The organism is Sphingobacterium sp. GW821-FHT03E03, from assembly GCF_059420745.1.
This window is the reverse complement of record NZ_JBWKUH010000008.1, coordinates 1-191,710: the sequence shown is the minus strand read 5'-3', so window position 1 is coordinate 191,710 and position 191,710 is coordinate 1. Positions and strand designations below refer to the sequence as shown.

At 40.8% G+C, this 191,710-nt stretch carries 145 protein-coding genes, 1 tRNA gene and 1 pseudogene; 93 read left to right on the top strand and 54 right to left on the bottom strand.

The genetic code is table 11. From position 1 onward, the window contains the following. Window positions 1–77: 77 nt before the first annotated feature. Entirely contained in the window at window positions 78–1,637 is a 1,560-nt protein-coding gene (locus tag AC07UV_RS12080; protein ID WP_495183933.1) for a type I restriction-modification system subunit M, read from the bottom strand. Between the two features lie 280 nt (window positions 1,638–1,917). Here AC07UV_RS12080 and AC07UV_RS12075 point away from each other — a divergent pair, with 280 nt between their 5' ends. Further along, the gene (locus tag AC07UV_RS12075) at window positions 1,918–2,898 is read left to right on the top strand and encodes a hypothetical protein (protein WP_495183932.1); all 981 of its coding nucleotides are present in this window, start codon (window positions 1,918–1,920) and stop codon (window positions 2,896–2,898) included. A gap of 31 nt (window positions 2,899–2,929) precedes the next feature. On the opposite strand, the gene AC07UV_RS12070 is transcribed toward AC07UV_RS12075, so the two are convergent. Continuing rightward, window positions 2,930–3,640: a carboxylesterase family protein gene (locus tag AC07UV_RS12070; protein ID WP_495183931.1), complete on the bottom strand. Its 711-nt coding sequence runs from the start codon at window positions 3,638–3,640 to the stop codon at window positions 2,930–2,932. A gap of 34 nt (window positions 3,641–3,674) precedes the next feature. Further along, window positions 3,675–4,223: a hypothetical protein gene (locus tag AC07UV_RS12065; RefSeq protein WP_495183930.1), complete on the bottom strand. Its 549-nt coding sequence runs from the start codon at window positions 4,221–4,223 to the stop codon at window positions 3,675–3,677. Window positions 4,224–5,332: 1,109 nt separating this feature from the next. Here AC07UV_RS12065 and AC07UV_RS12060 point away from each other — a divergent pair. From AC07UV_RS12060 to AC07UV_RS12050, 3 genes are read left to right on the top strand one after another with little or no spacing between them, the layout of a single operon-like run. Continuing rightward, complete coding sequence (locus AC07UV_RS12060; RefSeq protein ID WP_495183929.1) at window positions 5,333–7,318, top strand: TlpA family protein disulfide reductase; 1,986 nt, start codon at window positions 5,333–5,335, stop codon at window positions 7,316–7,318. Continuing rightward, the gene (locus AC07UV_RS12055; RefSeq protein WP_495183928.1) at window positions 7,305–10,499 is read left to right on the top strand and encodes a SusC/RagA family TonB-linked outer membrane protein; all 3,195 of its coding nucleotides are present in this window, start codon (window positions 7,305–7,307) and stop codon (window positions 10,497–10,499) included. Before AC07UV_RS12060 ends, AC07UV_RS12055 begins: the two co-directional genes overlap by 14 nt. A gap of 4 nt (window positions 10,500–10,503) precedes the next feature. After that, window positions 10,504–11,865, top strand: coding sequence for a RagB/SusD family nutrient uptake outer membrane protein (locus AC07UV_RS12050; protein ID WP_495183927.1), 1,362 nt, complete (start codon window positions 10,504–10,506; stop codon window positions 11,863–11,865). Between the two features lie 49 nt (window positions 11,866–11,914). Here AC07UV_RS12050 and AC07UV_RS12045 read toward each other — a convergent pair whose 3' ends face one another. The 4 genes from AC07UV_RS12045 to AC07UV_RS12030 form a co-directional block, all read right to left on the bottom strand. Then, window positions 11,915–12,208, bottom strand: coding sequence for a hypothetical protein (locus AC07UV_RS12045; RefSeq protein WP_495183926.1), 294 nt, complete (start codon window positions 12,206–12,208; stop codon window positions 11,915–11,917). A gap of 227 nt (window positions 12,209–12,435) precedes the next feature. Next, window positions 12,436–12,978, bottom strand: a complete 543-nt coding sequence (locus AC07UV_RS12040) for a MauE/DoxX family redox-associated membrane protein (protein ID WP_495183925.1) — start codon at window positions 12,976–12,978, stop codon at window positions 12,436–12,438. Between the two features lie 307 nt (window positions 12,979–13,285). Further along, window positions 13,286–14,440, bottom strand: coding sequence for a hypothetical protein (locus AC07UV_RS12035; protein ID WP_495183924.1), 1,155 nt, complete (start codon window positions 14,438–14,440; stop codon window positions 13,286–13,288). Next, window positions 14,437–15,579 carry an HNH endonuclease gene (locus AC07UV_RS12030; protein WP_495183923.1) on the bottom strand — a complete coding sequence of 381 codons (1,143 nt, stop codon included), beginning with the start codon at window positions 15,577–15,579 and terminating at the stop codon, window positions 14,437–14,439. The genes AC07UV_RS12035 and AC07UV_RS12030 overlap by 4 nt, the downstream gene beginning before the upstream one ends. Before the next feature lie 375 nt (window positions 15,580–15,954). Between AC07UV_RS12030 and AC07UV_RS12025 the strand changes: the two genes are divergently transcribed. After that, window positions 15,955–16,908: a LytTR family transcriptional regulator DNA-binding domain-containing protein gene (locus tag AC07UV_RS12025; protein WP_495183922.1), complete on the top strand. Its 954-nt coding sequence runs from the start codon at window positions 15,955–15,957 to the stop codon at window positions 16,906–16,908. Between the two features lie 69 nt (window positions 16,909–16,977). Here AC07UV_RS12025 and AC07UV_RS12020 read toward each other — a convergent pair whose 3' ends face one another. Continuing rightward, the gene (locus AC07UV_RS12020; protein WP_495183921.1) at window positions 16,978–17,325 is read right to left on the bottom strand and encodes a DUF3024 domain-containing protein; all 348 of its coding nucleotides are present in this window, start codon (window positions 17,323–17,325) and stop codon (window positions 16,978–16,980) included. 269 nt (window positions 17,326–17,594) lie between these two features. On the opposite strand from AC07UV_RS12020, the gene AC07UV_RS12015 reads away from it, so the two are divergent. Continuing rightward, complete coding sequence (locus tag AC07UV_RS12015; protein ID WP_495183920.1) at window positions 17,595–17,987, top strand: DUF1398 domain-containing protein; 393 nt, start codon at window positions 17,595–17,597, stop codon at window positions 17,985–17,987. 153 nt (window positions 17,988–18,140) lie between these two features. Here AC07UV_RS12015 and AC07UV_RS12010 read toward each other — a convergent pair whose 3' ends face one another. The 10 genes from AC07UV_RS12010 to AC07UV_RS11965 all read right to left on the bottom strand — a co-directional run bounded on the left by AC07UV_RS12010 (window position 18,141) and on the right by AC07UV_RS11965 (window position 32,239). After that, the gene (locus AC07UV_RS12010; RefSeq protein WP_495183919.1) at window positions 18,141–19,535 is read right to left on the bottom strand and encodes an alpha-L-fucosidase; all 1,395 of its coding nucleotides are present in this window, start codon (window positions 19,533–19,535) and stop codon (window positions 18,141–18,143) included. Window positions 19,536–19,553: 18 nt separating this feature from the next. Further along, window positions 19,554–21,014 (bottom strand): beta/gamma crystallin family protein, encoded by a 1,461-nt coding sequence (locus AC07UV_RS12005; RefSeq protein WP_495183918.1) that lies wholly within the window; start codon window positions 21,012–21,014, stop codon window positions 19,554–19,556. 156 nt (window positions 21,015–21,170) lie between these two features. Next, the gene (locus tag AC07UV_RS12000; protein WP_495183917.1) at window positions 21,171–22,202 is read right to left on the bottom strand and encodes a LacI family DNA-binding transcriptional regulator; all 1,032 of its coding nucleotides are present in this window, start codon (window positions 22,200–22,202) and stop codon (window positions 21,171–21,173) included. A 181-nt stretch (window positions 22,203–22,383) separates the two neighbouring features. Next, window positions 22,384–22,737: an Ig-like domain-containing protein gene (locus AC07UV_RS11995; RefSeq protein ID WP_165308552.1), complete on the bottom strand. Its 354-nt coding sequence runs from the start codon at window positions 22,735–22,737 to the stop codon at window positions 22,384–22,386. A 24-nt stretch (window positions 22,738–22,761) separates the two neighbouring features. Further along, the gene (locus tag AC07UV_RS11990; protein WP_495183916.1) at window positions 22,762–24,717 is read right to left on the bottom strand and encodes a RagB/SusD family nutrient uptake outer membrane protein; all 1,956 of its coding nucleotides are present in this window, start codon (window positions 24,715–24,717) and stop codon (window positions 22,762–22,764) included. 10 nt (window positions 24,718–24,727) lie between these two features. Then, on the bottom strand, window positions 24,728–28,249 hold the full coding sequence (locus tag AC07UV_RS11985) for a TonB-dependent receptor (protein ID WP_495183915.1): 3,522 nt from the start codon (window positions 28,247–28,249) through the stop codon (window positions 24,728–24,730). Between the two features lie 145 nt (window positions 28,250–28,394). Next, complete coding sequence (locus AC07UV_RS11980; protein WP_495183914.1) at window positions 28,395–29,588, bottom strand: FecR family protein; 1,194 nt, start codon at window positions 29,586–29,588, stop codon at window positions 28,395–28,397. 84 nt (window positions 29,589–29,672) lie between these two features. After that, the gene (locus tag AC07UV_RS11975) at window positions 29,673–30,221 is read right to left on the bottom strand and encodes an RNA polymerase sigma-70 factor (RefSeq protein WP_495183913.1); all 549 of its coding nucleotides are present in this window, start codon (window positions 30,219–30,221) and stop codon (window positions 29,673–29,675) included. A 134-nt stretch (window positions 30,222–30,355) separates the two neighbouring features. Continuing rightward, complete coding sequence (locus tag AC07UV_RS11970; protein ID WP_495183912.1) at window positions 30,356–31,093, bottom strand: hypothetical protein; 738 nt, start codon at window positions 31,091–31,093, stop codon at window positions 30,356–30,358. A gap of 84 nt (window positions 31,094–31,177) precedes the next feature. After that, on the bottom strand, window positions 31,178–32,239 hold the full coding sequence (locus AC07UV_RS11965; protein ID WP_495183911.1) for a leucine-rich repeat domain-containing protein: 1,062 nt from the start codon (window positions 32,237–32,239) through the stop codon (window positions 31,178–31,180). Between the two features lie 350 nt (window positions 32,240–32,589). On the opposite strand from AC07UV_RS11965, the gene AC07UV_RS11960 reads away from it, so the two are divergent. Next, a complete protein-coding gene (locus tag AC07UV_RS11960; RefSeq protein ID WP_282253163.1) occupies window positions 32,590–33,126 on the top strand; it encodes a hypothetical protein in 537 nt (178 codons plus the stop codon). Between the two features lie 177 nt (window positions 33,127–33,303). Here the strand turns inward: AC07UV_RS11960 and AC07UV_RS11955 are convergent, their stop codons facing one another. The 3 genes from AC07UV_RS11955 to AC07UV_RS11945 form a co-directional block, all read right to left on the bottom strand. After that, window positions 33,304–33,765 carry a PepSY-like domain-containing protein gene (locus AC07UV_RS11955; protein ID WP_495183910.1) on the bottom strand — a complete coding sequence of 154 codons (462 nt, stop codon included), beginning with the start codon at window positions 33,763–33,765 and terminating at the stop codon, window positions 33,304–33,306. Window positions 33,766–33,929: 164 nt separating this feature from the next. After that, window positions 33,930–34,157 carry a hypothetical protein gene (locus tag AC07UV_RS11950; protein WP_495183909.1) on the bottom strand — a complete coding sequence of 76 codons (228 nt, stop codon included), beginning with the start codon at window positions 34,155–34,157 and terminating at the stop codon, window positions 33,930–33,932. Between the two features lie 156 nt (window positions 34,158–34,313). Beyond that, window positions 34,314–34,517 carry a type II toxin-antitoxin system Y4mF family antitoxin gene (locus AC07UV_RS11945; protein ID WP_108635610.1) on the bottom strand — a complete coding sequence of 68 codons (204 nt, stop codon included), beginning with the start codon at window positions 34,515–34,517 and terminating at the stop codon, window positions 34,314–34,316. A 169-nt stretch (window positions 34,518–34,686) separates the two neighbouring features. Between AC07UV_RS11945 and AC07UV_RS11940 the strand changes: the two are divergent. From AC07UV_RS11940 to AC07UV_RS11905, 8 genes and pseudogenes are all read left to right on the top strand, one after another. Then, a pseudogene (locus AC07UV_RS11940) lies at window positions 34,687–34,839 on the top strand (DoxX family protein); the annotation flags it as partial. A gap of 89 nt (window positions 34,840–34,928) precedes the next feature. After that, window positions 34,929–35,102, top strand: a complete 174-nt coding sequence (locus AC07UV_RS11935) for a DoxX family protein (protein WP_495183908.1) — start codon at window positions 34,929–34,931, stop codon at window positions 35,100–35,102. A gap of 15 nt (window positions 35,103–35,117) precedes the next feature. Next, window positions 35,118–35,615 carry a DinB family protein gene (locus AC07UV_RS11930; protein ID WP_495183907.1) on the top strand — a complete coding sequence of 166 codons (498 nt, stop codon included), beginning with the start codon at window positions 35,118–35,120 and terminating at the stop codon, window positions 35,613–35,615. Between the two features lie 222 nt (window positions 35,616–35,837). After that, window positions 35,838–36,524, top strand: coding sequence for a response regulator transcription factor (locus AC07UV_RS11925; protein ID WP_495183906.1), 687 nt, complete (start codon window positions 35,838–35,840; stop codon window positions 36,522–36,524). 2 nt (window positions 36,525–36,526) lie between these two features. Beyond that, window positions 36,527–37,873, top strand: a complete 1,347-nt coding sequence (locus AC07UV_RS11920) for a sensor histidine kinase (RefSeq protein WP_495183905.1) — start codon at window positions 36,527–36,529, stop codon at window positions 37,871–37,873. A gap of 90 nt (window positions 37,874–37,963) precedes the next feature. After that, window positions 37,964–39,238: a TolC family protein gene (locus AC07UV_RS11915; protein WP_495183904.1), complete on the top strand. Its 1,275-nt coding sequence runs from the start codon at window positions 37,964–37,966 to the stop codon at window positions 39,236–39,238. Then, complete coding sequence (locus AC07UV_RS11910) at window positions 39,235–40,341, top strand: efflux RND transporter periplasmic adaptor subunit (protein ID WP_495183903.1); 1,107 nt, start codon at window positions 39,235–39,237, stop codon at window positions 40,339–40,341. Before AC07UV_RS11915 ends, AC07UV_RS11910 begins: the two co-directional genes overlap by 4 nt. Window position 40,342: 1 nt before the next feature. After that, the gene (locus AC07UV_RS11905) at window positions 40,343–43,438 is read left to right on the top strand and encodes an efflux RND transporter permease subunit (RefSeq protein WP_495183902.1); all 3,096 of its coding nucleotides are present in this window, start codon (window positions 40,343–40,345) and stop codon (window positions 43,436–43,438) included. A 93-nt stretch (window positions 43,439–43,531) separates the two neighbouring features. On the opposite strand, the gene AC07UV_RS11900 is transcribed toward AC07UV_RS11905, so the two are convergent. The 5 genes from AC07UV_RS11900 to AC07UV_RS11880 form a co-directional block, all read right to left on the bottom strand. Further along, a complete protein-coding gene (locus AC07UV_RS11900) occupies window positions 43,532–44,470 on the bottom strand; it encodes an ABC transporter permease (protein ID WP_495183934.1) in 939 nt (312 codons plus the stop codon). A gap of 16 nt (window positions 44,471–44,486) precedes the next feature. Beyond that, a complete protein-coding gene (locus tag AC07UV_RS11895; RefSeq protein ID WP_495183901.1) occupies window positions 44,487–45,485 on the bottom strand; it encodes an ABC transporter ATP-binding protein in 999 nt (332 codons plus the stop codon). A 24-nt stretch (window positions 45,486–45,509) separates the two neighbouring features. Then, window positions 45,510–46,364 (bottom strand): COG1470 family protein, encoded by an 855-nt coding sequence (locus AC07UV_RS11890; RefSeq protein WP_495183900.1) that lies wholly within the window; start codon window positions 46,362–46,364, stop codon window positions 45,510–45,512. A 210-nt stretch (window positions 46,365–46,574) separates the two neighbouring features. Further along, on the bottom strand, window positions 46,575–46,865 hold the full coding sequence (locus AC07UV_RS11885) for a hypothetical protein (RefSeq protein WP_495183899.1): 291 nt from the start codon (window positions 46,863–46,865) through the stop codon (window positions 46,575–46,577). A gap of 76 nt (window positions 46,866–46,941) precedes the next feature. Further along, on the bottom strand, window positions 46,942–47,388 hold the full coding sequence (locus tag AC07UV_RS11880; RefSeq protein WP_495183898.1) for an Hsp20/alpha crystallin family protein: 447 nt from the start codon (window positions 47,386–47,388) through the stop codon (window positions 46,942–46,944). 428 nt (window positions 47,389–47,816) lie between these two features. Between AC07UV_RS11880 and AC07UV_RS11875 the strand changes: the two genes are divergently transcribed. The 7 genes from AC07UV_RS11875 to AC07UV_RS11845 all read left to right on the top strand — a co-directional run bounded on the left by AC07UV_RS11875 (window position 47,817) and on the right by AC07UV_RS11845 (window position 54,007). Then, entirely contained in the window at window positions 47,817–48,413 is a 597-nt protein-coding gene (locus AC07UV_RS11875) for a hypothetical protein (protein ID WP_282253191.1), read from the top strand. A 122-nt stretch (window positions 48,414–48,535) separates the two neighbouring features. Then, window positions 48,536–48,805, top strand: a complete 270-nt coding sequence (locus AC07UV_RS11870) for a hypothetical protein (protein WP_495183897.1) — start codon at window positions 48,536–48,538, stop codon at window positions 48,803–48,805. Window positions 48,806–48,932: 127 nt separating this feature from the next. After that, window positions 48,933–49,946 carry a hypothetical protein gene (locus tag AC07UV_RS11865; protein ID WP_495183896.1) on the top strand — a complete coding sequence of 338 codons (1,014 nt, stop codon included), beginning with the start codon at window positions 48,933–48,935 and terminating at the stop codon, window positions 49,944–49,946. A gap of 9 nt (window positions 49,947–49,955) precedes the next feature. Next, window positions 49,956–50,681 (top strand): hypothetical protein, encoded by a 726-nt coding sequence (locus tag AC07UV_RS11860; RefSeq protein ID WP_495183895.1) that lies wholly within the window; start codon window positions 49,956–49,958, stop codon window positions 50,679–50,681. A gap of 391 nt (window positions 50,682–51,072) precedes the next feature. Beyond that, the gene (locus AC07UV_RS11855; protein ID WP_495183894.1) at window positions 51,073–51,636 is read left to right on the top strand and encodes a DUF4468 domain-containing protein; all 564 of its coding nucleotides are present in this window, start codon (window positions 51,073–51,075) and stop codon (window positions 51,634–51,636) included. A gap of 345 nt (window positions 51,637–51,981) precedes the next feature. Then, window positions 51,982–53,379 carry a Fic family protein gene (locus tag AC07UV_RS11850; RefSeq protein ID WP_282253196.1) on the top strand — a complete coding sequence of 466 codons (1,398 nt, stop codon included), beginning with the start codon at window positions 51,982–51,984 and terminating at the stop codon, window positions 53,377–53,379. 103 nt (window positions 53,380–53,482) lie between these two features. Further along, on the top strand, window positions 53,483–54,007 hold the full coding sequence (locus AC07UV_RS11845; RefSeq protein ID WP_495183893.1) for a hypothetical protein: 525 nt from the start codon (window positions 53,483–53,485) through the stop codon (window positions 54,005–54,007). Window positions 54,008–54,120: 113 nt separating this feature from the next. On the opposite strand, the gene AC07UV_RS11840 is transcribed toward AC07UV_RS11845, so the two are convergent. Both AC07UV_RS11840 and AC07UV_RS11835 read right to left on the bottom strand, forming a co-directional pair. Continuing rightward, a complete protein-coding gene (locus tag AC07UV_RS11840) occupies window positions 54,121–55,035 on the bottom strand; it encodes a helix-turn-helix domain-containing protein (RefSeq protein ID WP_282253198.1) in 915 nt (304 codons plus the stop codon). Window positions 55,036–55,107: 72 nt separating this feature from the next. Next, window positions 55,108–55,956 carry an SDR family NAD(P)-dependent oxidoreductase gene (locus tag AC07UV_RS11835; RefSeq protein WP_282253199.1) on the bottom strand — a complete coding sequence of 283 codons (849 nt, stop codon included), beginning with the start codon at window positions 55,954–55,956 and terminating at the stop codon, window positions 55,108–55,110. A 354-nt stretch (window positions 55,957–56,310) separates the two neighbouring features. Between AC07UV_RS11835 and AC07UV_RS11830 the strand changes: the two genes are divergently transcribed. Both AC07UV_RS11830 and AC07UV_RS11825 read left to right on the top strand, forming a co-directional pair. Continuing rightward, window positions 56,311–59,565, top strand: a complete 3,255-nt coding sequence (locus AC07UV_RS11830) for a SusC/RagA family TonB-linked outer membrane protein (protein ID WP_495183892.1) — start codon at window positions 56,311–56,313, stop codon at window positions 59,563–59,565. A 10-nt stretch (window positions 59,566–59,575) separates the two neighbouring features. Continuing rightward, window positions 59,576–61,336 carry a RagB/SusD family nutrient uptake outer membrane protein gene (locus tag AC07UV_RS11825; protein ID WP_495183891.1) on the top strand — a complete coding sequence of 587 codons (1,761 nt, stop codon included), beginning with the start codon at window positions 59,576–59,578 and terminating at the stop codon, window positions 61,334–61,336. A 141-nt stretch (window positions 61,337–61,477) separates the two neighbouring features. Here the strand turns inward: AC07UV_RS11825 and AC07UV_RS11820 are convergent, their stop codons facing one another. Then, entirely contained in the window at window positions 61,478–62,887 is a 1,410-nt protein-coding gene (locus tag AC07UV_RS11820) for an alpha-L-fucosidase (protein WP_495183890.1), read from the bottom strand. Between the two features lie 130 nt (window positions 62,888–63,017). On the opposite strand from AC07UV_RS11820, the gene AC07UV_RS11815 reads away from it, so the two are divergent. The 4 genes from AC07UV_RS11815 to AC07UV_RS11800 are packed head-to-tail and all read left to right on the top strand — an operon-like array spanning window position 63,018 to window position 66,558. Further along, window positions 63,018–64,436, top strand: a complete 1,419-nt coding sequence (locus AC07UV_RS11815) for a sensor histidine kinase (RefSeq protein WP_495183889.1) — start codon at window positions 63,018–63,020, stop codon at window positions 64,434–64,436. Beyond that, window positions 64,405–65,115, top strand: coding sequence for a response regulator transcription factor (locus tag AC07UV_RS11810; RefSeq protein WP_495183888.1), 711 nt, complete (start codon window positions 64,405–64,407; stop codon window positions 65,113–65,115). Before AC07UV_RS11815 ends, AC07UV_RS11810 begins: the two co-directional genes overlap by 32 nt. Before the next feature lie 15 nt (window positions 65,116–65,130). After that, window positions 65,131–65,715, top strand: a complete 585-nt coding sequence (locus AC07UV_RS11805) for a Crp/Fnr family transcriptional regulator (RefSeq protein WP_495183887.1) — start codon at window positions 65,131–65,133, stop codon at window positions 65,713–65,715. Between the two features lie 27 nt (window positions 65,716–65,742). After that, window positions 65,743–66,558, top strand: coding sequence for a helix-turn-helix domain-containing protein (locus tag AC07UV_RS11800; protein WP_282253206.1), 816 nt, complete (start codon window positions 65,743–65,745; stop codon window positions 66,556–66,558). Here AC07UV_RS11800 and AC07UV_RS11795 read toward each other — a convergent pair whose 3' ends face one another. From AC07UV_RS11795 to AC07UV_RS11785, 3 genes are all read right to left on the bottom strand, one after another. Then, window positions 66,559–67,683, bottom strand: coding sequence for an MBL fold metallo-hydrolase (locus tag AC07UV_RS11795; RefSeq protein ID WP_495183886.1), 1,125 nt, complete (start codon window positions 67,681–67,683; stop codon window positions 66,559–66,561). A gap of 326 nt (window positions 67,684–68,009) precedes the next feature. Beyond that, the gene (locus AC07UV_RS11790) at window positions 68,010–69,596 is read right to left on the bottom strand and encodes a sulfatase (protein WP_495183885.1); all 1,587 of its coding nucleotides are present in this window, start codon (window positions 69,594–69,596) and stop codon (window positions 68,010–68,012) included. A gap of 24 nt (window positions 69,597–69,620) precedes the next feature. Then, the gene (locus AC07UV_RS11785) at window positions 69,621–71,453 is read right to left on the bottom strand and encodes an alpha-1,3-galactosidase-related protein (protein WP_495183884.1); all 1,833 of its coding nucleotides are present in this window, start codon (window positions 71,451–71,453) and stop codon (window positions 69,621–69,623) included. A 168-nt stretch (window positions 71,454–71,621) separates the two neighbouring features. On the opposite strand from AC07UV_RS11785, the gene AC07UV_RS11780 reads away from it, so the two are divergent. The 6 genes from AC07UV_RS11780 to AC07UV_RS11755 all read left to right on the top strand — a co-directional run bounded on the left by AC07UV_RS11780 (window position 71,622) and on the right by AC07UV_RS11755 (window position 82,128). Beyond that, window positions 71,622–73,877, top strand: a complete 2,256-nt coding sequence (locus AC07UV_RS11780; RefSeq protein ID WP_495183883.1) for a GH92 family glycosyl hydrolase — start codon at window positions 71,622–71,624, stop codon at window positions 73,875–73,877. Between the two features lie 320 nt (window positions 73,878–74,197). Further along, window positions 74,198–77,326 carry a SusC/RagA family TonB-linked outer membrane protein gene (locus AC07UV_RS11775; protein WP_495183882.1) on the top strand — a complete coding sequence of 1,043 codons (3,129 nt, stop codon included), beginning with the start codon at window positions 74,198–74,200 and terminating at the stop codon, window positions 77,324–77,326. 9 nt (window positions 77,327–77,335) lie between these two features. Then, window positions 77,336–78,952, top strand: a complete 1,617-nt coding sequence (locus tag AC07UV_RS11770) for a RagB/SusD family nutrient uptake outer membrane protein (protein ID WP_495183881.1) — start codon at window positions 77,336–77,338, stop codon at window positions 78,950–78,952. Between the two features lie 227 nt (window positions 78,953–79,179). Further along, window positions 79,180–80,457 (top strand): erythromycin esterase family protein, encoded by a 1,278-nt coding sequence (locus AC07UV_RS11765; RefSeq protein WP_495183880.1) that lies wholly within the window; start codon window positions 79,180–79,182, stop codon window positions 80,455–80,457. Beyond that, window positions 80,457–81,362, top strand: a complete 906-nt coding sequence (locus tag AC07UV_RS11760) for an ABC transporter ATP-binding protein (RefSeq protein WP_495183879.1) — start codon at window positions 80,457–80,459, stop codon at window positions 81,360–81,362. Before AC07UV_RS11765 ends, AC07UV_RS11760 begins: the two co-directional genes overlap by 1 nt. Beyond that, window positions 81,355–82,128, top strand: coding sequence for an ABC transporter permease (locus tag AC07UV_RS11755; protein ID WP_495183878.1), 774 nt, complete (start codon window positions 81,355–81,357; stop codon window positions 82,126–82,128). Before AC07UV_RS11760 ends, AC07UV_RS11755 begins: the two co-directional genes overlap by 8 nt. Before the next feature lie 8 nt (window positions 82,129–82,136). Here AC07UV_RS11755 and AC07UV_RS11750 read toward each other — a convergent pair whose 3' ends face one another. Then, window positions 82,137–84,890: a substrate-binding domain-containing protein gene (locus AC07UV_RS11750; protein ID WP_495183877.1), complete on the bottom strand. Its 2,754-nt coding sequence runs from the start codon at window positions 84,888–84,890 to the stop codon at window positions 82,137–82,139. A 292-nt stretch (window positions 84,891–85,182) separates the two neighbouring features. Here AC07UV_RS11750 and AC07UV_RS11745 point away from each other — a divergent pair, with 292 nt between their 5' ends. The 17 genes from AC07UV_RS11745 to AC07UV_RS11665 all read left to right on the top strand — a co-directional run bounded on the left by AC07UV_RS11745 (window position 85,183) and on the right by AC07UV_RS11665 (window position 112,795). Continuing rightward, on the top strand, window positions 85,183–86,505 hold the full coding sequence (locus AC07UV_RS11745) for a sugar porter family MFS transporter (RefSeq protein WP_495183876.1): 1,323 nt from the start codon (window positions 85,183–85,185) through the stop codon (window positions 86,503–86,505). Between the two features lie 51 nt (window positions 86,506–86,556). Then, window positions 86,557–87,513, top strand: coding sequence for a carbohydrate kinase family protein (locus tag AC07UV_RS11740; RefSeq protein ID WP_495183875.1), 957 nt, complete (start codon window positions 86,557–86,559; stop codon window positions 87,511–87,513). Window positions 87,514–87,601: 88 nt separating this feature from the next. Continuing rightward, window positions 87,602–90,727: a SusC/RagA family TonB-linked outer membrane protein gene (locus tag AC07UV_RS11735; protein ID WP_495183874.1), complete on the top strand. Its 3,126-nt coding sequence runs from the start codon at window positions 87,602–87,604 to the stop codon at window positions 90,725–90,727. Window positions 90,728–90,830: 103 nt separating this feature from the next. Further along, the gene (locus AC07UV_RS11730) at window positions 90,831–92,513 is read left to right on the top strand and encodes a RagB/SusD family nutrient uptake outer membrane protein (RefSeq protein WP_495183873.1); all 1,683 of its coding nucleotides are present in this window, start codon (window positions 90,831–90,833) and stop codon (window positions 92,511–92,513) included. A 25-nt stretch (window positions 92,514–92,538) separates the two neighbouring features. Beyond that, on the top strand, window positions 92,539–93,645 hold the full coding sequence (locus AC07UV_RS11725) for an SGBP N-terminal domain-containing protein (RefSeq protein WP_495183872.1): 1,107 nt from the start codon (window positions 92,539–92,541) through the stop codon (window positions 93,643–93,645). Window positions 93,646–93,688: 43 nt separating this feature from the next. Then, the gene (locus tag AC07UV_RS11720) at window positions 93,689–95,293 is read left to right on the top strand and encodes a glycoside hydrolase domain-containing protein (RefSeq protein ID WP_495183871.1); all 1,605 of its coding nucleotides are present in this window, start codon (window positions 93,689–93,691) and stop codon (window positions 95,291–95,293) included. A gap of 64 nt (window positions 95,294–95,357) precedes the next feature. Further along, a complete protein-coding gene (locus AC07UV_RS11715) occupies window positions 95,358–96,866 on the top strand; it encodes a glycoside hydrolase family 32 protein (protein ID WP_495183870.1) in 1,509 nt (502 codons plus the stop codon). Between the two features lie 261 nt (window positions 96,867–97,127). Continuing rightward, window positions 97,128–98,966, top strand: a complete 1,839-nt coding sequence (locus AC07UV_RS11710; protein ID WP_495183869.1) for an alpha-L-fucosidase — start codon at window positions 97,128–97,130, stop codon at window positions 98,964–98,966. Window positions 98,967–99,233: 267 nt separating this feature from the next. Beyond that, window positions 99,234–100,244: a LacI family DNA-binding transcriptional regulator gene (locus tag AC07UV_RS11705; protein ID WP_495183868.1), complete on the top strand. Its 1,011-nt coding sequence runs from the start codon at window positions 99,234–99,236 to the stop codon at window positions 100,242–100,244. A 196-nt stretch (window positions 100,245–100,440) separates the two neighbouring features. Next, on the top strand, window positions 100,441–100,692 hold the full coding sequence (locus tag AC07UV_RS11700) for a hypothetical protein (protein WP_495183867.1): 252 nt from the start codon (window positions 100,441–100,443) through the stop codon (window positions 100,690–100,692). Window positions 100,693–100,757: 65 nt separating this feature from the next. Further along, window positions 100,758–103,724 (top strand): SusC/RagA family TonB-linked outer membrane protein, encoded by a 2,967-nt coding sequence (locus AC07UV_RS11695; protein ID WP_282253227.1) that lies wholly within the window; start codon window positions 100,758–100,760, stop codon window positions 103,722–103,724. 42 nt (window positions 103,725–103,766) lie between these two features. Beyond that, on the top strand, window positions 103,767–105,359 hold the full coding sequence (locus AC07UV_RS11690) for a RagB/SusD family nutrient uptake outer membrane protein (RefSeq protein ID WP_495183866.1): 1,593 nt from the start codon (window positions 103,767–103,769) through the stop codon (window positions 105,357–105,359). Window positions 105,360–105,470: 111 nt separating this feature from the next. Continuing rightward, a complete protein-coding gene (locus AC07UV_RS11685) occupies window positions 105,471–106,487 on the top strand; it encodes a SusE domain-containing protein (RefSeq protein ID WP_282253229.1) in 1,017 nt (338 codons plus the stop codon). Between the two features lie 9 nt (window positions 106,488–106,496). Beyond that, window positions 106,497–108,356 carry a glycoside hydrolase family 13 protein gene (locus tag AC07UV_RS11680; protein WP_495183865.1) on the top strand — a complete coding sequence of 620 codons (1,860 nt, stop codon included), beginning with the start codon at window positions 106,497–106,499 and terminating at the stop codon, window positions 108,354–108,356. A 33-nt stretch (window positions 108,357–108,389) separates the two neighbouring features. Beyond that, a complete protein-coding gene (gene pgmB, locus AC07UV_RS11675; RefSeq protein ID WP_495183864.1) occupies window positions 108,390–109,037 on the top strand; it encodes a beta-phosphoglucomutase in 648 nt (215 codons plus the stop codon). 20 nt (window positions 109,038–109,057) lie between these two features. Continuing rightward, window positions 109,058–111,367, top strand: a complete 2,310-nt coding sequence (locus tag AC07UV_RS11670; RefSeq protein WP_495183863.1) for a family 65 glycosyl hydrolase domain-containing protein — start codon at window positions 109,058–109,060, stop codon at window positions 111,365–111,367. Window positions 111,368–111,469: 102 nt separating this feature from the next. Then, window positions 111,470–112,795, top strand: coding sequence for an MFS transporter (locus AC07UV_RS11665; RefSeq protein ID WP_495183862.1), 1,326 nt, complete (start codon window positions 111,470–111,472; stop codon window positions 112,793–112,795). 117 nt (window positions 112,796–112,912) lie between these two features. Here the strand turns inward: AC07UV_RS11665 and AC07UV_RS11660 are convergent, their stop codons facing one another. After that, window positions 112,913–116,878 carry a hybrid sensor histidine kinase/response regulator transcription factor gene (locus tag AC07UV_RS11660; RefSeq protein WP_495183861.1) on the bottom strand — a complete coding sequence of 1,322 codons (3,966 nt, stop codon included), beginning with the start codon at window positions 116,876–116,878 and terminating at the stop codon, window positions 112,913–112,915. A gap of 444 nt (window positions 116,879–117,322) precedes the next feature. Between AC07UV_RS11660 and AC07UV_RS11655 the strand changes: the two genes are divergently transcribed. The 10 genes from AC07UV_RS11655 to AC07UV_RS11610 all read left to right on the top strand — a co-directional run bounded on the left by AC07UV_RS11655 (window position 117,323) and on the right by AC07UV_RS11610 (window position 138,425). Next, a complete protein-coding gene (locus AC07UV_RS11655) occupies window positions 117,323–120,307 on the top strand; it encodes a SusC/RagA family TonB-linked outer membrane protein (RefSeq protein WP_282253235.1) in 2,985 nt (994 codons plus the stop codon). Between the two features lie 42 nt (window positions 120,308–120,349). Further along, window positions 120,350–121,921, top strand: coding sequence for a RagB/SusD family nutrient uptake outer membrane protein (locus AC07UV_RS11650; RefSeq protein ID WP_282253236.1), 1,572 nt, complete (start codon window positions 120,350–120,352; stop codon window positions 121,919–121,921). 355 nt (window positions 121,922–122,276) lie between these two features. Beyond that, window positions 122,277–122,804 (top strand): RNA polymerase sigma factor, encoded by a 528-nt coding sequence (locus tag AC07UV_RS11645; RefSeq protein ID WP_282253237.1) that lies wholly within the window; start codon window positions 122,277–122,279, stop codon window positions 122,802–122,804. Window positions 122,805–122,868: 64 nt separating this feature from the next. Then, window positions 122,869–123,903 (top strand): FecR family protein, encoded by a 1,035-nt coding sequence (locus AC07UV_RS11640; protein WP_495183860.1) that lies wholly within the window; start codon window positions 122,869–122,871, stop codon window positions 123,901–123,903. Window positions 123,904–123,907: 4 nt separating this feature from the next. Next, a complete protein-coding gene (locus AC07UV_RS11635; RefSeq protein ID WP_495183859.1) occupies window positions 123,908–127,006 on the top strand; it encodes a SusC/RagA family TonB-linked outer membrane protein in 3,099 nt (1,032 codons plus the stop codon). Between the two features lie 27 nt (window positions 127,007–127,033). After that, complete coding sequence (locus AC07UV_RS11630) at window positions 127,034–128,596, top strand: RagB/SusD family nutrient uptake outer membrane protein (RefSeq protein ID WP_282253240.1); 1,563 nt, start codon at window positions 127,034–127,036, stop codon at window positions 128,594–128,596. Window positions 128,597–128,626: 30 nt separating this feature from the next. After that, window positions 128,627–130,108 (top strand): aryl-sulfate sulfotransferase, encoded by a 1,482-nt coding sequence (locus AC07UV_RS11625; RefSeq protein ID WP_282253241.1) that lies wholly within the window; start codon window positions 128,627–128,629, stop codon window positions 130,106–130,108. Between the two features lie 135 nt (window positions 130,109–130,243). Further along, complete coding sequence (locus AC07UV_RS11620) at window positions 130,244–133,252, top strand: glycoside hydrolase domain-containing protein (RefSeq protein WP_495183858.1); 3,009 nt, start codon at window positions 130,244–130,246, stop codon at window positions 133,250–133,252. A 139-nt stretch (window positions 133,253–133,391) separates the two neighbouring features. Beyond that, window positions 133,392–136,454, top strand: coding sequence for a DUF5107 domain-containing protein (locus tag AC07UV_RS11615; RefSeq protein WP_495183857.1), 3,063 nt, complete (start codon window positions 133,392–133,394; stop codon window positions 136,452–136,454). 108 nt (window positions 136,455–136,562) lie between these two features. Then, the gene (locus AC07UV_RS11610) at window positions 136,563–138,425 is read left to right on the top strand and encodes a hypothetical protein (RefSeq protein WP_495183856.1); all 1,863 of its coding nucleotides are present in this window, start codon (window positions 136,563–136,565) and stop codon (window positions 138,423–138,425) included. Window positions 138,426–138,526: 101 nt separating this feature from the next. Here AC07UV_RS11610 and AC07UV_RS11605 read toward each other — a convergent pair. Beyond that, a tRNA-Pro gene (locus AC07UV_RS11605) sits at window positions 138,527–138,600 on the bottom strand. A 252-nt stretch (window positions 138,601–138,852) separates the two neighbouring features. After that, a complete protein-coding gene (locus AC07UV_RS11600; RefSeq protein ID WP_282253318.1) occupies window positions 138,853–139,416 on the bottom strand; it encodes a porin family protein in 564 nt (187 codons plus the stop codon). Between the two features lie 443 nt (window positions 139,417–139,859). Here AC07UV_RS11600 and AC07UV_RS11595 point away from each other — a divergent pair, with 443 nt between their 5' ends. The 3 genes from AC07UV_RS11595 to AC07UV_RS11585 are packed head-to-tail and all read left to right on the top strand — an operon-like array spanning window position 139,860 to window position 143,246. Next, window positions 139,860–140,393 carry an RNA polymerase sigma-70 factor gene (locus AC07UV_RS11595; protein ID WP_282253319.1) on the top strand — a complete coding sequence of 178 codons (534 nt, stop codon included), beginning with the start codon at window positions 139,860–139,862 and terminating at the stop codon, window positions 140,391–140,393. Continuing rightward, window positions 140,390–141,517, top strand: a complete 1,128-nt coding sequence (locus tag AC07UV_RS11590) for a FecR family protein (RefSeq protein ID WP_495183855.1) — start codon at window positions 140,390–140,392, stop codon at window positions 141,515–141,517. Before AC07UV_RS11595 ends, AC07UV_RS11590 begins: the two co-directional genes overlap by 4 nt. Window position 141,518: 1 nt before the next feature. Then, entirely contained in the window at window positions 141,519–143,246 is a 1,728-nt protein-coding gene (locus tag AC07UV_RS11585; protein ID WP_495183854.1) for a peptidase associated/transthyretin-like domain-containing protein, read from the top strand. Between the two features lie 156 nt (window positions 143,247–143,402). Here the strand turns inward: AC07UV_RS11585 and AC07UV_RS11580 are convergent, their stop codons facing one another. The 4 genes from AC07UV_RS11580 to AC07UV_RS11565 all read right to left on the bottom strand — a co-directional run bounded on the left by AC07UV_RS11580 (window position 143,403) and on the right by AC07UV_RS11565 (window position 145,986). Continuing rightward, a complete protein-coding gene (locus tag AC07UV_RS11580; RefSeq protein ID WP_259187265.1) occupies window positions 143,403–143,855 on the bottom strand; it encodes a KTSC domain-containing protein in 453 nt (150 codons plus the stop codon). Window positions 143,856–143,909: 54 nt separating this feature from the next. Next, the gene (locus AC07UV_RS11575) at window positions 143,910–144,131 is read right to left on the bottom strand and encodes a VF530 family protein (RefSeq protein ID WP_223584702.1); all 222 of its coding nucleotides are present in this window, start codon (window positions 144,129–144,131) and stop codon (window positions 143,910–143,912) included. Between the two features lie 86 nt (window positions 144,132–144,217). Then, window positions 144,218–144,736, bottom strand: coding sequence for an NADPH-dependent FMN reductase (locus tag AC07UV_RS11570; protein ID WP_495183853.1), 519 nt, complete (start codon window positions 144,734–144,736; stop codon window positions 144,218–144,220). Window positions 144,737–144,846: 110 nt separating this feature from the next. Continuing rightward, window positions 144,847–145,986, bottom strand: coding sequence for a hypothetical protein (locus AC07UV_RS11565; RefSeq protein ID WP_495183852.1), 1,140 nt, complete (start codon window positions 145,984–145,986; stop codon window positions 144,847–144,849). Between the two features lie 107 nt (window positions 145,987–146,093). Here AC07UV_RS11565 and AC07UV_RS11560 point away from each other — a divergent pair, with 107 nt between their 5' ends. The 8 genes from AC07UV_RS11560 to AC07UV_RS11525 all read left to right on the top strand — a co-directional run bounded on the left by AC07UV_RS11560 (window position 146,094) and on the right by AC07UV_RS11525 (window position 156,251). Continuing rightward, complete coding sequence (locus AC07UV_RS11560) at window positions 146,094–146,651, top strand: RNA polymerase sigma factor (RefSeq protein ID WP_282253324.1); 558 nt, start codon at window positions 146,094–146,096, stop codon at window positions 146,649–146,651. Window positions 146,652–146,830: 179 nt separating this feature from the next. Continuing rightward, the gene (locus AC07UV_RS11555; RefSeq protein WP_495183851.1) at window positions 146,831–147,934 is read left to right on the top strand and encodes a FecR family protein; all 1,104 of its coding nucleotides are present in this window, start codon (window positions 146,831–146,833) and stop codon (window positions 147,932–147,934) included. 187 nt (window positions 147,935–148,121) lie between these two features. Further along, window positions 148,122–151,379 (top strand): SusC/RagA family TonB-linked outer membrane protein, encoded by a 3,258-nt coding sequence (locus AC07UV_RS11550; RefSeq protein WP_495183850.1) that lies wholly within the window; start codon window positions 148,122–148,124, stop codon window positions 151,377–151,379. Window positions 151,380–151,391: 12 nt separating this feature from the next. Beyond that, the gene (locus tag AC07UV_RS11545) at window positions 151,392–152,987 is read left to right on the top strand and encodes a SusD/RagB family nutrient-binding outer membrane lipoprotein (protein ID WP_495183849.1); all 1,596 of its coding nucleotides are present in this window, start codon (window positions 151,392–151,394) and stop codon (window positions 152,985–152,987) included. 70 nt (window positions 152,988–153,057) lie between these two features. Continuing rightward, the gene (locus AC07UV_RS11540; protein ID WP_282253328.1) at window positions 153,058–153,540 is read left to right on the top strand and encodes a hypothetical protein; all 483 of its coding nucleotides are present in this window, start codon (window positions 153,058–153,060) and stop codon (window positions 153,538–153,540) included. Between the two features lie 238 nt (window positions 153,541–153,778). Further along, complete coding sequence (locus tag AC07UV_RS11535) at window positions 153,779–154,336, top strand: RNA polymerase sigma factor (RefSeq protein ID WP_282253329.1); 558 nt, start codon at window positions 153,779–153,781, stop codon at window positions 154,334–154,336. Beyond that, a complete protein-coding gene (locus tag AC07UV_RS11530) occupies window positions 154,326–155,147 on the top strand; it encodes a HEAT repeat domain-containing protein (protein WP_495183848.1) in 822 nt (273 codons plus the stop codon). Before AC07UV_RS11535 ends, AC07UV_RS11530 begins: the two co-directional genes overlap by 11 nt. A 222-nt stretch (window positions 155,148–155,369) precedes the next feature. After that, window positions 155,370–156,251 (top strand): DUF4097 family beta strand repeat-containing protein, encoded by an 882-nt coding sequence (locus tag AC07UV_RS11525; protein ID WP_282253331.1) that lies wholly within the window; start codon window positions 155,370–155,372, stop codon window positions 156,249–156,251. Between the two features lie 120 nt (window positions 156,252–156,371). Here the strand turns inward: AC07UV_RS11525 and AC07UV_RS11520 are convergent, their stop codons facing one another. From AC07UV_RS11520 to AC07UV_RS11510, 3 genes are all read right to left on the bottom strand, one after another. Further along, complete coding sequence (locus AC07UV_RS11520) at window positions 156,372–157,073, bottom strand: class I SAM-dependent methyltransferase (RefSeq protein WP_495183847.1); 702 nt, start codon at window positions 157,071–157,073, stop codon at window positions 156,372–156,374. Further along, entirely contained in the window at window positions 157,066–158,247 is a 1,182-nt protein-coding gene (gene pncB / locus AC07UV_RS11515; protein ID WP_495183846.1) for a nicotinate phosphoribosyltransferase, read from the bottom strand. The genes AC07UV_RS11520 and pncB overlap by 8 nt, the downstream gene beginning before the upstream one ends. A 162-nt stretch (window positions 158,248–158,409) precedes the next feature. After that, window positions 158,410–159,999, bottom strand: a complete 1,590-nt coding sequence (locus AC07UV_RS11510; RefSeq protein ID WP_495183845.1) for a DUF6600 domain-containing protein — start codon at window positions 159,997–159,999, stop codon at window positions 158,410–158,412. Between the two features lie 256 nt (window positions 160,000–160,255). Here AC07UV_RS11510 and AC07UV_RS11505 point away from each other — a divergent pair, with 256 nt between their 5' ends. The 6 genes from AC07UV_RS11505 to AC07UV_RS11480 all read left to right on the top strand — a co-directional run bounded on the left by AC07UV_RS11505 (window position 160,256) and on the right by AC07UV_RS11480 (window position 164,350). Continuing rightward, window positions 160,256–161,014, top strand: coding sequence for an MlaE family ABC transporter permease (locus AC07UV_RS11505; protein ID WP_077438387.1), 759 nt, complete (start codon window positions 160,256–160,258; stop codon window positions 161,012–161,014). Between the two features lie 6 nt (window positions 161,015–161,020). Then, the gene (locus AC07UV_RS11500) at window positions 161,021–161,794 is read left to right on the top strand and encodes an ABC transporter ATP-binding protein (RefSeq protein ID WP_259187254.1); all 774 of its coding nucleotides are present in this window, start codon (window positions 161,021–161,023) and stop codon (window positions 161,792–161,794) included. A 5-nt stretch (window positions 161,795–161,799) separates the two neighbouring features. Next, on the top strand, window positions 161,800–162,804 hold the full coding sequence (locus AC07UV_RS11495; RefSeq protein WP_495183844.1) for an MlaD family protein: 1,005 nt from the start codon (window positions 161,800–161,802) through the stop codon (window positions 162,802–162,804). Window positions 162,805–162,919: 115 nt separating this feature from the next. Next, window positions 162,920–163,621, top strand: a complete 702-nt coding sequence (locus AC07UV_RS11490) for an RluA family pseudouridine synthase (protein ID WP_495183843.1) — start codon at window positions 162,920–162,922, stop codon at window positions 163,619–163,621. A 27-nt stretch (window positions 163,622–163,648) separates the two neighbouring features. Then, window positions 163,649–163,912: a hypothetical protein gene (locus AC07UV_RS11485; RefSeq protein ID WP_120259909.1), complete on the top strand. Its 264-nt coding sequence runs from the start codon at window positions 163,649–163,651 to the stop codon at window positions 163,910–163,912. A 6-nt stretch (window positions 163,913–163,918) separates the two neighbouring features. Next, a complete protein-coding gene (locus tag AC07UV_RS11480) occupies window positions 163,919–164,350 on the top strand; it encodes a DUF983 domain-containing protein (protein WP_495183842.1) in 432 nt (143 codons plus the stop codon). Between the two features lie 50 nt (window positions 164,351–164,400). Here the strand turns inward: AC07UV_RS11480 and AC07UV_RS11475 are convergent, their stop codons facing one another. Beyond that, window positions 164,401–164,691: a DUF4286 family protein gene (locus tag AC07UV_RS11475; RefSeq protein ID WP_495183841.1), complete on the bottom strand. Its 291-nt coding sequence runs from the start codon at window positions 164,689–164,691 to the stop codon at window positions 164,401–164,403. A gap of 138 nt (window positions 164,692–164,829) precedes the next feature. On the opposite strand from AC07UV_RS11475, the gene AC07UV_RS11470 reads away from it, so the two are divergent. The 9 genes from AC07UV_RS11470 to AC07UV_RS11430 all read left to right on the top strand — a co-directional run bounded on the left by AC07UV_RS11470 (window position 164,830) and on the right by AC07UV_RS11430 (window position 173,899). After that, entirely contained in the window at window positions 164,830–166,716 is a 1,887-nt protein-coding gene (locus AC07UV_RS11470; RefSeq protein WP_495183840.1) for an alpha/beta hydrolase family protein, read from the top strand. Window positions 166,717–166,725: 9 nt separating this feature from the next. Next, window positions 166,726–168,384: a sensor histidine kinase gene (locus AC07UV_RS11465; RefSeq protein ID WP_495183839.1), complete on the top strand. Its 1,659-nt coding sequence runs from the start codon at window positions 166,726–166,728 to the stop codon at window positions 168,382–168,384. A gap of 101 nt (window positions 168,385–168,485) precedes the next feature. Further along, window positions 168,486–169,184 (top strand): response regulator transcription factor, encoded by a 699-nt coding sequence (locus AC07UV_RS11460; RefSeq protein ID WP_077438378.1) that lies wholly within the window; start codon window positions 168,486–168,488, stop codon window positions 169,182–169,184. Window positions 169,185–169,327: 143 nt separating this feature from the next. After that, window positions 169,328–169,801 carry a transcription elongation factor GreA gene (greA, locus tag AC07UV_RS11455; protein ID WP_077438377.1) on the top strand — a complete coding sequence of 158 codons (474 nt, stop codon included), beginning with the start codon at window positions 169,328–169,330 and terminating at the stop codon, window positions 169,799–169,801. Between the two features lie 285 nt (window positions 169,802–170,086). Next, window positions 170,087–170,503: an HIT family protein gene (locus AC07UV_RS11450; RefSeq protein WP_282253337.1), complete on the top strand. Its 417-nt coding sequence runs from the start codon at window positions 170,087–170,089 to the stop codon at window positions 170,501–170,503. A 140-nt stretch (window positions 170,504–170,643) separates the two neighbouring features. After that, window positions 170,644–171,294, top strand: a complete 651-nt coding sequence (locus AC07UV_RS11445; protein WP_495183838.1) for a DedA family protein — start codon at window positions 170,644–170,646, stop codon at window positions 171,292–171,294. 8 nt (window positions 171,295–171,302) lie between these two features. Then, window positions 171,303–171,845: an inorganic diphosphatase gene (locus AC07UV_RS11440; RefSeq protein WP_282253339.1), complete on the top strand. Its 543-nt coding sequence runs from the start codon at window positions 171,303–171,305 to the stop codon at window positions 171,843–171,845. 8 nt (window positions 171,846–171,853) lie between these two features. Continuing rightward, the gene (locus AC07UV_RS11435) at window positions 171,854–173,167 is read left to right on the top strand and encodes a hemolysin family protein (RefSeq protein ID WP_282253340.1); all 1,314 of its coding nucleotides are present in this window, start codon (window positions 171,854–171,856) and stop codon (window positions 173,165–173,167) included. A gap of 18 nt (window positions 173,168–173,185) precedes the next feature. After that, window positions 173,186–173,899, top strand: a complete 714-nt coding sequence (locus AC07UV_RS11430) for a 16S rRNA (uracil(1498)-N(3))-methyltransferase (RefSeq protein WP_495183837.1) — start codon at window positions 173,186–173,188, stop codon at window positions 173,897–173,899. Window positions 173,900–173,978: 79 nt separating this feature from the next. Here AC07UV_RS11430 and AC07UV_RS11425 read toward each other — a convergent pair whose 3' ends face one another. The 3 genes from AC07UV_RS11425 to AC07UV_RS11415 all read right to left on the bottom strand — a co-directional run bounded on the left by AC07UV_RS11425 (window position 173,979) and on the right by AC07UV_RS11415 (window position 176,660). Then, window positions 173,979–174,452, bottom strand: a complete 474-nt coding sequence (locus AC07UV_RS11425; RefSeq protein ID WP_495183836.1) for a hypothetical protein — start codon at window positions 174,450–174,452, stop codon at window positions 173,979–173,981. A gap of 123 nt (window positions 174,453–174,575) precedes the next feature. Next, window positions 174,576–175,973: an ABC transporter permease gene (locus tag AC07UV_RS11420; RefSeq protein WP_495183835.1), complete on the bottom strand. Its 1,398-nt coding sequence runs from the start codon at window positions 175,971–175,973 to the stop codon at window positions 174,576–174,578. Window positions 175,974–176,018: 45 nt separating this feature from the next. Continuing rightward, the gene (locus AC07UV_RS11415; RefSeq protein ID WP_495183834.1) at window positions 176,019–176,660 is read right to left on the bottom strand and encodes an ABC transporter ATP-binding protein; all 642 of its coding nucleotides are present in this window, start codon (window positions 176,658–176,660) and stop codon (window positions 176,019–176,021) included. 407 nt (window positions 176,661–177,067) lie between these two features. Between AC07UV_RS11415 and AC07UV_RS11410 the strand changes: the two genes are divergently transcribed. The 3 genes from AC07UV_RS11410 (at window position 177,068) to AC07UV_RS11400 (ending at window position 181,944) form a co-directional block, all read left to right on the top strand. Beyond that, complete coding sequence (locus tag AC07UV_RS11410) at window positions 177,068–179,869, top strand: TonB-dependent receptor (protein WP_495183833.1); 2,802 nt, start codon at window positions 177,068–177,070, stop codon at window positions 179,867–179,869. Window positions 179,870–179,952: 83 nt separating this feature from the next. Next, complete coding sequence (locus AC07UV_RS11405) at window positions 179,953–181,413, top strand: beta-helix domain-containing protein (RefSeq protein WP_495183832.1); 1,461 nt, start codon at window positions 179,953–179,955, stop codon at window positions 181,411–181,413. A 96-nt stretch (window positions 181,414–181,509) separates the two neighbouring features. Continuing rightward, the gene (locus tag AC07UV_RS11400) at window positions 181,510–181,944 is read left to right on the top strand and encodes a hypothetical protein (RefSeq protein WP_495183831.1); all 435 of its coding nucleotides are present in this window, start codon (window positions 181,510–181,512) and stop codon (window positions 181,942–181,944) included. Window positions 181,945–182,056: 112 nt separating this feature from the next. Here AC07UV_RS11400 and AC07UV_RS11395 read toward each other — a convergent pair whose 3' ends face one another. Continuing rightward, window positions 182,057–183,256: a hypothetical protein gene (locus AC07UV_RS11395; RefSeq protein WP_495183830.1), complete on the bottom strand. Its 1,200-nt coding sequence runs from the start codon at window positions 183,254–183,256 to the stop codon at window positions 182,057–182,059. 243 nt (window positions 183,257–183,499) lie between these two features. Here AC07UV_RS11395 and AC07UV_RS11390 point away from each other — a divergent pair, with 243 nt between their 5' ends. After that, on the top strand, window positions 183,500–185,353 hold the full coding sequence (locus tag AC07UV_RS11390) for a hypothetical protein (RefSeq protein ID WP_495183829.1): 1,854 nt from the start codon (window positions 183,500–183,502) through the stop codon (window positions 185,351–185,353). 447 nt (window positions 185,354–185,800) lie between these two features. Here the strand turns inward: AC07UV_RS11390 and AC07UV_RS11385 are convergent, their stop codons facing one another. From AC07UV_RS11385 to AC07UV_RS11360, 6 genes are all read right to left on the bottom strand, one after another. Next, a complete protein-coding gene (locus tag AC07UV_RS11385) occupies window positions 185,801–186,082 on the bottom strand; it encodes a hypothetical protein (protein ID WP_495183828.1) in 282 nt (93 codons plus the stop codon). A 1,062-nt stretch (window positions 186,083–187,144) separates the two neighbouring features. Continuing rightward, window positions 187,145–187,897 carry a KilA-N domain-containing protein gene (locus AC07UV_RS11380; RefSeq protein WP_495183827.1) on the bottom strand — a complete coding sequence of 251 codons (753 nt, stop codon included), beginning with the start codon at window positions 187,895–187,897 and terminating at the stop codon, window positions 187,145–187,147. A gap of 267 nt (window positions 187,898–188,164) precedes the next feature. Further along, entirely contained in the window at window positions 188,165–188,860 is a 696-nt protein-coding gene (locus AC07UV_RS11375) for a hypothetical protein (protein WP_495183826.1), read from the bottom strand. Window positions 188,861–188,880: 20 nt separating this feature from the next. Continuing rightward, window positions 188,881–189,171 (bottom strand): helix-turn-helix domain-containing protein, encoded by a 291-nt coding sequence (locus AC07UV_RS11370; protein ID WP_495183825.1) that lies wholly within the window; start codon window positions 189,169–189,171, stop codon window positions 188,881–188,883. Beyond that, window positions 189,161–189,514, bottom strand: coding sequence for a type II toxin-antitoxin system RelE/ParE family toxin (locus AC07UV_RS11365; RefSeq protein WP_495183824.1), 354 nt, complete (start codon window positions 189,512–189,514; stop codon window positions 189,161–189,163). The genes AC07UV_RS11370 and AC07UV_RS11365 overlap by 11 nt, the downstream gene beginning before the upstream one ends. 40 nt (window positions 189,515–189,554) lie before the next feature. Continuing rightward, window positions 189,555–190,001 (bottom strand): hypothetical protein, encoded by a 447-nt coding sequence (locus AC07UV_RS11360; protein ID WP_495183823.1) that lies wholly within the window; start codon window positions 189,999–190,001, stop codon window positions 189,555–189,557. Window positions 190,002–190,620: 619 nt separating this feature from the next. On the opposite strand from AC07UV_RS11360, the gene AC07UV_RS11355 reads away from it, so the two are divergent. Beyond that, entirely contained in the window at window positions 190,621–191,019 is a 399-nt protein-coding gene (locus tag AC07UV_RS11355) for a hypothetical protein (RefSeq protein WP_495183822.1), read from the top strand. After that, window positions 191,016–191,710 (top strand): TlpA family protein disulfide reductase (locus AC07UV_RS11350; RefSeq protein ID WP_495183821.1); only part of this gene is annotated, 695 nt, incomplete at its 3' end. The genes AC07UV_RS11355 and AC07UV_RS11350, both read left to right, overlap by 4 nt.

The following is a 191,710-nucleotide window of genomic DNA, read 5'->3' as shown; positions in this document are numbered from 1 at the left end:
GTTACTTACTTTTAATTTTTTAGTCGTCATCTTGATACTTTAGTTTTCGTTAGTATAAACATTAAGGATTAAAAAAATTAAAAGACAAGGCCTAGTTCCTTGAAATAAACCTCAATCTCCTTATCGAGTTCAGCTCGTTTGGCTTCTAAGGATTTGATTTCTTGCATCACGGCCTGAATATCGATTTCTTCTTCGGCCTCAAAAGTATCTACATAGCGTGGGATATTGAGATTGTAATCATTCTCAGCGACCTCTTTTAAGCTTGCAAGGTGACTATATTTATCAATTGCTACTCTGTTACGGTAGGTATCGACAATTTTATTGATATGCTCTTCTCTGAGCATATTTTGATTCTTCACTTTCTCGAATTCTTTGCTTGCATCGATGAACAGAATATCGTCTGGTGTTTCCCGACACTTCTTGAATACCAGGATACAAGTCGGAATACTAGTACCGTAGAAAATATTAGCTGGTAAACCTATTACTGCATCTAAATAATTCTTTTGTTCTATTAGGTACTTACGAATGTGCAATTCAGCAGCGCCACGGAATAGAACACCATGTGGTAATACGATTGCCATAGTGCCATTTTCGGCAAGATGATAAATCATGTGTTGTACAAATGCAAAGTCAGCCTTGCTTGATGGCGCTAATTTCCCATATTGACTAAATCGATCATCATTGAGGAATAATGGATTGGCACTCCAGTTCGCTGAGAAGGGAGGATTTGCAACGATTGCCTCAAATGGCATATCGTTTAGATGTTGCGGATGCTCTAAGGTATCTTCTTGTTTGATATCAAATTTGAGATAATGAACACCATGAAGTATCATATTCATCCGCGCAAGATTGTACGTTGTACGATTCATCTCTTGCCCATAGAAATTATTAACATCTTTTACTTCACGAGCAACTCGCAGTAGAAGAGAGCCAGAACCACATGTTGGGTCATAAACAGATTTTAACCTGTTTTTACCTGTGGTAACTATTTTAGCGAGAATTTTGGAAACCTCTTGCGGTGTATAAAATTCGCCTGCTTTTTTACCTGCACCGCTGGCAAATTGACCAATTAAATATTCGTAGGCATCACCTAAAACATCTAGTTCCGTATGCTCTAATTTGAAATCAATTTCGTCCAAGTGTACCAAGACTTTGGCAATAATAGCATTTCTTGCCTCAGCTGTTTTGCCCAACTTTGTACTATTGAGATCCATGTCTTCAAATAGGTTATCAAAGTCTTCTTCACTTTGTGTACCCATCGTACTTAGTTGGACATTTGTTAAGATCTTTTGTAGATCCTCCAAAATAAACGTATTTGAGCCGCTGCTTCCTCGTTTCGCTATTTCGCTAAATAGTTCAGAAGGTTTAAGAAAATATCCTAGCGTTTCGAGAGCTTCTTCTTTAATGGCTTCTATATATTCTTTACCTTTTTGTGTATTTTCCTTTATATCCCTGAATTGGATATTGTCCTGCTCCAAAATAGAATTTGCGTAAATTTCCATTTTTTCAGAAAGGTACTTATAAAAGATAAATCCTAGGATATAATCACGAAACTCATCCGCGTTCATTTTTCCGCGCAAAGTATTTGCAATATTCCAGAGCTGTTGCTCCAATATTTTCTTTTGATCTTCAGACATTTAAAATAGCGTTATTGATTGAGGATATGGAATCCTTAAGAATTCACTAAGATAGTAAAGTCTTTGCGTTAAACGTAGAGTTTCGGTAAATATGAAATTCTTTTTTAGAAGCGATTTTAGAAATAGATCCTAGGTTATCTCATTCTTTTATTGTTCAGTGGTTAAATTCTAGAGCGTTGAGATTATTGATGATAATAGGGCTTTTGATTTATAGAATAATTAAATTAACAATATTGTATAGCTTTACAACTTACAAATATTTTTCAAAAAAGAGATGTCAATGATTTTACTTGGTGTATTTGAATTTTATAATATTGATAGGATGGAAACCTCATCCAGTTCTGATTGGTTGATAATTTTAGTTACAGCGCTACTATCAGGCTTGACAGCATGGGGGGCAGCATTTTTTCAAATTAGCTACTCAGATTTTAATCGCTTTAAAGAGAGTAAAGAAACTTCAAAAAAAATATTTGATTTTGTCAAAGAGAATATCCAGAAGTCACATACTGAGCTTAAATCACTGCAAGATTATATAGAGGAAGCCATTAATTCAATAGGCTATGGGAGGAAGTACGATATCGCTGATAAAATAATAAATTTATCATCTTTTAAATCTGTTGAAAATCTTCAATATCATGAGTTTTATAATCATATTAAATTTTTGGGCTTTTCTTCGGAAAATGAAAGAAGAATATTAAATGCTTATTCAAGTATTATAGATAGTATTAGTCATTATTTGAGTATTAGGGATTTTTATAGATTAAAGTATACAGAGTATAATAATTTGATAAATAAGATCAATTTGCTGGCTCAAGCTGTTGCAATAAAAGTTCAAAACTTGATATTTTCTGAGGAGAATAAGAGTTTTAAACGTACTCTATTAACAATACCGTTGATAGAAAGGAATATCTATAGAAAGGAAAATCCATACTTTCAAATGATTGATGAATTGGATGCTATTACAAGTGAATATCAAAAAAAAGAAAAATTCTCTTTCCCTGAAATTGAGGAATATTTTAATAAAATCAAGAATTTGATTAACAAGTATAAATCTATCTTCCCTGATATTGAATTAGCTCAGAATATAATTACCACTTTATCATATATAGAGAATTTGAAGACATTTTATTCCACTTCCACAACTACATATAATTGGTATTTAAAAGTGATTATTACTGAAAGAGAGAATCTTGGAAATATAGATACTATTTTGGTCTCGGAAATCAATGTGACTTTTTGGAAGTTTGTTACTGGAAAATAGTAGTTTTCAAGGGATTTTCTTATTATATTTATTAATTAGACTTCCTTTGCCCCAACAACCAATCATAAATTTCCGGCTTAGTTTCATAGAGATACTGGATACCATGCCCTTCACCTTCAAGCCGATGGAAAGTGATATTGCCGTTGCACTTCTTTAGGGATTCTGCTATTCGTTCTGTTTCGTGTACGGAGATTTCATTATCAGCGGTTCCGTGAAATGTCAGGATGGGGATGTCTTTGAGCGTGCAAATGCGAGTGGTGTCGCTGTCGTTTACTCCTCCGCATAATGGAACAATGGCTGCTATTTTATCGGGGTGATCCAATGCTGCAGTGTACGTTCCATAGCCGCCCATACTTATTCCGGTTACATAAACACAACTTTTATCGATTCGGTATTTTGAGGTAACTTCATTGTATAGCGAATCAAACCAATTTTCCGTGGACCAATATTTTCCGTCTGGGCATTGGGGTGCTACCATAACAAAATCGAAATCCTTTCCCTTGTCTACTAAATAGGGGAGACCATAGATCTTTAGCTTTTCTAGGTCATTTCCTTTTTGTGAACCACCATGTAGGTAAATAACCAGAGGATACTTGGATGCGTCTGTATAGTTTTTAGGAAGATAGGTTAGGTGTTTATATTTGACTTTTTGTTTTTCTTGCGCAATTGACTGCGGGATAAAAATGCTAAAAATGATGATTGAAAGAATACTCGCAAACAGATTATCTTTTGAACTGACCATTTTGATATATCATTGAATTGGTTCCAAATATTCTCTATTTCGATTTACTAAATTTATAATAATTTATATTGCGTGCTTTTCTGCTTTCTAACACCCCCTCTTTAACCCAATTGCCTAAAATAGTAGAAATGGATGAGCTCAATTTAGATTTTTTTTCGACACCTTTTTTTTCAATCAAAAGATTTGCAATTTGCTCCACTGTAGTTTCCTCTTTGAACAACCCTTCAGAGGAAATCATGTCTTTAATTTTTGCAGTCAAGTTTATACGAGCCAGCCTGTCAGGGGGCAAAGCCAATCTAGGACCTACGGAATAAGTAATCATTGCCTCTTTAAAAAGAGTATGAAATCCTCTGCCCATGGTAGATGCGTATTCCATGTACTGGTCAATATCATAGCTTATTCCTTCTTCAACATTCCAAACTGCAGATTTGGACAAATTAGACATAAATGCTATATCATCTAAAGAGAAGTTATCTTCTTGCCGTAATTTTCTCAAGTGTTGACCTAATATTTTTCTTATTTCTGGAAACATATCCTTTCTAGGTTTCCTCCCTGTTGAGCTCTTTCCTGTTAATTTAGTCATTTTGTATGGTTTTAGTACTATTTCCATTCAAATGACTTAAATTGTATTAGGCTTATTGTTTTTAAATAAGAAACAAATTTTGTTTTACAAAAATTAACAACTATATTTGTGTTAGTATATAAGTATACTGAAATGTAGTATGTAATAAAAAATAGAATATTTAAGAGTCTCGTAGATCGAAGTTGACACCCAAGGCGCGGGACGGCAAGATTTTAACCATTGCCCTGCTTTTGCTATATTTGATAAATGGCAGGGGATGGTCTTGCTGTGAAGCCTTTGTCCTTGGGTGTCACTAAGATCTCAAAGTGTGGAGCGGGCCATCTTCCTGCCTATATTTCGTAGAGACTCGTTACCAATAAAACGAGTTATGAACAAAAAACAGCAATCAAAAAACATCATCACGGCCCCCGAGTAGCTCGGTGCCAAAGTCATACGATGACTTTCCTAGCTGCTGAAGACGTATCGAACCAATTATGAATTACTTGAAACTGTCATTTTAACGTCTTGCGCTTCCCGCATTTACAACAATTTTTTTATTTGTGACCTGAGCTAGGCTTAGGAACATTGGATGCGTTTGTAAGTATCGTCAGGAGTTCTAACCCTATAGGTCACACCTTCAACACCTTTAAAAATGAACAGTTTTTACAAGGGTGGGAGTGAACTGCCTACTGGACAAGATTCCTCTTACTCAAACCAAATTAAAACCAAAATATTAGGGCTTCAGTCCTTTAAATTATTGATGCTTTTTAGGCTATATTTTACCAGTATAGATAAAGCACTTGTGAAGCACTCCTTAAGCACAGATATAGCACTGTTTACGCAACTGTTGCGTAAGCATATTTACAAAGGAAAAACATGCTATCAAAGTGCTTTTCTGCTACTATATACATACTTGATTATTGGAAGCAAGCTAACAACTGAAAGGTTGATACAGAAGCTTACAAGATCAAGGTTTTCTTCGAGAGGGCTTCGGGGGGTGTTCGACATTTCTTCGAACCTGCTTCGAGATTGCGTCGCCCCTTCTTCGGGAGTGCTTCGGCTGCTGTTCGGCTGTTCTTCGGGACGTTCCCGAAGCGCTGTCGAAGCGGACTCGAAGCCGAGCCGAAGCGTTGCCGAAGAGCACTCGAAGGAAGGCTGAAGAAAACCCGCGGAAAGGGCAGATCTGGCTAGGAGCTGCTAGGGACTTGAGTAGTCTATTCCTTGTACGAAAAGCTACCATTGATTCACGGTTAAGCTACCGGGAGTGTACCGAAAGGGTACCAAAAAGGTACTGGGAATGTACTAAAGAGCTACTGGAGATATACCAAAGAGGTACTAAACAGATACGAGCTGTCAGTAGCTCACTGGTGGATCTTGGGTATAAGTCTGATACTGCTGTAGCACAGTCTGCAAAAGGGGAGGATACCGAATTGGATAATGGAAGAGAGGGGAGTTGTTTTAAATTTAATGGTTTTAAGACGTTTTATGAGCGTGATGTCTCTGTTATCGATTCTTTTGTTGTTGATGGAATTTTAATGGCTCAGAGGGTTTTAAAATGCTTTGCTTATTTGTTTGGTTATAAAAATACTTTTCGCATGTCGCTGACATGCTCGGCTTTAGTTTTTCAATCATCTAATTTTTCTTTTAAGGCATTGAAGAGCATCAGAGCTCTTATGGTATTAGCTCTGATGGTTTCTATGTTTAGTTTATCGGCTCAGACGCCCCGCAAGGACAGCGGGGCCGATGGGCTATCTCAAGTCGCCGCAATGTCTATTGGTGATCGTGTAGATGATGAGTTCTATAGCCGCATGCACAAATCTGTTGACTGGAAGTCAAAAGTCGTTAAAGAGATAAATCTCAAAGCACATAAAGATAAGCTCATCATACTGGACTTTTGGGCTTCATGGTGTAGCCCTTGCCTGAGCTCTTTAAAAAAATTGGATTCGCTCAAAAAAACATGGGACGCGGATAAGGTGATCGTAATTCCTGTTGCCTACGAGCCGTTGAAAGATATCGCTCGAATATTAGCATATTTTAAATGGGATTATAACACCATATTTCAGGATACTTACCTTAAAACACGTTTTCCTCATCAGGGATTGCCGTTTATGGTATGGATTAAAGATGGCCGGGTAATAGCTACTCCAAAAGCTGGATACGCAACAACAGAAAATGTAAACGCTGTCTTAATAGGCGAAAATCTGGAGATATTCAATAAAACAGATGTTAAACTGATCGATACCACTCGAGTGTTTTTTACGAAGGGAAATGGACAGTCAGATCGAAACTTTTATGATACCAAGGATGCGAAATTGGTCGGATATATCCATGGCTATAGTGAGACGAATTTTAATGTTTTTAAAACAAAAGATTCTTTGACTCTCTATGCCATAAATTCGACCATAGACCGAATCTACAGGGAAGCTTATACGGATATAGTCTATCCATATCAGTCCAAAAAACAATCGCTACAATGGGAAATAGGGGCTGATTTTCTGCCATATCTGGAAAAAAGCAAACCGAGGGAAAATTGGACTGGGGATCTTTCTAAAGATAAACAGCTTCAGCAGTGGAAGAGCATGCACTGCTTTAGTATGATGGTGACTGTGCCACGCGATAGCGGAATCACTGGGGCTAGGTCAAAAATACGTAAACTATTGGCTAGTTCTATCGAACAGAAATTTGGCTTGTCACCGCAGGTCAAATTCGGAATAAAGCAACGTTATCCGGTTTTGGCACTGACAGAAACAAAGCAGTCATCGGAAATAAAGCTTTCTCAGCTATTGCGAACACCTCCAAAGAAGGGCTATGAAAACTATGCTGTTCCTTTTGGCGACCAGCCACATTTTAAGCTATTTATAGAGACTGCGCTCAAAAATATAAGTTCATTGAGATTGACAGAATACCGGATCTGGGATCGTACAGGAATAGCGCCTGATTTTCCGGTTAAATTTTCTTTTCCCGTGAATCTTGCTCAAGAGCGGAAGTTTGCCAATGTGCAAAATCTGCTGAAACAATATGGCCTACAGGTCCTGGTCGAGGAAAAGCCAATACCTTATTTATGCATCGGTCAGTTAGCTGATAATTCAAAATCCAATGGCCATGAAAATCTATAGATATTTAATGCTGTTCATATGTAGTGTATGGGCTTCACTGCATGTTTATGCTCAAAATAGATTGACAGGTATTGTTAAAGATCAAGCGGGAAATGGGCTCAGTCATGTCAGCTTAAAGCTTATCGGATCTGGGAGATTCATACAGGCTGATGAGCTCGGGCAATTCCAATTTTTATTGGTCGGACCCGATACCTTATTGGTGACCCGAACGGGAAAAATAGCACAACGCTTATTTGTCGACCCCAGTAAAAATAGTTTTTTTGAAATAGTCCTACACGAGAGCATCAACATGCTTCAGGAAGTTGAGGTCTCAACAGGATATTATAGCATTCCAAAGGAGCGGGTGACAGGCTCTTTCGAGATGATTGACAGTGATTTGTTGAATAGAAACCCTGACCCTAATATTATTGAACGGCTCGAAGGGATAAGCTCGGTATTACAGTTTGATCGCTCAATCAATTCGGGAGAATTTTCAACGGATCCTAAATTGCGGTTGCGAGGGCTGAGCTCGATCAATTCCCAAACCGAGCCATTGATCATTTTGGATAACTTTCCGTATGAAGGCGCATTGAATTCGATAAATCCAAACGACGTCGAATCAATAACTCTATTGAAAGATGCCTCAGCGGCATCCATATGGGGAGCTAGGGCAGGGAATGGTGTAATCGTCATTACGACAAAAAAGGGAAAGTTTGAAAAATCTAATAACCTGATATTTGGCAGCACATGGCAGTTGTCCCAGCGGCCTGATCTTTCGTATTCCAGTGGTTACCTTCCTTCGGCTTCGATGCTTGATGTAGAGGATAGGCTCTTTGAACTGGATAATTTTGATGTCTCGGATTATTCAGCTTTGCCAGAATATATCTCTTTGCTGATTGATCGTAGAAATAATGCCATTTCTGAAAAGGAATTTGGTCTGAAAAGGGATTGGTTAGCACAACGTGATCTTAGAAAGGATGCGAGCAAATATCTCTATAGGCCCGCACTGTTGCAGCAATATGATCTGGCGCTTAATGGTGGTGGATCTGTATATAACTATTGGCTTTCCTCATCCTTCTATAAGAACAACTCTACCGTAAAGGGCAATAGCGATAAGAGAAACACACTGGCTCTGCGCAACCAGATCAAACTGACAAAAGGTCTAAATCTTTCTTTTGGCATTAATTACGCCTGGATGGAGGGGCAGAATAATGGTTTAACATTGCAGGGATTAAAAATAGGTGGCAGGGAGCTCCCAAATTATACCGCATTGGTCGATAAAAATGGTGCTCCTGCTGCGATAACAGGACGATATGCCAAAGATTATATAGATCAGGCGATAGAAAATGGCCTCCTAGACTGGAACTATGTACCGCTTGAGGAGGTTAAACTTCGAGACAAGCGATCAAATACAAAAGATCTTTTGATCAACTTGGGGATGGATTATACCGTCCGAGAGGGCTTGAAGCTTTCGTTGAAATATCAAAATCAACGGCTCCGTACAGATCAAACCAATGTTTATGATGCTGCCTCTTATTATGTTCGAAATCTGGTAAATCAGTACACGCAACCCGATCTAAAACGTATTATTCCCGAGGGAGCCATTAAAGAAGGGCTTAACAACGAGGTATCATCGCAGTCTGGAAGAATTCAGTTGGATTTTAATGGGCGATATGGCGAGAAGAATGTGATCAATGCCATTGCAGGGGCAGAGCTTCGCGAGACAAAAAGCTTCTCCAACCCCGGATATAGACTGTATGGCTACAGCGATGATGTATTGACTGCGCAGGCAAATCTGGATTACACCACATTCTATCCCTTGCGGCCCTTGGGTTCAGCGACTGTACCTATTGCTCCAATTGGGATGGTCTCGTTGACAGATCGATTTTTATCTTATTTTTTCAATGGTGCCTATACTTACGATTCAAAGCTGTCGCTTACAGCTAGTCTGCGTTGGGATGCGTCCAACTTATTTGGTGTCAAGACCAATCAAAAAGGAGTGCCGCTTTGGTCTGCGGGTGCTGCGGTTAATTTGGATCGTTTTGGTTGGATGAAATCAGATTGGATAGATAATTTAAAATTAAGGACAACTTATGGCGTAAGCGGCAATGTAAATAACACAGTTAGCGTCTATCCAATTACGTCGTTTTTTAGTGACGTCAATTTTGTTACTCAAAAAAACTATGCACAGCTAAAAAGTGTTGGGAATCCGGGATTGCGTTGGGAAAAGGTTCGTATGGTCAATATCGGGCTAGACTTTGGGCTGTTTAACAATTTGCTGTCCGGTTCAGTGGAATACTACCAAAAGAATGCAAGTGATCTGATCGGTGTAAATTTTATGGATCCTACCACAGGGATTTTCGAAACATCGGGTTTCTATCAGATCAATAATTTGATGAATTATGCCAAGCTGCGTACCCGCGGTGTAGATCTGATATTAAATACCAGCATTGGTAAGAATCGTTTGAAATGGAATAGCGCTCTTTCCTTAAGCTATTCGGCAAACGAAGTGCTAGATTATAAGGCAAACTCCAATGTGACGATGTCTACAATGGTCTCCACACCGATTCCTATTGTGGGTAAGAGTCTTGATCTTAATTATGCATGGCAATCAGGTGGTTTGGATCCCGCGACAGGTGAACTCTTGGCTCCGGATGGTACGAAGGAATACAATGCTTATATAAATAATGCAAGGATGGAGGACCTCAAAGATATGGGGGTGAAATTTCCACCCTATGCAGGTGTATTTCGCAATACGTTCTCTTATGGGAACTTCTCCTTGAGTGCGAGTGTGGACTATAAATTTGGTTTTTATTTTCGGCGAAATACGATCAATTACAGCCAGTTATTCACCGGTGGTGTAGGACATACTGATTATTTAAAAAGGTGGCAAAATCCAGGCGATGAAATTGGAACATCTGTTCCAGTATTTCCTGCCGATAAAAACCTCAGCCGTGATGAACTCTATGTCAATTCGGCCCTGATGTATGAAAAAGGTGGTTTTTTGAGATTGGCCGACCTACAGTTTTCCTATCGCACATTTCCGGTCTTTTTAAAAAATAAAGAATGTCGGCTGTTTGCAACAGTCAGGAATGTAGGATGGATCTATCGGGCAAATTCTTTGGGGCTCGTTCCTGACATGCCCAATGTTACTTACCCTAATCCGAGAACATGGATTATGGGCTTTCAGATTAACCTTTAATACGATGAAAATGAGAAATATGATTTTAGCTATGTTGCTTTTTATAACGGGCTGTAACCCTGATTTTTTGGACTTGAAAAGGGACAAGTCTCAGGTCATTCCTCAATCGTTGAAAGATTTGGATGCGTTGTTGAATGACTATGCGACGATAAATGTCGGTGCGGGAAAATCTTTGGGCACAATTGCAGCGGGTGAGTTTTATGTCGAGGATAATACCTGGAATTTGGCAAGTTCGGAGCTGCAGAAACTTGCCTATAATTGGTCTGATGGAATCTTGGACGTGGAAGAGAATGTGCCGGATTGGAACAACGCTTATAAACGGATCCTCTACACAAACGTAATCCTCGAAAGATTGGATCAGATGCAAGCTTCCAATCAAAATGCGGACTATAACAGAATAAAAGGCAGTGCTTTGTTTATCCGTTCTGATGCTTTTTTTAGCCTTGCCCAACAATTCGCTGCTCCTCCGGGTTTGCCAGAATGGGATAGATTTGGCATACCACTTAAATTGGAAAGTGATATTAATCTGATGACAACACGGTCAACGGTAACACAGATCTATAATCAGATGATCAAGGACCTGCTGTCGGCCATAGATTTGTTGCCTAGTAGAAGTGGAGATGTGTATTCACCTAATAAAGTGGCCGCGTACATGTTATTGATGCGGTGTTATATGCAACTTGGCGACTACGAAAAATCGTTGGACTGTGCCATCAAGGCCAGAGCTATTGGCGGTGTTTTATTAGACTACAATACAATATCCGGTACCAAAGCGTATCCCTTTCCCACCTATGGAAAAGGGAATGAAGAAATAATCTATCTGGATGGATCCAATAGTACTAATTTTTTCAGTAAAACAAAGACTTTAATACCAATGGAATTCTATAACAGTTATGACGATAATGACCTTCGGAAAAAGTTGTTTTTTGAAAAGGATGCCAAAGGTAATATTCTTTATAAAGGGTCTTATTTGGGAAATGCAACTTATTTTGTTGGATATGCTTGGGATGAATTACTGCTCAATGAGGCTGAATGTGCAATGAGATTGGGGCGCTATGACAAAGGAATAAATGTACTAAATGAGCTGCTATCTAAGAGATTCATTACAGGTAAATTCCAGCCGATAGCAGATGTCTCTCAGCAGCAAGCATTAGCACTAGTTTTATTGGAGCGACAGAAAGATTTGTTCTTACGAGGGATAAGGTGGTCTGATCTAAGGCGTTTGAATAGAGAACAAGATCATGTAGTGATATTGAAGCGTAATGTGAACGGTCAGGAATACAAACTATTACCAAATAGTGCCCGATATATTTTTCCTATTCCTAAAGACGTGATGCTAAAAAGCAATATTGAACAAAACCCTTAGTTATTAGTCTATTATCCAGCCCCCGCCAGGACTGGATAACAGGCATAAATTAGTTGTTTGGATCATCTCTGTACGTGTAATCAATTATGGTTACACCAGATAATGCCAAAGCTTGAGCAACGGTTTTGTTTGTAAGATCGTGATTGTTCGGATTGTTAAATTGTACGGCACAACGAATGTCTTCTTCAGGGAGATCACATTCTCCACCCGAAGTCGGATCAGCCGTTGAACTTCCCAATTGGTCGTTGTTTGGATTAGGTGCCATACTGGTAATTTCATACCAAGGCGTACTAAACATCGATTTTGCATAACTATAACCTCCATAACCTAATAAAAGTGTCATGGCAAATACGGCTAAGCCGTGTTTTTTAATTGAATTAACTAAATTTTTCATGTTTTTAATTTTTAAGTTTTTTATTTTAATTTCATGTCTTTTTTGGTCCCTACGGTGTGTCGGTTTTCTGTACGTAGCCATCGACAACAGCGCGGGAATACAGTAAGTGTCTTTTGGCAGACGCGCCCTTTACCCAGATTAGCCTTGAATCCAAGTTCCGCCGTTGATGTGGTACACTATTCTTTTTGTAACCTAGGACTGGTTTTCAATTTTGTCGCAGTTGGTGGACCTGAATCCATTTGCACAATTCCATTATGATGACTGGCGTTATTTCCGATGTTTCGATTGATCGAAGATTGATTTTTCACTACCTTCAGCTCAAACCATAAACCGAGCAAGCTGACAATCAAAAATCCCATATTTAGCCAGAGATGAGCCGTCCAACCCAAATGTTGGAATACGAGCCCGCAACCACAGGGGAATTTGCCCCATACTTTCAGGACAGCTAAGCCTACGTAAGCTACGAAGACTTTTATCAGTAGCGATGATAGGCCAAATGCCCACAACCGTGTCTTTGGCGCTATAAAAAGTAGACCAACGGCAAGCTCGAGAGGAGGCAAAGTATAGGCTAGGTACATACCCAACTGATCGCTAAAAGGCTGCTGTATCATGGCTGATCTGAATAGCTCAAAGTTGATAAACTTGTCTAGACTGATCGGGATCCAAAGAACCATCAGTGTAATGAGGATGATCTGGTATATAATCTTTTTTGCTTTCATTGTTATACTGTGTAAGTCTGAAAGCAAAGGAAGGGTAAAGCGGCTCAATCTTATCTAGAAGGATTGAGCTGATGAATCAGCCTTTAAAGTACTTTAAACAATTTTGCGTTTTGAAAAAGGGGAGATGGGCTATATTATGTGGATAGATGCTAATGGAGGAAAACCGCACTGAAGGGGAGGAGTGTTCAGTTTCTGGGACAAGGATAGTGATCTGGAGTTTAAGCCAACTAGGGGGATAAAGTGGAATCCCCCTAGTTTTTCTGAAAAGACGTTTTAAGCTGTTTTAGAAAGGGTTTTAAATCCTAAATTATTTTCTTAGCTCGACTTCTTCAATGTCCTTTTTTATGAAATGGAGCATTTCCTTGAGCTTATCTTCAACGAGATATAGGCTAAATATATGTTCAAATTTATTGAATTTGGACAGTTGATTGGCGGTGATGCGGTTGCCCCGATTGGTGACCATATGCTGGGCTACTCCTACGGCAGCATCACTTTTATGCTTATTCTTAAAAAGGCCGACTTTGTTGGAATAATGGAACAGGCAGGTGATTCCTTCTCCTGTAAGCGTCATATGGATTCCGCTGGAAGGTCCAGGAATCTGATCCCGAGTATCTTTGTCCTCCGCTTCTAGGTTTGAGATTTTTTCGACATAATCCAGTTCAGCGCAAATATATTCATTCATCATAGCCTTGAGATGGGGTTGCTCGATATCATAGCAGCTATTAGGAAAGGGCTGGTAATGGGTGATTTCTTTTTCTAAAAGCAGGAGGCCAGACAGCTGGTCAGCCCTGCATAATGTGTTCAATTGTCTATCAATATTTTCTTTCCACCGATTGCGGAGACCGAGATAGTTAAAATTGTACCGGATCAGCAATTCCATAAACCGCTTCGGGTAGGACTTGTCGCGGGTATCGTAGGCAATGCTTTCCAATGCCATGAGAAAGCTATTGAGCCATTCGCAATGATAAAAGAGTAACTTGGGTGGCTTGTGCTCATCAAATAGACTGTCCATGCCATATCGAATTTCTAAGAGATACTCCTCATCGAGTTGCTTTGCGTGTAAGCGGGCAAATAATTTAGTCAGCCTTGTCAGGCTACTGTCTTTGAGAAGCTGTTGGTCGTATATGGGGAGCTCTTCCAAGGGGTTCATATGCTCTTTAAAATGCAGAATGCTCTGCCAGATACTTTCGTGCAGCTTGACAATGGTGCTATCGGACTGGTAGGCTTTATAGCGATATAGTCTATCAAAAAGCAGCCTGAATTTGGTATAATAGCGCCTAAAGGATTCCTTGGCCATACCCGATTTGGCATGGCTGATATAATGCTGTTCTGAATCGCGGATCAGATCATCACAGGCTATTACAATAGACTTGTCGCTTGGGATGGAGCTGCCTTTCAGACTATCTTGCAATATGCCGTACGCATTGATTGCATCTTCCAATTGGTTTAATGATCTGATCATGATTCCCTATTTTGTTGTTGACTGCAGGTCATCTCCAGCTGTAAAATGGCACGGCCCCGATTGTTTAAAATATAAAATTGATCAAACTCTTTCTCGTCCATGAGGGAGTGAAAATCGCTGGTATCGATGCGGTAGAATGCCGAGATCCAACCGATCGTTAAAGCGAGTTCCAACCGCTCTTGCCAGGGCATGATATTACAAAAAGCAGCATCGTGAGCTAAGCCCTCCCTTGACCGCTTGGTCCGCACACTCAGACATACTAAGAGCAGTTCCAACAATGCATAATCATCGAGCTGGTCGAGCCAAAGCTGTGTTTTTTTGTCGTGGAGCTGCTGCCGCAGGGCCGGAAGATCGTAGAGCTGTAGCGTTTCCAGAATAGGGTATGAGGCAAATGGCTGTAAGGACTTATTGATTAAATTGCGTAGATTAATAATTATCGTGCTTAACAGGTGGTAGGGTATTTTTTTATAATTCTGTTCATGATAATGGGCAATTTTTAGTTTGCTCAGAAAAATTTCAGGCTCATCATTCGCCTTGGTATTATTGCAGCGGTGACAGCTGAATACAATCAGCCTTGAGTCAGGATGTTTGGAAATAGGGCGTACATGGTCTCGGGTAATCTGGCGACTGGTATCTTTCCGAGAAATGTCTAATGGTCTGTCGCAGTAGTAGCAGGTGAGGGTTGTATTGATTTGTGCTGCTGCTTCATTGATGGACTGTGCGCCCGTTACATCTTGATATTTTAATTGCGGTTTTTCGGAGTCCGTTTTTTTGACAATTGAGAGATTCCGTTGATGGAGATTTGGCTCCAGTTGATTCAGGATATATGATACGTTTCTGATCACGGTCTGGATCCGCGACACATCAATATACTTAAACTCCTGCTGGCGCTCAGAGCACTCTTGCAGTATTTCTAGGAATTCTTCAGGCTCAAGTCGCGATTTGGCTCTTTGGCAGGTATGGCACACGGTGACCCGGATCTTATTTCCGTACCATTTTGTTGACGGACGGAATAGGTCATTGCATCGCTGCAGGTTAGTCCAGTTATTATAGCCACTCAGATGGCGCTCGCAGTAAAAACATTGATCTACGGGGGAGCGGTAGAACGATGGTCCATGTGTTATTCTTAATCTTCTCATAATTATATTTTTATTGATAATACTCATAATGGCTCGCGCTAACCGGCGTGATATATTCAGTTATCCTTAAAAATTCCCCTACTATAAAATTAACAAGGTATTGCCTAGAAGGCAAGGTAAAGCCGATGTCAACAGACGAACCGTAGTGGGGATGAGACGTAAATCCTGCTTTTAGAGTGCGTAGGAGTTGTTTTTGTACTGTTGGACAAAAACGAGATTATGGGATGAACGGTTATCGGTATTGGAGACAGGGATTAAAAAAAAGCAGGATTCCGTAAATTTTTACGGAATCCTGCAGCACTCTTTTAAGGATCTGCCAATTTTTTATTTAGGAAATTAGTTATTTTTACCTGCCTTAACCAATTTGAAAACTTCATGCAAACAAAAAAATTAATCGAGAGATTTCATTCAGAGATTCAGGTCAACTACTTTTCGATCAGACTTCAATTATTCTTGTCTATTCTGATCGGCAATTTCTTCTGTTCACCGAGCAAGTTTCTGGTTTTTGATAAACGCTATGCAGAGCCCAGGTTTTATCTCTATTGGTTTCTTTCCTCACTTATTACGTTATGCGTATTGTACGGAGCGCATTTATTTAATCGGTACATGGATAGAAGGAGATCCTGGCTGACAGATTTCAAGCCACGCCTGATCCGGCAAATTGTCTATGGACTATTGGTCCCTACCTTGCTCACAACGATCCTGGTGCTGTTGGTGTTTCTACCGTTAGCCGCAAAGGGAATGGATGCTATTGGTCCATATATGCGCAACGAATTCAGGTTTGTCTTTTTGTTCATATTCATATTGAACCTGCTATTCTTGCTGATATACATCATCCGATTCTCCCGATTTGTTAAAGATCAATATGTAGAGGCGGAAATTGAAAGGACTGCGCTCAAGGAGTTACTTATTGAATATGAAGAGCTGCAGCTGAAATTGGAGGATGAGGGTGGCGAGGACTTTTCCGATGCGGTCAAGCTCGCACCTCGTCTTGGGGTAAAATACGGCTATGAAGATAACTACGTCGCACTTGACAGCATCGCATTTATCAAAAGCTCGGCTAATGATAAAAAGCTCCTGACCTTGACGAGTAGCAAGGAGTATACACACAACTATAGTCTTGAGACATTGATGAAAGTACTCGACCATAATCAATACTACCTGATGTACAGGCGTTATATCGTCAATCGGAGTATCATCAAAGGATATAATACGTTAGAGAATGGTGTATTGACGATTGAACTGAAACCGAATTTTGAGCAGCAAGAGGATGTATTTGTCAGCCGCCAGGATGCATCTGACTTTAAACGCTGGTTTGATACGGAATGAGGGACCTTTAAAGTTTGTAATTTATAATTTCTGTAAGAACGGCCTAGGTCGTAGACATAGGCCTCCTTATTATCCAAAGAAACAGCCATAACCGTCATGGCTGATTTCAGTCAGCAGCTCTTGTAGATCACTTGATGGCATAGGTTCGTAAGCCTCCCATTTACCGGAAGCCCGTCGCCAATATAGCTTCCATTGTTTGCTTGATTTGATATACTTTAATTTTGCGAATTCAAGATGTAAGATATGAGTTGGGTTATTCCATTGCGGGCGTATCTCAAACAATAACGCAGTCTGCCCATCCCAGCTGTATCCAAAATCCAGCTTCTTCCGCACCTCCGCATCCTGCGGTTTTTTCGATTCGATAAAGCTCCTGATCTGTACTTCTGCCATCGAGATAATGTCTTTATTGTCTCCCATATTTTTATTTAATTGTCGAATGCACTTTGAGCCTGAAAGATAATATTTCCGCCTTTAAGTACATAGAAATCTGCTAATATTTTTCAGTTTACAAACGCACCATCAAAATCTAGCAATTACAGATCGGCTATTTTTTAGTGGAAATTCAGCTTGTGAAATAAGTCGATTTTCAGTATTTTCAGATAGAGATTTATGATAGGCCTGTTGATGTATCAATGCGTTTTCTAGGGCCGAAAAGCTCGGAGCCATTTAACAAACTCATATAAAAAATGTTTACAGCAGAACAGATTCAAGAAGCCCATAGCAAGGTAAAGTCAGGAGCAGACTTCCCATCTTATATCAAAGAGATAAAAGCAATGGGGGTAACGTATTACGAAGCGTATGTTCGTGATGGACATATCGATTACTATGGAACAAATGGCTATTGGGTCAGCGTACCGGATAAGTATAAACCGCTCACGATAGCTGCGACTGCCAGGACAGATGAATTCAGTGCTGAACTAAAAGCACATCAACAGGGCAAAACAGATTATTTGACGTTTATCAAAATGTGCGCACAGTATGGTATTGAGAAGTGGACTATCGTGATGGAGTATATGACCTGTACGTATTACGATAAAGCTGGGCGGACCATTTTGGTGGAAACTATTCCTCAGGTCTAAAATTGGACTTCACCGAATTCAGTTATACTATTCTTTGTCCAAAAATACGGCCTATAATTCTTGTGTTTCTTGCAGCGATCAAGTAGGATAAGAGATCCCCGGTATGGATATGCCGGGAATCTGCTTGTGTAAGGGGAAAGATTTTATAACCTATTATTTTGATTCAATCTTATATACATAAATTGGTATACTCGGATCTTTAACAGTCGGTAAGGTCAATGTCAAGGCACCTTTCCCTTGTGTCCATCTGACCTTCGATGTGTTGCCAAGCAGACTTATCGAACTGATCGCAAGCTTGTTTTTAGCGAGCTCCGGAATGGCAATCGCTTTTGATGCCGGACTCCGCACAAAGAGATAAACAACATTCCCCTTCTGCGTAAAACGATAGTCTGATACAATTTCTTTTGGGGTCGCATCATTGACAGCGTCCTTCATGCTGGCTTTATCTTTGTCGGATTCTTTTTTTGCCACTTGCGCTGCTGCGACTTCCTTATTGCCGTTCCAGACGCTGCTGCCGTATAGGGCTTCGCCGTTGACCTTCATCCAGGTGCCTATCGCCTGTAGGTTTTCCTCACTCTCCACCGGCCAGCTGCCGTCGCCTTTCGGACCGACATTGAGCAGCAGATTGCCGCCTTTGCTGACCACTTCAATCAGGTTGCGGACGAGCAGTTCGGGGCTTTTCCAGTTTTGATCATGCCGGTTATAGCCCCAATTTTCACTCATCGTAATGCAGGCCTCCCAGTTCTTCCGCGCTGTTGAAACCAGTGTTTGCTCGACCACGGCATAATCGCCCAGACCGTTACCAATCCGGCTATTGATAATACACTGGGGTTGAATGGAGTGGATCAGATCACGGATCTCCTGGCTTTGTTTTTTGGTAATCAGCTCCGGTGTGTCAAACCAGATAATACCAATGGGACCGTACTGTGTCAGCAGCTCACGAAGCTGCGGTTTGACCTTGTTCTCAACATACTTGTTGAGGTCTTTGGCATCTTCATCGGGGTAGTCCCAGGTATTGCTGCGGCCGGCTTTAGTCGGCCAGTTGGTCGGTACATCGGGGTTCTCCCAATCACGGCCCAGGGAATAATAGAAGCAGAGCTTTAAGCCATATTTCTTGCAGGCTGCTGCAAGTGCCAACATCGGGTCTTTGGCCCAGGGCGTTCTCTTGACGATATTATAATCACTGACAGTCGAATTGTACATCGAAAAGCCATCGTGATGCTTGGCGGTGATCACAATATACTTCATGCCGGCGTCATGGGTCATCCGCACCCAGCGGTCGGCATCAAAGCCGGTCGGGTTAAACTGATCGGCGATCTTGGCATAGGTCTTAACGGGGATCCGCTCGTAGAGCATAAAATGCTCACCGCCCTTGGTGGGGTGCCCATTCCAGTCCCCTGCCGTCTGGGAGTACAGCCCCCAGTGCAGAAACAGACCAAATTTGCCATCGGTAAACCAGGGGGCGGGCTGGCCGAACAGGTTCAATCCTGCCAAAGCAAATAGCAGAAGCAGGATTGTTCTTATGTTATTAAAAATTAATGTATTCATCGTAGCTATCAGCCTTTTCTAACGGTTTTGTACTTTCATAGATGAAACTTTATCGTTGAAAGTCGAAAGGTAGGAAGACGAAGATGTGACGACGAGGCTATCGCCAGTAAAATTATTTCCGTTGTATAACGTGACTTTAACATTGGCGCCCACTTTAATGGACGAAATGCTATTGTCTGTCACGCCTTTTGCCAATAAATCCGATGTGGTATATTGCCCTTTACCAAAGCTCCCTTTCACACCGGCATAGGATGCATTGGAATAGGTATACACCGAATCTTGATTGGTCGTCATGAGCCCGTTGACATAGTTGAAGTCGTAAACATTGGACGTGGTGTATCCATTTTGCAATAATAATTTTACTTTAAGTTCGTAAGGTGTATTGCCTTTGTAGTAAAGTTCATTGAGGTCTATTGTTCCTTGGATGCTACCTGAAGAAAGCGGCGTAAATTTCCATGTGACTGCATTGTAATCTTTGTTGGCCCCGGTACCTTCGTTGTTCGCATTGGGATCCATATAGACCAATATCTCGCTCACAGGTAAATTAGATGTATAATTTCCTGTAATAAAGATTTTTTGCTGACTGTTGTCAATGGCAAATTGAGGTTGGATGGAATAACTGGGCGCTTGGTAAGGACTGGCAGTCGCCACGGCAGATTGAAAAACTTCATTTCTGCTGAGAATTGCTGCATCGGAGCCGGTTAGGAAAGTAGGCAGTCCCTTGCTAAAGCTCACATTGCCACTTCCCATCAGTGATGTGCCCAATGTAGGTTCTTCACTGATATATTTAGCATGGTTATGAGGTAGGTTTAATCCATGGCCCAATTCATGTAGCATACCGCCGAGGTAGTTTGAGCTTGGATTTGGAATTCCATTGACAGACATGGAGGAATTGTCCACCGCAAAGCAGTATTTGCCATAGCCATAGAACGGCTGGCTGTTATCGCCGTCTGTCCTTGCCGGCAAAAGGACTAAATAGTGATTGTTGGATGAAAACTGGCCTGGATGGGCAGCCTTGTATGTATTAATTTCATTTATAATTTTACCGGCTGATATTGCTGAACTGTAGGGGTAGTCTGCCTGAGCTCCCGCGGCCGGAATTTCAATAATGTTGACCAGGCCTGTAGAATCTTTTGCCAGGCCCAGATAATTGCTATAGCCATAGCGCCCCATTTCATTGTGTAGCCAGTCCTGAAAATGGACAAACAGCTGCGATAGCCGGGGTTTGTAGCCGGGTAAGGCTGGATTGTCTGTAGGTACAAACATAATGATATTGAGGTTTACCGGATTCGTTACAAATTTAAGATTGGACAGGGATGTGTCGATGACACCATCGTTGGAGGAGGCCTTTGACCGTCGGATTTCTGCCGTATTTTGCTCGGGCAATGGCTTCGAACAGGCGAAAAAAAGTGATAGGACAGTGGTTGACAATGCAATTCCCTGAATGATCTGCATCCATTTTTTTGTTTGTTTTTTCATAACTTTTGAAATAAGTATTTATAATTGTTGATGCGTATGGGTTACTTAGGATCTACCCAAACACAAATCTATAGTAGAGAATATATTTTGATTTATAGTGATTTGCGTTTAAGTCAAACGTTTGCGTAACTTACGAAAACGTTTCAATTGATTTACTTATTCAGAGGACTTGCGTGTCAGGATAGAAGCTTGTAATTCAATGTTTTGATACCGTGCTGCAATCTCGTTATCCGAACTGTCCAAAATTTTATGGAGAATAGCGAAAGCCTGAGATCCGATTTCACGCGAAGGCTGTACAATGCTTGACAATGACGGCTGAAAAATATTTGTGTATTGAAAATTAGCAAAACCGATCAGGGCTAAACGATCCGGTACGGCTATTCCGATAGCCTGTAAAGCCTCTAAGGTTAAATAGGTAAGTTGATCTGAGGCTGTAAAAATTGCCTCGGGCGGGCTACTTGAATTAACGAGATGTGTGAGCTGATTTTTTAATTGATCCAACACATCCGTTCTTTCGCTATTGGTTTCTATCGATAGGAGATAATCCGAGTTATAAGCGATGTCAAAATCCCGCAGACATTGAATATAACCACGCCGGCGCTCGGTTGATGTTCCCGGCGACAGATTGGAAATAAACAGAATTTTCCTTTTGCCCCGATTGATCAACTGAGAAATACCTTGGTAAACCACTTTAAAATTATCTATTCCAATTTTATACGTATTTATATTATAATTGGTCCGGTCAATAAGGACAATAGGGGTACCCTCATCTTTTAACCGCTGGAGATATTTTAACGAAATATTATTCCCTGTAGCTGCAATGACGACAGCGTCTGCACCCTTTTTAGATAACATTTCTAAATGTTTCAATTCAAGCTGCGGGTCGTCTGCGCTCTGCATAATGATCAGGTTATAATTCGTTTCGGACATCTCTCTTTCAATACCTTCGAGAATCTGCGAGAAAAATGGATTGCCGATCGAAGGAACAATCATACCGATAATATTTGTTCGCCCCTTACGCAATAGTTTAGCATATTGATTGGATTGATAACCATTCTCATTAGCAAATTTTTGAATTTCAGCTTTAGTTAACGGGCTGATTTCGTGACTATTCGAGAGCGCTTTGGATATAGTGCCTATGGAGTAGCCCATGGCCTTGGCAATATCTTTTATCGTTATTCTTTTCATGTGTTGGAATTGCTTTTATCCCTTTCATTTACTATCGCTTGTCTATCGCTAGTTTTTGGCGGTGCTATTTTCGGGGGTCAATAAAAGAAGACTATCAGGCCATCCGGCCTGATAGTCAAACTAAACACGCTAAATTAAAGCGATGGTCACCTCTACCATTTTTTTGACCGACTGTCGGCTATTAGTTCGTGACATTGACAATATACCATACATTGAGTTCGCCAGATCGTATGGTGACAGTGTCCTTGCCGACGGCTAAGCCAGTAACCAGCCCGGTATTGCTATACGTGGCAATTTCAGGATGTTTGTTGCTATAGGTCGCGTCTGTTACAGTACGGTTTCCGGGATTGACTGCCAGATTGATCTGGAGCGGTGTACCGATTTTAACAGGGATCTGCATAAAGCCCCCCGAATTTACGGCCTCCCGAACAGTTAAATTGTCTTTGATCGGACCAAGATCTTTTTTGCAGGAATGAAAAACTAAACTTCCGCACAGGCAGCTTAGCAATAGGTATATATTTGATCTAATTTTCATGATATTATTTCTTTTTTATCCTCATTATTTTGCACCCAACCATCCTGGGTTCTGAACCAGCTGGCTACCGTCCAACGTGAGGTCATATAAAGGTAATGGCCAATAGTAGCGGTAGTCTGCCCATAATGCGACGCCGTTTGTGATGGTGGCACTCCTCGGATATGCGATAATAAATCCATTATTATCCAAAAAGATGTCTTTATTGACTTCTTCTTTTAGGGCGATAATAGGTTTTGCGGTATGCGAACCATCGTATAGTTTTCCTTTTTCGGCTGTAAATTTCATTCCACGTAAGGGAACGGTCATCAGATTGCCGGCTTTCCAGCGCATCAGGTCTTCGTAACGGCGGTCTTCCAAGACCATTTCTACACGACGTTCACGCCTGATTTCACGGATGATAGGGCTAACGGCATAATCAAGTTTGGACGCGTAGATCTCATCAAGCCTGGGGTCTGCCGGCGGGTTGCCAAGCTCTAATTTGCTGCCAGGATATTTTGCAAAGTCAAATCCTGCGCGCTGGCGCAACAGGTTGATCGTCCGGTCCAGATCATTCTGGGTCAGCGTACCTAAGATTGCTTTTGCTTCGGCCAACATCAGTAGCACTTCGCCATAGCGGAATTCGATAGCCGTTTGCTGGCCGTTTGTTGTCGCTTCATTTTCGGTCCGGTCGCCCATCCAGTGTTTAATGGGAAGGTAGCCCGTCACAGTTGTGCCGCCGCCTACATTATAGGATAGTCGAGGATAGGTAATCCCATTTTTTTCGAGACTGGTGGTCCCATCCGTTCTGTTAAACAGGGAGCGGTTTTCACCTGGATAATTAATGGTCTGCTTCAGGCGCGGATCGCGGTTTTCAAGTTCGGACCATAGGCCATCATATCCTTTGAATAGGGGGTTGGCAGTGTAGTTGCCAGCCGCGCCCGAGGTATAGATCGGTTTCCCGTCAATACAGAGGTATTCGTCAATAAGCCCACGTGTTGCACCTCCCGCTGGTCGCCCGCCTGAGACACTGTTGTTCTGATCCCAATACCGTTGAGTGGCATGGCCCACCACAGTACCATTGTATACCCTGGCCAAAATAGCCTCTTTATTACCGTCAGAATTTGGGTCTTTCTTAAACGTAAACATTTTCCAATAAGGGCTATCGCCTGTGGCATAGAGCTGATAGCGACCAGTGGCTATGATTTTTTCACAGGCATCTACAGAAGCTTCTAGGAAAGATTTTGCTGTACTTTGCAAGGATAGCTCGTTGTGATAGGTTCGAAAGGAACCTTCGAACAGGCCTATCCGTGCTTTTAAAAATAGTGCCATATCCTGATTGATGCGTCCATCGGGACGGCCGGTGACGCCTTCCAGTCCCGCAATGGCCATATCGATCGTCTTCATTAAGGAATCAGCGACCACGGTGCGCTTATCCCTAGGATTGAACAATTCCTTACTGTCGATATTGAAATCACTAGAAATCCAGGGTACATCGCCAAACAACATCAGTTTGCGATAATAATCCATGGATTTAAAGAAATACGCCTCCCCGATATATTTGTTCAGTCGGGTAATGTCATTATTGACCGCGGGCAATGCATTTGTGTAGTTTTGGATGAAATAATTGACCGAGCGCAGATTTTCCCATGTCCAGTCGACCGAAGCGCCTCCATTTGGCGGAATAAATGTGTTATCCAGGATACTGCTGATATTGCCATAACGGACCATATTGTCGGTCATAAAATCGCTGGCCAGCAGATGGCTGCCGCCAACCACATTGGGATTGACTTTGGCATCTGCCCAGCCCGTACCATGCCCTAGAATATACCGGCTATAGAGGTTATTCAGGTAGAGTTTCAATTCGGTTTCAGTATATAATGAGTTGTCCTTCGATAGGTCGGTCTCAGGACTTAGTTGTAAAAATTTATCGTTACAGGACTGGGTCAACAAGAGAGATGATGCTGCACCGATCACGATTAATCTGAATATGTTCTTTTTCATAATAGTTTAGTTAGAAGACAATTTGGGCACCAAAAGCAATGGATCTCTTTTGCGGATAATCGGCGGATATCTGGTCGACGTCAAAAATTGTTGGTATTTTAGTCACTTCAAAGATATTGTAACCGGCCAGTGTGAAGCGTAACCGCTCGACGCCAACTCGTTTGGTCAGCTCTTTGGGCAGGGTATAACCCAATACGGCTTGTTTGAGTCTGAGGTAGGCACCGTTGATCAGATATCGGTCCTGAACGTCGACCGAAAGGCCATACATGGGAAATTCGGCATCAGTACGATCCGGAGTCCAGGATCTTTCGTACATCCATTTTGAGCCAGCGCCACCGCCCCAATAGGACGATAAGCCAGTCCAGATATCACGTTTCAGTACGCCCTGGAATAGGAAATCAAGATCGAAATTTTTGTACTGCACATTTCCAGTGATCCCAAACCGATAACGTGGTGTGGAATTTCCGATAACGACACGGTCACCCGGATTTGCCAGCGTATTCAAACCAGCATCTATTTTACCGTCCGGAATTCCCTCAGGTCCGCCCAGATCCTGGTACCAGATATAGCCGGGAAATACCGTTCCCTGATAAGCGCCATTGTAAATCCAGTTGCCATTGAGTGGATTTTTGCCGGCAAAATCACTTTCCTGCAGTATCCCGCCGGTACGGTATCCCCATATTTCGCCAACGGTTTTCCCATCATACATCACTTCTCTGTTTGATTGATTGACAATCATCATGGTCGTATTAGAAGCATAATGCTGTACTTTGGTCAGGTAGTCGGAGAGGTTAAGACCGACACGATAGCGGAGCTCATTGTTAATCGTCTGCTTCCAAAGGAAAGAAAGTTCGAATCCTTTTGTCTCCAGTATCCCTGAATTTTCCAAAGGTGCAACCGTACCCAAAACGGATGGGAACGCGGCACTGCCATCAGTCAGGATATCCGTGGTTTTTCTGTTGTAATACTCAAAGGTAACATCGAGTCTGTTTTTGAGAAATGTACCATCTAAACCGATGTTCCAGGTTCTGGCCTTTTCGAAAGTCAGATAAGGGGAAACTAGGCCAGGTGGGTTGATATAGACGATCTGTTCCCCATTGATCAGATAAGGAGCTTTTCCTGTTTCCATTGTTGCCTGATAAGGATAGATGGAGGAAGGCTGATTGCCTAATTTTCCCCAGCTTCCGCGCAGCTTAAGTTCGTTGAGCCAGTTTCTTGTACCTTCCATAAAACCCTCCTGCGAGATCCGCCAGCCAGCAGAGAAAGATGGAAAGGTAACAAACCGATCATTCTTTGTAAATTTGGAACTACCATCATAACGCAGATTGCTCTCAAAGAAATACTTTTCGGCATAGTTGTAGTTCACCCGTCCGAATACGGCACGGCCGGCAAGCGTATATGCATTTCGGGATACGGTATGCAAAGATGGATCCTCTGCAGCATCAGGATTCTGTATATCTGCTGAGATCAGTTTCCGGAATTTATTGGTGATCTGATTAAATTTTGTCTGTTCCTGATTATATCCCACGACAGTGGAAAAATTATGTTTCTCGGCCCAGGTCTTTTTGTAATCAGCATAGATATTAACCAAATATTTATTGGTGTTGTTGTTATCAAAATAAGCCTGATTCTCTCCTGCGTCGGCTTGTTGGGAGGAATACTTCCAGGAATCTATTATTTGGTTGAATTTTGGACTATACCGATTCAGGCTATAAGACTGCGGCTGATAGCTGAGGTCTGCCTTTAGTTTCAGTGCATTGGGTATAAGGGTAAATTCGGGAGAGATCAATAGTGATACTCTTCTGTCCGTGGACTGGTTGTTAGCACCATAACTCAACCAGGCAAGAATGTTATCGGTGTAGGTATTGGGCAAAGGATCATTTGGCCCCGTTTGGATGGGCATATTGATGTTTTTGTTTGTCTCGCCCATCATGGCAGACCAGATGCTTCCCTTTCCGCCAACAATATAAGGGCTGTTGAAATTGGTCTGGTCAAAACCTATTTTCCCAAAAACGCTGAACCAGCTATTCACTTTGGCATTGATATTCATCAGGGCATTGTAGCGTTTCAATTTATCGGTGTTGATCTTATACATACCCGATTGATTCTGTAAGCCTCCGGAAATATAGTAGTTAATGGATTCGGCACCACCGCTGAGGTTAAGCGTATGTTTTTGCATCGGGGTCCATTTTTTGACCGCTTCCTCAAATGGATTGACATTGGCTACCCAAATGATGTTATTTCCCTCCTGATACCAAGCATTTTCAGGCGTTGGATTATCCATATACTTTTGGATCATTTCCAGCCTTTTTTCATCCGATGTGTTGGGTTTACCATTTGTCCATAGTGTTCGGTCCATACCCGATTTTTGGATCTCATAGGCGTTGAGGATGTCAGGAAGGCCAGAAGGCGTATCAAAGTTGGAATCGAAGTTGTAGGCTATCTTGCCTTTCTGATTGAATTCACCGCGTTTGGTACGAACTAAGATGACTCCATAGGCAGCTTTGGTACCATAGATTGCAGCTGCCGAGGCGTCTTTGACAAAAGACATGTCCATGATATCATTCGGATTGAGCTGATTCAGGGCGCCTGTAGAGCTTTCAATCCCATCTATGATCACCAAAGGGTCGCCATTGACGGATTCAAAAACCTTTGTATTCGCGTTATAATTCATAGAGGTACCTCCTCTCAGGTTAAATCCTGGCGTACTGTTTGGTGAACCGTTTCCAAAGGTAATGTTTAAGTTGGGGACAAGGCCCTGTAAAGCCTGCCCGATATTGGCGACCGGACGATTCTCAAAAGCTTCTTTGCCTACATGTGAAATGGCCCCCGTTAAGTTGACTTTCTTTTGTGTACCGAAGCCGACAACAACAACTTCCTCCAAAGCGCTGTCGTTTTCTTCTAATGATATGTTCAAATCGCCGGCTGTCGTACTGTTGAAGGATACTTGCTGTGGCTTAAACGAAAGATGGGATATGGTCAAGGTTCCTGCTGGTTGTGCGGAGATTAACGAAAAGTTTCCTTTGCTGTCAGAGGATGTTCTGCTTGTGCTGCCATTTAAACTGATCGTGGCATTTTCAATAGGCGCTCCGTCTTTTTTGGACGTCAATCTGCCTTTAATGCTGTATTGTTGTTGCTGTTGCACCTGAACAGTTTTTTTTGGTGCATTGGGCAGCACGACAACATGTTTCTTGTGGATCTCAAACTGAAGCGGCAGCTCATCCGATAGTTCTTTAAGCACCGTTTCCAGCCGTTGATTGCTGGCATCGATGCTGACTGTCTTTAAGCCATTAAAGAGGCTTTCATCATAAAAGAAATGATAGCCAGTCTGTTTCTTGATTTCCTGAAAGATGGTTTTCAGGTCGCCTTTGTTGACATGCATGGTAACCTGCTGGGCTTCGGATTTACCGTATACGCCATAGGTAAAAAGTAATCCCAGAAACAGGGTTGCTTTGATCCGTTTCGAAATAACGGGCGAAAAACGAGGGTCGGTCGATCTTTTCCCGAATAGGTAATTTTTGAAATAATTCATATTTTCAGCAATAGGATTGGTGTTTTTGGTTTAATTCAGGTACTCAGGTACCTTTGGTTAGCACGGAATAATGCGGTGCCGGTAAGTTTGGTTAAGTAAATATTTAGATCATAGATTGGTCCTCCTTTGATAATTGATTGTCTTGTTAATTCTTATTCTTTACGGTGACGGTTTTCTGGTCAATGATAAATTCAACTCCGGCGCCACGTTTTATCAGCTCCAGGGCTTCGGCCAGGCTGACGTCTCGGCTGATGCTTCCCCCAAAGGTCTTCTTGGTGATCTGACCCTGGTAAATGACTTTGATATCATACCATCGCGCCAGTTGCTCCATAATATCCTGAATCTTGTCGTGCTCGAAATAGAAATAGCCCTGCTGCCAGGCGGTTTCCTTTTCAATATTTGCCCGGGTGATACGCATATCGCTGCCATCGAATTCAGCTTTTTGTCCGGGGATTAGCTGTTTTGTTGTCTTGTTTTTATTGGTCAGCTGAATACTGCCATTGATCAGTGTGACATTGGATGAGGCACTGTTGTAGGCCGTTAGATTGAAAGCTGTCCCCAGGACTTTGATGTCACCATGGGCAGTACGGACAATAAATGGTCGATTTTTTTCGTGCGCCACTTCAAAGTAAGCTTCACCGCGCAGTTCTACTTGTCGGATCGATTTACCAAAGGCTAGTGGATAAGAGAGTTCGGACGCTGAATTGATCCAGACTTTGGTACCGTCAGGCAGCACCATGCGATAGAATCCCGATGCAGGTACGGTCAGGGTATTTTTTAAGGTAGCAAGTTCCGCTTGCCCATTGTTTGGTTTATAGTGTAGCTGTCCATCCGTAATTTGGAGCTGTTCACCATGCTGTTCGTTGAGTGTAGCCTGTTCCTGCGAGAGCTCCACAGTTTTACCGTTAGAAAGTGTGAGTGTCGCTTTCTGTCCACCCGGTAAAACGTCATTTTTATAATGATACACCTGATCGGCGACAATCTGCTTATCCTGCTGTGTTTTATTCAGGAACAGTGCGGCACCAATAATAAGGAGCAGGCTGGCGGCCAAGCCCACATAGATTTTTAGGTTTCGGATGTTGCGAATGCCGACTGATCGAATAGCGGATTTGGCCGATTCATGGGTTAGGATTTTAGTTCTTGCCTGATCCAGGTCTAGGCTATTCCAAAACTGGGCATCGCTGGATTTGACACCCTGGCTGATATAGCTGTCCCATTGATCGCGCAGGGTAGGATCATCTTCAAAGATCTTTTGGAGGGATTGTACATCAGTCTGACTTAATGTCCCACTAAAATGCTTTACTAAGTAATCTACTAGTATAAATTGGTGATCCTTCATGTTCTTCAATCGGTTGTTTGATTAAAAGAGCCACAAGGGATGCAAAAGGATGGAAGGAAAAATGGAAAAAAGTATAAAATATTGTTAGTCAGGGAGTAAAAATAGTAGAAGTGCTAACATCCGGCTATCCAGACGCGTGCGTAGAAGCTGTATCGCTCTTTTTTTCTGACTTTTGACCGTGTTAATGGAAATGGTCAGGTTATTGGCAATTTCATCGTTGGAGAGCTTTTCAAAAATTGCCATGTGCAGCACCTGCTTGCAGCCCTGCGGCAATTGGTTGATGGCTTCCATCAGCTGGTTGATGACTTCGGCCTGCATCATGGCATCCATGATCGTCTGTTCTTCGATCATGTCCTTATCGAGCTGATCAAAGTACTTGCTTTTTATTTTTTCACTTCGGATCTGTTTGAGGCAGTTGTTGCGGACAGCAATGAAAAGATAGCCCTTGCGTGCACCTTCATCTTCGGGCAAGGTATTCCGCCCCTCACAGAGTCCGGCGAAAAAGCTCTGGACAATATCTTCAGCCAACGCTTCGTCATTCAGCAGATTGTTTGCAAATAGACAGAGCTGTTTGTAATACTGCTGAAAAAGCGATTCGATATCATAAGGTAGAGATGTCTGCAAATTTTCCAAGTGATTTAAGATGTATTAAGCGATTGACATAACAGGAGCTCTTGGAGCATGGCATAAATATAGGAAAATATGCTAAGTTTTTGAATTGGTAGAAAATTAGACTTAGATAGTCGTGTTGGGATCAACCGGAGGCATCAATATTTTCTTCGCTGATTTTCCTTTATGCGTTCAAGTACATATGCATAGATATAAGGCAACGAAACAATAATAGCCAATGCCACGATGACTTTTAAAAGCATGAGGATGATCTGAAAGGGAAGAGCGCCCCAAAAGCTAAAATAATCCAGGGGAATAAATAGTCTGGAACGATCCGCTCCATCAAACAGTATGTTATAATTTTTATGCTTGACATAGTCCCTTACCTGGCTGTCAAGCGCCAAGTTATGGCCTTCGATATCGCTGTCTGTATTCCATAAGTTATTGGAGTAACGGCGGGTTGCCTCCGAAGCGTAAACTTGCCGCTCTTTGTCCCCGGCCCGGTAAGTGTAGGTAATGGATGCGGTAGACGAAGCGGCAGACTGCCTTGTCGTTGGCGTCCAACGGATTTTGTAATCAGTAATTTTGCCCTCCACTTTCGTCCAGCGGGGATGAAAAAAAAGAAAGCTCCGGTATTGAAACCACGGTAAGCAGGAGTAGATCGTTGACCCGGTCAGATAGACCACAAAGGAAAAAATAGCGAACTTCTTGCTGAAGATCTTGCGGTTAAAAAATAGCATAAACAGCAGCGGGGACAAGACTATCGTAAAGATAAGAACAGGTGGCGGACTGACGCACAGGAATACAATATATAGCACTGGCATCAGAAATTTGTACGTAATTTTGTCGTACAATTTCCTTGTCTCTTTTAGATAACTTTCGTTTGAATTATTCATCGCTATTGATCATCATATTAGATTATTGGCCGTTTGACTTGCGACCAGACTGTCCAAAGAGGCCGTTGAAAGATCCGCTAAATTTTAATCGTTCATGCCATCGTAATATACATCTGTTTTGTTCAGAATATCCTGAACCTGTTCGTACTGTTTTTTGGTAAAGCCTGTCTCATACAGGAAGAACAGTCCGCTCCATTTTATCTTTTTGACGGAGGCCAGGAATGGCTCCCATTTCATGGGATTATTGGTAAAGGGGACATAGACCAGCTTGGGATTTGTAGCCAGTACTTCGGGAAACGATTTAAATTGGTTGTAGGAAAAATTAGCTTTTTCCAATTTTTTTAGTGTCGCGATAGATTTGGGCAGGGAAGATAATCCTGCATTTTGTATCCCCAGTTCTTTCAGTTCAGGTAGCTGCTGAAACAGGTCAGGTAGTTCCCCCAGTTTCGTTTCACTTTTGTAATTGCCTGATAGATATAATATGGAAAGTTTGCTCAGGCTAAAGATTTCTCTTGGAAAGGCCGTAAATAGGTGGCTGTTCAATCCGAGCTGCTGTAGATTTTTGAGCTGCGCAAATGATGCCGGCAGTGCTGTCAAGGGGTTGTTGCAATCGAAACCTTCGAGTACAGTAAGATTGGAAATACTGGCCGGAAGTATTTTTAACTTATTTTGACTTAAGGTCAGCTTTTTCAACCGATGATTGGGCGTTTTGATTTCCGGAAAAGCATCCAGGGCGAAATTTTCGATTGCCAAAACTTCCAATTGTATGCCCTCGTTTAGGATCTTCTGCAGAAGGCTACTTTCGATCGTTTTTCCCGAGACCATGGTACTAAAAGACAATTCTTTCAGCTTCGATAGATCTGCATTTTTAAATTCGTCGATATCCTGGAAGTGTATTTCCTTTCCGCCGGTTGTTGTGGCATGAATAGCAGGGGTACTCGTTGTGGGCATCGGCGCAGCAAAGATGGCAGGCTCTGTAGCGTGCTCCCCCTCATGCACGGGCAGCACTTCCGGAATGACCTCCACCTTTGGTGGTTCGGCGATAGCCTCCACTTTTGGTGGCGGGATCTGCTTTTTCTTCTTTTTCTGTGCGGAGACAGTAAGGGCGAAAAGTGATAGACTAAAAACGAGGATATATTTTTTCATGTTGATCTGCTTTTTGTTGAAGCAAATATGCGCATTAAGACTGGGCATTTTTTTGTCTATTTATATCCGTGAGACTTTGTTTACGATTCGTTTTGTTTGATGTGATATTTGCGCTAAATAATTCGATGGACAGTTTTATTTAATCTCAGGTAGAAAGGCTGCGGATAATGGCCTGTTTATGATGACATTTTTGGGATTGTAGGTTTTTGCAGTTGATTTGTAGTTAAAACATTACAAGTTCGAAATTTTATCGTATAATTCTGATTAAGAGTGGTTATGTCGTTCTTTAAAGAAGCGGAAAACCCCTACTTTTGAGCCATCTATTTATGTTATAATTAAACGCATGTTTTATGGTTACGGGTATTCTAGTTATTCTATTCATTTTTTTGGGAGCTTTTTTTTGGAGAAAAAAACAATTAGTACAACGGTTTAATGAAAATGTCAAGATCGCGATCGATTATATGATTCAGGAACACCCCGGACAATATAGCGGTGATCGAAATGCAAAAAGTGGCGTCTTTATTTTCAATGCCGAGCGTACAAACGATACATTGAAAAATGTCGTCATAAAAAAGGTAAAACCTTTACATTCGGCATTGGATGTCAATCTCGAACATATTCTACTGGTCTCATTAGAGGGAGCTGCTGCACCAAAAAATGTATCTGTCCGTTTTAAGGTCGTAAAGAAAGGGGCAAAGATTGAAGATCTAAAAGGTGTTCATATCCGCATATCTGGAGTGCTCAACTTTAAACACGGGAACCCAAAAGATTTTACGGCTGTTTTACCGATTGCGGGCCTGTATCAGGTGGCGCGCACAGCAAAAAGTGTTGATCTAAATGATACTCAGGTGTTGGGGGACATCGCCGAGCTCAATCTTTCGATATAAAGCGAATCATCGCTACATCTGTCGATTTGTATCCCTGAGACTTTGTTGACGACTATTGTTGTCTGTGGTAATAGTTGCTGGTTGAATTTTCTTGGGGTGGCGTTATTGAAATGACGGGTCTAAGGCTATTTCGATTTTTATTCACAGCGATATGAGTAAATACTTCATAGGTCTTGATTAATCAAGACCTATGAAGTTGCCATCGGCATTAAATTTTAAATCCAGATCATTGGACAGATCAATCTGGTAACCATAGGGTTCTTTGTCAATACCTTCGATAAATAAAGGCGCTGGGTATTGCTTAACGACATAGCTCAATATAGGCGCGGGGATTAAGGCATCGGGCAGTCTTTGATGATTGCCGTCAATATCAGTCCAATTACCATCTTTATCTAAATCGATCTCTATACCACTGTTCAATCTGACTTCATAGAGACTACCGTCTGTATCGGCATGGTTTTTTCGTGTAACGCTGGCTACTGTGTTTGCTCCAAAATGAGATTCAATCATCGTTTTTCCTGCCTGTGGTAGTTCGGAATACGTGATGCCACTTTCAATCGCATCATCTTTGTCACATGCCATAAATGTCAATGCGCTGCCTGTTATCAGTACAGCTGCTAACCAAGTTAATTTCTTCATATTTGCTATTTTACTAAATTCTATTACATCTGTTGTCGGCTTATTTTTTGTCGTCTAGGCTGTCTCTAGCTTGGAAACAGAAAATGCCACAGGGTAAAGTTTCAGATAGATTCTGGAAACATTTGGGAAAGAAACTTGGAATCTAAATATATAAGCGGATAAATCTACAATTCGATTTGATTGAATTTATTAGTAACCACCTTGGCATATTGTTCCTTATATTCATCGGTTAAAAAGCTACGATCAATCCAATGAGGAATTTTATCGGCATGTTTTGAAAAGTCGTTGTAGATATTATTCCGAACTAAATCAGAAATTCCTAAACTTGAAGCTAATTGGTTAAAGTCAGATTGCTTAATCTTTCTTTTGCGACCTCCCAACGTTAAGGCCATATCGTCCTTGTCTTTCGGGAAGATTAAGTTCACATTTAGGAGATCATACGCAGGCGATAGTATAATTTTGATCGTAGTTGAATGAATAACCGCGATCAGTTTCAATTAGATATCCTGCTAATTGATCTTGAAAATATATTTTTGCTTCACGCGCCATTATGCTCTAATTTTATCCACTACGCCAACCTCTTTACCAAATAAAGCTAATACATCATTTACTTTATCTAACCGAAGTGTTTTTTTTCCTTGTTCAAGGTCACGGACAAAACGTAAACCTACCCCAGCATTAAATGCCAAATCTTCTTGAGTAAGCTTGAGTTCCTTTCGTTTCTGTTTCACAAATAATTGTAATGAATCCATATCTATACCTTTTCTGATATAAAAAACTGTAAAAACAAATTATTTATACCCGAAGTGGTATAAATAATTTGTTTTTACAGTTTTTTATACCTTATCGGGATTATTTTTAAAGTCTTATTTGTCCTTATCAAACTATTTTCGCCCTGTACTGTCTTCTAATAAAAGGGTTATGGAAAAATCTTGTTTTAAAAAGATCGCGCGCTATGGCTTAGGTGCATTTTTGGTGGTCGCGGGAATTGGTCACCTGACTTTTGCGCGGAAGGAATTTCAGGCGCAGGTACCGGATTGGGTACCGATCCCTAAAGACGATACGGTGGTCTATTCCGGTTTTGCTGAAATTGCCCTGGGTACGGCGCTGAAATTGCCCTGGGTACGGCGCTGCTATTGGTCAGGGGTAAACAGCGTGCTACCGTGGGTAAAATTGCAGCGGCTTTTTTTGTTGCGGTGTTTCCGGGCAATATCGCACAATATACTGAACATCGGGATGGTTTCGGACTGGACAGCGATGGGAAGCGTCTTGCCCGTTTATTTTTCCAGCCAGTATTGGTTGCCTGGGCATTAAAGAGTACGAGCAAACGAAAATAGGTTATAGAATCAGGTATGGAAAACGTAGAAGTTTGGATGCGGGGACCGATTGCTGGGATTCCCGATCTTTTGCAGCCGGTGGCTCATGCGCTGTTGCAAGCAGAAGAGGATATTGTAAAATATACGGCGCAGCTGTCGTCTGAACAGCTCTGGGCGCGCCCCTGTGGCAACGCCAGCATTGGATTTCATCTGCTGCATATTCGCGGTGTGATCGACCGCATGTTTACCTATGCTGCGGATAAATCGCTCTCCGCAGAACAATTCGATTACCTCCAACAGGAGGGGATCGTAGATGCGGAGCTCAGCGTAGCTACTTTAGTCGAAAACTTACATCTGCAGATTGAGCAGGCCTTGCAGCGCTTATCGGCAATTGATCCTAAGACCTTGACCGAAGAACGTTTTCTGGGGAGAAAGCGTATACCAACAACCCTGATCGGTCTCTTATTTCATGCGGCTGAACATGCGCAGCGCCATGTCGGCCAACTGCTGGTCACTGCCCGGTGCCTGAAATAGGGGTTGACTACGACTTGATCCACTTTGGCTTTCTAGTCCTGTTAAGGTCTCAGCGAAGAAACTGATCTCAGATAGCTGCTCCCTGAGATCCGGATAGACAGGTCGATATGGGCAATATAGGGCTGTGGCCTGTCTAATGATTAATTTGTAATTTCGTATACTTGTAGATTCCATTGGGAAATTCGTAATTTTTATAACCCCGTATAAAAATAAACTCCGTTTATGCAGATACTTTTGATAGAAGATGATCGTCGTATCAGTAGCTTTGTGGTGAAAGGGCTGGAAGAATTGGGCCACCAGGTCATTTTGGCGGAATCCGCTGAGGCGGCGCGGGAATGGGTCAATGCCGAATCCCTAGATATTGTGGTATTGGATATTATGCTGCCGGGAATCGATGGGATCCAGTTTACAAAAATGCTGCGCTACCGCAAAAACCATATTCCCATTCTGATCCTCAGCGCACTTGGTGAAATTGAAGATAAAGTCGATGCCCTGGAAAGTGGTGCCGATGATTACCTGGTCAAACCTTTTTCGTTTAAGGAACTGGTCAGCCGCATCAAAGCCTTGGTACGCCGCGACAGCTATAAAAATACAACCCATGTGAATGATAGCTGCATCGAAATTCGTGATCTCAAAGTGGATTTGGATCGTTATGAAGTTTATAAAGGTGGTGCAAATGTCGATCTCTCCCCCAAAGAATTTAAGCTGTTTAAGTATCTGATCGAAAACCGCAATAAGACGCTTTCGCGTACGGCTATCTTGCAGGCGGTCTGGGGAATTGATTTTGACAATAACACCAATGTCGTGGATGTGTACGTCTCCTATCTGCGGGGGAAAGTAGACGACGGCAGCGATACATCCATTATCAGGACGGTCAAAGGGGTAGGTTACATGCTCAAAACGGACTGACCATGAACCTCAAGATCAGACTGACACTTTTTTCTTCCTTGGTCTTCACGATCATTTTTGGACTTGCCACGCTGGTCATCTACTGGATATTTTATAATTCTTCGGAACGGCATCTGATCAGTTCGCTGGAAAAAAATGCAAAAATCGCCGGTATCTATTATCTGGAGGCAGATGAACAGAGTCCTTTAAAGCATCTGGAGTCCAAAAATCAATATGAAAGTCTAGTCAAACGGGCCATGGTAGCGGTCTACAATGCCGAAGGCCGGGTGAGCTATGGCGGCCTGAAATACGATAATCAAATCAGTAAAAGCTTGTTGACGCAGCTGAAATCTCAAAAAACGGTTTATTTTAAAACGGAGGATAGCTTTTATTTTGGTCTGTATTATCCAGATAATCAGGGTGATTTTTTTGTCTTCGTCAAAGAGTCTAATACGGACTTTAATCAGCAGCTAAATCGCCTGCTTTTTATTCTCGTGCTCGTTTTCTTGGTCGCGCTGATTAGCATCGTCCTGCTGTCGCTCTGGCTGAGTAAATATGCCTATCTGCCCATCCGGAATGTCATTCAGGAAATCCAACATAAGGATTTAAATACTATCCAGGAGCCGTTGACGGTTATCAAGACAAAAGATGAGCTGCAAGACCTGATCGAAAGCTACAATGCGCTCCTGCGCCGGATCAGTGAAAACATGATCATCCGAAAGAATTTTGTGAGCTATGTATCCCATGAGTTTCGTACACCACTCGCCGGTATTTTGGGGTCCATGGAGGTTTTTGGGACGAAAGCCCGTAGCCAGGAAGAGTATCAGGAGCTGGCAGCGACAATCACCGAACACGTCAATTTTCTAAATCACCTGATCGGAAATTTTCTATTGCTGACAGAAGATCAAGCCTTGAAGCGATCGATGGAGGTCTTTCGCATCGATGAGGTGGTCTGGGACCTGGTGCCTAAATTTGCCAGAACATTTACTGTACCCTTGAAAATCGAGCTCGAAGTGGACGAACCACGTTATTTTAATTTTCGGGGCAATCGCATGCTCCTGGCATTGTCGATCTCCAATCTGATCGAAAACGCGCTTAAATATGCCAATGGTCAGGAAGTGCTGGTACGCATGACGACGGCGGATGAGCGCCTATCCTTGCAGATCATTGATAAGGGTATCGGAATTCCGCAGGCGGAGCTGGAGGCAGTGAAGCAGACCTTTTACCGCGCGACAAATGTCGGCAAAGTCAAGGGCAGTGGCATCGGTCTTTCTTTTGCGCAGATCGTTTTTAAAGATCAGGGCGTGGACTTTGCTATCCATTCCAATGACCTGGGGACGACGGTATCGCTGCTGTTCCCAAAATTCTAACCATTCTCTAATCTCTTCTAATCAAACTTTAATTTACCTTAAAGTTGCCTGTAATCCCTGTCGCTTAGTTTTGTGGAAATACAAAATAGAGTGAGAAAAATACGCATTACATTAGTTATTCTTCTTGGTCTGAATAGCAGACTATTTGCACAGGAAATGCCCGAAAAGCGCTTGCAAAAATCGGAGATTGAACAGGTATTCCTAACACATAACCTGTCCCTGATGGCGCAGCGTTTTCAGCTAAAACAGGCTGAAGCAGCGGTATTGCAGGCCAAGCTGTGGCCCAACCCCAAGATCTCCATCGGTGAGGTCAACCTCTGGAAAAACTCTTCCAGTGAGGAGCTGCCGGCGTTGATCGGGAACTACGGACGGTACCAACAGGTGGAAATGGAACTGGAGCAGACGATTGAACTGGCCGGTAAAAGAAAAAAACGGGTACAGCTGCAACTCCTCGAAAAGGAGAATGCACAACTTCAGTTTGAGGAATTGCTCCGCAATTTGAAATATGACCTCCGTAGCCAATGCCTGGAATTGCAGGTGCTGCAGGAAAAGGAGCGTCTCTACTCCAATCAGGTTGGAATCTTCCATAAACTGGCGCAGTCTTACCAAAACCAGTGGAAAGAAGGCAATGTCAGCGAAATGGATTACCTCCGGATCCAGAGTGAATCCATGGCTTTTGGGAATAAGCTGAATGAAATCCAGCAGGAGAAAATTGCAAAAATGAACGATGTCGCACGCTATCTCGGGGCGAAAGGAAAGGCGCTTTCCATCGCGGATACCATCGGCAACCCGGCCTTTATTGCGAATAGACAAAACGAATGGAAAATCATGGCCATGGATAATCGCAGTGATTATAAAATCATCCACAATGAATTCAAGAAAGGCCAGGCACAACTTGAAATTGAGAAAGCCGAACGTGTACCAAACCTGGAGGTTTCGGTGAACTATGATCGGGGTGGAAATATTATGCGTGATTTTATTGGTCTCGGCCTGTCTATGGATCTACCCCTATTTAATAGGAATCAAGGGAATATCAAGATCGCTAAGCTGGAACTGGAAAAAAATAAGGTTGAAATCGAGCAGTTCCGTATTGATATCGAACGGGAGATCGATTTTCTTTCCGCACGTCTAAGTAACCTGGAATCTAGCCTGAAAGCTATGGATAATGGATTTGACGGTAGACTGGATGTCGCCCTGGAACGCTACGTCCGAAATTTTCAGGAACGCAGGTTGACCATCGTTGAGTTTATAGATTTTATCAATAATTATATGGAAAACAAAGAATCAATATTGGAACGAAGGGCAAAATATCTTCAGTATGGCGAAGAACTGAGCTATTTAGTCGGAAAGGATATCGTCCAATGAAAGGGAATGTTTTAATGCCATGGAAGCTTTTGTCTATTTGTCTCCTGTTGGGCTGTCAGTCACAGCAAAAGGAGGAACAGCACATTGTGGGGACAAAAGGCTTTTGCCTCAGTGATGATTTCAAACGCCATATTAAAATTGATTCGATCCAAAAGCGGGATGTGTCTGAACAGATCGCCTTAAATGGCGCAATTCAATATAACCAGGATGAACTTGCGGCATTGAAGAGCCCGATTCAGGGCATGGTTCAGTCCGTTGCTGTAAAAATGGGTGATTATGTGGAGAAAGGGCAGGTGCTGGTGTCGCTCAAAGGAACTTCGGTCAATGATCTGGGAAAGGAACTCCGCGAGCTGGAAAACAGCAGTCGCCTGGCGGAAAGTAAAGTGAATAGTTTACGCAGCATGCTGAAAGACGGGATGGCATCCCAACGTGAGCTGGAGGAAATGGAGAGCGAGCTGAAATCGGTACAGATCGGCATCCGGAATGTGAAGGCAAATATGAAGCTGTTGAATGGATCGGCCGAAAACGGCATTTTTTATATCCGTGCGCCCAAAGCGGGGTACATCATTGACAAAAAGGTGAGTCCGGGCATGACGGTAGGCGATGATACGGATTTATTGTCTATCAGCAACCTGAATGAGGTCTGGGTGACTGTCAATATTTACGCAAATAACTTACCATTTGTCAAAAATGGGGCTCATGTCTGGATCACAACACTGGCCTACAAAGGAGAATATTTTGAAGGCTATATCGATCAGGTGTCCAACTTTTTTGATCCCGAAGAACGGGTGGTTAAAGCGCGTGTCAAGCTGCTCAATAAAGATCTGAGGCTCAAACCGGGCATGAGCGTGGATGTATTGGTCGAGAAGGGATCCGCAGGACAGAAACAACCCTTATTGGCGATCCCCAAAGATGCGGTGATCTTGCATAACAATCAGAATTATGTCGTGATCTACAAAAGCGACTGTGATCTATCCGTGAAAGCTGTCGATATTGTATCGGAAAACGAAACTTATGCCTTTATCGAAATGGGGTTGGAGGAAGGAGAACGCGTGCTGACAGAAAATGAACTGATTGTATTTGATGAATTGATGAATAGATAGGATGAAAAAGGTTGTACAAAATATCGTTTCATTTTCATTGAAACATTCCTTGGTGGTGCTATTTTTTACGCTGGCTTTATTGTTCGGTGGAATTTACGCTTACCTGCATACGCCGATCGAAGCATTTCCGGATGTGACCAATACCCGTGTCCGAATCATCACGCAATGGCCGGGACGCAGTGCCGAAGAGATTGAGAAATTCGTCACGCTGCCCGTCACCAAGGAAATGAACACCATCCCCAAAAAGACGAATGTGCGGTCGATATCCCTGTTTGGGCTCTCTGTCGTGACGGTGCAGTTTGAGGATGAGGTAGAAGACTTCTATGCGCAGCAATATGCCGGTAACAAGATGCGTTCCATTAAATTGCCGGAAGGAGCAGAAAGCTCCATTGAACCGCCTTCGGGGGCCACAGGAGAAATCTTCCGCTATGTGGTCAAAAGCAACCTGCCGATCAAAGAGGTATCTGCCATTCAAGATTGGGTGATCGAACGGGAGCTCGTCGGGGTGCCCGGGGTAGCCGACGTGGTGAGCTTTGGTGGTGAAGAAAAGATCTATGAAATAAAGATCAATCCAACGGAACTGGCCAACTACAACCTTTCGCCCTTGGATGTATATGAAGCGGTATCGCGCTCAAATATCAATGTGGGCGGGGATGTGATACAAAAAGGAAATCAGGCCTATGTCGTGCGTGGCGTAGGGTTGCTGGATAAAATAGATGATATTGGAAATATTTTGATCAAGGTGGTAGGAAATACGCCCATTCTGGTCAAGCATGTCGCTGAAATAGAATTGGGAGCCAAACCACGGCTTGGGCAGGTGGGGCTCAACGAGGAAGATGATTTGGTACAAGGCATTGTTATTATGCTCCGGGGTGAAAATCCATCGGCAGTAGTGACTCGCCTGAAAGAAAAAATTGAGGAATTGAACGGCCGTATCTTACCAGAAAATGTTAAGATCGAACCGGTGATTGACCGCACAAAATTGGTGAACAACACGGTGCATACGGTGTCGAAAAATCTGATTGAGGGTGTTATCCTGGTTTCGATCATTGTCTTTATCTTTTTGAATAACTGGAAGACGACCTTTATTGTGGCCTCGGTGATTCCATTGGCCTTCCTATTTGCGATCATTCTATTGAAAATACAGGGGCTGCCGGCGAATCTGATTTCCATGGGGGCATTGGACTTTGGTCTATTGCTCGAGGGTACGCTGGTGATCGTGGAGACTGTTTTTGTCTCCCTGGAAAAGGAGGCACATCGGCTGGGGACGGCCCGTTTCAATAAGGTCTCCAAGCTGGGCATCATTAAAAAAAGTGCAGGCTCGGTGGCAGGGTATATCTTTTTTGCCTTATTGATCCTGATTGTCGCACTGACGCCAATTTTCTCTTTTCAAAAGGTGGAAGGAAAGATGTTTTCGCCTTTGGCCTTTACTCTAGGTTACGCCCTGCTGGGCTCTTTGGTCCTGAGTCTGACTTATGTGCCTGCCATGTGTAAATACCTGTTGAAGACGAATATCAAAGAGGATGAAAATAAAATAACTAGGGTCAGCCGAAAGGTAATTTTTAAAGGCTTCAAGAAGGCCTTTGATCATCCCAAATGGACCCTGGGGATTTTTGGACTGGCGCTGGTTGTCTGTATGGTGCGGTTTAGCTATTACGGTTCGGAATTCCTGCCCAAGCTCAATGAAGGGGCCATTTATGTCCGGGCGACATTGCCCAATAGCGTCAACCTAGAGGAATCCGTCAAGCTGACAAAAACAATGAAAACCAAATTGATCAAGCAGTTTGATGAGATTGATTTTATTATGACGCAGACGGGTAGACCCAATGACGGAACGGATCCGACAGGTTTTTTCAATATCGAATTTAATATTGAATTGAAACCAGAGGGGGAGTGGAAGCGGAAAATATCGAAAGAGAAACTGATCGGGCAGATGCGCGACAGCCTGCAGACTTTTCCGGGAATCAATTTTGGTTTTAGCCAGCCGATTCAGGATAATGTGGAGGAATATGTGGCCGGCGTAAAAAGTCCGCTGGTGATCAAGATTTTTGGTGAGAACCTCCAGGATCTGGAGAATAAAGCCAATAAATTTGCCGAATCACTTCAAAAGGTCGATGGAATCACGGATGTAAACGTGTTTAAAAATATCGGCTTACCCGAATTACGGATTCAGCTGCATGACTCCAAAATGGCAAAGTATGGGGTGTCGACCAGGGATGTACAATCCGTTATTGAGATGACCATCGGGGGGCAATCGGTGACGCATTTTTACGACAATGAGCGTATCTTTGACGTCCGTCTCCGCTTTCAGAAGCAGTATCGCGATAGCCCCGAAAAGATCGGAAATATCATCATCCCCACGATGAACGATCAGAAGGTACCACTGCGGGAAATCGCAACCATAGACTATCATACGGGGCCGGCCTTTATCTATCGCGACGGCAATTCCCGCTATATCGGGGTTGGATTTAATATAGAGGGTAGGGATCTGGGCAGTACCATTGCGGATGCAAAAAAACAGATCGCGGCTGATGTTAAATTGCCTAAGTCCTACAAGGTTGTCTGGGCCGGTGAGTTTGAAAGCAAGGAAAGGGCTACCAAACAGTTGATGCAGGTGGTTCCGGTTTCACTGCTATTGATCTTGCTCTTGCTCTATGCTAATTTTGGCAATCTAAAAGATACACTAATCTCCTCCCTGACGCTTGCTTTTGCATTTATCGGCGGATTTGTATCCCTGTGGATGACGGGGACGACATTTGGGATCTCGGCCGGCATCGGCTTTATTATTCTCTTTGGTGTGGCCACGATCGACGGGATTGTTTTAATCGGTGTCATGAAAGAAAATCTCTTAAATAAAATGGGGCTCAAGCCCGCTATTTACGAAGCGGTAAAAAGCCGGATCAGGCCGATCTTAATGATTGCACTGATGGGGGCAATGGGCTTACTGCCAGCGGCATTGTCCAACGGAATGGGGTCCGAAATTCAGAAACCATTAGCCATTATGATTGTCGGTGGGTTGATTATCTGTATGATTCTTTCGTTTTCGATCCTGCCGATTGTCTTCTACAACGCATACAAAAAAGAAAATAGAGATTAAGCACCCATTTTTTATTCATTATATACTTGATAAAGGCTGCCTGCTCATAAAGCAGTGCAGCCCTTGTTGTTTTACTATAGACAAGAGATGCGATTAACTCCTTATTTCCCTCCGCATAAAAATGTAATAAGACCAGGCAAAACAGATCATCATGGCGGCGGTGAGTCCACTGATCTGGGGCCAGACCATCAGAAAACTTTCCCGAAAGGAAAGGGGTGAAGGGATGGCGCCTACCATTTGTTCCATGGTAATTGGACCTAGGCTGCGCACCGAAGGCATCAGTAAGGTGGTGGTTGCATCGGTATAGAGCTGACTTGGTGATAAACGAAGCAGATTTAAGATCAGCTCATTATAGCCAATGTATTCCTGCTCCGAAATATAATTTGGATTGGGTAAAAATGGTCGAATGGCCAAATTCACCAGGATAGGAAAGAAGACGGTGAAAAACAACCAGATACCGATTGCGGTAAGTGCTGAAGTGGCCGGCTGGCGAAAGCGAATCGACAACAGGATGGAAAGGCTCAGCCAGAAGGCAACATACAGCACACTGATCAAGGTGAAACCGAAAATACGGAGCAATTCCTGGGGTTCTATCCGCACGCCGGTACCCATGAGTCCGCCACCGATCATCAACAGGACCAGGGCAATAAATAAGGTGCCCACAACAACCAACGGCGCCAGAAATTTGGCAAATAGCAGATTGTCGCGGTAAATTGGTTGTGCCAGCAAGCGGGTGAGTGTCCCATTGTTATATTCTGCATTGACGGCGTCAAAATCAAGGGCTATGCCCAATAATGGTGCTAGAAAGTTTAAAAAAACATGAAAGGGCGGAATGGAATTATCCGTTGTGGTCAGGAGCTTTAGATATAGAAATGACTGATCGGGATCGCGCAGATTGCTGACAGCGTCTTTGAGTCCCATGGATGAAACATACAGGGATGCTCCGAAGGTCAGTACGATGAGCAGGATCAGTATAATAAAACGCCAGCTGCGGATATGTGCCGCGATTTCTTTGCGGACCAGCACCTGCATCGGAACGGATGGTCGGTTATTGATATCTTTTGAAGAAACCGTTGGATTTTTCATAGACAGTATTTGTTGTTATGCTGTTCTCAAAATATGTATTATAAATATCGTCGAGCTGGTAGTCGTTGCGGTTTACGGAAACAATGTCAGCGCCATTGTTGACCAGAACGCGTACGGCCGCCGCGGTGGCATCGTTGTCAGTTATCAATTCGATCGAATGCCCTGTAATAGCAAGCTTGCGAATTCCGGGCAGCACATGGAGTGCTTGTTCAATTGTTGCACTATCGCCCGGGGGCTGTTCAAGAGTAATAACTGTGCTGACTCCTTGCTGTTGCTGTAGGTTTTGGGCCAGGCTTTCAATAGATCCTTCGACCAGTAACTTACCGCCAACGAAAATGCCCACCCGATCGCATACACGCTGTACCTGATGGAGGTGGTGTGAAGAAAGTAGTACTGTAAGGTTATGCTCTCGGCTGAGCTTCTTGATGAGTTCCAGGAATTCATCGACGCCCTTAGGGTCAATGCCTAGTGTAGGCTCGTCAAGGATGGCAACTTCGGGCGCCTTGATCAGGACTTCGGCTAAGCCCAAACGTTGTTTCATCCCGCGGGAAAAAGCACCCGCTTTTTTATGCGTTTCCCGTTCGAGTCCCACGACATGCAACATGTCTTTGGCGGCAGCTTGAGCATAGGATTTTGTAAGTCCATTTAATTCGGCAATGAAACATAGGTTTTCCAAAGCCGTCATATCCGGGTAGAAACCTACATTGTCGGGCAGGTAGCCAACTTTGCGTTTTACAGCGATGGGATTGCGCGTGGCATTATGGCCACAGACATAGGCCGTACCGGCTGTGGGTTCGGTCAGGCCCAGCATCATTAAAATACTGGTTGTCTTTCCGGCACCATTGGGTCCGAGTAGCCCAAAGATCTCTCCGGGATAAATCTGCAGGTCCAACTTGTCTACGGCAGTAACTTTACCGTAGTTTTTGGTCAGGCCTGTCAATTGAATGATAGGATCCTTCATAATGATAATCTTTTTTTCGCGCCCTTATCTGCGGCCGTATTTGCGGATGAGATAATACACCAAACCTATTGCCAATAGGATGACCAGTATGCCGATCCAGCCAGAAAGCAAGGAGGTCTTGACGATCATACGGAATGAAATATCGGCGTTGCTGTTGGATGACTTGATCTCGAATTTGGCCGCATAGTCACCGGCGATGGTTTTATCGGGAACTTTTAGGTTGACTTTAACGTCGATAGATTTACCTGCTTCGAGCTGTTTGATATTTGAAGGATCGAAGGTAGCTTCCCATCTGCTGGGTAGCTGGGAACTAAGTTCCAATGCATTGAGCGGAAGAGTGCCTGTGTTTTTGACTTTGAGCAAAATCTCCTTGCTACCGCCGGATACGACTTCGTCACTAAGTCTGCCACTGGGTGTGGTCAGCTCGAGTGCATAGGAGCCTTTGACGACTGCCTCCAGCTCAAGCTGCAGCGTATCTGTCGGGGATATGGCGCGTACTGGAATTTTATATTTATCAGGCTTAGCGGTGATCGGACAGCTGATTTCAATGCTGATTTCCGATACCTTATTTGGCTGCATCTGAAGAGAGGTCACTTGAGAGCCTTCTACACGATGGCTGATCTGCCATCCATCGGGTAGCTGCGCGTTAAGGTTGTAGTTGACCAATTGAGCAGATCCATTCGTTAGAGTCGTCGTATAACGAAAAGGTTCATTACTGGGGGCTTCAATATTGATCAGCCTCGCTTCAAAGCTAGATTTGAGCGGTTTCACGGTTTGCCCCGATAAGTAGAAACTGTTTGCCAGCACGATAAGTGCGATAAAAAATGGCTTGAAAGAAAAACGTCGGTCTGTTTTTGTAATTAGTAATTCTGTTAACATGATCCAATAACTAAAATTTATATTTAAATAGAATATTAGCTTTTAAAAAATGCCGGTTTGGGTATCAGATATCTTTCTGAAAAAACCGCTCCCAAATTAAAAATGAATTTGATAAAAATCAAGGATGAAAGAAAAAAATGATTGTAAAAAAAATGTGCTTAAATGATCTGTAAGCGGATAGTTAATGCTGAATATTGGAGCAGTTTGCCATCAGTCGAAATTCACTGCCCTGAAAGTTTTCTTAATGATAATCTTGGTGTTTTCTGCCAGTTCATCCAGTGTACAGTGTATTGATCTTAATTGTGTTTTTGAAACCGCTGTATCATTGAGCAGGAGATTGATGCGCAATCGTCGGATATCCGAGGCCTCATGGTCACCAAGTAATTCATCAAATAATTCATGAATAATCTTTTCGCAGCTGTTCTGGTCGAAACTGGCGATAGTGATGTAACGTCCATGGCAATACATCTGTAATTCAATATAATAATTTGACCTTTTCATAATCCTTGTATTAAAGACTGAAAAATAGGTTAGCCTCCATTGGAGGCTAACCAAGTTAAAGTTGCTATTTGGATCTTTAGGATATTTCGATTAGCCGCGGTTCTTTCTGTTTGGCCTCTTCTTTTTTAGGTATTGTCAATCGTAGCATACCATTTTCATAGCGTGCCTGGATATTATCCTGATCAACTACATCCTTCTGAAGCTCAAAGCTACGCTGGAAAGATTGGTAACTGAACTCCCGGCGTGTATAATTGTCCTTATGTTCCTCATTTTGTTCCTCCTTAGCCGAAGCTATGGTCAATAGGTTGCCGTCGAGCGTCACCTTGAAATCGTCTTTTGCCATGCCTGGGGCAGCGACCTCAACTTCGAAGGTGTCTCCGTTTTCCTTGATGTTGACCGCAGGAACGGTGGTGCTTGTGGATGAGTAATTTTTGTTGTCCCAGTTTAAAAGCTCACGGTTATAATTATCAAACATGGGCGAAAAAAGTGAAAAATTGTTCCAGTTTCTTTTTGCAAGTTTCATAGTAACCTCCTTTTAATGAAGTATAACAATAATTTAAATTTGCCAGCCGGCCGACTGTGTTAAATAGTCCACAAAAAAAATACCGAGCTTAAAAAACTGAAATTTTTGCACCAAAACTGTCAAATTTTACATGATAAATTGGCAGAAAAAATAGAGCTTTTAGCGAAAAGGGGCCTAATTGTAGCTTTTTTAAACTATTTCCAACTGAATATTGTCCTTATAATAATCCATTTGATGGATAACTTAGTTATAAAGGTCAGGATTCTTGTATGTTCCTGGCCTTTTCTTTTTTGCAGGAAACTTTCGGCTCCCACCGATTGTTTATAGGATAGGTAATCAGCACATCGGATCGTGCGAGCTGTCGGATTTGACCTGGTTCAATGTGCATCTTTTGATTAGGGAGTAGGTATTTATAAAAAGATTGATATATGAAACGGGAACAAATTGAAGCCTGGATAGCCGAGGGATATAACATCCTGGAACATAAGAAGCCCAAAATCGTTCAGGGGGATGTCTGGGAATATCTGAATAAATGTGATGGACATGGCACCGATGTGTATGCCCTGTCGGAGTTGGCAAACTGGTCTGATCGGGAATTGTCGGAATTGGAACTGCGTAAATACGCGAAAGAGTACGGACAATTGGGGGAGAAGCAATTCCTGCGCAATGAAGCCATCCGCACGAAACATGTTGATAAATATGTTGCATTCCTCAAGCTGTTTTATCCCAATAGTGTCGAAAAGGAGCTTGAAGAAGCTAAATTTTTGGCTGAAAGGGTACGGCAGGTTACCAAAGAAGAGATGGAACAATGGGTCGTATCCAACAATATCAATGTCCTATTGTCTGATTTGAACTGTCTGGATGAATCAGCTATCATGACAGGAATGGTTGTCCCCTCCGAAGAACTGGTCAGCTATACTGATGGGGGACTACAGGATACCATGGACTGTCACGTAACACCCATGGAATTTTTTAGCCACACGAACCACACTGCTTACTGGATAGATCCAAAAATAAAAGCCTAGCGTATTCATGCTAGGCTTTTATAGATAAAGCTGGCTGTCTGGATTTATATGTTTAGCTTAGCCTATGAAATGAGACTATAATTGTCTTTTACCAAATACATTATATTTGCTATAAAAAAGCTATGTCAAACGCCAGATTGAGCTTGATCGCGACTTGCCTACATATTGCCGTGGCTATACTGCTGTTTAATTACATGGAGCAGCTGAGTCGGCATGATCTTGATGGGATAGGTATAATTCTAATATTCCTATTGGTGATACTGGCGCTCATTTTTGCAATAAAATCAAGATTGACGACTTTGGGCTTGTTCCTGCTTTTTGTCAACAGTGTCTTTCTCCTGATGTGGCTCGTACTATTGTATTTTGCGTTAACTTTTACCTTTAAGGTATAACTCTGGTGTCAACAATATTTTACTGAAGTTCGCGAATCGTAACTGAGCTAGTGCGGATATTAAAATAGACCTGCCTTCCGCGATGTTATCCCTATCTTTATGACCAAAGAGATTATAAAAGCAAAAAATGAACGTGAAAATAGCAAAGTTGTTAAGTCTGCTGATGTTGATATGCGGTATGGGCAAAGGCTTGTTTGCGCAGCAATTCTATCCAAGAAATTTCATTCTTCTATATACGGATGAAGGAGTTCAAGCGGATAAAATTGCCCAGTTAAATGAAACCTACCTGCTACCAACGGGATTCCAGCGGGTGAATGATAGCCTTTATATACATCCGCAAACGAAGGAAAGACTGTCACTTTCCACCAGACAGCAGGACAATAAAAATGAACTGCTGCTGACCTACCTGACAACCAGTGATCTAAAAGTTTTCAGGGAACGGTTAGAAGAGAAAGAGTCTGGGTTTGAGAAAGTTGACGAGAGTACTTACCAGCTTCCTTTTAAAAATCCGGTCAATAAATTTATGATCGGAAAGGATACGATCATCGATACGAAGCGATTTCATACGATCAAATACCTACTGATCTATGACAGAGGGCAAAGATTTCCCTTTTCCGTTGATCATTGTACCTTTCCGGCTACGGAGACTTATCCGCTGCAGCATACAACCTGGTATTTTACAGCGAACTATGAGCGGGCACAGTCAAACTCGGAGTATAACGACATCAGTGTTATATTCAGCAAAGAAAAGACCAAGGGTTCCAATAAGATTGAATTTATGGATGACATAAATTTTAAAATAACCTATACAGATCCGAAGAGAAAGATGCATGTATATCGGGGGACATATCAAAATTATAAATCCGACATCTTCTTTCGTTATGATGGTGGCGAATGGTCTGACAGAGATAAAACGGGGCGGGCGCTCCATGTTCCAGACGAGCGAGATATGGGAACGGAATCTTTTTTTTATGATCCAAAGAGTTTCGCGCAAGCCGAAGGGACATTAAGATACTTCCGGTTTATCTTTTCAAAAAGCTATAAATCTAGTTACAACACGGATCTGGGGCTGATGGAGCTGAGCGTAAGGGAAATCAAAGAACAGGGAGACAGAGGTAGCATGCCGAAACGCGAAAATTAATAACGATTAATGATGAAAAAACTACTGTTTATTTTTAACCTGATCTTGCTCCTGTGTATTTCCTGTAAGCAGAAGGAGTTTGATTTGTCTGATCTGCGATTTCCAATCGAAAAGAAACAGCTCAATCCGCTGGGGGTGAAAACAGATCCGTACAAAACTTTTCTTGAGGAGGAGACAATGAAATTCATCAGTGACAGTAGTTCAGTTATGCGGTTTGGTGGAATAGCTTTGGCCGGCAATCTCAATCGTTATGACAAGCATGTCTATGCGTCCAATAAGGTGGAATTTTTTGAGGATCGTGAGGATAAGACTATTCAGGCTTATAAAATAGCTATTCAGACGACTGAAGAAACGGAACTATTAGCTGGTTATTTTGATCAGCAATTTGGGAAGACAGACTTTTACTACAAAGATAAAGAGGTGAGCTGCAGAGTATGGGAAAAAGAGGGGATGTTGTACTATCTTGGAATAAACTTCGATGTATATGACCCCGAGCGGATAGCTAAACATCTCAAAACTGCGCTGCTATTTGTGGTCAACAAAACCAGTCAAACTCTCATCAAAGAAGAGGCTCCCGACGGTCATTATTTTCGGTTTTATCACTATTATTTGGAGGCAAAGGAGAAACCCGAATATAAAACACTTACCTATCGGCAGTATATGGAATTAAAACGTAGTCAAGATCAATCTCAAGGTTTTGAAACAATATATACTGAACATTATATCAAGCAATAGCAGGGGCTTTTTCATTTTCAACCAATGGTGATCTTGTCGTGTGGAGTTTAATCGATAAACAAACTATCGATGATTGTTGCAAACTGTTGCTGCAAGTCTGCTGAATATCCCGCTACACTTTTTACAACCTTGCCCTTTGGATCAATAGAAATATAGAAAAAGGGAGCACCAGGTGCATAGTATGCATTCTTGATGGAAATGCCATCGGTTTACCGGACAACGGATATCACTTAGGAACAGTAGCATTACTTTTCCTTTGAACAGCTTTGAAGTATAAAAGATAAAGATTAAAATGATTATTTAAATGCCCGATTAACGATTTTGGCATAATATCTGTTGACATAGTAGCGTATATTAATATAACTCTTAAATTGAGAAAAGACTACAAGTAATGACTAAGAAGTTTTTTGCCGTTTTATTGTTTTGTGTCGTTACAGCATTTGTGCAGGCACAATCAATGAAAATAACACCGAAGGATTTTGTAGATGCTAGCGATGAATCCAAAAACTATGTTGTGTTGAATTTTGCCGATAGATCACAGAATGATCTCTATAAAGCGGCGCTAAAATATGTGAATTCATATTATAATAATCCGGAGAAAGTTACGACGAAAATAGAAGGTGAGCAGATTGTGATAGATGCCATGGAGCAGAAAGCAGTTTATACTACCTATCTGGGATCAAAAACATACTATGATTTTTATTACAAAATTACATTAGACTTCAAAGATGCGAAAATAAGACTCGCACCGAATTACAAATACTTTGAGTCACCGGGCGGAATTGAATATCCTCTGAACGGTACGAATAACTTCATGTCAAAAAATGCATTGTATGGTAGCAATGGTAAAGTGGCCCGGAAGAGTTTACAGGAGGGATTAGATGCGTTCATCAATAAGTATATTGCTGAATTCTCAAAGAGCATCAACGATAGCAAGTCCAATGACAATTGGTAGAAAAAAACCACCAAATAATATATAATGAGAGAGCCTCCGGATGGAGGCTTTTTTTTGCGGCCGGATTTATTCCCCCAGATTGTTGGATATTTTTGCTAATTTAATTATAGAAAAATATCACGTTAGTTATCATATTAGAAATAATTAATTATTCCAAAACAGAAATACGATAAAAGGTATATGGCTACTTCCTGTTCCCCCAATAGGCAAAACGACTATTATATTTTGTCGCGATAGGAGTTTATTGCGACAAAATGGAGTAAAAAATGTCGTAATAAATCTATATTACGACATTTTTATTTGTAAATTTGTCGTAATAACTGTCGCAAATAATGCAGCTGTATTATGGGAAAACAACGAGAAATTGAACAGCAGATCTATCGGATCTTACAGACTTTAGGCAAATTTGAGCAAGGAGCTTCATTGAAGGAGATTAGGGAAGCATCTGGATTACTTATTGAGACAAGATCGCTGCAAAGGCGTCTAGAGAAATTGAAAGAGGAGGGAGCAGTATACCTATCCGGTAACATGCGCTCCACGATTTATCATCTTTCACCGCTGACGGAAAAAGGAGCTATGCTAAAGGAACCCTCATTTCCGTTTGAAAAGTCAGCAGAAATTCCCCTGTCTTTTGAGGGGGAGGAAATTAAGATGCTTGTTGGTCGACCACTGACTGAACGGATTCCCGTTGGTTATCAGGCTGACTTTCTGCTGAACTACCGTCCCAATGTGGATAGTTATCTAAGTCATGATGAAAAACGGAAGCTTGTCGAGATCGGCCAGACAAATACGTTAAATCAACCCGCAGGAACATATGCGAGATCGGTACTGGAGAGACTGCTGATCGATCTTTCTTGGAATTCAAGTCGGCTTGAGGGAAATACCTATAGTCTATTAGATACCCAATATCTGATCTCTTTGGGTAAAAGAGCAGATCGAAAGGATGACGCTGATGCCCAGATGATTCTTAATCATAAGGAAGCCATTGAATTTCTTGTTCAGGGGGGTGAGGAGATAGATTTTAATGTCTATACAATTACCAATCTGCACGCACTGTTAGCCGATAATCTTCTTCCGGATTCTGCCGCTGCCGGTCGACTGCGTACATTTGGGGTGGGTATCACAAGATCTGTTTTTACACCATTGGCCATACCTCAGCTCATTGATGACTTGTTTAGGACATTACTGAGTAAAGCGTTGGCAATTGATGATCCATTCGAACAGGCCCTCTTTATCATGGTACAGCTGCCTTATCTGCAGCCCTTTGATGATGTCAATAAGCGCGTTTCCCGCCTGGCAGCGAATATACCTTTTAACAAATGTAATCTGTCACCATTGGCATTTGTGGATGTTCCCGAAGAATTGTATGTTAAAGGGTTGCTTGGAGTTTATGAACTTAATCGTATAGACCTGTTAAAAGATGTTTTTATATGGTCTTATAAGCGTTCGGCAATGCGTTATGCTGCCATCAAACAGTCTCTGGGAGAGCCCGACCTGTGGCGGATGCAGTATCGTGATGATATCCGACAGGTGATCCGGGAGATCATCCTTGAGTCTATGGCTCATCAACAGGCCGTCAACACCATCGCACAGTACGCTGAACGGATTGCCGAAAGCGACCGACAGAAATTTATAACGGTTGTCGATACGGAACTGTTGTCCCTACACGAAGGGAATTTTGCCCGTTTTCGCATCAAACCGTCTGAATTTACAAGATGGCAAGAAGTGTGGAAGAGAGAGTGATGTCAGAAGATCTTCTTTTAGCTGCTAGCTTTACAATTTTTTTCTAACTTTAGTACAACAGTTTATGTTCTATACAATATAAATGCAAACGAGGTTGGTACTTATGAAAAAGATCGAACTTATCCCGCTTGTCGGGATTGATATTGAGCATATAGGGGCAGTGGCTTTGGGCGTAGGACAGATGGAGGTGCAAGCTATTCTTGGACCGCCGTCGGATGCACTGGATGGCCAGTATTATTATGATGAGCTCGAATTGCGACTGGATTTCAATGATCATGGGCAACTCGAATTTATCGAAAGCATTAACGGACCATTTCCGGAAAAAACGGAGATCAGTATCTATGGTCTGAACCCTTTTAAGGTGGAGGCTGAGGAGCTGCTCAATATCCTGAGTGAAAAAAACAGTGGCCCCGTTGATGATTCCGAAGCGGGATACTGCTATACCTTTCTGAATAGTTCAGTTGGTGTCTGGCGACAGATGACCGAAGAGGATATCCAGGAAGACATCGAAGCAATAAAGGCTGAAGGTGAGTATGAAGATAATGTGGATATGTTGCTCGAAGACCTGGAAAAATCCAAATTCTTCTGGACAATAGGAATCGGTGTGAAAGGGTATTATTCGGGTTAATAGAACAGTGGTTAGTATCGCTTTTTGCCCTAAAGATTTAAGTATACTTAGGCTGAGAAAAAGCTAAAGTAAAACTGGTGGATGCGCATAAACTTGTTTTTTTGAGAGGAGATTTAATGAAACAGCTGCCTAAATTCAACAGGACTCTGTTGCGTAGTTTTCTTAAATACCTTGCTGAAAGATTGTGGATGCTCAAATCCAAGTTCGTAAGCAATTTCGCTGATTGACAAGGAGCTGGTGCTCAGACGAACTTTGGCATATTCAATCATTTTGTGTTGGATATGCTGCTGCGTATTTTGTTGCGTGTAGACTCGGAGGACGCTGCCTAGATAATTGGGGGATAAATTGAGCTGCTGCGCCAGAAAACTGACCGTTGGAACACCGTGCTCCCGCAATTTGTCCCGCTCAAACTGTGCTGATAGGAGTTGCTCAAATCGTGTGACAAGTTCTTGGGTTGATTTTTTTCGTGTGATAAACTGACGCTCATAAAACCGCTCGGCATAGATCAGCAGCCGTTCGATCTGCTTGAGAATCAGTTCGCGGCTGAATTTGTCGATATTAGACTGATACTCTTTTTCGATATTCTGAAGAATATCCACGATGGTAGCTTCTTCCTTATCCGAAAGAAAAAGGGCTTCGTTGACTTCATATTGAAAGAAATCGTATGTATGGATATGCTTTGCCAATTCGCTATTCCACAAAAAATCAGGATGTACCAGGAGAATCCAGCCACTAGGCTCGGTACGGATCTCTTGATTGATCTCAACTTTTAGAAATTGTAGGGGCGAGACAAAGGTCAGTACCCCCGAATCAAAATCATATTGCTGTTGTCCATAATTAAATTTGGCGTTTACATTTCGCTTTAATCCGATCGAATAAAAGTGCTGGATCCAATTTAATTTAGTGTCATTGATCGGGTAGTGGACCTGACTATAATCTACCAGACTGATTAATGGATGTTCTGGCTTGGGCAGTCCGCAAAAGCTATGGAACTCCGAAAGGGAATGAAAGCGAAATGTATTCTCCATAATTGTAAATTTACGTATTTTATCCTTTGTTATTACGGGTTATTCTTCGATACGATCGGCTTTAAAGCGCTATTAAACGGACTGCTCAAAACCCGTGGATACCGTATAGCTTTTCCATTTTTCAATCTCGGCAGTCAAAGCATTGATTTTATTTTTAGCGAGTTCATAAGCATCTTCACCCATCAGAAAATGGAATGGTGGATTGGACATTGTACTCAATTCGATCAATAACATGGCTGCTCTTTGTGGATCATTAGCTTGATTGCCGTGAATCTGTTGTAGATGTGCGGCTTCGGTTTCCCTAGCCGAGATATAGTCTGCTATTGGATTCGCTGCGGTGTGGATGGAATTTTCAGATAGAAATTCGGTCCTGAAATAGCCTGGATAAACGAGCGTTGTATGGACGCCAAAAGGCTGCATTTCGACCGCGAGGGCTTCTGTAAAACCAGCAACGGCAAATTTAGTGGAGCAGTATACGCCGAATGCCGGAAAATTACCCACCAGGCCGCCGATGGATGCAATATTGAAAATATGTCCGGATTGTTGGCGACGGAAATAAGGTGTAATATGCCGGATGAAATTGAGCGAGCCAAAGACATTAACATCATAGTTGCGCCGTGTCTCCAGATCACTGAGTTCCTCTAGGGCACCTGTTTGCCCATATCCAGCATTGTTAACGAGGACATCGATCCTGCCGAAATAGTCAATGGCGGAGAGCACTGCCCGGTTGACATCTGCATCATTGGTGATGTCTACTTCAAGGGGCAGAAAATTTTCATGATCGCCAATTTCATCTTCTAGCGCTTGTTTTGTTCGTGAAGTCGCCACAACAAGATAATCCTGGGCGAGAAGTTCTTTTACTAAGGTTAGCCCAAGCCCTTTAGAGGCACCAGTGACAAACCATACTTTTTGTGATTTCATGTATTTTTCTGTTTTAGATAATTTGATATTACAAAGGTGATGATTTGGCGTTTTTTGGATGTAGGCAAATCGACGGATCTTGTAGTCAAATCGTGGGTAGTCTATTTTTCAACGATTGCTTTCAGCTATTTCAAGGATTTTCCATATCAAATTCTCTATTACTCCTCTGGAATGGTGAAAGATTAAATTATAACTTATGTTATCTATAAGTTTATTTTTCATTAATAAATAGTACGCTAAACCTGTTTAGTTTGGATATATATAGGGATTAATTAAATATTTCTTAATATTAAGGTAAATTATAAACCAAGTGAAAGCGCCAATTTTGGTACTGAATTCTAAACCAGACTAAAAATGCAGAAAACATTACTAATCAGTATGGCATTGGGTCTCTCATATCCCACATGGGCTAATGTAGAGCGTAATTATGTCAAATTGAACAGAGAGACGCAAGCTATTGCAGTCCAGTCTACCGTGAAAGGTGTGGTAAAAGACAAAAGCGGTGCAGCTATGCCCGGTGTTACCATCACCAATTTATCCAGTCAGAAAACGACATCTACTGATGCATCGGGAATGTTTACCATCGAAGCTGCCATCGGCCAAAAGCTTAAATTAACCCGGGTGGGGTACAATGAGCAGGTCCTGATTGTCAATACAGCTCAATTACAAATTGTAATGGAGTCCAAAGATACCGAGTTGGAGGAAGTTGTCGTTGTAGGTTACGGGACGCAGAAGAAAGCCAACTTGACGGGAGCAGTCGACCAGGTCGGTTCGGAAGTATTTGAAGGCCGTGTACTCGCCAATGCGAGTCAAATGCTACAAGGTGTTGTTCCCAACCTAAATATCATCCCGGCTGATGGTAAACCCAACCGGGCACCGAGTTTCAATATCCGTGGTACCACGTCAATCGGCCAGGGCGGAAGTGCCCTGATTTTGATCGATGGAGTAGAGGGGGATCCAGCTTCACTCAACCCCAACGATATCGAGAATGTCTCTGTACTAAAAGATGCTTCTTCTGCTGCAATCTATGGCGCAAGGGGGACTTTCGGTGTGGTATTGATTACAACTAAAAGAGCGAAGTCGGGAAAATCATCCATTAATTATTCCGGAAGCGGATCCTTCCAAAAACCAATTGCTAGACCCAAATTCGTAACGGATGGCTACGAATATGCATCGCATTTCTTTACGGCCTATAATGCCTGGAATAATTATTCCTCTATCCCAAGCAAGCTGAATAAAACACAGATCTTTACAATGGATTGGCTCAACGAGTTCAAACGTCGCAAAGAACAGGGAATCACAGATGAAATTACAGTAGATGATAAAGGAAATTACGTTTACTACGGTAATGAAGACTATTATGATGTCTTGATCAAGGATAACACTTTTGTACAGGATCATAACCTTTCTGTAAGTGGCAATACCGAAAAGCTGGATTACTACATCTCTGGACGTGCCTATGACTATAATGGGATGTACCGTTTTAATAGTGATAAATACAAGACTTACAATACCAGGGCAAAAGCAGGCTTACAGGTAAATGACTGGTTGCGTATCGCTAATAACATTGACTATAACTATGCGAAATACCGCGACCCAACGACGGGTGGTGAGGGGGGGAATATCTGGCGTAATATTGCGGATGAAGGGCATCCATCTTCGCCGATATTCAATCCTGATGGTTCGCTTAGCTTCTCGGCAGCCTATTCTGTAGGGGATTTTATCTATGGAAAAAATAGAACCGAAAGTGAAAACAGGGATCTCCGCAATACCACTTCTTTTGAGACCAAATTTCTTAATAATACCCTTCGGATAAAAGGAGATCTGACTTTTAGAAATCGTGATTTTAATTCGACTCGTGTACGTGTGCCAGTCCCTTATAGTACTCAGGAAGGTAAGATGCTCAAGCTGGAAACAGATATGAACAACAATATTTACCAGGTAGATCAAAACTGGAAATATCTATTTGGAAACCTTTACGGCGAATACGAAAAGACAATAGGTGACCATTACGTTAAAGGTTTGCTGGGGTATAATTACGAGCAACGTGTCTATAACTCTTCCTATATCACGAAAACAGGCTTATTGACCGAAAATGTGGATAATATCAATCTGGCTCTTGGGCAAAATACAACCGCTACCGCTGGTTATAATAAGTATCGCAATGTTGGTGTATTTATGCGTGCCAATTATATTTTCAAAAATCGTTATTTATTTGAATTCAATGGGCGTTACGATGGTTCTTCCAAATTTCCAACCAACCAGCAATGGGCATTTTTCCCTTCTGCTTCTGCGGGCTGGCGCATTTCTGAGGAACCCTTCTTTACGGTAGACAAAAAGATTATTTCTGACCTGAAATTCCGCGCTTCTTACGGTTCACTGGGGAACGGTAATGTAGACCCTTATACCTACATGGATCTCTACGAAATCAAGATCATGGATCGCTTGTTGAATGGACAGAAACCTTCCTATACTATGGTACCCAAGGTTATTCCCGACAATCTGACCTGGGAGACGGCCCGTACAGCTAATTTTGGATTGGATTTTTCCTCCTTGAATGGCAAACTTACTTTTACGGGGGATCTTTACCAACGTAAAACATTGAACATGTATACCTTCAGCGTGGAATTGCCGGATATATTCGGTGCACAATCGCCAAAAGGTAATTATGCGGATATGACAACGAAAGGCTATGAATTGAGTGTTGCCTATAAGGACCGCTTTGACTGGAACAATAGTCCATTTAACTGGTCAGTAAAAGCTACTTTGGCGGATTATCGCTCAACCATAGATCGCTATGAAAATAAAGCTGGTCTGTTACAGACTGATCGCTACCAAACTGACCGATATTATGAAGGACAACGACTCGGCGAGATATGGGGGTATGTTACCCAAGGGCTTTTCCAAAATCAGGCGGAAATAGATGCGGCTCCGACACAAAAGGTCATCAAATCGTCCAATTCTGGTATTATCTATCCGGGCGATGTACGCTTTGCTGATCTCAATGGCGATGGGGTAATTGACTACGGAACAAATACAATCAATAGTCACGGTGATAAGACCATTATCGGTAACTACGAACCTCGTTATATCTATAGCTTCAATATCAATATGGACTGGAAAAATGTCTATTTCTCTACCTTCTTTCAAGGGGTTGGAAAACAGAATTGGTACCCAAGTAATGAGTCTATCTTTTGGGGGCAGTACAATAGACCGTATAACAATTTGCCCGAATGGCACCTCAATAATTATTGGACAGAAGACAATCCTAATGGCTATTTTCCGCGATATGCTGGTTATAACGAGTCGATTAAAGCAACACCCCAGACAAGGTACCTGCAGAATATCGCCTATATCCGGATGAAAAACATTCAGATTGGCTATAATTTCCCAAAATCTGTAACCTCTAAGCTCAAGATCAGCAGTCTGCGGGCCGGATTGTCTGGCGAGAATTTATGGACTTGGTCGCCTTTGTATAAAAAAACAAAAGATCTTGATGTGGGCAATCTCATGAAATCTGACCCGGATATAAGTGATTCCAATAGTGGCGACGGATTTAACTATCCGGTGATGAAGAGCATTAGTTTTAATTTATCCATTGGATTATAATGTATTAAAAATGAAAAGAATCTTATTTATACCTATAATAGCACTTTTATTCAGTTCATGTGAATTGAACGAGCTACCGAAAGCATCGGCAACTGAAGAGGATATCTTCGGAACGGAGAATGGACTGAAAAATTACAGTAATTCTTTTTACCGCGATATCACTTCCAGAAGTGATGCCTTTAAAGGGGATGCCATGGCGGATTATGCTGCAGTAAACAGCTTGAATGATTTTATGGTGAAAGGCGCTTATTCTGCCGAAATCAGTACGGGCTGGAGCTGGACAGCGTTACGGAATATCAATCAGATGATCGTCAAATGTACAAGCCCACAATTGAGTGATGCGGTCAAAAACAATTATATTGGTATCGCCCGCTTCTTTAGGGCCTGGTTCTATTACGATAAGGTGGTACGCTTTGGTGATGTGCCTTGGGTAGATCATCCGTTGACCGTTGATGAGACAGATATCCTCCATGCGCCAAGGGATTCACGTGAACTGGTGATGAAACGTATTATGGAAGACTTGGATTTTGCCTATGCAAATATTACAGGAGACGGCGGGGATGGTACCTTAATTAATAAATGGACTGCATTGGGACTAAAGACTCGTGTGGCCTTATTTGAAGGAACTTTTAGAAAATACCACAAATTAAACTTGGCGACAACACCGGCGGATTTCTTTAAGATGGCCGCTGATGCAGGAAAGATCTTAATGGAAACGGGTCCGTATAGTCTATATGTGGCCAATGATCCCAAGATGTCACAGCGTCAATTATTTGTGAGCAACCAGCCTGTGAAGCAGGAAGTCATGTTCGGTCTTGCTTTCAGCAAAGATCAGGCATTGATGAACGATGCCAACTGGTGGTGGACCTCGGCGACCTATGGACCAAGACTGAGCCTGGTAAGACCCTTTATCAACAGCATTTTGAATCTTGATGGAACACCTTACACGGACCGTCCAAATTATCAAACTGAGGAATTTTATGAGGAATGCCAAAACCGTGACTACAGATTGGCACAGCTGATCCGTACACCAGGGTATAAGCGTGGGGGAGAGCCTGCCCCTCCAAATTTTGCAAGTTATACATACACGGGCTATCAACCTATTAAATATACCCTGGATGATCCTTACTATGACAATGGAGCCTATAATATCAATGCAGTACCTTTGATGCGTTATGCTGAAATTTTACTGAATTATGCTGAGGCAAAGCAGGAGCTTGGGCAGTTGAATTTAACAGATTGGACTAAAACCATTGGCGCCTTGCGTGCACGAGCAGGAATCACTTCAGGAAATAATAGCTTGCCAACCAAGGTGGATAACTATTTAAAAAATACATTTTTTCCTGATATAAATGATCCTGTATTATTGGAAATTCGCCGTGAAAGGCAGGTTGAGCTAGCTCTGGAGGGCTTCCGTTTCAATGACTTGAAAAGATGGAAACTGGGATCCTTGATGGCCAACCTTGCTTGGACAGGGATCTATGTGCCAACATTGGAAAAATTGATGGACTTGGATCACGATGGCAAGCCGGATGTGATTTTCTTTGATGGTAGTAAATCGGCTTCGTCCATTACGGCACCAAGTGGAGTGGCTAAAGTAGCGATTGGCGGAGGTAGCAAAAATTTCCAGACGATGACAACGGATAATCACCTCGAATGGTATAAGGCTGTTCCGAGAAGCTGGGAAGATAAACAATACCTCTATCCACTGCCGGCTACGGCGATTGTCAAAAATTCCAACCTCGTACAGAATCCAGGATGGACAAAATAGAAGCTGGTTTCTAGCTAACATAAAAAGCATCTCAAAAGGAGATGCTTTTTATGTTGTTATCGGCTTGAATTGACGTGTATTAAGTTAATAGTGGTAAACTCAGCGTTATTTGACTATTTTTTTGATTACTAATGGACCTATTTACCGCCTTTCCTGATAAACACCTACCTCATTCAGGACTACACGCTCTTTTTCGGGTCGGATACTCAAGCGTAATTTTTGCCCCAATACTTCTTCAAAGCGAAAGATCTTGATACGCCCCTGTATAATCGGACTCGCCGCAAGGGGAGTCCATTTTCCATCTTTCAAATAACTCAGACTATAGCTGGAGGGATTGTCCTTGCCTTCGGTAATGACAACGCTGTTGAAGTTTTTGCTGCGTTCAAAATCTAGTTCATACCAGATCTCCCCTTTGGTAGAGGGATTGGATACCCATGCGCTGCCGAAATTGTCATCATTAGCGAAATCCATAATACTCATATCTTCACCCCAACTGCTATTGGAAGGAAGCTGCCTAGCGATGTTATGATCCACAATCGGAGCCTGGTAACTTGGTAAAGCTTTGTAGTTGGGTGTTTTCTTGTATAGTGCTCCGATGGTTTTTAGCGCTTCCAAAGCGTTTTGATCCATCAGACCGTCGCTGTTGGGTGCGACATTGAGCATAAAGTTGCAATAGGCATCGTTGTAGGGAATGACGAATTTCTCTACGAGTTCCTTCACATCTTTTACCGGCGTCGTAGGAAAGGATGTTTTCCAGAACCAGCTCTGTTGTAGCGGTAAACAGGCCATTGCCGGCAACTTATTATGTTCTTTGGAGATAAACTGTCCCGCCCCCTGTTCGTAAGATTTGATATCCGTGTAAAATAGCGCATCCCCAGGATATTTTGCCGAATTGAGATCCATCAATAGGCACTTGGGCTGTAGGGACTTGACCAGATAATAGATGTCGTCAAAAGGGACGTCATCATACGAGATACGTGACCAAGGGGCATCCCAGCCGTCGATTACCAAAGCATCTATCTCACCATATTGCGTCAACAATTCGGTCAGCTGATCTTTGATCAACTGGATGTGGGCTTTGGTGATGGTATGTGGACGTATCCCCTGATGTATGTCCAGGATGGAATAATAAAGCATGACACGCAGACCATTTTTACGGAAGGCTTCTGTAAATTCCTTGACTACATCGCGATGCAATGGAGTGTTCATTACATTGTAATCGGTGGTTTTTGTGTTCCAGATCGGAAAACCGCTGTGATGTTTTGTCGTTAGACAACCATAGGTCATGTTGGCCGACTTGGCTGCCTTGGCCCATTGGTCGGTATTGAGCTTTGGGGATTTGAAAAGCTCAAGTGGTGCATTTGGATCGGACCAATCCTGCTCCATAAAGGTGGGCATGCCATAATGAATAAACATTCCGAACCCCAGATTGACAAAATCAAGCTGGCTCTGTTCAAGTACTTTCTTTGAGAAATTTGACTGTGCATATACGATATTGCTCAGCAACAGGTAACATAAGCCGTAAAGTAAGGTCTGTGAAATTTTGGACATAATTTGCTAATTTGTTAGCTAGTAAAGATACGGTGCAATAGCATACACTGTGCTTAACGGAAACCTAACGAATGCCTAATAAAAGGTTAATAGCTATTCCGAATAGATAAATAGATGTTATTTTTAACAGATGAACAGCGCCGATAGAAATATATACCCTTGGGCTTTTGGTACCAGCTTCCTCATCCTGACTGTACTGATCGGCTTTCTGATATTTAAGACCTATCAGCTCGAAGACAAGAACTATCAGATCGGACAGCTCAATTTGGTCCAGAATGCCTATGGTACAGCCATTATGGATGACAAGATCTTTCCGGGAGGAGATGCCGTATTTCAAACGGAACTGGTGCCTTACCTGAACACCTGGTTTAAGAAAGTGACAGATAAGTCGCCCGATGCAGTACAGTATGGTGAGACCCGAATGGAATTATTTCTTAAAACTATGCGTACGAAACAGTCCTTGGACAGCATCTTTGGGCAAATCGTACAGCAACAACAGCTCGATCCTACACTCATTTACATGTTCCATTTCGATAAGTTGGAACTTTACAACGTAAAAGACAGCACATGGAAGACCTTTTATGAAAGCTCCAGCGACAATCGAGCAGGCGCTATCAGTGGCTCGCTCAGGAAGACCTCGCTCAACAATAGGGTATTCCAGTTGGCGGTCAGTGATAAGGAGCCCATACCTTATCGGTTTACCTATAGTCTCTATGTAGATTATGAAAACCGGAACTGGCGGATTATTCAGCAAATGGCACCCGTATTTTTGCTTTCCTTGGCCTGTATTGCTGTTATCGTACTGCTGAGTTTTCGAACATACAAAAACTGGGTCAACCAAAGTAAGCTGGCCGATCTGAAAACGAGTTTCTTAAACCACATGCGGCATGAATTTAATACTCCTTTGACAACAATCCTGGTCAGTGCACATAGCTTGATCGACAGGGACGCTAGTCTGGATAATAAAGAGGTGATACAATTGGGACGGATTGTGGAACGACAGGCTAAAAGGCTCCGCGATTATTTTGAGCAGGTAATGGGATCTGTTGCATTACAAGAACAGCAGGCTAAAATCATACAGGCCCCTGTCGACTTATTGACAACGGAGATCCTGGATGAATTGTGTCTTCGTTATCAAGGGGAGATTGAAATAGAATATGTGCCACTGGGGCATGGGATTTCACTACAGCTGGATGAATCCTACTATTTTTCTATTTTGGATAATATGGTCTCCAATGCCATCAAATTTAACGATCAGGTCCACAAGACTATTCGATTGACTTGGGAGAAGCGGGCAGATGTATATTGTCTTAAAATCGAGGACAATGGAAGTGGGATTGCCCCGTCGGACCGGGACGCGCTGTTTACAGCATTCTATCGTGGACAGTCTTCGGGTGGCAAGCCAGGGCTTGGATTGGGATTATACTATGTGAAATCTTGTTTGGATCGGTTGGGATGGGCAATTCGCATCGAAAATAGCCTAAGTGGTGGTACTATTTTTTATATTTACATGGACAATGGGTCTTTCAATAGCAAAAAACAGGATTGATATTCTTTTGATCGAAGATGAACCTGATCTGGGGGAGGTTTTCTCGCGCTATCTCCGGTACAAGGGATTTACCGTGATATGGGAATGTACTGCGAAAGGAGGGTTGGAAACCCTTCGGGAATATATCGCCAAATTGGTGATTATCGATGTGCAATTACCGGATGGAAATGGTTTCGATCTGGCCCAGGAGATCTTACGGTTTAGAGCCGGGCAGCCGATTTTCTTTTTGACGGCCCTGCATGAGCGTACATCGCGTCTAAAGGGACTCTCGTTGGGTGCAGTTGATTATATCGCCAAACCCTTTGACATGGATGAAATATTGCTCAAGATCCGCAATTTATTGGCTGTGGCCTCGGCTCCCGAAATTGCGTCCGAGCGTACGTTATACATCGGTCAGCTGTCGCTGGATATGGAGCGCCACAGCTTGAGCGATAACCAGGGGAAAGCGCAAAAGTTGACCGTTCGCGAAGCGGAATTATTGCGCCATCTGATTCTTAATAAAAACTTATTGGTCAATAAGAAGGATCTCTTATTGTTATTTTGGGGAAATACGGACTTCTTTAATGGTAAAAGCCTAGAGGTTTTTATCTCACGTATCCGTAAATTGCTCCAGCTCGATAATAAACTCCATATTGAAAGTATCTATGGTGCGGGTTATATTTTACACGAAAATAATTAGGCTTAACGAATTGCTATGCTATACGAAAATATCCTTAGGAATGTATCAAAGTGCATAACCTTGACAGATGAGGAGACTGAACGGTTCACCGATCTGCTGACCTTACGGAAGGAACCCAAGAAAACGATGCTTCTGCAGGAGGGGGAAGTCTGCCAGTTTGAGGGATATCTTCAGAAAGGCTGTGTACGTATTTTTTATCTTGATGAAAATGGTTTTGAGGTGACCTTGGCCTTTGCGGTCGAAGACTGGTGGATCAGTGATATCGCCTCCTTTCATTATCATACACCTTCGAGTCTGTATATGGAAACATTGGAAGAATGTGAATTTTTGATGCTGACACCTGAGGCTAAAGAGAAATTACTGGAGACAATACCGAAATTTGAACGTGTCTTTCGTATGTTGGTACAACGTAGACTTGCGGTATTGCAAAATAGACTGATCCATACCATGGCGAAACCTGCGGCTGAACGCTATCTTGAATTTATCGACTTGTATCCCACAATATCACAACGGGTACCGCAATATTATATTGCGTCTTACCTCGGTGTTTCGCCCGAATTTGTCAGTATCATCCGCAAGCGGCTCGCCGCAAAAAAGTAGTTGTCAACCTATCAAAGAAAAGTGATTATGAGTATCGAAGAAAAAGATTTTGGAAAGGCCTTTTTGTATTCTTGTTACGTAGATAAGGCCTTTGGTCATGAACAGTTTATTCCCGAACATGTGGTGATGTTCCAGATATCCGGGGAAACACACTTTGACCATGAAAAGGGAAAGCTGGTGACAAAGGAAGGGCAGCTACTGATTGCCCGAAGAAATCAATTGGCAAAGGCATTCAAATACCCATCGAAAAATGCGGACTATCAGTCTATCGCAATCTTGCTCCACACCGACCGGCTCAAGAAGTATGCGTTGGATCATCAGCTCTCTTCGGATAAAAAGCAGTCGGCAGACACCAATATTCTCCTTGAAGGCGATGCGTTTATCAAAAGTTATTTTGAGTCGCTAGCACCCTATGCGGAAGCTTCGGATCGAGTCAGCCCGCAAATGGAGACTATCAAAATATACGAATTGACCACTTTACTATTGGAAAGATATCCCTCGTTAAAGGATTTGCTGTTTGATTTCTCCGAACCCTTTAAGATTGACCTGGAGGAATTTATGTTAAAAAATTATAAGTATAATGTTCCTTTGGAGAATTTTGCCAAATTATCCGGTCGTAGCCTGGCGAGTTTTAAACGTGATTTTGAAAAAATATTCCGCACCTCGCCCCGAAAATGGCTACAGGAGAAACGTCTTTCCGAGGCGTACTATCTGATTGAGAATAAGCGGAAAAGACCCGTGGATATTTACCTTGATCTTGGTTTTGAAAACCTCTCTCATTTTTATGCTTCCTTCAAAGAGAAATTTGGAATAACGCCGGCGACAATTAATTCCATTGCTTAATCAGTTTTTCCACCAGTAGTTGGGGCCATTGTGGGTATCATCCAGATCAACTACTTCACCGATACGGGGGGTAAGCAGGGCTTGTTGCTGTTTGGATGCTTCTTTGGAAATACGCTCCAAGGGTTCGTACCAGGCATGGTTGGCAAGGACAAATTTGGAGGAGTGAACAGGTAATAATTTTGCGGCCTGTAAATCTTTTGCCGCCTGTACCACTTCTTCGGGCATCATGTGGATGTATTTCCAACTCAGGTCATATTGTCCATTTTCGAGTATGGCCAAATCAAATGGCCCCAGTTTATCGCCGATTTCTTTAAAATGGCTGTCATAACCACTGTCTCCACCCAGGTACAGTTTCCGGCTCGGCGTCTCCAAGACATAGGAGGCCCAAAGTGTATTGGCCGACCAAATGCTGCGACCTGAAAAGTGTCTTGCCGGTGTGACCGTTACATGAAATCCATTTCCTAGATCCACCTGATCCCACCAATCTTTTTCGATAATCTGATCGTTGCGGTAGCCCCAATACTCCAAATGTTCACCTACACCAAGTCCAACGATTATCTTGCCGACTCGGGGTTGCAGTGCTTTGAGTGTTTTGTAATCCATATGATCGTAGTGATCATGGGAGATAAATAGGTAATCGATGGCCGGAAGTGCATCCGCTGTTGTTACATTAGTGCCCGCAAAGGCTTTGCCACTTCCCGGTATAGGCGATATGCTGCCGCTTAGTACCGGATCGACAAGGATAGTTTTCCCGTCGGCACGCAACAGATAGGAGGAGTGCCCCAGCCAAACCAAACCATGGGATCTGGTAAAAAGACTGTCCCAATTGACTGGAACCGAAGGGATCTTATGTTTGGGACTGGTCTCAGCTGATCGTTTGAAGAAATAATCGGAAAGGGCTACCGTCCAGCTTTGTGTCAGCTGTGGTGTTGGGCTGCTGTTGCGAAATTTTCCATCCTTGAATTGCTTCGATTGTTCGATACGTTTAAGCCTTTCGCCTGAGGGTCTTTTGCCAAATTGGGGATGCATCATATAGCTGCTGATTAATCCGATGAGAACAACAAGCGTTAGGGCTGACCATTTCAAAAATCGGAAGAAACCTGTGGCTTTGTGCTTTGTTTTCATCTTTACTTGTTTTACAATACAAAAATAGGTAGCCGAGCCATCTTTTGTTTTTGTGTAAAGCTCAATTTTAATGTTCTGTACGGCTCATGATCCTCCGTATGGGTATACTACGTTTTTCAAGATTAAGTCACTGTAGATCTATCAGCTGGTTACAGAAGCTGATGAACTCGAGCTGATGGGGTTTTCTGGCTATCTGATATCCTTATCCTTCTTAATGATATATCAGTTTCATAAGATTTAAAATAAAAGCCTTTGTGATCTGATCGCAAAGGCTTTGTATAAAGATTGACGCCAACTAAAAAAAACTATTTTGTTGACAATAAAAGCTATTGGTTAATAGGTTTGAGCTGATCGGGATAGGGGATCTGTTGTCCAGTAGTTTTGTAGGTCGGCAACTGAGCTTTCCATGTCCGCAGCTGATTGGAAAGTAGCTTGCTGAGCTCGCTGGTTTTCCCTTTCATTTTGGGAGCAAGGTTATTCAGTTCACCGATATCATCCTGAAGGTTATAGAGTTCCAGTTTCCCCTGTTTCATATCGTAAAGTAACTTATAGTCACCTTGGCGTACAGCGGAGAAGAAATTGATACCTGGACCATCGGGAACAGTCCATTTATTGGGGACATTCCAGATAAGGGGGCGACTATTCCAATTTTCGTCGTTCTTCCCCGTTAGCAGGTCTGTCAGGTCCTTGCCGTCTGGTTCTTGCTGTACAAGTTGATACGCTTTTACTTTTGCCATTTGGAGTATCGTCGGAAATAGATCTTCGACCATGACCGGTGCCGAGGTGCTGCTCCCGCTATGTCCGCTGGCCTGTTTAATCAGCAGTGGAATACGGATGCCACCTTCGTAAAGAGAGCCTTTACCGGCCTTCAGTGGCAGATTTTGGGTATGGGGATCACCCGAACGTGGCGGGCTGAGACTGAGTCCGCCATTATCGCTCAAAAAGATAATCACTGTATTATCGTACACGCCTTTGTCTTTTAAAAACTGAATAATATCACCCATACTTTTGTCATAGCCTTCCACTAAAGAAGCGTAGGCGGCTTCGGTAGAATCCAGACCACGGTCAAGGTATCGCTGTACAAACCGTGGATCGGGCTGAATCGGGACATGGACAGCATAGTTGGAGAAATGAAGGAAAAAGGGTTCTTTGCGGCGAATAGGTTCGGCAAGTGCTTTCAATGCTTCCTGCGTCAATGCTTCGGTCAGAAAAGTGGATGTACCATGATACTCCATCAGATCCGGAACGGCTTGATAGCTTGCCTTGCCCGGAAGATTTCCGTAGTTCTGCTCCCCATAGTAGTTTTGTGGATGCCCGGCCGAATGGCCAGCTACGTTGACCATAAAACCCAAATTGAGCGGACTGGCGCCCGGAGTACCAGCTGATCCCCAGTGGGCTTTACCGATATGGATGGTATAATAACCGTTGGCCTTGAGAATACTTGGAAATGGCGTAGCATAGACCGTGTGGGGAATATTGGGTACGGGGCTCAATCCATTGATATTCCAGTCCGGCGGATTCAGTAGCTCATCCTTACTATCTGTGGGTGTATTGGCTTTGGGACTTGTCCAGTTTGTGACCCGGTGATGTGCTGCATTTAAACCTGTTAGAAAGCTCACACGCGAAGGTGTACACACCGGTGTCGCATAAGCATTGGTAAACTTGACGGCATCTTTGGCCAGTGATTCGATATGTGGCGTATGAAACTTCTCGTTAATAGCTGTTTTGGCAGTATAAAATGGTTCGGACATGTCCTGCCAACCCAGGTCATCGACAAAGAATACCACAATATTGGGGCGTTCGATTGTTCGCCGTTCCTGCGTGCGGCTGACGCTCTGGGCATGGATCCCCGATCCTATACTGCTGCATAGCATCGATAAGATCAATAATTTGTTGTTTCTGAAGGATAACATAGCGACAAATGGTTTGCTACTGATCTAATTTGTTAACTCACTTTTCTTACCATCAACGGTATTGTTTGAAATTTCACTGTGCGTAACACGTTCGAAGAATACGTTTTTTTTGTTCCAATGGAAAGCTGGATAGGCTTTATTTGTCTTGATTCGATTGCCGCGAAAAACAAGACCGTCAACCGACTTTGCATAAAGTATGGGCTTATCAAAGGTCTCAAAAAGATTGTCTTCAATGACAATACCGCTATGAAAATACTTCTGTTGATTTTTAAGATCCGGAATTTCAGGATAGATCGAGATAATCGCATTGGTAAACTGGAACATATTGGTTAGGGCATTGATAAATGTATTGTGTCTGATCACAATGTCATGACAGCTGCCGGTTTCATACCAGCCGTTGGCGTCGCCACAGAGCAGGATCGCGGTGCCGGAGGTGTGGTCAAAGAGATTTCTTTCGACAAGGGTTTTTCTAGGCGTGCTGAACAATGCACCACGTGCACGATTGCGACGAATGGTATTGCCACTGAAAACCACACGTGGCGTCCAGCTCAGATTTTCAACACCAATAGCTGTTTTCGCTGGGTCGATCGCTGGATCAAGAGGCTTTTTAAACGTAATCTTAAATTCACGGATCGGATCATCTGCTTTATCCCGCAAGATGTGAATGGATTGAATCTGGTTTTTCTGATCCCAAAGTTCCATTGTGCCTGACCGGATAAACTGGACGGTATCGCCGGCATCGCCCCAGTCGAATCCGTAGGATTGGTCGTGCATATAACGGCCGACCAGTGTTTTATCATCCAGTCGCTTGGTGATTTTGAGGTAAGTACCGTGGATGTTGATCGCGTCGTCCATCATATTTTCATACAGCCCATTTTTGGAGAGGATGACACCTTTACAACCTGAAAAATGGGTCGCGTCAGCTTGTGCGGTAAAATACCGGGGATCTTGGCCACCGCGCAGTGCCACTTGGAATCTGTCGAGGCTGATATTTTCGGTGAGCTGAGCCAATAAGCCCATGCCTTCCGCATAATGCACGCTGATATTTTCAAGTCGAATATCTTTTCCTTTATGGACAAAAACACCGGGGCTGGGACGATGCCACGCACGCATAGCCACGACGGTACCCGGAATAAGCTTTGGATTTTTCCATTGCTCGGCTTGGATAACACCCGGCGAAAGCTCGGTTACTCTTTTTGTTCCTACCCCAATATCACTGGTATTGTAAACAATGCGTTTGGTTTTTTCCTCAAAGGCGATTCCGGATGTTGGACGCATGGCCCAACCTTCGCCGGTATTGTAAAATACACTGTCTTTGATTGTATAAGTCACCCAGGGAGCTGTTTTGTAAACGATTGTACCATTGATTGTGTCGTTCTTCAGGATCTGGACCTGACAGATCTGTGGACGTTCAAAATCAATATGGATATTTTTAAGGGTCAGGTTTTTATTTTCGATCAAGGCAATCGGTAACATCCGACCATGGTAGATGAAATCGGAGCCTTGGCCATCGACTGTGAGGTTGTTGCATTGTTCGAATGCGATACCCACTGTCTTGGGATTGTCCTGATCGTGGTTGGAAATATAATATGTTCGTGATAATGCGCCCTCGGGATAAAAGTCGTAGCGCCCTTTTCTGAATTTTAAAACAAGAGCCTGTTTTTTATCGGTCTTTCCGAGAATTGTCTGAAGGACTTTATTGATTGCTGCGGAGCTGTTGGTCCCGGTATTTGGAAGGATACCATAGTCGGAAAGATAAACGACCTTGGGGACTTGTGAAGCAATGCTGTTCAGGTAAAAGGATGTTGCCAGTAAAATAATCAGTGTTGATCGGATCCAGCAGGTGGGTATTTTCATATTGATTGTTGGTTTATGTGCTATTGAAGCCAATTGGATAATGCTTGCCGAATATAGGTATTATCACTTAACATGCAAATTTTCATCCTGATATTTCATCAAAAAAAACTAACTTTAGGGACGAAACCTTAGTTTTCCCTTAAACCATTGATCACTTAATTAATTATAATGCTAAATAGGAATCTCAATTTGAAATCTAAAGCAATTTTACGCACAATCTGTTGCTGTACTTTTTTTTCAATCTTTTTGCTAAAAGGTTTTTCCCAAGCCAAAAGCACGAAAGAATTTGTGGATTATGTCAATCCATACATGGGGAATATCAGCCATCTATTGGTTCCGACTTACCCGACTGTTCACCTGCCGAACAGTATACTGCGTGTATATCCTGAAAGAGGGGATTTTACTTCGGACCGTTTATATGGTCTTCCGCTTATCGTAACGAGCCACCGTGGGTCGTCGGCTTTTAATCTGAGCCCAATGTTGCGCTTGCCAAGCCAGTTGAGTCCGGTACAATTGTATAGTTATGATCAGGAAGAGATCAAGCCTTATAGTTATTCAGTTGTTTTGGATCAGGAAGATATCAAAGTAGATTATGCACTATCGCATCAGTCGGGTATGTATACCTTTACTTTCCCGAATACGTCTACTAAATACTTGCAATTCAATTCACGTGATGGGGAACTGGAATGGGATGGACAGGCGCTTTCGGGAACACAGGAAATTGGCAATGGGACTCGTGTGTATATCTATGCGATTCCTGAGACAAAACCTAGTGCTGTAAGCAAATTGCAGGGACAACAGCTGGAAAAAGGAATGGATGCCAAGGGAAGAAATGCTTGTCTGGTACTGCAATTTGATCAGCCTGGAGCTATCTTAAAAATGAAATATGGCGTTTCATTTATTGATGCTGCACAGGCCAAAGCAAATCTGAACCGTGAAATTGCTGATTTTGATCAAAAGAAACTAGCGGAGAATGGACGTAAAATCTGGAATCAGGCCTTAGGGAAAATCGCCGTTGAAGGTGGCAATGAATCAGACAAAAATGTATTTTATACTTCCTTATACAGAACTTATGAGCGTCCGGTAAATATCTCCGAAGGTGGACGTTATTTTAGCGCATTTGATGGCAAAATCCATTCGGATGAAGGAAAGCCATTTTTTACAGATGACTGGATCTGGGACTCCTACCGTGCGCATCATCCGTTACGGGTCCTGTTGGAGCCGGCTACAGAAGCTAATATCCTCAATTCTTTTGTACGGATGTCGGAGCAGATGGACAAACCTTGGTTGCCGACCTTTCCGGAAATCACGGGTGATAGTAGAAGGATGAATTCCAACCATGGGGTTGCAACTTTGCTGGATGCCTACCGTAAGGGGATCCGTGGTTTTGATATAAAGAAGGCTTATCTGGCAGCAAAAGGAGCGATTACGGAAAAGACTTTGGCTCCATGGTCTGATAAACCTGCCGGAAAAATGGATGATTTTTTCAAAGAAAAAGGATATATCCCGGCTTTGCATCCGGGCGAACAGGAAACTTATCCTGAAGTACATGGCTTTGAAAGACGTCAACCTGTGGCTGTCACACTGGGTACATCCTACGACCTCTGGTGTCTGGCGCAACTGGCTAATGAATTGGGTGAAAAAAGCGATTATGATCTGTTTATGAAGCAGTCTTTCAATTATCGGAATCTATTCAACGAGCAGACCAAATTTTTCCACCCTAAAGATGACAAAGGTAATTTTATCATGCCTTTTGACTATGTTTTTGCTGGAGGACAGGGTGCCCGTGAATATTATGGTGAAAATAATGCCTGGATATACCGTTGGGATGTACAGCACAATATTCCGGATCTGATCAAATTGATGGGTGGTAACCAGTTGTTTGTACAGTATCTGGATGAAATGTTCCAGCAGTCGCTTGGGCGATCTAAATTTGATTTCTATGCACAGCTGCCAGATCATACAGGCAATGTCGGTCAGTTTTCGATGGCAAATGAACCTGCGCTGCATATTCCTTACCTATACAACTACGCTGGACAGCCTTGGATGACGCAAAAACGGATCCATAAGCTGATCGGTGAATGGTTCAGAAATGATCTGATGGGTGTACCGGGTGATGAGGATGGCGGTGGTATGTCGGCTTTTGTGGTTTTTTCTCAGATGGGTTTCTATCCGGTTACTCCGGGACTGGCTTCCTATAGTATCGGATCTCCATTTTTCGAGAAAACACGCATCAGCTTGCCTGACGGCAAATCTTTTGTAATTATCGGAAAGAACGCTTCGGCAAAAAATAAATATATTCAGTCGGCTACCCTCAATGGAAAACCATTGAATAGCACACAACTAAACCATGCTGATATCCTAAAAGGTGGTACGCTTGAGTTTGTGATGGGGGATAAGGCCAATAAAAATTGGGGAAATTGAATTTTACAATCATAGGACCTCCTATACAATTTTTATTAGGAAAAAGTCCGTTGGTCAATCGATCAACGGACTTTTTTGTATGGTGAGATGCTCGTTTTTTTGATATTGGTTTTATGCTATCGGTTGCATGCGTTTTTTGAATAAAGAAGTGACATAAGCTAGTTTTTTTAGGTTAAAACAATCGATTGCGTGATTTGCGCAATCGATTTCGTTTATGATCTGTTTTGTTCCCGGATAATATCCCTCTAATTTAAGGGACTAAACTAGTCAATCTTAAACTGAAAAAACAGGCTGACGCAATAATAACTAACTATTTAATTATGATTTCAAAATTTACAAGTAACCAAAAGGTAAGCTTGCTTGCTGTTGCCCTTCTCGTTGCGTCTTCGCAAAGTACATTTGCGGTAGATCGGCCCATTGTATTTATGAATACGACTAAAGTAGTTGAACAAAACCCGATTGCGGGTAAAGTCACTGCAGAGGACGGCCCCTTGGCAGGTGTTACGGTTTCGGTGAAGGGCACCTCTGTATCAACATCAACTGATGCGAATGGTGCATTTTCGATCAAGGCAAAGGCAGGTGATATTTTGGTTGTGAGTAGTGTAGGCTATAAGTCCAAAGAAGTGACAGTAGCTGGTAATACGATTTCTATTCAATTGGAAAGCGACAATTCGGCATTGGAAGAAGTTGTCGTGGTCGGTTTCGCCAAGCAAAAGAAAGTAAATTTAACAGGTGCGGTGCAGGCGATTACCTCAAAAGATCTACAGGATCGTCCAGTAACGAATGTTTCATCTGCCATTCAAGGTAAATTTTCAGGGGTAACCATTACACAAAATTCCGGTCAGCCTGGTAAAGACAATGGCACCATACGGATTCGTGGTCTGGGTACCATCAATAATGCGAACCCCCTTGTGATTGTGGATGGAATCGAAAGTTCGATGAACAATATCAATCCAAATGATATTGAAAGTGTATCCGTATTGAAAGACGGTCCGAGTGCTGCAATATATGGTTCGAAGGCAGCCAATGGGGTGATTTTAATTACAACAAAAAAAGGTGGTAGCGGCAAACCTCAGCTGAATTATACAGGCTATGCTGGTATTCAGGATCCAACGCGTCTGCCGGAATATATGAATGCGTACGATCATGCGGTGATCTTAAATGAGGCAATCAAAAATGAAACACCAAAAAATGAGGTTTACAAGCCTCGTTTTACAGCAGAAGATCTTGAACTTTATAAAAACGGTACGGATCCCGATGGACATCCCAATACAGATTGGTTAGGTTTGTTGTATAAAGGTTCGGGATTTCAACAGGCACACAATTTACAGGTCAGCGGTGGCACGGAAGATGTACAGTATATGGCTTCTGGAGGTTACCTGGGGCAGAAAGGTGTCATTAAAGTCGCTAGTTCAGACCGTTATAACCTGCGGACCAATGTAGGGGCAAAAGTTTCTGAAAGATTACGTTTTGACCTAGGGTTGGCCTATAATTACCAACGTATTACTGAACCGGTAAATCCATATACAGGTGATATGGCGCAGATCTTTAGACAGGTCAACCGGATTCCGAGCTTTATTCCATACAAATATAGCAATGGTGTGTACGGTCGTGGCAGTGACGGTAACCCAATCGCCTGGATGGATATGGAATCGAAAGACAATATGATCTATAAACATACACAGGTTAATTTCTCAGGGGAATTTAAAATCTTGGAGGGCTTAAAAATTAAACAAGTTATTGGATTTCAACCCATCGACAATATGTCTTCTAAGTATGTTAAAGACATTCAATATTACAACCGAAATGGGGAATTAGGACCAAAACAGGGAGTAAATAATTTGACCGTTTATAATTTTCAGTCGGAACGATTAACTTTTCAAACTTTATTGACCTACGATAAAAAAATTGGTAACCATCAATTTAATGTCTTGGGCGGTTTTATGGATGAGACATTCAAGGCTGATTATTCTAGTGCCTACGCGCAAAATTTTTTAAATAATGATTTTTCAGAACTGAATTTAGGTAGTAAAGCAGGGATGAAGGTAGATGGTGGTGCGAAGAAGTTAATTTTGCGTTCTTTCTTTGGCCGGATCAATTATGCTTTTGCGGACAAATATCTTGTAGAAGCAAATGTCAGACACGATGGTACGTCGCGTTTCCTAGGAACAAACCGTTGGAGCACATTTCCTTCTTTCTCTGCGGGATGGCGTATCTCACAGGAAGATTTCTTTAAAGAATCATCATTGGCCGAGGGAATATCAGAACTTAAATTGCGTGGAGGCTGGGGTAAATTAGGGAATCAACAGCTTTCAGCAACCTCAGACAATGCATATCCAACAGGGGATGCATTTTACCCAGGTATATTCACAATTGCGCCAGGATTTAATTATCCATTTGGCCCAGAGCCTAGTTCAGGCGGTGCGACAGTGCAGTCCGCAAACCCGTTGTTAAGTTGGGAAGAAACTGCGAGTACAAATATTGGTCTGGATCTAAACCTGAAGAATAATTTGGGTTTTGTCTTCGAATATTTTGACCGTCGTACAAACGGAGTCTTGTTAAAACTTCCTGTATCAAACCTATATGGACTACCAGCGCCATACCAAAATGCAGGGAAAGTACAGAATAATGGCGTCGAATTGCAGGTCAATTATCAGAATAGCTTAGGTGACTTTAAATATAGCATTGCCGCAAATGGTTCATATATCAACAATCAGATTAAAAAATGGGCAAGCGACGAAGCGCAAGTGAACGGAACGTTTTATGTTTATGAGCAAGGGCGACCAATTCGTTCCTTTTATGGCTATGAATCTGCTGGAATTTATAGATCGGACGAAGAATATAAAAATAGTGGAATTGAAGGGGTAAACGGTAATGTTGGTGCTGGTGATATTATTTACAAAGACCAAAATGGTGATAAGAAAATTGATGGCAATGACCGGGTATATTTAGGTTCACCGGATCCAAAATTCATCTTTGGCTTGACTTCAAGTATGAGCTATAAAAATTTTGATCTGAGTTTATTTTTCCAAGGTGCAGCCAAAGTGAGTGGTTACCTATGGGGCGAAGCCATCGGTGGAATTTCCGGTTCGGATAAACCTACCACCATCTATGCGGACCGCTTTAATGCCGAAACTAATCCAAATGGATCTATGCCACGTGCATTGACCAGCTGGGCACAAAATAGTCCTTCGGGCACTCCTTCGGATTTCTGGATTCAAAATGCGAGTTACGTCCGTTTAAAAAATATCACTTTTGGCTATACACTGCCGAAAACATTTACGGATAGAATTGGGATCAAGGGGGCTAAACTCTATTATAGCGGACAGAACCTGTTGACTTTTACCGGTTTTGCAAAAGGATTTGATCCAGAAGCGCCAGCAGATTCCAGAGGTAACTACTATCCACAGGTAAAAACAAATGTCTTTGGTCTTAACGTAAACTTTTAATTGTAAATCATGAAACTTAAAAATATAACAATCGCATTGGGTGTAGCTGCATTGATGGCATCTTGTCAAAAACTTGATCAGGAACCATTGGATGCATTTAACGCAGATAATTTTTGGAAAACAGAAGCTGAGGCTGATTTTGCTGTGACTGGCCTGTATAGTGGTACAAGCAATTCGGACGGAAAAATTAACGAAGGCTCAGCCTGGGAAGATGGAACGCAAATCTTTTATATGGATTGTACCTCCGATAACTCCAATAGCGATTTTCCATGGGAGGGCTTCCAGGCCTTAGGTAATGGCACAGCAACGCCGACAAATTCTGGAAATGCTGAGGCAAGATATACCTATGAGCATATTCGTCGGGCTAACTATATCTTGGAGAATATTGATAAAGCTCCTATGGCGGTAGAGAAAAGAAAGAAATTGATTGCTGAAGTACGTGTGATTCGCGCTTATAGATACTTTGATATGGCCACTTTATTCGGTTCTGTGCCGATTATTACCAAAACAATGGCCAAGGAGGATGCTTACATTCCGGCAAATAATCAAAAAGAGGTGCTTGAGTTTGTGGAAAAGGAATTAAAAGAGGCGGCGGTTGATTTGACTTATTCAAAAGGTGGCGCAAGAATGTCAAAGGGCGCTGCTTTGGGCCTATTGGCGCGTTGTTATGCCTTTCAAAAGAAGTATCAGGACGTAATCAATACAACACAAGAAATTATTTCATCTGGAACCTACAAACTATTCGATAATTATGCGACATTATTTGAAGAAGCGAATGAAAATAATAGCGAGGTGATGATGAATATCGAGTACGTAGTAAATGTACAGGGATATACCTCACTTGGCATTATGTTGCCTAATTCTATGGGCGGCTGGGGATCTATTGTACCTACCCAAAGTTTAGTTGATGCTTATGAAACAGCTGCGGGAAAACCAATTGGAGAATCGACAAGTTATAATCCAGCAAATCCTTATGAAAATAGGGACCCACGTCTGAGTGCAACAATTGTTTATCCCGGAGCATCTTATAATGGTAAATACTTTGATCCATTAAGCCGTAGTTCAGACGATTACCCTACTGCGGCAGATAATGCCTCAAGTACGGGATATAACTATAAAAAATATATCCAAAACCCAAGTAGCTATGCTAACCTGTGGAATGTAGGCACCAATATTATTGTGATGCGTTATGCGGAGATATTATTATTAAATGCTGAGGCAAAAATTGAGCTGGGTAAGATCGATAATAGCGTATATGAAAATATAGATCTGGTACGTGAGCGTGCTAAAATGCCAAAAGTGGATAAAGCTATTTATGCTGCACAAGGCAAATTACGTGAACTGGTGCGCCGTGAATTTCGTGTGGAACTAGCCGGTGAAGGTCGTCGTCGTTTTGATATTATCCGTTGGGGGATTGCCAAAGATGTGATGAATGGTACTGTCTATGGCTCGTTGTCAGAAGGAAAGGTTGATCCTGCAACCGGTAAAGTCACATTTAATTCATTGACTGACCGTTTTACGTCAGAAAGTAGAACATTCAAAGCTGACAAAAATGAATTATGGCCAATTCCGCAAGCTGTAATTGACAACAGTAAAGGAACGCTAAAACAAAATCCGGGGTACTAATCGCGCGATAAACACAATTCAGGGATAATTGTTGAGCACTATAACAGCGCTCCTTAAAAACGGTTAAGCATCTTATGCTTAACCGTTTTTATTTTCGAAATAATAGATGATTTTTATTAACTATTTATGGAAATGACAGAAATTATCATCTTATATTAGAAGTTGTTCGGAATAGTGTATCATTAATGACTTATTCCTGGAAATATAAACCGAATTAATCGTGCAGAATGAAGCGTATACTTCTCGCAATAACGGCTCTTATTGCCATTGTTTTAATTTTTAATAAACTTATTTATAATGATCGGCTTCCACCGAATTATCAGGCCCTGCGGGTGGATGTAGATCGCAATAAAGCGGTAATCAATAGTATTTCCATGATGGATAGCAATTTTTCCGATCTCCGTGTATTCGATCGTATTTTAAAGAATAATAGGATACTGATGTTAGGGGAGATGCAGCATGATGATGGGGAAACTTTTCGGGCCAAATCGAGGTTGATCCGCTATCTCCACGAAAAATTAGATTATAATATCGTACTGTATGAAGCAGGACAATATGATATGTGGGTCATGAACAGAGAAATGGACCGTCCGACTATGCAGATTCCTAAACAATCTTTGGCTGGTCTGGGGTTGTTTGATTTTTGGTGGCGGAACAACGAAACGGATCCACTGATAAACTACTATCAAAAGTCCAAATTATCAGGCAAGCCAATTACTCTCGGTGGATTTGATATTCAGTTTTCCGGTCGTTTACTTGCTGATAAACGAGCAAAGTTGCTAGCGGATTTTTGCCTTAAAAATAAGATCGGTCTAAAAGATTATCCCTTATTAAAAAAAGAACTCAACAATCTGGAGTATCTGGCCCTAGCCAGGTATGCCAATAGAAAGCTTGATTCTACAGCTAAAAGACAGCTCTTAAGTGAAATAGGGAAATTGAGACATGCTTTACGGGCCTCTGGCGGAAACGAGGAACAGCGGGTTTATAGTCGATACCTCGCGGATATAAAAACTAATTATGAAAAATCTTGGTCATATGCGCAAGGATCCATGGCGAGTATGCAGCTACGCGACTCCTTAATGGCTCAAAATCTCCAATACCAAATAGATTCTTTATATGCCGGAAAAAAGGTCATTGTATGGTGTGCCAATATCCATACGTTTTCAACAGCTTATAACAAGGAATACCTTCCTTTAGGTGCCTATATTAAAAAGAAGTATGGCCATCAGGCTTATATGCTTGACTTTAGTTCTTACGGAAAGAAAAATGATGCCGGTCAAATAGTGGGGAAACCCGGTAAATTGGCCATTGAAAATTTATTCCATCAAACAGGGGTACCTTATTTCTTTTTGGATCTACAGGGACTACCCGATACTTCTCTGCTCAGGAGGCCATTTGTTTCAGTCATCAATCAAGGTATTGAGGAGGAAAGAAAATGGACGGACTATATTGATGGCATTTTTTATATTGATCTAAATAAAAGACCAACTTATCTCGAACGTTAATGGAAAGTATCCTAACTCAACAGCTCAGCTTTAAAATAGGTTCAAGAACCATTTTAAATAACATTGACCTCCATGTTCCTGACAAAAGTATCTACGGTTACCTTGGACGGAATGGTGCTGGAAAGTCTACTACCATCAAACTCCTACTTGGACTCTTGCAGGACAACGCCGATGCTATTTTTATCCGGGGACAAAGTTTAAAAGCCGATCGTAGCGACATTTATGCAAATGTGGGTAATCTCATCGAAGCACCTTGCTATTACACCAAATTGACCGTTTTTGAGAATTTAAGATATTTGGATATCATCCACAAAAAAGGAGAAAAACGAATCGATGCGGTGCTCGAAATGGTAGATCTAGGAAAAGAGAAAAAGAAAAAAGCCAGTATGTTATCTATGGGAATGAAGCAACGGTTAGGAATTGCCATGGCTATATTTCATGATCCACAACTTCTAATCCTGGATGAACCGTTAAACGGGCTCGATCCACAGGGAATTGTCGAAATGAGAAATCTGTTTCGCTTGCTCAATGAACAGGGAAAGACCATATTTCTGTCAAGTCACATTCTAAGCGAGCTCGAAAAGATAGCCACACATATAGGAATTATTGAGGGAGGCAAAATGATATTTCAGGGAACTAAAAATGAGTTGCTAAGTCAGGTGGAACGGGAGGCTCTACTGCGGACTTCCGATGCTACACGGGCAGCCACGATTTTATACAATGCCGAATTTTCGGTATTAAGAACCGATGGACAAACGGTCGTGGTGAAAATAGCAGATGACAACCAGTTTGATCAGTTGATTAAATGTCTGGTGCAACATAACATTGAAATTTATGGACTAGAGTCCCATAGTGCAGACCTTGAACAGATTTTTATAAACTTAATTGCCCGCTCTAATGACTAATACATTGTATACCGCTTTCTTATCTGAAAAATTCAAATTGCTCAGAAACCGGCAGATTTTTGGCGTCCTTATCGCTCCGGTATTGCTTATTTTCGCTATTGATGGTTATATTATATACGATATCATCCGGTCGGGAAGTATAAGTGCGGTACCTAACCCCTGGAAGGTATTGCTAGGAAGATATGTATTTCAGTTTTTTTATTTGCTGTACCCGATTCTGGTCGCACTGTTTGTTTATGCCTGCTGTGATGTTGAGTATAAGAACAACAACTATAAGGTACTGTTTACTTTACCGCTTGACAAGTCGAAGATATTTTTTTCAAAGGCTATTTTTATGCTGCTAACCATACTGTTTTCTATACTATTTGCCTATGCAGCCTTCTTGATCAGTGGGTATGTACTGAGTTTGATCTACCCGGTGCTCGGTTTCCAGAATTACGATTATAGGTTGGTGATTTTCGTGACGTTTCTGAAGCTTTTGATTACGCTATCGGCTATTTCGATGATTCAATTGGCATTAAGTCTGCTATTCAGAAGCTTTATTTATCCCATTGGCGTGAGCATGTTTATGTTGGTGTTTTCGGTATTTGTAGCTCAAAAGAATTTTTCTGATTTTATTCCTTACACTGGTACTTATAAGGCCTTCATGAATATAATGAATGAAAATGATGTCTTTGAAAGACTTGATTATAGTAATATTGCTATGATCATTTTCTTTATGCTGATCAGTTTTTACATTTTTAAGAGGAAAGGCCTTTTTAAATAGTTGATCGCTTATTTTCGGTCTAGTTCTTTCTTAAAGGTGCTTGGTGACTGTCCATATTTCTTTTTAAATGCTGAGGCAAAATAGGACGCTGAGGAGAAACCGACGTTGCTGTAGATCTCATTGATATTGAGTCCGTCGGCCATCAGGCTTTTTGCTTTTTTGAGTCTCCTTTCGACAATATACTCGCTGATGCTACAGTCGAGCAATTGTTTGACTTTACGATAAAGTTGCACACGCGAGAGGTTGAGCTCGCCAGCAATATCGTCGACACTCAGCCGCTGATCGGACAGTTGTTTCGATTCGACAATAGCCGAAAAGCTATTGAGAAATCGCCTGTCGCTTTCATTAATGGTATCTGACTGTGTTGAATCAAATTGCTCGACATTACTACTATATTTTTCTTTAAGCTGATGCCGTGATTGTAGCATATTGGCAATCCTTGCCCGAAGGAGTGCGGCATTGAAGGGCTTGGTTATATAATCATCTGCTTTCAGGAGACTTCCTTCAAGGATCGTCTCTTCATTGGCTAATGCGCTCAACAGAATGACAGGAATATGGGCTGTCTGGTAGAATGTTTTGATGTCTTTGAGGATATCTAGTCCGCTGCCGTCAGGCAACATGATATCGGTGAGTACCAAATCTGGGAAATGTGCTTTCATCAGGGTGCTGGCTTGATGCGAATCTCTCGCTAAAAAAAGATTATAGTCGTTTTTCAAGATTGAGCTCAGGTAACCCCTGATTTCATCATCATCTTCAACAATCATAATGCTCTTCGATTTATTGGAATGAAAAGAGAGATTCTTGTCAGGAGATTTTACTTCAGTATCCAGAAAGTCTTGTTGCTTGAACACAGGTTTTACACCGGATACAGCTGCTATGATCTCCTCCTGTTGATAATGGGTATTTCCGATAGGCATGCGCAGGGTGAAGATCGAACCATGGCCCAATTTGCTGCTGGCTGTGATCTGGCCATGATGCAGCTCGACGATCTGTTTGACGTAGGCCAAACCGATCCCGGATCCATTCCGGCTGCCTGTTCCCTGATAGAAGGGATCAAAAATATGCTCGATATCAATGGGCGAGATCCCTAGACCATTATCCAGCACACGTAAATAGAAATAATCTTTGAAGTTATTTTCTTCGAGTGAAATTTCAATTCTACCACTGGTTGTGGTATGTTTTATCGCATTGGAGAGGAGGTTGGATAAGACCTGTTCCATCAGATATTCGTCAATCCAGACCTCTTTGAGCATACTCTTATTGATGTAGCTGATCGATATTCTGCTTTTTTTGAGCAGTGGTTTAAAACTGTTGATGACCTGCTGAATAAAAGGGTCGATATGTACTGCTGATACCTGAAGCTTTATTTTTGCCTTGCTGATCCGATGGATGTCGATCAGGTCGCTGACGAGTCGCTGCAATTTTTTTGCACTCCTTTTGACTCGTGATAATTGTTCTCTGATATCTTCTGATAGATCTTTTCGCATTTCGAGATCCTCGATAGGCGCCAGGATAAGGGTGAGGGGTGTTTTAAACTCGTGGGAGATATTGGTGAAAAAATTGTTTTTGATTTCTGCGGCTTGCTGAATCTGACTACTCATTTCAACGATTTGTTTCTGCTGGGATAAGATCTCGCCGTTCTGGATTTCAAGGTGTTTGTTTTTTTCCCAATTGCTTTTGATAACGATAATAGAAATGCCACCAAATACGACTGCGAGTACCAAACTGACAACGAGAACATTTAGAACAGATTTTTGATTTTGATAAATCCGATTTTGCTCAGTGATAAATTCCTGTCTTGTGTCGATGTCTACCTGCTGCTGTTGTATCTTTTGTGACTGTAGTGCCAATAGTTCGGCATTTGTTCTGTCGATCACAGCGGTGGCGAGGATATTTTCGCGTCGATATGGTTGATTGTTGATAATCGCCAGCGCCGTTCTGATCGCTTCGGTTCCGCCAGTGGGGTAGAGTATAGAGGCATACATATGACCTTTTATTATCTGCTCAAGACCATTGCCCGGTCCAGGCAGCGCATCTACACCGATGATTTTAATATCTTTTTGGAGCTGCGCCTCGTCCAGTGCTTTTTTTACTCCCATGGCCATTTGGTCATTGAAGGTAAAAATAATATCACTTTGTGTCATTTGAGCAATATGCTCACGCATTTTGGTATAGGCTATATTCTTTTCCCACCCACCGTGGATAATAGCACTGACCTGGATGCCGCTTGCCGCGGATATGCTTTGCATAAATCCCTTTTCACGCTCAATCGAGGCAGAGGTACCCGATAAGCCTGTTACTAATCCGACCCTACCTTTACCTTGGAGGACAGCCTGGCTATATTGACCGGCCAGTTTTCCGATGGCAAGGTTGTCGGCACCCACATAAGCATTGTATTGACCTGAAGAGGTTTTGCGATCTGTTACAATCACCGGTATTTTACGCTGGAATACAGAGTCAACGATCGGTGTAAGCGGTTCGGCCTCATTGGGTGACACAATCAACAGGTCGATACCCGCTTTGGTCAGCTCGCGTATCTGATCAATCTGCACAGCATTATTGCCTTGAGCATCGCGGTATAAGAATTCAATATCGGGATCAAAGGAGAGTTCCCGTTTCATTTCTTCAAGCATAGTTTGCCTCCATGCATCATTCCCAATGCACTGCGAAAAAGCAATGACCCGCTTCTTTTTCTGGTTTGCCGATTGACATCCCCAAAAAAGCAGCAGGACCAATATGCCATAGACGGTATATTTTCCCATGTTTATTTCCCCTTTACTATCCGAATATACATCATTTCAGTTTTTTTAGATAATAAGCGCAAGGTTAGTGTATTCTTTACACTAAAAAGAGATGGCTGAAATATGTATCATTTTCTATAAGATATGTCTAAAAACTGAAAGTTTAAAAATTATGATTTAGTATAATGTATTGATAAACAATGTTTTGTGTTGTTTCTGAAATTGTTACATAAATAAATGTTTTTGCTGTGTACAAATTTAAGTACCCGTGAAGCCAGGGTTAAATTTGGGTTAATCAATTATAGATGATAAGATGAACAAAAACACGGTATTGGCTTGGTCTTTTGTAGTGGCATTAGGCGGATTTTTATTTGGCTTTGATACAGCTGTTATTTCGGGAGCTGAAAAAGCAGTACAGGAGCATTGGCATTTGAGTGAGTTTCAGCATGGGCTTACGATGGCCATCGCGTTAATAGGTACGGTCGTTGGCGCGGCATTGGGCGCTTTGCCTTCGGACAAGCTCGGTCGCAAAAATACACTATTTGTTGTAGCCGCATTATATTTTATTTCAGCGATCGGAAGTGCGCTGGCCAATGACTGGACAATTTTTATTTTATTCCGGTTTTTGGGCGGTATTGGTGTTGGTGTGTCTTCGGTAACGGCACCTATTTATATTTCCGAAATTTCACCCGCCGCTTCACGGGGCAAACTGGTAGGTCTCTTCCAATTCAATGTGGTACTGGGTATTTTGATTGCTTATTTATCAAACTATTTTATCGGACAGGTAGGGGAAGAATCCTGGCGCTGGATGCTGGGTGTACAGAGTTTTCCGTCGCTACTGTTTTTTGTGCTGATTTTCTTTATTCCAGAAAGTCCCAGATGGCTGCTATTGCATAAGAATAATCTATCTGAAGCAACAAAGATCATGCAGCGAATCAATTCTGAGGGCTATGAGCTTGAGATCGAGAAAATTCAGGCCTCGAAAGATGCAATGGCAGGTGAAGGCAAATTATTTATACGGGAAAACGCCAGACCAATTTTATTGGCCTTCTGTTTTGCGCTGTTCAATCAGCTCTCGGGTATCAATGCGATTATCTATTATGCACCGCGTGTTTTTGAAATGGCAGGCCTCGGTTCCCAAAGTTCCTTGCTTTCCACGGTAGGAATCGGAGTGATCAACTTTATTTTCACTTTGGTGGCTATCAATTTTATAGATAAGGTAGGTCGCAAAAAACTGATGCTGGTGGGTTCTATCGGATTGATCGTATCCCTCGCACTGGTATCGCAGGCTTTCTATACAGGGCAAACAACAGGATTTGCGATTACAATCTACCTGATGAGTTTTATTGCCTTCTTTGCCTTCTCTCAGGGAGCTGTGATCTGGGTGTTTATTTCCGAAATTTTTCCGAATGATGTGCGTGCTAAAGGCCAGACATTTGGCAGTTTGACCCATTGGGTAATGGCTGCGATTATTACTTTTTGTTTTCCGGCGCTGACAGAGATGCTCGGTGGTGGCGGTACCTTTCTGATTTTTGCACTATTTATGGTATTGCAGCTTGTTTATGTACTGAAATTTATGCCCGAAACAAAAGGACGGTCGCTGGAAGATATGGGACAGACCATCAATTTACATTAAGTATCGCGCTTTTATTGATCTAATCGCTTATGCGTACAAATAATAATGACAATGAAAAACCTGAATAAATTAATACAAGGAGTTTGTTTCGGAGAAGTTCTTTGGGATAATTTGCCGACCGGGAAAAAACTGGGCGGGGCTCCGTTAAATGTTGCTTATCATCTCAATAAGCTTGGCGTTGTTGCACAAATGCTTACCCGTGTCGGAAGGGATGAAAATGGCTATGAGCTGCTTGCCGTATGTGAACAGCTGGGGATCCCGACAACCTTCTTTCAGTACGATGATAGCTTGCCGACCTCTACCGTTGAAGTGACGATTGATGCAGACCGTAATGTACAATACGATATTGTATACCCTGTTGCCTGGGACAGAATTACAGCGGGACCGGCAGTGCTGGAAGCTGTTTCCAAAGCTGACTTCTTGGTGTATGGCAGCTTGGCCTGTCGCGATGATGTGAGTTTTCAAAGCCTATTGACCTTATTAAAGGAGGCTCCCTTCAGGGTCATGGATGTCAATTTGCGTGCTCCTTTTTTTGGTCCTCATCGGGTACATGAACTATTGCGCTACGCGGATCTCGTTAAGATGAATGCCGAGGAACTGTATATTATCGCTGAATGGAGTGGGGCACCTTCAACGTACACGGATCAGCAGCGGGTGGATCTACTGTTAGATTGTTTCTCTATTCAGGAAGCTATTGTTACCTACGGCGCCGCAGGAGCAGTATACCATCATAAAAAAGCAAATATCAGCTATCATTTTCCTGCGTTGAAAGTACAGGTGGAAGATACCATCGGAAGCGGAGATTCGTTTTTAGCGGCTTTTTTGACCAAGCGGTTTCAGATGGCAGAAGGAATAGCCTTGGAGGAAGTGCTCGAGTTTGCAGCCACTTTAAGTGGGTTTGTGACGCAGAGCAGCGGTGCATGTCCCGCTTATAATGCGGAAGATATCAACCGCTTTCACTGGCTGAATCCCATCTTCCGTGATAGTGAACGGAAAATGAAACAGTAAAAAGCTTATGATGCAAAAAAGGGAAAATGCGAAATAAGCAACAGCAAGAAAAATAATCAAATTAATAATCTACTTATAATAACCAATTATGTTTACAAGACAGCAAGCTATGTTGCTTCCGTCTTTGGCTCTCTTTTCAGTTGTTGCTTTTGCGCAGCAAACAGAAATCAGGGGGCGGATTGCGGACAGCGGAACAGCCGCTCCCATCGTTGGAGCGTCGTTAGTGCTCAAGGGAACCAGTCAGGCAACGAAGACAAATGAAAAAGGGGAATTTGTACTCCAGCTATCGGGCAACAACGGTACAGTGGAAATAACCTATGTTGGCTACGAATCCCAGACAATACTATTGGGGGACAAGAAATTTTTGGATATCCGGTTGCTCAGTACCGAAAAAGGACTTGATGAGGTGGTTGTCACCGGCTATCAGCGAGAGCGCAAGAAGGATCTGACCGGCGCCGTGAGTGTCGTCAATGTGACCGAAATGATGAAAGCTCCTGAAAATAATCCTATGAAGGCGCTTCAGGGGCGCGTAGCGGGTATGACGGTAACTTCTGATGGTAGTCCAAGTGGCGCGGCCACTGTACGGATGCGTGGTATCAGCTCCATCAACAGCAGCCAAGATCCACTCTATGTTATCGATGGTATACCGACACAAGGTGGGATGCATGAGCTCAATTCCAACGATATCGAGAGCATTCAGGTATTAAAAGACGCCTCCTCGGCAAGTATCTACGGCTCACGCGCTGCAAATGGTGTTATCGTGATCACAACAAAAAGAGGGAAACTTGGAGCGCCAAAGCTTACTGTAGACGCTTATGTGACCAGTACACATTTTAATAATCGCATGAAGGTGCTCAATGCACAGCAGTATGGTCAGGCGCTATGGCAGGCAACAATCAATAGCGGCGGTAATCCGAATAGCAATAATATCGGCTATCAATTTGAGTGGAACAACGATGCCAATGGCGTGCCACAGCTCAACAATGTGTTTGTATCCAAATATATCGATCGCGAACATACCATGTATGCCGCAGATACCGATTGGTTCAATGAAGTTTCCAAACCGGGCTTACTCCAATCGTACAATGCGACTTTGAGTTCGGCTACGGAAAAATCAAGCTCTTATTTTTCCGTAGGATATCTGCATAATAGTGGAACACTTCGGTATACGGATTTCCAACGTATATCAGCCCGGATGAATGCCGATTATAAACTGTTTGACGGTAAGTTGGTTGTCGGTGAGAATTTTACAGTGAACAACACGGGAGAAGTGCAGGTGCCCGGGGATGTGCTTGATCTATCCCTGAAGGCATTGCCGGTCATACCTGTACATACCGTAGATGGAATTGGTTGGGGCGGTCCCGCCCTTGGGATGAACGATCGTCATAACCCGATGCGCCTGTTGCATGATAACAGGAATAATAAATACAATTACTGGCGCCTATTTGGAAATGTTTACGCCGATTTGCAGCTTATCAAAGATTTGCATTTACGCACAAGCTATGGCATAGACTACAGTAATTTTTACAAACGTAACCTGGAAGTTTCCTATCGCTCAGGTTTTATGAGTAGCAGTCGAAGTGCTGTCAATATGGAACAGTCTCAGGGATTAAAGTGGACCTGGTCGAATACTGCAACATACAGAAAAGAGATTGACAGACACACGATAGATCTACTGGCTGGTGTAGAAATGAACCGACAGAACGATATCAATTTTAATGCATATACAGCGGGAGATGGCGCTTTCGCTATTGAAACACCAGAATACATGTGGCCCGGTGTAAGTACAGGGACAGCCGCCGTTGGCAGTGGTTCCACAGGTTTTTCGCTCCTTTCATACTTTGGAAAAGCAAACTACTCTTTTGATGACCGCTACCTGGCCTCATTCACCGTGAGACATGACGGTTCTTCCCGTTTTGGAAAAAACAACCGCTTTGCAACCTTTCCGGCTGTAACAGCAGGATGGCGAATCTCATCCGAACGATTTATGGCTGGTACCAAGGATTATATCTCTGATCTTAAACTGCGTGCCGGCTGGGGGCAGACCGGTAATCAGGGCATCGGTAACCTGGCGACCTATGCGCTCTTTGTACCTGAATATGGGGTGGGTGACCCCACCTGGAATATTGTCGATGGTACCGCTTATGATCTTTCAGGTACCGGAACAGGGACTCTCCCTTCCGGATACCGAAAAATCCAGACTGAAAATAATGATCTAAAATGGGAAACAACGACGCAGACCAATATCGGCCTGGACTTCACACTGTTCGGTCAGAGTCTCTATGGATCAGTCGATTGGTACATTAAAGCGACAAAAGATATGCTGATCAATCCTGCTTATATCGGTGTCGTCGGTGAAGGTGGCTATCGCTGGGCTAATGGTGCTTCGATGGAAAATAAAGGTTTGGATATTACGACAGGATACCGCAATAAGACTGCTTTTGGTTTAGATTATGATGTGACCGCAGTCTTTTCGTCGTATAAAAATAAGGTGACCCATTTGCCCGAAGCCGTGGAAAACTCCTATGGTGGTCGTCAGGGTGATAATATTATCGGTAGGCCATTGGGCTCATTCTATGGTTACTTAACGGATGGGATCTTTCAGAATCAAAAAGAGGTTGATGATCATGTTAACCAGACCGGTAAAGGCATTGGCCGTTTGCGTTACCTTAATGTCTATGGTGCTGATCAGCAGATCACAGATATGGACCGAACGTGGATCGGCAGCCCGCATCCCGATTTTTCCTATAGCTTGAATATTGCATTGAAGTATAAAGGATTTGATCTGTCCGTCTATTTTCAGGGGGTACAGGGGATAGACGTTGAAAACTGGTTGAAAAAACAGACTGATTTCTGGAGTGTCGATGATGTGAACTCCAATAAAGGTGTACGGTTACTCAATGCCTGGACTCCACAGAATCCAACCTCGACAATTCCGGCTTTGCAGACAACAAACAATAACGATGAGGGGCGTCTGTCCAATTATTTTATCGAAAACGGATCCTATATGAAGCTTCGAAACCTCTCGCTTGGCTATACCTTACCAACGGCAACAGCTTCTCGCTTACGTATGAGCCGCCTACGTGTGTATGTTACCGGACAGAACCTGTTTACAGTTAAATCGAAGAATTTTACAGGCGTAGATCCTGAGAATGTAGGTTGGGGGTATCCGATCCCGACGACATGGACCGCGGGGGTAAATATTGGCTTTTAGAAGAGAGAACCAAAAGCCTTTGCGGATGAGAGGGGAATAGATGCGACGAGAAACCAAAACAATAAATCCATGGAAATATGGAATATTAAAAAATAGAATTCCAATGAAAAAAATAACCAATAAAATCGCGATAATGATGGTGTTTGCAGGGCTGCTGTCCGGATGCACCAAGTTCTTGGATCAGACACCTAATGGTGTACTGAGCTCCGATCAGGTAAAGGAACCAGAAAGATTACTGACAGCCACTTATGCAGCTTTAGGCAATGACCATTATGATGTGCCTTTTAGCTTATGGCCTTATGGTACAGTACGATCTGACGATGCATATAAAGGTGGATCGGGACCGCAGGATATACAGACGTTCCATTTTCTTGAGGTCTCCAGTAATGTCACGACCAATTTTGCGGAGGTGGATAAACTGTGGTTTCAGCTTTATGTTGCTATTTCACGGGCTAATACCACCATCAAAACGATTCAGGAAATGAACAATTTTGATGGCAAGGAGGGGAAGTTGGCCGAAGCGAAATTCCTACGGGGACACTTCTATTTTATGCTCAAAACGCTTTTTAAATATGTACCCTATATTGATGAAAATGTACCGGTAGATAGCTATGAGACCGTATCAAATAGAGCATTGAGCAATGATGCGCTCTGGCAAAAGATTGTCGATGATTTTCAATATGCAGTAGATCATTTGCCAGCTGTACAAACGGAAGTCGGTCGTGCCAATCGAATTGCGGCGGCGGCTTATCTTGCTAAAACATATCTGTACAAAGCCTATCGTCAGGATAACGAAGAACGACATGCGCTAACTGGAATCAATCCGGGAGATCTGGAAAAAGTATTGCAGAATACGGACATCGTACTTGCATCAAACCATGCTCTTGAAGCAGATTTTGCCTTTAACTTTTTGCCGGGGAAATATGAAAATGGTACTGAAGCACTGTTTTCAATACAATTTTCAAAAGATGATGGTACGAAATTCGGCCGTGTGAATTTCTCGGATCTGCTTTCTGTACCGATGGGTCTGGGCTGTTGTGATTTCAACAAACCTAGCCAGAATTTGGTGAACGCATTCCGTACAACGGGAAAAGGGGTACCGCTTGATAATTACAATACATTGAATAGCTTCAATGCATCGGAAAAATACGACCCAAGGTTATTCCATACTGTGGCAATTCCGGGATTACCTTATAAATATAATACCAAACGCATTTACGAGGAGAGCTGGAACCGCAATCCTGCGGACTATTCAGTGTATGCTTCGTTGAAGGAGAATGTCGATCCAGATTGCGATTGTTTTGTTCCGATGGCACCATTCTTTGCAAATACAAAAAACCGTATTGTCCTGCGTGTTGCCGATGTCCTATTGATGCGTGCTGAGGCGCTGATTGAATTGCACCGTCCCGTCGAAGCTTTACCGCTGATCAACCAGTTACGTATCCGTGCAAAAAATAGTGCAACCATGACGGGCTATGCAACGGATAAAATGTTGGTAGAAACCTATAAAAATGGAGATAACATTATATGGAATGAGGAGAATGCACGGAAGGCTTTACGTGCGGAACGTCGTCTGGAATTGGCGATGGAAAATGGTCGCTTCTTCGACCTGGTACGCTGGGGAATCGCAGAACAGACCATGAATGCTTATTATGAAACAGAGAAATCGCGTCGTTCTTATTATGCCGCAGCTCATTTTATAGCGAATAAGAGTGAATATTTGCCTATTCCGGAAGCACAAATCAGGCTGAGCAAATACCTATACAAGCAGAATCCGGGATATTAACTAACATATTAACCAATTTATACCAATGAGAACATTAAAATATAACATCGGATTGGGGCTTCTGCTTATAGGGTTGTTTTCAGCTTGTAAACAGGACGTTGAAAGCGCTCTTGATCTACATGCGGACGTAGACATCTTGTCTTTTAAAGTTGGTACGGCCATAGGGACGATAGATCAGCAGAAAGGCAGCATCAGCGTGCTGGTACCGGCAGGGACAGATCTATCAGCGCTTGCTCCTGTAATTGTATTGCCGGGTGAAGCGAGGGTATCTCCAGCTTCGGGCATGGCGCAAAATTTTTCCTTTTCTTCCACGAAACCAGTTACATATCGTGTATATAACGGCAATTTATATAATACTTATCAGGTTACTGTCAGAGAAATAAAGGCGGAAATAACGGCTTTTCGTATCGGAGACCGCTCAGGACTAATTGACCAGCAAAATAAGCAAATCAAAATTTATCTACCATTGGGAACAGATTTGAAAAATCTTACACCATCTGTCGAGTTTACATCGGGAGCAAGCATTGCACCGGGACTAGGCGAATTTGTGAATCTGAGTTCCCCAGTAAAATATACGCTTACCTATATGGGGCAAACATTTCAATATACCGTAACGGCCATACTCGGCGAGGAACCAAAGCAGGTACTGACAATTTATAATGGTGAAACTATTGTACCGCATTTTGATGGTCTGGGTGTAAGTGGGGTAGACTCACCTTATTCTAATCCAAAAACGAAAGGTACCAATGCCACTCCTTTCTGTGCATCCTTTATCAGAGATGCTGAAACAGGAGCTGGCTGGCACGGTGGCGCATTATGGAATGCCAATAAGGTGAATATTAACCCCGCAGCGTACAACCGTTTCTCTATCATGATATTGAAGGATGTGGAAGGAGATGTACAGCTGGAGATCCAGTCGGATGGCGAACAGAATAAAGATTGGCTACGGGCAAGGTATGTGAAAGCACATGTCGGTGAATGGCAGGAATTGATCTTTGAAATTCCTGTTGGGAGAACAGCAAACATCAATAATATTCTTGTAATGCCCCATGAACATCCCAATGGACAACCGGTGGTTTTCCCGACCCAGCGGATGTATTGGGACGAGTTGAAGGCATTGCCAAAAGAATAGCCGGAGTAAATAATTGGAATATGGTTTTATTAGGAGATTTTAAATGAAAACTAACTTGTATTTATTTCCAGCATTATGCTTTATAGCGTTGCTGACGAGCTGTAAAAGTGGGGATCAGACCCTGCCTGTTGACAAACCTGATGCCCCTGCTTCGGTAGACCGGTCCACCTCCTGTACCATGGTACAGGAGACGGGTCTGTTTCAGACTTTTTATAAGCCGCAGCAAGGATTTGTCGGTGATCCAATGCCTTATTATAATACCGATGACAAAAAGTACTATTTGTTCTATCTCTACGAAAATGCAAATCGCCACCCGATCTATGTTACCAAAACCAGTGATTATGCAACATTTGAAGGCTTTACGGAAATATTGCCTGCTGGCACTACCGGAAGTCAGGATGAATGGATTGGAACAGGCAGCTTTATTAAGAGAGGTCAGACTTACTACTGTTTTTATACTGGTCATAACGGTAACCTGAATCCGGCTGAAAAGGTGATGGTCGCAACATCGGCCGACTTGCTGAACTGGACGAAACAGCCTGTGGAGAAAATACAGGCCGCCGTGGGCTATGACCAGAATAATTTTAGGGATCCACATGTATACTGGGACGAAAGTCGCGGTAGCTATGTGATGCTGGTCACGACCCGTAAGGATGGCAAAGGGGCGATTGCACGGTATGTATCCACGGATCTAAACAGCTGGTCTATCATAGATCCGCTGCTAGCGACTGCAGCATCCGCAGTAGGTAAACATGAGATTGAAACGGATGCTGAAATATTGGAATGTCCAGATATCTTTAAAATGGGCAGTAAATGGTATTTAACATTTTCACGGATAAATAGGGATGAGCACCGGAAGACTTTTTATCGAATTGCTGAATCTCCGGATGGCCCCTGGAGGATCTGTCATGATGCAGATGGTCATCATGAAACTTTCGATGGTTTATTTCTATATGCTGGCAAGACAGCTACGGATGGAACGATGCGCTATCTCTCGGGTTGGTGTTCAACAGGTCAGACGGTGAACAGCAACAATGAATTACCTTGGTCAGGAAGTTTAATCTCGCATAAATTAGTTCAGGGACCGACGGGGAGATTGTATCCAACTATTCCTGCTGCAATAAACAATAAGTTTAATAAAGAACTGGCTTTTGAAAAGCTGAATGCAGTTGGAAATGTTTCTGAAAATAATAAAACATACAATATTACAGCACGGTCTGGCGCAAGAAGTTATGCACGATTCAACCGTAATACAGCTAGCGTTAAAATGTCGCTGACAATAGATGCTTCGCAGTCAGATCATTTCGGTTTCACCTTTGGCGCATGTGACAATCCTTCGGAGCTGTATAGTATTGCCTTTGATCTGACGTCTTCAAACCGTTGGGGTATGCCTGCACTATTTATGAATCGAGAAACGGGCTTAGAAGGAACCGCCGGTAAAACAGAACTTAATTTTACGCCATTGATTGTGCCTGCCAATAAGGTCTTTGATGTAAAAATTGTAATCGAGAAATCGATCTGTGTGGTTTACGTAAATAATAACGTTGCTTTTACCAATCGGATCTATAAAATGGATCAGAACCCCTGGACAATTTATGCAGATCAGGGTACGATCAAAGTCAATACATTGAAAGTAGAGAAATCATAAGAATTTTAATTATTTTATCGGATAAGGCCCGGTGAAGATAATGTGATATAAAACTTAATAAGATATGGATAGAATAAAGAAATATGGAACCATCATGCTCTTTGCGAGTTTGTTGAGTTCAGCTTTTGCTCAAGTAGGACAGCGAGACATGAATCAGGCTGTTGAAAAATACCGGCCGATCTTCCATTTTACCCCCAAACAGGGCTGGATGAATGATCCCAATGGAATGGTGTATATTAATGGGAATTACCATCTCTTTTTTCAGCATAACCCCGAAAAATCTGTTTGGGGACCCATGCACTGGGGGCATGCCATTAGTAAGGATCTGATTCATTGGGACGAACAAAAAATTGCTTTGTATCCCGATAGCTTGGGAACGATCTTTTCGGGAAGTGCAGTGATTGATAAGAATAATACCGCTGGTTTTGGAAAGGGGGCTATGGTTGCTATTTTTACGCATCATAATCATCAAGAGGAAGACCGTAAAACCGGTCTACACGAAAATCAGAGTTTGGCCTATAGCCTGGATCAGGGAGTAACCTGGACCAAATATAAAGGCAACCCGGTATTGCCAAATCCAGGGATTTGGGATTTTCGGGATCCAAAGGTGATGTGGTTCGAAAAATCAAAAAGCTGGATTATGACCCTGGCAACTAAAGATTGTATTACCTTTTATTCATCCAAAGATTTAAAAGAGTGGAAAAAGGAGAGCGAATTTGGTAAGGAAGGGGGAGCACATGGTGGAGTCTGGGAATGTCCTGACCTGATTCCAATGAAATATCAAGGTGAAACCAAATGGGTATTATTGGTCAGCATCAATCCGGGAGGCCCCAATGGTGGTTCGGTAACACAGTATTTTGTAGGTGATTTCGATGGGCATCAATTCCAGCCAGCAGATACATCAATCAAATGGCTGGATTGGGGACCAGATAATTACGCGGGTGTAACCTGGAGCAATTTAGGAGAGCGGCACCTGATGATCGGTTGGATGAGCAACTGGCAATATGCCAATGTGGTGCCAACGACGCACTGGCGCTCATCTTCGACAATCCCGCGTGAACTAGCTTTGCAAAAGATAAATCAAAAATATTATGTAAGCAGCAATGCAGCACCCGAGGTGACTAAAGCATTTCAGTCTGTAAAAAAATATCAGGCAAATCAATCCAAAGAGCTCACTGTACAGGAGCAGCTGTCGCAAGCATTTCGGTTGGAGATCAATAAGCTAAAAGTACAGAATTTTAAACTTATTTTGTCTAATGCTATTGGAAATGAGTTGGTTGTCGGTTATGCCAAAGATCAGGATGCATATTATATTGATCGTTCAAAATCTGGGGAAATTGCTTTCAATGCAGATTTCCCAAAAAGAAGCACAGCAGGACGACTATCCAAAAGCGAAACATTATCATTAAGCCTATATATCGATGTCAGTTCTGTAGAGCTCTTTGCTGACGGTGGATTAACCGCAATGACAAGCTTGTTTTTTCCAGAGGAACCAATGACACGGATACGTATAGTGGGCGATAATAACCTAATATTTCGGGATATAAATATTGCCACATTCAGGGACAAATAAACAATTTATGCATAAAAACAAAGGGGCCTTTTTAAAAAAAGGCCCCTTTGTTTTATAGCCTAAGCCGATCGCAATCAGGTTACTACCACATTGTAAAATAAATACCTGATTAGCTAGAATAATTTTAAAGACTAGTTTCGATTTGATATATTTAACAGTTGTTTTGCGGGATGACAAATACTAGACCTAATTTGTAACGCCAATTTACTTTTTAGCGAAGGCGCTTTTGCGATGAACTTTTATGTATAACACAATATAATAATGACACTTAATTTTTTTAAATGGAAATGCGCAGCGGCAGTGGGAATGCTTTTGTGTATGACCGAGGGATCATTTGCCCAGACAAAATCAATACCTTATGAAGGTGTGCCCGGATGGACCGAAAGCCAGAATAAACGGATGGAATGGTTTAGAGAAGCACGTTTTGGACTTTTTATCCACTGGGGGCTGTATAGTGCTGCTGGAGGTAGTTTTGAAGGAAAGCAATATCCTCAACATTACGCTGAATGGATCCAGACCTGGGGGAAAATCCCCAGCAAGCAGTACGCTGCGGTGCTGAAACCAAAGTTCACCCTACGTTCGTTTGAACCTAAAGCCTGGGCACGTCTGGCTAAAAAAGCAGGAATGAAATATATGGTATTGACTTCCAGACATCATGAAGGCTTTAGCCTATTTAATAGCCAGCAACCATATGCTGTAAAAAATGAGATTACAGGAAGTGCCAACTTATCCCCCAAAGGTAGGGATTTATATAAAGAGATCATGACCGCATTTCGTCAGGAGGGACTGAAAGTAGGTGCTTATTATTCTTTGCTCGACTGGCAGCATCCAGATTCCTACGAAGCTTTTAATCTGAATCCTAACACAGACAATCATAAACCTGATCATGACCGCTACAAGGAATATCTCTATGGGCAGGTCAAAGAACTTGCTCAGAATTACGGTCCACTGGATATGCTCTGGCCTGACTTTAGCAGCAAACAGCATCAAGGTGAGGCTTGGGGAACAAAACGCATGTTGACAGATCTGATCAAATGGCAGCCCAATATCATTATCAACAACCGGTTTTGGGATGGGTTAGAAAACAAAAATGGTGATATTGGAACCCCTGAAAAATATATTCCGCCAACGGGACTTCCGGGCATGGATTGGGAGGTTAGCCATACAATGAACGAAAGTTATGGCTATAGTGCGCACGATCAAAATTGGAAGAGCTTTCCTAAAATCATGCAATTATTTGTAGAAACGGTAAGCAAAGGTGGTAATTTTCTGCTCAATGTAGGGCCTGATGGGGATGGAGCTATCCCTGCACCAGCGATTAAAATTATGGAGCGTATAGGTGATTGGATGCAGATCAATAAGGAGGCAATCTATGGTACCACAGCAAGTCCTTTTCAGGCATTGGACTGGGGCTATTGCACGCAAAAAGAAGGTAAATTGTATTTACATATATTTGATCGACCTGCCAGCGGAAAAATTGATCTACCGATCAAAAACAAAGTCGCTGTTGCCTATGCGTTGGCAAATCCAAAAAACAAGCTGAAGGTTGTGGTGGATAAGGGGAGACCTGTGATTCCAGTTGATGCTTTCGACATTGAAAAAGGACCGAAGGTAATTCTTGTCGAAATTCAGGGAAAACCATATGTGGAAGAGAATCTGACGCAGACTCAGGCGGATGGACGTATTGTGATGAATGCAAATAACGCTAAATTGCTAGATGGAAAAGGACTTAAAATCATTGGTGCAACGACACATGACCCCAATCGTCCAAATGCCATCGGACAATGGAAAGATAGCAATGACCGGATCTATTGGGACATCAAAATCCAAAAACCAGGTAAATACCGTGTATTGATCAGTTATTTGCCAAATGCAAAACATAAAGGTAAGGTGATACTTTCGGCACTTGGACAGCAGCTTCCATTTGCTTTTGGTACGGAAAATGGAAAAGGATTTAAAGAGATGGAACTGGGTACAGTTGAAGTATCGCAGCAGGTTATCGGCGAGCCGAGCACCAGGGTTACATTACAGGCAACGGCAATTGAAGGTGATATGTTGCCAGAGATTGCATCGCTTACGTTGGTGCCGGTGCAGGAATAAGTTAATAGGATAAGTACAATTGTACCGACTGTTTTTAACAGTTGAGCCAGAGCAGCCCCGGCAAATATATATTGCTGGGGCTGTTTTGTATAAAGTTGTCTTTAAAAAATATGTTAATATATCTGAAAAGGAAGCTTGGCAAATGAGGCATGATATGATCAATAATTAAAGTAGCGAAACCGGAAAAGAATTTTTTATTCTGGAAGGATAATTGCGTTATTTGCATAAAGCAATTATGAAGCACACAATAGCAAATGAAACCTTGATATGTCTCAATTAACTATAATAGATCTGGCCAAAAGACTAGGCTTGTCAAAATCCACGGTTTCCCGTGCTTTTCGGGATAATGTGGATATTAATCCAGCTACCAAAGCTCGTATATTGGCTATGGCCGAGGAAATAGGCTTTTCCCCAAATGTGTACGCGAGCAGTCTCAAAGCGAATAAGAGTCTGACAATTGCAATTATTATTCCTGAATTTGGGAATAAATTTTTCTCGCAGGCGATTAAAGGGATAGAGGCTGTGGCACGTTCTAAAGGTTATCATACGTTAATTTATGTGACTGATCATCAGGTTCAGAATGAAGCTTCTATTGTACGCTCGCTGGCTAATGGACGCGTTGATGGAGTGATTCTCTCGGCATCTGGCGAAGGAAAAGATCATTCGCATATCCAGCTACTGGAAGAACGGGGGATACCTGTCATGTTTTTCGACCGTGCCTACGATGACTGGAAAGGAGGCTATGTGACCGGTAACGACGCGGAAGCAGCTTATCTGGCGACGAAGCATTTGATTGAAAATGACTGCAAAAAAATTGCTTACCTAGCTATAGATCCCAATATATCTATTGGTAAAGTGCGTAAAGATGGGTACGAGAAAGCCCTTTTGGAGGCAGGAATTCAGATTAACCCCAAACTGATCCTGGATACGGTCAATGATGCTGAACAGAATATGACTGATATAAAAAACCTTATCGAACAGGAAAAACCCGATGCCATATTCGCATCGGTTGAACGACTTGCAATCTCCAGCATACGGGTAGCAAAACAGTTAAAGATACATATACCCGAACAGCTGAAAATAATATGTTTTTCTTGTTTGGATATTGCAGATTTGATAGATCCTGCACTCAGCCTTGTCAAACAACCTGCCTATGAGATGGGAGAATTGGTTACAAAATTCCTGCTGGATAAGATGGAAAACCCCAGTAATGAAAAGTTTGCTAATTCGGTTTATCTTGATTCTCAGCTTATTTTTCAAAAATCTAGCTTGAAATAAATCAAAAAATATTTGGTTTTCGTTGAACCATTATTTAGCTTTGATTTATCATCGGGAACATTCCCGGTGATAATTAAATAATCAATTTGTGTAAAACATTGGATAGGGTAAATCAGCAAATCGCTTGAAAGCGATTTCTTTTTACATTGATTTCGGGAACGTTCCCATAATCTCTTCCAATCAAAGCTAATTATCGATGGGGAAGCATATCTCTCACTTAATAGGGTATTTCTGGATGATTATCCTTTTGTCTTCACATGCAAATAAAAAGGAGAATATAACTACTGAACAGGTACGCATAAACGCGCTGCTTCCGTTTGATCAGGCAAAGGGGAATGGCCTGTGGAGCGAACGCTTCATTGGCTTTAGATTACCGCAGGCACTATGCCTGCTGTGGGAGGGTAATTCTTTAGCCGATTATCTGAAACAGTCCAATCAAAAAATATGAGCATCTGATCAGGTGCATAGCTCGGGTGAGAACAAAACTAAACTAAATAAATAAACAGTTATTTTATGAACAAACAGCTATTACGTCCATTTTGGGCCTTGAACATGTTACTCGGGGTGAGTGCCACGGCATTTGCGCAGCAAGCCACGCTTCAGGGAAAAGTAATGGATCAAAAAGGAGTTTCCTTGGTAGGCGCGACACTGCGTTTCGAGGAGATTCAAAAATCACTGTCTACCAATGCCAACGGGGATTTTAGCTTGGATAGACTGAAAGCTGGGAAATTACGGCTGAAAGTAAGCATGGTCGGTTATACAGCACTCGATACCTTGATTCAGGTAAAAGATGGCAGTAATCCCTTAAACTTATATCTCAAAGCAGATGCAAGTCAATTGGAAGAAGTGGTCGTGATCGGTTATGGTACGCAGAAAAAAAGTGAACTTACTGGTTCGATCAGTACAGTTACTTCCAAAGACTTTCAAAAGGGACAGATTTCTTCACCCGAGCAATTAATTATGGGTAAAGTCCCCGGTGTACAGATCACTACAAGCGGTGGTCAACCGGGAGCAGGTAGCACGATCCGTATTCGTACTGGTGCCTCATTGAATGCCAGCAATGATCCATTGATCGTTGTAGATGGTGTTCCCTTAGCTGGTGGATCTGTATCGGGCGTAGCTAACCCCTTAAGCCTTATCAACCCCAATGACATTGAGACATTTACCATTCTGAAAGATGCGAACGCAACAGCCATTTATGGTTCACGGGCATCCAATGGCGTTATTCTGATCACAACAAAAAAAGGGAGTCGTTCGGGCACGCAAATCAATTTTTCGACACAAAATTCCTTGGCCACGGTAGGTAAAAAAGTGGACCTGCTTACAGCGGATCAGATTCGCGACTATGTCAATACAAATGGAACCGATGCCATGAAAAAGCTTCTGGGGGAGGCCAATACTGATTGGCAGGATGTGATCTATGGCAATGCATTTACCACGGACAACAACATCAATATTGCCTCCAAAGCCGGGAACATGCCTTATCGGATTTCAGCGGGATACATGAATCAGGATGGGGTGCTGAAAAATGATAACCTTAAAAGGACAACAGCAGCTTTGGCTCTGACGCCGAAATTTCTCGACAATCACCTCTCCTTAGATGTGAATGTTCGTGGTACCTGGTCAAAATCCAGGTTCGCAACACAGGATGCCATTGGTTCGGCCATTCAATTCGATCCGACACAACGCGTTTATGTGGATGACAAAAATAGCTTTGGAGGTTATTTCGAATGGATACAAGGCGGAAAGCCAAATCCCAATGCCCCCCGAAACCCATTGGCATTGCTGGAGCTACGCAAAGATCAAGGGGATGTCTTCCGAAGTATTGGTAACGCGAAAGTCGACTATAGTTTCCACTTCCTTCCGGAATTACATGCTAACTTAAATGTAGGCTACGATCTGGCCCGGTCTAAGGGAAATACATTTACACCGGCGATTGCAGCGCGTAATTTTAATGAAGGTGGTGAACGCACGGAATATAAAACGGATATTAACAACAAAACGCTTGAATTCTATTTGAAATATGATAAGGAATTACCGGAAATAAAAAGTAATATAGACGCGACACTAGGCTATGGCTACTATAAAAACAGTACCAAAGCTTATAATTTCGATCGGACCAATGAGGCTGGTGAGGTACTGACATCAGTCAATCTTCCTTTTGATAGACCCGAGAACTTATTAATCTCTTACTACGGTCGTTTGATCTATACCTATGATAATCGCTATGTACTCTCTGGAACTTTACGTACCGACGGTTCCTCAAGGTTTAGTCCCGATAACCGATGGGGATATTTCCCTTCTGTAGGTTTTACTTGGCGCGCCAAAAATGAGCGCTTACTGAAAGATATTGCTGCACTTTCGGACCTTAAGTTCCGTCTAAGCTACGGAAAAACAGGACAGCAGGACGGTATCGCCAATTATTCTTACTTGCCTAATTATACAATCGGGGGTAATCAGTCCATGTATCGTTTTGGAAATGAATACTATTATTTGTATTCACCCGTGGTCTATGATGGTGATATTCGCTGGGAAAGCACCACAACATATAATGCAGGTATTGATTTTGGTTTTAACAACAACCGTATCTACGGGAGTGTAGATTACTATTCGAAAAAGACCAGGGATCTTTTGAGTACTATTCCGATAGCTGTGGGGTCTAACTTTAGCAATTTTCTGTTGACCAACGTCGGTAATATGGAGAATCAAGGGCTGGAGTTGAACCTGCATGTTGTCCCTGTCAAATCGGAGAAATCGACCTTGGATCTGGGCTTCAACTTGACTTACAACAGGAGTAAAGTCACCAACCTGACCCTGTCCGATGATCCGAATTTTATGATTGAAACGGGGGGTATCCGCGGTGGGACAGGCAATAATATTCAGGCCCATCAGGTAGGTTACACCCCTTATAGTTTTAGAGCATTTCAGCAGGTATATGATGAACAGGGAAAACCAGTAGAGGGTTTGTATGTAGACCGGAACGGTGATGGAGTGATCAGTGATAGTGATCGTTATATGTACAAATCACCGCTTCCAAAATATCTATTGGGATTTACAGCTGCATATGCTTACCAGAAATGGTCCTTGGCAACGACACTACGCGCAAATTTGGATAACTATGTGTACGACAACGTGTCTTCCAATTTTGGCAGCAGCTACAATGTCATTGACCAGGCTTCCCTGGTGATCAACAATGCACCAGTAGATTTTCTGAATAGCAATTTCAAAGAAAAACAGCTTCAGAGTGATTATTATATCAAAAATGCCTCTTTTCTGAAAATGGATAATATCAATGTCTCGTATCAGCTTGGACAATTTATTCGAAACAGCAAAGCGAATCTTTCGATTTCGGCAACGGTGCAGAATGTCTTCACTGTTTCGAAATATAAAGGTGTAGATCCGGAGATCTCCAATGGTATTGATGACCGTTTTTATCCACGACCACGTACCTATGTATTGGGTATCAATGTCAATTTTTAGGAAAAGAAGAATGTTTAAATCGTGTATTTAACTGCGCATAAAATGAAAAAATTAAATAAATATATATCGGCTTGTTTGTTAGCACTGGCGCTATCAAGTTGCCATAAAGATTTGGATCTCAAGCCCACCAATGATGTGACTGCTGAAGTGGCTTATAAAGATTTTACTGGCTATACACAGGCTTTTGCAAGATTGTATGGTTCACTGACATTAACGAGCACTTCAGGCCCAAATAATACAGATCTGGGTGGTTTGGATGCGGGGACATCCGACTTTTTGCGTCTTTTTTGGAATGCACAGGAGCTGACGACCGACGAAGCCGCCTGCGCCTGGCTGAACGATCCCGGAATCAGCGGTTTGGATTACCTCAATTTTGATGATAGCAATCCTATGCTGCGGGGCCTCTATACACGCTGTGTATATACCGCGACACTGGTAAACGAATTTCTGAGAGAAAGCACCGATGCAAAGCTGAGTGAACGCGGTATCTCGGAAGCCGATAAAGCTGAAATCGCTTACTATCGTGCTGAAGCCCGCTTTATACGCGCTTATAATTATTGGGTATTGCTTGACCTATTTGGCAATCCGCCATTTGTGACGGAGGAAACCGCTGTGGGCAAAGTTGCCCCGCCACAGATCAAAAGGCCTGATCTTTTTGCCTATGTGGAAAAAGAGTTGTTGGCTGTGGCAGATCAGCTTAAAGGAAGTAAAAAGAATGTTTATGGTCGTGTAGACCAGGTTGCGGCTTGGGGACTACTGGCCAGACTATACCTCAATGCCGAAGTCTATCTAGGGACTGGCACTAAAAAATATACAGAGGCGATTACCTATGCCGAAAAAGTATTGAATTCGGGTTATAGTTTAGGAACGAATTATCGGCAGTTGTTTTATGCAGATAATGACCTGAACAATCCTGAATTTATCTTTTATCTACCTTATGATGGTACCAAGACCCAAAGTAAGGGTGGTACAACCTACCTGATCAATGCTGCGATCGACGCAACGATGAATCCGGGCTCCTTTGGTGTACCCGGTGGTGGCTGGGCAGGCAACAGAACCCGCGATAATATTGCTACGATTTTTGGCGACTATTCTGGCGCAACAGATAAACGCGCCATGTTCCATTTAAACGCTAGCGTTAAAATTGAGGACATTGCTGTCTATAAACAGGGCTTGGCTGTCACCAAATTCCGCAATGTCAACAAAGATAATACGGTTCCCGTTGCAGCGGAAGGATTTGTTGCTTCGGTAGATTTCCCATTGATCCGTTTGGCAGAAATGCACTTAATCTATGCAGAAGCTACCCTTCGTGGCGGTACAGGCGGAACAGTTGCTAAGGCACTTGATTATGTAAACAAATTGCGTGTAAGGGCCTATGGTAATACCAGTGGCAATTTAACGAATATCTCCTTGGACGATATCCTTAATGAACGTGTAAAAGAACTGTATTGGGAGGGATTTAGACGTTCGGATCTAATTCGCTACGGTAAATTTACGGGTGACAGTTACCTGTGGCCATTTAAAGGTGGTATGTTGGCAGGTCAGGCGGTACCAAGCTACAGAAATCTATTTCCGATTCCCGCCGCAGATATTATCGCCAATGCGAATCTCGTTCAGAATCCGGGCTACAATTAACCTAATGATGAATCTTTAATCTCGCAGCTCCTATCAGAGCGATGGGAGAACAAATAAATATAAGGGGTTAAAGGTGTTTATTTAAAAAAAATAATAAATAGCTGTTTACAGATGAAAATAATATATTATATAGGATTGGTGCTGCTACTGGCAACTTTCCAAAGGTGTAAAAAAGACGAAACACAGGCTAAATTGAACGCGACAGATGCGGTGAAATCAGCGGCATTGACTTTGGATAAAAATAGTCTGATCCTGTCCAAAAATAACGCAAACGATACGGTATTACATATTGCATTGATACAAGCCGATTTTGGCTATCAGGCAGCAGTGGCCAATGTGCTACAGTTTGGTATCAAGGGGGACAATTTTAAAACAGTGAAGGAAGTCGTAATTCCCGGCGGACGTACTGCAATGGGTTTTACTGGTTATGAACTAAATAGTTATTTGCTTGCTTTGGGCGTTCCGACAGGGGTGACATCGGACTTTGATGTCCGCGTAAAATCCAGCATCAACAGCAAAATCGCTGCGGTATATTCTGCGTTATCCGGGTTAAAAGCCAGTCCCTATGCATCGACAAGCTATTTATATGCTGTCGGAGCCTATCAGGGATGGGTTCCGGAGACAGCAGAATCGCTGATCTCGCCGACAAGTAATGGGATCTATAGCGGGATTATCTTTTTCCCCCAAGCGAATTTAGAGTTTAAGCTTACATCTGAACGCAATTGGGCTAATTCTTATGGTCAGACTGAGGCGGGGAAGATTGTATATAATGGCGGCGGAAATATTAAAGCACCACGTGCAGGAAATCTCGAGCTTGAAATCAATACCACTGCTAATACCATTACATACAAAGATCACAGCTGGGGTGTAATAGGTAGTGCTACACCAAAAGGCTGGGAAGCGGATACCGACATGAAGTATGACAATGCGAATCAGGTCTGGAAACTAACCGTTAATCTCACCGCAGGTGCCCTCAAGTTTCGTAAAAATCACGATTGGGGAACCAATTTTGGCGGTGTAAATGGTAGTCTTATCGCCGGTGGTGCAGATATTATGGTGACTACCGCTGGCAGCTATGCTATTGTCTTCGACCTTAATACAAATACTTATACATTGACCAAGAAATAAATTGTGCATATGCTGAAAAGAAATATAAGATTTACCACAGTATTTGTGGCACTAACTAGCCTCGGATGGAGCCCCCTGATGGGGCAATCCATCCAACGTGTGGAACCGCTGAACTGGTGGACAGGGATGGAGGTACCTACAGTACAGTTGGTTGTCTATGGACCCCACATAGGCAAGAGCGACGTTCAGGTGGATGACAGGGGAATAGAATTGCTCAAAGTAAATCGGGTAGAGAATCCCAATTACCTTTTTCTGGATGTTAAGGTAAAAGCGGCTGCTCAACCCGGTTGGTCTACGTTTACTTTTAGCCTGGGGAAGAAAAAGTTGACCTATCGATACGAGCTCAAGCAAAGGGATCAGCGTATCAAAGCACAGGGAGTGACCAGTAAGGACTTGATTTATCTGATCATGCCAGACCGTTTTGCAAATGGCAATAAGACAAATGATCAAGTAAAAGGCATGTTGGACATGAGCCTGAATCGGGATTCAATGTATCTGCGTCATGGTGGCGATCTGGAAGGTGTAATAGGTAAATTGGATTACTTACAGGATCTTGGTGTGACCTCCGTCTGGTTGACACCGGTATTGACTAATGATATGCCTTTGGCCTCGTATCATGGTTATGCAAATACAGAGACTTATCATATAGATCCACGTTTTGGAAGTAATGATACCTATGTGCAGCTGGGAGAGCAATTACATAAACGTCAGATGAAACTGATCTTTGATGTAGTGCCCAATCATATCGGCAGTTATCATTGGACCGTGAAGGACAAACCGATGGCGGATTGGCTCAATGAGTGGCCGAACTATACTCAGACTACTTACAAGGATCAGACTGTTTTTGATCCCTACGCGTCGGCAGATGACAAAAAGAAGATGGTTAAAGGTTGGTTTGTGCCAACTATGCCAGATATGAATCAGCAAAATACGTATGTACAGAACTATCTGACCCAAAGTCATATCTGGTGGATCGAAACAGCGGCCATTGATGGGTTTCGCATTGATACTTATCCTTACAATGACTTGGATTTTATGGCAAAATGGACCGATCGTATTCAAAAGGAGTATCCCAACTTTACCTTTTTTGGAGAAACTTGGGTACATGGTGTCGCGAACCAAGCCTATTTTCTAGGCGGGAAGCGTGTGGGACAAGATGTCGACTCGAAGCTGATGGGGGTGACGGATTTTCAACTGAATTATGCAATTGGGGATGCGCTTAATCAAAAAAACGAATGGACAGCGGGAGCAAATAAGCTTTATAGCACTTTGGCATCTGACTACCAGTACCCGCAGGCAGATCGAAATGTTCTTTTTTTGGATAACCATGATAAAGACCGTTTTTTCTCGGTCATAGGGGAAAATATACAAAAATATAAATCGGCTATGGCTTGGCTACTGACAACAAGAGGGATTCCGCAGCTGTATTATGGTGCCGAGATCCTCATGAAAAACTTTTCCAATCCCGATGGCCTGTTACGAGAAGATTTTCAAGGTGGCTTTGCTGGCGACAAGGTCGATAAGTTTAAAGTCGGGGGACGGACAGCAGCAGAGCAGGATATGTGGAATTTTGTGCGCAGTCTGGCCAATTACCGTCAAAAAAATACCGTGTTGCAAACGGGGAAAACCATGCAATATGTACCTGAAGATGGAGTTTATGTGTATTTCCGTTACAATGATCAGCAAACTGTGATGGTTGTCATGAATTGCAACGATCAGGAAAAAGAGGTCAAATTGGACCGATTTACTGAAAGAAATACGGGAACGAAAGCTTATGTTGACGTTATTACACAACAAAAAATTACACCCGTTAATCAAAAAATCAAGCTGAGGGCTTACGAGACCAAAGTACTTGACCTAACATTTTAATACAACTTAAGATTTTAAAAGTTCTTTTTTTCAATGATTAATTATAATACTGTAAAGGCCGTAATATTTGATTTGGATGGTGTGTTGGTAGATACGGCAGTCTATCATTTTCAGGCATGGCATAGATTGGCAACGAACTTGGGCTATACTTTTTCGCATGCGGAGAATGAACAGCTGAAAGGTGTGAGCAGAGTAGAATCGCTGGAGCTTATTTTGAAATGGGCCGGATTGGAAAAATCCGGACAGGAAAAAGAGCAGCTGCTGGTTCAGAAGAACCAATGGTATCTGAGCCTGATCGAACAGCTCAATCCAGGGCAGCTGCTTCCCGGTAGCCTCGATCTGCTCAATAAGCTTCGCGAAAAGAATATTTTGATTGGGTTGGGATCGGCCAGCAAAAATGCGTTGAACATACTTCAGAAAACCGGAATTGTGGATTATTTCGATGCTTTGATCGACGGAAATGCTGTTCAGGCATCTAAGCCAGATCCTGAGGTTTTCCTGAAAGGGGCAGAGGCTTTGGCGGTAGCACCTCAATCTTGTCTGGTGCTCGAAGATGCTCAGGCCGGCATCGATGCTGCTAAGGCTGCTAGTATGCAGGTTATCGGTGTTGGAAAAGCCGATAACTTAAAGGGAGCGGATGGCATAGTAGCCGACCTAAGGGCGCTAGTAGACAAATTTTAAATTATAGTAGCAATTAACGTATGAAAACATATATCAAGCATGATCCTTGGCAAATTATAGAAGATGAGTTTAGACCGGATCATAATGAATTTTCGGAAAGTATCTTTTCTATCGGCAATGGCCGTATGGGGCAACGGGCCAATTTTGAAGAACAGTTTAGTGGACAGACTTTACAGGGCTCTTATCTTGCAGGCATTTACTATCCGGATAAAACCCGTGTAGGCTGGTGGAAAAATGGTTATCCTGAATATTTTGCTAAAGTAATCAACTCTTTCAACTGGATCGGACTGACGATATCGGTCAACGGCCAGCCATTAGATCTGGCGAAAGTTAAGGTGAATTCATTTGAACGCCGGTTGGATATGAAACGGGGTATTTTGCACCGCAGTTTTGTTGCTGTGATGCCTGATGGAGCGGAGGTAAAGGTGGAGGCCAGTCGCATGTATCATCTTTTTGCGCCCGAAACAGCTTCTTTGCAATATAACCTACAAGCGCTGTCGACCGCTATGGAATTGCAGGTGATTTCTTTTCTGGATGCCGATGTCGCGAATAGAGATAGTAATTACGACGAAAAATTCTGGGAACCATTGGCTCAGGGACAGCAGGGTACAAGTGTATTTATGTCTGCACAGACCAAAAAGACCGGATTTGTAGCCTGTGCTGCATTGGAAACCTATGTCGTAGGGCCAGAAAACCAGATTAAGGCGGAGAGCCTCATTTCAACGACTGGTTATATGGCTGAGAAATATATCACGAGTCTAGTCCAGTCACAGGTACTTTGTATCGAGAAAAGAGTGGCAATTGTCACCTCTGAAAACCATGCTGTCGACCAGTTAAAGGAAGGGGCTACGACTTGTTTAGCTCAATTAGGGGAAGATAGTTTTGCGCAGCTTAAGGCAAAACAGGCTGCCGCATGGCAGGTAATTTGGGCAGAAAGCGATATTGAGATTTTTGGTGATGTTGCCGCCCAACAGGCCATTCGCTACAATATTTTCCAGCTGAATCAAACCTATACCGGTGCAGATGCACGGCTTAATATCGGCCCAAAAGGTTTTACGGGCGAGAAATACGGCGGTGTTACCTACTGGGATACCGAAGCGTATTGTATCCCATTTTATTTGGCTACGCAATCACCGGAGATTGCTCGTAATTTATTGTTGTACCGCTACCAGCAGCTGGATAAGGCCATCGAAAATGCCGAAAAGCTAGGCTTTAATAAGGGAGCAGCACTCTTTCCCATGGTAACTATCAATGGTGAGGAATGCCACAACGAATGGGAAATAACTTTTGAGGAAATACATCGCAATGGAGCGATCGCATTTGCGATCTATAATTACGTACGCTACACCGGAGATGCGGATTATATCTGGTCTCATGGTTTGGACGTATTGATTGCGATCAGTAGATTTTGGGCACAACGGGTCAATTGGAGTTCGGAAAAAAAACAATATGTCATGCTGGGTGTCACCGGACCGAATGAATACGAAAATAATGTCAATAACAACTGGTATACCAATAGAATTGCTTCCTGGTGTTTGGAATATACACTAAACTGTTTACAACAATGTAGAACAGCGGCTCCGGAGATTTATGCAACAGTGGTGGAAAGATTGGATATAACGCAAGATGAAAGGGCAGGTTGGCGGCATATCATCGACAAATTGTATTATCCTTATGATGAAAAAAGGGCGATTTATTTGCAACAGGACGGTTTTTTGGATAAAGAACTGATTGCGGTAGCGGACTTGGATCCTTCACAGCGTCCCATCAATCAAAAATGGAGCTGGGATCGCATCTTGCGGTCCTGTTATATCAAGCAGGCAGATGTGCTACAGGGCTTTTATTTTCTGGAGGAGCACTTTGACGATGATACGCTGCGACGCCATTTTGAATTTTATGAACCACTTACTGTGCATGAGAGTTCGCTTTCTCCTTGTGTACATGCAATATTGGCGGCCAAACTTGATAAAGCCGACAAAGCCTATGAGTTCTATTTGCGAACCTCACGTCTGGATCTGGATGATTATAATAATGATACAGAGGATGGATTGCATATTACCTCAATGGCCGGTACATGGATGACAATTGTTGAAGGATTTGCAGGTATGCGTATAAAAGATGGACAGCTGTATTTAAATCCAATGCTGCCCTCTGAATGGAAAGGATATAAGTTTCGTGTACTGTTTCGTGGGGCAAGCCTGTTGATCACGGTTTCCAACGAGTCTTACCTGATCGAAAACCAAAGCGATTTAACAGTCAATATTTTGACAGCAGTGGATGCATTTACTTTGGCTGCAAATAGTACGAGAGAGGTACTGCAGGTCAAGTAATGCAGTTTTTTTAGCTTGGCAAAGATGACACTCGCGCTTGGCTAAGATGGAACTGAAAATGGTAATTAAATTGTATTTTGTTTTAAATTTTGATAGCCTACTATGGGGAATAAACCTGAACTAAGTATAAGCCAGGTCATTAACATGAGTTTTGGGTTTTTAGGTATACAGATGGGCTTTGCCTTACAGAATGGCAATGCCTCACGTATTTTGCAATCCTTTGGCGCTGATGTGGAACATCTATCGTTATTTTGGTTAGCGGCGCCGATCACCGGCATGATTGTTCAGCCGATCATTGGTCACTATAGCGACCGTACATGGACAGCGCTTGGACGCCGTCGACCTTATATTTTGGTGGGAGCGTTGCTGACAACATTGACACTTTTTCTGATGCCGAATGCAGCGATGTTTACGCTGTTGTTACCACCGCTATGGATTGGAGCTGGCTTACTGATGTTTATGGATGCGTCGATTAATGTGACGATGGAGCCTTTTCGGGCTTTAATTGGAGACAACTTGCCCAGTAGTCAACGTAGTCTTGGCTTTTCTATACAAACCTTCCTTATCGGCGTGGGGGCAGTAGTTGGTTCGCTAATGCCTTATGTTTTTACCAAGTACTTCGGCTTTTCTGGAACAACAGCGGCTGGTCCTATACCTGAAAATGTGATTTATTCTTTCTATGCCGGTGGACTTGTGCTCTTGTGTACGGTGTTGTGGTCTGTTCTAAAAACAAAAGAATATAGCCCCAAAGAACTACAGTCTTTCACTGAAAATATTGATCAGGTTCAAGAAAACAGTACGGCTTTTGGGCTACGGACAATTTTGCGGGACATCAAAGCAATGCCGCAGGTTATGAAGAAATTGGGTTGGGTTCAGTTTTTTTCCTGGTTTGCGTTATTCATGATGTGGGTATACAGCACGCCAGCTATCGCTGAATCAGTATTCTATTTAAAAGAAGGGGATCGTACGGATCTCTATATGGAAGCCGCTAATTGGGTGGGTGTACTGTTTGGGATTTATAATGGGGTTTCGGCAATTTATGCCTTATTTATTCCGAAGATCGCCAGGCGCTATGGACGCAGCAGAACACATGCTTTTGGTCTTATGGTCGGTGGACTTTCATTGATATCACTTTTTCTGATCAAGGATGCCAATATGCTCATTTTGCCTATGATTGGGATTGGAATTGCTTGGGGAAGTATTTTAGCGATGCCCTATGCCATTTTAAGCGACCATTTGCCGGTATCCAAAATGGGCGTGTATATGGGGCTTTTTAATTTTTTTATAACTTTACCACAGATCGTATGTGGTTTTTTTGGTGGTATGATTATAAAATATTTCTTTCATAGCCAGTCGATTTATGGCTTGTTACTTGCTGGGGTATTTATGTTTTTAGCTGCTTTTTTTGTTCCAAAAAGTAAGCAGTAAATAAAGATGAAGGATAGAAACGTTCGCAACCAAGAACGTTTCTATTTTTTGTTTACCCTCACTTGGTTTTCAATTTTCTTATAAAAATAAGTACTGCGGGTAAAAATGTAGTTCCTTTTATTGTTTACTGTGTTCGACTATATACGTACTAGGTGGCATCCCATAATGTTTATGAAAATCTCTGGAAAAATTTGACTGTACGGTGTAGCCTACCATCGTGGAGATCTGTGTAATATTATATTCTTTCTGGGTAAGCAATTCGGCTGCCTTCTTTAAACGTGATATGTTGATTAGTTCATTAGGTGTCAGGTCCGAGAGCCCTTTGATTTTGCGATATAAAGTCGGACGACTCATATTCATTAACTTGGCAAGTTCTTCGACATTTAGATCGATATCTGAGATATTGTCATAAATTATGGTATTGAGCAAACTTATAAAGTCTTTATCTGGCGCGGAAACATTAATTTCGGCTAAATGTGTACTTGGAGAGTTGGTAAAATAATTTTTAATTATTTTTCGATTGTTTAAAATGTTACGTAGCTGTACCATTAAAAATTCCATGGAAAAAGGCTTTTCAATATAAGCATCTGCCCCGATCTTCAGCCCTTGAATTTTAGCATCCAGTGCGTTTTTTGCCGTCAGGAATATCACTGGAATATGGCTGTAGAGAATATCTGTCTTAATGCGCTTACATAATGCAATGCCATCCATTATAGGCATCATGATATCTGTCAGAACAAGCTGTACATTGTCGCGGTCCAATATCTCAAGAGCTTCAGCTCCATTGTTAGCTCTTAGAATGGTATAGTTTATTTTGAGTTCCTTGTTGAGATAGGCAAGTATTTCCTTATTGTCTTCGACGATAAGAATCACCGGTTTTTCAGTAGTTTCCTCCTCCTTGGCATACATTCCGCGTTCTTCAGTATTGTAATTCTCTTGGAGAAAAGGTTTGATATCGAGCGACTGCTCCTGGAAGATAGGAAGTGAAAGCAGAAAAATATTTCTTTGTTCTTCGGTATAAACTAGCGATAAGGAACCCTGATGAAGCTCCACAAGTGAGCGGGAGAGTGGAAGACCAATGCCAGTACCAGTATCTTTATCAGATTCATTCAGGCGATAAAATGGTTCAAATATCTTTTCTCTTTTGTCAAAAGGGATGATTTCGCCATCGTTTCGAAATTCTATATTAAACATGATATCATCACTGTTGAATGGAAGCAGCTTGATATGAACATGATTGTCGGCGTATTTTATGCCATTATGAATTAAATTTGTGAGAATTTTGCGCAGAGCCTCTTCATCTACAAAGGCTGTTAGTGTAATACGGGGCAAAGAAAGATCATAATGCAGCAGTTTTTCTTTTGCCAGGGAGTTCAAATCATTGAATACATCGGACAACAAACTGTTAATATCCGTTTTAGTGAAAATAAGGCTCATATTATTTGTTTCTGCTTTTCTGAAATCTAAAAGTTGATTGGTGAGACGGATAAGTCTACTTGTATTTTTCTCCATGAGAGCAAGATCGCTTGCTGTTTCGCTATCCGTGAATTGTCGTGTGCGGATTATTTTCTCGAGTGGCATTTTTATCAAAGTCAGCGGCGTACGGATCTCATGGGCGAGGTTGGTGAAAAATTCAAGCTTAAGATTATATACTTCTTGTTCTTTTTTGCGTTCATAGTTATCCATTTTCTGGGCATTATTTGCCTTAATAAGCAGGAAGTAATATCTTAAAATCAATAAAACAATCGTGCTAACAGCGAAGAAATAAGCAAAGTAGGCCCATGAAGACAACCACCAGGGAGGCGATACCACAATACGTAGTTCTTTTTCAGTTGGATTCCATATTCCATTATTGTTAGCTCCTTTAAATCTAAAGGTATAGGTTCCAGGAGGAAGTTTATTGTAATATATTTTTTGGTTGCCTGTAATATCCGTCCAGCCCTTATCATAACCCTCCATGATATAACGATAGGCATTGCTTTTTGGGGAAACAAAGCTCAAGGCTGCGATATTAAAACTGATATTGGAACTGTTATAGGACAGTTGAATCTCTTTTGATAGCGAGATGGATTGTTTCAGTATGCCATTTTCACGAACTGGTATGCTCTCGTTGTTGATCTGAATGTCGCTAATGAAAATAGGCGGAATAAAGCTATTCTTAATGGATTTTGTCGGGTTAAAGCTTACCATTCCCTTTATGGTTCCAAAATATAATGTACCATCCTTATCTTTAAATGCTGAATTATAGTTAAACTGATCCGCAGGAAGCCCGTCTCTCGATGTATAGATGACCATATGGGGGAGATTTCCGTCCAGTCTGACCAGTCCACCACCTGTTGATATCCATATACTGTTATTATCGTCTTCCAATACTTTAAATACTTGATTGGAAGGTAAACCCGATTCGGTCAGATAGTTGGTGAAATGTCCATCACGACGGTATTTTGAGAGACCGCTTTCCGTACAAAACCACAGATTTTTTTTACTGTCTTCAAATAAGCCATTGACGTAATTATTGACGAGTGTATTCCGTTTACCTTGTTCAGAGCTTAAATGTTGTATCTCGCCCGTGCCACGATTATACTGGTAGACTCCACTGCCATAAGTGTTGACCCAAAGTATACCATATTCGTCTTCGTAAATCCCTTGTATCCAGGCTTTAATGGGGAGGAGGTCAAAACTGTCACTGTGTTTATTGTAGCCATATAATGCGCGGTCTGTCCCTACAAACATGCTGTTGTCTCTGGACTTAAAGATGCAAACGGCGAAGCTGCTTTGTAGCGGGCCACTACCGATGCGGTCATAGTGCTTTTTTAATTTTCCGGTCTTTACGTTGAGTATATCCAGTCCATGTGTTGTGGAGCCTACCCAGAGTTCATCGCCTATTGTTGCCAAACCATGGACATTGTTATGTGCAATACTTCCCTTTTTTCCATTGGCAACAAAATGCTGAATCTGTTGTGTTTGCCCATCTATTTTGTTTAGACCACCATCTTCTGTGCCTATCCAGAAATTTCCATAGCTATCTTTTTTTATATCATGTACGATATTCCCTGATAAAGCAGATTTTCCAAATCCATATAAGTACTTTTTGAAATTGTCGAATTGGTTGCTGTATTGGTTAAAACCGCCGAAAAATGTTCCAAACCAGATGTTATCTTCACTGTCCCGATAGAAATTCAAAACAGCATTGTCCGATATGGCAAATGGATTGAGCAGATCTTTTTTGATGTGTTGGCTCTGACCTGTATGAATGTTATAGGTATATATTCCTGTCTCTGTTCCGATCCAGTATACCGACTCTGTCTGTTGGATAATGCAATTTGCCTGGATGACTTTTTTTGGGTAATGGTTTGCAAATAAGTTTTTTAATGTTCCGTTTTTAAAATCAAACAGGTAGGCTGAATTGATGGTACCGACCATGAGCAGGGAGTCGTTGATGGCGTAGACGGTCTTTGTGTTGGCCAGTGCTTTCCGATTTATTTTTTTGAGTGCAATTTGAACAAACTTACCTTCGTTGACCTGATACCGTTCTATCGTACTGTTAATATCTGTGGTCCACAGCCCGCCTTTTTTGCTACTGGTAATGGCCACTAGGGTATTTTTGTTTTGATCAAAAGGAACGATCTCTGTCGTGTAAGGATTATAACGATAGAGTTTTCCCGTGGAAAGCAACCAGATAAAACCGGCATATTCATGTATGGCATTTACCTCTCCAATCGGTATTCTATCGAAGGGCTGGAAGTTTTCTTTCACCGGATTGTAACAATAGGTCCCCCGTGTCGTTCCCACCCATAGTATACCTTTGCTATCGGTCAGGATACTTAAAATAGACGAACTCCCGATGCTTGTAGGATCTGAAGCATTGTGCCTAAATATCTTAAATTGATTGCCATCAAAACGATTAAGACCATTTCTTGTCCCTAGCCAAAGAAAGCCCTGGGTATCTTGTGTAATACACTTAACAGAACTATTGGAAAGACCATCGTGGGGTTGATAATTTTTAAAATAGAACGATTGCGCCTGTAGGTTAGTCCATACAAGTAGGAGATAGAGGATAAGTATAAGGGTTATTACGCGCAAAATTGATAATGTATCTCTAAAAATAGTCAATAAAAAAGAAAAAAAAGAGTTTTGCTGATACACTGTGATATAAAATTGAGACGCTATGATTGGGGTTGCAATAAAGATTTTCTCATTTTTATGGAACGATAATAACCAAATATAAACGTATGTCTTGCCCTAAAATTATGACAGTGAAAACCTGTAATCTTATTTTTCAGCGAGTTTCTTCTCAATGTTTAGCGTTGACGATGCTATATTTCAATGTCTTAACTTTTTGCATTGTTTCTAATTTGGTTTCTCTCGAAGTATGTTGTTTTAAGAAGGTCAGTTGTCGCTATTTGACGGGTGCCTAATGAAGCACGACTATTTTTGATTGCGATAGATTTTGAAATCACTTAACATTATTTGAACAGGACAAAGTTCAAGATAATATAATCAATTAAACCACCAATTTAGAAGCGTATGAAAAACAAACTACTTGCGCAATGTGTAATGATGCCAGCATTACTGCTTACAACCTTTATTGCGGTAGCCCAGACCAGGGTGCTGAAAGGAAAGGTCGTGGATGAAACCCAAAGTCCCTTGACTGGTGCTACCATTAAAGTAAAAGGGAGTACTACAGCAACAACCACCGATGCTGACGGTGGATTTTCAATAAATATCAGTAATGATGCGAAATCACTTGAGGTATCTTATATTGGCTACGCAACCAAGGAAGTGCCAATTGCAGGCAACGATATGACCATTGCACTTGAACCGGGCTCCAATCAGGGGTTGGATGAAGTGGTTGTCATTGGTTATGGTACTGCTCGCAAAAGAGATCTGACGGGATCTATGGTAACAATTGGTGCCAAGAATTTTAATAAAGGTATAATGACGAGCCCTGATCAATTGATCCAGGGAAAAACTCCTGGTGTAATGGTTATTAACAACACGGGGCAGCCTGGTGGATCAACCACAGTACGTATCCGTGGTAACTCGTCGATCCGGGCGAGCAATAATCCGCTATTTGTACTTGATGGAGTGCCAATGTCAGGTAATTCACCATTACCCGAGGGCAGAGGGGGATTTTCCTCGGATAGAGGGAACCCATTGACCTATCTGAATCCAGGTGATATTGCAAGCATGGATATCTTGAAAGATGCTTCCGCTACAGCAATCTATGGGTCACGTGGAGCAAATGGAGTTGTTATCATCACAACGAAAAAAGGAAAAGTCGGACCGCCGGAAATTTCTGTCGGTGCATCAGCGGGGGTATCTACGATGCGTGAATATCCAGATGTGCTAAATGCGTCGCGATTTAGGGAAGCATTGAATTATTATACGCCTTCTGAAGTAGCAAATTCTGACTTTGGCGGTAATGAAGATGCTTTTAAAGCAATTACAAGAAAAGCAATTACTCAAAATTACTATGCAGATGTAGCCGGGGGTACTGAGCACGGGAAATATCGCTTATCTGGTGGATATTTAAACCAAAATGGTATTATCCGTGGATCCCAATTGAAGAAATATACAGCAAATTTTAGCGGTAACTTTCGTTTTTTGGAAAACAAAAGATTAGGACTTGACTTCGCTGTGTTTTTAACTCAAATGGATAACAAATATGCGCCAATCAATGCAACCGTGGGGTCAGAAGGAAATGTAATCTCCCAGGCGCTACAATGGAATCCAACAAGACCATTGCGCGATGATAAAGGCAATTTAACCTTTGTTAGTTCAACCACGCGTAATCCATTGACCAGTATTGAAGCGTTCAAGGACGTTGCAACGACAAACACCATGGTGGTCAATTTGGCACCTTACTATAAAATTACGGATGATTTAGAATACCGATTTATCTATAGTGCCATGCGACAAACCGGTAACCGTGAAGGTATGTATAGAGCCGGACTAATTGATCCATCGGCAGTGAATAATGAGCAAGCATTTATCTCTAATAATGGCGAGACAAATTTGCAGATGACACATATGCTTTCTTACAACAAACAAATCAACGACGACTGGAGTGTAAACGCTGTTGCTGGTTATGAGTATTTGGATTATAACTACAACAACAACATTTCATTCGGTGGCGGATTTAAGTATATGGGATTAGATTACTTTGATTATTTGCAATACTCGACAGTTTCAACCCGAGAAATAGCTTCTTACAGAAGTCCGACAAATCAATTGCAGTCATTTTTCTTACGTGGTGGATTTAATTATTTGGATCGCTATTTATTTACAGCGACAGCGCGAAGAGATGGGTCAACTAAATTTGGTGCTAACAACAAATATGCAATGTTCCCATCCCTTGCGATCGCTTGGAATGTGGCGCAGGAAGAGTTTTTGAAATCCAGCGGAATTTTTGATCAGTTGAAAGTTAGAATAGGATGGGGAAAAACAGGGAATCAAGAATTTCCTTCAGGTGCCTCCTTGAATAGATTTACGTTCGGCAATCAAAGTGTAGGTAGAGCCAACTTTCAAAATAGAGACCTAAAATGGGAAACCTCCACAACACTCAATGCTGGTATTGATTTCTCTGTATTAAAAGGACGTTTGTACGGTTCAATAGACTATTTCAATAAGAAAACTACGGATGCTTTATTTGAACAGACATTAGCACAGGATGGCCCTGCTGGGCGTATCTGGGTAAATTTGGATGGTGAAATTGTCAATAAAGGGGTAGAGATTGCATTGACTGGTACAATTGTGAAAAATGATAACTGGACTTGGGATTTGACCGGTAATGCTACATTCCTAAAAAATAGTGTGAGCGGTTTGGTTGGTTATTATGAAACTGGTGCATTGAGAGGACAAGGTTTCTCAGGTGTATTGGGACAGCGCATGGTCAATGGTCAACCATTAAATGTATGGTATTTGGCCGATTATCAAGGTATTGATCCGCAGACAGGGACAAGTATGTATCGTGGTCATGACGGAAGCATCAATACAACGAATGATCCCGCAAGTAACAAATTCTACATGAATAGTCCTAATCCTACTACTTTGCTAGGTATTTCGACCAATGTTAGCTATAAGCAATTTTCTTTGGCGGCCAATATGAATGGTGCACTTGGGCATTACCTATTCAATAACACTGCCGCGACAACTTTAGGCATCAGTAATTTGTCTTCCCGTAATATTGGCTCAGCTTTCTTTGATACATCTGTTAAAGAATCCACATCGAATTCAGCGTCAGCTTCAACACGTTATCTGGAAAAAGGAGATTATTTAAAAATGGCTAATTTGACATTGAGCTATAAGGTGGGCAATGTAGGGAAAACACTTAAAAATTTAAATGTTTCCCTCACCGGACAAAACCTCTTTATCATAACTAAATATACAGGCTTCGATCCGGAGGTTAACACCGACGGTTCCAGTAATGGTATCCCATCATTGGGTATTGAGTATTTGCCTTATCCTCCAGCCAGAAATATTCTATTGGGGGTGAACTTCTCACTATAAGTATATTGTTAAATGTCATTGGATAACAAAAATATAAGACAGATGAAATTAAGAACTTTATTATATATCGGAATAATCGGTTCAGTTGTTACAAGTACGTTCTCTTGTACAAAACTGAAGGAAGAATTTAGAGGCGAACTGGAGGAGGGGACATCGGCTATAGATCCGGGGGCGCTCTTAGTGACTGCTTATAATTCTTTGAATACGCCTTATCAGCAGGAGCAGCGTTGGGTGATGCAGGAAATATCAACGGATGCGGCGATGGCCCCTACGCGTGGTGGCGATTGGGATGATAACGGAATGCACCGGGCAATTCATCTTCATACCTGGAATGCAGATAATGGTTATATGAATAATACCTTTGTCAGTTTAGGTACTGCAGTTTACAACGCCGGTGTTGTCGTACGTAGCAATCCAAATGCACAGCAGGCCGCAGAAGCAAGATTTATCCGCGCTTTGGCCATGTTTGATCTCTTGGATCTCTATGGAGTAGTGCCTTTACGACAGGGCCCCTCATTAGAAGATTTTAAAATAGCGCCAGATGTATTACAGCCGCAGGCAGCCATTGATTTTATGGTAAAAGAACTCAACGAGATCTTAAATAGTTTGCCCGCAAATGGGCCGAGGGCAGCTTATGTAGCGAATAGGAATGCCGCAAGAACATTATTGATGAAAATCTACTTGAATAAGGGCGCATTTTTAACTAGGCAAACACCAACTTTTGCGGCAGAGGACATGAATAAAGTGGTTACTTTAGCAAAAGAAATCACCGCAAGTGGAGCGTATACTGTATCTGCAAAAGGAAAGTATTTTGATAATTTTGCCCCGGATAATGACGAAAAATCAACCGAGAATATCTATACTTTATTCAATAAAAATGGAGAACGAGGCGGTAACGTGGATCGCACCTGGAATACAGTTGCCCATTATAATCTGAATCCAGGGGGATGGAATGGCTGGTGTACACTCTCGGATTACTATGATAAATTTGGGGCGGCAGATGAGCGTAGAGGTATTTACTATGACTATCCAGCAGATACTACCTCAAATAGAACCAAGAAATTCCAACGTCAGAATGTAGGCTTTTTTGCCGGACAGCAATATAATTGGAGTACCAATAAGCCACTAATGGCTCGGAACCCTTCGACAGCACCGTTATCATTCACACGTGAAGTAACAATCAGGACTTCCGGGGCTACATTGGAAACCGCAGGTATCCGCCCAATGAAGTATGCATTTGACTATGCGGTGACTGGACAACGGAATAACGATTGGGTTGTGTTTCGTTACTCTGATGTGCTATTAATGCAAGCAGAGGCTGTATTGAGAGGCGGGACAGGTTCTGCTTCAGAAGCTCTGGATTTAGTCAATAAAATTCGTACCAATCGTGGCGTTACGAACTTCACGTCCTTGACGCTCGACAACCTATTAGATGAGCGTGCTCGTGAATTGTATTGGGAAGGTTGGCGGAGACAAGATCTGATCCGATTCGGTAAATACTTATTAGCATGGCAAGAAAAGGCGGCGGATCCAGATCCAAAAACCTTGATTTATCCAATTCCTAGCCAACAACTTGCGGTAAACCCGAACCTGAAACAAAATCCAGGTTATTAATATGCAAAAGCTACAGTTGCTCCCTAGGAGGAGGCCTGTAGATTGCTAATTTTTTATTAAAGGTATTTAAACTATCGCGATTACTGTGGTAGTTTAAATATTTTTTTGTTTGGGCAAATTAGCGATTTTCTGAGGCTGCGAGCTGTATATCTCTCAAAATTCCCTGATATTACCTATTGAACCTGAAAATATTATCTTGTTTTTTTGATAAAAAATAGTCACTTTAGTTGTGGATAACTAGCCAAAGAGGATTGGTTATTTGACGGTTAAAACTTAGAAACTTTCAAATAGCTTATTCCATTACAAGATTTCATTGGAAAGATTGTATGGAAATACGACCATCTAAATGTAGAATATGATTAATGACATCCTACAGCGCGCACCGACTGACGAAAAAGAATTTTTTCTAGTCTATCGTTATTGGTATAGGAAATTATATTATTTTTTATACCACAAAACGCAGTGTTCGGATCTCGCTGAAGATGTTGTTCAACAAACGTTTCTGATCGTTTGGGAACGTAAAAATGGGGCAGATCAGCGGGTGCTATTCAGTACACAGCTTTTTCAAATTGCGCGTACCAAGTTGATCGACGAACTTCGCAGACGGGCCTTAAACCGAAAATACGTAGATTTTGAGAAACCTTTTGTGCTGAGCCAGTATGAAGATATGGAAAGACGGATCGCCTACAAAGATGAGTTGGAATATGTCAAAGGGCTGATTGCGCAAATGCCCTTTATGAGGCAGCAGGTCTTTTATCTACATAAGTTTGAAGAGTTGAGTTACAAAGAAATTGCTGTCAAATTATCCATTTCGCCTAAGACCGTAGAGAACCACATCAGCATCGGTTTAAAATTCATTAAAAAATTTTTCAAATTGCTTTAGGGGATAAGGTAACCTTTATTCGTATAACAGTTAAATACCTGCTCACAACTGGGTAGCAACTGTTATGAATCGTAAGCAATTATTAAATAAATTCCTGGCAAATCAATGCTCAGCGGAAGAGGCTAAACTTGTCTTCTCTTGGCTTAATGAGAACCCGAAATTATTGGATGATCTGATCTCGGAGGATGATTGGATGTCCTATATTGCACAGGAGAAAAATGTTAAGCGTAGGAACGGCAATATCTCCAAGATATTTACTGTTTTTGTCGTCTTTGGCTTGCTGTTTTTTTGCTCAAATCTGTTTGAGGAACAGCATGCTCAAATTGCACAAGACATCATCAGGAAGACCTATTATAATCCCTTATCTCGGCCCAAAGAAATCATTACGGACGATGAATCTCATCTTATTCTTTCACCGGGGGCATTGGTGCAGGTCAGAATAAAATCAAATCTTGATTTCAGATATGTAAAGGTCTTGGAGGGAAAAGTTCAATTTGAAGTAGCAAAGGATCCATCTAAGCCTTTTATTGTGGAGAGTGACCAATTGACAACAACTGCACTCGGAACACAATTTATTGTAAACTACACAAGCCGCTCTAAAGACGTTCTTGTTCAGTTGCTGGAAGGGAAGGTACGGGTGGCACATATCATGCAAAGTGCAGAGCATGTAAAAATCCTGAAACCTGGACAGCAAATTCACTTCTCAGCAGCTTCGCAAATGGTTCTTTCCGACTTCGGAAACACGAGTAAAGGAGCTGACCGTGTAGTTAATTTCTTACCACGGCTTATAGGTACAGCGAAAGAAAAAGAATATAGTTACCCAATGACGATTCATCAATCGACAAACTGGTTGGAAATGGAGGAAACTTCCCTGTCCGAAATTATCCAATATATTAATCATGAACTAGATATGCCTGTATCGTATGATTCTTTGCTGGTCAGGAATTATCGTTTAAAAGGACGTTTCCGAAGGAATGCGGCTATGAATTTACAGGATAAAACACAATTGGCTGAGTCCATTCTACAATTGATTGTTGAAGTAAATCCTTTTAAGTTGGAAAAACAACAGAACACATATATACTCAAACCTAAAAAATAGAATTATGGTAAAACTCAACTTAACCAAGAAACCATTTTTTGTTTTGCTGCTCCTGACACTGATGTCCTTTCAATGTCTGGCTGGAACGATCAATGGTATTGTCAAGAATGCTGCCGGACAGCGTCTAGCTGGGGTCAGTATCGTATTGAAAAATGCAGGAAGCAATTTTTCGACGAGCAGTTCTAGTGCGTCAGATGGGAGCTTTCGTTTTGCGGAAGTCCCCAATGCCAAAGGGTATGAATTGACCTTTTCCTATGTAGGTTATCAGACTTATGTAGAAAAAGATGTACAAGTGTCAGTTTCGGGCGCGACAACCCTGTCTATTATCCTGGAGGATCAAGTCAACCAGTTGGAAGACGTGGTGGTGATTGGTTATGGGAAGCAGAAAAAAAGTGATCTGACGGGGGCCATTGCTTCGCTTTCGAGCAATGAGCTAACAAAAGGCGGTGCCGTGAGTAATGTAGGGCAAGCATTGCAAGGAAAAGCTTCGGGAGTAGTGGTAACACAAAATTCGAAAGCTCCCGGAGGGAGTACATCTATCCGGATCCGAGGAACCAATTCCATCAGTGGAAGTAACGATCCATTGTATGTTATTGATGGTTTCCCTACAAATAATGGGATCAATATCAACCCAGATGATATCGCCTCCATGGATATTCTCAAAGATGCGTCAGCAACAGCGATCTATGGATCCAGAGGTGCAAACGGTGTTATCATCATTACGACGAAACGAGGTAAGACAGATCAAAATAATATTACTTATAGTGGTTATGTGGGGACGCAAAATCCAATTAATCCCTTTAGATTTCTTGATGGCAAGCAATACATGAACCTCGCTAATGCGCTTTATAAGGAGATTGAAGGTCAGGAAAACCAAGAAAATGCAGTGTATACTAAATCACAGCTTGAGTCTGATGTGAATACCGATTGGGTCAAAGAGACCATGCGCAACAGCATTTTGCAGAATCATAATCTACAGTTTTCAGGAGGTGGTGAGAAAACAAAAGTATTGACAAGTCTGGGGTATTTTGATCAAAAAGGGATTTTGAAGACAACGGATTTTAACCGGGTATCGGGACGTATCAATGTAGATCAAAAAGTTAACGATTTTATTCGAGCTGGTGCAACTTTGTCTGCCCAGCGTGAGAAATCCAACATGCAGGTATATGATGGAAATATTCTGAATTCGAATGTTCTGTATAGTATATTGACTTATGACCCAACGGTTCCAGTGTATAATGCTGATGGTAGCTTTGGAAGGCCTCCAGGTGGACAAGGTGATAATCCATTGGCCAACTTAATTTCTCGAATCAACGATGTGCAACGCGACAAATTAAACGGAAATATCTTTGTGGAAGTGAATCCGATCAAGGAACTGACATTACGGATGAATGCCGGTACCGAGATTACCCACGATCAATTGGGCAGCTATCTGACCAGAGATTCTTATCAAGGGGGAATTGATGACGGTGTCGCTAGTCAGGCCGATTTCAATGAAACACATAATCTAATTGATTTTTATGCAACATATGCAAAAGTATTTAACGAAAAGCATAGCTTGAACGTGATGGGCGGTTATTCGTACGAAAAATATGTGCGCAACAATAAAGGGATAAACGTGAAAGGGTTCTCAACAGATTTATTGGAATACAATAATTTGGGGATGGCCTCAAGTATTACTGGTGTAAACTCTGCTAAGTCAGAGAATCTCGTGATCTCCTTCTTCGGCCGTGTAAACTATACCTATGATGATAAATATTTGTTAACAGCTACTTTGCGTAGGGACGGCTCTTCACGTTTCAGTCCCAATCACCGTTGGGGAACTTTTCCTTCGGCGGCCTTTGCCTGGAAAATCAATAATGAAGACTTTATGAAAGGGCAACAGTTATTCTCTGACTTAAAGTTTAGATTGGGCTATGGTCAGACCGGAAATGATCGAGTGGCTGATTATGCTTCTTATGGCTTAATGGATAATGGACACTATACTTTTGATGGCGTCAATAATGCTGGTGGTGTAAAACAAAATCCAACTTACCCCGAAAACGATAAACTAAAATGGGAATCTACCACGCAGTATAATGTGGGTGTTGATTTTTCATTCTTTAAAAATAGATTGGCATTTACCTTGGATGCTTATTATAAGAAGACAAACGATCTCTTGATAAGAAGTATACTACCATACTACACTGGATATAGTTCTGGACAACGCAATCTGGGTACGATCAATAATAAAGGATTGGAGTTTTCGGTAACCAGCAAGAATATGACGGGTGAATTTACCTGGGAAACAAAATTGAACTTAGCTATGAACCGCAATAAAGTTTCCAGTCTCGGTGGTGAACCCGATCAACTATTGACTTCTTCAAAACCAATGGGCAATGTCTCGGAGGAGGCTTATTCCGTGATCCGTGTAGGTGAATCGTTAGGCTCCTTGTTTGGTTACAAATATCTTGGTGTAATTCAACAGGGAGAGAAATATGGTCCGCAACCGAACTCAAAGCCAGGAGATCCAAAGTTTGCTGATGTCAATGGCGATGGTACCATAAACTCGGCTGATCGTACCATTATTGGCCGGGGTTATCCGAAACTCAATTTTGGGATGACCAATACATTTACATATAAACATTTCGATCTAACTGCGTTTGTCTATGGAAATGTAGGGAATGACCTGTTGAATATGACGCGTATGAACCTTGAATGGAAGCGTGGTACTGAAGCATTAAATCGCTGGACACCGACGAATACCAATACAGATATCCCAAGAAATGGATTTTATTATATGAGTTATGGCGGGTATATCAATGATCATTTTGTTGAAAATGCATCTTTCTTACGCTTACGGAATTTGACATTGGGTTATACTGTTCCATTGAGAACGAAAGCAATTCAATCCATCCGTGTGTACGGCATGGCGGAAAACTTATTTACAATCAGTAATTACTCCGGTTGGGATCCAGAGGTGGATACCAAAGGTTATGAAAATGATGCGTTGGTAAAGAATAGATCCGGAAATAATCAGAGTGCTAATGCCGGTGTGGGATTGGACTTCAATTCCTATCCTTCAATGCGTTCATTTACTTTTGGCGTTAGTGCCACATTTTAATATGTAACACCCAAAATTCTATACGACATGAACAAGATTAAAACGAATATAAAATATATGCTGGGGATAGCTGGGCTAGCCTCTATTCTTACGGGAAGTTTGCAAAGCTGCACCAAACTCGAACCAAAGTTATATAGCGATCTAACAACTAAAAACGCCTATTCAACAGAAAGCGATATTAATGCGGCCTTAACAGGTATATATACAAGTTTGTCACCTTATCCCGGTGATGCTTATCTATATTATGCGGGATATCTGGTAATGATTACAGATTATGCAACTGACATAGGGTTTTCTACAGCAGCTGGAGATCCCACACGGATGAGTAATTTTACATACGATGACAATAACCGGTATTTTAAGTTCAATTACCAAAATATGTACCAGGTTATCAGTAATGCCAATATGCTGATTGACCGTATTGAAAATGTAACGATCTCTGAGGGACGTAAAAAGGAAATTATTGCACAGGCGAGATTTCTGCGCGCATTATCCTATATGGATCTAACAGATGCTTGGGGGCCTGTGCCGCTAATTACTACGGTTAAAAACCCTACAGAAAGCTACAATGAGCCCTTGGCTCCCGTTGAAAAAATAGACGCGCAGATTGCAGAAGATTGTCAATATGCAATGGATAACCTTCCGGAAAAATGGACTGCCGAAATTGGACGCGCGACAAAAGGTGCCGCGCTTACGTTGATGGGCAAAATGTATATGCGTTCACATAACTATGAAAAGGCAAAGGTTTATATTGATCAGGTACTGGCGCTGCGGAACAAAGGTATATATAAATTAAACCCTGACTTTAAGAAAGAATGGTCTGATGACAATAAGGTGGATATGGGCTTGATCTTTGGTGTTCTACATGAACCTACATTAAATGGAGGCGAGATTACAAATCACTTTGGTCCAACCGATAATCCAGAGGTACCGGATAGATGGCAATATTACGGTGTATCATTGGATTTTTGGCGGAAGTATAGTGATCTCGATCCTCGGAAAAAATTCTTCTATTACAATTACGAGGGTAAAGCGGCACGTGATAAAAATACGAAACATGGTTTTTTTTACATGTTACCAGCAAAGGGGCAAACAACACCGCCTAGTGACACCGTTAAATTCCTTCAGAATGTTGCTACAAAAAAATATTCCTATGAAATGGTTAACAACTCCTATCTTGATGGACGGACCATACAAGTATTTCGTTTAGCGGATGTGATTTTGTGTAAAGCGGAAATTGAAAATGCATTGAACGGACCCGCAGCGGCATTGCCTTACATCAATGAAGTTCGCAAACGGGCTGGTGCACCAGCTTACGGTGATCATCCAAACTTCCCAGTACCGACAAGTAAGGAACAGATGATCGATGCATTGGTGGATGAACGTGGTTTTGAACTGGTATTCGAGTATAAAAGACGCCAAGACTTGATCCGATTGGGACGTTATGAAAAAGTGAGTAATGCCTATCTTAAAGGTCGCGGATTGAGGGAGAATGTTACTGAAGCAATGCGGTATTTTCCTTATCCATTGGAAGAGGCCCGTTTACATCAGGAAATGACTGCAGCAAATCCATCACGATTGCCTAAATAATAATAAGACGGAATAAAAAAATATGTGCAGATGAAATTCTTCAAAGCAATTATCGTATTAACGGCCATAGTGGCTGCCTCTGCCGGTTACTATTATTACAGCAATCAGGTAGAAATCGAAACGATTGAACTCACATCACCCAATAACCTACCCCTCGATGAGGATATTCATGTACGTCTGAACAAAGCTGCGGATGCTTATGTCGAATATTGGAAAGAGGATGGTGGGCAGGTCCATCAAACTGTTGTGTCGAAATCGTCATTGAATCATAACTTTCATCTCCTGACGCTGGAACCTAATAGCAGCTACAAATTTCGGGTAGTCATCGATCAGATGATCCCTGTTAAATCCAGTGAACAGTCTTTTAAGACAAGACCGCAATCGCCATGGATGGTGCATGACTGGATCAAAGGCGACCATCCACATGATGAAAAAGCGCTGGGGAATGGCCTGGTATTATTATGTTATCGCGGTTATCCAGGCTATATGGCTATGGTCGATGGTAAAGGAACGATCCGATGGTATTGGCAAGATGAGAAATTGGGCGTGCGCCTGGCTTCATTAACACCAAGAGGAACAATTCTAGCCTTACTGGCTCCTGCAAGTAAGGATGAATTCAATAAGCCCAATCAACCGAGTAAGAAATCAACCAATGCCAGTTATTATCTGCGCAGCGGAAGGATCGGATTTGTAGGCGGAACTGTATTGGTGGAGATTGATCTGACAGGGAAGGAAATTACCCGAATCGATCTGGATAAAAAAGGGATCGTCATGCATCACGATGTACAGATGGATAAGCAAAATAATATCGTTGGTATCGTCAGGGACTTTAGAATAGATGATAGACCCGGTCATCCAAAAGATACGCTCTGGGGAGACGCTATATTGACCATGGATACCAAAGGCAATGTGTTGAAAAAATGGTCCCCCTGGAAAAAATGGGATATTCAGAACGATAAAAAATTGGATAGCCTAAAACATGACCGATTCCACTTTAATACTATTTCCTTTGACAGGGACAGCAATTACCTCACTTCTTCACCAATTGAAAATCAGGTTTGGAAAATTGATGCGAAAACGGGCGATATCCTCTGGAAACTAGGAAAGGACGGTGATTTTAAATTGAAGGAAAAAGACTTGTTCTATTTTCAGCATGCACCGCATATCACCAAAACTGGTGAACTGCTTCTTTTTGATAATGGCGATTTCTCCCCTCGTGATAGTACAACGGCCAATAAACAGTCCCGTGCTATCGCCTTCAACCTTGACCAAAAGAACAAAACGGCAACATTAGCTTATGCAGCCCCTATTCCTAAAAAACAATTTACTGCGAGAATGGGAAGTGCTTATGAATTGGAGAATGGCAATCTGCTGCAAACAAGCTCAAAGACAGGATCAGTACTCATAACAGATAAAAAAGGTAAAGTACTCTGGGAGTTAAATGCCTATTTTATACCTTATCGTGCCCTGTATGTCTCCGAAGGAATTTGGAATAAATATCGAAAAAACTAATGCATAAAAAAGTATAAGATCATCTTGAGCTGAGTGTGGTATACATCCGGTATAAGCACTTTCGCTCAAGGTGACTTTAATGGCAATTAATAACTATTTACGTGTACTGGTTTTTGGGTACACCTAACACCTTGTATGATGAAGAAAAGAACAGCCTATAGTAAGCTGGCAACAATCCTTGCCGTATCATTATTCGTAAACGCTGTCCATGGACAGCTGGCTTATCCACCTGAAAAGCAAAAATGGGATGCGGATCAACTTGGTAATCACCGTGCGGTTCTCAAGATAAACACAGATCAAAAAGAGGTTCAATCCGTTATTCCTTGGCGTAACCGATGGGTTGAGGCCAATCAAGAGGTCATAATTGTTGATAGTGCAAGTAATAAACAGGTAACGTCGATTAATTATCTCTGGATGAATGCAGAATCGGGTGGCTTACGTTTTCGTCCGACTTCAGGCAAGGGAATATATTATGTTTATTATTTACCTTATAAAATGGGTGGACGTAGCCGAAATTATCCGGATGCGATTTACTTGAAAAATTCGACGCCAGCACCCGTTCAAGCTGCAAAAAATGACGCTATTAGTTCCAAAGGTATCACTGTTGAACGGTTTGAAGCCGTAGATCAGTATAATAGCAATGATCCCATGGAAGTGCTGGCTACTAAAGCGGAGATCAAAAGCTTCTTGAACAGCAATACAAAAGAAGATTATTTTGTTTTTCCTGAAAGACGGGAGTCTCCCATCAAAATGGAAAATAACCTCCCACAACTGTGGATGACGAAAACTAAGGTTCCGAATCAACTGGAGGTAAATGCGCAAAAAGGCGAATACTATGCTTTTCAATTGGGATTGTGGTCGCCGAAGCGAGATCTTCAAACAGTTCAGGTATCATTTTCGGATTTTAAGTCTAGCGATGGGACAATTATTGCTGCCAATAGCTTGAACTGTTTAAATACGCAAGGCACGGCTTATACGGGAGAGGCGATGCATTTGACAGTGAATGTACCTGCGAACAAGATACAAGCCCTTTGGTGTGGCATGCAAGTACCGGAAAATATTCCGGTGGGGACTTATGTCGGCACAGCCACGGTAAAAGCAAATAATGCTACAGCCAAGAAGGTCAAGCTTGTATTTCATGTGTCGGACAACGCCAGTGGACTGGCAAGTGTTGATCAGCCCTGGAAAATGACACGATTGCCCTGGCTGAACTCAACGCTGGCACAAAAGAATACTGTCATTGCGCCCTATACGCCAATTGCTTTGACAGCTGATTCAACCTTACAGCTCTTGGGACGTGAAGTTAAGTTGAGCGCAACTGGTCTGCCCAAACAGATCAGTACATTTTTTACGCCCGAAATGACATCGATCTCAACAAAGCCAAATACATTGTTGTATGAACCAGTACATTTTCATTTTTATCGTGCCTCAGACGGAAAGGAAATACAGCTCCAAGCTGCCGGCGTTCAATTTAAAGAGAAAAATGAAGGTGAATATCGTTGGATAGCCAAAAATGAATCGGCCGACCTGACGATGGAAGTGGAGGGGAAACTAGAATTTGATGGTTATTTGCATTATGTGGTTAAACTAATAGCGTTAAATGATATCAATTTAAAAGATATCAATATGCATATTCCGGTCATGCCTGACAAAGCAAACTATTTTATGGGGCTAGGACAGAAGGGGGGGAAGCGACCGGAACAGCTTTCGTGGAATTGGGATGTCGCAAATAAGAATCAAGACGGTGGCTGGATTGGCGCCGTAAATGCAGGACTTCAGTTTTCACTGCGCGATGAACATTATTCACGGCCACTTAACACAAACTTCTATCTTCAAAAACCATTGGTGCTACCAACCTCCTGGGGTAATGAGAATAAAGGTGGAATAGATATCGGTCTCAAGGGCAAATCGGTTTTGGTCAATAGTTATAGTGGTGAACGTCAGCTAAAAAAAGGAGCAGTACTTTATTATAATTTTAACCTATTAATTACACCGTTCCATCCGATAAATACTGAAGCACAATGGAATGAACGCTATTATCACGCTTATAAACCAGTGGATTCGGTCCTGGCAAGTGGATCCAATGTCATTAATATCCACCATGCTAATGTGATCAATCCCTATATCAATTATCCATTTATCGCGACCAAAGAGATGAAGCAATATATTGATCAGGCACATCATGCAGGATTGAAAGTGAAGATTTACAATACAGTACGCGAGGTTTCCAACAGAGTGTACGAGCTCTATCCTTTGCGGAGCCTAGGCACGGAGGTATTTTCACCGGGCAAGGGTGGTGGCTATTCTTGGTTGCAGGAACATATGGGAAACAATTACCTTGCCGCTTGGTATGTGCCCGAATTTAAAGATGCTGCCATTATCAACAGTGGTATGAATAGATGGCACAACTATTATGTGGAGGGTATGAACTGGCTGGTAGATCATATTGGTATTGATGGAATCTATCTGGATGATGTTGCTTTTGACCGCGTAACAATGAAGCGCATCAAGCGGGTATTAACCAAAAATGGGAAATCTGGTCTGATTGATTTACACTCTGCGAATCAATATAATAAAAGCGATGGCTTTAACAACAGTGCAAATCTCTATCTCGAGCATTTCCCTTATATCAATAGATTATGGTTTGGAGAATATTTTGATTACGAAAATAACCAACCTGATTTCTTCTTAACAGAAGTAAGTGGGATCCCTTTTGGATTGATGGGCGAAATGCTTCAGGATGGCGGTAATCCTTGGCGCGGAATGATCTATGGTATGACTAATCGGATGCCTTACCAAAAGCTGACACCGAAGGATTTATGGAAAACCTGGGATAATTTTGGCATCAAAGGAAGCAATATGATTGGTTATTGGTCACCAAACATTCCGGTAAAGACAGATAACGAGAAGGTATTGACAACAGTCTATAGCAGATCTGGAAAAGCAATGGTCGCTATAGCGAGCTGGGCCGATACGGATGTTGATGTGCAACTAGCTATTGATTGGGATAAACTAGGTATTGATCCGAAAAAGGCGAAATTGTCGATTCCAACAATAGCCGATTTTCAGTCGGGTACAGCATATAAATTTGGAGATAAGATTTCTATTGCGAAGAATAAAGGAATCATTCTTTTAATAGAATAATAGCCGTAGTCTGGATATAGCGAGGAGCTATTTTAGGTTCCATGGGGAGTAAGGGCGGGGGCATGTTGTTGTCGAAATTGCCGGAAGTTATAGGGAAACTTTTGGTAGCTATTGAATTAATGAATAAATACATATTTCAATGAAAAAATGGATAGTGATATTATTGCTGGGGAATTGTATGCTCACGGTATTGGCACAGCAGCCCGCAAGGATTTCTGAAGTAAAAAAGCGTTATACGACTTATCCGTTTTCGGATCCAGACCCGATCGCTTCACCACAGAAACTTTATCCTTATTTTCGATTTGACGGTTTTACAAATACTGCCATTGAAAAGGAATGGAAGACCGTGATCTTGGAAAATGATTATATCCGTGTTCAGGTTATGCCCGAAATTGGGGGCAAGATCTGGTCTGCCTATGATAAAGTAGGAAAGCGTGATTATATCTATAACAATGGGGTTGTGAAATTCAGAGATATTGCGATGCGGGGACCTTGGACAAGCGGTGGTATTGAAGCGAATTATGGAATTATTGGCCATACCCCCAATACGTCTACTCCTGTAGATTATCTGTTACAGAAGCATGCCGATGGCAGTGTTAGCTGTTTTGTCCATGCTTTTGATCTTTTGAGCCGTAGCAACTGGACTATGGAAATTCGCTTAGAAAAAGACAAAGGTTATTTCTCCACGCGTTCTTTCTGGTCCAATAGCAATGCTGTCGAACAACCTTACTATACCTGGATGAATCTAGGGGTGGCGGCTGGCGAGGATTTGAAGTTTTTGTATCCAGGGAATCAATACATTGGTCATGATGGGGATGCACATCCATGGCCCATTGACGATAAAGGACGTGACCTATCCAATTATCGTGAAAATGCCTTCGGCAGCTCGAAATCTTACCACGTCCTTGGCGCACATAGCAAGGCCTTCGGGGTATATTATAGGGGACATGATTATGGTATGGCCCGATATGCCCTGCGTGAAGATAAATTGGGCAAGAAAATATTTCTGTGGTCACAAGCAGGCGATGGGCAGATCTGGGAGAAGCTGCTGACAGATCAGAGTGGTCAATATGTGGAGATCCAAAGTGGTCGATTATTCAATCAAAATGTGCCGTCAAGTAGTTTAACGCCATTCAAACAAATCGGATTTGCCCCCTATCAGGGCGATGCATGGACGGAGTACTGGATGCCTTTTGCTGGGATAGGCGAACCGAAAGGTTTTCAATTATCTGCTGCACTACAGGTGAAGCTAGAAGCAAAAAAACTACTGTTGACCGTCGATCCCAAACGACCGCTACAGGACAGTATCTTTGCGCTTGATAGTAATGGTATGATGCTGGGGGGAAACTATCTGTCCGCTCAAGTGGGTGAGGTAAAACACATTGCTTTGGAACTAACAAATGAAAATGTTCCCTCTTATCTCAAAATAGGGAAAGATTATTTTGATTTAAAACAGAATGAGCTAGCTGCTGCATTGAATCGACCTACTGGATCAAATAGTGGAGTAGCGATAGATAGCAATCAAACCAAACTATTTGAAGTGCGGGACTTACTCCGGTTTAGGCAATATGGTGTAGCGGAAAACTTGTTAAATAGGTTGATGGAAAAGCAAGTCCCCAAATTGGATTTTTTGTTGGAAAAGGCCAAACTTGCTTGGTTCAGAATGGATTATAGGCAATGTTATGACTATGCAGGTCAGGCATTGGCGATTGATACATACCATGCTCCCGCTAATTATTACTATGGTCTGGCTGCGATTAAGTTGGGAAAGACACATGATGCTTTGGACGGATTTGAAGTTGCCTCCTTAGATCCTACATGGCGTAGTGCTGCTTATCTACAGCTTGCCAAGTCCCATTATCGGATTAAGCAGGATGAGCCCGCGCTCGCCTATGCTGAAAAGGCGATACTGGCAAACGCCTTAAATATAGATGCACTTCAATTGCAGCTGCTTATTCAGAAGCGAAAAGGAATAACGTTGGATACGGCTTTGTATCAACGCATTGCTCAATACGATCCTTTTAATGCCTTTATTCAATTTGAAGAGAAAAATGAGGTGTTATCAAGACAGGAATTCGCTTCGGAAAAATGCTTTGAACTGGCTATTTGGTATGCCGATCTACACGAATATAAACGTGCTACTACCATACTCAGTAAGAATAAACCGCATACGGAGATGCTATTATGGCTGGCTTGGCTGACCAAAGATGAACCTATAGTGAGCAAGGGCTATCTAACACGTGCCGCAGCAAGCAGCCCCGCCTTTGTGTTTCCTTTTCGAGAAGAAAGTGAACTTGTGTTTGAATGGGCAGGAGAACAGCTCAAAAACTGGAAAGTAGCTTATTTGAAGGCCTTACTTTATCGTTTCCGAAATCAAGGGGAAAAAGCGAAGCAACTATTAGATGCTGTGACGACTGAACCGTCGGATTTTGGTGCTTACTTTGCCCTGAAATCCAGTCTTGGGGAAGATAAACAGATCGATATGTCTATTACAGCTATGCGACAAGCGGTAACCACGGAGCCAAATGAATGGCGATATGGTCTTCGTTTAGTTGAATTATTAAATAAAGGAAAACGGTATGACCTGGCGCTTCAGGTCAGCACGAAGTATCGCCAAGCATTTCCAAAGAACTATATACTGACCTTGGCACATGTACGGACTTTGTTGTTGAATAAAGAATATCAGCGCGCTGAAGCTGAATTGCAAAAGATCGAAATCCTTCCTTTTGAAGGGGCAACCGAAGGACATAACTACTATGTACAGACCAAATTAATGCTGGCCTATCAATACCTGCAGCAAAAAAAGTATAAGGAAGCGAACCTGAAGGTGGAAGAGTCAAGAGCTTGGCCATCCCAACTCGGTGTAGGTGAGCCTTATCCGGATGAAAAAAATGAAATTTTGGCAGATTGGTTAGCAGCATATCTACAAAAGAAAATGGGAAATAGTACCAGTGAAACAAATCTTCTGCAGCAGATAAGCCAACGCAAACAGTCCAAAAATAAGTACGAATCTCTACTTCAACAGGCAGCTATACAGCAATTAGCAAATAGGGGAGTTACTGTCAGCAGCGGGGAAGCTGCCCCTTTAATAGATCAATCAAATGCTGTCTTTTTTGATCAGATACAAAAAGATAATTTAACAGTGTATTGGCCGGAGTTGATCCGACGAATTTATTTTGAACTAGATCAGCGCATGTTTTAATTCTCTTCGCCGTTGATAGCTGGAAAAGGAGGAAGCTTTTAATGTTTTTTTGTAATCGATAAAAAAGATGTAAATTTAATTAAGCAAAAGATTAAATAAATGGTGAGAATGGTCCTTAGGCAACTTTACTTGATATTGTTGGTCATCGCGTTTTGCCAATGTCGTGGTAGTAGCAATGCTGTAGCAAATAACGGAAAGCTTCAGCTAGGAGTGGATACGATGGAAAAAGTGCAATCTGTTACAGGGCAGTTTAAGTCAAACAACCGAGTTATTCAGTTAAGTTCAGCAATGGAAAAGCTACTTTTTGTGCTTAACAAAGGTAATATCTACCTTCCTGAAAATGGTTTTTTTCTGCAATTGAGTCAGACGGATGCCAAGCGTCTTGGTAAAGATTATATTTTATTGATCCCCCTTTTTTCCGATAGAGGAAGTTTATTGTATAATTATGATCAGGACTTTACGTTTGAGATAATCGCTGTGCCAGGGATGGAAAACTGTTATTATACAAAGAACGTAGCGTTTTTCAACGCGCATAACAAGGATAAGATTGCGTCTGAAAATGATCTTTATCCAGCCTCTATTTTTAATAATCCTACGTTGAAGGATACAATAGAGTGGGCAGTTTTTACGGATTATCGTGATCTGAGAGATCTGCCGCAATGGATAGATAACTTAGACAACAAACAGGAAGTTATAGTTCACTATGTGGGCTGTGCTGAAACACCTGATGGAGGTCATGCAATACATGATTATAGGCCTACAGCGGTAGCTGATCTTGCGAGAAAACGGTTGAATGACGTCGGTAATAAGATGGAATCATTGGGAGTGCCGAAGGAGGAGGCTTCAAAACATGAATGGAAAACTTGGTTAGGTAAGGTGATTAATCTTAATCCGAAAGATCAGTTTCCAAAAGGAGGGGCGAGGGTATGGACGAAGACCTTTAAGGAAAATACGCATGGACTATTTGCCTGGGATGAAACAAACGACAAAATCATCAGGTTACACCCACAACCAGATTATCTTAATTTTAAGGATCAGCAACTGTTGTCTATCAACCCCAGTGACAGTAGTATACAAGTCAGTACAATTGCTTCTTCAAAACAACCAAATGCCCAGGAATTCTTCGACTTTAGAGTTGAAAATGGAGCACTATTTACCATTAATAAACTATTCCAATGGGGACATTACAGTGTGGAAGCGGCCAATGGAAAAACCACATTCTATAAGGAAAGAGCCTCTAAAAAATTGCTACCAGTGGTACGGGATATAATTATCGATCAATGCTATATGGCTCCGGAACATAGTTATATCCTTTATCATAAGGACAGAACGATGAATTATGAAATGTTATGTATTAACAGTAGGACAGGAGCAATCGTTGCGCAAAAATCATTAGATGGATTTTTGACAGAAGCACAGATAGCCAAAGGAAAAATCGAGTATTTGCCATTTGCGACAATGAACCGAACTACCGAAAACTTTCCGTTGCTGTTTAAAATAAATGAGGTTGTCTACCACATGTTACTCAATAATAAATTGATGCCTATTGAAACTGCGAAGTTGCCAGCGAATTTACCGTGGCATCCAAGCTTTTTGTCTGTTGATAAGCATGCCTTTTATTTTGATAAAGTCGATAATGAGCTGCAGTTCTATCCGGTCGATCACAGAGAGTCTATGCCATCAGTCAAATTAGCGGATCAGGTTTTTGATCGCTTTATGCTGGTTCCAGATGGGGGTAATTTTCGTTTTTTTTATGAATATGGGGATGCGTTTACACATGGTATAAAGACTATTTTAATTAATGGGGCTACATTTAAACAAGAGGGAGAAGCCGAGCGTGTTTATTCTTATGTTCCCTTGGAAACAGAATCCAGTGACAATACACCTAATAATTTAAAAGCTTTTAAAATTGGAAAGAAATGGATTGTTACTTTTATGTTGGAACAGGAGCTGATCGTGACGGAAATTTAATTTATCAGTCGTTCTTCCATTGTTTTAATGGACAATGGAATTATGTGTTATAAAAATAAAGCCCACTTAATTACTAAAATTGAGTGGGCTTTATTTTTTTGTCGGGATGGCCGGATTTGAACCGACGACCTCCAGCACCCCATGCTGGCGCGATACCGGGCTACGCTACATCCCGAATTATTCCAATAGATATAGATCTGATCATCCTAAACTTGATTTTTCAGGAATAATTTTTGGTGGTGCTAAAATAATAATTATTGACAAAAAATAAAATCTAAATAAAAAAATAGGATATCCAAACAAATGGTCGGACATCCCTATTCTTTTAATTTTATTCGTATCCTCCTGTGAACTTTTTTCAAAAAGTTTCAGAGGACTTTTGTTATTGTAACAACTTCTTTTGAAACTGTTTTTTGAAAAATTGCAGTTAGAATTTATACCCAACCATAATGCCGACGGTTTTGTTTTTGGCATCCAAAGTTTTGTCCACACTTGTGAATCCATGGCTGTAATAAGCGTCTACTGTAAAGCTACTAACGTCAATGCCGATTCCTGCTCTTCCATCAAGAGAGAATTTCTTATAATCTGTAGCTGTGCTGGATTTGACAGTCTTTAGATCATAATTTAATTGTGGTCCCAATAGGCCACGAAGGCTGAAATCACCATTTTGCAAAAATGTATAACCGACTTGGAGTGGAAGATTGATCTGATAGAATTTAGGCGTCTTTTGTGTGTTTTCAAAAGTATATTCTTTTCGCAATAGACTAGCTCCGATGCCTGGTTGGAAGAAGATACGATCTCCAATCCGTGCAAATGCAGCAACAGAAACCCCTACTTTGCCGTTATTGTCTTTAACGGATTTATTGCCAAATGACGTCATGTGATAGTTGCTCCCTACTTGTATACCATAGGTAACTTCCTGTGCTTGTACTGTACCTGTTATTCCTAGTAATGTCAATGCCACTAAGGCCGCTTTGATTGTTGTTTTCATCTTTGATACTATTTTTTTGTTATCTAGTTTTTCGTGTTCTTTTATTCTATGACAACGGAAAATCAGTATACCCTTAGAAAAAAAACATTTTTCTATTTTTAGATAATTAACTTTAGTTCCAATCTTACATAGCTGATAGCGCATTGTCATCATTTAATTCGACTGGATGTACATATTGAAGGGTAAACTCGGGTATATCGAGAGGATCATGGCAGTTTATACTGAAGAATTATGTTCTCGGGTATATATGGATGGTAGGAGGACGATTGTACATATTGATAGTTGACTTCAGGTGTTGAAATGGTTTTTAAAGACTGTTTATTAGTAAGTTGATGGAGCGTTATTATCAGCGAGAAAAAAAAGTAAAAAATAAATAAGGGTAATGCCTACTTGTGTTGTCTTAGTATAAAGTAGATTGTTTAATCAAATGGTAGATTTGGCCAATGTCGGAAAATAAAGAAAAGAATTTCGAGCAGCTTTTTCGAGCGCATTACAAGGAATTGCATCGTTATGCTTTTAGATACTTGGGGGATAGTGATGGTGCTGAGGAAGTCGTACAGCAAGTATTTCTGAGGTTATGGGAGAAAGATTGGGAAGAGCAGATTCATACTTCGCTGAAAGCTTACCTTTATCGTGCTATCTATAATGAGAGCATGAATGTCCTCAAAAAGGAACAACGTAAGTTCAAATATCAGTCTTATGAACAACATCGACAGGAATGGGAGCCTGCGGTGGATGAAAGTAGTAAGGACTTGGATAAAAAACTAAGGGTTGCCCTGGCTGAACTGCCTGAAAAAAGTAGGACGGTGTTTGAGTTGAGCCGTTTTCAGGAGATGAAATACAAGGATATTGCAACAACATTGGATCTTTCTATAAAAACAGTCGAAGGACATATGAGTAAGGTCTTGCGTCATCTGCGTGTTGAGCTTATGGATTATTTAACATTGATTATTTTCTATCTTATCTATATACTATGAATAAGGAATTACTGGAAAGATATATCGTTGGGGAAACTAACGAAGCAGAGAATAATTTGGTACAACGCTGGATGGAGGAAGATCCTGACAATAAAGCGGAATACCTAAAAGTGAAAAATGTATTTCTATCTTATCTATATGCTATGAATAAGGAATTGCTAGAAAGACATATGGTCGGGGAAACGAATGACGCTGAAAGTAGGATCGTAGAGGAATGGTTGGAAAAAGACGCTAATAATAGGGAGGCATATTTGCAAATGAAAAAGTTATGGGATAGTCTACCTAAACCCCTGGAGGTTCCAGAAGTGGATGTGGATAAGGCTTGGATGGATTTTAAAGTTGTTAGGGACAGGAGAACATCGGAACCTACTGAAATCCCCAACAGGAAAACGCACCTGATTCAATGGAATTGGTGGGCCGCGGCGAGCATTTTGTTGGTCTGCATGGTTGGATTCTATGTATTTGACCGTTCACAGCGAAAAGAAATGCATCTTGCTAGCCAAGAGACGGTACTTCAAAATTCACTACCCGACGGGTCTATGGTGACACTCAACAAAAATACGGAGTTAGCTTACTCAAGCACCTGGAGCAATAAAAACAGAAATGTGGAATTGAAAAAAGGAGAGGTGTTTTTTCAGGTACAAAAAGATAAAAAGCATCCTTTTGTAATCGCGACAGGTAATACGAAGATCACGGTACTGGGGACAAGTTTTAATGTGCGTCGCATTCCCAATGCAACGGAGGTCATCGTCGCCACGGGATTGGTCAAAGTGGCCTATGCAGATAAAGAGATTTTACTGCGACCAGATCAGATGCTGACGATCAGAGATCTAGATACCATGAAAGTTGAAAAGAAACCCGTTCAGGATAAATTCTATAAATACTATGTAGACCGTGAGTTTAATTTTGAAAATACACCTTTAAAGAGGGTTGCTGAGGTGCTTAGTCACGCATATGATTATAAGGTTATGATAGATGATCCTGCTCTTGAAAAAATACCATATACAGCCGAATTTAAACAAAATAGTTTGGCAGAAATACTCAAGGTGATGGCAAAGAGCTTGGACTTAAAGATTGAGGTCCAGGGTAAAGAAATCCACTTAACAAGTAATAAAAAGCAATAACATGTTTTCGAAACAAAATTGTACAGATAGCATCATGATACTATTTTTTATAAAGCGAATCAGGTTTTATATCCTATTCTCTCTGCTATGCTCCTTTCATTGGGGGCTAGCGCAGCAAAAGCTTGCTGCTGAAATTCAAATGCCTGCTTTCTCTAAAGCAACGGTTGGCGAAGTCTTTCAGCTACTAAAGGAACGGCAAGATGTGTTGTTTTCCTTCAATGGAAATATTTTACAGATGGATAGTGTCATTTACCCCAGGGCTTATAAGGGAAATTTATATGATTATCTCGATGGGATTTTGGGTAAGGAATATAGCTTTAAAGAATTAGGCAAACATATTATTGTTCAATATACGCCACAACGGATGTCGGTTGATTTTGAAGTACAGACCCCGAGGAAAGACAAGGTTGTGATCACAGGGTATATCAAAAATATCCGAACCAATAATCCGATATCCAATGCAAGTATTTTCGACCGAAGCGCTTTGCTATCTACGTTAACAGACAAAAATGGTTATTTTGAATTGGATGTCAAGAAAAAAAGTAATCTGATCGCAGTGAATGTGAGTAAGGAGATGTTTCGGGATACCAGTGTAATGGTTATTTTTCCTATTGAAGCAAAAATAGGAGATAAAAAGAAACGGCAATACGGTTATTTCGAAGGCTATGAAGAAGATCATGGCCTTTATAAGTCTTTTTTTGGCCGGATATTCCTGTCTCCTGCCCAACAGATACAGAGCATGAATCTGGGTGGTATGTTTTTGTATAGTCCTTATCAAATTTCTATGACACCCGGATTAAGCTCGCATGGATTTATTCGATCACAGATTGTCAATAAGTTTTCATTAAATATTATCGGCGGTGCAACCGCCGGAGTCAGGGGCGTTGAGCTCGGGGGGGTATTCAATATCAACCAATATAATATGCAGGGATTCCAGGTAGCGGGGGTATTTAATACTGTCGGCGGTAATGTTGGTGGAGTACAGTTAGCGGGGGTAGGTAATCGGGTTTTTGGAACCGTTAAAGGTGTCCAGGTTGGCGGGGTATTGAATAAGGCTGATACGGTACGGGGCGTACAGATCGCTGGTGTCGCTAATACCGCAAAGGAAGCTGCTGGAACAACCCAATTAGCCGGTGTATTAAACAATAGCAACGGAGATGTGGGCATCCAAATAGCAGGTATTGCCAATAAGGCAAAAAAAGTAAAGGGATTTCAGCTCGCAGGAATAGTTAATATTGCCGATAGTAGTGATTACCCGATCGGTCTATTAAACCTAATCAAAAACGGAGAAAAAAATCTGTCGTTGGCAATAGACGAGGATAGCTATCTTTCGTTGCAGTTTCGTTCCGGAGGTCGGGTACTCTATAGTGTCTTATCTATCGGTGCGGTTCTTGGTAACGATGGTCCTGCGAAATATGCCTTTGAAGCAGGATTGGGTGCTGTACTGTTGAATAAATCCAAGTTTGCACTCCGTACGGAAATTACCACACGTAATCATTTAACGGATAAATTTAAATCATTGGACAATCACCAATCTTCCTTTCGTGTGATCCCAGCATATAAGTTGACCGATGCGTTATCGATATTTGTGGCACCAAGTTTCAATTATGCTGAGCGGGATGAAGATGCTGTATCAGGCGGTGGTACCCAATGGAAAGCTTGGGGAAGAGACCGTACGAGAAACACGTTTTATGGTGGTGGAACAGCGGGTGTAATGTTAAAATTATAAAACTAAAACTATTTGGGTTGTACAGCTGTTATATAAGTAGCTTTTAAACATTTAACATTTTAGATAAGTGCCCTTTGTTATTTCAACAAAGGGCACTTATGTGTTAACTGGTCTATGAACCAGTATGTATCATTGAGTTGTAAATCTATGTTTTAGTTATGCAACAACTGTAGCAGTCTTCAATACATTCCGATAAGGATAGGAGTGGAAAATATGTCTACGTGCAAATCGTCCCAAAGAGTCGGCATTGACAAATTTTACATAGTCATTTCGTTGGACGCCAAAGTATTCATATTGACTGCCATCATGAAAGGTGATCGTCAATATCTGGGCTTTCCAATCAATATCTTGAATACCTGAATTCGTGATTGTCTCTGTATAGATCGGTAATTGTTGTTCAATTGTCTCGGGGCAGATGCTTACCAAAAAATGATAAGCTTCAATCATTTCTACACTCTTTTGTTCAGCAGCCAAACGACCTTCTTCGTCATTGACAAATTTATCCGGATGACATTCTTTCATGATCGTCCGGTAAGTGGATTTTAGGGTTTTGAGATCCACTGATTTATCCACATTTAACAACTTACGGTAGTCGGCAATTTTTTTCATGGCGGCAAAGATATGCTTAATAATCAGATTATTTGCATTATCCTAGAAATAAGATTATTTTTTACCTAAGGTTTTTACATAGAGCTGTTCAACCTTCTCTCGGGCCCAGGGTGTTTTTCGTAGAAAAGTTAGCGAGGATTTAACACTCGGATTTTCATTGAAACACCGGATGGATATCCTTTGCCCCAGTTCTTCCCATCCGTAATATTCCACTAAATATTCGATGATTGTATCCAACCGTTTTCCGTGTAATGGATTATTGACTTGTTCTTGCATGTTGTAAAGTTAGAAATCTTTGTACACTTTATAATAACTTTTTATTGTGTTGTTATACCATTAAGCTTAATCCAATGGTATTTTAACTAAGAGTTCTTGAGCTGTTCTGCAAGCAAATCAAGCTGTTGATCGAGCTTTTCATCCCAGATATTTCCTACTGCATCAAGTTTTCCTTTCACGCCCTGAATAAGAAGGTTCCTTTCGGAATCAAGTTGAGCACCAAGTCCCTGCATAATACGTTGTAGCTCGGCATGGCCCGTTTCGCCCTGTGCTGATGCGGTAATAATACTGACGGGTTTTTCTGTAAAAATGGTCGTTGCTGCACACCATTCGAGTAGATTTTTCAATCCGCTTGGGACACTGAAAATGTACTCTGGACTGCTGATCAATACCAGATCTGCATCCTGAATGACCTGGCGCAAAGCGATGATTTCGATTGGCGGACGGGATGTACTTTCTTCAGGGTCGAAATGCGGGAGTTCCTTCAGGCGGTCAAAGAGAATAAGATTGACCTCGGGGTTTACTTTATGTTGGAGATGACGTACGAGCTGATGATTGGATGAATGTTCGCTTGCGCTGCCTATTATCGCGAAAATGGTTTTCATTGAATATATTTACTTGCTGGGATTAAAGACCCTGATTGTTTAATTTATTAATTTGCCGACACTTCCATGTCAATTTTACGATGTAAGATTTTGAAGCGACTAATTTACGATTATAGATCCATACGGTTGACATAGTTTTTTGCCTGAAGGTAATTTTTCCGCTCCAGAAAAAATAACAGTACAGTGGGGTACAGCGTGAAAATATGGCTACTATCGAACCTATTTTTAAGTCCCGACAATAGGACCTCACAGATAATCATCACCAAAACAAATAGAAATAGATTGAGTATAATAATTGCTTTTAAATCTCTTTTCCTCGCAAATTGATACCGAATGAAACTGGGATAATCGATCGTCATAAAGGCAAGTTGGGCGAGTAGGAAGGTCATTATTCCAACAAAAAAAAAGATACCCTGGTTAGTATAGGATTGAGTGATTAGCGATTCTAAAGTGATGAAATCTGCGCGGAAATAGAAAAAACAGACAATGCCAAGCAGGATAAAAAGTGAAAACTTATAACCTCTTTTTTCCATTTGGATCAGATTGGTCAATTTATTCAGCGTATCAAACAATTTGCAGATGATGGCAGTGATGACCAAACACACAATACAGTTGATCTGAAAAGTGCCAAAAAGGCCAATGATATCATCCTCTGCGTCTGTCTGTAAATAAGCTCTTCGAATAATTAGAAAGAGACAAAAAATAAGGTTATAAATAGTCGCGTAAAAAGAGACACGTTGTAGCATTAAAAGTCTTCGATCTTGCTTCTGTTCTTCAGCCTGTATTTCTGCTGCTTCGTCAACAGGAATAGCTGTGTGTTGTAAATTGAGTTGTTTTGGGCTATCAGGTTCTACACTGGGAGGATCTGAATGAATGGCCTGGACTTCAGCTATACCTGATACCTGCTCAGAATTGGTTGGTTTCTCAGGATAGGCAATAGGTTCATCAATTTTGCTGTCAACGATTTCGGCCTCTAGTACTTCTTCATTTTCCGGATGAAATTTTTGTGGTGTCAAATAGCGAATAGACTTCCGGAGCAAAAAGATAATAATCGCGATCCAGGCCAATGCAAAGACAGTAATAAATACCCATTTCATCATCAATAAGCGGATACATAAGTAAATTATTGGCGTGATTAAGTAGGCCAAAATTCCTTTTGGACGCATTTTTCGATTATCTTTAAGCCACCGCAATACATAGTAGTTCAGTACAATACAGATAAATAGGGTGATTATAATTTCAGACCACATACAAATAACTATACCTAAAGATAAAAACTTTTTCCTTTTACGGATTAAGTTTATACTTTTGGAAATAGGGACGTAAAATAGCTTGAATACAGATTATATGCTTTGTTATGAGAAATAAAATGGGGTACCGCCTGTTGTGGGAGCGTATTCGTACGGGGGACGAGGCTGCATTTTTTGATCTGTATGGGGCACTTTATCAAGAACTTGTTAATTTTGGAATCCGTACCTGTGGGAATACTGATTTGGCAAGTGAAGCGACGGATCAGGTTTTTGTCAAGATCTGGGAAAAAAGAATGCAGCTTGAACGCGTTGAAAATGTACAGTCCTATCTTATTACCTTTCTAAAGCGGCGTATTCTACGCCTGATCGAAAAGCAACATAAAATTAATACAGCACTTCAGAATGTAAAAGCGGAAGATGAATGGATTGAGATGCCTTATGAAGAGTTTGTAATCAAAGTTCAAACCAATGAGATTATTCAGATCCGTTTGAAAGAAGCACTGGAGAAGTTGTCTTTTCGCCAAAAACAATTGGTCAATCTAAAATTTTTTGAAGGCTATTCGTATGAAAAGATCTCTGAAATCACGCAGATGTCTGTCAAAACGGCGTATAATACGCTTTACGATGCGCTAAAAATATTACGGGAGGAGCTGAAGGACATTTAATGATAATACCGACAACTGTTGTTGTAAGCGAATCATAGCGTATTCGTTAAGTATTATACCTCTTCTTTGTGTTGTTTTTTAAAATAAATAATCTGATTGTCAGTATTTTATGAAATATTTTGTTTTTTTCTTAGGAAAAAGATCTCTTCTTGGGCACTATAGGGTAAATACCCATTAGAATGAGCCAAAAAGATTATAAACAGTTAGAAGATTTTTTGATTGACGATACTTTTCAAAAGTACTGCTCTGGAGAAGATAAAAACTGTATCCTTTACTGGCAACAATACTGCTTAAATCATCCAGAGCAGGTCGAAATGATCCTAAAAGCCAAACGTCTTTACCAAATTTTGGTCGGAAACCGAAAATCTATCCATGAACAGATGGAGAGATTGAAGACTGACCTCCAAAATACGCCAATTGAATCTGCACCTATCCGCCAGATTACATGGCAAAAGTGGGGCGCTATTGCTGCAGTATTTGTCGCTTTGGTCGGAGGCGGATTATGGTACTATACACGTCCTACGAATGCTATTGCTCCACAAACGATAACAAACGTTGGTCAGGTGTATCAGACAAAGAAAGGTGAGAAGAAGACCTTTGAGTTAATTGATGGCAGTACTGTTACTCTCAACTCAGCAAGTAAATTGGAGCTGTCTTCGGATTTTAATGGTGAATTGCGCTTGGTAAGGTTGGTCGGTGAAGGTTATTTTCAGGTCGCAAAGAATAAAGAAAAACCATTTATGGTGCAGGCTTCTGATTTTGATATCAAAGTTTTGGGAACGACCTTCAACGTGAAAAGTTATCCCGAAGAACCAACGGCCGAAGCTGTATTGGTGGAGGGGTCTATTGAGATGAAAAGCAAAGGACAGCGCGAGAATTCCGTTGTTATTAAGCCAAATCAAAAAATTACGATATTTAAAAACCAAACTGAGCTTGCGGTAAATGCAAGTAAAGGAAATAAGCCAACCTTAAGTAAGTTGCCCATTAAGGAAATTGCAATCGAAAATATCCCCGTAGTGGAGTCAAATACCACCGAAATACCAGATATCGCATGGAAAGAAAATAGATTGGAAATCGTGGACCAAGATTTCGAATCTTTACGAAGAACCCTGGAGCGCTGGTATGATGTGGATATTCAGCTTCAAAGTGAAGAATTGAAAAGATATCGCTTCACGGCAACCTTTAGCAAAGAAAATATTACTCAGGTACTGAGTGCTTTACAAAAAGTTGAACCATTTAAATTTGAACTATATGGGAAAAAAATAACTATCTCAGAAAAATAAAAAGGATGGTGGACCAACACCATCCTTCATTGAAAAAATGATTAACCAAAAGCAGCAACATTGGGGCGTGCTGCTTAATATTAATTTTAACCAACACTAAAATATGATTAAAAATTGCTTATTGCAAATGCGCAATGGATATATTGTGCATTTTAGATTCATTATCGGGATGAAACTAGCCTTAATTATGACTACGTGTGCTGTAATCAATGTTTCAGCATCTGTATTTTCCCAACAAAAAGTGTCCTTGGATGTTCAAAAAACAAAACTGAGCAAGGTACTTAAACTGATCGAAGAGCAAAGTGATTATTATTTTGTCTATAATTCGACAAACGAGAATTTAAATAAAGAAGTGTCTGTCAATGTCAATAATACGAAGGTATTGGACGTGTTGGCGAAGCTTTTCAATAAAAGTGGACTGGCTTATTCAGTATCCAAAGAAGGACTTGTTGTGGTTAGTCAACAACAACAAGTTGTCGTTTCGGGTACGGTAACAGATGATAAAGGGAATCCGTTAGCGGGAGCCAGTGTACGTGTTAAAGGTACTGCTGTAGGGCGAGCGACAGATATTAATGGACGGTTTTCCATCGACGCCGCGACCGGCAATACGTTGATCGTTTCTTTTGCAGGCTATGCATCACAGGAATTGGCTGTGACCAAGGATGGCGATATGAAAATCATCTTAATCGAAGACAATCGCATGTTAAATGAGGTGGTGGTGACAGCATTGGGTATGAAAAAGGAAAAACGCTCTTTGGGATATTCAGTGACACAGGTTGCAGGAGAATCTTTGACTACAGCACGTGAAAATAACGTCATGAATTCACTTGTCGGAAAAGTAGCAGGTTTGGATATTAGTTCAACTTCAGGTGGGGCAGGGGCCGCATCAAATGTAACTATACGCGGTGTTTCCAGTCTGAATCAAACAAATCAACCCTTATATGTGATTAATGGTATACCTATGGAGAGTAAGCCGGTAGGTATAGGTAATGCGAATACTAAAGGAAACGCCGGTAGTCAGTGGGACAATGCCCCAGATTTAGGTGATGCAATCAGCAATATCAATCCTGACGACATCGAAAGTATTTCGGTATTAAAAGGAGCTGCTGCTTCAGCATTATATGGTTCGCGGGCAAAAGCAGGTGTTATTTTAATTACCACAAAATCTGGAAAGGGGAATTCGATAGATTTTAATAGCAATTTCGTAGGGGAACAAATTATAGATAATACCAACTGGCAAACAGTATATGGCCAGGGCGCTAATGGTGAGAAGCCAAATACACAAGCGGGTGCCGCTCAGGTTGGTGGTTCCAGTTGGGGTGCGAAGTTGGATGGTACACCGGTTGTGCAATTTGATGGAAAAGAAAGACCATATTCATTACAGAAGGGAAATCTTAAGAGGTTTTATAGAACAGGTTCGACATGGACAAATACTTTGGCATTGAATAAATCTTTTGAGGGTGGTTCAATCCGTCTATCAGGAACAAACGTAGATAATAGATCTGTTGTACCTAATTCGGGTCTTAAGAGACAGTCTTTCAATTTGGTCGGATTATTTGAGCCACTTAAAGGTTTGACTGTTGACGCACGTTATAATATGATTTTAGAGCAAGTGAAAAACCGTCCAATGGTATCTGATGGTGCTGGAAATGCCAATTATAACGCGATGTTTTTACCGACAAGTATTAATATCAATGATTTAAAGCCATGGAAAGGTGCTGATGGCAATGAGATTCTCTATAACGCAGGTAACGTTTATGCAACTAATCCTTGGTTTGCTGCAAATGAATTTGTCAACAATACCAATCGGGATCGCTCTATCGCTTCTGTAACTGCAAAATATACAATGAATAATGGCTTGTTTTTTCAGGGACGCGTGGGACGGGACGGATATTCCGATCACTACAAGAATGTAGTTCCTTCAGGTACGGGATATTACCCAAGTGGAAAGATTGCGGAGCAAGAAACAAAATTTGCAGATGTCAACACAGATATATTGATTGGCAAGTCTTTTGTAATAGGAGATTATACATTGACCCCCAATATTGGAGCTAGTTACAGAAATACGAAAATCAAACAGACCACGAATTTAGGAACGGATTTCGCCATATTTGGTGTGTATAATATATTAAACGCAAAAAATAAGTCTGTTGGTTATCTTGAGAGTGAATCGGAAACACAATCCACTTATGGTACATTGGAATTTGCCTATAAAGATGTCGCTTATTTAACCGGAAGTTTACGGTCAGATTGGTTTTCTACTTTAGCAACACCTGGATTTGACAATAAATTGAATTCTGTGTATCCGGCTGTTTCGGGTTCATTTATCTTTTCAGAATATTTAAAACCATCATGGTTGAGTTATGGAAAGTTGAGGGCCGGTTTTGCGCAAGTGGGACAAGCTACAGATCCATATCAAACCTTGTTAACTTATAATTTTAGGAGCGAAACGCTGAATGGGCAACCATTGGGAACAATTTCAAATGCAAACATTCCCAATTCTTCCTTAAAAGCTTCAACTGCAACAGAGTTGGAAATTGGAACTGAATTACGCCTTTTCAATGACCGCGTGAATTTAGATCTTACTTGGTATAACAAAAAGTCGAAAAATGAAATTTCGTTTATAACGACACCTTCTTCAAGTGGTTATACCGGTGCTGTGTTAAATGCAGGTGAAATGCAAAATAAGGGGTTTGAGGCATTAATTTCAGCAACAATTCTCAAATCAGAAAACTTTAAATGGGTTTCTTCATTGAACGGTTCATATAATGATAATAAAGTATTGTCTTTGGCCGAGGGAATGGATGAGCAATCTGTCGCAACTTCACGCTCAGGAGTAGGCTATTTAATGAATCGGGTAGGGATGCCTGCTTTCCAAATTATGGCATTTGACTATAAATACGACGATAATGGCAATATTGTTAAGGCTGATGATGGCTCTCCTGTTCGTGGTGATTTAAAACCTTATGGTTCTGCAATGAACAAATGGTTTGCGGGTTGGAACAATGAATTCAATTATAAACGCTTCAATTTTTCTTTTTTGATTGATGGAAAATGGGGTGGAAAGCTGTTTTCAGGAACGGATTATTACGGATACATTGCCGGATTACATCAAGAAACAGTAGCAGATCGCGAAAGTTTAGGCCGTACAGCAGCAACCTACTATACCAATACTGCAAACAATGTATCGAAGATATTTGTCAACAATGCTGATTTTGTTAAGCTACGTCAAATTGTTGTGGGATATACTTTCCCATCCAATTTATTTAATAACAAGATTAAGGCGATAACAGTTAGTGCTGTAGCGCGAAATCTTTGGATAATTATGAAAAAGACAAATAATATTGACCCTGAATCAAGTTACAATGCTACTTTTCCAGGTTTGGAACTCGGTGGTGTTCCCGCTGTACGTACGTATGGTATTAATTTAAGTGTTAAATTTTAATTGCAAATAATCATGAAAAGATATATAAAACCAGCATTTGTTAGCTTGGTTACAGTGGCTTCACTAATTTTAAGTAGCTGTACAAAAGATTTTGAAAAAATAAATACAGATCCAATTTCTTACAGCAAGGATAATTGGGATCCTAATTATACATTTAGTTCTGCTCAATTGTTTTATACAGGAAGTTTTGATTTTGCCTATGATACTTGGCGTGGAAATTTAATCTATTCGGCAACAATGATGCAGGGTTTGTCTACTGTAGTAAGTTATTGGGCAGGAGATAAATATATGTTAAACGAAAGTTACACGGCAGCTTATTGGGGTAATGGAACTGTCGGCGCCTATATTGAGCAGGTTAGAAATATTGTTGACGTAGTAGAGTTTACAAAAGATAAACCTAAATATGCAAATCTTCATCATGTCGCAAGAATTTGGAAGGCGTTGATATTTGCCCGTTTAACAGATCTGTATGGTGATGTTCCTTATTCTGAAGCAGGTGTGGGATTTTACAATAAAATCTATAAACCAAAATACGATAAACAACAAGACATCTACAACGATCTATTGAAGGAAATTGAAACGGCTACTGCAGCCTTAAAAGATGATGGTGATAAAGTAACCGGAGATGTTATCTACAAAGGCGATATTGCGAAATGGCGGAAATTTGGGAATTCGCTGTTGCTCCGCACAGCAATGCGCTTAGTGAAAGTAGATGAAGCCAAAGCCAAAGAATATGCCCAAAAGGCAATTGGGAAGACGATGACCAACAATGCGGATAATGCCTTTATCTTGCATGATGTGTCTGGTTCCCGGGTTACTCAGAACCGAAATAGCCAAGTACTCCTCGGAGATGGTGGACAGGAAAACTATTATGTAAAATGGTCCAAGACTTTTATTGATTATTTAAAATCAAATAATGATCCACGATTGAGAAAGGTTGCGGTGACTCAACTATACTTGTCTGAGAAAAGCAAAGACCAAAATGCTGGGTTTATAACTGATCCAGCAAAACAAAAAGGTATGCCTAATGGTAAGGATCTTGGATCCAATCCATTGTATAATATCAATGGAGATCCGAGCTATACTACTTTTCCAGATTATTCATCTCCTAATCCCAATATGGTTAAACGAACAGGTGCTACATTTATTTTAACCTACGGTGAGTCCGAGTTACTTTTAGCTGAGGCTGCACAAAGATGGGGAATAGGGGGGAGTGCTAGTGATCATTACAACAAAGGGGTTAAAGGTAGTATGACTTTCCTCGATCAATATGATGGATCAATGGCAATCAGTGAAGCGGATGCAGACGCTTATTTGAAGGCGCATCCATTTAATGTTGCAGATGGGTTGAAGCAAATAAACACACAGTATTGGGCGCATACGATCACAATGCTTGATTTTTATGAAACTTGGAGTAACTGGCGTAGAACAGGCTTCCCAGTGCTAACTCCTGTAAATTATCCAGGGAATGCAACTTCTGCCACTATTCCACGTCGCTTTCCTTATCCTGCAAATGAAGCGGCTATCAATGGAGAAAACTATAAGGCAGCCTCTTCAGCAGTACCCGGCGGTGATAATCTTGCAGGCCGAGTCTGGTGGGACAAATAATTACAATGGTTTGTTTTTTATGAGGCTGAACTTTCGTAGTTTGGCCTCTTTAAACCTTTTATAAAATACTATGAACCTAAAAAATCAAATTTTACTAATCGCGGCTTTGCCATGGATTCTCCTTTCCTGTAATAACGTAGGTGATAAAACGAAGGAAAATGAGACCACAAAAAACAAAACCTTGACAGGGACGTACAGACTCTTAGAGGCTAAAACTATCAAAGGGAAAGACACTGTGACTGCTTTCACTGATACAAGCAAAACCGAAATGTTTAAAATGTTTAATGAAGATCATTTTTCATTTTTCAATCATGATAAAGAAAAGGGGAAAGGAAAGGAACCTCATTTTATTGCGGGGGGTGGAACTTATTCTTTTGATGGTAAAAAATATCAGGAGCGATTGCAATACTGTAGCCTCCGCGATTGGGAAAGTAAGAAGTTTGATTTTGAGTTGGAATTTAAAGGGGATACGCTTGTCCAACATGGGGAAGAGAATTTGCCCGAACTGGGGGTAAAACATACGATTATTGAAACTTATCTGAAAGTGAAATAAAGCGCTCTTATTGAGGAGTTCACAAAACTTCATTAAGTATATTTTGTTAATGCAAGCACCCGTGGTATTTTCCATGGGTGTTTTTTGTAGATTTAAAACCTAAAAAAATAGATTTATTGCTGCTCACAAATAGCATGTTATTTATTTTAGAAAAAAAATAAAATTAAATTGCAACATTTTCCAGAATGATCCGACTATACAATAGAAACATAGGAATTAACAGTATTAAATAGTAAACGTGCAAAACCAACTTAGCGATAAAGATCTATTAGCGATGTGCCAATCCGGTAACGAGTCGGGCTTTGCACAGCTCTATCATCGCTATGCGAAGAAGATTTTTAACTCGATCTATCGGATTTTGTCAAATCAGGAGGAAAGTGAGGATGTTTTGCAGGAGACTTTTGTGGAGTTTTTCTCAAAATCGGATAAGTGGCAGGCGGTACTTAGTGTTGAAGCCTGGTTGAGAAGGATGGGAGTGAATAAGGCTATTTCTCTTTTACGGAAAAATAAGCAGTATTATACACCTATTGATGATCTGGAAATCCAGGATGAAGGCGAAGATGAACTGTTGGAAAAGGAGTGGCGAGAATGTCGGCTGACTGATTTGGAATCAGTCATTGATCAGCTGAGCGGGATACCCAAGATGGTGATCAATCTGTATCTTTTTGAAGATATGAGCCACGATGAAGTCGCGGAATCTTTGGGAATGACAGCGGTAGCGGTGCGGAGTCAATACCATCGCGCCAAAAAGAAAATTTACGAACAATTGAAGGAGAGGTATAATTATGCGGGATAATTTGAAGGATTTTGTGAACACCAATCGGGATGCATTTGACCGTAAAGAACCGTCATCGGATTTATGGAATAAAATCAGACCACAGGTTGTTCCTCCGGTACAGGAAAAGAAGATTAAACCTTTGTGGCGATGGGCAAGTATTGCGGCAGCTACATTATTGGTCGGATCTGCGGCTTTTGTCATCTTCAATCAGGAGAAAAAGGATGATCATTTGGGCAGAGTAGCAGATTTGAAATCTGCCCCTGTTCAGAAAGAGCCAGTGGATATCCTGCGCCCATCTCAACAAGAGGTAGCAGTAGAAGCTGGTCAGAAGGAACCGATACGGTCAATACAGACGATGACAAGTATGCCAAAAATACATCGTGAGGTTAACAGGACGGCGCAAAAGGTTCCTGTAGATAAGAAAGAAGGGCTTGAAAAAGATTATATGCAAATGCTTCAGGATTCTGTTTGGGCAAGTACAAGATTAGCAGCCGTACTCGCACTCCAAAAACAAGGAAATCTGAAAGAGGATGCAGCACATGCATTAGAGAAAATAGCTGTTTCGGATGAGAGCAGTAATGTGCGTATGGCAGCGATTGAGACCTTGCTGGACGGAATGACACCAGAAGTTAGGCAGCAAAAGGTTCAGGACTTTTTTGTCGCACAGAATGATCCGACATTACAGGTTGAGCTGATGCAGATGATTGCACAAAGAGATGAAGCGGAAATGAAAAATAGTACAAAGGATAAGCTGAACGCGATTGTAGAGGATCCCTTTACATTAAAATTTGTGAAAGAGCAAGCTTATGCGGTATTGCTGAACCACTAGAACAAACAATATATACGATGAAGCTGTAGAGACGTGCTAAGCTAATGGAATAAACCTCCGCACTTCATTACCTTAACAAAAGGAGCTTGTGAGCTCATAAATACCATTGAAAAAATGGACTAGAAAGTAATAATTATGAAGATGAAACCATTATGATTTATTCAATCACACAAGGGAGAATAAATCTGATAGCTTCATCACAATTAAAAAAAAATTATACAGATGGAAAAGATAAGAATAATGATTATGGGAATGGCACTGCTCTTTGCTAATGCATTGCAGGCCCAAATAACGGAGAATGCAGAACGCGCCGTTCCGCCAAAGGCACCTAGACCTCCTAAAACAATGAGAATGCCTCATGGTGATAGTGAGAAGAGAGTTTGGAAAGAAATTAAAGTCCCCAATGTAGGCGAGAAGCTATTGCTGAAATTTGACAATGTCTCTATCGAGGGCTATAATGGAAAAGATGTTGTGATTACAGCGAAGGTGGAGGAACAGGAAGAGAACGACCGGGCTAAAGGATTGCGTGTAGTCAATGGTTCTGGCCTTTCCGATAATTCGGGAATGGGAATGAACATTCAAAATATTGCTGGTGTTACGGAAATCAGTATGGTTGGTATGCCACTGGAGGATTCTGTGCATGTTCGGGTTCCTTTTGATCTATCGATTAGTGTGAGAGGTGGTCGTGGAGGGTTCTTTAATGGCGGTGGTATTGAAATAAAAGATATTAGAGCCGAGGTCGAGATCGCTAGTACAATGGGAGATGTTAAGGTGATCAATGTCACTGGACCGCTCAATGTGAAAGTCGCTCAGGGCGACGTGGTCGCTAAATTTGTGCAACCAGTCAAAGGGCCTATCTCACTCATCGCAGCAATGGGCGCGGTGGACGTAGCCTTCCCGGTAAAATTCGGCGCTAACGTAGATATGAAGACCTCAATGGGGAATATTTACGCTGCAGATGAATTTCAATTTGAAAAGCCTGTTGAGGAGCCTAAAAGTGTTTACAACATGTCAAATACTGTAAAGGGAAAGATGAATGGTGGCGGACAGGACGTGATCTTGAAAACTTCTATGGGGGATATTTATATTAGAACCCAAAAGTAGTATGTGAAGTCCTGAAATAGGTATGCTATTTTCTGATTTACAAAAACCCTTAAATACTGAGTCGGTATTTAAGGGTTTTTTGTGCGTTTTTTTTCTAAGTAAAGCCTTGAAATAGTTAGACTATTTTTTTGGTTCCATACGAACTAAATATTGATCATGTTCATCTTCATATAGAATCTGAACAACCCAGCCTAGTTCATGGGCTATTTTGATCAGTTTATCCTGATCTAGATAAAGCCATTTGAAGGGATTTCCCTTTTGTCCTTTATATTCGTATTGATATTGGATCTCTCCAAAATAATGGCTGGGTTTTTTGATGTTATAATCCTCGTAGAGATAACCGATATCGGATGAATCAAAAATAAGCTGCCCTCTATCGGTCAGGAGCTCTTTACTATGCTGCAACAGCTTTTTAAAACCGTCAATGTCGCCAGCGATACCTACACCATTCATAAGAAACAAAAGCGTATCATACTTTTGTCCACTGAATTCATAGAAATCTTTGCATATGATATGTTGCACACCACGCTGTTGCATGATGTGACAAGCTGTTTGCGATATTTCCAGCGCATCGACCTCAAATCCCTTTTCTTGTAGATATAAGCTGTGACTGCCTACGCCGGCCCCCACATCTAATACCCGGCCGTCACAGAGTGATAATCCGATGAATTCCAGTTCTGGAAAATCGTCAGCATCCCTAAAGAAAATTTCTACAGGCATTTCGTCTTGGTCGCCATAGCTTGTATGCAGTATTAAAGGGAATTTTTCTTCTTGATGGATAAAGTAATCATCCAGGGCCTCACCATATACGTCTCTATGCATTGTCATTATCAATCATTAATACTTTTTTTGCGATATAGATGGAATCTTCATCGCCAGTGTGCTTCATAGGTTCATCCGATAGTTTGATGACTGGAGTCCATTGATCATCTTCCGGAAGAGCATCAGTCATTTTGATGACAATATTCATGGGTCTAAGTCCTACATCGTTTGTAAAGTTGGTCCCCACACCAAATGAGTGTAATATTTTGCCTTCGCAGTAGCTTGCAATTCTTTCGACCTTGTCGTAATCCAGGCCATCAGAAAATATAATTGTCTTTGACAATGGATCGATACCATTTTTCTTGTAGTGTGCAATAACCTTGTCTGTAAACTCTAGCGGGTCACCACTGTCGTGACGTACTCCATCAAATAATTTGGTAAGCTTTTTATCGAATTGTTGAAAGAAAACTTCCGTTGTATAGGTGTCAGACAGCGCAATTCCAAGATCACCGCGATAAACATCCGACCAGTGCTCCAATCCTAATAGGTTGGCCATTTTGTAGCCATATTTTGCCGCATGAAACATAAACCATTCGTGTGCATGTGTACCAATTGGTTTGGTTTCATATTTCATTGCCAGGTGAACATTACTGGTTCCGATAAAGGTTTTTTCTCCGTATTGTTTTAATGTACGGACAACCAAGTCGTGGACTTCATAGGAATGTCTTCTGCGGGTGCCAAAATCGGCAATTGTGATATGCAGCTTTTTATATTTCTCGATTTTATCTTTGGCCGTTGCAATAACCTCTTCATCTGACGCGCGAACCAAATCCTGAGATTCATAGAAAAGCTCACAGATCAGTGACATGAGCGGTACCTCCCAAAGAATCGTTCGATACCAATACCCTTCGATAACAACTTCGAGATCGGGGCCATCCTGTGTGATTTTTATTTCATCGGGATCATACCGATAACCTTGTAGAAAATCAAAATAGGTCGGATCAATGTAGGGACAAGTCCGCGCAAAAAAAGCTTTCTCAGCTTTGGTAAGCCGTAGGTCTGCCATTTCGTTTACAGCCTCCTTTAAAAGAATGTCAAATCCTTCCGGAAACTTATGATGCCCCCGATTGATAAAGTGGTAGCGTGCTTTTGCCTTTGGAAATAGCTTGACTACCGCATTCTGCATCGTGAATTTGTAAAAGTCGTTATCTAATATAGAGGTGAATGAAGCCATCTTTATTAATCTGATTTTTGTTTGAAGCCGTAAATTTACTAATTAACATGAAAATGTGCGGATTGTTCATCATAAATAAAACAAGAGTCAATACAAGTTGGATGCTAAAAAAACGGGCCAGTGATGTGCTGACCCGTTTTTTTACTTTATAAATTTGATCTGTTATCGTGTTCTTGAACTACCTCCTGAACGAGTTGATCCTTCAGATGATCTGGTTCTTGGAGCTGAAGAACTTCCTGTATTCGAGGAATTTGATCTTTCAACTGCGGGAGCCGAGGACCGTGTTCGGGTATTCTCATAGCTTCTGTTTTGCACCGGTTGGCTCGGTTGCGCTGCAGGTTGACTAGAGCGCGATCTGCTGTTGCCAGTGTCATAACTTCTATTTTGCACCGGTTGACTAGGTTGTGATACAGGTTGACTAGAGCGTGTTCTAGTATTGCCAGCATCATAATTTCCATTTCGTTGCGGCATTGTTGTTGGCTGCCCACTGCGGGATGAACCCGCATCACCTGTAGTGCTGGTGCCTGTTCTTACTCGTGTATTATAGTCCGAATTTCGGCTGTTGACAACACCACCGTTGTCAACAGCATTTCCTTGTCTGGTTCTACTGGTAGAAGTAGGGTTATTCGTATTTGATGGATTAGACTCTCTGCCGGATCGGGTTCTAAAATCGTAATTGTCTGAAGTAGGTGTTGTACCTACATTATTTCTATTGTTCGAACTATTGTCTCTTGTACGTCCATTAGTATTACTGGAGCTACGTGTAGATCCGCTATTATTATTCGCATCATTGCGTGATCTTACCGAGGCATTACCGCTATTGTCAATATATAACTCACGATTTCCAGATCTGGTATTGATGTTATCCCGGTTGGAAATGACACGATTGTTGCGGTCCGAAATTTCACTATTATTACTACGTGTTCGAGTTGAAGCGTCAACAACATTGGTCGGACGTGCAGATGAGCGTGTGTTGCGGTCTACATTCGGACGATACATATTGATTTCGCTTGATCTTGTACTGCTATTGCTGCTGCGCACCGATCCTGGTCGATCTACATTGTTAATACGGTTTACGTTGACAGTTCTACCTGTATAACGTTCGATGTCAGATCTACGGGGGCCGCCCACATAATAGTTATTATTGATGATCGTCGTATTGTTGATCACTGTGGTTCTATTATAGATATTGTTATAATTTCGACGGTTCACATAATATCTATCCATGTTTCGGTTCATAAAATGATTGACCGAAACAAAGGTCCAGAAGTTCATTGGGATATTGACCGAGACATTGATATTCATGCCCGGGCCTAATGGAGCCCAACCATAATAATCATTGCTTTGGCGCCAGTTTACCCATGCTGGTCCCCATTCGTAATCTGGAACCCATCCCCAACCATAACGATCGTTGTAGTTCCATCGGCCGTAGTGGAAAGGAGCCCACCCCCAATCGTAATTGGAGACCCATGTGTTACCATAATCTGTCATGGACCAGTAACCATTGGTTGCATAAGGCTGGAAGTCAGGACCGGCATCAGGAATCCACACATATCCATAGTTTGGATCATTCACCCATTGTCCGTATGGTGAAAGTTCATCATAGAACGTCTGAAATGAAACACCAGAATTGTTATAGTTATTATAACCTGTATATCCTCCTCTTTGCGCCATCGTAGTAGTACAACTTGTAAAGGAAGCCACACCGATTAACCCCAGTACCCAATATTTTATGTTTCCTAAATTTTTCATCTTCGTAATATTTTAAGTAAGACAAAACTCTATGCTATTGTCTTTGTTATTATGACAGCATAACGTATTAAATGGTTTAATCAGTACACTATAAATCTGATTTTTTTTATATAAAAGTCAAATTGATGATCTTTTTACATAAACGACAATTTTAGATACATATTTTTTATTTACCTTTACCGCTCGAATTGTTACGTGTTTGTTGAGCATATGAGGTGTTTTATGACACATTAATTTGACATAGACATATTTTTAAATGGCTAAAAAACTTCAGACTTTTTTTCTAGAATTCGCAAACATTCATCGTTTCTTATTACGGTTTTGGCGCGAATTAGTAACTCCACCATATGAATTCAAAGAAATTATACGCCAATGCTATGAAATAGGCTATAAATCTTTGCCTTTGATTAGTTTAACAGGATTTATCGTTGGCTTTGTTTTTACGAAACAATCTCGTCCTTCCTTGGAAGAATTTGGTGCAACCTCGATGTTGCCATCGCTAATTTCAATTGCGATTGTCCGTGCGCTGGCCCCCCTGGTAACAGCTTTGATTGCATCGGGTAAAGTGGGGTCGCAGATCGGTGCTGAATTAAGTTCAATGAATGTGACTGAACAGATAGATGCGATGGAGGTGTCAGGTACTAATCCTTATAAATATTTGATTGTAAGTAGAATTTTAGCTACAACTATTGGTATTCCTGTGCTATGTTTTTATGTGGCAGGTATTGGCCTTTTAGGTGGTTATCTGAGTATGATGAGTAAAGATGACTTGAGTTTTTTGAGTTTTTTTACGCAGGTATTTGAAACAATTGCCTTCAAGGATTTAGGTGCTATGGTATTACGTGCTGTAATATTTGGCTTTACTATTGGAGCTGTAAGTTGCTATTGTGGTTATTTTTCCTCTAAAGGTACTGAAGGAGTAGGTAAGGCAGCCAATGCGGCCGTTGTTGCTTCGATGTTTCTTGTCTTTATTGAGGAGATAATTATTGTTCAGATTTTGTCGTTCTTTGGATAGTGGTATATGGAAAAGGCTAAAGTAAATATAGATCATTCTCAATCAGTCATTGAAATCAGAAATGTGAGTAAATCTTTTGGGGATAACCATGTACTCAAGGAGGTTAACCTAGATTTATATAAAGAGGAAAATCTTGTTGTGTTAGGACGTTCAGGTACAGGTAAATCAGTTTTGATCAAGCTGATTTCGGGATTATTAAAACCTGATGAAGGAACAATTGATGTATTGGGTGAATCTGTCACGTCGTTAAATGATCGTGAGTTGCGTGAATTACGATTAAAAATTGGTTTTTCTTTCCAGAATAGTGCACTCTATGATAGTATGACGGTTCGTGAGAATTTGGAGTTTCCATTGGTGAGAAATAAACGAAATCTCACACGATCTGAGATTAATCATGCTGTGGAGGAAGTGTTGGATGGTGTAGGTTTATCTCAGGCCATCAACCAAATGCCATCTGAATTGTCGGGAGGTCAACGTAAGCGGATTGGTATCGCGCGTACCTTGATCCTTCGGCCGGAGATTATGATGTATGATGAGCCTACAGCAGGTCTCGATCCGATCACTTGTTTGGATATCAATGGATTGATCAATGAGGTTCAGGAGCGGTATAAGACATCATCAATTATTATTACACATGATTTGGCCTGTGCGAAGGAAGTAGGTGATCGTATTGTGATGCTATTGGATGGTAAGTTTGAAAGACAAGGTTCTTTTGAAGAAATTTTTGATACAGATGACGCACGTGTTAAGGCGTTTTATAATTATAATTTTATTCTATAATATACATGAGTAAGGCAGAAAATAAAAGAGCAATCATTGTTGGTATTTTTGTTTTTTTAGGCGTATTGATTCTTTTGGCCGGGATTTTTATTTTAGGCGGTCAACAAAAGAAATTTACAAGAAACATCGAGATTGCAACTTCATTTCCTGATGTTGCAGGATTGAAAGTAGGAAGTAATGTTTGGTTTTCTGGGGTTAAGGTGGGGATCATTAAAAATATCCATTTTAAAAGTGTACAGGATGTCGAAGTTGTTTTAACTATTGAAGAGAAATCTGCAGAATATATTCGTAAAGATGCTGTCACAAAATTGGGCTCTGATGGATTGATAGGTAATAAAATTGTCGTTATCACTGGGGGGTCCCAAAATGCACCTACTGTGGAAACTGGTGATTTTTTAAGATCAGCGAAAACTGCCGACATGGAGGCCATGATGGAAACATTGCAGGTAAATAACGAAAACTTGGCTAAGATTACGACAGACTTTGTCGAGATATCACGTGGTTTGGCAGATGGTAAAGGTATGGTTGGTGCAATGCTGACCGATACGGCGATGGTGAATACGTTACGTGCGAGCTTATTGTCCATCAGTGCTGCAATGAATAATGCCAATAAAGCATCTGCGAATTTGGTTACATTGACAAATTCACTGAATAGCAATAAAGGGTTGATCCACGATCTGACTACCGATACTGCCATCTTTTCAAATTTGCGTCAGTCTGCAGCGCAGTTGCAGGGGGTATCACAGACTGCAAATGCATTGATCAATAACTTGAATAATGCCTCTAGTCGATTGAACGATAAAGACAATGCGGTTGGTGTCCTATTGAATGATCCTGCTTCAGCAAATCAAATTAAGTCAGCCATTAATAATCTGAATTCTAGTACTGAAAAGTTGGATGAAAATATGGAAGCTTTGCAACATAATTTCTTGTTAAGAGGCTTCTTTAAGAAAAAAATGAAAGAGAACGCTAAAAAAGCAGAAGCACTAAAGGCAGATAGTGTACAATAAGTTTTAGTAAGAAGATATGAAAAGGCTTTACGCTTGCGTAGGGCCTTTTTTCGGTATTTCAATCCGATTTTTTAGATAATAACAGAGGTTTGAGTAACCTTTTAGTATAGAAGAAATGAATAAATCTGAAATTACAGATAAAGAGGTGATCTTTGAAGATAATCATCTGATAGCGATTAATAAAAAAGCGGGCGATATTGTGCAGGTTGACGAAACTAGGGATCTTTCATTGGAGGATATGGTGAAGATCTATCTGAAAAAGAAATATGACAAGCCCAATGATGCTTATGTTGGTGTCATCCATCGTTTGGATAGACCTGTTAGTGGCATGATTCTTTTCGCGAAGACAAGTAAAGCCCTCGAACGTATGAATAAGTTCTTTCAAGACCGGATGGTGAAAAAAACTTATTTTGCAATCGTACGGCAACGCCCACGTAATGCCGAAGGTAAATTGATCAACTGGTTAATTCGAAATAGGCAGACAAGAGTAACGAAAGCATTCCCTCGTGAAGTGAAAGGCGGTACCTACGCTGAATTGGACTATGCGATAGTGGGTGAATTAAATGGATTCTACCTATTGCGGGTTGAACCCCTTACTGGTCGTACACATCAGATACGAGCGCAGTTGGCAGCAATGGGTTGTCCTATTGTTGGCGATAACAAATACGGGTATCCAAGAGGAAGCTCACTGGGAAGTATCTGTTTACACTCACGGTCGTTAGCGTTTACACATCCCATTAAAAAAGAAAAGATGGAATTGGTGGCCTCATTGCCGCAAGATGGTTTTTGGGACAAATTTGAAGTATTGGTGGGCTAATCGCTAAATTTTCAGTAACTTTGGACTATGAAATGGTTTAAATATCTACTCGTAATATTTACCCTAAGCTGCTCGACAGTATCTATTTCTCAAGCACAATGTGCCATGTGTACGTTGACTGCTGAGAATTCTACCAAAGACGGTAATATGCAAGGAAGAGGGTTGAATGATGGTATCTTATTTTTATTGGTAATTCCCTATTTGGCAGCTGCAGGACTGGGGTATCTATGGTATAAGAAATACCGTAAAAAGAATCCGCCAACCAAGAAATTTATTAACGAGATAAAATAGAATCTGATGCCGACATCTAAATTTCACGCAATGATTCATTCCAAATGTCCTAAATGTCATGTTGGAAATGTATTTGAAGGAAAGGTTTATAGCCTACGCAAGCAGCAGATGAATGATGTTTGCCCACATTGTGGTGTTAAATATGAAGTTGAGCCGGGCTATTTTTATGCGGCGATGTATGTCAGTTATGCGCTTTCTGTTGCTGAGATTGTATCTGTATCTGTCGCTATTGCAGTTTTAACCGGAAGTGAGTCTCCTTGGTTCTATTTGGTTGGCTTGGCGGTTACTATCTTAGTTTTTGCGCCGTTTAATTTTAGGTACGCGAGATTGATCCTATTACATTTCTTAACGCCTAAAATAAGTTATGATCCACGCTATGAATTAGCTTTGGAAATTGGTGAAAAGGATCAGGAATCCAAGGGAAATAAGATAAATTAAGAATTTTAGTTTGTATACATACTTAAAAAAATAAAGAGCCCTAGAGCTCTTTATTTTTTTAAGTATTTCATTGTACTGTCGAAAAGGAAGACTTTGTCCTTGTACAGCTCTGAAATAAATTGTTGTAATGGTATCAAATGTACCTGTTGGAAGTCCGCAATATGTTCTTCTGAAGGTAAAACTACTTGGATGCAATAAGTCATTCCTTCATGGGGTGACTGGAGCATTTCGAGGAAATGCACTTGGAATTTTTGGGATTGCACGATATTATCCTGAATCCAAGAAACGATGTCATTGTGGATCGTTTCTTCTGCTATAACAGAGATATTGTATAAAAACATAAACAAAAATACGGTTTTATACGCTATTTTTGAATATTACGTTTAATTACTATATCTTGTAAAAATAAGGTTGCATTGACTGCAATTTGGTATTTAATTACAATATTTGAGTTAATTGATAAGGACGCATTTGGGATTATGAGGTTGCAATTTTGGACTGTTTTATTTTTTTGTGCATTGACTATGTTGGGATGCCAACAACATAAGGTTGATCCTATACCCATCAATCAATTCTTTTCCACACCTGAAAAATCAAATTTTAAGATTTCCCCTAATGGTCGGTTTATTGCCTATATCGGCATGGACAATCATTGCAAAAATATCTATTTGATTGATTTGAAGCATCAGGATAGCTCCAAGCAATTAACCTACCAGAATGATATCAATGTAAAATCTTTTGCCTGGAATAACGATTCTAAGATTTCTTTTTTGACTGAACAATCTTCCCAAGACAGTTTGCGTTTGTATGCTGTGGATATTAACACTGAAAAAATCTGGGCATTAATTAAGCCTGTTCGTGCGCGGTTTAGATGGATTCATTCGACGGTATCTGGTGGTGAGGGTTTTGTTGCGGGGATTAATGATCGTGATTCCTCTTTTTTTGATCTATATCGTATTTATTTGGATGGTCGACCACGTGAATTGATTTTACAAAATCCAGGCAATATGAGCTCCTGGATTGCTTCCAATGATGGACAGATACGTTTGGCTATTGCAAACGATTCCGTACAACAATCTGTTCTTTTCCGTCCTTCTGAGAAAGAACCTTTCAAGGAGATCATACGTTGTGATGTAGAAAGCAGTTTCACTCCGTTGGGATATAAAGACAGTTCAAATAGTATTATCTATGCACTATCGAATATAAACCGTGATAAATTGGCCTTGGTAAGCTATGATCTGGTCAATGAAAGGGAACTGGGCGAGCTTTTTAGCCATAAAGAGGTAGACATGAGTCCAGGAGGTTATTTTCCGGAGCTAAATCGCTTGTTGTTTGTGAATTATACAACCTCAAGGCAAAGCAGGCATTTCTTCGATGAGCAGACCAAGCAGAAATATGATGAATTGTCTAAGCAGATTGATGGTTTTGAATTCCAAGTTCTTAATACCGATGCTTCAGGCGAAAAAGTGATTATTAAAACCTATACAGATGTTAATCCTGGTGGAATTTATTTTTATGATTTTACCACAAAAAAACTGACTAAATTAACCGATAATAATTCTGATCTTAAAGATAAGGAGTTGTCTCCAAATGAGTTTATTACTTATAAAGCGAGAGATGGGGTAGAGATATCTGGATACTTGACCTATCCGTTTCATTCCAATCGAAAAGATCTTCCAATGGTAGTATTGCCACATGATGGGCCAAATGGGCGTGAGGTGTGGGGCTTTGATAATGAGGCGCAATTTTTGGCAAACAGAGGGTATTTGGTTTTTCAGATGAACTATAGGGGCTCGACAGGATTCGGGAAAAAGTTTTGGACAGCAGGTTTTAAAGAATGGGGCGGAAAAATTCAAGATGACATTACTGATGGAGTGAAGTGGCTGATCAAAGAGGGGATAGCGGATAAGAATCGTGTTGCTATTGTCGGAAGGGGATTTGGGGGGTACTCTGCGCTTCATGCTGCTTGTTTCAATTCGGATCTTTATAAATGTGCGGTTTCTTATTCAGGATATACAAACCTATTCACCTACTTTAGGGATATTCCACCTTATTTTAAATCTTATGTACAGAAGATGTATCAGATCGTTGGTAACCCTATCCGGGAGGCGGAACTGTTTAAAAATATATCACCTGTATTTCATTCGGATAAAGTAAGGATCCCTGTGTTGTTGGTTCAAGGTGGAAAAGATCGGTTTAGTTCTGTGACGGATGCGAATCAATTTGTTCAAAAGTTAAAGAACAATAATGTTCCTGTACAGTATTTTCTAAAGGAAGATGAAGATAGGACCTTTAAAAAGGATGAGAATGTATTTGGCTATTATAATGAGCTGGAACGGTTTTTGGCAAAATATCTAGCAGACTAGAGGCGGCATATGAAAGCAGAAAAATACAGCTATCGAAAAAATTACGGATTATTGTTGATGTTTTTTATCGTCATCAGTGGCCTTTATATTTTTGCGCTTTTTCTATCTAGAAACTATACTGAATCGCATATAAAAAATGAATTTACGAATAGAAAATCTGAAATTTTTGATCAGACGCTGATTCCTTTTAATGACTTTTTTCAAAATAGAATTCCCGAGGTGTCTTTTTACCAAGGTTTCCTAGACTCTGTACAAGCGGGAAAATACGCATATAGTATTTTAAGTTCTTATCCTTTTGTACGGGAAATAGGTTTTTTTGATCTGCAATTCAATAATGATCATAATCTGAACTATGGTTTTATTGTTAATAACCTGCGGATTCAACCCAAAACTATTACCTTTTTTACGGTATCCCGATCGGGACTGAATAAAAATACAATTCTCGATCGTGCTCAAATGGGGCTGCATTCTGAGGAAATTAATAATATAGGGGTTAAACTTGCTACTTATATTGATAAGCTGCAAGCGAATGCGAAGCTTTCTGATAAGGATATTTTAAAGGTATTTTATACGATCAGGCCGGGGCAGATTACGTATTTAAATATACCGAGGGTTAATGATCTGATTGTTTATAAATCCATTATGGAAGGGAATCTGGATCATACTGTCGGCTATGAACAGGATATGTTCAACTTTCAGATTGACCCAATGTATTTGGAGGTGAAAAATAGTTATGCAAATCTTTACGAAAAGGTAGCGATTGTTCCATTGGTGGGCGCGCCAATTACACCTGAGGACGATGAAATTTCAACAGAAATGCCATTACCGGGAGCTTTGGCTGATTATAAATTGCTTTTCAGATCGAGTAAAAGTTTTCTTTCGGAAGAAATAAATCGTAGTTTTTGGCCTGTATTAGGTGGTATTTCGTTGATTTACATCATTTTAATAGCAATTCTATATTTAATTTATAGAAATTTAGAAATTAACGGGAGACTTTTTAAATTGCAATATGATTTTATCAACAATTTGACACACGAGTTTAAGACACCTGTTAGTGTAATAAAAATTGCGGGAAATAATATTAAGAGTGCGCAGGTACTTTCCGATGACGAAAGAAAAATGTATGGTAATATATTGGATCAGGAAGCTGATCGACTCAATAATTTAATGAATAAATTATTGTCTTTTAGCCAGATTGAAAATAAAACCATTAAATTAAACAAAGAAGAGGTGGATCTGGAGGAATTTACCGAAAATCTGGTTGCTTCTTCAAGAATAAAATATGCAGACTTTAAAATTAGCACAAAAATTGATGTAAGAACATCGATGCTGGCAGATCCAGTGTTATTGAGTAGCGTATTTCAAAACATGATAGACAATGCCTATAAGTATTCGAAAGCGGGGCATAAAATCTTGGATATTACGATACAACAAAATAAGAAGAATTTTGTTATCACTTTTAAGGACGAAGGGATTGGGATAGAGAAGGCGGAGTTTAACAATATCTTCAAAAAGTTTTATAGAATAAAAAGTCAATATAATCAGCAAGGAAGTATTGGTTTAGGTTTGGCTTTCTGTAAGGAAATCACTGAGTTTATAGGTGGAGACATTACAGTCAAAAGTCAATTGGGGCAAGGCACTACCTTTACGTTGGTATTTCCGGTTTAAAAATAAATTTAAATATGAAATATCCATGTTTAGAAAGCATGAAGACTTGTGATAATAAACTGGATATTCCATAAGACATTTAAAAGACAAATTATTTACTTATGAATAAAGACATCACTGTTGCTGTTATTGAAGATGATGAGAACTTACGTTTCTTGGTAAAACATCGATTAGAATCTGAAGGCTATCAAGTCATCCAAAGCGGAAATGGGAATGAAGCAGAAAGTTTAATCTTGGAAAAGAGACCCGATGTGGTCCTGTTAGATTGGATGCTCCCTGGAAAAGAAGGTAACGAGATCTGCGAAGATGTCCGTAAAGCAGGATTTGAGAATATCATTATTATGATGACTGCTAAATCCCAGGATGTGGACAAGATTGAGGCTTATAGCTTTGGTGTGACGGACTATATTAGTAAGCCGTTCAATATGGACGTGTTGATTGCTATGATAGATAATAAGGTGAAGTTTTTTCTACCTAAAAATAGTCCAGAGATCTATAAGTTTGGGCAGACGGAGCACCATCCAAATATCCATTCATTAATACGTGACGGTAAAAAGGTTGAGCTAACTATTCTGGAAAACAGGATTTTATTGCATTTTCTTCAAAATTTGGGCCGGGAAATCACGCGTGAGGAGTTGATGGAAGTGGTATGGGGCTATAGTTCAAATGTAAATACACGGACGTTGGATATGCATGTTGTGCGTCTGCGAAAAAAGATCGAAACAAACCCCGATAAACCGCATTATCTGCAAACGGTGAGGGGGTTGGGTTATAAATTTGTTGACGAAGAGGAGATTTGATTATATTTGATGGATAAGAATTTGTTTTGTTGAAAACAATTATTATCTTCGTATAGATTGAAAGCAAGACCATGTTACCCGACGAGGGTAATATGGTCTTGTTTCTTTTTTAAAATGTAGAAAATAAGAAAAAAGATAAAATTATGGCAGAAGTAACTTATTTTACGGAAGAAGGATTGCGTAAGCTGAAAGAGGAATTGGCTTATCTGAAGACGGAAGGAAGATCTAAAATTGCCAATGCTATTGCAGAGGCTAGGGACAAAGGTGATTTGTCTGAAAATGCAGAGTATGATGCTGCTAAAGAAGCTCAAGGGCTTCATGAAGCTAAAATTGCCAATTTGGAAAACACGTTGGCTACAGCTCGATTGATTGATGAATCCAAGTTGGACACATCGAAGGTATTGGCATTGTCAATTGTTAAGATCAAAAATAAAAAGAATGGAGCTGTGATGACTTACCAATTGGTTGCCGAATCAGAGGCTGACCTCAAGTCTGGTAAGATTTCCGTTAAATCTCCTATTGCTCAAGGGTTATTGGGTAAATCGAAAGGTGATACTGCAGAAATTGAAGTGCCTGCAGGTAAGATCGAATTTGAAATTGTAGAAATTTCGAGATAATATATGTCGGTTATGTGCGGTACGCCATAACCGCACATCCACAAATTAACTTTATATTAAGAAGGTCGGGTTCTAGCAATCGCGACCTTTTTTGTTTATATTTGTTGTGAACGTCATATTTAATGTTACTTATGGTCGTTTTTATCAAATGTATTTAGATAGGAAATATTAGACATTAGACTTTCCTTATGCAAGCCGATGGCTGCTACAACCCGAAGTCTCAATACCCAATACTAATATCTCTATACTTTATTTACAAAAGAATTTATTCCAATATAGAATAATATGTCAACAATTTTTTCAAAAATCGTTGCTGGTGAGATTCCAGCTTACAAAGTTGCGGAGAGTAATGATTTTCTTGCTTTTTTGGATATCAGTCCTTTGGCGAAAGGTCATGTTTTGGTGATACCTAAGAAAGAAACAGATTATATTTTCGATATTGAAGATGATGAGTACATGGCACTTTGGGTATTTGCAAAAATCGTTGCGCAGGGGATAAAAAAAGTAATTCCATGTGTTAAAGTTGGCGTGGCTGTTGTGGGATTGGAAGTTGCGCATGCACATATCCATCTTGTTCCGATCAATAAAATAAGTGACCTAAATTTTGCTGGGCCTAAGTTAAGTCTAGATGAAGATGAGCTTCATCAGATTGCTGAAACAATACGGGAGTCCATTATCAGCATAACTGCACAAAATCAATAACAAGATTATATTACACTTGATTTACTTTCGTTTTTTAGAAGAATACTATATTTGTACTCTGTTGTTTTAAAATTATACAGGGATAAAAGTAGATTTGGATTCTAAAATGAAGAAAACAACATTGATTTTTACTGAAAGTTATGCATGAACTTTTGTTGTCATTTCAACAACTAATGAATCCCGAAGAGCTCTTAAGTTCAGGTGGTTTTTATTTAGTTATTTTAATCGTATTTGCCGAAACAGGTCTGTTTTTTGGTTTTTTTCTACCCGGCGATTACTTGTTATTTTTAGCAGGATTGTTTTGTGCACTCAAAAAGATTGACGTGAGTATTTACACGCTTTGTTTGGGCTTGTTGGGGGCAGGAATATTAGGTAATTTTACAGGTTATTGGTTTGGTTATCGAGCCGGTCCCATGTTATTTAAGCGAAAGGATAGTATCATCTTTAAGCGGAAATATGTGGTGATGGCGGAAGAATTTTACCATAAATATGGAGGAACCGCATTAATTATAGGTAGATTTGTCCCAATAGTTCGTACTTTTGCTCCTATCTTTGCGGGTGTTGTAAAATTAGATTTTAAAAAATTCGTTTTATATAACGTCAGTGGAGCTTTAATATGGGTCTTGGTATTGACTCTTTCCGGTTATTTCTTGGGGATGGAGTTCCCATGGATTATCCATTATGTTGAATATGTTGTCGTTGGGATGATCGTGGTCGCATTTTTGCCTATTGCAATTACTTTGCTTAAAAAGCGAATAAAAGACAAAAGAAACAAACAAAATATACAGTAAAATAAAAAATGAGTAAACAAAACCCTTGGCACATGGTTTCTCCAGGTGAGAATGTGCCAAATGCCGTAAACGCTATCATTGAGATTACAAACGGATCCAAAGGAAAGTATGAATTAGACAAAGAAACAGGTTTGTTGCTTTTGGATAGAGTAATGAGTTCATCTGTTGTCTATCCAGCCAATTATGGTTTTATTCCACAAACTTATTGCGACGACAAAGATCCTTTGGATATTTTGGTGATCTGTTCGGTTGATATCTTACCTTTAACATTGGTGGAAGCGCAAGTTATTGGTGTAATGAATATGGTTGATGGTGGTGAGCAAGATGATAAAATCATAGCTGTTGCCAAAAATGATCCTGTATTCAATTACATTAAAGACATTGATCAATTGCCGCCACACACGATGAAGGAAATTGTACAATTCTTTGAAAGCTACAAAGCTTTAGAAAAGAAACAGGTCATAGTAGAAGGGGTGAAAGGACGTGAAGAAGCACAAAGAATCTTGATAGAGGCTATTGAGTTGTACAAAACAGAATTTGTTAACAAATAACCCCAAGCATGGCGCTCGATATTTTTGTGACATTGTTTTTAGTACTGGCCAACGGTTTTTTCGTTGCCGCTGAGTTTGCTATTGTCAAAGTCCGAATCTCCCAAATTGAAGTTCAGGCGAAAACAGGCAGTAAAGTTGCTACAATTGCCAAAAGTATAACGGAGCATTTGGATGGTTATTTGGCCGCTACACAATTGGGTATTACACTTTCTTCCCTGGCCCTAGGTTGGGTAGGAGAAGCTGTAATGACCCAGATTGTGCAGGGGGCATTAGGTTTCTTTGGTGTTGAATTGACCGGTACGATAGCGACCAAGGCAGGACATGTGTTGGCATTTGCGATCATTACCGTACTACATATTGTCTTTGGTGAGCTAGCTCCCAAGTCAATTGCCATTCAAAAACCTGTTGCAACAACGATGAAGATTGCGGTTCCCCTGCAATTTTTCTACTTTATCTTTAGACCTTTTATTTGGATCCTAAATGGTTTTGCTAATTTTCTGCTTAAAATTTTAGGCTTTGAAGTAACGAAAGGTGAATCCGCCCACTCTTCTGAGGAATTACAATATCTTTTGGATAAAGGAAAAGAATCCGGAGCATTGGATATTTCTGAACATGAATTGATCAAAAACGTCTTCGATTTTAACGAACGTATCGTCAAGAATATTATGGTACCAAGGACAAAAATTGTCGCGGTCGAAATAACAGCAGACGCTTCAGAATTGATTGAAACCATGACGGAGGAGGGGTATTCACGTCTTCCAATCTACGAAGATAACATTGATCAAATTGTTGGTATTGTACATACCAAGGACATCCTTCCACTTTTGGCAAAAGGCAAAGAAGTGGTGATGAGAAATATCATGCGTAAACCATACTTTATTCCTGAAACCAAAAAAATCAATGATCTGATGGCCGAGTTTCAGCAACGACGCCTTCAATTGGCTATTGTACTCGATGAATTTGGAGGTACAGCAGGGATGGCTACCTTGGAGGATATTGTGGAGGAGTTGGTAGGTGAAATCCAAGATGAGTATGATGAGGAAACACCAGTTGTCGAACGTATCTCTGAAACAGAGTATATGGTAGATGCGGGAGCTAGCATTCATGATGTGAATGAGTTTCTTCCCATTGAATTACCAGCAAGCCAGGATTACGATACAATGGCAGGATTGGTAAGTGAAATCTTTGATAAAATTCCTGAGGTAGGTGAGCGGAAGAAAGAATATGGTTATGTATTTACAATTATCCGCAAAGCCCAACAGAATATTGAATTTGTCAAACTGGAATTGGTTGAGTCTGCTGATGACGATGTAGCGGAATAAGACCACAATGAACAGTACATGCAGTTATTTTTTACACCGGAATTAAGTCCTTCTTTAGAAAATTTTATCCTCTCTGAGGAAGAAAGCAAGCATGCGGTTCGTGTGCTTCGTATGAATACGGGGGATCGTTTATTTTTAATTGATGGTCGGGGCGGCCTGTACGAAGCTGAGATTATAGATCCACATCCGAAACGTACTGTACTTCGCATTTTAAGTGTCAAAGAGAACTACCAACAGCCAAACTATCATTTGCATATTGCTGTTGGACCGACCAAGAATATAGATCGTATCGAGTGGTTTTTGGAGAAAGCTACCGAGGTAGGGATTCAAGAGATTACACCTATTATCTGTGAACATTCAGAACGCAAGGAAGTAAAGTTGGACCGCTTGAATAAAGTCATTGTATCAGCCATGAAACAGTCTTTAAAAGCGTATTTACCTCAATTGAATCCCGCTGTATCTTTTAAACAGTTTATAAAGGATATTCCAAAGGATGGTACCCAAAAGGCAATTGCACACTGTGTCGATTCCGATAAGAAGTATTTGAACCAAATATTTGAACCTGGACAGCACTATATTATTTTGATAGGCCCAGAAGGAGATTTTTCAGCAGAGGAAATTGATTTAGCCTTAGCATCTGGCTTTCTACCTGTATCGCTCGGAGACGCACGTTTGCGCACAGAAACAGCGGCTTTGGCAGCTTGCCTCGAAACCTCACTAATCAATAGATAAATCTGTACGATAAAAGATCAATGTGAATCTAATCTATTTCGGATAGATGAGATCCAACATTGATTAAATGCTATTTCTATTATTTTGCGAGCTCAGCATCTATGATCTGGATTTCGGAGTTTCCTTTAAGAGGATCCTTTGTAAAAATCATCTTTCCTTTTAGTTTGATAGGATCTTCAGAAAATTTAATTGCCCCACCCTTTAAGGTTACTTCTACCATAGGCGGGATCCCGTTTGAGCCACAAAATTGACATTGCATAACAGGTAGGACAGACATCATAAAGTTTTTGTGATTACGTCCACTATGTAGCGGGACCATATAACCCGGTAATTCGACCACCTTGTTTTCAAGCGCTTTGAGCTCCTTTGGATAAAAGGGAGTATAGACCTTTTTTGCTCCGTTATAGGTTACTTTGTAAGCCATTTTATCAATAGCATCCCATGTTTTGTTCATCATGGGCGTATGATCAGGTACATCGGTATTATTACCGATCTGTGCCTGTGCTTGTATAAAGAAGCATATAAATGCAAATGCTGTAATAATTTGTTTCATTATTTTAGTGTTGAGTATATATCGTATTGAGTATTGAGATTTTGGTGATGCAAATCTGAGATTTACCTCGTATATGTTATTCTTACGCTTTTACCCCAATTGCCCATTTATTCTATTTTTAACCTATTTATTTGATAAAGTTCCTGATATACTTGTCTTATAGGCCTTGATAGCAGGAATCAAAGCGGCTAGAACGCCAATGAGACAAGCGACTAACAAAAATACCAATTCTTTTGGATGTAGCTTAAAAGCTTCGATAAAATCCGCACTTTGGCTTGTTTGGTTGCTGATATAATATAGTGCCAAATGTGCCAATAGTAAACCTATCAGTCCACCGACAATTGTTATGGTCAAACCTTCGAGCAGGACAATGTTGAATAATTTCCCTTTAGAGGCACCGAGTGTACGCATAATAGCAAGATCATATTTACGTTGTTTCAGTGCATTATAGAGATTAATAAACACGCTCAGCCCTGCAATGAACATAATGACATAGGCAAGGATGGCTAATGAGTCTATTCCTACACCTAGGAGTGAAAACAGACGTGTACTTTCCATTGCTGGAGAAGCAGCCTGCATATCTGTTTGTTGATCGATCATTTTGGGTAGTATACCAATAGCGGCAGGTGACTGATATTTTACTAAGATAGCGGTTATTTCCAATCCGTTTTGTTGCACCATATCGGCCCCAATAGATTTGACAAATACGCCTTCCTCTTCATGCTCATGATCGTGATCAGCATGGTCGTGATGTTCTTTTTCTACTGTTGCTGTCGGAGCCGAAGAATTTTCCGTAAGGTCTTCGCCGTGGTGATGTTGATGTGCTTTGACGGTCTCTTCTCTATCTTCTTCGCGCTCACGTTGTTCTTTCTGGGCTGGGGTTTCATGGTCTTCATGCGCATGTGCGATGCCATGCACATCCCAGACACTCTCGAGATTGGTTAAAATCAAGTTGTCCGTTACGTTGTTATTTTGCTTTAGAATACCGACGATCGTAAAAGGATGTTCGTCATGGCTATGACCATCTTTGCTTAGTCCATGAGAGCTGTTGATTTGGTCACCTAGTTTAAAGTGGTGTTTTTTTGCGACCTGCTCACCAATAATAACCTCAAAGTTTTTTTGCCAAATGCGCCCTTCGTTTATTTTAGTATCGTAAATTGTTAGAAAGGAAGAATCGGTACCCACTATACGATGTCCTTTAAAATTATCGCCTAGGGATAACGGAACCGCCAATTGGACAAGCGGATTCTGGCGGAGCGGTTCGAGTTCATCTAAGGGGATATTTCCTGTTGGATTGTCGATATGATATACGCTGGACAAGATCAATTGAAGTGGACTACCTTTGGCTCCGATGACAAGGTCGATATTCTTACTGTTGTTGTCGAGTTGCTTTTCAAATGTTTCACCTGTAATGGAGAGCACAGCCAGTATGGAAATTCCAAAAGCTGTCAGTAAGATACTCAAAAAGACAGAACCAAACTGTCTACTTAAATTTTTCCAAACCAACTGTATCGTGTTCATAGCAAATGTTGAATAAAAAAGGTGAGAGATATGGGCTGTAAGCAATTATTTTAAGAGATACATTTTTGAAAACTGATCCTTGATCCGTTTATCGTGTGTTGTGATCAACAACGTTGAGCCAGCGGTATCTGCAATGCCCAAAAGAAGCTCCAGTACACGATTTGTATTATTATCATCTAAAGCTGCTGTTGGTTCATCAGCGATGAGTAGGGCCGGTTTATTAATGACACTACGTGCAATCGCGGCACGTTGCAATTGACCACGGCTCAGTTCATTTGGATAGGCCGCGGTTTTGTGATCCAACTGCAATTGTTTCAATACCTGATGAATCTCATCTACATTGACTTTTTTTCCAGCCAGCGACTGTGCTAATTTGATATTTTCTAGCAAAGTTAAATTTTTGAGAAGGTGAGCCTCCTGGAAGATAAACCCAATATATTGCGATCTGAACTTGTCTAGTTTGCTGTTGGATAATAGGGCAAGATCTTGACCATTAATTTTAACATGCCCCGTATTAGGTCGGGATAGGCCACCTAACATATTCAGTAAGGTTGTTTTTCCTGTACCTGAATCACCTAATAGTAGCGTATGTTGTCCTTTCTCGATATGGATGTCAGGAAATTCGATGCTTTTTGCATTGGTATATCGGAATGTTAGCTGCTCAGTAGATACGATCGGATTGCTCATATGCTCAAAAATTGAAAATATATTCAAACTTAGAGAAATTGCTTTGCATATGCAATATTATTGCAATAATAAGATCATTCTTGCTTCTAATCAATAGGATGAACGAATATCTAGTCTTATCGAATTACAATGATATGCATAAGTAAATGTACTAAAACCTAAAACTCGCCTTTATATGTTAATAACTTTTCGACTTAATGATTTTATTACACTTCATTAATATGATCTCATCGAAATAATGGAATAATTGCTCAAATGCTTCTTCAGGCAGGATTTTATCTAAAATTTTACGCTAGAATTTGCAAGGTAACATTAAATTAACAAGTGGTTTACGTAATGGTAATTCGTTGTTAATGTTAATATAATATTCTGCCAATAGCTTTGCAGAAACAAAAAAACAAAATAAATTGGAACCACAATTACAACTTAAAAGAATCGCTGCTGCCATTACGTTCGTCGTAGCTGCGTCAACAACAGTTTATGCACAGAGCAGTGGGAAGTTAATGGGGACTATTACAAATAGTAAGACTGGAGAAACGATTACGGGGGTGACTATTCGTGTTATTGGAACTTCTAGAGGCGGAAGCTCAGATGTTTCTGGTAAATATAGTATTCCGGCCTTGCCAGCTGGTAAGTATACTGTGGAGTACGCTTATATAGGTTACGCTACAAAACAAATTACTGAAGTTGAGATCAAAGCGGATGACATGACCAATTTGGATATTGTCCTTGATAATTCAGAAGGTAAGGTTTTGGATCAGGTTGTGGTTACGGGTTCTTTTAAGAAGGAATCCATTGGCGCATTATATGCACAGCAAAAAAATAGTGCGTTAATTTCTGATGGTATTTCAAGTGAACAAATCAGAAGGTCACCGGACAAAAATACCTCTGAGGCTCTACGTCGCGTAAGTGGAACAACTATCCAAGATAATAAATTTGTAATTGTACGGGGCCTTAGTGACCGATATAATGTAGCGATGATGGATGGCTCAGTGTTACCAAGTACGGAGGCTAACCGTCGAGCTTTTTCTTTCGACATTGTACCTTCCGCATTGATTGATAAAATCACGATTTCAAAAACTGCAACACCCGATCTTCCTGCTGATTTTGCCGGTGGTGCGGTACAAATAACAACGAAAGATATACCAGATAAAGATTTTGTTTCTATTGGTTTGGGGTATGGTTATAATTCTGCCTCAACATTTAAAGATTTTTTGCAAACTAAAAAGAATTTTCAAAACTATTTGGGGTTTGACGATGGTTCAAACCAGCTCGCGAAAAACTTTCCTTCTCGTCCAGATGTTGATGCTGGTCTTTCTCAAAAATGGCAGCGATTGGCACTTAAATCTTTGCCAAATGATTACGCTGTCCAAACCAAAAGTGCACTACCTTCTCAAACGTATCAGTTTTCGTTAGGAAAGGTTAAACAATATGAAGACAATAGCCGTTTCGGTGCGCTCTTTTCTATCAATTATCGTAATTCGCAAAATATTTTACCAAATATTGAACGTAATTGGTTTACATATGACTACCGCGATCAACAATACAAATTCTCCACAAATTTAGGAGCTCTTGCTAATTTTGGATATTCATTCGGAAAAAGTAAGATAACTTGGAAAAATTTGTATAATCGAACTTATGATAATACGTATACAGAACGATTTGGAACAGATGGAAGTTCATCTTCCATCAATAAGTTTTATGCATTTGATTTAATGCAAAAATCTCTATTCAAATCAACATTAGATGGAGAGCACGTGTTAAGCGATAAAAATGATAAAATCAAATGGACAGCTTCTTGGAGTAATATTGGAAATAGTCAACCTAATCAAACTAAAATAAATTATCAAAAACATGAGGATTATGCAAATGATCCATCTGTTCCGTATCTAGCAAATTTGACCACTGTTGGCAAAGCAAATTCAAGACTATTTGCTGACCTGAATGAGAATATTTTTTCTGGAGAAGCTAGTTACTCTACACCTCTAAATTTTTTGAACGCCCCAAGCACTTTTAAAGCAGGGGCTGGAACGCAATTTAGGAAACGTAATTTTGATGCTCGATTTGTAGGCTTTGAATTAAATACTTTAGCTGTTAGCGGTGACGAACAAACACGCATATTACAGCTTGCTCCAGATCAGATTTTTTCACCCTCACTTATTGATCAGAACGTATATAAATTTGGTGAAGTAAAAGGAGACGGTGACATCTATGATGCTAAATCACTATCGACCTTTGGCTATCTAATGATGGATCAAAAATTTGCAGATAAATTTAGGATTGTTTATGGGTTAAGAGTTGAAAATTATAATGTGCAAGTTGATGCTCTTCGGATATTATCTGGTAAAATTGAAAAAAGTGTAGATGATAGCAAACTTGATTTCTTACCGTCAGTTAATATGACTTATAGTCTAACGCCGAAAACAAATATTAGAGCTTCATATTACCGTACTTTAGCACGACCTGAATTTAGGGAATTGGCACCATTCTCTTTCTACGATTTTGAGAATATGGGAATGATTATTGGAAATGAGAAATTGAAACGAAGTTCCATTAATAATGCAGATTTACGTTTCGAATATTACCCTTCAGCTGGTGAAATTCTATCGGTGTCAGCTTTTTATAAAGGTTTTACTAATGCAATTGAACCATTCCGTTATGATATCAATTCCACGCCAGACATTAGTTATTTCAATGCACCTAAAGCTGATTTATACGGTATTGAGGTGGAAGCTCGTAAAAATTTGAGTTTTATTGACGAACAGGAATTCTTAAAAAATACAATTGCTTACCTGAATGTTTCTTTGGTACATTCTAAGGTGAAAAATCCTACTGATTTGGATTATATTGATAAGACAAGACCTATGGTGGGACAATCTCCTTATGTAATTAACGCAGGTTTGCAGCATAGTGCTATCGATAATAAATTGAATATTAACATTCTTTATAATAGAATAGGTAAACGTATTACTCAAGCAAGTGGTATGCGTTTCGCGAGTACTTGGGAAGCGCCTAGAAATGTGTTGGATTTTCAAGTAGGCTATAAAGTAATGAAAGGAAAGGGTGAATTTAAGCTTAATGCAGGTGATATTTTAAATAATGCAATTAACGTGTATTATGATAACAAAGAATTAAATCTGCCAAATGAAACTAGTTTCAAATATAAACCTGGTTCAAATTACTCATTATCATTTAATTACACTTTTTAAGATATAACATAAACTTAATAAGGATTTAATCTCCAAGTTAAAACAATTGAATTTATTTGTCTCAGCATATTAAAACTTACAAAATGAAAAAAAGATTTTTATTCTTATCCTTATCTGCATTGCTACTTGCAGGAGCATGTAAAGAAACAACGATTACGGATAATGGTGATGGAACGGAAACCCCTACAAATCCAGGCAATGAAAATGTTGTAGAGATCTCCGGCGAGATTACAACAAATACTACTTGGACTTCGGATAAGATTTACGTATTAAAAGGATTTGTTTATGTATCCAATGGTGCAATATTGACGATTCAACCGGGTACAATTGTTAAAGGTGATAAAGCAACTAAAGGAACACTGACTATTACACGTGGGGCAAAAATAAATGCTGCTGGAACAGTTGATAAACCAATTGTATTTACATCAGGTTTGGCTGCAGGTGCTCGCTCGCATGGTGATTGGGGTGGTATTATTATACTTGGTAAAGCTCCTGTTAATCAGGGTAACGATGTTAAGATTGAGGGAGGATTGACTGCCCCATCAGGTAAAGACGAAAAGAATTATATTTATTATGGCGGTACCGATGCTACCGATAATTCCGGAACTTTAAAATATGTCCGTATTGAATTTGGAGGAATACCCTTTTCGCCGGATAATGAAATTAATGGTTTAACATTAGGTGGAGTGGGTAATGGTACAACGTTAGACTATATACAAGTATATCGTTCTGGTGATGATGCTTTCGAATGGTTTGGGGGTACGGTCAATGCGAAACATTTATTAGCAATAGGAACTTGGGATGATGATTTTGATACAGACTTTGGATACGCAGGAAATGTTCAATTTGCAGTAGCTCAGCGGGCCAATGCCGCCGCCGATGTTTCGCAATCTAATGGCTTTGAATCAGATAATAATGGTAGCGGTACAGATCAAGCGCCAAAAACTTCGGCTGTATTTTCAAATGTCTCAATTGTAGGGCCAATTACAAAAGATGGGTTTTCTCCAAATGCAAATTTTCAACATGGAATTCAAATTCGTAGAAACTCTTCTATTAGTGTGGTAAATTCTGTAATCTCTGGATTTCCAATTGGAATTTATGTTGATGATACGAAGGTTACAACTGCTGAATCGACTTCTAAGAATGTTGTGAATGGTAATGCTTTGTTTGCGAATAACTTATTTTATGGAACACCAGTAGGTATCAAAACAACAGCAGCAACAAGTATTGCAAGTCAAGTAGAGGCCTTGATTAAGGCAAATAATACATTTGAGAGTAAATTATACGCCAGTAATTTATTTACAGCCCCTTTTAATTTTGGTAAGGACTTTTCTTCTACAGCAGCTAATCCTAATTTTACATTAGCAACAGGATCAGCCGCGGCAACAGGATCAAATTTTACACATGCTAAAGTTTCCGGAAATTTCTTTGACAAAGTGGCTTATAGAGGTGCGTTCGGAACTGAAGATTGGACAATTGGTTGGGCTCATTTCGACCCACAAACTTTAAACTATACAACTCCAGGAAGAGTAACACAAAATTAAAGTTAGATAATAAAAGAAATCCTGCCTATGGCGGGATTTCTTTTGTAGCATTTTTTACGAATATTTCGTTATATAGCCAATTAATATAAATTTCAAATGATGAAAAAAACAATCTATTTATTTGTGTTAAGTATTTTCCTGTTTCTTGGGTGCAAAAAGTCTGATGATAAATCAGAGACTGAACCTGATGGACTTAAAATAGATATAAAGGGAATTTCTGGATGGGGTGATGTTGTAAATGTCGTCATTGATAAAAATAAAACTGAAATTAGGTATCCGAAAAATCTTGTTCCGGAAGCTAAAAGAGATAAAGTTTACAAAACGAGTGAGGCCACATTAAAACAGTTGTCCACTTATATTGATAAGTATAATTTAATGGATGCGAAAATTCAGGAATGTGCCCGTTGTGTCGATGGAACGGATTATGTGATCACAATAAAATATGAAGGTAGGGAGAACACGGTTACTATTGCTGCTTACCGTACAGACGATAAATATACAGATCTATTGAGTTTTATTGATAAACTTTAATAGCTAAGAATTCTTAGTAGTTTGTTTTACAAGCCTTAAATGAAAATTGAAAAACCTAATGTTATTGGTTTCTGCTACAATTTAATTTGCTGGCAGCTTTCGGAACAGTATTTTACCTCGGCTCATAATGGTAAACAATCTGGTATGATTGTTTTTTAAGCTCATCAGATAATTGACCTATAGCCAAACTTTGCGCTTGCGGAGTCGGCTCACATACGGAATAGTATTTTCCATTATATAAAATCGCGTCACCAATAGGCTGTTCAAATTGAACGGCCATGGTGATATGTGTGGGGTACAAGAGTGTGATCATTGGGAGATTGTAAATCTCTTTGACTAGGTAAAAGAATAATGCTGCTCGATCATCACAATCGCTATATTTATTTAATAATGTCTGTTCCGGAGATAGTCGTTTTTCTGTCCCAAAATTCTCTTCATCATTTTCGTATAGAAAAGCATAACGTGTAAACCGCATTAAATAATCTACGCCTTCTTTTTCTTTCTTCCCTTTTAGATTTTCTTTAAGCGCAGGAACCAATGATTGGTAGGTTTCCTTACTCAATGGAATATTAAAATAGGTCTCGAAATCTACTCCCGGATAGTTTTTAAAAAGATCACTGATATCATTGTTCAGCTTAACGTTAAAATGATAAGCTTTATGGCCATAATTGAATGCAATTTGTTTTTCAATGTAGTTTGTAGGTACAAAATCGGGTAGCTTTGTGATTTTATAGCTGAAATCGTTGGTTGCTTCCGGCACTTTAATCTTTACAGGTATATAGGTGTCTGCCCGTTGAAATAGTTTTCCATAATCATGGAAATTTAGGCATGTATATTTCTTACCATCAACTTCAAAAAAAGGAATATCAGAAATATCCTCATTGTTCTGAATAAAAAAGACAATCTGATTATTTCCTACCGCCAAACGCGCATCGTATCCGGATTTGCACATCAGAAACCATTTGTATAGTGTGTAACGCGCATAGTTCTCCGCTTTTGGGGCTATTTGTTGTGCTGTACGGCGCACAAGTTGATAGTATACCCAGTCGTTGAGATGTTGTTTATCTTTGTATTCCAACAAACTATTAACCAAATCTCGATATTCAGCCTGATCAGCGGCTTGGTAGAACTCTTGGACGCGAGCTCCAGTTAAACTATCATCGAAGGGAATATTGAACGAGGGGGATACATCAATTGAGACCTTTCCGTCATAGAAATCGAAATCATGACGTTGCGCCCTAACAAGTTGTAGACTGTAGGTTAACCAGCATAAGATGGTTAAAAACGCAATATAGTATCCTTTGATGTTCAATTATTAACAATTTGATAATATTAATGTAATGTAAATTTAATAAATGTATGGGCTTTTTGCAAGGGTTTGAGAAAATGGTTTTACGACTTGATGCACTATAACCTATAATTGTGGAGAGAGTATTGAGTCAAGGTATATAAATGATTTATTTTGTTTATATAACGATTATAAATTAATAACATTTACTTAATATAAAGTGTAGTTTAATATTGTTAAATTTAGAGTGTAAAATAAAGAAAAATTATGAAACCTATTAATATTTATTTAATTTTATTATTATTAATTTTTAGTGGATGTAGAAAAGAAACAATGTCCAATGATTTTGTGGGAGACGATAAAATGCAGCCGCAGAACTCATCGACCCGAAGGGCAGCTATCACCAATTCAAACGACCCAAATTTGGATCCGAACTGGAATTTTTGGGATCCGAATTTGCAAAAAATACGTATTTATTATGGTAATGCAATTAATAATCAGCCAATTAATTTCGTAGACGAAGAATTGCCATGGAATACTATGGGTAATCCAGTTAATTTTGATAAGGATTTTACACCGGATTTAGGTTGGGTTCTTTATTTAAAAGACTTTGGAACGCCAGAGAGAGCAGCTCCTGTTCCATATTTTGCGCTTTACAATAAATATTCGGGCATTTTGCGGTTCTTTATATATAATTACAAGGTCAATCTTGAAAATGAGCAAGCAAAGACTTATTATATCGGAGAATTAGGTTTTGTTAGAACAGATATTATGGGGGATGATAGGGAATATAATTCCTCATTATTTATGTATGCTCCACCTGAACAATCTAGTGAGATAGCTATTAATTCTCAAAATAGACAAATTGTCGTATCTCGTAAAGACGTTTCTACTAAGTGGCTTAATTTTGATTTTAATATTGGTTATGATATTTATTCAGCTGCAGAATTTCATTTACAGGTAAAAGGTGCAAGTGAATCGGATATTAATTTATCTACGGATTTTTCAACGTTGACAGCTACGTCTTCAGTTGGGACTACGACGACGAGTTTTTCTAATTTTGGCAAATTTATAAATAATGGTTATGAATATATTTCTGCAGCTGATGGTTTACTTTCTACAGTAAATAATATTTCTAAACCTAGTACGACAGCTAGAATTAGTGGTAAGGTGGTGGGAAATTTAGATGTGAGTAGGAATATGCTGATAAAAGACGAAAAGATTGCATCAAGTGCAATTGGGATTGGTACAATAGCTGCCGCGGTATCGGTAATAAAAGGAGGGATCGGTCTTATCAAGACGTTTATTGGAGGTCGTTCATCTGTGAAAAATACCCAAACAAGTATTCATTATTCTGGAATAGTTAAAACATCAGGTACATCTACGTTATCGGTACCGTTATATAGTTTGCAATTTACTTATTCGCCTAATAAACCCCATTCTTCCAGTCGATATGTACCTCTGTATAAAAGTGGTAATTTTAATGATGGAATTGGGCTCTTTAATGCTCCATACTTAAACTATGGAGGATCGACAGATCTTGGATTGATTATAGATGAACATCGTTTTAAACCATGTCAAGGAGAAGTTATTTGGTCATATGCTGATTTTAAAGTCCCGAGTATTAAGGTTACTGGAGGATTCGAAAGCGAGATTGCAAAAGGAAATTTGAGAATTGATTCGATCAATATTGCCTTAATCAATAGAGCTTATATAACTGGTGTGCGTGAAGGGCAGTCATCATTTTTCTTTTTGCAGCAGACAGCAGGATTGATAACAGGCGTGAATAAGCTTAAAACTGACGACAAACAAACAAAATGGGTGCTTAATAATCAAGCTAATAGTTCGAATTATTACCTTCCGATAATTGACAGATACTATTTGTCGGCAAATAGCTTCTTAGACTTGAACACTATGAGAGCCAATAAATCTTTATGGCCTTTAATAGGAGTTGAAGTTCAGTATACCATTACGGATCCAAAATATAAAAGTGATGAATCTCGGTCTCGTGTTTTCTATAAAGTTTTAGAAGTAGGCCGTTTACAGTATTATTTAACTGAGTACGATGGAAGAAGCCTGGGATGTCCTTATTTGCCCACAGCCTACCCTTTGGTCCGATAGAATAGAGAGTGAACGTATTTGAGTGAAAAATCATGAAATAAAGTTTCTATCCTTTTTACCTTCTAAGATATATGGAGCAGGTAACTATGGTTCGCTAAAATACGTAAGGTTTTTCAGCAGACCTTAGTTACTCATTGCATCTTCAATAGTATCAAAAAAGACATTATTGAACATGCAGTTATTGATAGAAGATTCTATTTTCAGACGGCCAGTTTGGATACCGTAGCTGATGATGCCTTTTCCGAATGATTAAAGGTAGCAACACGATTCTGTTTGTTGATTAATTTGAACTTATTTAAATTAATCAAGCTATGTCATTTTGAAAAAGACCACCAAAATTCACCTTATCCGCAAACTTATCAAGATCGATGCCCTGCAGATCATGCAGATGTCAGCAATCCTATGCCGGGTAAAGAGCAAAGCAGTTTTACTATTCCCCTGGTTTTCTCATTCCTTTTGATTAATTCTGCAATTTCTGAAATGATTTGTTTTTCCAGGAGCTCTATCCTTTTTTGGGTTCTGATTAAGGATGTTTTTATTGGGCTCATCCTCTGCCTTTTCAGCGCGAAGCTTATTCTTCACTATGGTACGTTCTGATATTATTTGATCCCCTTCTCTAGTTAGTTGCTTCCTCTTTTTATAGACAGGTAATGGTTTTTCCAATTGCTCTAGATGGCGTTCCAGTCCAAACTGAGCAATAGCTTCGGAGGAGGTTTTGTCTATTAACATTTTTACGGTAAGACTCCGTGCACAATTACCTATCTTGTTGGTAGTACGATATAAACCTGCTCACCCCGGTCTTTTAAAAAGTAAGCCAGAGATTCGTGGTAGATCCCTGTCGCATATACCCAACAGCAATACTTGGCTGGCTAAACTTTTTAATCCACTTCTGCAGTATTTCAAACCCTTTAGCTGTATTAGAAAATGTTTTATGAGCATATAATTCCGACTTCCGGTCATCATGCATTCTTCCCAAACAAACCACTAATTTCTTTTTGGACTATATCAATTCCTAAAATCTGTTTAACTACTTTTTTCATGCCAATAATTTTGCGGAGTTAGTAATTGAAAATCTCCCTTCGTTTTGTCTCCTGCTGGTTAATATGGATATAAGGTTATGCAATATTCCTTACATTCTGTTCAAACTCGAAAAGATAAAAAATAGTAAGGTTATATCTACTCAACTGCATGCGGAATACGCTGCTCAGTTACGATTGTACGCTCACTATTTTTCAATTATTGGCTCAAATTTAATGGTATCTTACACCCATCTCAAAGAATTACACCTATATATCGCAAACATAGGAGTTACAGGGCTTTTTGCAAGGGATGATATAAAATGGCTCTGGAATTGCAATATCGCTTTATTTTCGTCAATTCATTTTTCAGCAGATCTGATAAATCTATACATTGTATCATCTATTAATGTTTCCAGATGTCAATTTATTTTTCAATTCCATGAATATCTGATCATTGTATGTAGGATAGTTTGGCTTAATTTTTCCATGGTACTAATCAAGTATTTTCCAAAATCCGGCTTTAGTAGAGCCTATTCTTTTGATTAACTAAAGTAGGAGTCTTGAGCCTACCTAGATGAATATTATAGCCAATGTTACCCTTGCCAAAGAGAAGCCAAGCTGAATTTGTTATTTGTTCGTTATTTATCAATTTTAGTTTTTCGAGGCTATTCTTTACATCGGTTAGTAACTGAAATCTTGCCACTGAATTATTTCAATTTTTTAACGACCTTATTTTCTATGAGCGACTTCATTTGTGTCATAGCAACTTTATTTAATTGTATAAGTCTTTCATTTTGGGGCAATCCCTGTGAATTAGTAATGCATTTATACTTTCCATATTACTTAGCACCACTAATTGCTCTATAATCGCATAATCTCTAATATTACCTTTCTTGTCGGAATTCTTATCTCTCCATTCTTTTGCTGTCATTCCAAACAGAGCAACATTAAGTAGATCGGCTTCACTTGAATAAACAAAGCTTGCCTGTTGTTTGGTGATTATTTCAGGAATTAGATTTTCCTTAATTGCATCAGTGTGGATATGGTAATTGACTTTTGCTAATGTTCTTTGTAAGTCCCAGTCTAGTTTCAAACGATTGTTTTCGTCATCTTTTAGACGTTGAAATTCATTCACCAAGTAAATTTGGAATTCTGGACTTAGCCACATTGCAAAATGAAACGCTATATCTTTGTGCGCGAATGTACCTCCGTATCTTCCAGCTTTTACAATCATTCCGATGGCCCTAGTTCTGTCGATCCATTGGCCCACAGACATAATGAATCTATTTGTTCCAGCTTCTCGTTCAATTACCCCGAATTCGGGGTAATTAAAATCGATGTTATTTATCTTCTCCCAAACACTCAGGTATTCTAATGTATTTTTATTAGTAATCCATTTACCAATTAGACCACTTCCCTCACGAAAGGATCCAGTCATATCAGTTAGATTAATATAATCAATTTCATTTTGAGTTATTACAGCTATATTTGAGTTCTTAACTTGTAAATTTCTGCTTTTAGTCATACTTTTAGATTTGATGAATTGTTTCCGTCAGATTGAGAGAATCAGACGGAAAAATAATCGGCTTTTTTACTAACTACTTTTTGTAGGAATAAATATACTAAAAAAAATAGTAATTTCAATCGCGACATAAATAGGGATTTAAAAAATAATGATTCGGTAGCCAATGTAATGCGCCGTGTCCCCGCTCTTTTATAGTGGTAGAAGTTTTCTGATCCAAAATTGGATAGACATGCCAAATCTCAAAATAGTTTTTTAAGGTTTGTGTAATTAAGAATCTGTTGTTTCAGCTGAGATTTTAGGCATTTTTACAAATTTTTCATTACTCCAATATCTCAACACCCCATCAACGGAGTCTTTCTGCAATAGGGCTTGACGGCTGCCACACAGAATTTTCATACATTTTTCAATATCACTAATGCAAAATTTAAACATGCATTGCGCTTTAATTTTCTTGAAGATTTCTAAGGCATCACGTTTTTGTTCGAAATACCCCTGCTCGACCCAGTTCTTCAAAAGTGCCAGTATAGCTTTATTGGTCTTTCGGGTACTGCCTTTTGGTGCATTTTTCTTCTTCCAAATGATCCGGGTACCGTCTCCGTTCGGAGAATAAACGATATGCGAAAAACCTTTATATCCATCCTCGTCGATATTTTTTGTATGGTAAAGCTGGATATTCCCGGATTGGGTGTCATTTACGAAAATTTTTGAGAAAGGACATTCTAGGATAAAAGGGAGGAGATCCAGTTGATCTTCATGGAAACGATTCTTGTCGCTTGGTTTGATAATAAAGCTAAAGACATAATTGTTGGGTTTGCCCAGCAGAAACGAAAGCTCGTTATCACCCATGTTGATTTCGTTTAACCTTTCCACCACTTGACAGATAATGACATAATCCATCCATGACATGATAACGTCGGGTTTCTCGGCTTTACGGACAGATGGTCTTTTGATAATTTCAATCAATGGAATAGAGGTCGAAAAGTTTAAAACTCTATGGATATTTTGACTTTGCCTCCAAGTCCTTTTTCAACAATGTCAAAAAGTGTTTTTAAGGTAATATTGCTCCCATTGTTCTCAACCCTTGAAATATACTCACGTTTTTTGTCAATCAGTTCGGCGAGCTCGGATTGAGTAATATGTCTTTCCTCACGCGCCTTTCTAAGGAGCAGGCCGATTTTAAAAGATTCAAAATCTCTATCCAATTCATCTCTTCTCTGGGTGCCTACTTTTCCGTAAACATCATCTTTAATATTTTTCCAGTTCTTAGTTTCCATCTTCTTTACCTTTTTGTTCGTAATATTCAGCCATGATACTTAATGCTTTTTCAATCTGATTTTTCGGAGTTTTTTGAATTTTCTTTTGAAAACCGTTCATTAAGACAACGAGTTTATCACCATCAAAAAAGCAAAATACACGCCATATATTGGAGCCAAGCTGAATTCTAGCCTCATATAATCCATCTGTTCCAGTTAAATGTTTTAAATAATTACTCGGAACCCGTTCTAGAGTTTCTATTGCTTCAATTATTTTAAAAATCTTGTCCTGTACCTTTTGGGGTTGATCCAAAAGGAAGTCTTCAAAATAATTTTTAAAAGCAATAACTTCTCTTACTTTCATTTTACAAAGGTAATTTAAAAGTTACTTTTTGTCAAGTTTTTTAAGCGTTTCTTCTAACGTATTCTTCCCAAACACTTTTTATAACTTCCTTTTCACTATCGTTTTTAGGAGAAAGATGTTGGTATAGCTCTTCTAAATTTTTAAGTTTCGCCGCATGTGTGGAAGTCTTTATCCCTTCCAATACTTTTTCCACAAAAACCGCGTCAGATAGTGAAACAACTTCTTTATTCACTTTTTCATGCGAATTGCTTACTTCCCAATCATCAGGCGGTATTATATCAATTAGTTCACATTCCGCCTCCTCTGCGATTGATGGGTAGTCAGCACTGTTATATTGGTTCTCTTCGTTGACATTTTCAATCTGAGAAACATAATTTCTGCTCTTCTTCAAATCTAAAGAAAATTGATATGCTGACTTACCTGCAACTAAGCGATAATATTTAGCTGCATTTAAAACGTATAATGAAAATCGATTGATTTTTTCCATATACCATTTTACATCTGATTTCTATCTTTTAGTAAAATTATATGCACACTTAATTTTGTAAAAATCGAAATGTTGCTTATATTTGTATTATGAATAATGCCTCAGAGTGTGTTATTCAAGTATTATATGGCTTTTGAAGCTTGATCTTGCTAAAGAAAACCTAGGAAATTTTCGATAGACGCAAGATGAAGAGTTCAAAGCCCAATCTCTACCTTTGTAGCAGAAGGAGGGGTGGGCTTACTCTTTGTTCTCGTCTATAGGCTTCCTAGGGCCTTCTTTAGGGAATGAGGTAAGATCCACCTCTTTTTTGTGGACATCCTTTCATATAGATCACATTGTTCAATCGCCTATGATTATAAACTGAGCAATGATGAGAAAACAACTGTTCAAAAACATTATCCGAAATCCTGAATAATTAATCTAACTATTCAGATTATTCTGACTTCACTAGCTATGGAGAGTGTTTCGCCAATATTGATGCCTTGTAAAATTCCATTCACACACCTCTAGCTTACCTTATTTAATCAATTTTAGTTGTGGCCGATGGCCTGAAAAATAGCTGATTTCAATCGGCAAGGGAATGCTATGCGCCTCAGTTTACGATTTTACAAAATTAAGAATGAAAGAATTTTTAAATAAATTGACAACTCTTGACCTGATATTTTATGAAGTCCATAAAGTAGATTATGATCCTTTAAAAGACATCGGGGCTTTCTGGAATGCTTATGATATCAGCACTTGCAATGAATATTTTATAGCGCTGTTTACCGTCTATAGCGGTAATCCCTTTGATAAAGAACCACTTTTTGATGCTGATCAAATGTTTGACTTTATGGTAGCACTGATGCGCATGCATATGGCTTACCATATGGTCCACTACAGGAATATGGACCTGGAAAAAGTGGCAATCCCAGCGTATGATAATAGCAAAATCACAGCGGAGGAACTGAAAATAGGTGAAAAAATATATCGTTTTTTCACCGCTTCGCAAAAAAAAACATTAACCAATAAATTATGAATATCCTAAAATCACGGCACCTTTTAAAGTGTCCAATATCCCACATAATTCAAGTACTCGTTAAGTACTGCTTAAGCACAGATATAGTACTATTTACTGGGCAACTACGTAAGCAAATTAACAAAGGAAAAATCTGCAATCAAAGTGCTTCGCTGATACTACAAAAGTACCTGAATAGAAACTGCAATTTATCAGTTGCGAATTGGAGTCAAAGCGCTATAAAAAACACACCTTCTTCATACAGTCTTCTGACCAACTTCGCCCCAACTTCTGCTTTTCTCCGGGCTGGCCTTTGGTCTTGCTCGGGTCGTCCTTCGGATTTTCCCGAAGCCAGCCCGAAGCTGATCAAAGGAAGACCCGTGCAACACTTGAAAAAGGGCAGAAGTTGGTCAGGAGTTGGTAGGGGATTGCTGCTATGCACGATTTTAGTTTTTATGTTTAGTTTATCGGCCCAGACGCCCCGCGAGGACAGCGGAGCCATGGGCCTTAAACCATTACAGATAGGCGACAGCATCCCAGATGCCCTGTGGAACCTACCTTTGAATACGGTAAAGCAGGTCAATGGAAAACAGAATATAACCCTTGACGATTTTAGGGACAAAAAGCTGATCGTACTCGATTTTTGGAACACCTGGTGTGGCAGCTGCATCACAGGGATCAAACATGGCGGGCAACTCCAACGGGCCACCAG

Bases quoted from the DNA above. Each gene is read 5' to 3' on its own strand.
- AC07UV_RS12080 (WP_495183933.1), bottom strand. From the start codon at position 1,637: ATGTCTGAAGATCAAAAGAAAATATTGGAGCAACAGCTCTGGAATATT.
- AC07UV_RS12075 (WP_495183932.1), top strand. From the start codon at position 1,918: ATGATTTTACTTGGTGTATTTGAATTTTATAATATTGATAGGATGGAA.
- AC07UV_RS12070 (WP_495183931.1), bottom strand. From the start codon at position 3,640: ATGGTCAGTTCAAAAGATAATCTGTTTGCGAGTATTCTTTCAATCATC.
- AC07UV_RS12065 (WP_495183930.1), bottom strand. From the start codon at position 4,223: ATGACTAAATTAACAGGAAAGAGCTCAACAGGGAGGAAACCTAGAAAG.
- AC07UV_RS12055 (WP_495183928.1), top strand. From the start codon at position 7,305: ATGAAAATCTATAGATATTTAATGCTGTTCATATGTAGTGTATGGGCT.
- AC07UV_RS12050 (WP_495183927.1), top strand. From the start codon at position 10,504: ATGAAAATGAGAAATATGATTTTAGCTATGTTGCTTTTTATAACGGGC.
- AC07UV_RS12045 (WP_495183926.1), bottom strand. From the start codon at position 12,208: ATGACACTTTTATTAGGTTATGGAGGTTATAGTTATGCAAAATCGATG.
- AC07UV_RS12040 (WP_495183925.1), bottom strand. From the start codon at position 12,978: ATGAAAGCAAAAAAGATTATATACCAGATCATCCTCATTACACTGATG.
- AC07UV_RS12035 (WP_495183924.1), bottom strand. From the start codon at position 14,440: ATGATCAGATCATTAAACCAATTGGAAGATGCAATCAATGCGTACGGC.
- AC07UV_RS12030 (WP_495183923.1), bottom strand. From the start codon at position 15,579: ATGAGAAGATTAAGAATAACACATGGACCATCGTTCTACCGCTCCCCC.
- AC07UV_RS12025 (WP_495183922.1), top strand. From the start codon at position 15,955: ATGCAAACAAAAAAATTAATCGAGAGATTTCATTCAGAGATTCAGGTC.
- AC07UV_RS12020 (WP_495183921.1), bottom strand. From the start codon at position 17,325: ATGGGAGACAATAAAGACATTATCTCGATGGCAGAAGTACAGATCAGG.
- AC07UV_RS12015 (WP_495183920.1), top strand. From the start codon at position 17,595: ATGTTTACAGCAGAACAGATTCAAGAAGCCCATAGCAAGGTAAAGTCA.
- AC07UV_RS12010 (WP_495183919.1), bottom strand. From the start codon at position 19,535: ATGAATACATTAATTTTTAATAACATAAGAACAATCCTGCTTCTGCTA.
- AC07UV_RS12005 (WP_495183918.1), bottom strand. From the start codon at position 21,014: ATGAAAAAACAAACAAAAAAATGGATGCAGATCATTCAGGGAATTGCA.
- AC07UV_RS12000 (WP_495183917.1), bottom strand. From the start codon at position 22,202: ATGAAAAGAATAACGATAAAAGATATTGCCAAGGCCATGGGCTACTCC.
- AC07UV_RS11995 (WP_165308552.1), bottom strand. From the start codon at position 22,737: ATGAAAATTAGATCAAATATATACCTATTGCTAAGCTGCCTGTGCGGA.
- AC07UV_RS11990 (WP_495183916.1), bottom strand. From the start codon at position 24,717: ATGAAAAAGAACATATTCAGATTAATCGTGATCGGTGCAGCATCATCT.
- AC07UV_RS11985 (WP_495183915.1), bottom strand. From the start codon at position 28,249: ATGAATTATTTCAAAAATTACCTATTCGGGAAAAGATCGACCGACCCT.
- AC07UV_RS11980 (WP_495183914.1), bottom strand. From the start codon at position 29,588: ATGAAGGATCACCAATTTATACTAGTAGATTACTTAGTAAAGCATTTT.
- AC07UV_RS11970 (WP_495183912.1), bottom strand. From the start codon at position 31,093: ATGAATAATTCAAACGAAAGTTATCTAAAAGAGACAAGGAAATTGTAC.
- AC07UV_RS11965 (WP_495183911.1), bottom strand. From the start codon at position 32,239: ATGAAAAAATATATCCTCGTTTTTAGTCTATCACTTTTCGCCCTTACT.
- AC07UV_RS11960 (WP_282253163.1), top strand. From the start codon at position 32,590: ATGGTTACGGGTATTCTAGTTATTCTATTCATTTTTTTGGGAGCTTTT.
- AC07UV_RS11955 (WP_495183910.1), bottom strand. From the start codon at position 33,765: ATGAAGAAATTAACTTGGTTAGCAGCTGTACTGATAACAGGCAGCGCA.
- AC07UV_RS11950 (WP_495183909.1), bottom strand. From the start codon at position 34,157: ATGGCCTTAACGTTGGGAGGTCGCAAAAGAAAGATTAAGCAATCTGAC.
- AC07UV_RS11945 (WP_108635610.1), bottom strand. From the start codon at position 34,517: ATGGATTCATTACAATTATTTGTGAAACAGAAACGAAAGGAACTCAAG.
- AC07UV_RS11930 (WP_495183907.1), top strand. From the start codon at position 35,118: ATGGAAAACGTAGAAGTTTGGATGCGGGGACCGATTGCTGGGATTCCC.
- AC07UV_RS11925 (WP_495183906.1), top strand. From the start codon at position 35,838: ATGCAGATACTTTTGATAGAAGATGATCGTCGTATCAGTAGCTTTGTG.
- AC07UV_RS11920 (WP_495183905.1), top strand. From the start codon at position 36,527: ATGAACCTCAAGATCAGACTGACACTTTTTTCTTCCTTGGTCTTCACG.
- AC07UV_RS11910 (WP_495183903.1), top strand. From the start codon at position 39,235: ATGAAAGGGAATGTTTTAATGCCATGGAAGCTTTTGTCTATTTGTCTC.
- AC07UV_RS11905 (WP_495183902.1), top strand. From the start codon at position 40,343: ATGAAAAAGGTTGTACAAAATATCGTTTCATTTTCATTGAAACATTCC.
- AC07UV_RS11900 (WP_495183934.1), bottom strand. From the start codon at position 44,470: ATGCAGGTGCTGGTCCGCAAAGAAATCGCGGCACATATCCGCAGCTGG.
- AC07UV_RS11895 (WP_495183901.1), bottom strand. From the start codon at position 45,485: ATGAAGGATCCTATCATTCAATTGACAGGCCTGACCAAAAACTACGGT.
- AC07UV_RS11890 (WP_495183900.1), bottom strand. From the start codon at position 46,364: ATGTTAACAGAATTACTAATTACAAAAACAGACCGACGTTTTTCTTTC.
- AC07UV_RS11885 (WP_495183899.1), bottom strand. From the start codon at position 46,865: ATGAAAAGGTCAAATTATTATATTGAATTACAGATGTATTGCCATGGA.
- AC07UV_RS11880 (WP_495183898.1), bottom strand. From the start codon at position 47,388: ATGAAACTTGCAAAAAGAAACTGGAACAATTTTTCACTTTTTTCGCCC.
- AC07UV_RS11875 (WP_282253191.1), top strand. From the start codon at position 47,817: ATGAAACGGGAACAAATTGAAGCCTGGATAGCCGAGGGATATAACATC.
- AC07UV_RS11870 (WP_495183897.1), top strand. From the start codon at position 48,536: ATGTCAAACGCCAGATTGAGCTTGATCGCGACTTGCCTACATATTGCC.
- AC07UV_RS11865 (WP_495183896.1), top strand. From the start codon at position 48,933: ATGAACGTGAAAATAGCAAAGTTGTTAAGTCTGCTGATGTTGATATGC.
- AC07UV_RS11860 (WP_495183895.1), top strand. From the start codon at position 49,956: ATGATGAAAAAACTACTGTTTATTTTTAACCTGATCTTGCTCCTGTGT.
- AC07UV_RS11855 (WP_495183894.1), top strand. From the start codon at position 51,073: ATGACTAAGAAGTTTTTTGCCGTTTTATTGTTTTGTGTCGTTACAGCA.
- AC07UV_RS11850 (WP_282253196.1), top strand. From the start codon at position 51,982: ATGGGAAAACAACGAGAAATTGAACAGCAGATCTATCGGATCTTACAG.
- AC07UV_RS11845 (WP_495183893.1), top strand. From the start codon at position 53,483: ATGAAAAAGATCGAACTTATCCCGCTTGTCGGGATTGATATTGAGCAT.
- AC07UV_RS11840 (WP_282253198.1), bottom strand. From the start codon at position 55,035: ATGGAGAATACATTTCGCTTTCATTCCCTTTCGGAGTTCCATAGCTTT.
- AC07UV_RS11835 (WP_282253199.1), bottom strand. From the start codon at position 55,956: ATGAAATCACAAAAAGTATGGTTTGTCACTGGTGCCTCTAAAGGGCTT.
- AC07UV_RS11830 (WP_495183892.1), top strand. From the start codon at position 56,311: ATGCAGAAAACATTACTAATCAGTATGGCATTGGGTCTCTCATATCCC.
- AC07UV_RS11825 (WP_495183891.1), top strand. From the start codon at position 59,576: ATGAAAAGAATCTTATTTATACCTATAATAGCACTTTTATTCAGTTCA.
- AC07UV_RS11820 (WP_495183890.1), bottom strand. From the start codon at position 62,887: ATGTCCAAAATTTCACAGACCTTACTTTACGGCTTATGTTACCTGTTG.
- AC07UV_RS11815 (WP_495183889.1), top strand. From the start codon at position 63,018: ATGAACAGCGCCGATAGAAATATATACCCTTGGGCTTTTGGTACCAGC.
- AC07UV_RS11810 (WP_495183888.1), top strand. From the start codon at position 64,405: ATGGGTCTTTCAATAGCAAAAAACAGGATTGATATTCTTTTGATCGAA.
- AC07UV_RS11805 (WP_495183887.1), top strand. From the start codon at position 65,131: ATGCTATACGAAAATATCCTTAGGAATGTATCAAAGTGCATAACCTTG.
- AC07UV_RS11800 (WP_282253206.1), top strand. From the start codon at position 65,743: ATGAGTATCGAAGAAAAAGATTTTGGAAAGGCCTTTTTGTATTCTTGT.
- AC07UV_RS11795 (WP_495183886.1), bottom strand. From the start codon at position 67,683: ATGAAAACAAAGCACAAAGCCACAGGTTTCTTCCGATTTTTGAAATGG.
- AC07UV_RS11790 (WP_495183885.1), bottom strand. From the start codon at position 69,596: ATGTTATCCTTCAGAAACAACAAATTATTGATCTTATCGATGCTATGC.
- AC07UV_RS11785 (WP_495183884.1), bottom strand. From the start codon at position 71,453: ATGAAAATACCCACCTGCTGGATCCGATCAACACTGATTATTTTACTG.
- AC07UV_RS11780 (WP_495183883.1), top strand. From the start codon at position 71,622: ATGCTAAATAGGAATCTCAATTTGAAATCTAAAGCAATTTTACGCACA.
- AC07UV_RS11775 (WP_495183882.1), top strand. From the start codon at position 74,198: ATGATTTCAAAATTTACAAGTAACCAAAAGGTAAGCTTGCTTGCTGTT.
- AC07UV_RS11770 (WP_495183881.1), top strand. From the start codon at position 77,336: ATGAAACTTAAAAATATAACAATCGCATTGGGTGTAGCTGCATTGATG.
- AC07UV_RS11765 (WP_495183880.1), top strand. From the start codon at position 79,180: ATGAAGCGTATACTTCTCGCAATAACGGCTCTTATTGCCATTGTTTTA.
- AC07UV_RS11760 (WP_495183879.1), top strand. From the start codon at position 80,457: ATGGAAAGTATCCTAACTCAACAGCTCAGCTTTAAAATAGGTTCAAGA.
- AC07UV_RS11755 (WP_495183878.1), top strand. From the start codon at position 81,355: ATGACTAATACATTGTATACCGCTTTCTTATCTGAAAAATTCAAATTG.
- AC07UV_RS11750 (WP_495183877.1), bottom strand. From the start codon at position 84,890: ATGGGAAAATATACCGTCTATGGCATATTGGTCCTGCTGCTTTTTTGG.
- AC07UV_RS11745 (WP_495183876.1), top strand. From the start codon at position 85,183: ATGAACAAAAACACGGTATTGGCTTGGTCTTTTGTAGTGGCATTAGGC.
- AC07UV_RS11740 (WP_495183875.1), top strand. From the start codon at position 86,557: ATGAAAAACCTGAATAAATTAATACAAGGAGTTTGTTTCGGAGAAGTT.
- AC07UV_RS11735 (WP_495183874.1), top strand. From the start codon at position 87,602: ATGTTTACAAGACAGCAAGCTATGTTGCTTCCGTCTTTGGCTCTCTTT.
- AC07UV_RS11730 (WP_495183873.1), top strand. From the start codon at position 90,831: ATGAAAAAAATAACCAATAAAATCGCGATAATGATGGTGTTTGCAGGG.
- AC07UV_RS11725 (WP_495183872.1), top strand. From the start codon at position 92,539: ATGAGAACATTAAAATATAACATCGGATTGGGGCTTCTGCTTATAGGG.
- AC07UV_RS11720 (WP_495183871.1), top strand. From the start codon at position 93,689: ATGAAAACTAACTTGTATTTATTTCCAGCATTATGCTTTATAGCGTTG.
- AC07UV_RS11715 (WP_495183870.1), top strand. From the start codon at position 95,358: ATGGATAGAATAAAGAAATATGGAACCATCATGCTCTTTGCGAGTTTG.
- AC07UV_RS11710 (WP_495183869.1), top strand. From the start codon at position 97,128: ATGACACTTAATTTTTTTAAATGGAAATGCGCAGCGGCAGTGGGAATG.
- AC07UV_RS11705 (WP_495183868.1), top strand. From the start codon at position 99,234: ATGTCTCAATTAACTATAATAGATCTGGCCAAAAGACTAGGCTTGTCA.
- AC07UV_RS11700 (WP_495183867.1), top strand. From the start codon at position 100,441: ATGGGGAAGCATATCTCTCACTTAATAGGGTATTTCTGGATGATTATC.
- AC07UV_RS11695 (WP_282253227.1), top strand. From the start codon at position 100,758: ATGAACAAACAGCTATTACGTCCATTTTGGGCCTTGAACATGTTACTC.
- AC07UV_RS11690 (WP_495183866.1), top strand. From the start codon at position 103,767: ATGAAAAAATTAAATAAATATATATCGGCTTGTTTGTTAGCACTGGCG.
- AC07UV_RS11685 (WP_282253229.1), top strand. From the start codon at position 105,471: ATGAAAATAATATATTATATAGGATTGGTGCTGCTACTGGCAACTTTC.
- AC07UV_RS11680 (WP_495183865.1), top strand. From the start codon at position 106,497: ATGCTGAAAAGAAATATAAGATTTACCACAGTATTTGTGGCACTAACT.
- pgmB (WP_495183864.1), top strand. From the start codon at position 108,390: ATGATTAATTATAATACTGTAAAGGCCGTAATATTTGATTTGGATGGT.
- AC07UV_RS11670 (WP_495183863.1), top strand. From the start codon at position 109,058: ATGAAAACATATATCAAGCATGATCCTTGGCAAATTATAGAAGATGAG.
- AC07UV_RS11665 (WP_495183862.1), top strand. From the start codon at position 111,470: ATGGGGAATAAACCTGAACTAAGTATAAGCCAGGTCATTAACATGAGT.
- AC07UV_RS11655 (WP_282253235.1), top strand. From the start codon at position 117,323: ATGAAAAACAAACTACTTGCGCAATGTGTAATGATGCCAGCATTACTG.
- AC07UV_RS11650 (WP_282253236.1), top strand. From the start codon at position 120,350: ATGAAATTAAGAACTTTATTATATATCGGAATAATCGGTTCAGTTGTT.
- AC07UV_RS11645 (WP_282253237.1), top strand. From the start codon at position 122,277: ATGATTAATGACATCCTACAGCGCGCACCGACTGACGAAAAAGAATTT.
- AC07UV_RS11640 (WP_495183860.1), top strand. From the start codon at position 122,869: ATGAATCGTAAGCAATTATTAAATAAATTCCTGGCAAATCAATGCTCA.
- AC07UV_RS11635 (WP_495183859.1), top strand. From the start codon at position 123,908: ATGGTAAAACTCAACTTAACCAAGAAACCATTTTTTGTTTTGCTGCTC.
- AC07UV_RS11630 (WP_282253240.1), top strand. From the start codon at position 127,034: ATGAACAAGATTAAAACGAATATAAAATATATGCTGGGGATAGCTGGG.
- AC07UV_RS11625 (WP_282253241.1), top strand. From the start codon at position 128,627: ATGAAATTCTTCAAAGCAATTATCGTATTAACGGCCATAGTGGCTGCC.
- AC07UV_RS11620 (WP_495183858.1), top strand. From the start codon at position 130,244: ATGATGAAGAAAAGAACAGCCTATAGTAAGCTGGCAACAATCCTTGCC.
- AC07UV_RS11615 (WP_495183857.1), top strand. From the start codon at position 133,392: ATGAAAAAATGGATAGTGATATTATTGCTGGGGAATTGTATGCTCACG.
- AC07UV_RS11610 (WP_495183856.1), top strand. From the start codon at position 136,563: ATGGTCCTTAGGCAACTTTACTTGATATTGTTGGTCATCGCGTTTTGC.
- AC07UV_RS11600 (WP_282253318.1), bottom strand. From the start codon at position 139,416: ATGAAAACAACAATCAAAGCGGCCTTAGTGGCATTGACATTACTAGGA.
- AC07UV_RS11595 (WP_282253319.1), top strand. From the start codon at position 139,860: ATGTCGGAAAATAAAGAAAAGAATTTCGAGCAGCTTTTTCGAGCGCAT.
- AC07UV_RS11590 (WP_495183855.1), top strand. From the start codon at position 140,390: ATGAATAAGGAATTACTGGAAAGATATATCGTTGGGGAAACTAACGAA.
- AC07UV_RS11585 (WP_495183854.1), top strand. From the start codon at position 141,519: ATGTTTTCGAAACAAAATTGTACAGATAGCATCATGATACTATTTTTT.
- AC07UV_RS11580 (WP_259187265.1), bottom strand. From the start codon at position 143,855: ATGAAAAAAATTGCCGACTACCGTAAGTTGTTAAATGTGGATAAATCA.
- AC07UV_RS11575 (WP_223584702.1), bottom strand. From the start codon at position 144,131: ATGCAAGAACAAGTCAATAATCCATTACACGGAAAACGGTTGGATACA.
- AC07UV_RS11570 (WP_495183853.1), bottom strand. From the start codon at position 144,736: ATGAAAACCATTTTCGCGATAATAGGCAGCGCAAGCGAACATTCATCC.
- AC07UV_RS11565 (WP_495183852.1), bottom strand. From the start codon at position 145,986: ATGTGGTCTGAAATTATAATCACCCTATTTATCTGTATTGTACTGAAC.
- AC07UV_RS11560 (WP_282253324.1), top strand. From the start codon at position 146,094: ATGAGAAATAAAATGGGGTACCGCCTGTTGTGGGAGCGTATTCGTACG.
- AC07UV_RS11555 (WP_495183851.1), top strand. From the start codon at position 146,831: ATGAGCCAAAAAGATTATAAACAGTTAGAAGATTTTTTGATTGACGAT.
- AC07UV_RS11550 (WP_495183850.1), top strand. From the start codon at position 148,122: ATGACTACGTGTGCTGTAATCAATGTTTCAGCATCTGTATTTTCCCAA.
- AC07UV_RS11545 (WP_495183849.1), top strand. From the start codon at position 151,392: ATGAAAAGATATATAAAACCAGCATTTGTTAGCTTGGTTACAGTGGCT.
- AC07UV_RS11540 (WP_282253328.1), top strand. From the start codon at position 153,058: ATGAACCTAAAAAATCAAATTTTACTAATCGCGGCTTTGCCATGGATT.
- AC07UV_RS11530 (WP_495183848.1), top strand. From the start codon at position 154,326: ATGCGGGATAATTTGAAGGATTTTGTGAACACCAATCGGGATGCATTT.
- AC07UV_RS11525 (WP_282253331.1), top strand. From the start codon at position 155,370: ATGGAAAAGATAAGAATAATGATTATGGGAATGGCACTGCTCTTTGCT.
- AC07UV_RS11520 (WP_495183847.1), bottom strand. From the start codon at position 157,073: ATGCATAGAGACGTATATGGTGAGGCCCTGGATGATTACTTTATCCAT.
- pncB (WP_495183846.1), bottom strand. From the start codon at position 158,247: ATGGCTTCATTCACCTCTATATTAGATAACGACTTTTACAAATTCACG.
- AC07UV_RS11510 (WP_495183845.1), bottom strand. From the start codon at position 159,999: ATGAAAAATTTAGGAAACATAAAATATTGGGTACTGGGGTTAATCGGT.
- AC07UV_RS11505 (WP_077438387.1), top strand. From the start codon at position 160,256: ATGGCTAAAAAACTTCAGACTTTTTTTCTAGAATTCGCAAACATTCAT.
- AC07UV_RS11500 (WP_259187254.1), top strand. From the start codon at position 161,021: ATGGAAAAGGCTAAAGTAAATATAGATCATTCTCAATCAGTCATTGAA.
- AC07UV_RS11495 (WP_495183844.1), top strand. From the start codon at position 161,800: ATGAGTAAGGCAGAAAATAAAAGAGCAATCATTGTTGGTATTTTTGTT.
- AC07UV_RS11490 (WP_495183843.1), top strand. From the start codon at position 162,920: ATGAATAAATCTGAAATTACAGATAAAGAGGTGATCTTTGAAGATAAT.
- AC07UV_RS11485 (WP_120259909.1), top strand. From the start codon at position 163,649: ATGAAATGGTTTAAATATCTACTCGTAATATTTACCCTAAGCTGCTCG.
- AC07UV_RS11480 (WP_495183842.1), top strand. From the start codon at position 163,919: ATGCCGACATCTAAATTTCACGCAATGATTCATTCCAAATGTCCTAAA.
- AC07UV_RS11475 (WP_495183841.1), bottom strand. From the start codon at position 164,691: ATGTTTTTATACAATATCTCTGTTATAGCAGAAGAAACGATCCACAAT.
- AC07UV_RS11470 (WP_495183840.1), top strand. From the start codon at position 164,830: ATGAGGTTGCAATTTTGGACTGTTTTATTTTTTTGTGCATTGACTATG.
- AC07UV_RS11465 (WP_495183839.1), top strand. From the start codon at position 166,726: ATGAAAGCAGAAAAATACAGCTATCGAAAAAATTACGGATTATTGTTG.
- AC07UV_RS11460 (WP_077438378.1), top strand. From the start codon at position 168,486: ATGAATAAAGACATCACTGTTGCTGTTATTGAAGATGATGAGAACTTA.
- greA (WP_077438377.1), top strand. From the start codon at position 169,328: ATGGCAGAAGTAACTTATTTTACGGAAGAAGGATTGCGTAAGCTGAAA.
- AC07UV_RS11450 (WP_282253337.1), top strand. From the start codon at position 170,087: ATGTCAACAATTTTTTCAAAAATCGTTGCTGGTGAGATTCCAGCTTAC.
- AC07UV_RS11445 (WP_495183838.1), top strand. From the start codon at position 170,644: ATGCATGAACTTTTGTTGTCATTTCAACAACTAATGAATCCCGAAGAG.
- AC07UV_RS11440 (WP_282253339.1), top strand. From the start codon at position 171,303: ATGAGTAAACAAAACCCTTGGCACATGGTTTCTCCAGGTGAGAATGTG.
- AC07UV_RS11435 (WP_282253340.1), top strand. From the start codon at position 171,854: ATGGCGCTCGATATTTTTGTGACATTGTTTTTAGTACTGGCCAACGGT.
- AC07UV_RS11430 (WP_495183837.1), top strand. From the start codon at position 173,186: ATGCAGTTATTTTTTACACCGGAATTAAGTCCTTCTTTAGAAAATTTT.
- AC07UV_RS11425 (WP_495183836.1), bottom strand. From the start codon at position 174,452: ATGAAACAAATTATTACAGCATTTGCATTTATATGCTTCTTTATACAA.
- AC07UV_RS11420 (WP_495183835.1), bottom strand. From the start codon at position 175,973: ATGAACACGATACAGTTGGTTTGGAAAAATTTAAGTAGACAGTTTGGT.
- AC07UV_RS11415 (WP_495183834.1), bottom strand. From the start codon at position 176,660: ATGAGCAATCCGATCGTATCTACTGAGCAGCTAACATTCCGATATACC.
- AC07UV_RS11405 (WP_495183832.1), top strand. From the start codon at position 179,953: ATGAAAAAAAGATTTTTATTCTTATCCTTATCTGCATTGCTACTTGCA.
- AC07UV_RS11400 (WP_495183831.1), top strand. From the start codon at position 181,510: ATGATGAAAAAAACAATCTATTTATTTGTGTTAAGTATTTTCCTGTTT.
- AC07UV_RS11390 (WP_495183829.1), top strand. From the start codon at position 183,500: ATGAAACCTATTAATATTTATTTAATTTTATTATTATTAATTTTTAGT.
- AC07UV_RS11385 (WP_495183828.1), bottom strand. From the start codon at position 186,082: ATGTTAATAGACAAAACCTCCTCCGAAGCTATTGCTCAGTTTGGACTG.
- AC07UV_RS11380 (WP_495183827.1), bottom strand. From the start codon at position 187,897: ATGACTAAAAGCAGAAATTTACAAGTTAAGAACTCAAATATAGCTGTA.
- AC07UV_RS11370 (WP_495183825.1), bottom strand. From the start codon at position 189,171: ATGGAAACTAAGAACTGGAAAAATATTAAAGATGATGTTTACGGAAAA.
- AC07UV_RS11365 (WP_495183824.1), bottom strand. From the start codon at position 189,514: ATGAAAGTAAGAGAAGTTATTGCTTTTAAAAATTATTTTGAAGACTTC.
- AC07UV_RS11360 (WP_495183823.1), bottom strand. From the start codon at position 190,001: ATGGAAAAAATCAATCGATTTTCATTATACGTTTTAAATGCAGCTAAA.
- AC07UV_RS11355 (WP_495183822.1), top strand. From the start codon at position 190,621: ATGAAAGAATTTTTAAATAAATTGACAACTCTTGACCTGATATTTTAT.